At 53.0% G+C, this 230,686-nt stretch carries 211 protein-coding genes, 9 tRNA genes and 4 pseudogenes (1 of these 224 cut by a window edge); 123 read left to right on the plus strand and 101 right to left on the minus strand.

The annotated features are described in order from the left end of the window. The 20 genes from NA330_RS10315 to sdhC all read right to left on the minus strand — a co-directional run bounded on the left by NA330_RS10315 (nt 1) and on the right by sdhC (nt 20,884). Nucleotides 1–76, minus strand: a tRNA-Lys gene (locus tag NA330_RS10315). 164 nt (nt 77–240) lie between these two features. Next, on the minus strand, nt 241–1,029 hold the full coding sequence (gene cpoB / locus NA330_RS10320) for a cell division protein CpoB (RefSeq protein WP_000097551.1): 789 nt from the start codon (nt 1,027–1,029) through the stop codon (nt 241–243). 9 nt (nt 1,030–1,038) lie between these two features. Then, entirely contained in the window at nt 1,039–1,563 is a 525-nt protein-coding gene (gene pal / locus NA330_RS10325) for a peptidoglycan-associated lipoprotein Pal (protein ID WP_001176623.1), read from the minus strand. Between the two features lie 34 nt (nt 1,564–1,597). Beyond that, entirely contained in the window at nt 1,598–2,890 is a 1,293-nt protein-coding gene (gene tolB / locus NA330_RS10330; RefSeq protein WP_001562341.1) for a Tol-Pal system beta propeller repeat protein TolB, read from the minus strand. Between the two features lie 123 nt (nt 2,891–3,013). Then, nucleotides 3,014–4,168, minus strand: coding sequence for a cell envelope integrity protein TolA (tolA, locus tag NA330_RS10335; protein ID WP_052894726.1), 1,155 nt, complete (start codon nt 4,166–4,168; stop codon nt 3,014–3,016). 64 nt (nt 4,169–4,232) lie between these two features. Continuing rightward, the gene (gene tolR, locus NA330_RS10340; RefSeq protein WP_000124676.1) at nt 4,233–4,661 is read right to left on the minus strand and encodes a colicin uptake protein TolR; all 429 of its coding nucleotides are present in this window, start codon (nt 4,659–4,661) and stop codon (nt 4,233–4,235) included. A gap of 3 nt (nt 4,662–4,664) precedes the next feature. Next, nucleotides 4,665–5,357: a Tol-Pal system protein TolQ gene (gene tolQ / locus NA330_RS10345; protein WP_023241724.1), complete on the minus strand. Its 693-nt coding sequence runs from the start codon at nt 5,355–5,357 to the stop codon at nt 4,665–4,667. Next, complete coding sequence (ybgC, locus tag NA330_RS10350; protein WP_001046240.1) at nt 5,354–5,758, minus strand: tol-pal system-associated acyl-CoA thioesterase; 405 nt, start codon at nt 5,756–5,758, stop codon at nt 5,354–5,356. The genes tolQ and ybgC overlap by 4 nt, the downstream gene beginning before the upstream one ends. 228 nt (nt 5,759–5,986) lie before the next feature. Then, on the minus strand, nt 5,987–6,268 hold the full coding sequence (gene ybgE / locus NA330_RS10355; RefSeq protein WP_000875305.1) for a cyd operon protein YbgE: 282 nt from the start codon (nt 6,266–6,268) through the stop codon (nt 5,987–5,989). Nucleotides 6,269–6,479: 211 nt separating this feature from the next. Further along, a complete protein-coding gene (cydX, locus tag NA330_RS10360) occupies nt 6,480–6,593 on the minus strand; it encodes a cytochrome bd-I oxidase subunit CydX (protein ID WP_000270278.1) in 114 nt (37 codons plus the stop codon). 14 nt (nt 6,594–6,607) lie between these two features. After that, nucleotides 6,608–7,747: a cytochrome d ubiquinol oxidase subunit II gene (gene cydB / locus NA330_RS10365; RefSeq protein ID WP_000568258.1), complete on the minus strand. Its 1,140-nt coding sequence runs from the start codon at nt 7,745–7,747 to the stop codon at nt 6,608–6,610. Nucleotides 7,748–7,762: 15 nt separating this feature from the next. After that, nucleotides 7,763–9,331 carry a cytochrome ubiquinol oxidase subunit I gene (cydA, locus tag NA330_RS10370; protein ID WP_000884369.1) on the minus strand — a complete coding sequence of 523 codons (1,569 nt, stop codon included), beginning with the start codon at nt 9,329–9,331 and terminating at the stop codon, nt 7,763–7,765. A 1,583-nt stretch (nt 9,332–10,914) separates the two neighbouring features. Then, a complete protein-coding gene (gene sucD / locus NA330_RS10375) occupies nt 10,915–11,784 on the minus strand; it encodes a succinate--CoA ligase subunit alpha (protein ID WP_000114631.1) in 870 nt (289 codons plus the stop codon). Further along, nucleotides 11,784–12,950: an ADP-forming succinate--CoA ligase subunit beta gene (sucC, locus tag NA330_RS10380; protein ID WP_001048590.1), complete on the minus strand. Its 1,167-nt coding sequence runs from the start codon at nt 12,948–12,950 to the stop codon at nt 11,784–11,786. The genes sucD and sucC overlap by 1 nt, the downstream gene beginning before the upstream one ends. Nucleotides 12,951–13,091: 141 nt before the next feature. After that, nucleotides 13,092–14,300 carry a 2-oxoglutarate dehydrogenase complex dihydrolipoyllysine-residue succinyltransferase gene (gene odhB, locus NA330_RS10385; protein ID WP_000099858.1) on the minus strand — a complete coding sequence of 403 codons (1,209 nt, stop codon included), beginning with the start codon at nt 14,298–14,300 and terminating at the stop codon, nt 13,092–13,094. Nucleotides 14,301–14,314: 14 nt separating this feature from the next. Then, a complete protein-coding gene (gene sucA, locus NA330_RS10390) occupies nt 14,315–17,116 on the minus strand; it encodes a 2-oxoglutarate dehydrogenase E1 component (protein WP_001181500.1) in 2,802 nt (933 codons plus the stop codon). Nucleotides 17,117–17,639: 523 nt separating this feature from the next. Beyond that, nucleotides 17,640–18,356, minus strand: a complete 717-nt coding sequence (gene sdhB / locus NA330_RS10395) for a succinate dehydrogenase iron-sulfur subunit SdhB (RefSeq protein WP_001537859.1) — start codon at nt 18,354–18,356, stop codon at nt 17,640–17,642. Between the two features lie 16 nt (nt 18,357–18,372). Further along, nucleotides 18,373–20,139, minus strand: coding sequence for a succinate dehydrogenase flavoprotein subunit (gene sdhA / locus NA330_RS10400; RefSeq protein ID WP_000775561.1), 1,767 nt, complete (start codon nt 20,137–20,139; stop codon nt 18,373–18,375). Next, nucleotides 20,139–20,486 carry a succinate dehydrogenase membrane anchor subunit gene (sdhD, locus tag NA330_RS10405; RefSeq protein ID WP_000254356.1) on the minus strand — a complete coding sequence of 116 codons (348 nt, stop codon included), beginning with the start codon at nt 20,484–20,486 and terminating at the stop codon, nt 20,139–20,141. The genes sdhA and sdhD overlap by 1 nt, the downstream gene beginning before the upstream one ends. Further along, nucleotides 20,480–20,884: a succinate dehydrogenase cytochrome b556 subunit gene (gene sdhC / locus NA330_RS10410; protein ID WP_000263340.1), complete on the minus strand. Its 405-nt coding sequence runs from the start codon at nt 20,882–20,884 to the stop codon at nt 20,480–20,482. The genes sdhD and sdhC overlap by 7 nt, the downstream gene beginning before the upstream one ends. Before the next feature lie 382 nt (nt 20,885–21,266). On the opposite strand from sdhC, the gene NA330_RS10415 reads away from it, so the two are divergent. The 3 genes from NA330_RS10415 to NA330_RS10425 all read left to right on the plus strand — a co-directional run bounded on the left by NA330_RS10415 (nt 21,267) and on the right by NA330_RS10425 (nt 24,090). Next, nucleotides 21,267–21,398, plus strand: coding sequence for a hypothetical protein (locus tag NA330_RS10415; protein ID WP_418142699.1), 132 nt, complete (start codon nt 21,267–21,269; stop codon nt 21,396–21,398). 225 nt (nt 21,399–21,623) lie between these two features. Continuing rightward, complete coding sequence (locus NA330_RS10420) at nt 21,624–22,907, plus strand: citrate synthase (RefSeq protein WP_000785811.1); 1,284 nt, start codon at nt 21,624–21,626, stop codon at nt 22,905–22,907. A 136-nt stretch (nt 22,908–23,043) separates the two neighbouring features. Next, a complete protein-coding gene (locus tag NA330_RS10425; RefSeq protein ID WP_001122054.1) occupies nt 23,044–24,090 on the plus strand; it encodes an AbrB family transcriptional regulator in 1,047 nt (348 codons plus the stop codon). Nucleotides 24,091–24,144: 54 nt separating this feature from the next. Here the strand turns inward: NA330_RS10425 and nei are convergent, their stop codons facing one another. The 5 genes from nei to ybgI form a co-directional block, all read right to left on the minus strand. Beyond that, the gene (nei, locus tag NA330_RS10430; RefSeq protein ID WP_001113967.1) at nt 24,145–24,936 is read right to left on the minus strand and encodes an endonuclease VIII; all 792 of its coding nucleotides are present in this window, start codon (nt 24,934–24,936) and stop codon (nt 24,145–24,147) included. Nucleotides 24,937–25,057: 121 nt separating this feature from the next. Further along, complete coding sequence (gene pxpA, locus NA330_RS10435) at nt 25,058–25,792, minus strand: 5-oxoprolinase subunit PxpA (protein WP_017441681.1); 735 nt, start codon at nt 25,790–25,792, stop codon at nt 25,058–25,060. Then, nucleotides 25,782–26,714 carry a 5-oxoprolinase subunit PxpC gene (gene pxpC, locus NA330_RS10440; RefSeq protein ID WP_000932043.1) on the minus strand — a complete coding sequence of 311 codons (933 nt, stop codon included), beginning with the start codon at nt 26,712–26,714 and terminating at the stop codon, nt 25,782–25,784. The genes pxpA and pxpC overlap by 11 nt, the downstream gene beginning before the upstream one ends. Next, complete coding sequence (gene pxpB, locus NA330_RS10445) at nt 26,708–27,364, minus strand: 5-oxoprolinase subunit PxpB (RefSeq protein ID WP_023241722.1); 657 nt, start codon at nt 27,362–27,364, stop codon at nt 26,708–26,710. Before pxpB ends, pxpC begins: the two co-directional genes overlap by 7 nt. Before the next feature lie 15 nt (nt 27,365–27,379). Then, nucleotides 27,380–28,123: a radiation resistance protein YbgI gene (gene ybgI / locus NA330_RS10450; RefSeq protein WP_000798844.1), complete on the minus strand. Its 744-nt coding sequence runs from the start codon at nt 28,121–28,123 to the stop codon at nt 27,380–27,382. A gap of 328 nt (nt 28,124–28,451) precedes the next feature. Between ybgI and NA330_RS10455 the strand changes: the two genes are divergently transcribed. Continuing rightward, entirely contained in the window at nt 28,452–29,933 is a 1,482-nt protein-coding gene (locus tag NA330_RS10455; RefSeq protein WP_001041123.1) for an MFS transporter, read from the plus strand. Nucleotides 29,934–29,971: 38 nt separating this feature from the next. Here NA330_RS10455 and phrB read toward each other — a convergent pair whose 3' ends face one another. Together phrB and NA330_RS10465 are read right to left on the minus strand one after the other, a co-directional pair. Next, nucleotides 29,972–31,393 carry a deoxyribodipyrimidine photo-lyase gene (gene phrB, locus NA330_RS10460; protein ID WP_023241721.1) on the minus strand — a complete coding sequence of 474 codons (1,422 nt, stop codon included), beginning with the start codon at nt 31,391–31,393 and terminating at the stop codon, nt 29,972–29,974. A 110-nt stretch (nt 31,394–31,503) separates the two neighbouring features. Continuing rightward, nucleotides 31,504–31,710 carry a YbfA family protein gene (locus NA330_RS10465; protein ID WP_000401433.1) on the minus strand — a complete coding sequence of 69 codons (207 nt, stop codon included), beginning with the start codon at nt 31,708–31,710 and terminating at the stop codon, nt 31,504–31,506. A 336-nt stretch (nt 31,711–32,046) separates the two neighbouring features. On the opposite strand from NA330_RS10465, the gene kdpF reads away from it, so the two are divergent. The 10 genes from kdpF to NA330_RS10515 all read left to right on the plus strand — a co-directional run bounded on the left by kdpF (nt 32,047) and on the right by NA330_RS10515 (nt 44,658). Continuing rightward, nucleotides 32,047–32,136 carry a K(+)-transporting ATPase subunit F gene (gene kdpF / locus NA330_RS10470; protein ID WP_001670793.1) on the plus strand — a complete coding sequence of 30 codons (90 nt, stop codon included), beginning with the start codon at nt 32,047–32,049 and terminating at the stop codon, nt 32,134–32,136. Continuing rightward, the gene (gene kdpA / locus NA330_RS10475) at nt 32,136–33,815 is read left to right on the plus strand and encodes a potassium-transporting ATPase subunit KdpA (RefSeq protein ID WP_017441678.1); all 1,680 of its coding nucleotides are present in this window, start codon (nt 32,136–32,138) and stop codon (nt 33,813–33,815) included. Before kdpF ends, kdpA begins: the two co-directional genes overlap by 1 nt. A 20-nt stretch (nt 33,816–33,835) precedes the next feature. Further along, on the plus strand, nt 33,836–35,884 hold the full coding sequence (gene kdpB / locus NA330_RS10480; protein WP_000088033.1) for a potassium-transporting ATPase subunit KdpB: 2,049 nt from the start codon (nt 33,836–33,838) through the stop codon (nt 35,882–35,884). An 8-nt stretch (nt 35,885–35,892) separates the two neighbouring features. Further along, the gene (kdpC, locus tag NA330_RS10485; protein WP_000579804.1) at nt 35,893–36,477 is read left to right on the plus strand and encodes a potassium-transporting ATPase subunit KdpC; all 585 of its coding nucleotides are present in this window, start codon (nt 35,893–35,895) and stop codon (nt 36,475–36,477) included. Continuing rightward, nucleotides 36,474–39,158, plus strand: a complete 2,685-nt coding sequence (kdpD, locus tag NA330_RS10490; RefSeq protein ID WP_023241720.1) for a two-component system sensor histidine kinase KdpD — start codon at nt 36,474–36,476, stop codon at nt 39,156–39,158. Before kdpC ends, kdpD begins: the two co-directional genes overlap by 4 nt. Then, nucleotides 39,155–39,832, plus strand: coding sequence for a two-component system response regulator KdpE (gene kdpE / locus NA330_RS10495; RefSeq protein WP_000186053.1), 678 nt, complete (start codon nt 39,155–39,157; stop codon nt 39,830–39,832). The genes kdpD and kdpE overlap by 4 nt, the downstream gene beginning before the upstream one ends. Nucleotides 39,833–40,109: 277 nt before the next feature. Beyond that, nucleotides 40,110–40,214 carry a leader peptide SpeFL gene (speFL, locus tag NA330_RS10500; RefSeq protein WP_015632840.1) on the plus strand — a complete coding sequence of 35 codons (105 nt, stop codon included), beginning with the start codon at nt 40,110–40,112 and terminating at the stop codon, nt 40,212–40,214. A gap of 379 nt (nt 40,215–40,593) precedes the next feature. After that, the gene (gene speF / locus NA330_RS10505; RefSeq protein WP_001292402.1) at nt 40,594–42,792 is read left to right on the plus strand and encodes an ornithine decarboxylase SpeF; all 2,199 of its coding nucleotides are present in this window, start codon (nt 40,594–40,596) and stop codon (nt 42,790–42,792) included. Continuing rightward, complete coding sequence (gene potE / locus NA330_RS10510) at nt 42,789–44,108, plus strand: putrescine-ornithine antiporter (RefSeq protein WP_000042658.1); 1,320 nt, start codon at nt 42,789–42,791, stop codon at nt 44,106–44,108. Before speF ends, potE begins: the two co-directional genes overlap by 4 nt. Before the next feature lie 64 nt (nt 44,109–44,172). Then, on the plus strand, nt 44,173–44,658 hold the full coding sequence (locus NA330_RS10515; RefSeq protein WP_000070056.1) for a pyridoxamine 5'-phosphate oxidase family protein: 486 nt from the start codon (nt 44,173–44,175) through the stop codon (nt 44,656–44,658). A 114-nt stretch (nt 44,659–44,772) separates the two neighbouring features. Here NA330_RS10515 and pgm read toward each other — a convergent pair whose 3' ends face one another. Next, nucleotides 44,773–46,413: a phosphoglucomutase (alpha-D-glucose-1,6-bisphosphate-dependent) gene (pgm, locus tag NA330_RS10520; protein ID WP_000974387.1), complete on the minus strand. Its 1,641-nt coding sequence runs from the start codon at nt 46,411–46,413 to the stop codon at nt 44,773–44,775. A gap of 24 nt (nt 46,414–46,437) precedes the next feature. After that, nucleotides 46,438–46,980, minus strand: a complete 543-nt coding sequence (seqA, locus tag NA330_RS10525; RefSeq protein ID WP_000848395.1) for a replication initiation negative regulator SeqA — start codon at nt 46,978–46,980, stop codon at nt 46,438–46,440. Between the two features lie 184 nt (nt 46,981–47,164). Between seqA and ybfF the strand changes: the two genes are divergently transcribed. The 9 genes and pseudogenes from ybfF to tcuC all read left to right on the plus strand — a co-directional run bounded on the left by ybfF (nt 47,165) and on the right by tcuC (nt 54,801). Beyond that, nucleotides 47,165–47,935: an esterase gene (gene ybfF, locus NA330_RS10530; RefSeq protein ID WP_000773245.1), complete on the plus strand. Its 771-nt coding sequence runs from the start codon at nt 47,165–47,167 to the stop codon at nt 47,933–47,935. 133 nt (nt 47,936–48,068) lie between these two features. Next, entirely contained in the window at nt 48,069–48,362 is a 294-nt protein-coding gene (gene ybfE, locus NA330_RS10535) for a LexA regulated protein (protein WP_001040939.1), read from the plus strand. A gap of 150 nt (nt 48,363–48,512) precedes the next feature. Beyond that, entirely contained in the window at nt 48,513–49,043 is a 531-nt protein-coding gene (gene fldA / locus NA330_RS10540; protein ID WP_001018621.1) for a flavodoxin FldA, read from the plus strand. A 203-nt stretch (nt 49,044–49,246) separates the two neighbouring features. After that, nucleotides 49,247–49,332, plus strand: a pseudogene (locus NA330_RS10545) (fur leader peptide). Next, entirely contained in the window at nt 49,325–49,777 is a 453-nt protein-coding gene (gene fur / locus NA330_RS10550; protein WP_000131699.1) for a ferric iron uptake transcriptional regulator, read from the plus strand. Before NA330_RS10545 ends, fur begins: the two are co-directional and overlap by 8 nt. Nucleotides 49,778–49,892: 115 nt before the next feature. Then, nucleotides 49,893–50,819: a tricarballylate utilization LysR family transcriptional regulator TcuR gene (gene tcuR, locus NA330_RS10555; RefSeq protein ID WP_000423371.1), complete on the plus strand. Its 927-nt coding sequence runs from the start codon at nt 49,893–49,895 to the stop codon at nt 50,817–50,819. A 97-nt stretch (nt 50,820–50,916) separates the two neighbouring features. Beyond that, the gene (gene tcuA / locus NA330_RS10560; protein ID WP_000228705.1) at nt 50,917–52,320 is read left to right on the plus strand and encodes an FAD-dependent tricarballylate dehydrogenase TcuA; all 1,404 of its coding nucleotides are present in this window, start codon (nt 50,917–50,919) and stop codon (nt 52,318–52,320) included. Then, on the plus strand, nt 52,307–53,446 hold the full coding sequence (gene tcuB, locus NA330_RS10565; protein WP_023241719.1) for a tricarballylate utilization protein TcuB: 1,140 nt from the start codon (nt 52,307–52,309) through the stop codon (nt 53,444–53,446). The genes tcuA and tcuB overlap by 14 nt, the downstream gene beginning before the upstream one ends. Nucleotides 53,447–53,496: 50 nt before the next feature. Continuing rightward, nucleotides 53,497–54,801, plus strand: coding sequence for a tricarballylate/proton symporter TcuC (gene tcuC / locus NA330_RS10570; RefSeq protein ID WP_000057014.1), 1,305 nt, complete (start codon nt 53,497–53,499; stop codon nt 54,799–54,801). A gap of 48 nt (nt 54,802–54,849) precedes the next feature. On the opposite strand, the gene chiQ is transcribed toward tcuC, so the two are convergent. From chiQ to nagE, 4 genes are all read right to left on the minus strand, one after another. Next, complete coding sequence (chiQ, locus tag NA330_RS10575; RefSeq protein ID WP_000722260.1) at nt 54,850–55,182, minus strand: ChiQ/YbfN family lipoprotein; 333 nt, start codon at nt 55,180–55,182, stop codon at nt 54,850–54,852. A 49-nt stretch (nt 55,183–55,231) separates the two neighbouring features. Next, nucleotides 55,232–56,638 carry a chitoporin ChiP gene (chiP, locus tag NA330_RS10580; protein ID WP_001258803.1) on the minus strand — a complete coding sequence of 469 codons (1,407 nt, stop codon included), beginning with the start codon at nt 56,636–56,638 and terminating at the stop codon, nt 55,232–55,234. 451 nt (nt 56,639–57,089) lie between these two features. After that, on the minus strand, nt 57,090–58,757 hold the full coding sequence (gene glnS / locus NA330_RS10585) for a glutamine--tRNA ligase (protein WP_001287181.1): 1,668 nt from the start codon (nt 58,755–58,757) through the stop codon (nt 57,090–57,092). A 210-nt stretch (nt 58,758–58,967) separates the two neighbouring features. Continuing rightward, nucleotides 58,968–60,920, minus strand: coding sequence for a PTS N-acetyl glucosamine transporter subunit IIABC (gene nagE / locus NA330_RS10590; RefSeq protein WP_001023069.1), 1,953 nt, complete (start codon nt 60,918–60,920; stop codon nt 58,968–58,970). Nucleotides 60,921–61,246: 326 nt separating this feature from the next. On the opposite strand from nagE, the gene nagB reads away from it, so the two are divergent. From nagB to NA330_RS10655, 13 genes are all read left to right on the plus strand, one after another. After that, entirely contained in the window at nt 61,247–62,047 is an 801-nt protein-coding gene (gene nagB, locus NA330_RS10595; RefSeq protein WP_001237059.1) for a glucosamine-6-phosphate deaminase, read from the plus strand. A 59-nt stretch (nt 62,048–62,106) separates the two neighbouring features. Beyond that, nucleotides 62,107–63,261: an N-acetylglucosamine-6-phosphate deacetylase gene (nagA, locus tag NA330_RS10600; protein ID WP_000271186.1), complete on the plus strand. Its 1,155-nt coding sequence runs from the start codon at nt 62,107–62,109 to the stop codon at nt 63,259–63,261. Between the two features lie 4 nt (nt 63,262–63,265). After that, entirely contained in the window at nt 63,266–64,486 is a 1,221-nt protein-coding gene (gene nagC, locus NA330_RS10605; RefSeq protein ID WP_000187578.1) for a DNA-binding transcriptional regulator NagC, read from the plus strand. A 46-nt stretch (nt 64,487–64,532) separates the two neighbouring features. Next, nucleotides 64,533–65,285: a ribonucleotide monophosphatase NagD gene (nagD, locus tag NA330_RS10610; RefSeq protein WP_000153143.1), complete on the plus strand. Its 753-nt coding sequence runs from the start codon at nt 64,533–64,535 to the stop codon at nt 65,283–65,285. A gap of 289 nt (nt 65,286–65,574) precedes the next feature. Next, a complete protein-coding gene (gene asnB, locus NA330_RS10615; protein ID WP_000337043.1) occupies nt 65,575–67,239 on the plus strand; it encodes an asparagine synthase B in 1,665 nt (554 codons plus the stop codon). Between the two features lie 221 nt (nt 67,240–67,460). Continuing rightward, a tRNA-Met gene (locus NA330_RS10620) sits at nt 67,461–67,537 on the plus strand. 8 nt (nt 67,538–67,545) lie between these two features. Continuing rightward, nucleotides 67,546–67,630 (plus strand) — tRNA-Leu (locus tag NA330_RS10625). A 23-nt stretch (nt 67,631–67,653) separates the two neighbouring features. After that, nucleotides 67,654–67,728, plus strand: a tRNA-Gln gene (locus NA330_RS10630). A gap of 35 nt (nt 67,729–67,763) precedes the next feature. Continuing rightward, nucleotides 67,764–67,838, plus strand: a tRNA-Gln gene (locus NA330_RS10635). A 15-nt stretch (nt 67,839–67,853) separates the two neighbouring features. Next, nucleotides 67,854–67,930, plus strand: a tRNA-Met gene (locus tag NA330_RS10640). 46 nt (nt 67,931–67,976) lie between these two features. Continuing rightward, nucleotides 67,977–68,051 (plus strand) — tRNA-Gln (locus NA330_RS10645). 43 nt (nt 68,052–68,094) lie between these two features. After that, nucleotides 68,095–68,169: transfer RNA gene (locus NA330_RS10650), tRNA-Gln, on the plus strand. 135 nt (nt 68,170–68,304) lie between these two features. Further along, nucleotides 68,305–68,880, plus strand: a complete 576-nt coding sequence (locus tag NA330_RS10655) for a hypothetical protein (RefSeq protein WP_020438227.1) — start codon at nt 68,305–68,307, stop codon at nt 68,878–68,880. Nucleotides 68,881–68,946: 66 nt separating this feature from the next. Here the strand turns inward: NA330_RS10655 and ubiF are convergent, their stop codons facing one another. Next, nucleotides 68,947–70,122 carry a 3-demethoxyubiquinol 3-hydroxylase gene (gene ubiF / locus NA330_RS10660; protein ID WP_000184627.1) on the minus strand — a complete coding sequence of 392 codons (1,176 nt, stop codon included), beginning with the start codon at nt 70,120–70,122 and terminating at the stop codon, nt 68,947–68,949. Nucleotides 70,123–70,265: 143 nt separating this feature from the next. Between ubiF and miaB the strand changes: the two genes are divergently transcribed. The 12 genes from miaB (at nt 70,266) to hscC (ending at nt 83,644) form a co-directional block, all read left to right on the plus strand. Continuing rightward, nucleotides 70,266–71,690: a tRNA (N6-isopentenyl adenosine(37)-C2)-methylthiotransferase MiaB gene (gene miaB, locus NA330_RS10665; RefSeq protein WP_001519200.1), complete on the plus strand. Its 1,425-nt coding sequence runs from the start codon at nt 70,266–70,268 to the stop codon at nt 71,688–71,690. A gap of 204 nt (nt 71,691–71,894) precedes the next feature. Continuing rightward, a complete protein-coding gene (locus tag NA330_RS10670) occupies nt 71,895–72,941 on the plus strand; it encodes a PhoH family protein (RefSeq protein ID WP_001018045.1) in 1,047 nt (348 codons plus the stop codon). After that, complete coding sequence (gene ybeY, locus NA330_RS10675; RefSeq protein ID WP_000084477.1) at nt 72,938–73,411, plus strand: rRNA maturation RNase YbeY; 474 nt, start codon at nt 72,938–72,940, stop codon at nt 73,409–73,411. The genes NA330_RS10670 and ybeY overlap by 4 nt, the downstream gene beginning before the upstream one ends. A gap of 157 nt (nt 73,412–73,568) precedes the next feature. Continuing rightward, the gene (gene corC, locus NA330_RS10680) at nt 73,569–74,447 is read left to right on the plus strand and encodes a CNNM family magnesium/cobalt transport protein CorC (protein WP_001278615.1); all 879 of its coding nucleotides are present in this window, start codon (nt 73,569–73,571) and stop codon (nt 74,445–74,447) included. Nucleotides 74,448–74,466: 19 nt separating this feature from the next. Beyond that, complete coding sequence (gene lnt, locus NA330_RS10685; protein ID WP_023242552.1) at nt 74,467–76,005, plus strand: apolipoprotein N-acyltransferase; 1,539 nt, start codon at nt 74,467–74,469, stop codon at nt 76,003–76,005. Nucleotides 76,006–76,359: 354 nt separating this feature from the next. Then, nucleotides 76,360–77,268: an amino acid ABC transporter substrate-binding protein gene (locus NA330_RS10690; RefSeq protein ID WP_001518176.1), complete on the plus strand. Its 909-nt coding sequence runs from the start codon at nt 76,360–76,362 to the stop codon at nt 77,266–77,268. 159 nt (nt 77,269–77,427) lie between these two features. Then, nucleotides 77,428–78,168 (plus strand): glutamate/aspartate ABC transporter permease GltJ, encoded by a 741-nt coding sequence (gene gltJ, locus NA330_RS10695; RefSeq protein ID WP_023242553.1) that lies wholly within the window; start codon nt 77,428–77,430, stop codon nt 78,166–78,168. After that, nucleotides 78,168–78,842 carry a glutamate/aspartate ABC transporter permease GltK gene (gene gltK, locus NA330_RS10700; RefSeq protein WP_000272802.1) on the plus strand — a complete coding sequence of 225 codons (675 nt, stop codon included), beginning with the start codon at nt 78,168–78,170 and terminating at the stop codon, nt 78,840–78,842. Before gltJ ends, gltK begins: the two co-directional genes overlap by 1 nt. Then, nucleotides 78,842–79,567 (plus strand): glutamate/aspartate ABC transporter ATP-binding protein GltL, encoded by a 726-nt coding sequence (gene gltL, locus NA330_RS10705; protein WP_000631369.1) that lies wholly within the window; start codon nt 78,842–78,844, stop codon nt 79,565–79,567. Before gltK ends, gltL begins: the two co-directional genes overlap by 1 nt. Before the next feature lie 116 nt (nt 79,568–79,683). Next, nucleotides 79,684–80,619, plus strand: coding sequence for a pyrimidine-specific ribonucleoside hydrolase RihA (gene rihA, locus NA330_RS10710; protein ID WP_001207423.1), 936 nt, complete (start codon nt 79,684–79,686; stop codon nt 80,617–80,619). Between the two features lie 31 nt (nt 80,620–80,650). Continuing rightward, nucleotides 80,651–81,889: a hypothetical protein gene (locus NA330_RS10715; RefSeq protein ID WP_023242554.1), complete on the plus strand. Its 1,239-nt coding sequence runs from the start codon at nt 80,651–80,653 to the stop codon at nt 81,887–81,889. Between the two features lie 75 nt (nt 81,890–81,964). Beyond that, nucleotides 81,965–83,644, plus strand: coding sequence for a molecular chaperone HscC (gene hscC, locus NA330_RS10720; RefSeq protein ID WP_000368026.1), 1,680 nt, complete (start codon nt 81,965–81,967; stop codon nt 83,642–83,644). A 21-nt stretch (nt 83,645–83,665) separates the two neighbouring features. On the opposite strand, the gene NA330_RS10725 is transcribed toward hscC, so the two are convergent. The 4 genes from NA330_RS10725 to NA330_RS10740 are packed head-to-tail and all read right to left on the minus strand — an operon-like array spanning nt 83,666 to nt 87,979. Beyond that, nucleotides 83,666–85,129 (minus strand): J domain-containing protein, encoded by a 1,464-nt coding sequence (locus NA330_RS10725; protein ID WP_001017752.1) that lies wholly within the window; start codon nt 85,127–85,129, stop codon nt 83,666–83,668. Beyond that, entirely contained in the window at nt 85,126–85,830 is a 705-nt protein-coding gene (locus tag NA330_RS10730; protein WP_023242555.1) for a DUF1266 domain-containing protein, read from the minus strand. Before NA330_RS10730 ends, NA330_RS10725 begins: the two co-directional genes overlap by 4 nt. An 11-nt stretch (nt 85,831–85,841) precedes the next feature. Further along, on the minus strand, nt 85,842–87,275 hold the full coding sequence (locus NA330_RS10735) for a J domain-containing protein (RefSeq protein ID WP_023242556.1): 1,434 nt from the start codon (nt 87,273–87,275) through the stop codon (nt 85,842–85,844). After that, nucleotides 87,272–87,979 (minus strand): DUF1266 domain-containing protein, encoded by a 708-nt coding sequence (locus NA330_RS10740; protein WP_023242557.1) that lies wholly within the window; start codon nt 87,977–87,979, stop codon nt 87,272–87,274. The genes NA330_RS10735 and NA330_RS10740 overlap by 4 nt, the downstream gene beginning before the upstream one ends. A 124-nt stretch (nt 87,980–88,103) precedes the next feature. On the opposite strand from NA330_RS10740, the gene NA330_RS10745 reads away from it, so the two are divergent. Continuing rightward, entirely contained in the window at nt 88,104–89,099 is a 996-nt protein-coding gene (locus tag NA330_RS10745; protein ID WP_023242558.1) for a tetratricopeptide repeat protein, read from the plus strand. 38 nt (nt 89,100–89,137) lie between these two features. Here the strand turns inward: NA330_RS10745 and NA330_RS10750 are convergent, their stop codons facing one another. The 5 genes from NA330_RS10750 to NA330_RS10770 all read right to left on the minus strand — a co-directional run bounded on the left by NA330_RS10750 (nt 89,138) and on the right by NA330_RS10770 (nt 94,233). Beyond that, nucleotides 89,138–89,611 (minus strand): zinc ribbon-containing protein, encoded by a 474-nt coding sequence (locus NA330_RS10750; protein ID WP_001044885.1) that lies wholly within the window; start codon nt 89,609–89,611, stop codon nt 89,138–89,140. Between the two features lie 92 nt (nt 89,612–89,703). Next, entirely contained in the window at nt 89,704–91,632 is a 1,929-nt protein-coding gene (locus NA330_RS10755; protein ID WP_001044170.1) for a sigma-54 interaction domain-containing protein, read from the minus strand. 67 nt (nt 91,633–91,699) lie between these two features. Further along, a complete protein-coding gene (locus tag NA330_RS10760) occupies nt 91,700–92,653 on the minus strand; it encodes a 2-keto-3-deoxygluconate permease (RefSeq protein WP_000694477.1) in 954 nt (317 codons plus the stop codon). 49 nt (nt 92,654–92,702) lie between these two features. Beyond that, on the minus strand, nt 92,703–93,875 hold the full coding sequence (locus tag NA330_RS10765) for a UxaA family hydrolase (protein ID WP_001670689.1): 1,173 nt from the start codon (nt 93,873–93,875) through the stop codon (nt 92,703–92,705). Between the two features lie 16 nt (nt 93,876–93,891). Beyond that, nucleotides 93,892–94,233, minus strand: coding sequence for a UxaA family hydrolase (locus NA330_RS10770; RefSeq protein ID WP_001574029.1), 342 nt, complete (start codon nt 94,231–94,233; stop codon nt 93,892–93,894). 236 nt (nt 94,234–94,469) lie between these two features. Here NA330_RS10770 and leuS point away from each other — a divergent pair, with 236 nt between their 5' ends. Genes leuS through nadD form a run of 4 tightly spaced genes read left to right on the plus strand, consistent with a single transcriptional unit; the run spans nt 94,470 to nt 99,331 of the window. Then, the gene (gene leuS / locus NA330_RS10775) at nt 94,470–97,052 is read left to right on the plus strand and encodes a leucine--tRNA ligase (RefSeq protein ID WP_001157912.1); all 2,583 of its coding nucleotides are present in this window, start codon (nt 94,470–94,472) and stop codon (nt 97,050–97,052) included. 14 nt (nt 97,053–97,066) lie between these two features. Continuing rightward, nucleotides 97,067–97,657, plus strand: a complete 591-nt coding sequence (lptE, locus tag NA330_RS10780; RefSeq protein WP_023203086.1) for an LPS assembly lipoprotein LptE — start codon at nt 97,067–97,069, stop codon at nt 97,655–97,657. Further along, the gene (gene holA, locus NA330_RS10785) at nt 97,657–98,688 is read left to right on the plus strand and encodes a DNA polymerase III subunit delta (protein WP_000620491.1); all 1,032 of its coding nucleotides are present in this window, start codon (nt 97,657–97,659) and stop codon (nt 98,686–98,688) included. Before lptE ends, holA begins: the two co-directional genes overlap by 1 nt. A 1-nt stretch (nt 98,689) precedes the next feature. Further along, nucleotides 98,690–99,331, plus strand: a complete 642-nt coding sequence (gene nadD, locus NA330_RS10790) for a nicotinate-nucleotide adenylyltransferase (RefSeq protein WP_001518902.1) — start codon at nt 98,690–98,692, stop codon at nt 99,329–99,331. Here the strand turns inward: nadD and cobD are convergent. Beyond that, the gene (gene cobD / locus NA330_RS10795) at nt 99,306–100,400 is read right to left on the minus strand and encodes a threonine-phosphate decarboxylase CobD (RefSeq protein WP_023203085.1); all 1,095 of its coding nucleotides are present in this window, start codon (nt 100,398–100,400) and stop codon (nt 99,306–99,308) included. The two genes, nadD and cobD, sit on opposite strands and share 26 nt — an antisense overlap. Before the next feature lie 96 nt (nt 100,401–100,496). On the opposite strand from cobD, the gene NA330_RS10800 reads away from it, so the two are divergent. From NA330_RS10800 to lipA, 11 genes are all read left to right on the plus strand, one after another. After that, entirely contained in the window at nt 100,497–101,105 is a 609-nt protein-coding gene (locus NA330_RS10800) for an adenosylcobalamin/alpha-ribazole phosphatase (protein ID WP_001241922.1), read from the plus strand. A 328-nt stretch (nt 101,106–101,433) separates the two neighbouring features. Continuing rightward, complete coding sequence (gene rsfS / locus NA330_RS10805; protein WP_001161670.1) at nt 101,434–101,751, plus strand: ribosome silencing factor; 318 nt, start codon at nt 101,434–101,436, stop codon at nt 101,749–101,751. A 3-nt stretch (nt 101,752–101,754) separates the two neighbouring features. Then, nucleotides 101,755–102,222, plus strand: coding sequence for a 23S rRNA (pseudouridine(1915)-N(3))-methyltransferase RlmH (gene rlmH, locus NA330_RS10810; protein ID WP_000776107.1), 468 nt, complete (start codon nt 101,755–101,757; stop codon nt 102,220–102,222). 30 nt (nt 102,223–102,252) lie between these two features. After that, complete coding sequence (mrdA, locus tag NA330_RS10815; RefSeq protein WP_000828700.1) at nt 102,253–104,154, plus strand: peptidoglycan DD-transpeptidase MrdA; 1,902 nt, start codon at nt 102,253–102,255, stop codon at nt 104,152–104,154. Between the two features lie 2 nt (nt 104,155–104,156). Beyond that, entirely contained in the window at nt 104,157–105,269 is a 1,113-nt protein-coding gene (gene mrdB, locus NA330_RS10820) for a peptidoglycan glycosyltransferase MrdB (RefSeq protein ID WP_000131713.1), read from the plus strand. 10 nt (nt 105,270–105,279) lie between these two features. Continuing rightward, nucleotides 105,280–106,413, plus strand: coding sequence for an endolytic peptidoglycan transglycosylase RlpA (gene rlpA / locus NA330_RS10825; protein ID WP_023201922.1), 1,134 nt, complete (start codon nt 105,280–105,282; stop codon nt 106,411–106,413). Between the two features lie 139 nt (nt 106,414–106,552). After that, on the plus strand, nt 106,553–107,764 hold the full coding sequence (gene dacA / locus NA330_RS10830) for a D-alanyl-D-alanine carboxypeptidase DacA (RefSeq protein WP_000858711.1): 1,212 nt from the start codon (nt 106,553–106,555) through the stop codon (nt 107,762–107,764). A gap of 107 nt (nt 107,765–107,871) precedes the next feature. Then, nucleotides 107,872–108,135 (plus strand): DUF493 family protein YbeD, encoded by a 264-nt coding sequence (gene ybeD / locus NA330_RS10835; RefSeq protein WP_000850547.1) that lies wholly within the window; start codon nt 107,872–107,874, stop codon nt 108,133–108,135. Nucleotides 108,136–108,235: 100 nt separating this feature from the next. Continuing rightward, nucleotides 108,236–108,877, plus strand: coding sequence for a lipoyl(octanoyl) transferase LipB (gene lipB / locus NA330_RS10840; RefSeq protein ID WP_000284009.1), 642 nt, complete (start codon nt 108,236–108,238; stop codon nt 108,875–108,877). Nucleotides 108,878–109,178: 301 nt separating this feature from the next. Continuing rightward, entirely contained in the window at nt 109,179–110,132 is a 954-nt protein-coding gene (locus NA330_RS10845) for a YbeF family transcriptional regulator (protein ID WP_001282817.1), read from the plus strand. A gap of 205 nt (nt 110,133–110,337) precedes the next feature. Next, the gene (gene lipA, locus NA330_RS10850) at nt 110,338–111,303 is read left to right on the plus strand and encodes a lipoyl synthase (RefSeq protein WP_000042640.1); all 966 of its coding nucleotides are present in this window, start codon (nt 110,338–110,340) and stop codon (nt 111,301–111,303) included. Between the two features lie 85 nt (nt 111,304–111,388). Here the strand turns inward: lipA and tatE are convergent, their stop codons facing one another. Next, nucleotides 111,389–111,592: a twin-arginine translocase subunit TatE gene (tatE, locus tag NA330_RS10855; protein ID WP_000503938.1), complete on the minus strand. Its 204-nt coding sequence runs from the start codon at nt 111,590–111,592 to the stop codon at nt 111,389–111,391. 128 nt (nt 111,593–111,720) lie between these two features. Then, nucleotides 111,721–112,509: a deaminated glutathione amidase gene (locus NA330_RS10860; RefSeq protein WP_023242559.1), complete on the minus strand. Its 789-nt coding sequence runs from the start codon at nt 112,507–112,509 to the stop codon at nt 111,721–111,723. Nucleotides 112,510–112,599: 90 nt separating this feature from the next. Here NA330_RS10860 and crcB point away from each other — a divergent pair, with 90 nt between their 5' ends. Further along, the gene (gene crcB / locus NA330_RS10865) at nt 112,600–112,983 is read left to right on the plus strand and encodes a fluoride efflux transporter CrcB (protein ID WP_000939753.1); all 384 of its coding nucleotides are present in this window, start codon (nt 112,600–112,602) and stop codon (nt 112,981–112,983) included. Nucleotides 112,984–113,039: 56 nt separating this feature from the next. On the opposite strand, the gene cspE is transcribed toward crcB, so the two are convergent. Further along, complete coding sequence (cspE, locus tag NA330_RS10870; protein WP_000034826.1) at nt 113,040–113,249, minus strand: transcription antiterminator/RNA stability regulator CspE; 210 nt, start codon at nt 113,247–113,249, stop codon at nt 113,040–113,042. Nucleotides 113,250–113,436: 187 nt separating this feature from the next. Next, nucleotides 113,437–114,009 (minus strand): lipid IV(A) palmitoyltransferase PagP, encoded by a 573-nt coding sequence (gene pagP, locus NA330_RS10875; protein ID WP_001623090.1) that lies wholly within the window; start codon nt 114,007–114,009, stop codon nt 113,437–113,439. Nucleotides 114,010–114,387: 378 nt separating this feature from the next. Between pagP and dcuC the strand changes: the two genes are divergently transcribed. Next, nucleotides 114,388–115,773 carry an anaerobic C4-dicarboxylate transporter DcuC gene (dcuC, locus tag NA330_RS10880; RefSeq protein ID WP_000958619.1) on the plus strand — a complete coding sequence of 462 codons (1,386 nt, stop codon included), beginning with the start codon at nt 114,388–114,390 and terminating at the stop codon, nt 115,771–115,773. Nucleotides 115,774–115,826: 53 nt separating this feature from the next. Here the strand turns inward: dcuC and dpiA are convergent, their stop codons facing one another. Further along, nucleotides 115,827–116,507, minus strand: a complete 681-nt coding sequence (gene dpiA, locus NA330_RS10885) for a two-component response regulator DpiA (RefSeq protein WP_000138779.1) — start codon at nt 116,505–116,507, stop codon at nt 115,827–115,829. Further along, nucleotides 116,476–118,137 carry a sensor histidine kinase DpiB gene (gene dpiB, locus NA330_RS10890; protein ID WP_023206859.1) on the minus strand — a complete coding sequence of 554 codons (1,662 nt, stop codon included), beginning with the start codon at nt 118,135–118,137 and terminating at the stop codon, nt 116,476–116,478. The genes dpiA and dpiB overlap by 32 nt, the downstream gene beginning before the upstream one ends. A gap of 385 nt (nt 118,138–118,522) precedes the next feature. Here dpiB and citC point away from each other — a divergent pair, with 385 nt between their 5' ends. The 9 genes from citC (at nt 118,523) to rnk (ending at nt 126,821) form a co-directional block, all read left to right on the plus strand. Further along, entirely contained in the window at nt 118,523–119,599 is a 1,077-nt protein-coding gene (citC, locus tag NA330_RS10895) for a [citrate (pro-3S)-lyase] ligase (RefSeq protein ID WP_000467874.1), read from the plus strand. After that, on the plus strand, nt 119,596–119,892 hold the full coding sequence (gene citD, locus NA330_RS10900) for a citrate lyase acyl carrier protein (protein WP_000700679.1): 297 nt from the start codon (nt 119,596–119,598) through the stop codon (nt 119,890–119,892). Before citC ends, citD begins: the two co-directional genes overlap by 4 nt. Beyond that, nucleotides 119,889–120,797, plus strand: a complete 909-nt coding sequence (gene citE / locus NA330_RS10905) for a citrate (pro-3S)-lyase subunit beta (RefSeq protein ID WP_000622342.1) — start codon at nt 119,889–119,891, stop codon at nt 120,795–120,797. The genes citD and citE overlap by 4 nt, the downstream gene beginning before the upstream one ends. 9 nt (nt 120,798–120,806) lie before the next feature. After that, nucleotides 120,807–122,336, plus strand: a complete 1,530-nt coding sequence (citF, locus tag NA330_RS10910; RefSeq protein WP_000192334.1) for a citrate lyase subunit alpha — start codon at nt 120,807–120,809, stop codon at nt 122,334–122,336. Between the two features lie 3 nt (nt 122,337–122,339). After that, nucleotides 122,340–122,891: a citrate lyase holo-[acyl-carrier protein] synthase gene (gene citX, locus NA330_RS10915; RefSeq protein ID WP_001236063.1), complete on the plus strand. Its 552-nt coding sequence runs from the start codon at nt 122,340–122,342 to the stop codon at nt 122,889–122,891. Next, a complete protein-coding gene (gene citG, locus NA330_RS10920; protein ID WP_023242560.1) occupies nt 122,863–123,759 on the plus strand; it encodes a triphosphoribosyl-dephospho-CoA synthase CitG in 897 nt (298 codons plus the stop codon). Before citX ends, citG begins: the two co-directional genes overlap by 29 nt. Before the next feature lie 37 nt (nt 123,760–123,796). Next, the gene (citT, locus tag NA330_RS10925; RefSeq protein ID WP_000059029.1) at nt 123,797–125,260 is read left to right on the plus strand and encodes a citrate/succinate antiporter CitT; all 1,464 of its coding nucleotides are present in this window, start codon (nt 123,797–123,799) and stop codon (nt 125,258–125,260) included. Between the two features lie 109 nt (nt 125,261–125,369). After that, a complete protein-coding gene (rna, locus tag NA330_RS10930) occupies nt 125,370–126,176 on the plus strand; it encodes a ribonuclease I (RefSeq protein ID WP_001092586.1) in 807 nt (268 codons plus the stop codon). A gap of 234 nt (nt 126,177–126,410) precedes the next feature. Continuing rightward, entirely contained in the window at nt 126,411–126,821 is a 411-nt protein-coding gene (gene rnk, locus NA330_RS10935; RefSeq protein WP_000089748.1) for a nucleoside diphosphate kinase regulator, read from the plus strand. 80 nt (nt 126,822–126,901) lie between these two features. On the opposite strand, the gene NA330_RS10940 is transcribed toward rnk, so the two are convergent. Continuing rightward, nucleotides 126,902–128,140 (minus strand): zinc-dependent alcohol dehydrogenase, encoded by a 1,239-nt coding sequence (locus NA330_RS10940; RefSeq protein WP_000646118.1) that lies wholly within the window; start codon nt 128,138–128,140, stop codon nt 126,902–126,904. A gap of 222 nt (nt 128,141–128,362) precedes the next feature. Here NA330_RS10940 and uspG point away from each other — a divergent pair, with 222 nt between their 5' ends. Next, nucleotides 128,363–128,791, plus strand: a complete 429-nt coding sequence (uspG, locus tag NA330_RS10945) for a universal stress protein UspG (protein WP_000278499.1) — start codon at nt 128,363–128,365, stop codon at nt 128,789–128,791. A gap of 67 nt (nt 128,792–128,858) precedes the next feature. On the opposite strand, the gene NA330_RS10950 is transcribed toward uspG, so the two are convergent. The 6 genes from NA330_RS10950 to ahpC form a co-directional block, all read right to left on the minus strand. Then, nucleotides 128,859–129,626 carry a dimethyl sulfoxide reductase anchor subunit family protein gene (locus NA330_RS10950; RefSeq protein ID WP_023240940.1) on the minus strand — a complete coding sequence of 256 codons (768 nt, stop codon included), beginning with the start codon at nt 129,624–129,626 and terminating at the stop codon, nt 128,859–128,861. Beyond that, nucleotides 129,626–130,183, minus strand: a complete 558-nt coding sequence (locus tag NA330_RS10955) for a 4Fe-4S dicluster domain-containing protein (RefSeq protein ID WP_023242313.1) — start codon at nt 130,181–130,183, stop codon at nt 129,626–129,628. Before NA330_RS10955 ends, NA330_RS10950 begins: the two co-directional genes overlap by 1 nt. After that, nucleotides 130,180–132,459 carry a molybdopterin-dependent oxidoreductase gene (locus tag NA330_RS10960; RefSeq protein ID WP_023242312.1) on the minus strand — a complete coding sequence of 760 codons (2,280 nt, stop codon included), beginning with the start codon at nt 132,457–132,459 and terminating at the stop codon, nt 130,180–130,182. Before NA330_RS10960 ends, NA330_RS10955 begins: the two co-directional genes overlap by 4 nt. Beyond that, entirely contained in the window at nt 132,452–133,012 is a 561-nt protein-coding gene (locus tag NA330_RS10965; protein ID WP_023242311.1) for a TorD/DmsD family molecular chaperone, read from the minus strand. The genes NA330_RS10960 and NA330_RS10965 overlap by 8 nt, the downstream gene beginning before the upstream one ends. Nucleotides 133,013–133,344: 332 nt before the next feature. After that, entirely contained in the window at nt 133,345–134,910 is a 1,566-nt protein-coding gene (gene ahpF, locus NA330_RS10970; protein ID WP_000887644.1) for an alkyl hydroperoxide reductase subunit F, read from the minus strand. Nucleotides 134,911–135,151: 241 nt separating this feature from the next. Continuing rightward, entirely contained in the window at nt 135,152–135,715 is a 564-nt protein-coding gene (gene ahpC, locus NA330_RS10975; protein WP_000052802.1) for an alkyl hydroperoxide reductase subunit C, read from the minus strand. Between the two features lie 440 nt (nt 135,716–136,155). Here ahpC and dsbG point away from each other — a divergent pair, with 440 nt between their 5' ends. The 4 genes and pseudogenes from dsbG (at nt 136,156) to NA330_RS10995 (ending at nt 140,117) form a co-directional block, all read left to right on the plus strand. Next, nucleotides 136,156–136,902, plus strand: coding sequence for a thiol:disulfide interchange protein DsbG (gene dsbG / locus NA330_RS10980; protein WP_000597122.1), 747 nt, complete (start codon nt 136,156–136,158; stop codon nt 136,900–136,902). A 316-nt stretch (nt 136,903–137,218) separates the two neighbouring features. Beyond that, the gene (citR, locus tag NA330_RS10985) at nt 137,219–138,124 is read left to right on the plus strand and encodes a DNA-binding transcriptional repressor CitR (protein WP_000002487.1); all 906 of its coding nucleotides are present in this window, start codon (nt 137,219–137,221) and stop codon (nt 138,122–138,124) included. A gap of 162 nt (nt 138,125–138,286) precedes the next feature. Beyond that, a pseudogene (locus NA330_RS10990) lies at nt 138,287–139,527 on the plus strand (phosphoadenosine phosphosulfate reductase). After that, a complete protein-coding gene (locus NA330_RS10995; RefSeq protein ID WP_001164755.1) occupies nt 139,500–140,117 on the plus strand; it encodes an IbrB-like domain-containing protein in 618 nt (205 codons plus the stop codon). Before NA330_RS10990 ends, NA330_RS10995 begins: the two are co-directional and overlap by 28 nt. Here NA330_RS10995 and NA330_RS11000 read toward each other — a convergent pair whose 3' ends face one another. Beyond that, entirely contained in the window at nt 140,118–141,278 is a 1,161-nt protein-coding gene (locus NA330_RS11000; protein WP_023242310.1) for a pyridoxal phosphate-dependent aminotransferase, read from the minus strand. It lies immediately after the preceding gene. Between the two features lie 126 nt (nt 141,279–141,404). On the opposite strand from NA330_RS11000, the gene NA330_RS11005 reads away from it, so the two are divergent. Next, complete coding sequence (locus NA330_RS11005; protein ID WP_023242309.1) at nt 141,405–142,493, plus strand: oxidoreductase; 1,089 nt, start codon at nt 141,405–141,407, stop codon at nt 142,491–142,493. Nucleotides 142,494–142,528: 35 nt separating this feature from the next. On the opposite strand, the gene NA330_RS11010 is transcribed toward NA330_RS11005, so the two are convergent. From NA330_RS11010 to entC, 7 genes are all read right to left on the minus strand, one after another. After that, a complete protein-coding gene (locus NA330_RS11010) occupies nt 142,529–142,726 on the minus strand; it encodes a YbdD/YjiX family protein (protein WP_000460619.1) in 198 nt (65 codons plus the stop codon). 63 nt (nt 142,727–142,789) lie between these two features. After that, the gene (gene cstA / locus NA330_RS11015; protein WP_001043108.1) at nt 142,790–144,895 is read right to left on the minus strand and encodes a pyruvate/proton symporter CstA; all 2,106 of its coding nucleotides are present in this window, start codon (nt 144,893–144,895) and stop codon (nt 142,790–142,792) included. A gap of 181 nt (nt 144,896–145,076) precedes the next feature. Then, nucleotides 145,077–145,490, minus strand: a complete 414-nt coding sequence (entH, locus tag NA330_RS11020) for a proofreading thioesterase EntH (protein WP_000637966.1) — start codon at nt 145,488–145,490, stop codon at nt 145,077–145,079. 2 nt (nt 145,491–145,492) lie between these two features. After that, nucleotides 145,493–146,248: a 2,3-dihydro-2,3-dihydroxybenzoate dehydrogenase EntA gene (entA, locus tag NA330_RS11025; RefSeq protein WP_023242308.1), complete on the minus strand. Its 756-nt coding sequence runs from the start codon at nt 146,246–146,248 to the stop codon at nt 145,493–145,495. Continuing rightward, on the minus strand, nt 146,248–147,105 hold the full coding sequence (locus NA330_RS11030; protein WP_001007166.1) for an isochorismatase: 858 nt from the start codon (nt 147,103–147,105) through the stop codon (nt 146,248–146,250). Before NA330_RS11030 ends, entA begins: the two co-directional genes overlap by 1 nt. A 13-nt stretch (nt 147,106–147,118) precedes the next feature. Then, nucleotides 147,119–148,729 carry a (2,3-dihydroxybenzoyl)adenylate synthase EntE gene (entE, locus tag NA330_RS11035; RefSeq protein WP_023242593.1) on the minus strand — a complete coding sequence of 537 codons (1,611 nt, stop codon included), beginning with the start codon at nt 148,727–148,729 and terminating at the stop codon, nt 147,119–147,121. 9 nt (nt 148,730–148,738) lie between these two features. Further along, nucleotides 148,739–149,914, minus strand: a complete 1,176-nt coding sequence (gene entC, locus NA330_RS11040) for an isochorismate synthase EntC (protein ID WP_023242592.1) — start codon at nt 149,912–149,914, stop codon at nt 148,739–148,741. Nucleotides 149,915–150,222: 308 nt separating this feature from the next. Here entC and fepB point away from each other — a divergent pair, with 308 nt between their 5' ends. Next, nucleotides 150,223–151,179: a Fe2+-enterobactin ABC transporter substrate-binding protein gene (gene fepB / locus NA330_RS11045; RefSeq protein WP_023242591.1), complete on the plus strand. Its 957-nt coding sequence runs from the start codon at nt 150,223–150,225 to the stop codon at nt 151,177–151,179. 62 nt (nt 151,180–151,241) lie between these two features. Here fepB and entS read toward each other — a convergent pair whose 3' ends face one another. Continuing rightward, entirely contained in the window at nt 151,242–152,486 is a 1,245-nt protein-coding gene (gene entS / locus NA330_RS11050) for an enterobactin transporter EntS (protein ID WP_023242590.1), read from the minus strand. 110 nt (nt 152,487–152,596) lie between these two features. On the opposite strand from entS, the gene fepD reads away from it, so the two are divergent. The 3 genes from fepD to fepC are packed head-to-tail and all read left to right on the plus strand — an operon-like array spanning nt 152,597 to nt 155,384. After that, complete coding sequence (gene fepD / locus NA330_RS11055) at nt 152,597–153,604, plus strand: Fe(3+)-siderophore ABC transporter permease (RefSeq protein WP_001277880.1); 1,008 nt, start codon at nt 152,597–152,599, stop codon at nt 153,602–153,604. Continuing rightward, on the plus strand, nt 153,604–154,593 hold the full coding sequence (gene fepG, locus NA330_RS11060) for an iron-enterobactin ABC transporter permease (protein ID WP_072103208.1): 990 nt from the start codon (nt 153,604–153,606) through the stop codon (nt 154,591–154,593). The genes fepD and fepG overlap by 1 nt, the downstream gene beginning before the upstream one ends. Then, complete coding sequence (gene fepC, locus NA330_RS11065) at nt 154,590–155,384, plus strand: iron-enterobactin ABC transporter ATP-binding protein (protein ID WP_000140622.1); 795 nt, start codon at nt 154,590–154,592, stop codon at nt 155,382–155,384. Before fepG ends, fepC begins: the two co-directional genes overlap by 4 nt. A gap of 52 nt (nt 155,385–155,436) precedes the next feature. Here the strand turns inward: fepC and wzz(fepE) are convergent, their stop codons facing one another. From wzz(fepE) to fes, 4 genes are all read right to left on the minus strand, one after another. Continuing rightward, a complete protein-coding gene (wzz(fepE), locus tag NA330_RS11070; protein WP_001139581.1) occupies nt 155,437–156,573 on the minus strand; it encodes an LPS O-antigen length regulator Wzz(fepE) in 1,137 nt (378 codons plus the stop codon). Nucleotides 156,574–156,822: 249 nt separating this feature from the next. Beyond that, nucleotides 156,823–160,707, minus strand: a complete 3,885-nt coding sequence (entF, locus tag NA330_RS11075; RefSeq protein WP_052894732.1) for an enterobactin non-ribosomal peptide synthetase EntF — start codon at nt 160,705–160,707, stop codon at nt 156,823–156,825. After that, the gene (locus tag NA330_RS11080) at nt 160,704–160,922 is read right to left on the minus strand and encodes an MbtH family protein (protein WP_023137885.1); all 219 of its coding nucleotides are present in this window, start codon (nt 160,920–160,922) and stop codon (nt 160,704–160,706) included. Before NA330_RS11080 ends, entF begins: the two co-directional genes overlap by 4 nt. Before the next feature lie 30 nt (nt 160,923–160,952). Continuing rightward, entirely contained in the window at nt 160,953–162,167 is a 1,215-nt protein-coding gene (gene fes, locus NA330_RS11085) for an enterochelin esterase (protein WP_023206873.1), read from the minus strand. A 188-nt stretch (nt 162,168–162,355) separates the two neighbouring features. Here fes and NA330_RS11090 point away from each other — a divergent pair, with 188 nt between their 5' ends. The 4 genes from NA330_RS11090 (at nt 162,356) to NA330_RS11105 (ending at nt 166,806) form a co-directional block, all read left to right on the plus strand. Then, entirely contained in the window at nt 162,356–164,611 is a 2,256-nt protein-coding gene (locus NA330_RS11090; protein ID WP_017466026.1) for a TonB-dependent siderophore receptor, read from the plus strand. Nucleotides 164,612–164,656: 45 nt separating this feature from the next. Then, nucleotides 164,657–165,361 carry an enterobactin synthase subunit EntD gene (gene entD / locus NA330_RS11095; protein WP_017441642.1) on the plus strand — a complete coding sequence of 235 codons (705 nt, stop codon included), beginning with the start codon at nt 164,657–164,659 and terminating at the stop codon, nt 165,359–165,361. 11 nt (nt 165,362–165,372) lie between these two features. Further along, the gene (locus NA330_RS11100; protein ID WP_001529047.1) at nt 165,373–166,491 is read left to right on the plus strand and encodes a YbdK family carboxylate-amine ligase; all 1,119 of its coding nucleotides are present in this window, start codon (nt 165,373–165,375) and stop codon (nt 166,489–166,491) included. 66 nt (nt 166,492–166,557) lie between these two features. Next, complete coding sequence (locus tag NA330_RS11105; protein ID WP_000682497.1) at nt 166,558–166,806, plus strand: DUF1158 family protein; 249 nt, start codon at nt 166,558–166,560, stop codon at nt 166,804–166,806. A gap of 6 nt (nt 166,807–166,812) precedes the next feature. On the opposite strand, the gene NA330_RS11110 is transcribed toward NA330_RS11105, so the two are convergent. After that, nucleotides 166,813–167,154 carry a RamA family antibiotic efflux transcriptional regulator gene (locus NA330_RS11110; RefSeq protein WP_000155633.1) on the minus strand — a complete coding sequence of 114 codons (342 nt, stop codon included), beginning with the start codon at nt 167,152–167,154 and terminating at the stop codon, nt 166,813–166,815. Between the two features lie 288 nt (nt 167,155–167,442). On the opposite strand from NA330_RS11110, the gene NA330_RS11115 reads away from it, so the two are divergent. From NA330_RS11115 to NA330_RS11155, 9 genes are all read left to right on the plus strand, one after another. Next, entirely contained in the window at nt 167,443–168,024 is a 582-nt protein-coding gene (locus NA330_RS11115) for a TetR/AcrR family transcriptional regulator (RefSeq protein ID WP_000113609.1), read from the plus strand. Beyond that, nucleotides 168,024–168,392 carry an MmcQ/YjbR family DNA-binding protein gene (locus NA330_RS11120; protein ID WP_000348999.1) on the plus strand — a complete coding sequence of 123 codons (369 nt, stop codon included), beginning with the start codon at nt 168,024–168,026 and terminating at the stop codon, nt 168,390–168,392. The genes NA330_RS11115 and NA330_RS11120 overlap by 1 nt, the downstream gene beginning before the upstream one ends. A 96-nt stretch (nt 168,393–168,488) precedes the next feature. Continuing rightward, complete coding sequence (gene nfsB, locus NA330_RS11125; protein WP_017441641.1) at nt 168,489–169,142, plus strand: oxygen-insensitive NAD(P)H nitroreductase; 654 nt, start codon at nt 168,489–168,491, stop codon at nt 169,140–169,142. A gap of 199 nt (nt 169,143–169,341) precedes the next feature. Then, nucleotides 169,342–169,791: a PTS sugar transporter subunit IIA gene (locus tag NA330_RS11130; protein WP_001216659.1), complete on the plus strand. Its 450-nt coding sequence runs from the start codon at nt 169,342–169,344 to the stop codon at nt 169,789–169,791. Next, nucleotides 169,769–170,239 carry a PTS sugar transporter subunit IIB gene (locus NA330_RS11135; RefSeq protein ID WP_000594177.1) on the plus strand — a complete coding sequence of 157 codons (471 nt, stop codon included), beginning with the start codon at nt 169,769–169,771 and terminating at the stop codon, nt 170,237–170,239. Before NA330_RS11130 ends, NA330_RS11135 begins: the two co-directional genes overlap by 23 nt. Before the next feature lie 14 nt (nt 170,240–170,253). Beyond that, the gene (locus NA330_RS11140) at nt 170,254–170,997 is read left to right on the plus strand and encodes a PTS mannose/fructose/sorbose/N-acetylgalactosamine transporter subunit IIC (RefSeq protein ID WP_000927523.1); all 744 of its coding nucleotides are present in this window, start codon (nt 170,254–170,256) and stop codon (nt 170,995–170,997) included. A gap of 2 nt (nt 170,998–170,999) precedes the next feature. Further along, nucleotides 171,000–171,854: a PTS system mannose/fructose/sorbose family transporter subunit IID gene (locus NA330_RS11145; protein ID WP_000005802.1), complete on the plus strand. Its 855-nt coding sequence runs from the start codon at nt 171,000–171,002 to the stop codon at nt 171,852–171,854. 32 nt (nt 171,855–171,886) lie between these two features. Next, nucleotides 171,887–172,930 carry a glutamine--fructose-6-phosphate aminotransferase gene (locus NA330_RS11150; RefSeq protein ID WP_077907239.1) on the plus strand — a complete coding sequence of 348 codons (1,044 nt, stop codon included), beginning with the start codon at nt 171,887–171,889 and terminating at the stop codon, nt 172,928–172,930. 66 nt (nt 172,931–172,996) lie between these two features. Further along, complete coding sequence (locus NA330_RS11155) at nt 172,997–173,983, plus strand: SIS domain-containing protein (RefSeq protein ID WP_017441639.1); 987 nt, start codon at nt 172,997–172,999, stop codon at nt 173,981–173,983. 127 nt (nt 173,984–174,110) lie between these two features. On the opposite strand, the gene NA330_RS11160 is transcribed toward NA330_RS11155, so the two are convergent. Further along, nucleotides 174,111–176,840: a sigma 54-interacting transcriptional regulator gene (locus tag NA330_RS11160; RefSeq protein WP_023242159.1), complete on the minus strand. Its 2,730-nt coding sequence runs from the start codon at nt 176,838–176,840 to the stop codon at nt 174,111–174,113. 166 nt (nt 176,841–177,006) lie between these two features. Beyond that, a complete protein-coding gene (locus NA330_RS11165; protein ID WP_023242158.1) occupies nt 177,007–178,977 on the minus strand; it encodes an autotransporter domain-containing esterase in 1,971 nt (656 codons plus the stop codon). Between the two features lie 309 nt (nt 178,978–179,286). Here NA330_RS11165 and NA330_RS11170 point away from each other — a divergent pair, with 309 nt between their 5' ends. Continuing rightward, entirely contained in the window at nt 179,287–180,534 is a 1,248-nt protein-coding gene (locus NA330_RS11170) for a mechanosensitive ion channel family protein (protein WP_023242157.1), read from the plus strand. Nucleotides 180,535–180,575: 41 nt separating this feature from the next. On the opposite strand, the gene pheP is transcribed toward NA330_RS11170, so the two are convergent. After that, entirely contained in the window at nt 180,576–181,970 is a 1,395-nt protein-coding gene (pheP, locus tag NA330_RS11175; protein ID WP_000786283.1) for a phenylalanine transporter, read from the minus strand. A gap of 325 nt (nt 181,971–182,295) precedes the next feature. Between pheP and NA330_RS11180 the strand changes: the two genes are divergently transcribed. Then, entirely contained in the window at nt 182,296–183,471 is a 1,176-nt protein-coding gene (locus tag NA330_RS11180; protein ID WP_001033457.1) for a DnaJ family molecular chaperone, read from the plus strand. A gap of 71 nt (nt 183,472–183,542) precedes the next feature. Here the strand turns inward: NA330_RS11180 and rclC are convergent, their stop codons facing one another. The 3 genes from rclC to rclA form a co-directional block, all read right to left on the minus strand. After that, on the minus strand, nt 183,543–184,103 hold the full coding sequence (rclC, locus tag NA330_RS11185) for a reactive chlorine resistance membrane protein RclC (protein ID WP_000362177.1): 561 nt from the start codon (nt 184,101–184,103) through the stop codon (nt 183,543–183,545). A gap of 12 nt (nt 184,104–184,115) precedes the next feature. After that, nucleotides 184,116–184,352 carry a reactive chlorine resistance periplasmic protein RclB gene (rclB, locus tag NA330_RS11190; protein ID WP_000922170.1) on the minus strand — a complete coding sequence of 79 codons (237 nt, stop codon included), beginning with the start codon at nt 184,350–184,352 and terminating at the stop codon, nt 184,116–184,118. A 156-nt stretch (nt 184,353–184,508) separates the two neighbouring features. After that, the gene (rclA, locus tag NA330_RS11195) at nt 184,509–185,834 is read right to left on the minus strand and encodes a reactive chlorine resistance oxidoreductase RclA (RefSeq protein ID WP_023206881.1); all 1,326 of its coding nucleotides are present in this window, start codon (nt 185,832–185,834) and stop codon (nt 184,509–184,511) included. A gap of 215 nt (nt 185,835–186,049) precedes the next feature. Between rclA and rclR the strand changes: the two genes are divergently transcribed. Next, nucleotides 186,050–186,904, plus strand: coding sequence for a reactive chlorine-specific transcriptional regulator RclR (gene rclR / locus NA330_RS11200; RefSeq protein ID WP_000339618.1), 855 nt, complete (start codon nt 186,050–186,052; stop codon nt 186,902–186,904). A gap of 50 nt (nt 186,905–186,954) precedes the next feature. Here rclR and NA330_RS11205 read toward each other — a convergent pair. Next, nucleotides 186,955–187,215: pseudogene (locus NA330_RS11205) on the minus strand (hypothetical protein); the annotation flags it as partial. Between NA330_RS11205 and NA330_RS11210 the strand changes: the two are divergent. The 5 genes and pseudogenes from NA330_RS11210 to NA330_RS11230 all read left to right on the plus strand — a co-directional run. Continuing rightward, nucleotides 187,193–187,567, plus strand: a pseudogene (locus NA330_RS11210) (ATP-binding protein); the annotation flags it as partial. The pseudogenes NA330_RS11205 and NA330_RS11210 sit on opposite strands and share 23 nt — an antisense overlap. Before the next feature lie 199 nt (nt 187,568–187,766). Beyond that, nucleotides 187,767–188,012, plus strand: a complete 246-nt coding sequence (locus NA330_RS11215) for a copper-binding protein (protein ID WP_000445906.1) — start codon at nt 187,767–187,769, stop codon at nt 188,010–188,012. 424 nt (nt 188,013–188,436) lie between these two features. Continuing rightward, the gene (locus NA330_RS11220) at nt 188,437–188,799 is read left to right on the plus strand and encodes a GtrA family protein (protein ID WP_000915525.1); all 363 of its coding nucleotides are present in this window, start codon (nt 188,437–188,439) and stop codon (nt 188,797–188,799) included. Continuing rightward, the gene (locus NA330_RS11225; protein ID WP_023242154.1) at nt 188,796–189,716 is read left to right on the plus strand and encodes a glycosyltransferase family 2 protein; all 921 of its coding nucleotides are present in this window, start codon (nt 188,796–188,798) and stop codon (nt 189,714–189,716) included. The genes NA330_RS11220 and NA330_RS11225 overlap by 4 nt, the downstream gene beginning before the upstream one ends. A gap of 15 nt (nt 189,717–189,731) precedes the next feature. Continuing rightward, nucleotides 189,732–191,219 (plus strand): hypothetical protein, encoded by a 1,488-nt coding sequence (locus NA330_RS11230; RefSeq protein WP_000622958.1) that lies wholly within the window; start codon nt 189,732–189,734, stop codon nt 191,217–191,219. A gap of 221 nt (nt 191,220–191,440) precedes the next feature. On the opposite strand, the gene NA330_RS11235 is transcribed toward NA330_RS11230, so the two are convergent. Next, nucleotides 191,441–192,540 (minus strand): IS3 family transposase gene (locus tag NA330_RS11235; RefSeq protein ID WP_198879419.1). Its coding sequence is split into 2 segments (ribosomal slippage): nt 191,441–192,285 and nt 192,285–192,540, totalling 1,101 coding nucleotides; the frame shifts between segments, so codons are not numbered across the junction. Nucleotides 192,541–192,723: 183 nt separating this feature from the next. After that, nucleotides 192,724–192,800, minus strand: a tRNA-Arg gene (locus tag NA330_RS11240). A gap of 254 nt (nt 192,801–193,054) precedes the next feature. On the opposite strand from NA330_RS11240, the gene fimW reads away from it, so the two are divergent. From fimW to fimZ, 4 genes are all read left to right on the plus strand, one after another. Beyond that, nucleotides 193,055–193,651 (plus strand): fimbria biosynthesis transcriptional regulator FimW, encoded by a 597-nt coding sequence (fimW, locus tag NA330_RS11245; RefSeq protein WP_000948629.1) that lies wholly within the window; start codon nt 193,055–193,057, stop codon nt 193,649–193,651. 161 nt (nt 193,652–193,812) lie between these two features. After that, entirely contained in the window at nt 193,813–194,124 is a 312-nt protein-coding gene (locus NA330_RS11250) for a hypothetical protein (protein WP_023241829.1), read from the plus strand. An 18-nt stretch (nt 194,125–194,142) separates the two neighbouring features. After that, nucleotides 194,143–194,865: a fimbria biosynthesis regulator FimY gene (gene fimY / locus NA330_RS11255; RefSeq protein ID WP_001258123.1), complete on the plus strand. Its 723-nt coding sequence runs from the start codon at nt 194,143–194,145 to the stop codon at nt 194,863–194,865. Nucleotides 194,866–195,468: 603 nt separating this feature from the next. Beyond that, the gene (fimZ, locus tag NA330_RS11260) at nt 195,469–196,101 is read left to right on the plus strand and encodes a fimbria biosynthesis transcriptional regulator FimZ (protein WP_000801273.1); all 633 of its coding nucleotides are present in this window, start codon (nt 195,469–195,471) and stop codon (nt 196,099–196,101) included. Between the two features lie 45 nt (nt 196,102–196,146). On the opposite strand, the gene sfmF is transcribed toward fimZ, so the two are convergent. The 6 genes from sfmF to fimA form a co-directional block, all read right to left on the minus strand. Continuing rightward, nucleotides 196,147–196,665: a fimbria assembly protein gene (sfmF, locus tag NA330_RS11265; RefSeq protein ID WP_000577507.1), complete on the minus strand. Its 519-nt coding sequence runs from the start codon at nt 196,663–196,665 to the stop codon at nt 196,147–196,149. Between the two features lie 9 nt (nt 196,666–196,674). Further along, the gene (gene fimH / locus NA330_RS11270) at nt 196,675–197,682 is read right to left on the minus strand and encodes a type 1 fimbria D-mannose specific adhesin FimH (protein WP_000708649.1); all 1,008 of its coding nucleotides are present in this window, start codon (nt 197,680–197,682) and stop codon (nt 196,675–196,677) included. A gap of 14 nt (nt 197,683–197,696) precedes the next feature. Next, nucleotides 197,697–200,309: a fimbrial biogenesis usher protein gene (locus NA330_RS11275; RefSeq protein WP_023241828.1), complete on the minus strand. Its 2,613-nt coding sequence runs from the start codon at nt 200,307–200,309 to the stop codon at nt 197,697–197,699. 30 nt (nt 200,310–200,339) lie between these two features. Then, the gene (fimC, locus tag NA330_RS11280; RefSeq protein ID WP_023241827.1) at nt 200,340–201,032 is read right to left on the minus strand and encodes a type 1 fimbria chaperone FimC; all 693 of its coding nucleotides are present in this window, start codon (nt 201,030–201,032) and stop codon (nt 200,340–200,342) included. A 43-nt stretch (nt 201,033–201,075) separates the two neighbouring features. Next, entirely contained in the window at nt 201,076–201,609 is a 534-nt protein-coding gene (gene fimI / locus NA330_RS11285; RefSeq protein WP_000619619.1) for a type 1 fimbrial protein subunit FimI, read from the minus strand. Nucleotides 201,610–201,683: 74 nt separating this feature from the next. Then, complete coding sequence (gene fimA, locus NA330_RS11290; protein WP_000681029.1) at nt 201,684–202,241, minus strand: type 1 fimbrial protein subunit FimA; 558 nt, start codon at nt 202,239–202,241, stop codon at nt 201,684–201,686. Between the two features lie 546 nt (nt 202,242–202,787). On the opposite strand from fimA, the gene folD reads away from it, so the two are divergent. From folD to NA330_RS11315, 5 genes are all read left to right on the plus strand, one after another. Next, nucleotides 202,788–203,654: a bifunctional methylenetetrahydrofolate dehydrogenase/methenyltetrahydrofolate cyclohydrolase FolD gene (gene folD, locus NA330_RS11295; protein WP_000729165.1), complete on the plus strand. Its 867-nt coding sequence runs from the start codon at nt 202,788–202,790 to the stop codon at nt 203,652–203,654. Nucleotide 203,655: 1 nt separating this feature from the next. Next, complete coding sequence (ybcJ, locus tag NA330_RS11300; protein WP_000190278.1) at nt 203,656–203,868, plus strand: ribosome-associated protein YbcJ; 213 nt, start codon at nt 203,656–203,658, stop codon at nt 203,866–203,868. A gap of 127 nt (nt 203,869–203,995) precedes the next feature. Further along, a complete protein-coding gene (locus tag NA330_RS11305; RefSeq protein ID WP_023241826.1) occupies nt 203,996–204,541 on the plus strand; it encodes a metal-dependent hydrolase in 546 nt (181 codons plus the stop codon). Beyond that, complete coding sequence (locus NA330_RS11310) at nt 204,534–204,971, plus strand: STM0539 family protein (protein ID WP_023241825.1); 438 nt, start codon at nt 204,534–204,536, stop codon at nt 204,969–204,971. Before NA330_RS11305 ends, NA330_RS11310 begins: the two co-directional genes overlap by 8 nt. Continuing rightward, nucleotides 204,968–205,792 carry a DUF2145 domain-containing protein gene (locus NA330_RS11315; protein ID WP_000819123.1) on the plus strand — a complete coding sequence of 275 codons (825 nt, stop codon included), beginning with the start codon at nt 204,968–204,970 and terminating at the stop codon, nt 205,790–205,792. The genes NA330_RS11310 and NA330_RS11315 overlap by 4 nt, the downstream gene beginning before the upstream one ends. Before the next feature lie 43 nt (nt 205,793–205,835). Here NA330_RS11315 and cysS read toward each other — a convergent pair whose 3' ends face one another. Continuing rightward, complete coding sequence (gene cysS, locus NA330_RS11320; RefSeq protein ID WP_023241824.1) at nt 205,836–207,221, minus strand: cysteine--tRNA ligase; 1,386 nt, start codon at nt 207,219–207,221, stop codon at nt 205,836–205,838. Nucleotides 207,222–207,393: 172 nt separating this feature from the next. On the opposite strand from cysS, the gene ppiB reads away from it, so the two are divergent. The 4 genes from ppiB (at nt 207,394) to purK (ending at nt 210,304) form a co-directional block, all read left to right on the plus strand. Further along, complete coding sequence (gene ppiB, locus NA330_RS11325) at nt 207,394–207,888, plus strand: peptidylprolyl isomerase B (protein ID WP_000255991.1); 495 nt, start codon at nt 207,394–207,396, stop codon at nt 207,886–207,888. Nucleotides 207,889–207,890: 2 nt separating this feature from the next. After that, nucleotides 207,891–208,613: a UDP-2,3-diacylglucosamine diphosphatase gene (gene lpxH, locus NA330_RS11330; RefSeq protein WP_000212287.1), complete on the plus strand. Its 723-nt coding sequence runs from the start codon at nt 207,891–207,893 to the stop codon at nt 208,611–208,613. Nucleotides 208,614–208,730: 117 nt separating this feature from the next. Then, nucleotides 208,731–209,240: a 5-(carboxyamino)imidazole ribonucleotide mutase gene (gene purE / locus NA330_RS11335; RefSeq protein ID WP_023241823.1), complete on the plus strand. Its 510-nt coding sequence runs from the start codon at nt 208,731–208,733 to the stop codon at nt 209,238–209,240. Beyond that, nucleotides 209,237–210,304 carry a 5-(carboxyamino)imidazole ribonucleotide synthase gene (gene purK, locus NA330_RS11340; protein WP_023241822.1) on the plus strand — a complete coding sequence of 356 codons (1,068 nt, stop codon included), beginning with the start codon at nt 209,237–209,239 and terminating at the stop codon, nt 210,302–210,304. Before purE ends, purK begins: the two co-directional genes overlap by 4 nt. Nucleotides 210,305–210,344: 40 nt before the next feature. Here purK and NA330_RS11345 read toward each other — a convergent pair whose 3' ends face one another. Genes NA330_RS11345 through NA330_RS11360 form a run of 4 tightly spaced genes read right to left on the minus strand, consistent with a single transcriptional unit; the run spans nt 210,345 to nt 214,996 of the window. Continuing rightward, the gene (locus tag NA330_RS11345; protein WP_000855337.1) at nt 210,345–211,238 is read right to left on the minus strand and encodes a carbamate kinase; all 894 of its coding nucleotides are present in this window, start codon (nt 211,236–211,238) and stop codon (nt 210,345–210,347) included. A gap of 3 nt (nt 211,239–211,241) precedes the next feature. After that, nucleotides 211,242–212,051, minus strand: coding sequence for a DUF2877 domain-containing protein (locus NA330_RS11350; protein ID WP_000821192.1), 810 nt, complete (start codon nt 212,049–212,051; stop codon nt 211,242–211,244). Nucleotides 212,052–212,062: 11 nt separating this feature from the next. Next, nucleotides 212,063–213,322: a DUF1116 domain-containing protein gene (locus NA330_RS11355; RefSeq protein ID WP_000495330.1), complete on the minus strand. Its 1,260-nt coding sequence runs from the start codon at nt 213,320–213,322 to the stop codon at nt 212,063–212,065. 9 nt (nt 213,323–213,331) lie between these two features. Further along, on the minus strand, nt 213,332–214,996 hold the full coding sequence (locus tag NA330_RS11360) for an acyl-CoA synthetase FdrA (protein WP_023241821.1): 1,665 nt from the start codon (nt 214,994–214,996) through the stop codon (nt 213,332–213,334). 315 nt (nt 214,997–215,311) lie between these two features. On the opposite strand from NA330_RS11360, the gene allD reads away from it, so the two are divergent. The 3 genes from allD to allE are packed head-to-tail and all read left to right on the plus strand — an operon-like array spanning nt 215,312 to nt 218,414. Then, entirely contained in the window at nt 215,312–216,361 is a 1,050-nt protein-coding gene (allD, locus tag NA330_RS11365; RefSeq protein WP_023241820.1) for an ureidoglycolate dehydrogenase AllD, read from the plus strand. Between the two features lie 21 nt (nt 216,362–216,382). Further along, nucleotides 216,383–217,618, plus strand: a complete 1,236-nt coding sequence (gene allC / locus NA330_RS11370) for an allantoate deiminase (protein WP_023241819.1) — start codon at nt 216,383–216,385, stop codon at nt 217,616–217,618. Nucleotides 217,619–217,628: 10 nt separating this feature from the next. Next, nucleotides 217,629–218,414, plus strand: coding sequence for a (S)-ureidoglycine aminohydrolase (gene allE, locus NA330_RS11375; protein ID WP_000540985.1), 786 nt, complete (start codon nt 217,629–217,631; stop codon nt 218,412–218,414). A 79-nt stretch (nt 218,415–218,493) separates the two neighbouring features. Here allE and glxK read toward each other — a convergent pair whose 3' ends face one another. The 10 genes from glxK to allA form a co-directional block, all read right to left on the minus strand. Next, a complete protein-coding gene (glxK, locus tag NA330_RS11380; protein WP_023241818.1) occupies nt 218,494–219,642 on the minus strand; it encodes a glycerate 3-kinase in 1,149 nt (382 codons plus the stop codon). A 22-nt stretch (nt 219,643–219,664) separates the two neighbouring features. Then, nucleotides 219,665–220,963: a uracil/xanthine transporter gene (locus tag NA330_RS11385; protein WP_000484499.1), complete on the minus strand. Its 1,299-nt coding sequence runs from the start codon at nt 220,961–220,963 to the stop codon at nt 219,665–219,667. Nucleotides 220,964–221,021: 58 nt separating this feature from the next. Beyond that, nucleotides 221,022–222,383, minus strand: a complete 1,362-nt coding sequence (gene allB, locus NA330_RS11390; protein WP_023241817.1) for an allantoinase AllB — start codon at nt 222,381–222,383, stop codon at nt 221,022–221,024. 78 nt (nt 222,384–222,461) lie between these two features. Beyond that, nucleotides 222,462–223,916 carry an allantoin transporter gene (locus NA330_RS11395; protein ID WP_023241816.1) on the minus strand — a complete coding sequence of 485 codons (1,455 nt, stop codon included), beginning with the start codon at nt 223,914–223,916 and terminating at the stop codon, nt 222,462–222,464. A 95-nt stretch (nt 223,917–224,011) separates the two neighbouring features. After that, entirely contained in the window at nt 224,012–225,259 is a 1,248-nt protein-coding gene (locus NA330_RS11400; RefSeq protein WP_000005070.1) for an MFS transporter, read from the minus strand. Nucleotides 225,260–225,324: 65 nt separating this feature from the next. Continuing rightward, nucleotides 225,325–226,203: a 2-hydroxy-3-oxopropionate reductase gene (glxR, locus tag NA330_RS11405; protein ID WP_023237173.1), complete on the minus strand. Its 879-nt coding sequence runs from the start codon at nt 226,201–226,203 to the stop codon at nt 225,325–225,327. A 99-nt stretch (nt 226,204–226,302) separates the two neighbouring features. After that, on the minus strand, nt 226,303–227,079 hold the full coding sequence (gene gip / locus NA330_RS11410; RefSeq protein WP_000943591.1) for a hydroxypyruvate isomerase Gip: 777 nt from the start codon (nt 227,077–227,079) through the stop codon (nt 226,303–226,305). Nucleotides 227,080–227,091: 12 nt separating this feature from the next. Beyond that, a complete protein-coding gene (gcl, locus tag NA330_RS11415; RefSeq protein ID WP_023241815.1) occupies nt 227,092–228,873 on the minus strand; it encodes a glyoxylate carboligase in 1,782 nt (593 codons plus the stop codon). Between the two features lie 84 nt (nt 228,874–228,957). Beyond that, nucleotides 228,958–229,776 carry an HTH-type transcriptional repressor AllR gene (gene allR / locus NA330_RS11420; protein WP_000141265.1) on the minus strand — a complete coding sequence of 273 codons (819 nt, stop codon included), beginning with the start codon at nt 229,774–229,776 and terminating at the stop codon, nt 228,958–228,960. Between the two features lie 78 nt (nt 229,777–229,854). After that, nucleotides 229,855–230,337, minus strand: a complete 483-nt coding sequence (gene allA, locus NA330_RS11425; protein ID WP_000764659.1) for an ureidoglycolate lyase — start codon at nt 230,335–230,337, stop codon at nt 229,855–229,857. 226 nt (nt 230,338–230,563) lie between these two features. Between allA and allS the strand changes: the two genes are divergently transcribed. Next, on the plus strand, nt 230,564–230,686 hold the 5' end (the start) of the coding sequence (allS, locus tag NA330_RS11430; protein WP_000460169.1) for an HTH-type transcriptional activator AllS. 804 nt of this gene lie beyond the right edge of the window; only the first 123 of its 927 coding nucleotides appear in the window; it begins with the start codon at nt 230,564–230,566; the stop codon falls past the right edge of the window.

Below are 230,686 nucleotides of genomic sequence, written 5' to 3' on the forward strand. Positions count from 1 at the left end.
TGGTGGGTCGTGCAGGATTCGAACCTGCGACCAATTGATTAAAAGTCAACTGCTCTACCAACTGAGCTAACGACCCACTTTTGCGTTGCTTTCGAGTTGTTTAATATCCCGTGGCAACGGCGGCATATATTACTGATTTCAGATTTGAGCGCAACAAAAATTTCGACGCAGAGGGCTCAACTGCTTAGGAATCGCACGACGCGACCAGAAAAAAGGCGTTTTCTGGTCGCATGGTACGCATTACATCGCGTTAAGACGCTTCTGCGCCTGTTTCGCGCCATCAGTGCCAGGATATTTGTTAATCACCTGCTGATAAACCGCTTTCGCTTTTGCCGTATCACCTTTGTCCTGCATGATAACGCCAACTTTGTACATCGCGTCCGCAGCCTTCGGCGACTTAGGATAGTTTTTTACTACCGAGGCGAAATAATAGGCGGCATCATCTTTTTTACCCTTGTTGTAATTCAACTGGCCCAGCCAATAATTGGCGTTCGGCTGATAAGTAGAATCAGGGTATTTCTTGATGAAGTTCTGAAACGCCACAATCGCGTCATCCTGGCGAGACTTATCCTGCACCAGCGCAATTGCCGCATTGTAATCGGTATTCGCATCGCCACTTTGTACCGGCGCCCCTGAGGTTGCCGTACCGGCATCCGGAGCGGAGGTCGCAGCGGTTGCCGCCCCACTCTGGTCACCAGCTGCTGGCTGCGCTGCGCCGCCATTATTTAAGCTCCCCAGCTGCAGCATAATTTGCTTCTGGCGTTCCATCACCTGATTCAGTTGATACTGATTTTCCTGGATTTGGCCGCGCAAAGAATCGATATCGGACTGATTATCGGAGAGCTGCTGCTGAAGTTGGGTTAAAAGCTGGCTGTGAGCGTTAGAGATACGCTCAAGTTGAGTGACGCGGTCTTCGACCGAGCCTGAGCCGACACTACTGATTGGCGCCTGAGCAAAAGCGGCCCAGGGGGCCGCTATGCCAACCAGTAACGACAGACTCAACAGGTGATGTCTGAAGTTACTGCTCATGCAATTCTCTTAGTAAACCAGTACAGCGCGACGGTTCTTAGCGTAAGCCGCTTCGTCGTGGCCCAGTACGGCAGGTTTTTCTTTACCGTAAGAAACGATGGAGATCTGGTCAGCGGAAACGCCTTTACCCTGCAGGTACATTTTAACGGCGTTAGCACGACGTTCGCCCAGGGAGATGTTGTACTCAGGCGTACCACGTTCGTCCGCGTGACCTTCTACGGTGACTTTGTAAGACGGGTTGCTACGCAGGAAGTTAGCGTGCGCATCCAGCATTGCCGCGAAGTCAGAACGGATATCGTACTTGTCGAGATCGAAGTAAACGATGTTGTTCTGCTGCAGCTGCTGCATCTGCAGACGCGCTTGCTCTTCAGACGACATATTGCCGCTACCGTTCGAATCCATACCCGTGCCGGCGCCGTTCAGCATACCGCCTTCGCTACCGTCATTGCTGGCGTTCTTGTTGGAAGAACATGCCGCGATTGCCATAACAGGCAGGGCAATCATCAGGCCCTTCAGCACTTTGTTCAGTTGCATTTCTTTAATTCCTTTAGTAATCAATTAATTATTATCACAGATACGGCGACCAGGCAGGCGATTTCACCTGACCATCAGTTGCCGGAAGACGCGCTTTGAAACGCCCATCTGTAGAAACCAAATTCAGCACAGATCCCATCCCCTGAGAAGAGCTGTAGATTACCATCGTGCCGTTAGGTGCCAGACTTGGCGTTTCATCCAGGAACGTTGACGACAGAACCTGTACGCCCCCCGTCACCAGATCTTGTTTGGCAATGTGCTGCTGCCCGTTATTTGAGCTTACCATTACCATAAATTTACCGTCGCTGCTGACATCCGCATCCTGGTTTTGCGAACCTTCCCAGGTAATACGTTGCGCCGCACCGCCGTTAATGTTCATTTTATACACTTGCGGACGTCCAGCCTGGTCAGAGGTAAAGGCCAGAGTCTGGCTGTCCGGGAACCAGGTCGGCTCCGTATTGTTGCTACGCCCGTCCGTTATCTGACGAATCTGGCCGGAGGCGAGATCCATGACGTACAGGTTCAGACTTCCGGTTTTCGATAACGCGAACGCCAGTTTCGTCCCATCCGGCGAGAAGGCCGGCGCGCCGTTGTGACGCGGGAAGGACGCAACCTGACGCACTGCGCCGTTTGCCAGCGTCTGGATAACCAGCGCGGAGCGACCGCTTTCAAATGTCACGTAAGCCAGTTTTGAGCCGTCCGGAGACCACGCCGGAGACATCAACGGCTGCGGAGAACGGTGCACTACGAACTGATTGTAGCCATCGTAATCCGAGACACGCAGTTCATACGGGAACTGACCGCCGTTAGTCTGTACCACATAGGCGATACGAGTACGGAACGCGCCCTTAATGCCCGTCAGTTTTTCAAAGACTTCGTCACTGGCGGTATGACCTGCATAACGCAGCCACTGCTTGTTCACTTTATAAGAGTTTTGCGCCAGTACAGTCCCCGGCGCGCCGCCAGTGTCAACCAGCTGATAAGCAACATTGTAGGAACCGTCCGGATTCGGCGTTACCTGCCCAACGACGACGGCATCAATACCCAGCGCAGACCATGCGGTAGGCTGAACTTCCTGAGCGGTGGCTGGCTGCTGCGGCAGTCGGGACCGGTCTAATGGATTAAATTTACCGCTATTGCGTAAATCTGCCGCCACGATGCCACCGATATCTTCAGGCGCAGCGCCCGGTCCGGCCCATTTAAAAGGCACAACGCCAATCGGTCGCGCCGAGTCCACCCCCTGGGTGATCTCGATACGGACTTCTGCGTGCAGCACCGCCGCCCACAGCATCAGAAAACCAAATGCTACTCGTAATGCCTGCTTCATCATATCTCCCATACCTGGGCCTGCGACCCACGATAATTTAGCAGAATGTTAACAAACTCAAATACACAAAACCACCAGGACCAGTAACAACTCAACTGCTCCAACTTCCATAAAGAAAAGTATCTACAGTTTAAAGTCTAGTTTGGCATCCTTTATTTTCTCATAAACAGCCTGGCTTGGCGGTTTAGGAATTTTCGCGGTTTTTGCCGCCATTAACGCCGCCTGACAAAGCGCCGGATCGCCGCCCTCAGACGTAATGCTTTTTAATGAGCCATCCGGCGCCAGGCTAATATGCAAGACACATTGTTTGCCCTGATACAGGCTCGCATCATACAGACGGCTCTGAATGGCGACCTGAATCTGTTTCGCGTAGGCGCTGATATCAGCGCCTGTCGTCCCACCGTTAGCGCCCGATGTACCGCTATCTTTCGATGGCTGACCATTCCCTTTCGCGCCGCCGCCGGTTTTCGGCGCATTCTTACCCGAGCTGAGATCGCCAAGCAGATCGTCGACGCCTTCTGCGGCGGCCGCTTTTTCGGCAGCCGCTTTCTTCTTAGCGTCCGCCGCTGCTTTCGCCGCCGCGGCATCCGCTTTCTTCTTCGCCTCCGCCGCCGCTTTCGCCGCCTCGGCATCCGCTTTCTTCTTCGCCTCGGCATCCGCTTTCTTCTTCGCCTCCGCCGCTGCTTTCGCCGCTTCGGCCTCCGCTTTCTTCTTCGCCTCCGCCGCTGCTTTCGCCGCTTCGGCCTCTGCTTTCTTCTTCGCGTCCGCCGCCGCTTTCGCCGCTTCGGCTTCCGCTTTCTTCTTCGCGTCCGCCGCCGCTTTCGCCGCTTCGGCCTCCGCTTTTTTCTTCGCGTCCGCCGCCGCTTTCGCCGCTTCTTCGGCCTGTTGCTGCTGCTGTTGCGCCAGTTTTGCCGCTTCTTCAGCCTGCTTTTGCTGCTCCTGAGCCGCTAAACGTTCTTTCTCAAGTTGTTTCAACCGCTCCTGTTCGGCAGCCTGCTTCTGCTGCAGCTCCTCTGCTTGCTGCTGTTGCAGCTTTTTACGCTCTTCTTCCGCGCGTCTGGCGCTGGCCTGTTGATCCTGCTGACGGTTGTACTGCTGCACAACGGCGCCAGGATCGACCATCACCGCGTCGATAGCGGAACCGCCGCCGCCGGCAGAAGCCTCTATATGCTCATCAAACGAACTCCAGATCAGCACTGCAAATAAGATGATATGCAGCACGGCTGAAATAATTATCGCCCGTTTGAGCTTGTCGTTTTGTTCGGTTGCCTTTGACACTCTCGGTTCCCAAAAAACTGTTCGCCTGTTACTCGCCGTCTTTCAAGCCAACGGGACGCAGACTTCAGATTGGCTGCGTCATTAAGCCAACCGATTTTACGCCCGCGCTGTGTAACAAGTTCAGCGCTTTAATTATTTCATCGTACGGCACCTCTTTCGCGCCGCCGATTAAAAAGACTGTTTTCGGATTAGCCTGCAGATGACGCTTTACTTCTGCGATCACCTGTTCAGACGGCAGTTGATCCATTCGATCTTTATCAACCACTACGCTGTATTGCCCTACTCCGGAAACCTCAATAATGACCGGTGGATCGTCGTTACTACTGACCGCCTGCGACTGATTCGCCTCCGGCAAGTCGACTTCCACGCTCTGGGTAATGATCGGCGCGGTTGCCATAAAGATCAGCAGCAGCACCAACAGTACGTCGAGCAGCGGTACAATATTGATTTCGGACTTAAGTTCGCGACGACCTCGTCCACGCGTTCTGGCCATGGCTTACCCCTTGTTGCTTTCGCTTACGGTAAACGCCTGGCGGTGCAGAATCGCGGTGAACTCTTCCATAAAGTTGTCGTAATTCAGTTCCAGCTTGTTCACGCGCTGATTCAGTCGGTTGTAAGCCATAACCGCAGGGATAGCGGCAAACAGACCAATCGCCGTGGCAATCAATGCTTCGGCAATACCCGGCGCAACCATTTGCAGAGTCGCCTGTTTCACCGCGCCCAGGGCGATAAACGCATGCATAATCCCCCATACGGTGCCAAACAGACCGATATAAGGACTGATAGAGCCTACCGTGCCAAGAAACGGGATATGCGTTTCCAGCGTTTCCAGCTCTCGGTTCATGGAGATGCGCATCGCACGCGACGCCCCCTCTACCACTGCCTCCGGCGCATGGCTGTTGGCGCGATGGAGCCGGACAAACTCTTTGAACCCGCTATAAAAGATTTGTTCCGAGCCCGACAGACTATCGCGTCTCCCCTGGCTTTCCTGGTACAGACGCGATAGTTCGATTCCGGACCAGAATTTATCTTCAAACGCTTCCGCCTCACGCGCAGCGGCGTTCAGGATACGCGTTCGCTGGATAATGATGGCCCAGGATGCTATTGAAAAACTAATCAAAATCAACATGATAAGTTTAACCAGAAGGCTTGCCTTCAGGAACAAATCAAGGATATTCATGTCAGTCACTGCTTAAACTCCGCGACAATAGACTTAGGAAGCGCACGAGGCTTCATTTTGAGTGGATCAACGCAAACAATCAGAACCTCTGCTTCATTTAGCAGCGTGTTCTCTGCGTTGACAATGCGTTGCGTGAAAACCAAAGCGGTGCCACGCATTGACGTAATTTCTGTTTGAACTTCAAGCATATCGTCGAGCCGCGCAGGCGCATAGTATTCCAGCGTCATCTTGCGCACCACAAAGGCGACCCGCTCCGCCAGCAGCACCTGTTGGCTGAAGTGATGGTGACGCAGCATCTCCGTGCGCGCTCTTTCATAAAAAGCGACATAGCTGGCGTGATAAACCACACCGCCGGCGTCCGTGTCTTCGTAATAAACTCGAATTGGCCATCGAAACATATACTTATTCATCCCTGCAGCCTCTTTGTTGGCGTCATCCGCTTGCCGCCGTAATGCCTCAAGAATGCCGTTGTATATCGCCTTGTATTCACTTTACATCCCGGTAATGCAACAAAAGTAGAGCTTTTAAACGTTGCTACTATACGCGTGGGAATGAGGCTTGGGAATGGGGGGAAGTTAAGGGAGAGTAAAAATATATGGGCTTATGCAAGCCCCTATATTTTTAAGGAGGTTTCTTATTCACAAGAAGAAGAAAATCAGGCCGACGATAAGGACGATATCCGCAAGGAGCGGACAAAAAATCCCTTGCCAGTGTACGGATTCAGGGCGAAAACCCACGCCGTGGATTATGCCTGCGCAAACCGCCCACATCAGCAATAATCCGTGCCAGATTTCAAGCGTGCTGGTCCTGGCGGCAAACCGTGACGGGTCCCAGAACATACATCCTGCCAGCACTATCGCCATCACGAAGGAAAGCGCCCTTAAGGGGCGCTTGTCCATTACCGCATAAATATACTTCATCCTCTAAGCTGCCTCTTTGTTGGCTGCGGCTGTTAGTCGGCCCATCCCTGGGCCTCCCCCTTACAGGGCCGCTGCAAGCAGCGTTCAAATCTGTTCCTGACAGATTTGTTACCCCAGTCACTTACTGATGTAAGCTCCTGGGGATTCGCAGCCTTGCCGCCGCGATGCAACTTAAATGATTTTGTATATTGCATAGCGACAATATGAATCATTAGCTTTCTTCTTGACCGGTTTTACCCGCTTCAACGTGCTCAAGCGCCAGGGCGGTAATGATCCCGAATGCACAGGCAAGAAGCGTTCCCAGAATCCATGCGAAATACCACATTTTAAGCTCCTTACTTAGTACAGAGAGTGGGTGTTGCTTTCAATATGTTCTTTAGTGATACGACCGAACATTTTCCAGTAACACCAGCTGGTGTAGATCAGAATGATCGGTACGAACACCGCCGCAACCCAGGTCATCAGGTTCAGCGTCATCTGGCTGGATGTCGCATCCCACATGGTCAGGCTGGCATTCATCATCGTGCTGGACGGCATCACAAATGGGAACATAGCGATACCCGCCGTCAGAATAATGCAGGCCAGGGTCAGCGAAGAGAACAGGAATGCCCACGCGCCTTTCTCCATACGGGAAGTCAGGATAGTCAGCAGCGGCAGAACCACGCCCAGAGCCGGAACCAACCACAGGATCGGAGCATTATTAAAGTTCACCAGCCAGGCGCCAGCTTCACGCGCCACTTCTTTAGTCAGCGGGTTAGAGGCGGCATGATGGTCAATCGCGGATGTCACGACATAACCATCAATACCATACATTACCCAAACGCCCGCCAGCGCAAAGCACACTAATGTCACCAGCGCCGCAATCTGCGAGGTGGCGCGCGCGCGCAGGTGCAGTTCGCCAACGGTGCGCATTTGCAGGTAAGTCGCCCCCTGCGTGATGATCATCCCTACGCTTACGATACCCGCCAGCAGACCAAACGGGTTCAGCAACTGGAAGAAGTTACCGGTGTAGTACAGACGCAGATACTCATCTACATGGAACGGTACGCCCTGCAACAGGTTGCCAAAGGCCACGCCAATCACCAGCGGCGGCACAAAGCTACCGATGAACACGCCCCAGTCCCACATGTTGCGCCAGCGCGGGTCTTCAATCTTGGAACGGTAATCAAAACCGACCGGACGGAAGAACAAAGACGCCAGCACCAGGATCATCGCTACATAGAAACCGGAGAACGCCGCGGCGTAAACCATCGGCCAGGCAGCAAACAACGCACCGCCCGCGGTGATCAACCACACCTGGTTACCGTCCCAGTGCGGGGCGATAGAGTTAATCATAATTCGACGTTCGGTGTCGTTACGACCGAGGAAACGGGTGAGCATCCCCACCCCCATGTCGAACCCATCGGTGACAGCGAAACCAATTAGCAAAATGCCAACCAGCAGCCACCAGATAAAACGTAGTACTTCATAATCGATCATTTGACGACTCCTGTCTTAGCGTGCCGGCTGAGAAGTCACGGTGGACTGCTCAAAGTGATAGCGACCGGTTTTCAGGCTGCTTGGGCCAAGGCGTGCAAATTTGAACATCAGGAACAATTCTGCCACCAGGAACAGGGTATACAGGCCGCAAATCAGGAACATGGAGAACAGCAGATCGCCCACGGTCAGCGATGAGTTCGCCACGGCTGTCGGCAACACTTCGCCGATCGCCCACGGCTGACGACCATACTCGGCGACGAACCAACCTGCTTCAACCGCAATCCACGGCAGTGGAATACCGTACAGCGCCGCGCGCAACAGCCATTTTTTCTCACCGATGCGGTTACGAATCACGCTCCAGAAGGAAAGTGCGATGATCGCCAGCAGCAGGAAGCCGCACGCCACCATGATACGGAAAGCGAAGTACAGCGGCGCAACGCGAGGAATGGAATCTTTCGTCGCTTGCTGGATCTGCGCTTCGGTCGCGTCAGTCACATTAGGCGTATAGCGTTTCAGCAGCAGGCCGTAACCGAGATCTTTCTTCATGCTGTTAAACTGGTCGCGAACGGCCTGGTCGGTAGAACCGGCGCGCAGCTGCTCCAGCAGTTCATAGGCTTTCATCCCGTTACGGATACGCTCTTCATGCTGAACCATGAGATCTTTCAGACCAATAACCGGCGTGTCCACGGAACGCGTAGCGATAATGCCGAGCGCATAAGGGATCTGAATCGCCAGATGGTTTTCCTGTTTGTCCTGGTCAGGAATGCCGAACAGGGTAAAGGAGGCCGGAGCAGGTTGCGTTTCCCATTCTGCTTCAATCGCAGCGAGCTTGGTTTTCTGCACGTCGCCCATTTCGTAACCGGATTCGTCACCGAGTACGATAACGGACAGTACGGCAGCCATACCGAAGCTGGCGGCAATAGCAAAGGAGCGTTTAGCAAAGGCGAAGTCACGACCTTTCAGCATGTAGTAAGCGCTGATACCGAGGATGAACATCGCGCCGGTGACATAACCGGACGCCACAGTGTGAACAAATTTCACCTGTGCTACCGGGTTCAGCACCAGTTCAGAGAAGCTCACCATTTCCATACGCATGGTTTCGAAATTGAAATCCGCAGCGATTGGGTTTTGCATCCAGCCGTTCGCTACCAGAATCCACAACGCGGAGAGGTTGGACCCCAGAGCCACCAGCCAGGTGACGCACATATGCTGAACTTTACTCAGACGATCCCAGCCGAAGAAGAACAGACCTACAAAGGTGGATTCGAGGAAGAAGGCCATCAAACCTTCGATGGCCAGCGGCGCACCGAAGATGTCCCCAACATAGTGGGAGTAGTACGACCAGTTTGTCCCGAACTGGAACTCCATGGTCAAACCGGTAGCCACACCCAGAGCAAAGTTGATACCAAACAACTTGCCCCAGAACTTGGTCATATCTTTATAAATCTGTTTGCCGGAAAGGACGTATACCGTTTCCATAATGGCCAGCAGGAACGCCATACCGAGCGTTAGCGGCACAAACAGGAAGTGGTACATCGCGGTCAAGGCAAACTGTAAGCGCGACAGTTCGACTATATCTAACATCATGACTCCTTGCTCATCGCATGAAGACTCCGAGAGTGAACCCCCGTTAGAAAGGGTCACACGCATGCCCCAATACAAATTTATTTGCGGCCTCTCATCGTACTATCCCCTCGGGAAGGAAACAGTAATGATGAAAAGTTACAAACATGTTAATAAAAAACCCAAATTGATCCCGCAAATATATTACGCCGTAAAACCCTTACAATAAACAGGTTTTTAGTGGGTCAGATTTGCTTTTTTCGACAGCGATCAATTTATGGCTAATCTATCGCTTTTCAGGGAATTTGATCACGGACAATTTAACCAGTTTTGATGCTCTTTTCCAACATTTAAATATTGATTAAAATCAATTTTTGAAGTTAATGTTAATAATGTTTATTCATTGAATGCATGGTGAATTTTTTGTTAACTTTTTGTTTTTGCAAAGAGTAATTTCAAACTCCCTGTAAAAAGAGGCTTATTCGGTAAGGCTAAACATTTTGTGCGTTTTTTACTGCCCTGCATCCAGTAAAAAACATTCCACATTGATGTTCAATTATTGCTAAATAGCTCACAGATTTTTTCTGCAGGTTATCAACACTTATTATTTTATACATTTAGTCTATTTTTATTTTACTTATAATTAACACCGCAAAGAAACTATCTCATTGCACACGCGCCATCATCCCACCGGGATTACCCTGCCCCAACTTCCCTTTCCCGACGACTAACGGCCAGGATCATCTTGCCAGGTTATCGCCTTAATTATCGCTAATAAGCTTTCCAGATAGCCAGAAACAAACATTTTATTCGCTAATTTTTCTTTATTTCAATAACACCGTATTTGCCTCTCCATAATTATTATAGTGAAGATTCTGTTATCACCTTCACAGATTTACCCTCAATTTCTACGTCACTCATAGTAATAATTCTGTTTATTCGCAGCCATAAATACCCTTTAAACATGATTAATCACGAACGAATAGTGTCAATAAGTTCTTAATAATTTTTAAAGTTAACCTCTTTTAACCAGCAAAAGTTCATATGATTTATTAAACGATATCTTTAATACTTCATGGAAATAATGTCGGTACTCTTATGATTAAAATAGCTGTTTTATTCTGCCATTAAACAAGCAGTCTGTGTAAGCGCGATACATCTGAGGAGACATGTAGTTCGCGCTCAGGCAAACATGCGCGGCCACAGAGTCAAGCGTCAATTTACTATAGAGGTTAGCGTCAACATAGTGTAATGCTGCAATGCGTTTTTTTCATGGCGGAAAGCGCATAATCCGTCTCCAGTGAGGTCGGCAGGTCTTTCACTAAGACAGCATCTGTATTTGCTGAAAAAGAGTTAACCAGCAAACTGAGTAAATTTACTGCCGCTGCCAGACGGTTATTATCAATTATTTTTAGACTCCACCATGTTTTTTTAATGAGGCATTATTTTCCTATAGTTCAATATTTACAAAGCCAATAATTTTATATCCCGGATGCTTCACCCGTACTTTGCCACAAACAATAAAGCCATAAAAAAGGCCACCGTAAAGGTGGCCAACCATGTCGAAAACGGACATTTATCTGTTCCCGCAGGAACAGCGAGTTTTATTTTATAATTGCTTTCAGCGCTTCGCCGATATCGGCCAGGCTGCGAACGGTTTTCACGCCCGCGGCTTCCAGCGCGGCGAATTTTTCATCCGCAGTGCCTTTACCACCGGCAATGATGGCGCCCGCGTGGCCCATACGCTTGCCTTTCGGCGCGGTAACACCCGCGATATAGCCAACAACCGGCTTGGTCACGTGGTCTTTAATATAAGCCGCCGCTTCTTCTTCTGCGCTACCGCCGATCTCGCCGATCATCACGATCGCTTCAGTCTGCGGATCTTCCTGGAACAGCTTCAGGATATCGATGAAGTTAGAGCCCGGAATCGGGTCGCCGCCGATACCCACGCAGGTGGACTGGCCGAAACCGTAGTCGGTGGTCTGCTTAACCGCTTCATAGGTCAACGTGCCGGAACGGGAAACGATACCCACTTTACCCGGCTTATGAATGTGACCCGGCATGATGCCGATTTTGCATTCGCCCGGGGTGATCACACCTGGGCAGTTCGGGCCGATCATGCGCACGCCTGCTTCGTCCAGCTTCACTTTCACGGTCAGCATATCCAGCGTCGGAATACCTTCGGTGATGGTGATAATCAGTTTGATGCCTGCGTCGATCGCTTCCAGAATGGAGTCTTTGCAGAACGGCGCCGGGACGTAGATAACGGATGCGGTCGCACCGGTAGCTTCTACCGCTTCGCGCACGGTGTTGAACACCGGCAGACCCAGATGCGTGGTGCCGCCTTTGCCCGGCGTTACGCCGCCGACCATTTGCGTACCGTAAGCAATCGCCTGTTCGGAGTGGAAAGTCCCCTGGCTACCGGTGAAGCCCTGGCAGATAACCTTGGTATCTTTATTAATTAAAACGGACATTATTTCCCCTCCACTGCGGCAACAACCTGCTGAGCTGCATCCGTCAGACTTTTCGCTGCAATAATATTCAGGCCACTGTCAGCCAGTTTCTTCGCGCCGAGTTCGGCGTTGTTGCCTTCCAGACGCACCACCACCGGAACGTTCACGCCCACTTCTTCCACCGCGCCGATGATACCGTCGGCAATCAGGTCACAACGGACGATACCGCCGAAGATGTTAACCAGAACCGCTTTCACGTTGTCATCCGAGAGGATGATTTTAAACGCTTCGGTGACGCGCTCTTTGGTTGCGCCGCCGCCCACGTCAAGGAAGTTAGCCGGTTCGCCGCCATGCAGCTTAACGATGTCCATGGTGCCCATCGCCAGGCCCGCGCCGTTCACCATGCAACCGATGTTGCCGTCCAGCGCGACGTAGTTCAGTTCCCACTGCGCCGCCTGCGCTTCACGCGGATCTTCCTGAGACTGGTCACGCATTTCACGCAGATCCGGCTGGCGGAACAGCGCGTTGCCGTCAGCGCCCAGCTTGCCGTCGAGGCAAATCAGATCGCCCTGCTTAGTGATCACCAGCGGATTAATTTCGATTAGCGCCAGGTCGCGCTCAAGGAAAATGGTTGCCAGGCCCATAAAGATTTTGGTGAACTGCTGCACCAGTTTACCTTCCAGACCCAATTTGAACGCCAGTTCCCGTCCCTGATACGGCATCGGGCCGGTCAGCGGATCGAGCGCGACTTTATGGATCAGATGCGGGGTTTCCTCCGCGACTTTTTCGATCTCTACGCCGCCTTCGGTAGACGCCATAAAGACCACGCGACGAGAACTACGGTCAACTACCGCGCCGAGGTACAGTTCTTTGCCGATGTCGGTCGCCGCTTCAACCAGAATCTGGTTTACCGGTTGGCCATTAGCGTCTGTTTGATAGGTCACCAGACGTTTGCCCAGCCAGTTTTCCGCAAAGGCGCGAATCTCTTCCTTGCTTTTTACTACCTTCACACCGCCCGCTTTGCCGCGGCCGCCAGCGTGAACCTGACATTTCACTACCCACGGGCCGGCACCGATTTTAGACGCGGCTTCTTCGGCTTCACGCGGAGTAGTACAGGCATAACCCACCGGCGCCGGTAAGCCATAGCGGGCAAAAAGTTGTTTTGCCTGATATTCATGTAAGTTCATGTGTTCTGTCCATCCTTCAGGTAATCGTTATCTTTAGACCTGTAGGCCTGAAAGCTGCGCGCCATCAGGCATTACACCATCGCCGGATGGCGGCGTGAACGCCTTATCCAGCCTACAGGTAGCAGGTGATGCTCTTGCTGACTACACGTCCAACAGCAGACGGGTCGGATCTTCCAGCAACTCTTTGATGGTGACCAGGAAGCCCACGGATTCGCGACCATCGATCAGGCGATGATCGTAAGAGAGCGCCAGGTACATCATCGGCAGGATTTCCACCTTGCCATCCACCGCCATCGGCCTGTCTTTAATAGCATGCATTCCCAGAATCGCGCTCTGCGGCGGGTTGATGATCGGGGTAGACATCAGCGAACCGAATACGCCGCCGTTGGTAATGGTAAAGTTACCACCGGTCAGATCTTCTACGGTCAGCTTGCCGTCGCGGCCTTTGACAGCCAGTTCTTTAATTTTTTTCTCGATGTCAGCCATGCCCAGCGTATCCACGTCACGTAATACCGGCGTGACCAGGCCGCGCGGCGTAGACACCGCCATGCTCACATCAAAGTAGTTGTGATACACCACGTCATCGCCGTCGATAGAGGCGTTCACTTCCGGATAACGCTTCAGCGCTTCCACTACCGCTTTCACGTAGAAGGACATAAAGCCCAGGCGGATACCATGACGTTTTTCAAACACTTCGCCATACTGCTTACGCAAATCCATAATCGGCTTCATGTTGACTTCATTGAAGGTCGTCAGCATGGCGGTAGAATTTTTCGCTTCCAGCAGACGCTCGGCCACGCGCTTACGCAGGCGGGTCATTGGCACGCGTTTTTCGCCGCGCGCGCCCAGAGCGGGTTGTGCTGCAGGTTCAACAGCGGGTGCTTTAGACTCGCCTTTCGCCAGATGTTTTTCCACATCTTCACGGGTCAGACGCCCACCCACACCAGTGCCTTTAATGGCGCTGGCTTCCAGATTGTGTTCAGCCAGCAGGCGACGAATCGCCGGGCTGAGCGCATCGTTGTTTTGTTCTTCCAGCGACGCCTGCTGGCGCTGTGCCGGCGTAGACGCTTTCTCTTCAGATTTGGCGCTGGTCTCTTTACCCGCGCTGTTGCCTTCACGCAGGCGACCCAGGATCTGGCGAGAGGTGACAGTGGTCCCCTCCTCTTCCAGAACCGCATCCAGAATGCCGTCCGCTGATGCCGGTACTTCCAGTACCACTTTGTCAGTTTCGATTTCTACCAGCACTTCGTCACGAACAACCGCATCACCCGGTTTTTTATGCCAGGTGGCGACGGTCGCGTCCGCTACGGACTCAGGCAGGTCGGGAACAAGAATATCTACGCTACTCATTATTTATCCTTTATTTAATCGACGTTCAGCGCGTCATTAACCAGATCTTGTTGCTGTTTCTGGTGAACGGACATATACCCTACCGCCGGAGAGGCGGAGGCCGGGCGACCTGCATAACGCAGAGCGGCCCCAAACGGAATCACTTCACGGAAATGATGCTGGCTGCAGTACCATGCGCCCTGGTTGAGCGGCTCTTCCTGGCACCAGACAAAATCATGGACGTGAGCGTATGGTTGCAGCGCTTCCTGCACCGCTTTATGCGGGAACGGATAGAGCTGTTCGATGCGCACGATAGCGACATCTTTCTGGTCGTTTTTGCGACGTTGTTCCAGCAGGTCGTAATAAACCTTACCAGAACACATTACCACGCGTTTTACGGCTTTAGGGTCCAGCTCGTCAATTTCGCCAATGGCCGGCTGGAAGGAACCGTTCGCCAGTTCATCAAGCGTGGAAACCGCCAGCGGGTGACGCAGCAGCGATTTCGGCGACATCACCACCAGCGGACGACGCATCCCGCGCAGCGCCTGACGGCGCAGCATATGGTAGACCTGCGCCGGGGTGGACGGCACGCAAACCTGCATATTCTGCTCGGCGCAAAGTTGCAGATAACGTTCCAGACGCGCGGAAGAGTGCTCCGGCCCCTGCCCTTCATAGCCGTGCGGCAACAGCATCACCAGACCGCACATCCGACCCCATTTCTGCTCGCCGGAGGAGATGAACTGGTCAATCACCACCTGCGCGCCGTTGGCAAAATCGCCAAACTGCGCTTCCCAGATAGTCAGGGTACGTGGTTCCGCCGTGGCATAACCGTATTCAAAAGCCAGTACCGCTTCTTCAGACAGCACGGAGTCCCAGACTTTAAACTGTCCCTGACCGCTGTGAATATGCTGCAACGGCGTATACGTTGAGCCGTTCGTCTGGTTGTGGATCACCGCATGACGATGGAAGAAGGTGCCGCGACCAGAGTCTTCCCCGGACAGGCGCACCGGAATGCCTTCATCGACCAGCGTGGCGTAAGCCAGATTTTCCGCGCCGCCCCAGTCAAACAATTTCTCGCCTGCCGCCATTGCCTGACGGTCGCCATAAATTTTCGCCACGCGAGACTGCATTTCAATGGCTTCCGGCACGGTGCTGATACGTTTTGCCAGCTCCTGCAGGCGCTTCATTTCTACCTTGTTCGGGTATGCTTCATCCCATTCGTGGTTTAGATACGGCGACCAGGTGAACGAGTGCATATTCATCGGACGCCACTCTTTCACCACGCATTCGCCTGCATCCAGCGCATCGCGATAGAGGTTGACCATTTCGGTGGCATCTTCCAGCGTTGCGACCTTATCAGCTTCCAGTTTGTCGGCGTAGATTTTACGCGGCGTCGGATGCTTTTTGATTTTCTGGTACATCAGCGGCTGGGTTGCGCTTGGCTCGTCGGCTTCGTTGTGGCCGTGACGGCGGTAGCACACCAGATCGATGAACACATCGCGTTTAAAGGTGTTACGGAAGTCCAGCGCCAGACGGGTCACAAAAGCGACGGCTTCCGGATCGTCCGCATTGACGTGGAAAATCGGCGCCTGGACCATTTTACCGATATCGGTGCAGTAAGGCGTTGAACGCGCATCCAGTGGGTTAGAGGTGGTGAAACCCACCTGGTTGTTGATAACGATACGTACCGTACCGCCCACTTCGTAACCGCGCGCTTTCGACATGTTCAGGGTTTCCTGAACCACGCCCTGGCCGGTCACCGCGGCGTCGCCGTGAATAGTGATCGGCAACACTTTGTTGCTGCTCGGTTCGTCCAGTCTGTCCAGACGGGCGCGCACGGAGCCCATCACCACCGGGCTCACAATTTCCAGATGCGATGGGTTAAACGCCAGCGCCAGGTGAACCAGACCGCCTTCGGTTTCGATATCTGACGAGAAGCCCATGTGATACTTCACGTCGCCGGTACCCAGATGTTCTTTATGCTTACCGGCAAATTCGTCGAACAGATCCTGCGGTTTTTTACCCAGTACGTTGATCAGCACGTTCAGGCGACCGCGGTGCGCCATCCCCAGCACCACTTCGCGAGTGCCGCTGTTACCCGCATGGCGAACCATCTCTTTCAGCATGGGTATCAGCGCATCTCCCCCCTCGAGCGAGAAACGTTTCGCACCCGGGAATTTGGCGCCCAGATAACGTTCCAGCCCTTCAGCGGCGGTCAGTTCGTTCAGGAAGCGTTTTTTCTCGTCAGCGCTAAAGGCCGCACGACCGGATTCGATGCGCTGTTGGATCCAGCGTTTCTCTTCGGTGCTGGTGATGTGCATATACTCAGCGCCAATCGGGCCGCAGTAGGTCTGTTTGAGCGCGTCGAGCAGCTCGCCCAGCTTCATCGTCTCTTTGCCGCTGGCAAAGGAGCCGACATTGAAGGTTTCCTGGAAATCGGCCTCGGTCAAATCATGGAAAGAAGGGTCCAGATCCGCCACGCGTTCTTGTTTCCACAGTCCCAGCGGATCGAGGTTTGCATGCTGATGGCCACGGAAACGATAAGCGTTGATAAGCTGCAGGACTTTAACCTGCTTCACATTGGTGTCAGGGTCGGAAATCGTAGAAGAGTGACGTGAGCCAGCCAACGCCTGCCGCCGGAAATATTCACGTGTTTTTGAATGGAGTTGATCCGGTTTGACTCCGGTACCAGGTAACTGCTGGAACGTCAAACGCCAGTTAGCGTCTACCGAGTCAGGATCGGTTAAGAAGTCTTCATAGAGCTGTTCTATCCAGCTCTGATTCGAACCAGAGAGGTAAGAAGAGTCCAACCAGGCTTTCAAAGCGCTGTTCTGCATCGTGATCCCTTAAGCATCTTTTCTGCTTATTTAATACTCTAAATAGGTCACGTTTCAGGAAGGCGGCAAGCTTGCGAATCCCAGGGAGCTTACATCCAGTAAGTGACCGGGGTGAGCAAGTGCAGCCAACGCACATGCAACGTGAACTATGACGAGTATTTCGCCGTGGATACTAACCACGCATACGCCGTATGCGTGCCGGGGTTCACTTGTTGCGGACTGTCGTGTCATCTGCGTCCGCTAAGGAACCTTTAAAAACTGTCTAATAATCTTCGCTGTTCAGGCTACGACTGCGTTGCGGCCTTCGCTCACTCCGGTCACATAGTTAACTATGCTCCCGAAGATTCGTTCAGACCGCGCCTTGTCTCGCTCTGAACATCTCGATTATTACTAATCATATGGCAGTTTTTAGAGGTTTCCTGCACTTCTATTGCCTGATGGCGCTGCGCTTATCAGGCCTACGGGATTGCGCCTGTAGGCCGGATAAGACGGTACGTCGCCATCCGGCAACCACTACAACTACTTACGCGCTACGCTGCAACAGCATCGACTTAATATGGCCGATAGCGCGCGTCGGGTTCAGTCCCTTAGGACATACACTGACGCAGTTCATAATGCTGTGACAGCGGAATACGCTGAATGCATCGCTCATCCCTTCCAGACGACTGTCGGTCTCGGTATCACGACTATCGATCAGGAATCGATACGCCGCGAGCAGCCCCGCCGGACCGATAAACTTATCCGGGTTCCACCAGAATGACGGACAGGATGTTGAGCAACAGGCGCAAAGAATACATTCATACAACCCATCGAGTTTTTCACGCTGCTCCGGCATCTGCAGATGCTCACGAGCCGGTGGATTTTGCCCATTATTCAATAAGTAAGGCTTAATCTTCTCATATTGTGCGTAGAATTGCCCCATGTCTACCACCAAATCGCGGATCACCGGCAAACCGGGCAGCGGGCGAATCACAATCTTCTTACCCGGCTGAGTCAGCGCCGAAATAGGGGTAATACAGGCCAGACCATTCTTACCGTTCATATTCAAACCATCAGAACCACACACGCCTTCGCGGCAGGAACGGCGGAAAGAAAGGCTGGGATCTTTTTCTTTAAGCTGGATTAACGCATCCAGCAGCATCATGTCGCGCCCTTCTTCGCCTTCCAGGGTGTAATCCTGCATACGCGGAGCGTTATCGACATCCGGGTTATAACGATAAATCGAAAATTCGAGTTTCATCATCCTGTCTCCGCAATTAATAAGTACGAATCTTCGGCGGGAACGCCGGACGCAGTTTCGGTTCCATATTGACGCTTCGGCGCGTCATGGATTCCGTTTGCGGTTGATACAGGGTATGACACAACCAGTTGGCATCATCTCGCTCCGGGAAATCGAAGCGGCTATGCGCGCCGCGGCTTTCCGTTCGGAAGTTGGCTGATACAGCAGTGGCGTAGGCAGTTTCCATCAGGTTATCCAGCTCCAGACACTCAACACGCTGGGTATTAAACTCGCTGGACGTGTCATCCAGACGGGCGTTTTTCAGACGCTCGCGGATCACTTTCAACTGCTCAAGCCCTTTCGCCATCGCGTCGCCTTCACGGAATACGGAGAAGTTATGCTGCATACACTCCTGCAACGCTTTGCGGATAGCCACCGGATCTTCGCCATTGCGGTTATTGTTCCAGCGATTCAGGCGCTCCAGAGAACCTTCAACGTCAGACTCGCTGGCGTCGCGCAACACGCCCTGCTCGGCGATGGATTCCTGTAAATGCAGCCCCGCCGCGCGGCCAAAGACCACCAGATCCAGCAGTGAGTTACCGCCCAGACGGTTGGCGCCGTGAACCGATACACAGGCGATTTCGCCTACCGCAAACAGCCCCGGAATCACCACGTCTTCGCCCTGCTCGTTCACGGTCAGCGCCTGACCGGTCACTTTAGTCGGAATACCGCCCATCATGTAGTGGCAGGTCGGGATAACCGGAATCGGCTCTTTCACCGGGTCAACGTGGGCGAAAGTGCGGGACAGCTCCAGGATACCCGGCAGGCGAGATTCCAGCACCTCTTTACCCAGGTGATCCAGTTTCAGTTTAGCGTGCGGCCCCCACGGACCGTCGCAGCCGCGGCCTTCACGGATTTCGATCATGATGGAACGCGCCACCACGTCACGACCCGCCAGGTCTTTGGCGTTCGGCGCATAACGCTCCATAAAGCGCTCGCCGTGTTTGTTCAGCAGGTAACCGCCTTCGCCGCGGCAACCTTCTGTCACCAGCACGCCCGCCCCAGCGATACCGGTCGGGTGGAACTGCCACATTTCCATGTCCTGCACCGGGACACCGGCACGCAGCGCCATACCGACACCATCACCGGTGTTGATGTGAGCGTTGGTGGTGGACTGGTAGATACGGCCTGCGCCGCCGGTCGCCAGCACCGTCGCGCGGGCTTTGAAGTACACCACTTCACCGGTTTCGATGCACAGTGCGGTACACCCCACCACCGCGCCATCCTGGTTTTTCACCAGATCCAGCGCATACCATTCGGAGAAAATCGTGGTGTGGTTTTTCAAATTCTGTTGATACAGCGTATGTAGCAAGGCGTGACCGGTACGGTCAGCCGCTGCCGCGGTACGTGCCGCCTGCTCGCCGCCAAAGTTTTTCGACTGGCCGCCGAACGGGCGCTGATAGATACGTCCATCATCAAGACGGGAGAACGGTAGCCCCATGTGCTCCAGTTCCAGAATCGCTTCCGGTCCGGTCTTACACATATATTCGATGGCATCCTGGTCACCAATGTAGTCCGACCCTTTTACGGTGTCGTACATGTGCCATTCCCAGTTATCTTCATGGGTATTGCCGAGCGCCACGGTGATACCGCCCTGCGCGGAAACGGTATGGGAACGGGTCGGGAAGACTTTCGAGAGCAGCGCACAGGTTTGGCCGCTCTGGGAAATTTGCAGCGCCGCGCGCATACCTGCGCCACCGGCACCAATCACAACAGCATCAAATTCTCTGACTGGCAGTTTCATTACACACCCCACACCACAACAAATCCATAGATGACGTAAACCACCAGCGCAACAACGATAACGAGTTGCAGTATCAGACGCACTGCCAGTGGTTTAACGTAGTCGGTTAACACCTGCCACATGCCGATCCAGGCATGAATCAAGATGGAAAAAAGCGCCAGCAGGGTGAAGACTTTGGTGAAGGCCGATGAGAAGAAACCGGTCCAGGCTTCAAAGGTCAGTTCGCCGCTCGTGGCGAAAAAACCCACCATGTAGATGATGTATAACGTCAGAACGATAGCGGTAGCACGGACCAGGATGAAGTCATGTACGCCATTGCGTCCTAATGCGGAGGCGTTGCTTACCATACGAGGACTCCTGCGAGAAGTGAAAGCACGACAGTGATAACAAAAGAGATTTTGGCAGAGCGTTGACCCGCTTCGAATGTTTCTTCCAGATAGCCAAAATCCATTAACATGTGACGAATTCCCACGATGACGTGATACGCCAGCGCGGTAAGGATGCCCCACATGATAAATTTAACGATGAAGCCGTCCATGATATCGGCGGCCTGCTGGAATCCTTCCGGAGAAGAGAGGCTGGTGCCCAGTAGCCACAGTAGTATGCCGACGGCGATGAAAGTAATCACACCGGATACGCGATGGAGAATGGACGCTATCGCTGTGATGGGGAACCGAATCGTTTGTAGATCCAGATTGACAGGTCTTTGTTTTTTCACATTTCTTATCATGAATAACGCCCACATGCTGTTCTTATTATTCCCTTAAGACTTCGGTTACAGAGGTGAATCTACCTGTAGCCAGAAAGACGACGGGATTTCCTTCCTCCGGTCTGCGTGCGGGTCAGACAGCGTCCTTTCTATAACTGCGCGTCATGTAAAACACTGCTTCCAGTAGCTAAAACGACACGTTACAACGCTGGGTGGCTCGGGATTGCAGGGTATTCCGGAGACCTGGCGGCAGTATAGGACGTTCACAAAATCATTACAATTAACCTACATATAGTTTGTCAGGTTTTATCCTGAACAGTGACACAGGTCACGATAACAACATTTTTTTAATTTTCAATCATCTGATTTGACAAACATTAAACAAAATTGTTACAAACGACACCAGAAAAAGCATATAATGCGTAAAAGTTATGGGGTCACTCTTTCACCTGTTAATAAGTTATGCAACAGTACAATGATATTGACCCATTCTTTCAGGACAGTTATTAGTGATAGACAGGTTACATTACTCGGATTGCTACGTTCCTGATTTGCTGCTAATTCGAAATTAATCAAGCCGTTACCTGCAAGCGCCCATTGCTCTGTACCCAGGTCATCCCCTCTTTCACAGAGCGGCGAGCCAAATAACAAACTGGTAACGGTTGATTGATGCATACACAGAATCTTCCCTGCACTAACGACAAGGAAGATGACGTGGAGAAGGCAAGTCTGAGTTCCGGCAGTCTTAAGCAATAAGGCGCTAAGGAGACCGTAAATGGCTGATACAAAGGCAAAAATCACCCTTACTGGTGACACTGCTATTGAACTGGATGTGCTAAAAGGTACACTCGGTCAAGATGTTATTGATATTCGTAGTCTCGGTTCAAAAGGAGTTTTTACTTTTGACCCTGGTTTCACCTCTACCGCATCCTGCGAATCTAAAATCACCTTCATCGACGGCGACGAAGGCATTTTGTTGCATCGCGGTTTCCCGATTGACCAGCTTGCTACCGATTCCAACTATCTGGAAGTCTGTTACATCCTGCTGTACGGCGAAAAACCGACGCAGGAAGAGTATGACGAGTTCAGAACGACAGTCACCCGCCATACGATGATCCATGAGCAAATCACTCGCCTGTTCCATGCTTTCCGTCGCGACTCACATCCGATGGCGGTAATGTGCGGGATCACTGGCGCGCTGGCGGCGTTCTACCACGACTCGCTGGATGTGAACAATCCGCGCCACCGTGAAATCGCGGCGTTCCGCCTGCTGTCCAAAATGCCGACCATGGCGGCGATGTGTTACAAATATTCCATCGGTCAGCCGTTTGTTTATCCGCGCAACGACCTTTCCTACGCCGGTAACTTCCTGAACATGATGTTCTCCACGCCGTGTGAAACCTATGAAGTGAATCCGGTACTGGAGCGCGCGATGGACCGTATTCTGATCCTGCACGCTGACCATGAGCAGAACGCCTCTACGTCAACGGTACGTACCGCAGGTTCAAGCGGCGCCAACCCGTTCGCTTGCATTGCCGCCGGGATCGCCTCCCTGTGGGGACCCGCGCACGGCGGCGCCAACGAAGCCGCGCTGAAAATGCTGGAAGAAATCAGCTCTGTTAAACACATTCCGGAATTTGTTCGCCGTGCGAAAGACAAGAATGATTCTTTCCGCCTGATGGGCTTCGGTCACCGTGTTTACAAAAACTACGATCCGCGCGCCACCGTGATGCGTGAAACCTGCCACGAAGTGCTGAAAGAGCTGGGCACCAAAGACGATCTGCTGGAAGTGGCGATGGAGCTTGAGCACATTGCGCTCAACGACCCGTACTTCATCGAGAAGAAACTGTACCCGAACGTAGACTTCTACTCCGGCATCATTCTGAAAGCGATGGGCATTCCGTCCTCCATGTTCACCGTGATCTTCGCCATGGCGCGTACCGTTGGCTGGATTGCACACTGGAATGAAATGCACACTGACGGCATGAAAATCGCCCGTCCTCGTCAGCTGTATACCGGCTACGATAAACGCGATTTTAAATCGGCGCTGAAGCGTTAATTGACAACCGGATGGCGACGCAACCCTCGCCATCCGGTACATTTTCCCTTTTTTCTTATCCTCATTATTTTATTCTTACCCCGTTACTCTCTATGATTAATTAAGGTTTCGCTAAATATCATTCAGGGAGCATGGAATGCCGATTCTGCAGTGGTTTTTGTTGTTCCTGTTATCGCTGCTCATTTCCCTTATTTTTCTCTATCTGCACCTTCCGGCGGCGATGCTGCTCGGTCCAATGATTGCGGGTATCGTGTTGAGTTTGCGAGGTAGTACGCTACAACTTCCGCGCGGTATTTTTCTCGCCGCGCAGGCGATTCTCGGCTGTATGATCGCCCAAAATCTAACCGGTTCGATATTGACCACCCTCGCCCTCTACTGGCCGGTCGTGCTTTTAGTGTTGCTGGTGACGCTGCTTTCCAGCGCGATAGTCGGCTGGCTGCTGGTACGTTACAGCTCGCTGCCCGGCAACACCGGCGCATGGGGGTCATCGCCGGGCGGCGCGGCGGCAATGGTAGCGATGGCGCAAGATTACGGGGCGGATATCCGCCTGGTGGCGTTTATGCAGTATCTACGGGTACTGTTTGTGGCTGGCGCGGCGGTGCTGGTGACACGCCTGATACTCGGCGACAGCGCGGCAGCGGTCAGCCAACAGGTGATCTGGTTTCCGCCGCTTAGCGGTAATTTATTGACGACGCTGCTATTAGCGATCGTGGCGGGCATTGCCGGTCGCCTGATGCGTATCCCTTCCGGCACGATGCTGCTCCCCATGTTGGCAGGCGCGCTTCTCCATTCGCAAGGCATCATTGAGATTGAATTACCCGAATGGCTGCTGGCCGTGGCGTATATGGCGATAGGCTGGCGTATTGGGCTGGGTTTTGACAGACAGGTGTTTTTTATGGCGCTGCGGCCATTGCCGCAAATCTTATTGTCAATTTTCGCGCTGATGGCGATTTGCGCCGCGATGGCGTGGGGAATGGCTTACTACATGCAGATTGATTTTATGACGGCTTATCTCGCCACCAGTCCCGGTGGTCTGGATACGGTTGCCGCGATCGCGGCAGGAAGCAGTGCCGATATGGCGCTCATCATGGCAATGCAAACCCTACGGCTGTTCAGCATTCTGTTAACTGGGCCAGCAGTGGCCCGTTTTATATCAACCTATGCGCCCAGACAACCTTTGTAGGACTGATAAGCGTCGCGCCATCAGGCAATAGCCGCTCGCCGATGGCGGTTCCGGCTATTTCTGGCAATGCGGGCACCAGTAAAACGGGCGTGAGGACAGTGTTGTCTTTTCAATAATGCCGCCGCACCGCTCGCACGCTTCGCCGTCACGGTGGAAAACCTTAAAGCGAAACAGTGCGCCATGATGCTTGTTTTCATCCGCCTGACCGCGAGTCGTGTAGGACAGGCGCGGAATATCCAACAGCGCGTGAGAAAGCGCATTCAGTTGCGCCTCGTTGAGATCTTTCGCTTTATGCTGTCCGGTTAACCCTACCTGCCAGAGGATTTCAACGCGCAGATAATTCCCCAATCCCGCCAGAAAGGCCTGATCCAGCAACAGTCCGGAAAATTGTCGGTTGCGAAAACGCGGTGACAGCAATCGAGCTTTAACCTCTTCCGGAGTAAGACGCGCGTCCAGCACATCCGGACCGACCCGCTGTAAAAAAGGGTGCGTCGTGAGCTGCTCTGCTGTCAGCATTTCGATATCAGACGCGCTATAAAGCAGAATAGTTTTATCCGCCGTTTGTAGCCTGACGCGCAATATACGCGTGGTCTGCGGTATTTCACCAGTATCGATCACCCGCCATACGCCATAGAGTTGGTTGTGGCTGTAGAGCGTCAGGCCATTTGAAAAGTGGGTCAATAACGCTTTTCCCCGCGTCTCTATCCGGGTAACAAGTTGACCGGTAAGCTGCGATTCATACGGTTTTAACTGTGCAAAGGCAAACCAGACATCGGTTAAGGGTTTGCCTTTGATTGCCGCCTCCAGATTATCCGCCGCACGACGAATTTCCGGGCCTTCAGGCATGATAATATCCTTTGTTAACAGTTGATTAATGGACTACACCGCCTCTGACTATCTGGAATGCACATCGAACGCCATAATGAACATCCACAGCCGTAATATAATAGCTTCAATCGTCGGGCTCTCAGGCAATAACGTGTATATTACGCGCATTGAACGCGGCGCGTAACCTGCGAGCGAATGCAAGCGCATACTCGCCGTCGCCATGAATGCACACCGTTTGCGCCGTGACAGTCGTCCACACACCAGTAACGCTTTTCACTCTCCCGGCTTGTACCATATCCAGCGTTTGCGCCAGAGCCTGCTCTTCGTCGTGAATCAGCGCGCCAGGTTGCGTGCGCGGCACCAGGCTACCGTCGGCTTGATAGCCGCGATCGGCAAACACCTCCTGCCGCGTCACCAGGCGATGGCGTTCACCGGCCCGGATCAGCTCGCTTCCCGCCAGTCCAACCAGTATCAGTGACGGATCATAGTCGTGTACCGCTTTCGCAATCGCCTGTGCCAGATGAGGATCTTTCGCCGCCTGGTTATAGAGCATACCGTGCGGCTTGACATGGCGCATCACGCCGCCTTGCGCCTGAACAATCGCCCCCAGCGCGCCGATTTGGTACAGCGTCTGGGCGTATACCGTTTCCGGCGGCAAAACCATCGCCGTCCGCCCAAAATTATCCCGATCCGGAAAGCTGGGATGCGCGCCGATCGCCACGCCGTTTTTCAGCGCCTCGCGCACGCAGGTCAGCATGGTTTGCGCATCACCGGCGTGAAAACCACAGGCGATATTGGCGGAGGAGACCAGCGTTAATAATTCGCTGTCGCTGGCGCAACCTTCGCCCACATCCGCATTTAAATCAATGTTCATGCTGAAGCCGCCAGGTAAGCTGTTCCAGATAGCGCTGACGCTCATGGCGCGCGTTGAGCGCCTCTTCCAGCGAACATTGCACAAAATGGATCGGTTGTCCTAGCGGGATCTGCGCCAGATGGTACATATCTGCCTCGATGATGCAGGCAATGCGCGGATAGCCGCCAGTTGTCTGGGCATCATTCATTAGCACAATAGGTTGGCCGTTGTAAGGCACCTGCACGACACCGGGCAGCAAACCGTGCGACAGCAGTTCGCGATCCGTTGTCCGCGTTAACGATTGTCCCTGCAAACGATAGCCCATGCGATTACTTTGCGGACTGAGCTGCCATGGCGAACGCCAGAACGCTTCTTGCGAGGCGCGATCGAATTCACGGTATTCCGGCCCCGGCAGCGCACGGATGCGATTCCCCCACAGTAACTGCTTCACGCCCTGCGGCCCGCTAAACTGTCGCGATGGTTTACCCGTCGCCAACCGATCGCCATCTTTTAGCAGCCGTCCTTCCAGCCCACCGATACCGGACTTCAGATCGGTACTACACGATCCCATCACCTCCGGCACAGCAATACCGCCCGCCACCGCCAGATAGCTACGCATCCCGTGAAGCGGTCGATGCAGCGTAAGACGCTGACCCGCTTTTACCGGCAATCGCCAGCCGGTCCAGACCGGTTGATCATCCAACTGCGCCTCGCAGCCTGCGCCGGTAAGAGCGAACCAGGTCTCATTTTCAAATTCGACAACCAGTTGGCCGAGAGTGATTTCCAGCGCCGGGGCATTCGCATCGTTCCCGACCAGGAGATTAGCGGTCTGAAAGGCGGGTTTATCCAGCGCGCCACAGTGACTCAGCCCCGACTGACGAAAGCCGTGACGCCCGCTATCCTGCACGGAGGTATAAATCCCCGCGCGAATAATATTCAGCATATTCCCTCCTTTTGCGGCACAAAGCGTACGCTATCGCCAAGGCGTAGCAGAACCGGGGTCTCCCGCATCGGATCGAATAACTTCAACGGCGTGAGGCCGATCAGCTGCCAGCCGCCCGGCGTGGATAATGGATAAATCCCCGTCTGCGCGCCGCCGATGCCGACAGAACCGGCCGGAACCTGCAGGCGCGGCTCCGCGCGTCTGGGCATATGGAGCGGTTCTGGTAAATTCCCAAGATAGGGAAAGCCAGGCTGAAAGCCTAAAAACCAGACGACATATTCAACGGAGGCATGTAGCTCCACGACCTGCTTTTCACTCAAACCGCTGTGCCGTGCCACCGCCGCCAGATCCGGCCCGCCTGCGCCGCCATAGATCACCGGGATCTCAACCGAACGCGAGTCCGGCTCCAGCGCCTCGCTCTCTTCCCACCAGCGCTGCAGACGCTCAATCGCATCCAGCGCCAGGGTTTGCGGTTCCCGCAAGATCACGGTGATATTGTTCATCCCGGGAATGGCTTCCACCACGTTCGGCATATCGACCAGACGCTGCGTCAGACGCCAGATGCGTTTCTGGCTCGCCAGCGTAATCGGCGGTTCAAGTTCCAGGACGACCGCTGTTTCGCCTAACAGATAACAACGCGCTCGCTGCACTTTATTACCTCTCAGTTATGCCGGGTTAGGGATATCAATAAACGTCACATCCAACGCCGTGTTTTCGTTCAACCATTCGCTCAGGGCGCGAATACCGCCGCGTTCAGTGGCATGGTGCCCGGCGGCATAAAAATGCAGCCCCTGTTCGCGCGCGGAATGAATGGTCTGTTCAGACACCTCGCCGGTAATAAAAGCATCCACGCCGAAGCGGGCGGCGCTATCAATAAAACTTTGCCCGCCGCCGGTACACCAGGCGACACGCTGAACATTCTCTGGCCCGGTATCGCCGCACCATAGCGGTTTACGCCCCAGACGCGCTTCAATCCATGAGGCCAGTTCCAGCCCCGGCACCGGCATTGAGAGCTCTCCCCACGGCACCAGCGGCTCAATTTCTCCTTTCACGGTAATGCCCAATAGCGCCGCCAACTGCGCATTGTTGCCCAGCTCAGGATGCGCATCCAGCGGCAGATGCCAACCGTAAAGGTTAATATCATTTGCCAGTAACGTTTTTAAGCGACGGCGTTTCATGCCGCGAATAACCGGAGACTCGCCTTTCCAGAAGTAACCATGATGAACAATGACCGCATCGGCCTGCAAACGCACCGCCTCATCGAGCAGCGCCTGACTTGCGGTCACGCCGGTAACGATTTTCTGTACCGTCTCTTTTCCTTCGACCTGTAAACCATTCGGCGCATAATCGCTTATTGCCGCACTGTTCAGCTTGTCGTTAATCAGTTGTTCCAGCTCGGTGTTTTTCATCATCGCTCCCTTTAACCCACGTTCTACTTTCCCGTTACGGGTTCAGCCTCCGTTAACATAGCCTCCCGTTAGCCGTTCGTCGATAAACATTTGTTTGACACATCAAGAAACAATCACCCCCGGGTTTGGCGCAAATTACTTAGCAAAACACGATCGGTTTCATGTATATTTATGCAATCAGAACGCATATTGCAGAAAAAATCAGTTCTGTATCATGTTGGTAACTTTAAGGAAACACGGCGATACGGCAGGCTTAATAAGCCCACAAAGAAAGGCATTATCTGAGAATGCCGCGTTCTTGCCGCAGCGTCTCTATCCCGGAAATACGATGAATAAACAAGCATCTCAACCCCGCGCTATTTACTACGTTGTCGCCCTGCAAATTTGGGAGTACTTCAGCTTTTATGGTATGCGCGCCCTACTGATTCTTTATCTCACCAATCAGCTAAAATACGACGATAACCACGCCTATGAGTTATTCAGCGCTTATTGTTCGCTGGTCTACGTAACGCCGATTCTTGGCGGCTATCTGGCGGATAAGGTGCTTGGCAACCGAATGGCAGTCATGCTGGGCGCATTTTTAATGGCGATCGGTCATTTAGTGCTGGGCGCCAGTGAGATCGCGCCGACATTCCTTTATCTGTCGCTGGCGATCATTGTCTGCGGCTACGGCCTGTTTAAATCGAATATTAGCTGCCTGCTGGGCGAACTGTACCAGCCGGAAGATCCGCGCCGCGACGGCGGGTTCTCGCTGCTTTACGCAGCGGGCAATATTGGTTCGATCGTGGCGCCTATCGCCTGCGGCTATGTGCAAGAGGAGTACAGTTGGGCGATGGGCTTTGCGCTCGCTGCCATTGGTATGCTTGCGGGGTTAGTGATCTTCCTGTGTGGAAATCGTCATTTCACCCACACTACCGGCGTGAATAAAGCCGTGTTGTGCGCCAGAAACTACCTGCTGCCGAACTGGGGCTGGCTGTTAATTCTGCTGGTAGCGGCGCCGTTGCTGATTACCGTTCTGTTCTGGAAAGAATGGTCTGTCTATGCCTTAATCGTGGCGACCGCGATCGGCCTGGTCGTGCTGGCAAAAATTTATCGTCAGGCGCAAACGGCCAAACAGCGCAAAGAACTGGGGCTGATTGTCACCCTGACCCTGTTCAGTATGCTGTTCTGGGCGTTTGCCCAGCAGGGCGGCAGTTCTATCAGCCTGTATATCGACCGCTTTGTGAACCGCGATATTCTGGGCTATTCCGTTCCTACCGCCATGTTCCAGTCGGTGAACGCCTTTGCCGTGATGCTGTGTGGGGTCGTCCTGGCCTGGCTGGTTAAAGAGAGCGTAAGCGGTAATCGCACCGTGCGTATCTGGGGCAAATTCGCGCTGGGTCTCGGTCTGATGAGCGCCGGATTCTGTATTTTGACCCTGAGCGCACGCTGGTCCGCCGCTTACGGACACTCTTCAATGCCGCTAATGGTGCTGGGACTGGCGGTGATGGGCTTTGCCGAGCTGTTTATCGACCCGGTCGCCATGTCGCAAATTACGCGCATTGATATCCCCGGCGTCACCGGCGTATTAACCGGAATTTATATGCTGCTGTCCGGCGCGATAGCTAACTATCTGGCAGGCGTCATCGCTGACCAGACCTCGCAAAGCGCCTTCGACGCCAGCGGCGCGGTTAATTACGCCATCAACGCCTATGTGGATGTTTTTGAACAGATCACCTGGGGCGCGCTAGCCTGCGTAGGGGTTGTCCTGCTGATTTGGCTGTATCAGTCCTTCAAATTCAAAAGCCGCGCGCTGGCCGTCGAATCCTGATAGCAGAAGGCCCGGTAGTTTGCGCTACCGGGCCTGTATCACGCCCCTTTTCTCGCCGCCTCATAGGCGGAAAGCGTTGCGATTCTCGCCTGTTTGTGCTCCACAATAGGCCGAGGATAATCAAGCATGACTCCCGCTTTTTCCGCCCACCGCCACGGCTCGTGAATCGCTTTTCCAGGGATATCGCGTAATGCCGGTAGCCACTGGCGGATAAATTCGCCGTCGCGATCGAACCTCTCTCCCTGAGTCGTGGGATTAAAAATACGAAAATAAGGCGCGGCATCGGTACCGGTTGAAGCGGCCCACTGCCAGCCGCCATTGTTGGCGGCAAGATCGCCGTCAATAAGCTGCGACATGAAATAGCGCTCCCCCAACCGCCAGTCAATTAGCAGATCTTTTACCAGAAAGCTAGCGGTAATCATGCGTAAACGGTTATGCATCCAGCCCGTCGCGTTAAGCTGGCGCATCGCCGCATCGACAATGGGATAACCGGTTTCGCCTTTCTGCCATGCCTGAAAATAGTGCGGGTTCTCCTGCCACGCGACGCGTTTTGTCCAGCGGATAAACGGCTGGTGTTTGCATAATGCCGGATACCAGGTCATTAAATGACGGTAAAATTCCCGCCAGATGAGTTCATTCAACCAGACGCTTCCCGGTCCGCCGTCCAGCGCCTGCGGCTGCTCCGCCAGTAATCGGTGCAGACACTGTCGCGGCGACAGGCCGCCCGTCGCCAGGCTGGCGGAAAGCCGACTGGTGCCTTCAACCGCAGGGAAATCCCGCTGTGACGCATACCCGTCTGCGCCCTGCGCGCAAAACTGACGTAGCTGCGCGATGACCGCGTTTTCTTCCACCGGGAAAAGCGCGGCGTCAAACGCCTGTTGCGGGTAGTTAAGCGAGACTGGCGTTAAGGGTGTAGAAAGCGCGCCGCTCACCCGGATCTTCGGGGCCGGAACGCATGGCGGAATATCCTCTTTTAGCCGTTTCAACCAAGCGTTTTTAAACGGCGTAAAAACTTTATACATTTCATGATTGCCGGTCATCACCGCGCCGGGCGCCAGAATCACGCTATCGTCAAAGCCTTCGCAGATGACAGAGGGCAGCGTTTTTTCCACCGCCGCATCACGCTGACGCTCGTTAAACTCATACTGATAGTTATAAAACAGATGGCTGACGTCATGCTGTCGGCAAACGTTTTTGACCGTTTCAATACTGGCGTTAAAATCCGCCACTTCATGAAACAGCAGCGGAATGCCTTTCTCTGCAAGGGCCGTCTGTAGCGCATTGAGCTGCGCGCTGATGAATGCCGCCTGACGCGGCGCCATATCATGGGCCTGCCACTGCGCGGGGGTGGAAATATAAAGCGCCAGCACCCGCGCGGATGCATCGCGGCAGGCGGCGGCCAGCGCAAGGTTATCCTGTAAACGCAGATCGCGCCTGAACCAGACTAAATGGGTGGGCATACAACTCCTGAAAGATGAAACGTCACGGCGAATAGCGTTAAACAGTGTAGACCCTGGCGCATAAAAAAACCGCCAGCGTGGCGGCTGACGGTTTTTCAGGCTGGTCGCGATTAATAAAAGTCGCAGGTGGCTTTTTCAGCCTGCGCCATCCATACCGGTTTATCACTGGTTTTCGACCAGACACGGTGCAGATAACTATAAAAACGCGCGCGGTCTTTCCAGAAGAGCATCACTGGCAGCGCCAGCACGCCTGCGATCACCGCGAAAGCACGACGGGCAAAAATGACATGCGCCGGATAGTCTTTATAGTGTTCCATACGTTTTCCCCCTTTATACCGACGCTACCCGCCCCGGTATAGATTGAATCGGTGAATAGCACCGAAAAATTGAACCTCGTTACCTGATTAAAATAGTACCGCTTTCGGTGTAATTTTACTACTCATCCGACCACTTATTTTCACGCTTTTCCAGCAGATTTACATTCAAAGCGTAAATTAGTTACAAAAAGGTTAAATTAATACTAACCATTAGTTAAATAATGGTCTTTGCCATTTTTATACTTTTTTTACACTCCGCCCGCCAATTTTTGCGAAATCTTTGCAGCCAAAAAATTACCTTTCTCAGGAGTAAAACAATGCCACTGGAGGTGCTCTGTGAGTGCAGGCGTGATAACCGGCATCGTGCTGGTTTTCTTACTTTTAGGTTATCTGGTCTATGCCCTGATTAATGCGGAGGCGTTCTGATGGCCGCGCAAGGATTTTTACTGATCGCCAGTTTTTTACTGATTTTATTGGTACTGGCGAAACCATTGGGTTCGGGCCTGGCAAGGCTCATCGCCGCCGTTCCGTTGCCGGGCGTGGCTGGCATTGAGCGTATCCTCTGGCGGACTCTTGGCATTACCGACCACGAAATGAACTGGCGTCAGTATTTACTGGCGCTACTGACGCTCAATCTGCTGGGACTGGGCATCCTGTTTTGCCTGCTATTCTGGCAGGAGTGGCTGCCCTTAAATCCGCAGCGGCTACCGGGGCTGTCCTGGGATCTGGCGCTGAATACCGCCGTCAGCTTTGTCACCAATACCAACTGGCAAGCCTACAGCGGCGAAAGCACGCTGAGCTACTTTAGCCAGATGGCGGGGCTGACGGTGCAAAATTTCCTGTCGGCGGCGACCGGGATTGCGGTGGTTTTTGCGCTTATCCGCGCCTTTACGCGCCAGAATGTGCACACGCTGGGTAATGCCTGGCAGGATCTGGTACGCATTACGCTATGGATATTATTTCCTGTCGCGTTAATTATCGCGCTGTTTTTTATCCAACAAGGCGTACCGCAAAACCTGTCGGCTTATCAGCCCATCACCACTCTTGAAGGCGCTAAACAACTCTTGCCGATGGGTCCGGTTGCTTCGCAGGAGGCGATCAAAATGCTTGGCACCAACGGCGGCGGTTTCTTTAACGCCAACTCTTCGCATCCGTTCGAAAACCCCACCGCGCTCACTAATCTGGCGCAGATGCTGGCGATATTTTTGATTCCAGCCGCGCTCTGTTTCGCCTTTGGCGAAGCGGCGGGCGATCGCCGTCAGGGACGCGCGCTACTGTGGGCGATGTCATGCATTTTTGTGGTCTGCGTAGCGGTAGTGATGTGGGCGGAAGTTCAGGGAAATGCACATCTGTTGGCGGCAGGCGCGGACAGTAGCGTCAACATGGAGGGTAAAGAAACACGCTTTGGCGTGCTGGCCAGCAGCCTGTTTGCCGTCGTCACGACCGCGGCGTCCTGCGGGGCGGTAAATGCCATGCACGACTCGTTTACCGCTCTGGGCGGTATGGTGCCGATGTGGCTGATGCAAATTGGCGAAGTGGTCTTTGGCGGCGTCGGTTCAGGCCTGTACGGCATGTTGCTGTTTGTCCTGCTGGCGGTGTTTATCGCGGGGCTGATGATCGGTCGCACGCCGGAGTACTTGGGGAAAAAAATCGACGTGCGCGAAATGAAAATGACCGCGCTGGCGATTCTGGTCACGCCGATGCTGGTCTTGTTGGGTTCGGCGCTGGCGATGATGACGGATGCCGGACGCAGCGCAATGCTGAACCCTGGCCCGCACGGTTTTAGCGAAGTGCTATATGCCGTCTCCTCTGCCGCCAACAACAACGGTAGCGCCTTTGCGGGTCTGAGCGCTAACTCGCCTTTCTGGAACTGTTTGTTGGCGTTCTGCATGTTCGTCGGCCGTTTCGGCGTGATTATTCCTGTCATGGCCATCGCCGGATCGCTGGTCAGTAAAAAAGTACAGCCGGCCAGTCAGGGAACGCTGGCGACCCACGGCGCGCTATTTATTGGACTGCTCATCGGCACGGTACTGCTAGTCGGCGCGCTGACGTTTATTCCTGCCCTGGCGCTTGGCCCGGTAGCGGAACATTTCTCTTTACCTTGAGCGATGCGGAGTACATTGATATGAGTCGCAAGCAACTGGCGCTGTTTGAACCTGTTTTACTCGTACAGGCGCTAACGGATGCCGTAAAAAAATTAAGCCCACGCGCCCAGTGGCGTAACCCGGTGATGTTTGTGGTCTGGGCCGGCAGCGTGCTAACCACTCTGTTAACGCTCGCTATGGTAACAGGACAAATAGCGGGAAGCGCCCTGTTTACAGGGGTGATCAGCCTGTGGTTATGGTTCACCGTACTGTTCGCCAATTTTGCCGAAGCGCTGGCGGAAGGCCGCAGCAAAGCCCAGGCAAACAGTCTGAAAGGAGTGAAAAAGACCGCGTTCGCTCGCCGCCTGCGCGCCCCGCGCCATGATGCGCAGGCCGATAACGTGCCCGCCGCTGAACTGCGGAAAGGCGACATTGTCCTGGTCAAAGCGGGCGATATTATTCCCTGCGACGGCGAGGTCATCGAAGGCGGCGCCTCGGTGGATGAAAGTGCGATTACCGGCGAATCCGCGCCCGTGATCCGTGAGTCCGGCGGCGATTTCGCCTCTGTCACCGGCGGCACGCGAATTCTTTCCGACTGGCTGGTGATTGCCTGTAGCGTCAATCCTGGCGAAACCTTTCTTGACCGGATGATCGCGATGGTGGAAGGCGCGCAGCGGCGGAAAACGCCTAACGAGATTGCCCTGACGATTTTGCTCATCGCCCTGACCATTGTCTTTTTACTGGCGACCGCCACCCTGTGGCCCTTCTCCGCCTGGGGCGGTAACGCGGTCAGCGTCACCGTGTTGGTGGCGTTGCTGGTGTGCCTGATCCCCACCACCATCGGCGGGCTACTCTCCGCCATTGGCGTAGCCGGAATGAGCCGAATGTTGGGCGCGAACGTCATCGCCACCAGCGGCCGCGCCGTAGAAGCCGCGGGCGATGTCGACGTGTTACTGCTGGATAAAACCGGCACTATCACGCTCGGCAACCGCCAGGCGTCCGATTTTATACCCGCCCGAGGGGTGGACGAACGCACGCTGGCTGACGCCGCGCAGCTCGCTTCGCTGGCCGACGAAACGCCGGAAGGCCGCAGCATTGTGATCCTCGCCAAACAGCGCTTTAACCTGCGTGAACGCGATGTGCAGTCGCTTCATGCCACCTTTGTTCCGTTTACCGCGCAAAGCCGCATGAGCGGGATTAATATCGATAACCGGATGATCCGTAAAGGCTCGGTGGACGCGATTCGGCGTCATGTCGAGAGCAATGGCGGCCATTTTCCCGCCGATGTCGAGCAAAACGTCGAGAACGTAGCGCGTCTGGGCGCGACGCCGCTGGTGGTCGTGGAAGGCGCGCGCATACTGGGTGTTATCGCCCTCAAGGATATCGTTAAAGGCGGCATTAAAGAACGTTTCGCCCAGCTACGAAAGATGGGCATTAAAACGGTGATGATCACTGGCGATAACCGCCTGACGGCGGCAGCGATTGCCGCCGAAGCCGGTGTGGACGATTTTCTTGCCGAAGCCACGCCGGAAGCCAAGCTGGCGCTGATCCGTCAATATCAGGCGGAAGGACGGCTGGTCGCCATGACCGGCGACGGCACTAACGATGCCCCGGCGCTGGCGCAGGCTGACGTCGCGGTGGCGATGAACTCCGGCACCCAGGCGGCGAAAGAAGCCGGTAATATGGTGGATCTGGACTCTAACCCGACCAAGTTGATTGAAGTGGTGCATATCGGTAAGCAGATGCTGATGACGCGCGGCTCGCTCACCACCTTCAGTATCGCGAATGATGTAGCGAAATATTTCGCCATTATTCCCGCCGCGTTTGCCGCTACCTATCCGCAGCTAAACGCGCTCAACGTGATGGGGCTGCATTCGCCGAACTCCGCCATTCTGAGCGCGGTGATCTTTAACGCCCTGATTATTATTTTTCTGATCCCGCTGGCATTAAAAGGCGTGAGTTATAAGCCGCTTTCCGCATCGGCCATGCTGCGCCGTAATTTATGGATCTATGGTCTGGGTGGTCTGGTGGTGCCGTTTATTGGTATCAAAGTGATTGATGTGCTGCTGACCCTGCTGGGTCTGGCGTGAGGTGTATGATGATCGGTTTACGTCCTGCTTTTTCGACAATGTTATTTCTGCTGTTATTGACCGGCGGCGTGTATCCGCTTCTGACCACGGCGCTGGGGCAGTGGTGGTTTCCCTGGCAGGCTAATGGCTCGCTGATTCATAAAGACAATGTGATACGCGGCTCAGCGCTTATCGGACAATCGTTTACCGCCGCGGGCTATTTTCATGGCCGGCCCTCCGCCACCGCCGATACGCCTTATAATCCACTGGCGTCGGGCGGAAGCAACCTGGCCGCCAGCAATCCCGAACTGGATGCGCAAATACAGGCCCGCGTCGCCGCGCTACGCGCCGCTAACCCCCAGGCGAGTTCCGCGGTTCCGGTTGAGCTGGCGACAGCGTCGGCAAGCGGGCTGGATAATAATCTGACGCCCGGCGCCGCGGCATGGCAAATCCCCCGCGTAGCGGCGGCTCGCCAGCTTCCCGTTGAACAGGTCGCGCAACTGGTTGCAGAATATACGCACAGGCCGCTGGCGCGCTTTCTTGGGCAACCGGTGGTGAATATTGTTGAGCTTAATCTGGCGCTGGATGCGCTACAGGGACACAGAGCGAAATGAACGACGAACCCTTGCGTCCTGATCCGGATCGCTTGTTGGAACAAACGCCCCCGCCCCACCGGGGGAAGTTGAAAATTTTCTTCGGCGCCTGCGCAGGCGTCGGAAAAACCTGGGCGATGCTGGCGCAAGCGCAGCGGCTGCGAGCGCAGGGGCTGGATGTGGTGATCGGCGTGGTAGAGACGCACGGCCGTGAAGAGACCGCCGCGCTACTTGACGGGCTGACCATTCTGCCGCCAAAACGTCACTCGCACCGGGGGCGGCAAATTCGCGAATTTGACCTGGATGCCGCCCTCGCCCGGCGTCCGGCGCTGATTTTAATGGATGAGCTGGCGCACAGTAACGCGCCTGGCTCACGCCATCCTAAGCGCTGGCAGGATATTGAAGAGCTGCTGGAAGCGGGAATCGACGTTTTCACCACCGTGAACGTACAACATCTGGAAAGTCTGAATGATGTGGTGAGCGGCGTCACGGGGATTCAGGTGCGCGAAACCGTCCCCGATCCCTTTTTTGATGCCGCCGATGAAGTCGTACTGGTCGATCTGCCGCCCGACGATCTGCGCCAACGGCTCAACGAAGGTAAAGTGTATATCGCCGGCCAGGCGGAACGCGCTATTGAACATTTTTTCCGCAAGGGCAATCTGATCGCCCTCCGCGAGCTGGCGCTACGCCGGACAGCCGATCGCGTGGACGATCAGATGCGCGCCTGGCGCGCGCATCCGGGCGAAGAAAAAGTATGGCATACCCGCGATGCGATTTTACTGTGTATCGGGCATAACACCGGCAGCGAAAAACTGGTGCGTACCGCGGCGCGTCTGGCCTCCCGGCTCGGCAGCGTCTGGCACGCCGTCTATGTCGAAACGCCAACGTTACACCGCTTACCGGAAAAACAACGGCGGGCTATTTTAAGCGCGCTGCGCCTGGCGCAGGAGCTTGGCGCGGAAACCGCCACCCTGTCCGATCCCGCAGAAGAGAAAGCGGTCGTGCGCTATGCCCGCGAACATAATCTGGGGAAAATCGTCATGGGCCGCCCGGCGTCGCGACGCTGGTGGCGACGTGACGCTTTCGCCGACCGTCTTGCCAGGCGCGCGCCGGATCTCGATCAGGTGATCGTCGCGCTGGAAGAGCCACCAGCGCGCGCGTTGGCGCAAACGCCTGATAACCGACCTTTTAAAGAGAAATGGCGTGGGCAGATTCAGGGCTGTCTGGTCGCCGTGGCGCTTTGCGCCATCACCACGCTTATCGCTATGCAGTGGCTTGTCACCTTCGACGCCGCCAATCTGGTAATGCTCTATTTGCTGGGTGTAGTGGTGATTGCGCTGCTTTACGGACGCTGGCCGTCGGTGGTGGCGACGGTGATTAACGTGGCGAGTTTCGATCTCTTTTTTATCGCGCCACGCGGTACGCTCGCCGTTTCGGACGTGCAGTATTTGCTGACCTTTGCCGTGATGCTGACGGTTGGTCTGGTGATTGGCAATCTTACTGCCGGGGTGCGCTATCAGGCGCGCGTCGCCCGTTATCGGGAACAGCGTACCCGCCATTTATATGAAATGTCTAAAGCGCTGGCCGTCGGGCGTAGCGAACATGATATCGCCGCGACCAGCGAGCGGTTTATCGCCTCGACGTTTCAGGCGCGCAGCCAAATTTTATTACCTGATGCTAACGGTAAGTTGCGGCCTCTCACCCACCAGCAAGGCATGACGCCGTGGGACGACGCAATTGCGCGCTGGAGTTTTGATAAAGGCCAGCCTGCCGGCGCAGGCACCGATACCCTCCCTGGCGTGCCTTATCAAATCCTGCCGCTGAAAAGCGCCGATAAAACGTACGGTCTGGCTATCGTCGAACCGGGTAATTTGCGTCAGTTAATGGTGCCGGAGCAGCAACGCCTGCTGGAAACATTTACTCTGCTTGTCGCCAACGCGCTGGAACGACTGACGCTGACCGCCAGCGAAGAACAGGCGCGTCTCGCCAGCGAGCGCGAAAGTATTCGCAACGCTCTGCTGGCGGCGCTATCGCATGATTTACGCACGCCGCTGACGGTATTGTTCGGCCAGGCGGAAATTTTGACGCTGGATTTAGCCAGCGCAGGATCGCCCCACGCGCGTCAGGCCAGTGAAATCCGCCAGCATATTCTCAACACCACCCGGCTGGTGAATAATTTGCTGGATATGGCGCGTATTCAGTCCGGCGGGTTTAATCTTAAAAAAGAGTGGCTGACGCTGGAAGAGGTCGTCGGTAGCGCGTTACAGATGTTAGAGCCGGGTTTATTGCATCCGATTACATTGTCGCTGCCGCAACAGTTAACGCTTATCCATGTCGATGGCCCCTTATTTGAGCGTGTCCTGATCAACTTGCTGGAAAACGCCGTTAAGTACGCCGGGCCGCAGGCCAGTATCGGCATTGATGCTGCGGTTAAGGACGATCGTTTACAACTGGATGTCTGGGATAACGGGCCGGGTATTCCTGCGGGGCAAGAACAGAAGATTTTCGATAAGTTCGCCCGCGGCAACAAAGAGTCCTCCGTCCCCGGCGTGGGGCTGGGGCTGGCGATTTGCCATGCTATCGTAGAGGTACACGGCGGCACGCTTACCGCCTATAATCGACCGCAGGGCGGCGCCTGTTTCCGTGTGACGCTGCCGCAAGGAAAGCCACCTGAACTTGATGATTTTCATGAGGATATGTGACAAACGTTCTGATTGTTGAAGATGAACAGGCCATCCGCCGCTTTCTGCGCGCTGCGCTGGAAGGCGACGGCCTGCGCGTGTATGAAGCTGAAACATTACAACGTGGTTTACTGGAAGCCGCCACGCGAAAGCCCGATCTGATTATTCTCGATCTCGGCCTGCCGGACGGCGATGGAATCGATTTTATTCGCGACCTGCGTCAGTGGAGCGCAATACCGGTGATTGTCCTTTCCGCCCGCAGCGAAGAAAGCGATAAGATTGCCGCGCTTGACGCCGGAGCTGATGATTACCTGAGCAAGCCATTCGGCATTGGCGAGTTGCAGGCGCGTTTGCGTGTCGCGCTGCGACGGCACGCCGCCAGCCCTTGCGCCGATCCGATCGTCCGCTTTTCCGGCGTGACGGTCGATCTCGCCGCACGGTTGATCCACCGTGGCGACGAAGAAATCCATCTGACGCCGATTGAGTTCCGCCTGCTGGCGGTATTACTCAATAATGCCGGCAAGGTATTAACCCAACGGCAGTTATTAAACCAGGTCTGGGGCCCTAACGCCGTGGAGCATAGCCACTATTTGCGCATCTATATGGGACATTTACGCCAGAAACTGGAACAAGATCCCACCCGCCCACGCCATTTTATTACCGAAACCGGAATTGGCTATCGCTTTATGCCGTGAATAGCTATTCATTATTTTTAAATAACTTCTAATTTTTATGTCATTTATTTTCGGCGTCGCGAATAATTATTTTCGCGGCGATATTATATTTTATGGAGAATATAAAACACATATAATTAACATTTAAGAAACAATCCGTTATTTCACAGCACGATATGCATAATCGCCGACTAATTATTTTTCAAATGATCGTTTTTTGTTGATCTGGTTCACAGATCGCTGGCGCTCCCTGGATAAAATATCCATGCTTTCAATAAATCAATGAAAGGACCTCAAAATGGAAAATAATAATCGTTTTATGCCCCATATAAGGCGGACAACGCATATTATGATGTTTGCCCACCGTAATAGTTTCGATTTTCATTTCTTTAATGCCCGGTAGTTTTTCTGCTACGGGTACTTCAGCATACAGGTCTTTCCGACCCTTATGTCATTCAGGTCTATTGCCTAAATAACTCGAATTGTTAAAAGCGACAGTACGGTAATTCCTTTACGCCCAGCCAGCTAACTATGTGGTTTGACAGAAGAAATTCCGACTCAGCGCAATTTTAGTTATCGCGGTTTCTGCCTGTATATCGTAGTACTCAACTCCTTAAATCCTGAATTTCCTGCAACCGGACGGGTTGGGATTTATTACATCTAAAATAAAGCTAATTTACTGATTTTTTTATCAGCGGGATAGCTTTGATTTTTTCCGGAAGAATCAGTTTCTCATGCGAGAAATTGAGGGCCTGCTATTACCTGAAATAAAGAGATGAAAAATGTCAGAATTAAAAATTGCCGTTAGCCGTCATTGCCCGGATTGTTTTTCTACACACCGTAATATTGTAAATGTTGATGAGAGTCGTTTCATCGACGTGGCTGCCATCGTGTTATCCATCGACGACATTGAACACGGAAAACTCGATGAAATCGACGCAACGGGTTACGGTATTCCCGTGTTTGTCGCGACTCATGACGAAGGACGCGTACCGCCTGAGTATTTGCCGCGTATCTCTGGTGTATTCGAATATAATGAATCCCGTACTGCCTTCTATGGTCGCCAGTTGGAAACCGCAGCAAGCCACTACGAAACGCAGTTACGTCCGCCGTTTTTCCGCGCGCTGGTGGATTATGTCAACCAGGGCAACAGCGCATTTGACTGCCCGGGACATCAGGGCGGCGAATTCTTCCGCCGTCATCCTGCCGGTAATCAGTTCGTGGAATACTTTGGCGAAACGCTCTTCCGCTCCGACCTATGCAACGCGGACGTGGCGATGGGCGATCTGCTGATTCACGAAGGCGCGCCTTGCATTGCGCAGCAACATGCGGCGAAAGTCTTTAACGCCGATAAGACCTACTTTGTGCTGAACGGGACCTCCTCCTCTAACAAAGTCGTCCTCAACGCGCTGTTAACGCCGGGCGATCTGGTTCTGTTTGACCGTAACAACCACAAATCTAACCACCACGGCGCATTATTGCAGGCGGGCGCAACGCCAGTTTATCTGGAAACCGCGCGTAACCCGTATGGTTTTATCGGCGGGATCGACGCTCACTGCTTCGAAGAAGATTACCTGCGCGAGCTGATTAGCGAAGTCGCGCCGCAGCGCGCCCGCGAAGCACGTCCATTCCGTCTGGCCGTCATCCAGTTAGGCACCTACGACGGTACCATTTATAACGCCCGTCAGGTCGTCGATAAAATTGGTCATCTGTGCGACTACATCCTGTTTGACTCCGCCTGGGTCGGCTATGAACAATTTATTCCGATGATGGCCGATTGTTCGCCGCTGCTGCTGGAACTGAACGAAAACGATCCGGGTATTCTGGTGACGCAGTCCGTTCACAAACAACAAGCCGGTTTCTCCCAGACCTCGCAGATCCATAAAAAAGATAGCCATATCAAAGGGCAATCGCGCTACGTTCCGCATAAGCGCATGAACAACGCCTTTATGATGCACGCTTCCACCAGCCCGTTCTATCCGCTGTTCGCCGCGCTGGACGTTAACGCCAAAATGCACGAAGGCGTCAGCGGTCGCAATATGTGGATGGATTGCGTGGTTAACGGCATCGATGCCCGTAAATTGATCCTCGAAAACTGTCATCACATCCGTCCGTTCGTACCGGAACTGATTGATGGTAAGCCGTGGCAGTCATACCCGACATCAGAGATCGCCAGCGATCTACGCTTCTTCCACTTCGTTCCGGGAGAACACTGGCATGCGTTTGAAGGCTATGCCGAACATCAGTACTTTGTCGACCCTTGCAAACTGCTGCTCACCACACCGGGCATTAATGCAGCGAGCGGCGAATATGAAGACTTTGGCGTTCCTGCCACGATCCTCGCCAACTTCCTGCGCGAGAACGGCGTTGTGCCGGAAAAATGCGACCTCAACTCCATTCTGTTCCTGCTGACGCCGGCAGAAGACATGGCGAAGTTACAACAGCTTGTCGCCCTGCTGGCTCGTTTCGAAAAACTGCTGGAAGCTGATGCGCCGTTAGCGGAAGTATTACCGTCCATCTACAAACAGCATGAAGCGCGTTATGCCGGCTATACCCTGCGTCAGCTTTGCCAGGAGATGCACGATCTCTATGCGCGGCACAACGTGAAACAGCTGCAAAAAGAGATGTTCCGTAAATCGCATTTCCCGAAAGTCAGTATGAATCCGCAAGAGGCCAACTATGCCTATCTGCGCGGCGAGGTCGAACTGGTTCGCCTGCCGGAAGCGGAAGGTCGTATCGCGGCTGAAGGCGCTCTGCCTTACCCGCCGGGAGTGCTGTGTGTAGTTCCGGGTGAAATCTGGGGCGGTTCTGTCCTGCGTTACTTCAGCGCCCTGGAAGAAGGGATCAACCTGCTGCCGGGCTTTGCGCCTGAACTGCAGGGCGTTTATATCGAAGAACACGACGGCCGTAAGCAGGTCTGGTGCTACGTCATTAAACCTCGTGACGCGCAGCGCTCCCTGCTGAAGGAGGAAAAATTATGAGTAAACCTAAATCCAATAAAATGGGTGTCGTGCAGCTCACAATTCTGACTATGGTCAACATGATGGGCTCCGGGATCATCATGCTACCGACCAAACTGTCTGAAGTCGGCACGATATCCATTATCTCCTGGCTGGTCACCGCCGTCGGCTCGATGGCGCTGGCCTGGGCGTTTGCGAAATGCGGTATGTTTAGCCGTAAATCCGGCGGTATGGGCGGTTACGCCGAATATGCCTTCGGTAAATCCGGCAACTTTATGGCGAACTATACCTACGGCGTCTCGCTGCTGATCGCCAACGTGGCTATCGCCATCTCCGCTGTCGGCTATGGCACCGAGCTGTTCGGCGCCGCGCTGACGCCGCTCCAGATCGGTCTGGCGACTATCGCCGTATTGTGGGTTTGTACCATCGCAAATTTTGGCGGCGCGCGTATTACCGGACAGATCAGTAGCGTTACCGTTTGGGGCGTCATCATTCCGGTTGTCGGCCTGTGCATCATTGGCTGGTTCTGGTTTAGCCCCAGCATGTACGTAGCGTCATGGAACCCGCACCATGTTCCGTTCTTTAGCGCGGTCGGTTCTTCCATCGCCATGACGTTGTGGGCATTTCTTGGACTGGAATCCGCCTGCGCCAACGCAGACGTGGTCGAGAATCCGGAAAAGAACGTCCCCATCGCGGTACTGGGCGGTACGCTGGGCGCGGCGGTCATCTATATCGTTTCGACTAACGTGATTGCCGGGATTGTGCCGAACATGGATCTGGCGAACTCCACGGCGCCGTTTGGTCTGGCGTTTGCACAGATGTTCACGCCTGCGGTAGGTAAAGTGATCATGGCGCTGATGGTAATGTCCTGCTGCGGCTCGCTGCTGGGCTGGCAGTTCACTATCGCCCAGGTCTTTAAATCCTCCGCTGACGAAGGCTATTTCCCGAAAGTCTTCTCTCGTGTAACGAAAGTCGACGCGCCGGTTCAGGGGATGTTGATTATTGTGATTATTCAGACTGGCCTGTCGCTGATGACCATTAGCCCGTCGCTGAATAGTCAGTTTAACGTCCTGGTTAACCTGGCGGTGGTGACGAACATTATTCCGTATATTCTGTCGATGGCCGCGCTGGTTATCATTCAGAAAATGGCGAATGTGCCGTCATCAAAAGCGAAAGTCGCTAACTTCGTGGCCTTCGTTGGCGCCATGTATAGCTTCTACGCGCTATATTCCTCCGGTGAAGAAGCCATGCTGTACGGCTCAATTGTGACCTTCCTCGGCTGGACGTTATACGGCCTGGTCTCACCGCGTTTTGAATTGAAAAATAAACACGGCTGATGGCGCGCCCGGGCTGCGGTAACGGTAGTCCGGGCATTTTCACTCTTTGAATAAGATAATAGAAATGAGTAATCCAGAACGGGAAGTCACTGATATAGCAGAAATACTGGCTATTCTCAGTAAACACGAAGTGTGTCGGATAGGGTTTAACGACAATCTCTGTCCGTATGTTGTCCCCGTAAATTTTGGCTACGAGTATCAGAACGGACGCTGGATATTTTATTTTCACGGCGCACGCACCGGGAAAAAGATGCGTCTGTTACGTAAGAACCCGGCAGTATGCATTGAAATGGACGGCGACCATGCATTACTACGTGCCGATGACCCCTGTGATTATAGCTACGCCTACACCAGCGTTTTCGCCACCGGGCTGGCATCGATATTGCAAACACGCGAGGAGATGCGCTACGGCCTGGACGTCATTATGCGCCAGACCGATCCGGGAAAAACCTTCAGTTATCGGGAAGATATGATGAAAGCGGTTTGCGTGGTGCGTATCGAATGCGACGCCCTTACCTGCCGCCGGCATCTGGCGACTCAGAGCGAATAAGTCAGATATCACAAGCGCCTTATCCGGCCTGGAGGCGATTTACAGGCCTGATAAGCGCAGCGCCGTTAATACAAAAAAGGAGCCGTAAGGCTCCTTTTTCTTCCATATCGCCCATCAGGCGTTTTTCAATACTTCGCTAACGATTTCAACGGCTTCTTTCTCAATCTGCTTGCGATGTTCTTCCCCCAGGAAGCTTTCGCAATAGATCTTGTAAGCGTCTTCCGTACCGGATGGACGCGCGGCGAACCAGCCGTTGTCGGTCATTACCTTCAGGCCGCCAATCGATGCGCCATTACCCGGCGCTGCGGTAAGACGCGCGGTGATCGGGTCGCCTGCCAGCGTGCTGGCGCTGACCATTTCCGGAGACAGTTTAGACAATGCCGCTTTCTGGGCCGATGTCGCGCTCGCCTGCAGACGGTTATAGCTCGGCGCGCCAAAACGCGCTGCCAGTTCATTGTAATGCTCTTGTGGGTTTTTCCCGGTAACGGCGGTGATTTCCGCCGCCAGCAGGCACATGATGATACCGTCTTTATCGGTAGACCACGGCGTACCGTCGAAACGCAGGAACGAAGCGCCCGCGCTCTCTTCCCCGCCGAAACCAAAGCTGCCGTCGAACAAACCGTCAACAAACCATTTGAAGCCAACCGGCACTTCTACCAGCTTGCGTCCCAAATCATTCACCACGCGGTCAATCATCGCGGAAGAGACCAGCGTTTTACCAACAGCCACGTCTTTGCCCCACAGCGGACGATGCTGGAACAGATAGTTAATGGCGACCGCCAGATAATGGTTCGGGTTCATCAGCCCTGCAGGCGTCACGATGCCATGACGGTCGTAGTCCGGGTCGTTGGCGAAGGCCAGGTCAAACTTGTCACGCAGCGCCAGCAACCCCGCCATCGCGCATTCGGAGGAGCAATCCATACGGATCGCGCCGTCTTTATCAAGGTGCATAAAGCGGAAGGTTTGATCAACCTGATCGTTAACTAACGTCAGGTTAAGTTTGTAATGCTCAGCGATACGTTTCCAGTATTCAATACCGGAGCCGCCCAGCGGATCGACACCCAGCGTCAGACCGGCTTTCTGAATCGCCGCCATATCAACGATATCCGCCAGCCCTTCGACAAACGGCTGTACCAGATCTACCGCTTTAACGTGGCCCGAGGCCATTGCCGCATCCAGAGAGATGCGCTTAACGCCTTGCAGGCCGCCCGCCAGCAGCGCATTGGCGCGATCTTCTACCACTTTAGTGACGTTGGTATCCGCCGGGCCGCCATTGGGCGGATTATATTTAATACCGCCATCTTCCGGCGGGTTGTGCGACGGCGTAATGACAATACCATCAGCCAGCGGGCCGCCTTTTTTGTTATGGACCAGGATAGCATTTGACACGGCAGGCGTTGGCGTGAAGCCATTATTTTCCTGCACGATAACGTCTACGCCGTTTGCCGCCAGCACTTCCAGTACGGAAATGAAGGCCGGCTCCGAGAGCGCATGGGTGTCTTTCCCCACATAGCAGGGGCCGGTAATGCCATTCTTCGCCCGCTCTTCAGCAATCGCCTGGGCGATCGCCAGAATATGCGGTTCGTTGAAACTGTGACGACCTGCGCTGCCGCGATGGCCGGAAGTGCCAAATTTCACGGCATGTTCTGCATTCCCTGCCTCCGGTTTCAGTACATAATACTGCGCCGTCAGTTGGGCGACGTTAATCAAATCACTCTGTTGCGCGGGTTGTCCTGCGCGGTTGTGGATTGCCATTGCCTGGTCCTTCTAATGCAAGGATTAAATTGTTCCGCAAACCTTTTCAATCAATTCCGCCGGGAATTGCATTGACTGCATGATGTGTTCGATCATGCTGCATTTACGGCCGGTGTTGGTGTTGGTGATCACCCAGTACGGCGTGCCGGGAACGTGCTTAGGTTTAGTTTGATTCCCATTTTTCAGCAGCGTTTGTTCATCCGCCGCAAAATAGACGCGCGTGCGGCCATGCAACGACTCCGTCGCCTCCGCAAACGCGTGGTGATCCAGTGAATAGAGTGTAGTCAGAATCAGCATAAAGCGGTTGACCGCTTTTTTCTGCTCGGCATATTCGTCAGACAACAATAGCTCACGCATCGCGCGAACTTTGTCTTTTACCGGGTTGACCGGTTTCGCTTCGGCAACGGGTTGCGCCGCAGGCGTCCCCTTCACCGCTGAAGCCGTTGGCTGTGTCGTGGCGGAAAACTTCAACATACGCCGTAAAATGTCGGATGCGCTCTCGCCGATATGCTTGGTGTGGCTGGCAATATAGCTATAGAGTTCATCATCAACTTCAATCGTTTTCATCTTAATCCAGTGCGATGTCTTTGCTGAATACAAGTCATTGGGATTATAGGAACAAATCCCAACAGCGGATAGCGTTAAGCCCGGCTGACAAAAAAACTCGGAGTAAACCTTAGAGGTTGCAGCCCAGTGGCAGAATGGTCAACATAATACCCTAACCCGACAGAGCGAAAAAAAGAACTTTGCCATGAAATTAAACATCCGAGCGCAATCTGCACAAAACCTGCACAATAATTCCCCCATCGTTCTCGTTCATGGCCTGTTTGGCAGCCTGGACAACCTCGGCGTACTGGCGCGCGATCTGGTGACCGATCACGACATTATTCAGGTCGATATGCGCAATCATGGTTTATCGCCGCGCGATCCGGTCATGGATTATCCGGCAATGGCCCAGGATCTTCTGGATACGCTTGACGCGCAGCAGATTGAAAAAGCGACGTTTATTGGTCATTCCATGGGTGGAAAAGCGGTAATGGCGCTGACGGCGCTGGCGCCCGATCGCATCGATCGTCTGGTCGCGATTGATATCGCACCCGTGGATTATCATGTTCGCCGCCACGATCGCATTTTCGCGGCCATTAATGCCGTCAGCGAATCCGACGCGACATCCCGCCAACAGGCGGCAGGGATTATGCGCCAGCACCTCAACGAAGAAGGCGTGATCCAGTTTCTGTTAAAATCCTGGGCTGAAGGCGAATGGCGTTTTAATGTTCCGGTATTATGGGAGCAGTATCCGCATATCGTCGGCTGGGAAACCATTCCGCCCTGGGAACATCCGGCGCTGTTTATTCCAGGCGGTAACTCGCCGTACGTGACCGAAGCGTACCGCGACGCGCTGCTGGCGCAATTCCCTTTGGCGCGCGCGCATGTGATCGCCGGCGCGGGCCACTGGGTACATGCCGAAAAACCAGAGGCGGTTCTGCGCGCCATCCGCCGTTATCTGCACGATAAACGCTAACTGATTAAAAACTCATCGCCTGTGCGCGATTACGCGCGCGGGCGTTGGCGTCGCTTCCTCGCTGATGTATGATGGCGCGCTATCCATCCGGGCATAAGCCTGGCTGATTGTTTCCCCCGAAGTCACCAAAATCATGGCCAAAGAACAAACGGACCGTACGACATTAGATCTGTTCGCGCACGAGCGTCGCCCGGGACGACCTAAAACGAATCCGCTTTCGCGCGATGAACAGTTACGCATCAACAAGCGCAACCAGTTAAAACGCGACAAAGTTCGTGGCCTCAAGCGTGTCGAATTAAAACTCAACGCACAAGCGGTTGACGCGCTGAATGAGCTGGCCGAAGCGCGCAACATTAGCCGCAGCGAGCTCATTGAAGAAATATTAATGAAGCAGCTTATGGCGCTGCGCGGCCAGGGTTTAGTCTGAAAATAAGTTTTGTTTCATATTTCGTGTAGCAGAGCGTGCAGTCCCGCGTGATTGCTGTTTCCGCATATCTGCCTGTTCTGCTATGATTGCCCTTATCCGTGGGCAATTCGCCACCACCATTTCAATAAGTTTCAAGAGGTTATTTTACTCATGGCAATCACTGGCATCTTTTTCGGCAGCGACACCGGTAATACCGAAAATATCGCAAAAATGATTCAAAAACAGCTTGGTAAAGACGTTGCCGATGTGCATGACATTGCAAAAAGCAGTAAAGAAGACCTGGAAGGGTATGACATTCTGCTGCTGGGCATCCCAACCTGGTACTATGGCGAAGCGCAATGTGACTGGGATGACTTCTTCCCGACTCTCGAAGAGATTGACTTTAACGGTAAGCTGGTGGCGCTGTTTGGCTGTGGCGATCAGGAAGACTACGCGGAATACTTCTGTGATGCGCTGGGCACGATTCGCGACATTATTGAGCCGCGCGGCGCCACAATTGTGGGTCACTGGCCAACCGCAGGCTATCATTTTGAAGCCTCTAAAGGTCTGGCTGACGACGATCATTTTGTCGGTCTGGCGATTGACGAAGACCGTCAGCCTGAACTGACCGCCGAGCGTGTTGAAAAATGGGTTAAGCAAGTTTCGGCTGAATTGCACCTCGACGACATCCTCAACGCCTAATCTTATGCGGCGCAGCGTTATATCTGCGCCGCATCAATAGACAAGACCAATCAAAATAATTGCTACAAATTTGTAACTTTCGCACCCATCCCTGTACAATGTCCGGGTGTAATCAGGTGGCGCCAGAATTTGCAGGCAAAACCACAGTTTTATTAATATCTGCGAGAGACTTGCGGTTTTCATTTCGGCATGGCAGTCCTATAATGATACGCATTATCTTGAGTGCAATTTCTGTCACTTCTCTAATGAAGTGAATCGTTTAGCAACAGGACAGATTCCGCATGACTGACAACAATACCGCATTAAAGAAGGCTGGCCTGAAAGTAACGCTTCCTCGTTTAAAAATTCTGGAAGTTCTTCAGGAACCAGATAACCATCACGTCAGTGCGGAAGATTTATACAAACGCCTGATCGACATGGGTGAAGAAATCGGTCTGGCAACCGTATACCGTGTGCTGAACCAGTTTGACGATGCCGGTATCGTGACCCGCCATAATTTTGAAGGCGGTAAATCCGTTTTTGAACTGACGCAACAGCATCATCACGACCATCTTATCTGCCTTGACTGCGGAAAAGTAATTGAATTTAGTGATGACTCTATTGAAGCGCGCCAGCGTGAAATTGCGGCGAAACACGGTATTCGTTTAACTAATCACAGCCTCTATCTTTACGGCCACTGCGCTGAAGGCGACTGCCGCGAAGACGAGCACGCGCACGATGACGCGACTAAATAAGTGTAAATCTTTCGAAGAGCCAACCGCCCGGTTGGCTTTTTTATATCCTCCTCTTTCCTGCCGCTTGATGTTGATTTAATGTAAAAAAACGCTATCGCATCTCAGGAGAGCAGGAATGGAGCTTCGCCAGTTACGCTATTTCGTGCGTATTATTGAAACCGGCAGTATGGGCAGCGCCGCACAGGATCTTGATATTGGCGTTTCAGCATTAAGTCAACAGATGTCCCGTCTGGAAAACGAGCTCGCCATCCGTCTGCTGCAGCGCACCTCGCGCGGCGTAACGCCAACCAACGCCGGGCTGGCCTTTTATTCACAGGCGCAACTCGCCCTGCGTCATGCCGACGACGCAATTCTCGCCGCCAGAGAAGCGCGCCTTTCCGGTCATGTGAGCGTAGGAATGGCCCCCAGTACCGCCTCCATACTGGGTATACCGTTTATCCATGCCATGCAGGAAAACTATGCCGATGTCCGACTGCATGTGGTGGAAAGCTTGTCCGGTAATCTGGAAAGAATGATCAATACCCGCCAGATTGATTTAGCCGTTGTCTTTCAAAAAGATAAAATCCTGCGCTGGAGCGCCAGACCGATCCTTGAAGAACAGCTTTTTCTGATTGGCTCCCATGCCCTGCTGGCGGCGCTTCCTGATAACCCGATCACACCTGAACAACTGGCAGGCATTCCGCTCATTATGCCAAGCCAGGGACACGGGCTGCGCGGCAGGCTGGACGCTGTCTGCCAGGAACATGCGCTTAACGTTGAAATCGTCGCGGAAATTGACGGCCTGGCGTTGTTGATGCGCGCCGTGCGCGACGGTCTTGGCGCCACGTTGCAGCCCGGCGCGGCGATTTCTCATCTGGATAACGACGCGCTACGCGTGATCGGCGTCCATAATCCGGTACTCAGCCGCCCCAATTTTTTAGTCAGCCTGTCGGATGATGAACTGACGCCCGCCGGCCTTGCCGCCAGAGTAGTCCTTACCAAAGTTATGCGTCAGTTAGTCGACGCCGGTGAATGGCCAGGCGCAACCCTTTACGCTTACTAAACCCCTGTTTAGCGCTACCTGATAGCGCGCCGCTTATTTATCCGTATACATTTCAATTACAAATTTAACAAATAGTTAAATGGTACGGGAGTATAAGATGGTTGATGTACTGGTGATAGGCGGAGGCAATGCCGCATTATGCGCCGCCCTGACCGCACGGGAAGCGGGCGCATCGGTTCTGCTGCTGGAGGCTGCCCCGCGAGAATGGCGCGGCGGAAATTCTCAGCACACACGAAACCTGCGCTGTATGCATGATGCGCCGCAGGATGTGCTGGTAGAAAGCTATCCTGAAGAGGAATTCTGGCAGGATCTGTGGCGAGTCACCGACGGCAACACCAACGAGGCGCTGGCGCGGCTGGTCATTCGCACCTCTTCGCAATGCCGCGACTGGATGCGCAAACATGGCGTTAACTTTCAACCGCCATTATCTGGTGCGCTCCACGTTGCGCGCACCAATGCGTTTTTTATGGGCGGCGGGAAAGCGCTCGTCAATGCCTATTACCGTAGCGCCGAACGGCTGGGCGTACAGATTCGCTATAACACGCCGGTTCACGCGCTTGAACTTCATGACGGCGAATTCGTGGCAGCGCTGGCGGGTAGCGAACGTATTACCGCCAAAGCCTGCGTATTAGCGGCTGGCGGTTTCGAATCAAACCGTGAATGGCTGCGGGAGGCCTGGGGAGAAAACGCCCGCGGCGAATGGCCCGCGGATAATTTTCTGATTCGCGGCACGCGTTTTAACCAGGGCGTATTACTCAAATTTATGATGGATGCCGGCGCGGATATCATTGGCGATCCGTCCCAGTCGCACTGCGTAGCGATTGATGCCAGGGCGCCGCTATACGACGGCGGTATTTGTACTCGCGTGGATTGCGTATCGCTGGGTATTGTCGTGAATCGCGACGCCGAACGTTTTTATGATGAAGGCGAAGATTTCTGGCCGAAGCGTTACGCCATTTGGGGGCGGCTGGTGGCTCAACAGCCAGGACAGATTGGCTATTCGATTATTGACAGCAAAGCCATCGGCCACTTTATGCCGCCGGTTTTTCCTGGCGCGCAGGCCAATACGCTGGCTGAACTGGCCTGCCAGTTGGGGCTGGACGCGGAAAAATTTACCCATACCGTCACGCAGTATAACCAGGCCTGCCAACCCGGTCATTTTGATCATACCTTGCTTGATGACTGCGCCACCAAAAACCTGACGCCGGCGAAAACCCACTGGGCGCGCCCGCTTGATGCGCCGCCCTACTACGGTTATGCGCTGCGACCCGGCATCACGTTTACCTACCTGGGTCTGAAAGTCAATGAACGTGCCGCGGTGCATTTTGCCGGTCATCCAAGCCGCAACCTGTTTGTTGCTGGCGAGATGATGGCAGGAAATGTTCTGGGCAAGGGGTATACCGCAGGCGTAGGCATGTCTATCGGCACAACCTTTGGCCGCATTGCGGGAATAGAAGCCGCCCGCGCGGCGCACAAGGAGGCGCAGCATGAAACAGCTTGAAAAATTAATCATTGAGGCCACCGTGCTTACCGAACCGGAAGCCGAGGTCGAACGCGTCATGCAAGTGTGTAACGCATGTCGCTACTGCGAAGGTTTTTGCGCGGTATTTCCGGCGATGACCCAGCGGCTCGAATTCGGTAAAGCCGATATTCATTATCTGGCGAATTTATGTCATAACTGCGGCGCCTGCCTGCACGCGTGCCAGTACGCGCCGCCCCATGAATTTGCCATTAACGTGCCGAAAGCGATGGCGCAAGCCCGCCTGGAGACGTATCAACAGTATGCCCAGCCCGCCGCTTTTGGCGCGTTATACCGCCGGGCGGGGATCACCGTCGCACTGGCGCTGATAGTCGGTCTGACGCTCTTTTTATTACTGGCGATGGCGCTGAAAGGGTCGCTGATTCATCCGCCGCTGGCCGGTGACTTCTATCAAATTTTTCCGCATAGCCTGCTGGCATGGATGTTTGGCTCAGTTTTTGTGCTGGCAATCGGTTTGCTTATGGCGGGCGTAATCCGCTTCTGGCGTGAGATCTCGCCGGGGGTACCGCGTTCGGCGGAGATTGCGGAAGCGTCGCACAATGCGTTAACGCTGAAATATCTCGACGGCGGTCACGGCAAAGGCTGTAACGAAGCGGACGATGCGTTCACGCTGCTGCGCCGTCGCTTTCATCACTTTACCTTCTACGGTTTTATGCTCTGTTTTGCCGCCACGGTCGTGGCGACGGGCTATCACTACGTCACCGGTTGGGAAGCGCCCTACCCGTTCTTTAGCCTGCCGGTCATGCTCGGCACGCTGGGCGGTATCGGTCTGCTTATCGGCCCGGCCGGGCTACTGTGGCTCAATCTGCGGCGGTCGCCGTTACATGGCGATGTGCGCCAGAAACCCATGGATCGCGGCTTTATTCTGCTGCTGTTCTTAACCAGTCTTACCGGGCTGGCGCTGCTGGCAGGCAGAGACACCAGCGGAATGGGCATACTGCTGGCGCTCCATTTAGGCGTGGTGATGGCGCTCTTTCTTACCCTTCCCTACGGAAAATTCGCCCACGGATTTTTCCGCTGCGCGGCCTTACTCAAATGGGCAGTTGAGAAGCGACGCGGAAAACATGCGGGGGATACAGGCAACTGACCCGCAACATCTTACCCATAAAACAATAAAGACAGTGGAGAGCAAACCCTATGGCACAACACACACCTGCAACATCGCGCGCCGGCACGTTCGGCGCAATACTGCGCGTGACAAGCGGCAATTTTCTTGAACAGTTTGATTTTTTCTTGTTCGGATTTTACGCCACCTATATCGCCAGAACGTTTTTTCCGGCGGAAAGCGAATTTGCCTCATTAATGTTGACCTTTGCCGTCTTTGGCTCCGGTTTTTTAATGCGCCCCGTCGGCGCGATTGTGCTTGGCGCCTATATTGACAGAATCGGACGTCGTAAAGGGCTGATGGTGACGCTGGCGATTATGGGCTGCGGTACGTTGCTCATCGCCCTCGTCCCCGGCTACCAGACGATCGGCCTGGCAGCGCCTGCGTTGGTGCTGTTGGGTCGGTTATTACAAGGATTTTCTGCGGGCGTTGAGTTAGGCGGCGTCTCGGTCTATCTGTCCGAAATCGCAACGCCAGGCAATAAAGGGTTTTATACCAGCTGGCAATCCGCCAGTCAGCAGGTTGCGATCGTTGTCGCCGCGTTGATTGGTTATAGCCTGAATATCACGCTGGGACACGACGCGATATCGGAGTGGGGCTGGCGGATTCCGTTCTTTATCGGCTGTATGATCATTCCGCTGATTTTTGTTTTACGTCGTTCATTACAAGAAACAGAAGCGTTTTTACAACGCAAGCATCGCCCCGACACCAGGGAAATTTTTGCAACTATCGCCAAAAACTGGCGCATTATTACAGCCGGAACGCTGCTGGTGGCGATGACCACCACAACGTTTTATTTTATCACCGTTTATACACCGACCTATGGCAGAACCGTGCTTAATCTCAGCGCGCGGGACAGTTTGATCGTCACCATGTTAGTGGGGGTGTCCAATTTTATCTGGTTACCCATTGGCGGCGCGATTTCCGACCGGATTGGCCGTCGCGCCGTGTTAATGGGCATTACGTTGCTGGCGCTGATCACCACCTGGCCCGTCATGCAGTGGCTGACCGCCGCGCCCGACTTTACCCGCATGACGCTGGTACTGCTGTGGTTCTCTTTCTTTTTTGGCATGTATAACGGCGCAATGGTCGCGGCGTTAACCGAAGTGATGCCAGTCTATGTGCGTACCGTTGGTTTCTCGCTGGCCTTTAGCCTGGCGACGGCAATTTTTGGCGGCCTGACGCCGGCCATCTCTACCGCGCTGGTAAAGTTAACCGGCGATAAAAGCTCGCCCGGCTGGTGGCTGATGTGCGCAGCGTTATGTGGACTTGCCGCGACGGCGATGCTGTTTGTACGTCTGAGTCGCGGCTATATCGCGGCAGAAAATAAAGCCTGAAAAAACCACGGGCGGAAAACATTCGCCCGTGGGTGGCAAGGCAGGGTTTTATTGCACGTTATTATGACTGCGAATTTCCTGCCAGACCTTATCGCAGTCAGCCTTGACCGCCTGATCGTTACCCGTGCGCGTCGCCTGAATGCACTGCTGATAGTCCAGTACCCGCACGCTTTCTTCGTTAGCAAATTGCTGATGTTTGCGCTCTTTTTTAAGGACATTCAGTACGCTTTGGCAGGCCTCTATCTTCTCAGGCGAGCCCTGTGCGGTATTGATACAGGCGCTGTACGCCTCTTTCAGCCGACTATCTTCTTCCGGCGCGGGTGATGACGCGCAGGCCGTCAAACCGGCGGTCATGCTGGCGATGAGTAAAATTTTTTTCATAGGTCGTTCCTCAACAGCGCGGCAGACCGGCAGCCTGCCGCATCTGACATCAGAAAATAGTGAATGGCGCAATAACGATAAATTTCACGTCACGTTCATCCTGGAAGATGTTGCCGTAACCACCGCCCCAGCTTGGAATATTGGAGTGGTTGTCATATTCGGTGAAGTGCAGTTTGAACATGGTGCCTTTGGCACGCCCCTCCTGCAGGGTATAGACCGCATCCAGACTGTATGAGGACTCTTCGATAGTGCGGTTTTTGTCGTAGTAAGCATCCGGGTTACTTTGCCAGGTTGCCGGTTTAGCATCCCAGGCGTAAACGTAAGACGCGCCCACAGCCCAGCCCGGCAGATTCCAGTTTTTCAGGTCATACATCGCGCCGAAGAAAACCGCCTTTTCACCGTTAGCGTTAAAGTCGGAGCGGTTATCCCACCAGATATCCAGACGACCGTTTGAAGAGGCGTAGGTTGGCGTCATACGTTGCAGAAAATAGCCCTGCTGACCGTCCGCTTTCACCCAGGTGCCCTCCAGACGCAGGTCAACCACTTCCGCGACTTTGTAGCCGAAGGTCAACGCCTGCAGCCAGGCCGTACCGTCGTAAATATCATTCACGCTGCGATCGTCTACTTTGTCGCGCGCGCCGTAGAACTGGTAACTGGTAGTGAACGGATTGCCGCCTAAATCAAATTTATAGCTGGCCTTCGCGAAATATTGATCGACATAGCCTTCGGACTGACCAAACGCCGCTTCCAGCACCAGATCATTTTTGAAGTCGTACTTCGCGCCGATGGAGTGGAGGTAGTCCACATTGGTTTTTTTATCCGCCTGATAAAACTTATCCATTTCGGTATGCCACGGCGCTTTATATTCGTTAGTCCACATGTAGGAAAAACTTAACGCGCCCGCATCGCCATAGTCAAAACTGGCGCCAGCTTCCGCACCCTGATAGGTACCCGGCATAAAACTCCAGTGCGGCGCTAACAGCGTCTGACCGGTAGGCTGAATATAACCGGCGCGCGCCCAGACCGGGCCATATTTAAATTTCGCGGCGGCTTTATAAAGACTGATACCGCTCTTATCGCCGGAATAGTCTTCGTCGTAGCCTTTATTCTTTTTCGAGAAAGCAATTTCGTTTGGATGACCGCTGTCGCCGTTTTCTGCCATTTCAATCGCGGTAAACGCCGCGATATCCAGACCGAACATATCCGCAGCGTAGCCAGACTGAAAATCCAGGTTAGCGTTCCAGGTCGCATGAGAAAGGTTAGTTTTATATTTGTCGCCGTCGGTCACATCTTTGCGATCGCGTTCACGCTGCCAATAATAGATGCCGCCCGTTAACGTGGAGTCGTCGAAAAAGCCGGAGGCTTGCGCCTGCGGAACAACGATCCACCCCGACATTGCTGTGATACCGGCGATAGCCAGAGCCAGCGTACTACGTTTGCCACTAAACGTACGCATAAGTTAATCCTCTTTGACGTATAAATTGCTGCCGACAAAAGCGAACAGCGAAAAAATAAAAATAAAAAGTAGCGCTGAGAAACCTCATTTACTACGTTAAATAGACTATTTTTCGCGATGCGAATTATCAATCTCTTTCTGTAACCAGTATGTAATAATATGAGCAACCGCACATATTTAATTGCTTTCTGTTACATTCAACTGCTGGTGGGGGAAGCAGACCGCCAGAAAGAAAATTGACTTGTTTTCCATAGGCATGAAAATAATTGTCTCCTGTTGACCTGACGCTTATAACATTTAGATTAATAATCATTTATCAGATCAATAATTTTCAGAGAATAATTAATTCGCCTCGCAAAAAAGAGAATCGACTTAGAAATGCAGAGAAAAAACGCCGCAGAACGCGGCGTTGACAAGGTATTTTTACAGCATTCGCCTGTTGGCGCAGTGCTTATTCGCCCGCTTTCGCCCAGGTATCACGCAGGCCTACGGTGCGGTTAAAGACCAGCTTATCGGCCGTTGCATAGCGGCTGTCGAGGCAGAAGTAGCCTTCACGTTCAAACTGGAAAGCTTTTCCTGCTACCGCCGCTTTCAGCGACGGCTCACCATAACCCTGCTTAATCACTAATGATTCGGGGTTGATAACAGACAGGAAGTCCTCCGCGGCGCCTGGATTCGGCACGCTGAACAGACGGTCGTAGAGACGAATTTCAATCGGCAGCGCATGTGCTGCGCTAACCCAGTGGATTACGCCTTTCACTTTACGCCCGTCAGCCGGATCTTTACTCAGCGTATCGGCATCATAGGTACAGAAGATGGTGGTGATATTCCCTTCGGCATCCTTCTCTACGCGCTCCGCTTTAATGACGTAGGCATTACGCAGACGCACTTCTTTGCCCATCACCAGACGCTTGTACTGCTTGTTCGCTTCTTCGCGGAAATCTGCGCGATCGATCCAGATCTCACCGCTAAACGGCACTTCACGGCTACCCATCTCCGGTTTATTCGGATGGTTAGGCATGGTAACCATTTCGCTCTCGCCCTGCGGGTAGTTTTCGATAACCAGTTTTACCGGATCGATTACCGCCATCGCGCGCGGCGCGTTTTCGTTCAGATCTTCGCGAATGCAGGATTCCAGCGACGCCATCTCAATGGTGTTGTCCTGCTTGGTGACGCCGATGCGTTTGCAGAACTCACGAATAGAAGCTGCGGTATAGCCGCGACGGCGCAGACCGGAAATAGTCGGCATACGCGGATCATCCCAGCCTTCGACGTGTTTGTCGGTCACCAGCAGGTTCAGCTTACGCTTGGACATCACGGTGTATTCCAGATTCAGGCGCGAGAATTCGTACTGGCGCGGGTGAACCGGAATGGTGATGTTGTCCAGCACCCAGTCGTACAGACGACGGTTATCCTGGAACTCCAGCGTACACAGAGAATGAGTAATGCCTTCCAGCGCATCGCTGATGCAGTGAGTAAAGTCGTACATCGGGTAGATGCACCACTTGTTGCCGGTCTGATGATGCTCGGCGAATTTAATGCGATACAGCACCGGATCGCGCATCACGATAAACGGCGACGCCATGTCGATTTTAGCGCGCAGACAGGCTTTACCCTCTTCAAAACCGCCGGTACGCATTTTTTCAAATAGCGCGAGGTTCTCTTCCACGCTGCGATCGCGGAACGGGCTGTTTTTACCCGGCGCGGTCAGCGTACCGCGGTATTCACGGATCTGCTCCGGCGTCAGCTCATCAACGTAGGCCAGGCCTTTATTGATTAGCTCGACCGCATAGGCGTGCAGTTGGTCAAAGTAATCGGAGGAGTAGCGAATATCGCCAGACCAGTGAAAGCCTAACCACTCGACGTCGTTTTTGATCGAATCAACGTACTCGATATCTTCTTTTACCGGGTTGGTGTCATCGAAACGCAGGTTGCACTGGCCCTGATAATCTTGCGCGATGCCAAAGTTCAGGCAGATAGATTTCGCGTGGCCGATGTGCAGATAGCCATTCGGCTCCGGCGGAAAACGGGTATGGACAGTGGTATGTTTACCACTCGCCAGATCTTCATCAATAATCTGACGAATAAAGTTAGTCGGGCGGGCTTCAGCCTCACTCATCGTGGATTCCTCAAAGCGTAAACAACGTATAACGGCATATGATCTTATAAGCCGGACAGACTGACAACCTTTAGTTACTTAAAAAGTGGCTTTGCAGAAAATATTGGGGCTAATTGCGGTAAAAAAAAGCGGCGAAGGTTTCCCTCTGCCGCTTATGTTTTCTGTGATATCGCCGGATGGCGTCTTACGCCTTATCCGGCCAGGAAGCGATTATTTGCTCTTAATCTCGTACAGTGGCGTTTGACCCGCTACCACGTGACCATCCGCTTTGATGACCAGAGCGCTGAAGTCATCGCTGTTGCTGCAAACAACCGGGCTTATCATGGAGCGCGCGTTGGCATTCAGGAAGTCCAGATCCAGTTCCAGAACTGGCTGACCCGCCGTGACTTCCGCACCCTCTTCTACCAGACGCTTGAAGCCCTGACCGTTCAGCGCGACGGTATCGATACCCATATGGACAACGATCTCCGCGCCTTTTTCGGTTTCCAGACAGAACGCGTGGTTAGTGTTGAAGATTTTCACAATAGTACCCGCCGCCGGAGAAACCACGGTTTTATCGGTGGGTTTCACCGCTACGCCGTCGCCGACCGCTTTGCTGGCGAAAGCTTCATCCGGTACCTGATCCAGCGCCACTACCTCACCGGTAATCGGAGAGACCAGTTCAGCGATAGTCACCGCATTCGGCACCGCCTGGGGTTTGGCCGCCGGAGCAGGTGTTGCAACGTGAGCCGCATCAGCAGACGCTGCCGCGACCGGTCCCCGCGCCACCACTTTCTTCATTTCATCGCCAATCGATTCCGCTTTCGCGCCGACAATAACCTGAATGGTCTGTTTGTTCAGTTTCACCACGCCGGAAGCGCCGAGGCGTTTGCAGGCCGCATCGTTAACGCGAGCAGAGTCATTCACGGTCAGGCGCAGACGGGTAATACACGCATCGATCGCTTTCAGGTTGTCCGTACCGCCAACCGCAGCAATATAGCTGGTCGCCAGTTGCGTTAACCCTTCTTCAGTGTTGCTGTTGGCTTCTTCCGTTACCATCTCATCAACTTTATCTTCGCGACCCGGCGTTTTCAGGTTAAACATACGAATAACCGCGCTGAACAGCAGGAAGTAGATGATAAAGAATACAACGCCCATCACCAGCAACATCCAGACGTTATTGCTGGCCGCTGGCAGGTTATACATCAGAACATAGTCGATCGCGCCTGCCGAGAAAGAGAAGCCTGCATGGATACCCAGCAGCGTCGCGACGAACAGGCTGATACCGGTCAAAATGGCGTGCAGGAGGTACAGCAGCGGCGCCAGGAACATAAACAGGAATTCCAGCGGCTCGGTTACGCCGGTCAGAAACGCGGTAATCGCGACAGACAGCAGCATACCGCCCACCATCGGACGACGTTCTTTCGGCGCGGCGAAATACATCGCCAGAGCGGCGCCCGGCAGACCAAACATCATGATCGGGAAGAAGCCGGACATAAACATCCCCGCCGTGCCGTCGCCAGCATAGAAGCGGTTGATGTCGCCGTGGAATACAGTGCCTGCGGCATTGGTGAATTCGCCAATCTGGAACCAGGCGATGGTGTTCAGTACCTGATGCAGACCGGTGGGGATCAGCAGACGGTTGATGAAGCCAAAGATACCGGAACCCAGCGCGCCTGCGGAAACGATCCATTCACCGCCCGCATGGATGCCATGCTGTACCGGCGGCCAGACGTAACCGAAAATAGCGGCCAGCACCAGACAGAAAAAGCCCGTTGCGATCGGCACAAAACGTTTTCCACCGAAGAAACTGAGAAAATCAGGCAGTTTGATACCAGACCAGCGATTATAAACCGCGCCGCCGACCAGACCGGTAATAATCCCCGCCAGCACGCCCATGTTGATTTCCGGGTTAATCGTCACCATCGCTTTGGTCATGACGAAGTAACCCACGGCTCCCGCCAGCGCTGCCGCGCCCGCGCTATCTTTAGACCAACTGGAGGCCACGCCGATAGCGAAAACCAGCGCCAGGTTATCGAAAATAGACCCGCCCGCTTGCGCGATAAACGGCATATTCAGCAAATCTGGTTGGCCGAATCGCAGCAACAACGCTGCCACCGGCAACACGGCGATAGGGAGCTGCAACGCCCTACCCAGCCGCTGGAAAAAACCTAAAATATTCATCTTATTCCCCCTACGAGACGCCGATATGGCTTCTTTGAAGCCGTTTTTTATTGTGCTGCAAACGTTAAAAACGTGATGTTCTGTAATCGAACGGTGAGATCATCTTCTGCAGAGTGTGTGGAAAATTAATTCGCCTCGCAAATTAAACGGGTGTTTTTTGTGATTATAGTCACTAAATATCGTAATTACCCCCACCATCCACTGGCTAACACGGAAAACTTATTTTATGATTCAAAAAATCAGGACGGATTGAACACGAACCCTGGATATCCAGGTTACGCTTAATACGATCCGCCAAATTTTGACATTGATTATTGAGGTGAAGAATGAGACTGATCCCCCTGAGTACCGCAGAACAGGTTGGCAAATGGGCCGCTCGCCATATCGTTAACCGTATTAATGCGTTCAAACCGACCGCCGATCGTCCGTTTGTCCTTGGACTGCCTACCGGCGGCACGCCGCTAACGGCGTACAAAGCGCTGGTTGAGATGCACAAAGCGGGCGAGGTCAGCTTTAAGCATGTGGTCACCTTTAATATGGACGAATATGTTGGCCTGCCGAAAGAGCACCCGGAAAGCTACCACAGCTTTATGCATCGTAACTTTTTCGATCACGTTGATATTCCAGCAGAAAACATCAATCTTCTCAACGGTAACGCACCGGATATCGATGCAGAATGCCGTCAATATGAAGAAAAAATTCGTTCTTACGGTAAAATCCATCTGTTTATGGGCGGCGTCGGCAACGACGGTCACATCGCCTTTAACGAACCGGCTTCTTCCCTGGCTTCCCGTACCCGTATCAAAACGTTAACCCATGATACTCGCGTAGCGAACTCCCGCTTCTTTGACGGCGACGTAAACCAGGTGCCGAAATACGCGCTGACGGTAGGCGTAGGCACGCTGCTGGATGCGGAAGAAGTGATGATTCTGGTGCTGGGCCATCAGAAAGCCCAGGCGCTGCAGGCGGCGGTTGAAGGCAACGTCAACCACATGTGGACCATTAGCTGCCTGCAACTCCATCCGAAAGCGGTTGTGGTATGCGATGAGCCTTCCACAATGGAACTTAAAGTTAAAACATTGAAATATTTCAATGAATTAGAAGCAGAGAATATTAAAGGTCTGTAATGTTGTCTCCGCCCCGCCAGTCAATGCGGGGCGGTAAATTTTTGATATCGGGGGTCGGAATGTATGCTTTAACCCAGGGCCGGATCTTTACCGGTCACGAAATTCTTGATGACCATGCGCTTGTTGTCGCTAATGGCCTGATTGACCGCGTTTGTCCGATGGCTGAACTGCCGCCGGGAATAGAACAACGCTCATTGAATGGGGCCATTCTCTCCCCCGGTTTTATTGATGTGCAGCTAAACGGCTGCGGCGGCGTGCAGTTTAACGATACCGCAGAAGCCGTCAGCGTTGAAACGCTGGAAATTATGCAGAAAGCCAATGAAAAATCGGGCTGTACTAACTTTCTGCCAACGCTTATCACTACCAGCGACGAATTGATGAAACAGGGCATTCGCGTCATGCGCGAATACCTGGAAAAACATCCGCACCAGGCGCTGGGTCTCCACCTGGAAGGCCCCTGGCTTAATCTGGTAAAAAAAGGCACCCATAATCCTGATTTCGTGCGTAAACCAGACGCTGCGCTGGTCGATTTCTTATGCGATAATGCCGACGTCATCACCAAAGTTACACTCGCGCCGGAAATGGTGCCTGCTGACGTAATCGCTAAACTGGCGAATGCGGGCATTGTGGTTTCCGCAGGCCACTCCAACGCGACGTTAAAAGAGGCAAAAGCGGGCTTCCGCGCCGGGATTACCTTTGCGACTCACCTGTTTAACGCGATGCCGTACATTACAGGGCGTGAGCCGGGCCTTGCTGGCGCTGTTCTGGACGAAGCGGATATTTATTGCGGCGTTATCGCCGATGGTCTGCATGTCGACTACGCCAACATTCGCAATGCCAAACGCCTTAAAGGCGACAAACTTTGTCTGGTGACAGACGCCACCGCACCGGCGGGGGCCAATATTGAGCAGTTCATTTTCGCAGGTAAAACAATATACTACCGCAATGGACTGTGTGTGGATGAAAACGGTACGTTGAGCGGTTCGTCCTTAACCATGATTGAAGGCGTACGCAACCTGGTCGCGCATTGCGGCATCGCGCTGGATGAAGTGCTGCGCATGGCAACGCTCTATCCGGCTCGCGCTATCGGCGTTGATAAACATCTCGGTAGCATTGCGCCGGGTAAAGTCGCCAACCTGACCGCGTTCACCCACGATTTTAAAATTATCAAGACCATCGTTAATGGTGACGAGGTCGTTGACTTGAGTAAGTGAGAATATGACACCAGGCGGACAAGCTCAGATAGGTAACGTTGATCTCGTAAAACAGCTTAACAGCGCGGCCGTTTACCGCCTGATTGACCAGCATGGTCCTATCTCGCGCATACAAATTGCCGAGCAAAGCCAGCTTGCTCCCGCCAGCGTAACGAAAATTACGCGTCAACTCATTGAACGCGGGCTGATCAAAGAAGTCGATCAGCAGGCCTCTACCGGAGGCCGCCGCGCTATCTCTATCGTCACGGAAACCCGTAACTTCCATGCCATTGGCGTTCGCCTGGGCCGTCATGACACCACTTTAACGCTCTACGATCTGAGCAGTAAAGTGGTCGCTGAGGAGCATTATCCACTACCGGAGCGCACCCAGGAGACGCTGGAACATGCGCTGCTCAACACCATCGCCGTCTTTATTGATAGCTGTCAGCGTAAAATTCGTGAATTGATCGCTATCTCGGTGATCCTGCCAGGGCTTGTCGATCCGGAAAGCGGCGTGATTCGTTACATGCCGCACATTCAGGTTGAAAACTGGGGACTGGTCGAAGCGCTGGAAAAACGGTTTCACGTTACCTGTTTCGTGGGACACGATATCCGTAGCCTGGCGCTGGCGGAACACTACTTCGGCGCCAGTCAGGATTGCGAGGACTCGATTCTGGTGCGCGTTCATCGTGGTACAGGCGCCGGGATTATCTCCAACGGACGCATCTTCATTGGCCGTAACGGCAACGTCGGCGAAATTGGGCATATTCAGGTGGAGCCGTTGGGCGAGCGCTGCCACTGCGGTAATTTCGGCTGTCTGGAAACCATTGCCGCCAATGCGGCGATTGAACAACGGGTGCTGAATTTGCTTAAACAAGGGTATCAAAGCCGTGTTCCGCTTGACGACTGCACGATTAAAACCATCTGTAAGGCGGCAAACCGGGGCGACAGCCTGGCTTCGGAAGTCATTGAGCATGTTGGTCGCCATTTGGGCAAAACGATCGCCATTGCTATCAACCTGTTTAATCCGCAAAAAATCGTCATTGCCGGCGAGATCATTGAAGCCGATAAAGTCCTGTTGCCCGCTATCGAAAGCTGTATCAATACGCAGGCGTTAAAGGCATTTCGCAAAAATTTGCCGGTGGTACGCTCCACGCTGGATCACCGTTCTGCTATCGGCGCATTTGCCTTAGTTAAACGCGCCATGCTCAACGGAACATTGCTGCAACGTTTGCTGGAAAGTTGATGCGCTCTTATAGTATCGGATTATTCACAAATTCCCTGGGTAGTTCATGACCATCAAGAATGTAATCTGCGATATCGACGGCGTGCTGATGCACGACAACGTAGCCGTACCCGGTGCGGCGGAATTTCTGACGGGGATTCTGGAAAAAGGTCTGCCGCTGGTGCTGCTGACCAATTACCCGTCGCAAACCGGCCAGGATCTGGCGAACCGTTTTGCTACCGCTGGCGTTAACGTGCCGGACAGCGTGTTTTATACGTCAGCAATGGCGACAGCCGATTTTCTGCGCCGTCAGGAAGGTAAGAAAGCGTATGTCGTGGGCGAAGGCGCGCTCATTCACGAGCTCTATAAAGCGGGGTTTACCATTACCGATGTGAACCCTGATTTTGTCATCGTTGGAGAAACCCGCTCCTACAACTGGGACATGATGCATAAAGCAGCATTTTTCGTCGCCAATGGCGCGCGCTTTATCGCCACCAACCCGGATACCCACGGTCGCGGCTTTTATCCGGCCTGCGGCGCGCTGTGCGCAGGCATTGAAAAAATTTCCGGCCGGAAGCCGTTTTATGTCGGCAAACCCAGCCCGTGGATCATCCGCGCGGCATTAAACAAAATGCAGGCGCACTCGGAAGAGACCGTTATCGTCGGCGACAACCTGCGCACCGACATTCTGGCGGGGTTCCAGGCCGGTCTGGAGACCATTCTGGTGCTTTCTGGCGTATCAACAATCAATGATATTGACAGTATGCCATTCCGCCCAAGCTGGATTTACCCTTCCGTCGCTGAGATCGACGTTATCTAAACCTGTCCCCTGCCTGATGACGCATAGCTTTCAGGCCTACGGTTCGAACAACATTGTAGGTCTGATAAGCGAAACGCCATCAGGAAAAACATAATTCAATTAATCCACGATAAAACTGAAGATCCATCAATAAATCCGCGCAATATGTAATCATTTTTCACTAATCAACAATGACGATTGCATTTTTCATTTTTCAGACCGTAATCCCCTTGCGCCTTCCACGCCTTTGCGGCATTTTTTAGTCAAGCAAACACAAAAAGTACGACGCAACAGATTAACGGAGAAGGCTATGTGTTCTATTTTCGGCGTATTCGATATCAAAACAGATGCAGCGGAACTGCGTAAAAAAGCCCTTGAACTGTCACGCCTGATGCGCCATCGCGGCCCGGACTGGTCCGGCATCTACGCTTGCGATAACGCGATTCTCGCACATGAACGCTTGTCGATTGTTGATGTTAACGCCGGCGCCCAGCCCCTGTATAACGCCAGGAAAACCCACGTGCTGGCGGTGAACGGTGAAATTTATAACCATCAGACGTTACGCGCGGAGTATGGCGATCGTTACGCGTTCCAGACAGGCTCCGACTGCGAAGTTATCCTCGCGCTGTATCAGGAAAAGGGGCCGAATTTCCTTGACGATTTACAGGGGATGTTCGCCTTCGCCCTGTATGACAGCGAAAAAGACGCTTATCTGATTGGTCGTGACCATATCGGTATTATTCCGCTCTATATGGGCTATGACGAATTCGGCAACTTCTACGTAGCGTCAGAAATGAAAGCGCTGACCCCGGTCTGCCGCACCATTAAAGAGTTCCCGGCGGGCAGCTACCTGTGGAGCAAAGACGGCGAAATTCGTCAGTACTATCAGCGCGACTGGTTCGATTACGATGCGGTAAAAGACAACGTCACCGACAAAAACGCGCTGCGCCAGGCGCTGGAAGAATCCGTGAAAAGCCACCTGATGTCCGACGTCCCTTACGGCGTGCTGCTCTCCGGCGGTCTGGACTCGTCGATTATCTCGGCTATCACCAAAAAATTCGCCGCCCGTCGCGTCGAAGATCAGGAGCGCTCCGAAGCCTGGTGGCCACAGTTGCACTCTTTTGCGGTCGGTCTGGAAGGTTCGCCTGACCTGAAGGCGGCCCAGGAAGTGGCTAACCACCTCGGCACCGTGCACCATGAAATTCACTTCACCGTGCAGGAAGGCCTTGATGCCATTCGTGATGTTATCTATCACATTGAAACCTATGACGTGACCACTATCCGCGCCTCAACGCCGATGTATCTGATGTCGCGTAAGATCAAAGCGATGGGCATCAAAATGGTGCTCTCCGGCGAAGGTTCCGATGAGGTGTTTGGCGGCTACCTGTACTTCCATAAAGCGCCGAACGCCAAAGAGTTACATGAAGAGACGGTCCGTAAGCTACAGGCGCTGCATATGTATGACTGCGCCCGCGCCAACAAAGCGATGTCCGCCTGGGGCGTGGAAGCGCGCGTACCGTTCCTGGATAAAAAATTCCTCGACGTGGCGATGCGTATCAACCCACAGGATAAAATGTGCGGCAACGGCAAGATGGAAAAACACGTGCTGCGCGAGTGCTTCGAGTCTTATCTGCCGGCAAGCGTCGCGTGGCGTCAGAAAGAGCAGTTCTCTGACGGCGTAGGCTACAGCTGGATTGATACGCTGAAAGAGGTGGCGGCGAAACAGATTTCCGATCAACAACTGGAAACCGCCCGCTTCCGCTTTCCATACAACACGCCGTCGTCTAAAGAAGCGTACTTGTACCGGGAAATTTTTGAAGAGCTGTTCCCGGTGCCAAGCGCGGCGGAATGCGTACCCGGCGGCCCGTCCGTCGCCTGTTCTTCCGCCAAAGCCATTGAGTGGGATGAAGCATTCAAAACGATGGATGACCCGTCAGGCCGCGCGGTCGGCGTGCATCAGTCGGCGTACCAGTAAATTAACGATGACGAAAGAGCCCTTAGGGGCTCTTTTTTTATAGCAAACCACTTTCGGAAAAACGATTAATAACCAATAATTGCCGAATATTGCGCCACGCTGTTCGCAACCTAACCAAACAGACACTTTCCGACGTTTTTCGATGAAAAAGAGGTTGACGCTTCAAGGCTCAATACGCATAATGCGCCCCGCAACGCCGATAAGGTAACGCGAAAAAAGATGGCTACGTAGCTCAGTTGGTTAGAGCACATCACTCATAATGATGGGGTCACAGGTTCGAATCCCGTCGTAGCCACCATCTTTTTTGCGGGAGTGGCGAAATTGGTAGACGCACCAGATTTAGGTTCTGGCGCCGCAAGGTGTGCGAGTTCAAGTCTCGCCTCCCGCACCATTCACCGATAAGCGTTGTACGGATGGGGTATCGCCAAGCGGTAAGGCACCGGTTTTTGATACCGGCATTCCCTGGTTCGAATCCAGGTACCCCAGCCATATTTCTTCGAGTTTGCGGTTCACCGCGACGGTATTGGGGTATCGCCAAGCGGTAAGGCACCGGTTTTTGATACCGGCATTCCCTGGTTCGAATCCAGGTACCCCAGCCATCGAAGAAATCATCTGGCTACGTAGCTCAGTTGGTTAGAGCACATCACTCATAATGATGGGGTCACAGGTTCGAATCCCGTCGTAGCCACCATATTCAGAACGCGTCGAGGTATTCGACCGGTTCGAAAATAATTTGTTGGGGTATCGCCAAGCGGTAAGGCACCGGATTCTGATTCCGGCATTCCGAGGTTCGAATCCTCGTACCCCAGCCAGTTTTAAAGACGCTCTGCTAATGAGCGCAAGAAGTACGACAATTGGGGTATCGCCAAGCGGTAAGGCACCGGATTCTGATTCCGGCATTCCGAGGTTCGAATCCTCGTACCCCAGCCACCTTTAAAAAGCTCGCTTCGGCGAGCTTTTTGCTTTTCTGCGTTTATAAATTCCGAAAGAGGTTTCCCCCTCAATGCCCTGCTATCAGTAAAACGCTATGATAAAGCCTTACAGGGAGCGTTCGGTAACCTCACAATGAATTACCAGTTTTGTTGGTATCTCTTTTTGCGGCCATTAACATTTTTTATGGTCGTCTTGCTCTGCGCTTTCACCTTCATTGATATCACGGCCAGCGCCGCCTGGTTGATTATTTTGGGTCTGATTTACCCCGTGGCAGTGTCAATGAGGCTACATATACTGCACCAGAAAAAGGCCGTCATGTTGCGCCAGAATAGTGCGGAATGGATAGTGTATCTGCCAGGGATCCCTGTGCAAGAAAAACAAAGCGCGCTGATTAATGTCGCGTTTTCCTCGAAAACGGCGCTGCGCGGATTCTATATTCGCGCCCTGTCCAGCAAAGTCATTCTTCACATCATCACTTTTTATATTCTGTGGTTTGATGTCCAACATGCAACACTGACGTGGTATCGGATTCTCGCCGCATTAATCACTCTGGCGATTCTTGTAAAATCAATGAGTTCCACATTACTGATGCTACATAAAGTAGTACGTTGCCAATACAACGTATGCACAATTGAAATGGCATCACCTTGGTATGAAATTGATTTCAAAGGGAAATTAGGTTTATGTGCTTTATTTGCAGTAAAGTAAGATGTCAATACGCTTACCCGACCTGCAATTGAGCGTTTTTACAAACCGGGTAAGGCATTCAACGGGTTACAACCCCAACGCATATTTCAGCGCCTGACGTTTTAGCACGCCTGCGCGCTGCGCCGCCATCAGCCCCATATTGCGTAAAATACGCAGCGGCGGCAGTTCATTGCTGAATCCGGCATAAAACAGATCCATTCCACTTTGCATCATAAAATTATCTGCCATGCGCCGCGTCTGATAGCGTTTCAACACCGAATGGCTGGCCCAGGACTCGCCATAGCTACGGGCACTCGCCAGCACATCAATCAACGCATCAACATCCCGATACCCCAGGTTGACGCCCTGCCCGGCCAGCGGATGAATGGTATGCGCCGCGTCGCCTACCAGCGCCAGCCCCGGTTGTACATACTGCAACGCGTGACGACGGGTTAGCGGAAACGCGCCCGCCGCGACAGGCATCACCGCCCCCAGACGCGCCGGAAAGTGCTGGTTAATTTCCACCTGCAATTGCGTCATCGATAAACTCTGTAGCTGGCGAATACGTGCCGGAGCGTCATACCACACCAGCGACGCCCAATCGTCGAACAGCGGCAAAAAGGCGCGCGGCCCCGTTGGCGTAAACTGCTGCCAGGTGCTGTCGCCTGGCGCATTTTCACACTTGACGGTGATAAGCATACACGACTGCGCATATTGCCAGGCATGAATGCCAATTCCCGCCATTTGCCGAACCTGCGAATTCGCGCCGTCGGCGCCAATCACTAACTTCGGCGTTACCCATTCGCCGTCGGCCAGTTCCAGCGCATAACCATCGTGGCGGCGGTGCAATGCCGCCAGTGAAGCCGGAACGCGCAGCGTCACGCCGGGGTGCGCTTCCAGCGCCTGCCACAGCGCCTGTTGCAGGACGTTGTTCTCTACCATATAGCCTAACAGCGGCAGCTTGAGTTCAGCGGCGTCGAACACCACATGGGCGTTTTCCCACTCCCAGGTCTCCAGTCGCCGATAAGGATGGCTACGCATCCCCTGCACCGCCTCCCACACGCCCAGCCCCTTGAGCAGCGCCACGGATGCCGCGCTAATGGCCGAAATCCGCACGTCAGGCTGGCTGTCAGCCACAAACGGCGCAGGCGCGGCATGTTCTATTACCATCACCGTAAACCCTTGCTGCGCCAGACCCAGCGCCAGCGCGCCGCCGACCATTCCCCCGCCGACAATGGCAATTTCCGTTGGTTGATTTGTCATGGTCATTCATCCTGTTACGTTTTAGACAAGTTTACAGGATTTTTTACCCATTAGGGCTGACGTCAGTCATACTGGTCACAACCGCGCCAAAGCATTACACTATGCGCCCTGCTTTTCAGCCACTATTTCGCAAGAGCAAGTCGATGACTAAAAAACTCCATATTAAAACCTGGGGCTGTCAGATGAACGAGTACGATTCATCGAAGATGGCCGATCTGCTGGACGCCACCCACGGCTATCAACTGACCGACGTGGCGGAAGAGGCGGATGTGCTGCTGTTGAATACCTGCTCAATCCGCGAGAAGGCTCAGGAAAAAGTCTTCCATCAATTAGGTCGCTGGAGACTGTTAAAAGAGAAAAATCCCGATCTGATTATCGGCGTCGGCGGCTGCGTGGCTTCCCAGGAAGGCGAGCACATTCGTCAACGCGCCCATTACGTCGACATTATTTTTGGCCCGCAAACCTTACACCGCCTGCCGGAGATGATTAACTCCGTGCGTGGCGACCGCAGCCCGGTGGTCGATATCAGCTTCCCGGAAATCGAGAAGTTCGACCGTTTGCCGGAACCGCGCGCCGAAGGCCCGACCGCTTTCGTTTCTATCATGGAAGGCTGCAATAAATATTGTACTTACTGCGTGGTACCGTATACCCGCGGTGAAGAAGTCAGCCGTCCCTCAGACGATATCCTGTTCGAAATCGCCCAGTTAGCGGCGCAGGGCGTGCGTGAGGTCAACCTGCTGGGCCAGAACGTTAACGCCTGGCGCGGAGAAAACTACGACGGCACCACCGGCACCTTTGCCGATCTGCTGCGTCTGGTTGCCGCCATCGACGGCATTGACCGTATTCGCTTTACCACCAGCCATCCGATTGAGTTCACCGACGATATTATCGAGGTGTACCGCGATACGCCGGAGCTGGTCAGTTTCCTGCATCTGCCGGTACAGAGCGGTTCCGATCGCGTGTTGAATCTGATGGGGCGCACCCACACTGCGCTGGAATATAAAGCAATCATCCGTAAACTGCGCGCGGCGCGGCCGGACATTCAGATAAGCTCTGACTTTATCGTCGGTTTCCCTGGCGAAACTACCGATGATTTCGAAAAAACCATGAAGCTTATCGCTGACGTCAACTTTGATATGAGCTACAGCTTTATCTTCTCTGCGCGTCCGGGAACGCCAGCTGCCGATATGGTTGATGACGTACCGGAAGAAGAGAAAAAGCAGCGTCTGTATATTCTGCAAGAGCGTATCAATCAGCAGGCGATGGCATGGAGCCGCCGTATGCTCGGCACGACACAGCGCATTCTGGTGGAAGGCACGTCACGTAAAAACATTATGGAACTGTCTGGCCGTACCGAAAACAATCGGGTGGTGAACTTTGAAGGCACGCCGGAGATGATTGGTAAGTTTGTCGATGTGGAAATTACTGACGTCTATCCGAACTCCCTGCGCGGAAAAGTGGTGCGTACCGAAGATGAAATGGGTCTGCGCGTCGCCGAAACGCCGGAGTCCGTCATTGCCCGTACCCGTAAAGAAAATGAGCTGGGCGTAGGATTCTACCAGCCTTAATCCTGCAGGAAAGGCAATAATGCCCGATGGCGCTACGCCTGTCGGGCTTCCTGGTCATGGCCTGTCGCCCGACGGGCCTTGCAATTTTCCCTCTTCATCCCCATCTTCATTGCAATGCTTGCGCCTTTTCCCTATGGCGTGAATAATTTCCTTAGATGCCGGTAAATGTTCAGCGTCCGGCGATACAGATACAAGAGGAACAGTTTGAATATAGACACTCGCGAAATTACCCTTGAGCCCGCAGACAACGCCCGTCTGTTGAGCCTTTGCGGGCCGTTTGATGACAATATTAAACAGCTCGAACGTCGTCTCGGTATTGAAATCAACCGCCGTGACAATCACTTTAAACTGACCGGTCGTCCGATTTGCGTGACCGCGGCGACAGATATTTTGCGAAGTCTGTATGTCGATACCGCACCGATGCGCGGCCAGACTCAGGATATCGAACCGGAACAAATTCATCTGGCGATCAAAGAAGCGCGGGTGCTGGAACAGAGCGCGGAAAGCGTGCCTGACTATGGCAAAGCTATTAATATCAAAACCAAGCGCGGCGTGATTAAACCGCGTACCCCGAACCAGGCGCAGTACATCGCCAATATTCTCGATCATGATATTACCTTTGGCGTCGGCCCGGCGGGTACCGGTAAAACTTATCTTGCGGTCGCCGCTGCGGTAGACGCCCTGGAGCGCCAGGAGATTCGCCGTATTCTACTGACCCGTCCGGCGGTGGAAGCGGGCGAAAAACTGGGCTTTCTGCCAGGCGATTTAAGTCAGAAGGTGGACCCGTACCTGCGTCCGCTGTATGACGCGCTGTTCGAAATGCTCGGCTTTGAAAAAGTCGAGAAGCTGATTGAGCGCAATGTGATTGAAGTCGCGCCGCTGGCCTATATGCGCGGACGCACATTAAACGACGCCTTTATCATTCTGGATGAAAGCCAGAACACCACTATCGAACAGATGAAGATGTTCCTGACGCGTATCGGCTTTAACTCGAAAGCGGTGATCACCGGCGACGTGACGCAGATTGACCTGCCACGCAACACCAAATCCGGCTTGCGTCATGCCATTGAAGTGCTGGCGGAAGTCGATGAAATCAGCTTTAACTTCTTCCACAGCGAAGACGTGGTGCGCCATCCGGTCGTTGCCCGCATTGTTAACGCCTATGAAGCCTGGGAAGAGGCAGAACAAAAACGCAAAGCGGCGTTGGCGGCGGAGCGTAAGCGTGAAGCCCAGGAGCAGGAACAGAAATGAGCCAGGTGATCCTCGATTTACAGTTGGCCTGCGAAAACCACGCGGGCCTGCCGGATGAAGCTCAGTTTCAACGCTGGCTGGACGGCGTTATTCCGCAGTTTCAGGAAGAGGCGGAAGTCACAATCCGTCTGGTGGATGAGGCCGAAAGCCACGACCTTAATTTGACGTACCGCGGGAAAGATAAACCCACTAATGTTCTCTCCTTCCCGTTTGAAGCGCCCCCCGGCATTGAAATGCCGCTACTGGGCGATCTGATTATTTGCCGTCAGGTCGTGGAGCAGGAAGCGCAAGAACAGAGCAAGCCGCTGGAGGCGCACTGGGCGCACATGGTCGTGCACGGTAGCCTGCATTTGCTGGGTTACGATCATATCGACGATGACGAAGCGGAAGAGATGGAGTCTCTCGAAACGGAGATTATGCTTGCTATGGGCTATGAGGATCCGTACATTGCCGAGAAGATTGCAGAATAGTAGCTTGCCGGATGGCGGCGCTTGCGCCTTATCCGGCCTACATTCATGCCTTTTGTAGGCCTGATAAGCGTAGCGCCATCAGGCAAAACATGCCGTCACAGCTGAGTATACGCATGACGAGCTTTGTATTAACTAACATGAGAACCCATACGACGCCATGAGCGACGACAATTCACACAGTAGTGACACAGTAAACAGTAAAAAGGGATTTTTTTCCCTGCTACTCAGCCAGCTTTTCCACGGTGAACCTAAAAACCGCGATGAGTTGCTGGCGCTGATCCGTGATTCCGGGCAGAACGAACTTATCGATGAAGATACGCGCGATATGCTCGAAGGCGTAATGGACATCGCCGACCAGCGCGTTCGCGATATTATGATCCCGCGCTCCCAGATGATTACCCTGAAACGCAATCAGACGCTGGACGAGTGTCTCGATGTTATCATCGAGTCCGCCCACTCGCGTTTTCCGGTGATCAGCGAAGATAAAGATCACATTGAAGGGATTCTGATGGCCAAAGATTTGCTGCCGTTTATGCGCAGCGATGCCGAAGCCTTCAGCATGGACAAAGTGTTACGCACCGCGGTTGTCGTACCGGAAAGCAAACGGGTTGACCGTATGCTCAAGGAGTTCCGCTCCCAGCGTTACCATATGGCGATCGTGATTGATGAGTTTGGCGGCGTTTCCGGCCTTGTGACTATCGAAGACATCCTCGAACTGATTGTCGGTGAAATTGAAGATGAGTATGACGAAGAAGACGATATCGACTTCCGTCAGCTTAGCCGCCATACCTGGACGATTCGCGCGCTGGCGTCGATTGAAGACTTCAATGACGCTTTCGGCACCCACTTCAGCGATGAAGAAGTCGATACCATCGGCGGACTGGTGATGCAGGCGTTCGGCCATTTACCGGCCCGCGGCGAAACCATTGACATTGATGGTTACCAGTTCAAAGTGGCGATGGCCGATAGTCGTCGTATTATTCAGGTGCATGTCAGGATCCCGGATGACTCGCCCCAGCCAAAACTGGACGAATAACAGCAATAGTGGACTAAAAATGGCATTTGCCTCGTTAATTGAACGCCAGCGTATTCGCCTGCTGCTGGCGTTATTATTCGGCGCCTGCGGAACACTGGCTTTCTCTCCGTATGACGTCTGGCCCGCAGCGATAGTGTCGCTTATCGGGCTGCAGGCCTTAACGTTTAATCGCCGCCCGCTCCAGTCTGCCGCCATCGGCTATTGCTGGGGACTCGGACTTTTCGGTAGCGGGATTAACTGGGTTTATGTCAGTATCGCGCAGTTTGGCGGCATGCCGGGCCCGGTTAACGTTTTTCTGGTGGTGCTGCTTGCAGCTTATCTCTCGCTGTATACCGGACTGTTTGCCGGGATTTTGTCGCGCCTGTGGCCAAAAACCAACTGGCTGCGCGTCGCTATCGCCGCGCCTGCAATATGGCAAATCACCGAATTTTTACGCGGCTGGGTGCTGACCGGCTTCCCCTGGCTGCAATTTGGCTATAGTCAGGTCGATGGCCCGCTAAAAGGCCTGGCGCCGGTAATGGGCGTCGAAGCGATCAACTTCCTGCTGGTGATGGTCAGCGGCCTGTTAGCGCTGGCACTGGCGACGCGGAACTGGCGTCCGCTGGCTGTCGCCGTGATTCTGTTTGCTTTGCCCTTTCCGCTACGTTATATCCAGTGGTTTACGCTGGAACCTACCAAAGCGACCCAGGTATCGCTGGTGCAGGGCGATATCCCGCAGTCGCTGAAGTGGGACGAAAACCAGCTACTGAATACGCTAAAAATTTATCTCAACGAAACCCGCCCAGAGTTAGGCAAATCACAGATTATTATCTGGCCTGAGTCGGCGATTCCGGATCTCGAAATCAATCAGCAGCCTTTCCTTCGTTCGCTGGACGAGATGTTACGCGAAAAAAATAGCACGCTGATCACCGGTATTGTCGATGCGCGTCTCAATAAACAGAATCGATACGACACCTACAATACGATTATTACGTTGGGCAAGGATAATCCATACAGTTATGACTCGCCCAATCGCTACAATAAAAATCACCTTGTACCCTTTGGCGAGTTCGTTCCGCTGGAGTCTATCCTGCGTCCGCTGGCGCCGTTCTTCGATCTGCCCATGTCCTCCTTTAGCCGCGGCCCTTATATCCAGCCGCAGTTACATGCGCACGACTATAAGCTGACGGCGGCAATCTGTTATGAAATTATTCTTGGCGAACAGGTGCGGGATAACTTCCGCCCGGACACCGACTATCTGCTGACGATTTCTAACGACGCCTGGTTTGGTAAGTCCATTGGCCCGTGGCAACATTTCCAGATGGCGCGGATGCGTTCGCTGGAGCTGGCGCGTCCGTTGCTGCGCAGTACTAATAACGGTATTACGGCGGTGATTGGCCCGCAGGGCGAAATTCAGGCGATGATCCCGCAGTTCACACGCCAGGTACTGACCACCAATGTCACGCCAACCACGGGGTTAACTCCCTATGCCCGTACCGGCAACTGGCCGCTATGGGTACTGACCGCGCTGTTTGCTTTTGGCGCGGTAGTGATGAGTCTGCGACAACGACGGAAATAATCTCTCCCCAGGCCGGATAGCGCTTCATTTATCCGGCCTGAAAATCCTCCTTTTTCCCTCATTCTGGCACGTCTATTGCTTTGTTAAACATGGCAAACCTGTTCTGGCTGCTTGTGCAACCTGGTCGCACCAAAATCGATCATCGGTAGCACCTGAACGGTGCAATGTAGGATTTTTGCCTCTGAACGGTGCGGCGCACTTCGCAAAAATAAACAATATCGCAGCAAAATATTTACAACAAGCCACACTAAATGTTAACAAACACACATAACACTGCACGCGCAAGTTGCAGGCAATAACAACATCACAATAGCTATCAATGCGTCGACGGCGCAGATGATAAAGGAGTTGGATATGCAATTACGTAAGCTAACCACAGCAATGCTGGTCATGGGACTGTCTGCGGGCCTTGCGCACGCAGAAGATGGCGCGCCTGCCGCTGGTAGCACCCTGGACAAGATCGCTAAAAATGGCGTGATCGTCGTCGGGCATCGCGAATCTTCTGTGCCCTTTTCTTATTACGACAACCAGCAGAAAGTGGTCGGCTATTCCCAGGACTACTCCAACGCCATTGTGGAAGCGGTAAAAAAGAAACTTAACAAGCCCGATCTGCAGGTGAAGCTGATCCCGATCACCTCGCAAAACCGTATTCCGCTGTTGCAAAACGGAACCTTCGATTTTGAATGTGGTTCAACGACTAACAACCTTGAGCGCCAGAAACAGGCCGCCTTCTCCGATACGATTTTCGTCGTCGGGACGCGACTGCTGACTAAAAAAGGCGGCGATATTAAAGATTTCCCGGATCTGAAAGGCAAAGCGGTCGTCGTCACCTCCGGGACGACCTCTGAAATTCTGCTGCATAAGCTTAACGAAGAGCAAAAGATGGGGATGCGTATTATTAGCGCGAAAGACCACGGTGACTCGTTCCGCACCCTGGAAAGCGGTCGCGCCGTCGCCTTTATGATGGATGACGCGCTGCTGGCCGGCGAGCGCGCCAAAGCCAAGAAACCGGATAACTGGGAGATTGTCGGTAAACCGCAGTCCCAGGAAGCCTACGGCTGTATGCTGCGTAAAAACGACCCTGAGTTTAAAAAGCTGATGGACGATACCATCGCCCAGGCGCAAACCTCCGGCGAAGCGGAAAAGTGGTTTGATAAGTGGTTTAAAAATCCGATCCCACCGAAAAACCTGAACATGAATTTCGAATTGTCTGACGAGATGAAAGCCCTGTTCAAAGCACCGAATGATAAAGCGCTTAACTAACTAAAACTAAATGGGACGGGACTCCTGTCCTCTCGATTGTCGCTCAGCACGGACAGACTATAAGCCTGATGGTCGTTCCCCATCGGGCCTGAAGCCGCAAATCGCCGAGCAACAATCTTCGAGGGTAGCGCTGCTACCCTTTTTTTTCGGAGTAGATGTATGTCAATAGACTGGAACTGGGGTATTTTTTTACAGGAAGCCCCCTTCGGCAATACCACCTATCTCGGCTGGCTATGGAGTGGTTTTCAGGTCACCGTAGCCCTTTCGATTACCGCCTGGATTATCGCTTTCCTGGTAGGATCTATTTTCGGCATTTTACGTACCGTTCCCAACCGTTTCCTCTCCGGACTGGGCACGTTGTACGTAGAACTGTTCCGTAACGTGCCGCTGATCGTGCAATTCTTCACCTGGTACCTGGTGGTGCCTGAACTGTTGCCGGAAGATCTTGGCATGTGGTTTAAGGCGGAACTCGATCCCAATATTCAGTTTTTCCTCTCCTCAATGATCTGTCTGGGACTGTTTACCGCCGCCCGTGTTTGCGAACAGGTACGCGCTGCGATTCAGTCTTTGCCTCGCGGGCAGAAGAGCGCGGCGCTGGCGATGGGGCTAACGCTGCCGCAGGCTTATCGCTATGTCCTGCTGCCGAATGCCTATCGCGTTATCGTGCCGCCAATGACGTCAGAGATGATGAACCTGGTGAAAAACTCGGCCATCGCGTCAACCATCGGTCTGGTGGATATGGCAGCGCAGGCAGGCAAACTGTTGGATTACTCGGCGCACGCCTGGGAATCCTTCACCGCCATTACGCTGGCCTATGTGCTGATTAACGCCGTTATCATGCTGGTCATGAGCCTGGTTGAACGCAAAGTCCGCCTGCCGGGCAACGTGGGGAGCAAATAATGTACGAATTTGACTGGAGTTCGATTATCCCCTCACTGCCTTACCTGCTGGCCGGGTTGGTCATCACGCTGAAGATCACCGTCACCGCCGTTGTCGTGGGGATAGTCTGGGGAACCATTCTGGCCGTCATGCGCCTCTCAAGCTTTACCCCTATCGCCTGGTTTGCTAAAGCGTATGTTAACGTTTTCCGTTCCATCCCGTTGGTGATGGTGCTGCTGTGGTTTTATCTGATTGTACCCGGCTTTCTGCAAAACGTGCTGGGACTATCGCCGAAAACCGATATCCGCCTGATCTCCGCGATGGTGGCATTCTCCATGTTTGAAGCGGCCTACTATTCCGAGATTATTCGCGCCGGTATTCAAAGTATTTCCCGCGGGCAGTCCAGCGCCGCGCTGGCGTTGGGGATGACCCACTGGCAGTCGATGAAGCTCATTATTCTGCCGCAGGCGTTTCGGGCGATGGTGCCGCTGTTGCTTACGCAGGGCATCGTGCTATTTCAGGACACCTCTTTAGTTTATGTACTCAGCCTGGCGGACTTCTTCCGCACCGCGTCGACTATCGGCGAGCGTGACGGTACTCAGGTCGAAATGATTCTGTTCGCTGGCGCCGTTTATTTTGTTATCAGCCTGAGCGCGTCGTTGCTGGTCAGCTATTTGAAGAAAAGGACAGTTTAATGATTACCCTGAAAAATGTTTCAAAATGGTATGGTCACTTTCAGGTGCTGACCGATTGTTCAACAGAAGTGAAAAAAGGTGAGGTGGTAGTAGTCTGCGGGCCATCGGGTTCCGGTAAATCCACGCTGATTAAGACCGTCAACGGTCTGGAACCGGTGCAAAAAGGCGAAATTACCGTTAACGGCATTATTGTGAACGACAAAAAAACCGATCTGGCGAAACTGCGTTCCCGCGTGGGCATGGTATTCCAGCACTTCGAGCTGTTTCCCCACCTGTCGATCATCGAAAACCTGACGCTGGCGCAGGTGAAAGTGCTCAAGCGCGATAAGGCCGCCGCCCGCGATAAAGGCCTGAAGCTGCTGGAGCGCGTTGGCCTGTCTGCACATGCCAACAAGTTCCCGGCGCAGCTCTCCGGCGGTCAGCAGCAGCGCGTGGCGATCGCCCGCGCGCTATGTATGGACCCCATTGCCATGTTATTCGATGAACCGACTTCCGCGCTCGATCCGGAAATGATCAACGAGGTACTGGACGTAATGGTCGAGCTGGCGAACGAAGGGATGACCATGATGGTGGTGACGCACGAAATGGGCTTTGCCCGTAAAGTGGCTAACCGGGTGATCTTTATGGATGAAGGTAAAATCGTCGAAGATTCGCCAAAAGAGGAGTTCTTCGCTAACCCCAGTTCCGATCGCGCAAAAGACTTCCTTGCGAAAATCCTGCACTAATCTTCCCGGCGCGCACGTCAGAGTGCGCGCTATCTCACGCTTTACCGCTTCGCTTCTCGAAACGTATCCAGCCGGGCGTTAACCTTGTCACAAAGTACCGCTTACAAGGAGCCACAATGGCACTGCCCATTATTATTGATTGCGATCCGGGTCATGATGACGCGATCGCCCTCGTTCTCGCCCTCGCCTCCCCTGAACTGGAAGTGAAAGCGATCACCTCTTCCGCCGGCAACCAGACGCCAGAGAAGACCCTGCGCAATGTGCTGCGGATGCTGACACTGCTCAAACGCCCGGATATTCCGGTGGCGGGCGGCGCGGTGAAACCTCTCATGCGCGAACTGATTATCGCCGATAACGTTCACGGCGAAAGTGGTCTTGACGGCCCGGCGCTGCCCGAGCCGTCATTCGCCCCGCAAAGCGGCACTGCCGTTGAGCTGATGGCAAAAACACTGCGCGAGAGCGCACAGCCGGTCACCATCGTCTCCACTGGCCCACAGACCAACGTGGCGCTGCTGCTGAATAGCCATCCGGAACTGCATACGAAAATCGCCCGCATTGTGATCATGGGCGGCGCGATGGCGCTGGGTAACTGGACGCCCGCTGCGGAATTTAATATTTACGTCGACCCGGAAGCGGCAGAAATTGTCTTCCAGTCAGGCATTCCGGTGGTGATGGCCGGGCTGGACGTCACCCATAAGGCGCAGATTCACGCCGCCGATATTGAGCGTTTCCGCGACATCGGCAATCCAATTTCGACGATCGTGGCTGAACTACTCGACTTCTTCTTTGAATATCACAAAGACGAAAAATGGGGATTTGTCGGCGCGCCGCTGCACGACCCGTGCACCATCGCCTGGCTGCTGAAACCCGAGATTTTCACCACCGTTGAGCGTTGGGTTGGCGTGGAAACCCAGGGGAAATACACCCAGGGTATGACGGTGGTGGATTATTATTTCCTGACGGGGAATAAGCCGAATGCGACGGTGATGGTCGATGTAGACCGCCAGGGATTTGTCGATTTGCTGGCGGAACGGCTGCAATACTACGCATAAAGCGCAAAGTAGAATCCAGGGATGAACAGCGATGTTTTGGCGTAACAATAGACCTGAAATTAGCCTGCTACAGCACGATGTAGCCCATATAACGTTTTCAGTACGTAACGGAAAAGCATTGCTTCGTCCCTGCGTTATCCACGATCCCGACTCTTACGCCGGTATTCATACACTCTCCTGGCATGGCTCGCCGCTGATTCGTTTTTACACTGAAGCCTGGTGCCCAACCTGCGCAGAATTTGTTTATGCCGGTTTTAGCAATGATGATGAAGGCGCCGCGCAGTTTTTATCCTCACTTGCCGAGTGGAATCGGCCAGGAGTCGGGTTGAACGAAGCATTTACCTCCCTGACGCCGCTATTTTCACTCTTTGCCGATGGCTATTACCGGCTGGAAGAACGCGAACTTTATCCCACAGATGGCAACGGACATTTTTTCTGGGCGGTGGGTAACGAAAAACAACCGAATCCCGCGACTACAGGGCAGTGGATTGCTGACGTGGACTATCACTACCAGTCCGGCGAACCCTGTTTTTTACTGCCAGGCCAGCCCCCATCGCGATTTAACCCACAACGCGCCGGGTATTACCGCGATAAGCCAGAGAGCCACGCGCTGGCCTGGCATATGAATGACAGCTGGCTTTGCGTCCTGCTTGATGGTCACCATAAAGCCACCGCCGCCGCGCTGGAAGGCCGGCCCGTGAAAACCTGGGTCATCAGCCAGCCGGTGGCGATGACATGCTACGAAACGCGGCAGCAATACCTGCGATTTTATGACGGCGAGCGCCTGGAAGCAGCCCAGTTTCAGCGCCGCATCCCCCTGAAAATACAGTACGAAAAACTACCGCCATCCCTTTGGGAGGATTACTTTACTCGCCATGACGGACGTTATACCCGCGTCAACTGGCCGAACGCATTGGCTAACTGCGCAACGCATTATCCCGATCTTGCGGCCTGCGCAGATATTATTGCCGCAGGCGATCTGAGCGAGGCCGGCCTCAACAAAATCATGGCGCAAGGGATCACCGAAGAGGGATTTCCCGCCGTACTGTTACGCGCGCTGTTTTATACCCATTCTCCCTTGTTGATTGATTTTGTCCGTTTTCTGACTCGCGCACCCGGTTATGCCTGCCACTACCCGCTGGCGTTTCGTTTACTGGCCCAGAAACGCACGCCACAGGCCGATGCTTTTTTCCTCGATTTCGCCATCAATGATGACGGCGAGCGCCCGGAGTTGACGAACATTATGGATGAATACTTTCGCCAGGCGTGACATTGATAAAGATCACCACGCCAGAGGGTGGTGTTCTTTATTCTATAAACTCTCTTTCCCGATAAATTAAACGCAATGGATAATGCAACGTTAGCGATTGGTATCGATCTCGGTACCACCAATAGTTTAATCGCCGTCTGGCAAGACGGAGCCGCACAATTAATACCTAATAAATTTGGTGAATATTTAACACCATCCATAATTAGTATGGATGAAAATAAGCAAATCCTGGTGGGAAAACCTGCCGCAGCTCGTAAAACATCTCATCCAGATAAAACCGCTGCCTTATTTAAACGTGCAATGGGCAGTAATACTCACTGGCATTTGGGTGAAGAGTCGTTTAATGCGCCGGAATTATCTTCGCTGGTTTTACGCTCGCTGAAAGAAGATGCGGAAGACTACCTTCAGCAGCCAATCAAGGACGTCGTGATCTCGGTTCCGGCTTATTTCAGCGATGAGCAGCGTAAGCATACACGCCTTGCCGCTGAGCTTGCGGGGTTAAACGCTGTGCGTTTGATCAATGAACCCACGGCGGCGGCAATGGCTTATGGCCTGCATACGCAGCAAAACAGCCGTTCGCTGGTTTTCGATCTGGGGGGCGGAACCTTTGATGTGACCGTTCTGGAATACGCTACGCCGATTATCGAAGTTCACGCCTCCGCTGGCGATAACTACCTCGGCGGCGAAGATTTCACGCATTTGTTACTTGATGAAGTGCTGAAACGCTGGAACCTCGATAAATCAGCGCTGACGGATAGCGATCTGGCTGCGCTGTATGCCTGTGTTGAAGCCGCAAAATGCGCCAGCGGCTCCCCGCTGCGCATGAGCTGGCTTTATCAGGAGCGCGCGCTGGAAAGCACGTTTTATGACGATGAGCTGGAAGCCCTGTGGCTACCGTTGCTCAACCGGCTGCGCACGCCCATTGAGCAGGCGCTGCGCGATTCCCGACTCAAACCGGAGCAAATTGACAGCCTGGTGCTGGTCGGCGGCGCGTCACAAATGCCGCTGGTGCAACGCATCGCGGTGCGCTTATTCGGTAAATTGCCCTATCAAAGTTACGATCCCAGCACCATCGTGGCGCTTGGCGCCGCAACTCAGGCCGCCTGTCGCCTGCGCCATGAAGACGTTGAAGAGGTGATCCTCACGGATATCTGCCCCTACTCGCTGGGCGTGGAAGTCAACCGACAGGGAGTGCCTGGTATTTTCTCGCCCATCATTGAACGCAATACCACCGTTCCGGTGTCAAAAGTGGAAACGTACTCCACCATGCACCCTGAGCAGGACTCTATTTGCGTCAGGGTATACCAGGGCGAAAGCCACAAGGTGAAAAATAATATCCTGATCGATTCTTTTGACGTCATGCTGAAGCCGAACGGGCACATTCAGGCCATTGATATTCGTTTTAGCTACGATATTAATGGTCTGCTGGAAGTTGACGTGCTGCTGGAAGACGGCAAGAGTGAATCCAGAATCATCAGCCATAATGCCACCTCACTGACAACGCAGCAAATCGACGCCAGCCGCGAGCGCCTGCAGGCGCTGAAAATTTATCCCCGCGATATGCTGATTAACCGGACGTTTAAAGCACAGTTAGAGGAGCAGTGGTCACGCGCGTTAGGCGATGAGCGCGAAATGCTGGGGGAGATTATTACCGATTTCGACGCGGCGCTGCTGTCTAATGATATGCAGCGCGTCGATGACGTGCGCCGTCGCGCCTGCGAATATCTGGGTATTGACGAGCCGAAAGCGCCGTAACGGCGCTTTCACTACCCCTGTTCAGAAAAAATGGAAGAATCGATTTAACGCGCAGACAATCAACGCGATCAAACCGACAATCTTCATGATTTTCATCACCCCGCCAGATTCCGTCTGACGGGGTGCTTCGGTTTTCGCTTCAGAAGACAATTTTTTCTCAGCCGCCAGTCTGAGCTCTTCCGCCAGCTCCTTTTTGTCGCGAATATCGCCTGGCTTCATGGCGATTTTAGATGACAATGCCTGGGTTATCAGCGCCTCCAGCGGACAGGCTTGCCCCTCCTCCAGCCGGATCAGCAGGCGAAAAAAGGGCTTTTCTTTGGGAAACGCTTCCAGCACCACCTGCTCCGCCGTCCGGTACAGATCCAACAGCGGCGTTTCGGGTTCCCCCTGGGTACTCAGCCGTGAATTTGCCCACGCCATCGCTTTTCGCTTATAAAACAGGGAGTCAACAAATGAACGCCCCAGCGGTGATAACCTACCGCTGTGCAAAATATCCGCCCACAGTAAACGCGTGCGCGCGCTTTCACCGGGGACATATTCGGCATCCGCCATACAGCGCGCTTCGACCGCCATCACCGCCAGCGGGAAGAAATCAGGCCGATGCTGGCGGCACCAGCCCAGCAACAGGTCGTCCGCCTGCGTGGAGGGATAACGCTGCCAGAAATCGCAAAGATCGGCCAACAGGCTTTCCCCTTCACCGCAGAGCAAACGCTGTTTGCACAGGTAATAGTGCGCATCTTCGTTATCCGGCTCCGCGGCCTGCCAGCGACGAGCAATATCGGCCAGTTCCGCCATGCCCCACTGCTCGGCGCTAAACCAGTGTAATAGTTTACGATGCAGCTGTTTATCATCGGGAATTATCCAGGCTCCCTGAACCTGTAGAGCGTCGGCAAAATGTTCGGGATAAAAGCGCCAGATATGCTCAAGCTTAAAAAAGTAGGCGTCAGTTTGGTCTTGAACAACAAGAGGCAATTTGGCCAGACTTAGCAGATCAAACGCATCGCCCCGCTTTACGGTCTCCAGAAATGCTTCCAGCTCTTCTCCCTCAGCATCATCGTCTGCTTCCTGCGGCTGCCAGTTCAGACGCTGCGCCAACAATGCCAGGCAAGACAGCGAGATCGTTTCCGTTTTCATGGCGATGTCGCACAACTGCCAGCGCAGCTTATCTATCTCATCCATTGAACACTGGTTCAATTGCTGAATAAATTTCTGCCATGCCGAGGGCTGAAAGCGATCGCGCTCTGATGCCAGCAATTCCCTGAACGCCACCAGTATTTCATGTTCGTCGCCCACCTCTTCCGTTTTTGCGTCCTCCGCAGGCGAGGCGGCCCAGTGCTGCGCTTCTTCATAGGCCTGACGCAATCGCTTAAAACCCTGCGGATCGCTCTCAGGGTGGAATGAGGGCAACAGGGCAAGATAAGCCTGACGGATACATTCCAGATCGGTGGTGGGTTCAATGCCCAGGATTTCCCAACAGATATTCATAAATCGCTCACTCCTTTAAGCGTTTCCGGGCATGTCGGTTGTTCGTTGAGTGGTCGCCACGGTAGCAGCGCATAATAACTCTCTGTCGTAGAGGTCAGTTCATTAAACATCCGTGCGCCTGAAGCGTCGTACTTTAGGTGGGCAAAATATGCCTGCATGGCGTCCCCTTCGGCCTGCCAGTACAGCCGACCCAACGAATAGGCGGCAAAATATTGCGTCCAGCCGTCGTAAAAATAGTGCGCCCGCGCATAGATACGCGATTGCAGCCACAGACTTTCCTCTTCCGTCAGCCATTGATTCAACACCCCCATCCGGCATAAAAACCCCATACGCACATAGTCCCAGGCTTTGATACCGCCGCGACCGCAGCATAGTGCGGTTTCGGCAACAAATCGCGCATAAATCTGGCCCTGCTCGCCAAACTGCGCGGTAAATTCGCGCCATTGGCGAGGAGATAGCGTAAACCAGCGGATATAAAAGGGAGCCAAATCTGCCGCATGACCATCGTCCGTCATCCGATAGATGGTTTGAATAAGATCTTCACGGTTATCAATCCCCCATGAATCGGAGAGATCAAAGTGTGTTTTCCCGGTATACATTGCCGGGGAGAAGTGCGAAGGTTTCGCGCCAATGGCACGACTGTTTAGCACCTCCATCGGCGTGGAGAGCGCAAAAAGTAAATATTGTTCTTCCTTGTCCATATTCGATATCCCTAATGCATAAACTGGCGTAATACATGGCCGACAACGCCAATAAATAAAATGATTTTAATCACCTGCCAGAGGCCAAAGCCGCCGCCAGATTCCTCCGTACTCGGCGAAGTCACCGTCGTCACCGGGTCTTCATCTGCGACTACAGCTTCACACGGTGTGGCGACAGCCGCAGCCCGCCCCAGCAACCCGCGAATAACCAGCGCTTCCAACGGGCAGATATCCGGCGTATCAAGCTTCGTCACCAGCCTCTGTAACAATGCCGCTGACGGCTCCTCGGCGCACGCCAGGCTATCCGCCACCTGATACAACAGCCAGTATGGATGCTGGCTATGCGCCTCACTCATCGCTGGCGCGCCATAATTCAAACGCCGCGCAATAAAACTTTCGCTTAGCGGCGATAATGCGCCGCTGTGCAGCGCCTCGGCCCACAGCAAGCAGGTACGCGCGCTTGAGCCGGGAATATAGAGCAGTTGTTCAGCGTTAATATCCACCTGCTCACGCCCCTCAACCGCCATCACCAGCAGCGGGAAAAAGTCCGGCCGATGCTGGCGACACCAGCGCAGCAACAGATCGTCAAGCTGGGTAGAAGGCTGCGCCCACCACTGCGCGTAAAGTTCCGGCAGCAGGCTATCGCCTTCACCGCAGAATACGCGCTGGGCTAAGTAGTAATAACCCGGCGTTGCGTTATCGGGTTCGGCTTCCTGCCATGCCAGGGCGACAGGCAGCAGCTCCGCAATACCCCAGTGCAGGGTGCTGAACCAGCGTAACAGACGTCGTTGAAAGCGTAGATTGTCCGGGATAATCCAGGCGCCGTGCTGCGCCATAAGTTGGGCGAAATAGAGAGGATGCTCGAAAAAGGTGTTGTCCAGGGCATCATAAAAAGCAATGGTCTGGTTTTGTACCGTCACTGGCAAATGCAGCAATAGCGAATAATCAAACAGGTCGCCACGGCGGATTTCAAACAAAAGATCCTCCACCGCCTCGGCATCGACATCTCGATTATCACTCCCCTGTTCCCAGGCCAGGCGATCTGACAGCAGTTTCAGACACGAGTACGAAATAGGAAAGGTCTTCATCGCGATAGCGCACAGCCACCAGCGCGATTTTTCGACCTGTGAAATCGATAATTTATTGATCTGTTGGATAAACTCCTGCCATGCCTGCGGCTGAAAGCGCCGTTCGCCATCCGCCAGCAAATCACCGAATATCTCCCTGAGATAATTCACCCACGGGGTATCGGGATCCTCTTCAACCATCGTTATGGCGGGAGATTTCGTAAACCGCAATGCGTATTCATAGGCTTCTCGCAATAGCTTAAAACCCTGCGGATCGGTTTCCGGATGAAATGACGGCAGCAGCGCCAGATAAGCCTGACGAATGGCGTCGGTATCCGTGGTGGCCTCAATACCAAGGACTTGCCAACAGGTTTTCATAGATCGCTCACCTCCTGAAGCGTGTCCGGGCATTCAGGGTAATGGGGCAGGTAGCGCCACGGCAGCGTGGCGTAAAAACTGTCTTTTCCGGCGATCAGCTTATTCATCATACGTCGCCCCGCGTCATCAAACTCCTTACGGGCGAATGTCTCGCGTAGCAGCGGTAGGTTATCGCCATTCCGTAACTGCCAGTACAAACGCCCGGTGTAATAAGCGCTGAAATACGGCAACCAGCCGGAATAATAGTTGAGCGCACGAAGCTGTATCCGCGACTGCAGCCACAGGCTCTCCTCTTCCGTCAGCCATTCATTGAGTACGCCCATGCGGCAGAGAAATCCCATCCGCACATAATCCCAGCTGCGAATACCGCCTTCACCGCAACACACGGCGGTATCAGCGACGAATCGGGCATAAATACGATCTCCCTCATCCAGCGTGTCGGTATACTCCTGCCACTCCTGCGGCGCATACCTAAACCAGAGGCGATATAGCCATTCCAGTTGTGTGGCATGACCGTCATCCGTCATGCGGGAAATGGTCTGAAGCAGTTCATCGCGATTTTCAATACCCCACGACGATTCAAGATCGAAACGTTTTATCCCTATATACATTTTCGGTGACGAATGTGAAGGTAAACAGTCCTCGTTCAATACTTCCATTGGCGAGGAAAGTGCAAAGAGTAAATATTGTGATTCTTTATCCATAATAAATCGCAAAAATATATTCACACCACAAATAAAAACGCAATTGAAAACTAAAATAGAGTACAACAAAGCCAAATCGCAATATATTATTAATCTAAAAAACAATGGCGGGATAAATTAAAAAATGAATCATTCCATAACCAGTCATCCCTGCGACAACGTATCTTTAGCACAATTAACCGAACTGGCGCAGTCAGGAAATAGTGAAGCTCAATATATATTAGGCCGTTTATATAATGACGAACGTATAGATGGCAGCGAAGAGGATAAGCTCTCTTTTTATTGGCTACAGCAGGCGGCCGAGCAAGGGCATTGCGGGGCGCAATATTGGCTCGGCTTAAGATACAAAGACACGCCTACCGACATGAAAGATAATACACTGGCTTTATTCTGGTCAGAAAAAGCCGCACAGCAAGGACACCGCCACGCTTTCAACACATTAGGCTGGGTTCAGGAAGGAGAAACCGGGATGGCTCCAGATTATGCCCAGGCCGTTGCCTGGTATCGCAAAGGAGCAGAACAGAGCCACAACCTTGCGCAATATAATCTCGGCAGAATGTATCATTCAGGAACTGGCGTAGAGCAAAATGATACACAGGCACTCTACTGGTTTAAACAGGCAGCATTACAAGGCCATTGCGCCAGCCAGGAAAGACTGGCGTATATGTATGGCAATGGGAAAGGATGTCGGAAAAATTTATCCCTTGCCGCCCTTTGGTACAAGAAGAGCGCGCTACAAGAGAGCAGCTACTCGCAATATCAGATGGGCTATTGTTATTACATCGGAAAAGGTATCAAACAAGATTACCAGCAGGCAATATACTGGTTTCGAAAAGCGGCAGACCAGGGTGACGATGATGCCTATAACAGTATCGGCTGGATGTACAAATGCGGTCATGGCGTCGAGCAAAATTATTCGCTAGCACTGGAATGGTTCCACAAATCAGCAGAATGTAACAATTCATCGGGCTGGTACAACCTCGGATGCATGTACAGAGATGGATACGGTACCGCACAAGACCTACAACAAGCGCTCTACTGGTTCAAAAAAGCACAGCCCACGGGCAAATGGAACGTCGACGAAGAGATCCGCAAACTGGAAGCCCAACTGCACGCTTAACATGGCGGACGGCAACCGTCCGCTCACGATAATGAACCTTACGGCTCAAACGGCCTGCGCTGGAACTGATCGTGGCCACACTTCGGGCAGAGCGGCAACACATCCGGCGTGTAAACCGCCAGATGATAGTGGCATTTCTCGCACACCAGATTCCCCAACCCCACCACTTCGCCACTGTGATACACGCCGTGGTGATTCAAATCCTGGAAGACTTCACGCCATTCCAGCTGGGTTTTGTCGGTAATGTCCGCCAGTTCCTGCCAGAGACTCTCTTTAATCACCCGCAAGAAGACGCTATCTTCCTGGCTCTCTTCGTAGCTCATGGCGAACTCTTCCAGATCGCGTCTGACAGCGCGCGTCAGTTCGTCCACCTCGGTTCGCGTTAACTCCCCTGTTTGCATCACGCGCTGGCGCGCCTGCTCCACCAGCGCATCAATGTCGCGCTCGCCATTGCGTAAACGCTCGCTTAATGAGGCCACCAGTTCACGGTAATATTGAGCAACCTTGTTCATCACTTCACCTCTTGGATCGTTAACTGCCTATAATAATAGACGTTATTTGCGCTACGCTTTGCAAGGCTGCCCACAGAGTCTGTAAATTCTTGTCAGGCCGACTCACGTATCCAGCGCGTCAGCGAGGTACGATCGACATTTAACCGTTTCGCCACTAACGATTTATTATCCCTTTCCGCCTCTAATAATTTTCTCAAAATACGCAGGCGAATCGTTTTATAATCGCCAGCCAGCATCTGGCAGTCGTGGCAGGTACTTGGCTCGCGTCGGCTCCCCTCTTCCAGATCGTCCAGCAAGAGGCGGCCCTCATCCAGCGTTGCCGGGGAGTGATCAATAGAGAGCACCAGCCGTTCGATAATATTGCTTAACTGCCTGACGTTTCCGGGCCAGGCGAAGCGCTGAAGCTCTTGCCACAGCGCCGGGGTTAACGTTAGTGCCGGGCGTTTATAATGCTGGCTGAAACTAGTAAGCAGCGACAGGCCGATGGCTTTGATATCCTCCGGACGTTTGCGTAGCGGGATGGTGGTCACTTTTAATACGTTAAGCCGATAGTAAAGATCTTCGCGAAATGTCCCGTCCGCAATGAGCTTCGTTAACGTCTGATTGGTCGCCGCAATCACACGAATATCAACAGGTATCATCTGGTCTGAGCCCAGCCGCATAATCTGCCGCTCCTGCAATACCCGTAATAAGCGCGTCTGTAGCGGTTTATCCAGCTCGCTAATCTCATCCAGAAAAATGGTACCGTGGTGCGCTAATTCAAACAGGCCTATTTTGCCTTTCGGCGACGCGCCGGTAAATGCGCCGGCGACATAGCCAAAGAGTTCGCTCTCCAGAATCTGAGGGGCCATCGCGCCGCAGTTAATGGCGACAAACGGGCCGTTGACGCGTTGGCTGGCGTTATGAATACTTTGCGCCAGCACCTCTTTTCCCGTCCCGCTTTCGCCATTAATTAAGATAGTCGCGTCCGTACCGGCATAATTTTTAATGATCGCCAGACGACGCAGCATTTCCGGGTTTTCGGTAAGCAGATCGTCGAAATGATAGCGGGCGCTCAAGCCGCGGCGAGACAGTTCCTGGCGGCGAACATGATGTTCCGCCCCCTGTAAACTGGAGACGGTTTGCATCGTCAACACCACCCGACTTAACTGTCTGGCCGCAAATACCGGATACAGATTAACCACCATCGCGCCTTGCGGCGTATCGACGACTTTCGCGCTGACGGTTTTTCCCTCGCGTAATGTATGCCGCTCCTGGTGCAATACCTGTTTCAGGAAAGACGCGTCATAAATTTCACCGGAGGCGTTAATTTTAAAAAGTTGGCTCGCATATTTATTGTAATGCAGTAACGCGCCTGTATCATCAAGCGTGATAACAGCTTTATCAAACTGATCGAGAATCAGCTGCAGATGATGACGCTCCAGTAATTGGCTGCGAAAAGCCAGATATAATGAGCGGGCTTCTTCCAGAGCTTCGGTTATTGAGGCGGGGCTGGAATCAAGTAAACGGAATTGCGAGCCCAGCGGTGAAAAATAATCCTGACAAACGGTATCGCCAACAATGCAATCTAATGGCGTGGACGCTAATTGTTGCTTCAGGCAAGAAATCGTTTCTTTATCATTTCCCTGTAAGGTAAAAATTTTATAGTTAATATTTAACTGTTCCGCTACGCGCGCGCATCCTTTGATCACACTGGAAAAGCCGACAATACCGACAGTGCCTTTTTGTCCTTTAAAAGGGATAAGCGCATCAAGAATGTCGTAGCCGGACATTTTAATTTCGACTACCGGTAATTTACTGTGCTTTTTTAATATTTCCGCACAGCCGCCACGACTAATCAGTACCTGGTGCCCACGGGACTCTAATAAAGGTAGCTCATCCAGGATACGATTAAGCGTCGTTTGATGAATAGTGACGGCGTAATCCAACTGCGCGACCAGCGCCTCGGCAGCCTTTGCCAGTTGAGGGTAAGGAGAGACAAAACAGAGAGGAGATGCGGCTATATCTTTCGTCTTATTCATCACTCACCATCCTGTTGGTTTATGAACGGGCGAGACCGCCCGTCGTGATTTATTTTCCGCCGAAACGCTAACCGCCTGCGGCGGCTGGGTTCAGTTTACGATCGTAGCGTTTTTTTATCCATACGGTCAGGAAGGGGGCGCACAGAGCGGTAATAATCGTCGAGGCCGCCACCTGCGCCGCCGCCGTCGACGCCAGGTCGGTAAAATGCGGATCGAGCAGCGCGATTGCCGCTGGCGTCGCGACGGCGTTGCCAGAGGTGGTGGATACCGCCGCGCCTGCCACGCCGCTGCCTCCCGTCAGGCGATCGGCGAAAATATTAAAAAATCCGCCAATCGCCACTGTCATGAGTCCCAGTAAAATGCCTGAAGAGCCTGCCGTGATAAGTCGTGCGAAATCAATACCGTATCCTAACCCAAAGGCAAAAAAGGGAATCGTTACCACGCTGCCCTGTTTAAGAAACTTGCGCATGTCCTCATCCAGATTACCCAAAATCATGCCAATGATAATGGGAATAATAACCGCCACCAGATTCATAAAGGGTATCGACACCATGCCTGCCGACCCTAACGCCAGCATGGTGAAAAAGGGACCATCGTTCAACGATATTACCGCAATCGCGCCGCCGTCGGTTTCATCGCCGTACTCCCCCACCAACGCGGCATATAACCCACTGTTCGAGTTGGTCATCGCCGAAATAATCGCTAAAGCCGACAGACCTAATAACCCATCCGGGCCGCAAAATTTTCCGACCAGAATGCCAATAATCACGCCGCTGGCAAATTTCGCAAAGGTGATCGCAGCGCCTTTTTTCAACGCTTTCGGCGCGGCTTTAAACTGGATATCCGCGCCCATACAGACTAAAAACATGCCTAAAATCGCCATTGCGCCATGCGAAATAGAGGTGACAAAACCGCCTATTTCCAGCGCCTCCGGCGCAAAAGTTTTAAACAATGCGCCGATGATCAGCGGTACAACCATCATACCACCAGGAAAACGTTCCAGTGTTTTTTTAATTTTCATAGCTTATTCCCAGGAGATAACCGGACAGCTTGTGCTGCCCGATTTGGTATCAGAACGTCGGCGCGATCTTATAAATAGAGAATTCGTTATGACCTAAATCTTCTGATTTAGTCGTTTTCCCGTTCGCGACGCGTAAAATTTCCTGATAAATTTCCTCGCCCATTTGTGTAATAGAAGCCTCGCCAGACATAATGGCGGACACATCAATATCAATATTGTCCTGCATCATTTCCCACGTTGCTTTATTACCCGTAATTTTTATTACCGGCGCTATTGGGTTACCGGCAGGCGTTCCGCGACCGGTAGTAAAAATAACGATCTGCGCTCCACCCGCCACCATGCCGGAAATAGATTCAATATCCTGCCCCGGGGTATCCATAATCCACAGGCCCGGATGCGTTGGGCTATCGGCATATTCCAGTACGCCCTGTAACGGCGCATGACCCGCTTTATGCATACAGCCTAACGATTTTTCTTCAATGGTAGTCAACCCGCCTTTAATATTGCCCGGCGTCGGCTGTCCCCCGCGAATATCCTCGCCCAGCGCTTTTGCTCGCGCCTCGCAGCCGACCACTAAATCAATAAGCTGTTGACCAACCTCCGGCGTCACCGCGCGTTTCGCCATCACATGCTCGGCGCCAATAAATTCCGTCGTTTCAGAAAGAATTGAGCTTCCGCCGCAGCGTATCAGCTTATCCGAGGCGACCCCGCAGGAAGGGTTAGACGCCAGCCCCGATGTCGTATCTGACCCGCCGCACTCCATCGCCAGCAGCAGCTCGCTAACCGGTGCTTGCTGCGGTTTTTGCATGGAGAGTTGTTGCGCATAGTCGCGGGCCAGCGAAATCCCTCTGGCCTGACATTTAAGCGTGCCGCCCTCTTCCTGAATGGTGATGCAGGAGGTCGGTTTGCCAAATGCGGTAATCTCTTCTGCGATGCGCAGCGGCTCCGCGCCTTCACAGCCTAAGCCCACAACCACAATAGCGCCGACGTTGGGATTATTCGCCACATTAATCAATGTCTTTTCCGTCAGACGCGCATCGCCTGCCACCTGGCAGCAGCCAAAATCGTTATTCACCCATGTCGCGCCTTTTACCTGCCGGGCAATATCCTGGGCGACTTTATTCGCACAAACGCTGGTAGGTAAAATCAGTACATAATTACGGATGCCAAAACGGCCGTCAGGGCGGCGGAAACCCAAAAAAGTCTCATTGCTCATAATCATTTTCCCTTGTTTTATATTATTTCCAGTCACCACGTCCGCGTTCGCTTTCCACATTGTGGACGTGCACATAGTCGCCACTTTTTATTTCCTGAGTGGCGCGGCCAATGGATTCGCCATATTTATAAACTTCGCCATGAAAAGGCACATCGCAGATGGCGAATTTGTGGCCAAATGGCACATCCTGATGTAACACAACGCTTATCTCGCGTTCGCCAATGAACATTGTGGCGGTTTCGCCGGCCTTGAGCGCCGTAATAGCCGTCGCGACGCAATCCTGAGGGTGAATCACCACTGCATTTTTTTTCACGATTAACTCCTTTGCTTTAGTCCTGTCTTCCCTAATCAAAAGGCGTGCCATTTTTTAACTAATTGGTTTATATGGCTTTATTTTTACAGGCCGATCTGGCGGTGACAGGAACTGCGGTAATTTGCCTCAGTCGTGTCGCATTTTGCGTCACCTCCTCATGAACGCCTGGCGCGACAAATGTTCTACCCCCTGTTTTGACGTGCGTGTTTGGGCTATGCTATGCGGATCTAAACACCACCTCTAAAGCTACATTTGTAGCTGTATCGAAAACAGGACTACTGGCTGCCATGCAAGAGCAATACCGCCCGGAAGAGATAGAATCCAAAGTACAGCTTCACTGGGATGAGAAGCGCACATTTGAAGTGACCGAAGACGAGAGCAAAGAGAAGTATTACTGCCTGTCGATGCTTCCCTATCCTTCTGGCCGACTACACATGGGCCACGTACGTAACTACACCATCGGCGACGTGGTTGCCCGCTACCAGCGTATGCTGGGCAAAAACGTGCTGCAGCCAATCGGCTGGGACGCCTTCGGCCTGCCGGCGGAAGGCGCGGCGGTGAAGAACAACACCGCGCCGGCGCCGTGGACGTACGACAACATCGCGTACATGAAAAACCAGCTCAAAACGCTGGGTTTTGGCTATGACTGGAGCCGCGAAATCGCGACCTGCACCCCGGAATACTACCGTTGGGAACAGAAATTCTTCACCGAGCTGTATAAAAAAGGCCTGGTGTACAAGAAGACTTCTGCCGTTAACTGGTGCCCGAACGATCAGACCGTTCTCGCCAACGAACAGGTGATCGACGGCTGCTGCTGGCGTTGCGACACCAAAGTTGAGCGTAAAGAGATCCCACAGTGGTTTATCAAAATCACCGCTTACGCAGACGAGCTGTTGCGCGATCTGGATAAGCTGGACCACTGGCCTGATACCGTAAAAACGATGCAGCGCAACTGGATTGGCCGCTCTGAAGGCGTGGAAATCACCTTCGATGTGAAGGGTTACGATAACACCCTGACCGTCTATACCACCCGTCCGGATACCTTTATGGGCGCCACTTACCTGGCGGTGGCCGCCGGTCATCCGCTGGCGCAAAAAGCGGCGGCGAATAACGCCGAGCTGGCGGCGTTCATCGACGAATGCCGTAACACCAAAGTGGCCGAAGCCGAAATGGCGACCATGGAGAAAAAAGGCGTCGACACCGGCTTTAAAGCGATTCATCCGTTAACTGGCGAAGAGATCCCGGTCTGGGCGGCAAACTTTGTCCTGATGGAGTACGGCACTGGCGCGGTGATGGCCGTTCCGGGTCACGATCAGCGCGACTACGAATTTGCCTCCAAATACGGTTTGACCATCAAGCCGGTGATTCTGGCCGCCGACGGTTCCGAGCCGGATCTTTCCGAACAGGCGCTGACCGAAAAAGGCGTGCTGTTTAACTCCGGCGAGTTCGACGGTCTGGCCTTTGAAGCGGCGTTTAACGCCATTGCCGATAAACTGGCGGAAAAAGGCGTCGGCGAACGTAAAGTGAACTACCGTCTGCGTGACTGGGGCGTTTCCCGTCAGCGTTACTGGGGCGCGCCGATCCCGATGGTCACCCTGGAAGACGGCACCGTGCTGCCGACGCCGGAAGATCAACTGCCGGTTATTTTGCCGGAAGACGTCGTCATGGACGGCATCACCAGCCCGATCAAGGCCGATCCTGAGTGGGCGAAAACCACCGTTAACGGTATGCCGGCGCTGCGTGAAACCGACACCTTCGACACCTTTATGGAATCGTCATGGTACTACGCGCGTTATACCTGCCCGCAGTATCAGGAAGGAATGCTGGATTCGAAAGCGGCAAACTACTGGCTGCCAGTCGACATCTACATTGGCGGTATTGAACATGCCATCATGCACCTGCTCTACTTCCGCTTCTTCCATAAGCTGATGCGCGATGCGGGCATGGTCACCTCTGACGAGCCGGCTAAACAGTTGCTGTGCCAGGGCATGGTACTGGCGGATGCGTTCTATTATGTCGGCGAGAACGGCGAGCGTAACTGGGTTTCGCCAGTTGACGCTATCGTCGAGCGCGATGAAAAAGGCCGCATCGTCAAAGCAAAAGACGCAGCGGGTCATGAGCTGGTCTACACTGGCATGAGTAAAATGTCCAAGTCGAAAAATAACGGTATCGACCCGCAGGTAATGGTTGAACGTTATGGCGCGGACACGGTACGCCTGTTTATGATGTTCGCTTCTCCGGCGGATATGACTCTGGAATGGCAGGAGTCCGGCGTAGAAGGCGCAAACCGCTTTATTAAACGCGTCTGGAAGCTGGTTTACGAACACACCGCTAAAGGTCCTGTCGCGGCGCTGAACGTCGATGCGCTGAGCGAAGATCAAAAAGCGCTGCGTCGCGATGTGCATAAAACCATTGCCAAAGTGACCGATGATATCGGCCGCCGTCAGACGTTCAACACCGCCATTGCGGCGATCATGGAGTTGATGAACAAACTGGCGAAAGCCCCGCAGGAAGGCGAACAAGACCGCGCACTGCTTCAGGAAGCGCTGCAGGCCGTCGTGCGTATGCTTAACCCGTTCACCCCGCACGTCTGCTTTACCTTGTGGCAGGAACTGGGCGGCGAAGGCGATATCGACAACGCGCCGTGGCCGGTTGCCGACGAGCAGGCAATGGTGGAAAACACCACGCTGGTTGTCGTGCAGGTTAACGGTAAAGTTCGCGGTAAGATCACCGTTGCGGTGGATGCCACCGAAGAACAGGTGCGTGAACGTGCAGGCCAGGAACATCTGGTGGCAAAATATCTTGATGGCGTTACCGTGCGTAAAGTGATTTACGTTCCGGGTAAACTCCTCAATCTGGTTGTTGGCTAAGCGCGGGAGGAAGCGTGCGATATCTGGTAACACTGTTGTTATCTCTGGCGGTGCTGGTCACCGCCGGATGCGGCTGGCATCTGCGTAGCACTACGCAGGTTCCGGCTTCAATGAAAACGATGATCCTCGATTCCGGCGATCCGAACGGTCCGCTAAGTCGTGCGGTACGTAATCAGTTACGGCTGAATAACGTAGACCTGCTTGATAAAGACACAACGCGCAAAGACGTTCCGTCTCTGCGGCTTGGAACGGTGACTATTTCGCAGGATACGGCGTCAGTGTTCCAGGACGGCCAGACGGCGGAATATCAGATGGTGATGACCGTCAATGCCTCGGTATTGATTCCGGGCCATGACATCTATCCTATCAGCACGAAAGTGTACCGTTCGTTCTTCGATAACCCGCAGATGGCGTTGGCGAAGGATAACGAGCAGGCCATGATCGTTCAGGAGATGTACGACAAAGCCGCTGAACAGCTGATTCGTAAGCTGACCAGCGTCCGCGCGGCGGATATTCAGGCGACTAAAGAGGAGGCTACCGCCGACAATGAGACGGCGGCGCCCGCCTCTACGCCAGCACGCGTCTCCACTACGCTGAGTAACTAATGATCAGGTTGTATCCTGAACAACTCCGCGCGCAGCTCAACGAAGGGCTGCGCGCGGCATATCTGCTATTGGGCAACGATCCGCTGCTGCTGCAGGAAAGTCAGGACGCTATTCGTCTGGCGGCTGCGTCGCAAGGCTTCGAAGAGCACCACGCTTTTACTCTCGATCCCAGTACCGACTGGGGATCGCTTTTCTCACTCTGCCAGGCGATGAGCCTGTTCGCCAGCCGTCAAACGCTGGTGCTGCAACTGCCGGAAAACGGGCCTAACGCGGCAATGAATGAGCAACTCGCCACCCTGAGCGAGCTGCTGCATGACGACCTGTTATTAATAGTACGCGGAAACAAGCTCACCAAAGCGCAGGAAAACGCCGCCTGGTATACCGCGCTGGCAGACCGTAGCGTTCAGGTCAGTTGTCAGACGCCGGAGCAGGCACAGCTTCCCCGCTGGGTGGCCGCCAGAGCGAAAGCACAGAATTTGCAACTGGATGACGCCGCGAACCAACTGCTGTGCTATTGCTATGAGGGCAATCTGTTGGCGCTGGCGCAGGCGCTGGAACGGCTGTCGCTGCTTTGGCCTGACGGTAAGTTAACGCTTCCTCGCGTAGAGCAGGCCGTCAATGACGCCGCCCACTTTACCCCTTTCCACTGGGTGGATGCGTTACTGATGGGGAAAAGCAAACGCGCGCTGCATATTCTGCAACAGCTACGCCTTGAAGGCAGCGAGCCGGTTATTCTGCTGCGCACCCTCCAGCGAGAGCTGCTGCTACTGGTAAATCTCAAACGTCAGTCCGCGCATACGCCGTTACGCGCGCTGTTTGATAAACACCGGGTCTGGCAAAACCGTCGCCCCATGATCGGCGACGCGTTGCAGCGTCTCCATCCTGCGCAGCTTCGCCAGGCCGTGCAGTTACTGACGCGTACAGAAATTACGCTCAAACAGGATTATGGTCAGTCGGTATGGGCAGATCTTGAAGGGCTGTCGCTCCTGCTCTGCCATAAGGCGCTGGCAGACGTATTTATTGATGGGTGATATGAAATCGTTACAGGCTTTATTCGGCGGCACCTTTGATCCGGTGCATTATGGACATCTTAAACCTGTTGAAACGCTGGCGAATCTGATCGGCTTATCGCGGGTGATTATTATGCCTAACAATGTGCCGCCGCATCGCCCCCAGCCGGAAGCTTCCAGCGCGCAGCGTAAATATATGCTGGAGCTGGCTATCGCCGATAAGCCGCTTTTTACGCTGGATGAACGCGAGCTACAGCGAAACGCGCCCTCTTACACTGCGCAAACTCTGAAAGCATGGCGCGAAGAACAGGGTCCCGAAGCGCCGCTGGCGTTTATTATCGGCCAGGACTCTCTGCTTAACTTCCCCACCTGGCATGATTACGACACCATCCTTGATAACACTCACCTGATCGTTTGTCGTCGTCCGGGCTATCCCCTTGAAATGACGCAGGCGCAACACCAGCAGTGGCTGGAACAGCATCTGACCCATACGCCAGACGATCTGCACCAGTTGCCAGCCGGTAAAATTTACCTGGCGGAAACGCCCTGGCTTAATATCTCCGCAACCCTCATCCGCGAACGGCTGGAAAAAGGCGAATCCTGCGACGATCTGTTGCCGGAAAACGTGCTGAACTACATCAATCAGCAGGGGTTATACCGGTAAGCACATTGCGCAGCGCCGCCAGCAGACGCTCGTTTTGCGCAGCGCTGCGTATCGCCACACGATAATAGCGGCTGTCCAGCCCCGGGTAGTTAGCGCAGCTACGAATTAAAATCCGCTGCGTCAGCAACCGTCGCTGCAGATCAATATCCTCTCGCTCACAGCGTAACAACAGATAGTTTGCCCGCCCGGGATAAACCGTCAGCAGGGGAAGCTGACAAAGCGCCTGATAAAACCGGGCGCCCTCCTCCCGTAACCAATGCCAGGTCGCCTGTTGCCAGGCACTATCCTGTAACGCTACCTCACCGGCCAGCGCCGCCAGCGCGTTAACCGACCACGGCATTTGTTGGCGACGCATCCGCGCTACCGCCGCGTCATTGCTGTTGACGAGATATCCCAACCGCAGGCCGGGAATGGCATAAAATTTGGTCAGCGAACGCAGCACCCAGATATGCGGATTATCTTTAAGAGCAGGAATAAAGCCCGTCTCATGCGGAATAAAATCGATAAACGCTTCATCCAGGATCAGGTTAATGTTCAGCGATTTGCAGCGTTCGGCAATGGCCTGTAATAACTGCCGCTCCGGCAGCAGGCCGGTAGGATTATTGGGCGTACACAGAAACAGGCAGTCCAGATCGGGCGTCAACGCCTCAAGAATGGCATCGGTAAGCTGCCAGCCATCCGCTTCGCGTAGAGACCAGCGACGAATTTCACAGCCAATTTGCGCCAGCGCCCGGCCATACTCCGCGAAACCTGGCGTGACAATCATTGCACGACGCGGTTTAAGACCGCTCGCCACGGTAAAGATTGACTCCGTCTCGCCATTTCCCGCCAGTATCCACGATGCCGGCACCTGATGGTGACGCGCCAGCGCCTGGTGCAAATGAAAATAATCGGCGTCCGGGTAGCGCTCAATGCAGTCCAGATTGTCGATAAGCGCGCGTTTCACGCTGACAGGCATACCCAGCGGATTAATGTTTGCGCTAAAATCCAGTAACTGGTCAGGCGAGATGCCCAACACCGTCGCGGCTTCCCGAATATTACCGCCATGCGCGCTGTTGAATAACGCCATTATGCCTCCGGCCAAAAAACGCTATTTTAGTGAAAAAAACGTTGCGCAATCAGGGGCATTATCATGTTTTGCGCATTTAACCTCATGAGGAATACCATGCGATTGTGGCTGGTGCGTCATGGCGAAACCGAGGCCAATGTCGCCGGGTTGTATAGCGGACATGCTCCCACGCCGTTAACGGAAAAAGGGATTGGCCAGGCGAAAACGCTACATACTTTATTGCGCCACGCGCCATTTGACCGGGTGTTATGCAGCGAGCTGGAGCGCGCGCGCCATACCGCCCGGCTCGTACTGGAGGGCCGGGATGTGCCGCAACACATCTTACCTGAGCTTAATGAGATGTACTTTGGCGACTGGGAAATGCGCCATCACCGCGACCTCACCCATGAAGATGCCGAAAGCTATGCCGCCTGGTGTACGGACTGGCAGAATGCGGTTCCGACCAATGGCGAGGGTTTTCAGGCTTTTACCCGGCGCGTAGAGCGCTTTATCTCGCGACTCGACGCGTTCAGCGATTGCCAGAACCTGCTGATCGTCAGCCATCAGGGCGTACTCAGCCTGTTGATTGCCCGTCTGCTCGCAATGCCCGCCGCCTCGCTATGGCATTTCCGGGTAGAACAGGGATGCTGGAGCGCAATCGACATATGCGAAGGGTTCGCCACCCTGAAAGTATTAAATAGTCGTGCCGTCTGGCGGCCTGAGTGATGAATTTTCCGTTTTTTCTCGCCGCAGCGGTTTCGCCCATTGACAGCCCCCGACAGGCTGTTATTCTCCGCAGCCAGGCTTTTTTCACCTTGCAGAGCTTTGCAGAAATTGTTTTACAAAAATGGCGATGCTTTCTGTGACGTGGGATGGGATGATAATCTGGTTTTAAACGCCGATCCGGCGACATAAGTCCCGGTATCGCCGCTGATTCAGGTATACTACACGGCGTCCCGCCGGAAGGTTAGCGTTAACTCGCAACGCCTTACCGGTCCAGCCTGTTGGCCTTTTTTCTATCGTTATAACGCAATTATTCACCCAGGGGGAAAACTTGCAGGGTAAAGCACTCCAGGATTTTGTTATCGACAAAATTGATGACCTGAAAGGTCAGGACATCATCGCCTTAGATGTTCAGGGTAAATCCAGTATCACCGACTGTATGATTATTTGTACCGGCACCTCCAGCCGTCACGTTATGTCTATTGCCGACCACGTGGTGCAGTCGTCGCGCGCGGCCGGTATGCTGCCGTTGGGCGTCGAAGGCGAGAATGCGGCTGACTGGATTGTCGTCGATCTGGGCGATGTGATTGTGCATGTCATGCAGGAAGAAAGTCGCCGCCTGTATGAACTGGAAAAACTCTGGAGTTAATGCGTGAAGCTGCAACTTGTCGCTGTCGGCACGAAGATGCCCGACTGGGTTCAAACGGGATTTACGGAATATCTGCGTCGTTTTCCGAAAGATATGCCCTTTGAGCTGATCGAAATCCCTGCGGGCAAACGCGGCAAGAACGCGGATATCAAACGCATTCTCGACAAAGAGGGCGAGCAGATGCTGGCCGCCGCCGGTAAGAATCGCATTGTTACCCTGGATATTCCAGGCAAGCCGTGGGATACGCCGCAGTTAGCCAATGAGCTGGAGCGCTGGAAACAGGACGGGCGCGACGTCAGTTTGCTGATTGGCGGCCCGGAAGGATTATCTCCCGCCTGCAAAGCGGCAGCGGAACAGAGTTGGTCGCTCTCGGCGTTAACGCTCCCTCACCCGCTGGTTCGGGTTCTGGTTGCGGAGAGTTTGTACCGGGCGTGGAGCATCACAACCAACCACCCTTATCACCGTGAGTGATCGTGAAGTCTTGAGAAGATTAAGCAGCGGATGAAACGACAAAATTCTTTTCGTGACTATACGGCTGAGTCCGCACTGTTTGTGCGTCGGGCGCTGGTCGCCTTTTTGGGTATTTTGCTGCTGACCGGCGTACTGATCGCCAATTTGTATAATCTGCAAATTCTCCGTTTTACCGATTACCAGACCCGCTCGAACGAAAACCGTATCAAGCTGGTGCCAATTGCGCCAAGCCGCGGGATAATCTACGACCGTAACGGCATTCCCCTTGCGCTGAACCGCACTATCTATCAGATTGAAATGATGCCGGAAAAGGTGGATAACGTTCAGCAAACGCTGGATGCGCTACGCAGTGTGGTCGATTTAAACGACGACGATATCGCCGCCTTTAAAAAAGAGCGCGCCCGATCCCATCGCTTTACTTCTATTCCGGTGAAAACAAACCTGACGGAAGTTCAGGTCGCGCGCTTTGCTGTCAACCAGTACCGTTTTCCGGGCGTCGAAGTCAAAGGCTATAAACGCCGCTATTATCCATACGGATCGGCGCTGACCCACGTTATCGGCTACGTATCGAAAATCAATGATAAAGACGTCGAGCGTCTCGACAGAGAAAACAAACTGGCGAACTACGCCGCCACCCATGACATCGGCAAGCTGGGCATTGAGCGCTACTATGAAGATATTCTGCATGGGCAAACCGGTTATGAAGAGGTTGAAGTCAACAACCGCGGTCGCGTTATTCGCCAACTCAAAGAGGTGCCGCCGCAGGCCGGACACGATATCTACCTGACGCTGGATCTCAAGCTCCAGCAGTATATTGAAACGCTGCTGGCAGGCAGTCGCGCGGCGGTGATTGTCACCGATCCGCGTACCGGCGGCGTGCTATCGCTGGTCTCCATGCCAAGTTACGACCCTAACCTTTTCGTGGATGGCATCTCCAGCAAAGATTACTCCGGGCTGCTTAACGACCCGAACACGCCATTAGTGAACCGCGCGACTCAGGGTGTCTACCCACCCGCTTCTACCGTTAAGCCTTACGTCGCCGTATCGGCGTTAAGCGCTGGCGTCATCACCCGTAACACCAGTCTTTTCGACCCTGGCTGGTGGCAGTTGCCGGGGTCTGAGAAACGTTATCGCGACTGGAAAAAATGGGGCCACGGGCATCTGAATATCACCAAATCCCTTGAAGAGTCGGCGGATACCTTCTTCTATCAGGTGGCCTATGACATGGGGATCGATCGCCTGTCAGAATGGATGGGTAAGTTCGGCTATGGTCACTATACCGGAATTGATCTCGCAGAAGAGCGCTCTGGTAATATGCCGACCCGCGAGTGGAAACAGAAACGCTTTAAAAAACCGTGGTATCAGGGCGATACGATTCCGGTGGGCATCGGCCAGGGCTACTGGACGGCAACGCCGATTCAGATGAGTAAGGCGCTGATGATCCTTATTAACGACGGTGTAGTTAAAGTCCCGCACCTGTTAATGAGCACCGCGGAAAACGGTAAACAGGTGCCGTGGGTACAGCCGCATGAGCCGCCGGTGGGCGATATTCACTCCGGCTACTGGGAAATTGCGAAAGATGGCATGTATGGCGTCGCCAACCGCCCTAACGGCACGGCGCATAAATATTTTGCCAGCGCGCCCTATAAAATCGCGGCGAAGTCGGGCACCGCGCAGGTCTTTGGCCTGAAGGCCAACGAAACGTACAATGCGCATAAAATCGCCGAGCGCCTGCGCGACCATAAATTGATGACCGCCTTTGCGCCGTATAACAATCCCCAGGTCGCCGTCGCGATCATCCTTGAAAACGGCGGCGCAGGCCCGGCAGTAGGCACGATCATGCGCCAAATCCTTGATCACATCATGCTGGGCGACAACAACACCCATTTGCCTGCGGAAAACCCGGTGGTTGCAGCGGCGGAGGACCAATAATCATGACGGATAATCCGAACAAAAAAACCTTCTGGGATAAAATTCATATCGATCCCACGATGTTACTTATTCTGCTGGCGTTACTGGTTTACAGCGCGTTGGTCATCTGGAGCGCCAGCGGCCAGGACATCGGCATGATGGAGCGTAAAATCGGTCAGATTGCGATGGGGCTGGTGGTCATGGTGGTGATGGCGCAGATCCCGCCGCGCGTGTATGAAGGCTGGGCGCCCTATCTCTATATCATTTGTATCATTTTGCTGGTCGCCGTTGATGCCTTCGGCGCAATATCCAAAGGCGCGCAGCGCTGGCTCGATCTGGGAATCGTTCGCTTTCAGCCTTCGGAAATAGCCAAAATCGCCGTGCCGCTGATGGTCGCCCGCTTTATTAACCGCGACGTCTGCCCGCCCTCGCTGAAAAATACCGCCATCGCCCTGGTATTAATCTTTATGCCTACCCTGCTGGTCGCCGCCCAGCCGGACCTGGGGACGTCTATTCTGGTCGCCCTTTCCGGTCTCTTTGTCCTATTTTTGTCTGGCCTGAGCTGGCGCTTAATTGGGGTCGCCATTGTATTGATCGCTGCATTTATTCCTATTTTGTGGTTTTTCCTGATGCACGATTACCAACGCCAGCGCGTCATGATGCTCCTTGATCCGGAGACCGATCCGCTGGGCGCGGGCTATCATATTATTCAGTCTAAAATCGCCATTGGCTCAGGCGGCCTGCGCGGTAAAGGCTGGCTCCACGGCACCCAGTCGCAGCTGGAGTTTTTACCCGAACGCCATACCGACTTTATTTTCGCGGTACTGGCGGAAGAGCTCGGTCTGGTGGGCATCCTGATTCTGCTCGCGCTCTATATTTTGCTAATAATGCGCGGTCTGTGGATTGCCGCCAGAGCGCAAACTACATTTGGTCGCGTGATGGCTGGCGGATTAATGTTAATATTATTCGTTTATGTCTTCGTAAATATTGGTATGGTGAGCGGTATTCTGCCTGTGGTTGGAGTACCTTTACCCCTGGTCAGCTACGGGGGCTCCGCACTGATTGTGCTGATGGCCGGGTTCGGGATTGTGATGTCGATCCACACCCACAGAAAAATGTTGTCGAAAAGCGTATAAGGGGTGCGCAATGCGTAAGCAGTTGCCTGTAATCTGCGTCGCGGCAGGGATAGTACTACTCGCGGCATGTACTAATGACGGCGGTCAGCAGCAAACCACCGTCGCGCCGCAACCTGCGGTATGTAATGGTCCGACTGTGGAAATCAGCGGAGCGGAACCGCGTTATGAACCTCTGAATCCGACCGCAAACCAGGATTATCAGCGTGACGGTAAAAGTTATAAAATCGTTCAGGACCCGTCCCGCTTTAGCCAGGCTGGCCTGGCCGCTATTTATGATGCGGAACCCGGCAGTAATTTAACCGCCTCCGGGGAAATGTTCGATCCGATGCAGCTTACCGCCGCCCATCCGACACTGCCTATCCCCAGCTATGCGCGAATCACCAATCTGGCCAACGGTCGCATGATCGTCGTACGTATTAACGATCGCGGCCCCTATGGCACCGATCGGGTCATCTCCCTGTCCCGCGCGGCGGCGGATCGTCTGAATACCTCGAATAATACTAAAGTACGGATTGACCCCATTATCGTAGCGCCGGATGGTTCGCTCTCCGGCCCGGGGATGGCCTGTACGACGGTGGCGAAACAGACCTACGCTCTGCCCCCTCGCCCTGATTTAAGCGGCGGAATGGGAAGCGCCTCTTCAGCGCCTGCGCAACCGCAAGGCGACGTTCTTCCGGTCAGCAATGCCACGTTGAAAAGTGACGATACCACCGGCGCGCCGGTGAGCAGCAGCGGCTTCCTCGGCGCGCCGACTACGCTGGCGCCTGGCGTGCTGGAGAGTAATGAACCGACGCCGGCGCCACAGACAGCGCCGGTTTCCGCGCCGGTGACGGCTCCAGCGACTGCGACGCCGGTAAGCGCGCCTGCCGCCGCAGCCCCGGTATCTGCCCCGGTGAGTGCGCCAGCCGCCGCGGCGAGCGGTCGTTTCGTCGTCCAGGTCGGCGCCGTCAGCGATCAAACGCGTGCGCAGCAATACCAACAGCGTTTAAGCCAGCAGTTCAGCGTACCAGGACGCGTAATACAAAACGGCGCGGTCTGGCGTATTCAACTGGGGCCTTTTGCCAGTAAAGCCGAAGCCAGCGCGTTACAGCAACGTTTGCAAACAGAAGCACAATTACAGTCCTTTATCGCCAGCGCGCAGTAACCGATCGCAGGTATCTGTACTGTCAATTTCTGTAAATGACATTAACAAAGTCACGCGGAAAGTCAGATGCCTGCCAGTTATGCTTTTGCTATAGTAGGGCTCTTTTTTTAATTTCATCACGGACGTCGTAGTTCAGACCATGAAGACCACTTTTTCCGCTCGTTTTATGCAGCGCATGGCGCTCACCACGGCGCTTTGTGCCGCGTTTATCTCAACCGCACATGCCGATGACCTGAATATCAAAACTATGATCCCGGGCGTTCCGCAGATCGATGCGGAATCCTACATCCTGATCGACTACAACTCCGGTAAAGTTCTGGCGGAACAAAACGCCGACGAACGTCGCGACCCGGCGAGTCTGACGAAGATGATGACCAGTTACGTCATCGGACAGGCAATGAAAGCGGGTAAATTTAAAGAAACCGACCTGGTTACCGTCGGTAATGATGCCTGGGCCACCGGCAATCCGGTATTTAAAGGCTCCTCGCTGATGTTCCTCAAGCCGGGAATGCAGGTACCGGTCTCTCAGTTGATACGCGGCATCAATCTGCAATCCGGCAATGACGCCTGTGTGGCGATGGCTGATTTCGCCGCCGGTAGCCAGGATGCTTTCGTCGGGCTGATGAACAGCTATGTGAACGCGTTGGGGCTGAAAAATACCCACTTCCAGACCGTACACGGCCTGGACGCCGACGGACAATACAGTTCAGCTCGCGATATGGCGCTGATTGGTCAGGCGTTAATTCGCGATGTGCCTAACGAATATGCCGTTTATAAAGAAAAAGAGTTCACCTTTAACGGCATTCGCCAGTTAAACCGTAACGGTCTGCTGTGGGATAACAGCCTGAATGTGGACGGCATCAAAACCGGCCATACCAGCAAAGCGGGCTATAATCTGGTCGCTTCCGCAACCGAAGGCCAGATGCGATTGATTTCCGCCGTGATGGGCGGACGGACCTATAAAGGCCGTGAAACAGAAAGCAAAAAACTGCTGACGTGGGGCTTCCGTTTCTTTGAAACCGTTAATCCGCTGAAGGCTGGTAAAGAGTTCGCCTCTGAACCCGCCTGGTTTGGTAATACCGATCGCGCCTCGCTGGGCGTCGATAAAGACGTTTACCTGACGATCCCTCGCGGTCGCATGAAAGATTTGAAAGCGAGCTATGTACTGAATACCGCAGAACTGCACGCGCCGCTGCAGAAAAACCAGGTGGTCGGCACCATCAACTTCCAGCTGGACGGTAAAACCATCGAGCAGCGTCCGCTGGTCGTACTGCAAGAGATCCCGGAAGGGAACTTCTTCGGTAAAATCATTGATTACATTAAATTAATGTTCCATCACTGGTTTGGATAAAAATTGAACGCTTGAAAGTGTAATTTTCGTCCCCATATACTATGCATCAGTAAAACTCCCGCCCTGTGGCGGGAGTTGTTATTTTTTTACGTAATGCCGGAGCTGACATGAAAACCAAACTTAACGAACTGCTTGAATTCCCTACGCCATTTACTTACAAAGTAATGGGGCAGGCGTTACCTGAGCTGGTTGATCAGGTGGTTGAAGTGGTACAGCGCCATGCGCCTGGTGATTACTCTCCGACGGTAAAACCGAGCAGCAAAGGCAACTACCACTCGGTCTCTATCACCATTAATGCCACCCATATTGAACAGGTTGAAACGCTGTACGAAGAACTGGGCAATATTGATATCGTGCGAATGGTATTGTAATACATCCAGACGGTTACCCGGTCTTATCCGGGTAACTCCCCGCCTCCCCCGCTGTGATATACTTTCCTCTCTTTTTTTCATTCTCTACGGAGATGCCGTTTTGTATCAGGATAAAATCCTTGTCCGCCAGCTCGGCCTTCAGCCCTATGAAGCTATCTCTCAGGCCATGCATAACTTTACCGATATGCGCGATGAAAACAGCCATGATGAAATCTGGTTGGTTGAGCATTACCCGGTGTTTACCCAGGGCCAGGCCGGTAAAGCGGAACATATATTGATGCCTGGCGATATTCCCGTTGTGCAGAGCGATCGTGGAGGACAGGTGACCTATCATGGTCCGGGCCAACAGGTAATGTACGTTTTACTTAACCTGAAACGACGTAAACTGGGCGTGCGTGATTTAGTCACCCTACTTGAACAGACCGTGGTGAATACGCTGGCTGAAATTGGTATTGAGGCGCATCCGCGCGCCGATGCGCCGGGCGTCTACGTGGGTGAAAAGAAAATCTGCTCGCTGGGTTTACGTATCCGTCGCGGCTGCTCATTCCACGGTTTAGCGCTAAACGTTAACATGGATCTTTCTCCTTTCCTGCGTATCAACCCGTGTGGTTATGCCGGCATGGAAATGGCCAAAATAACGCAGTGGAAGGAAGATGCTACCACGGATAATATTGCGCCCCGCTTGCTGGCGAATATTTTAGCTCTGCTAAATAATCCACCGTATGAATATATTGCTGCTTAATGCGTAAAATATAATGGCCCAAGAAATTTATGGGTCATTAATCATATATGATTTGAATGCTTTACTTCTCCCCCCGCTTTCTATATTTTCGTTATATCCCTGCTGTAGCCGCCAGGCGGCATGGCCTCTTCAGTCCTCATGATGAGGAATTTTCCGTGAACAAAATCCCGGCCTTGCTGTTACTTATCTTATTGAAATGACTAAAAATACATTCATAAGAGTAATTTTAAAACCAACCCATAAATGCAAAATATACTATTTCATCTATTATTCATAATACGAATGAATTCGGAGCCAGAGCGTGAGTGATAATAATCAGGCAGAAAGACAACCGGCCGATCAACACCTACAGGACAAACCGCAAATTTTCAGAACACTGAGAAATATTGACCTCAATCTGTTGACGATTTTCGAGGCCGTATATGTCCATAAAGGGATCGTCAATGCAGCGAAAATTCTTAACCTGACGCCGTCAGCCATTAGCCAGTCCATTCAAAAATTAAGGACTATATTTCCCGATCCGCTGTTTATTCGCAAAGGCCAGGGCGTAACGCCCACGACGTATGCTACGCATCTGCACGAATACATCAGCCAGGGGCTGGAATCTATTCTTGGCGCCCTGGATCTTACGGGCAGCTATGATAAGCAACGCACCATTACAATTGGCACGACGCCTTCGGTCGGCGCGCTAGTGATGCCGATTATTTACCAGGCCATCAGGCCGCGTTATCCTCAGCTTTTGCTGCGCAACATTCCGGTAGACGATGCCGAAAGCCAGCTTAGTCAGTTTCAGACCGATCTCATTATCAATACCCATAGCTATAACAACCGGAGCATCCAGCATCACGTCCTGTTTAGCGATACGCTTGAGATTGTCTGCCGCCAGCATCACCCGTGTCTGGCGAACGCCATTACTGAAGAGAGACTGAACAGCGCGGATCACACCTTTCTGATGCTGGAGGGACAACATCTTTCCCTCCTGCGCCAGCGACTGCAGGAGACATTTCCCGATCAGCAAATCAGTTTTAGCAGCTACAATATTTTTACCATTGCCTCGCTGATCGCCAGCAGCGATCTGCTGGGACTGATGCCCACCCGCTTCTACGACTTATTTAGCCGTTGCTGGCCGCTTGAACGCCTTCCCTACGCGCCGGTGAATAGTGAACAGGTCGAGTTCTCGCTGCATTACAATAAACTGAGTCTGCGCGATCCGGTGCTGGAGAACGTCATTGATATCATCCGTGAGGCGTTCTGACAAAAATGTTGCATTCAGGTCACGGAAGATATGGGCAAACAGCACAAAACAACAACTATTTTACATTTTGCCGGGCTGTCAGGCTGCTTTATGGCCCTTATCAATGATATACTGCGTGTCACAAATTCAAAAATAGTTGATAAATACAACTTTCCCTTGAATTGAAACGCTTTCCTTCGTTATTCGCAACTGGAACACGCACGCTATGAGTAAACCCATTGTGATGGAACGCGGTGTAAAATACCGCGATGCCGATAAGATGGCTCTTATCCCGGTTAAAAATGTGGTCACAGAGCGCGACGCTCTACTACGTAAACCGGAATGGATGAAAATAAAACTTCCGGCGGATTCTACCCGTATCCAGGGCATCAAAGCCGCAATGCGCAAAAATGGCCTGCATTCTGTCTGCGAGGAAGCGTCTTGCCCAAACCTGGCTGAATGTTTCAACCACGGTACCGCTACGTTTATGATCCTTGGCGCCATTTGCACTCGCCGCTGCCCGTTCTGTGATGTCGCCCATGGCCGCCCCGTTGCGCCGGATGCGGAAGAGCCGCAGAAACTGGCGCAAACGATCGCCGACATGGCGCTACGCTATGTGGTCATCACCTCTGTCGACCGTGACGATCTGCGTGACGGCGGCGCCCAGCATTTTGCTGACTGCATCACTGCCATCCGTGCCAAAAGCCCGGAGATAAAAATAGAGACGCTGGTGCCAGACTTCCGTGGACGTATGGATCGCGCGCTGGATATCCTTAACGCGACGCCGCCGGATGTGTTTAACCACAACCTGGAAAACGTGCCGCGTATTTACCGCCAGGTTCGTCCGGGTGCCGATTACAACTGGTCGCTGAAATTACTGGAACGCTTCAAAGAAGCGCACCCGGAAATTCCGACAAAATCGGGTCTGATGGTGGGCTTAGGCGAAACCAATGCGGAAATCATTGAGGTTATGCGCGACTTACGCCGTCACGGCGTTACCATGCTGACGCTTGGTCAGTATCTACAGCCAAGCCGCCATCACCTGCCGGTACAGCGTTATGTCAGCCCGGAAGAGTTTGACGAGATGAAAGCGGAAGCCCTGGCGATGGGCTTTACCCATGCCGCCTGTGGCCCCTTTGTACGTTCTTCGTACCATGCTGATCTCCAGGCCAAAGGCATGGAAGTGAAATGATCGTGTAATAGACGCTTACATTTCAGGCAAAAAAAACCGGCAACTTGCCGGTTTTTTTACTCTGCGGAGCAAGCGCATCGCGCAATTACTCTTTGTGCGAGAGTTTTTCAGCCTGAACGCTACCGTCGACGTCTTTCTTAACGCCCGCGTCTTCATCGTTCATTGCTTTCTTGAATCCTTTAATCGCCGTGCCCAGGTCTCCGCCCAGCGTACGTAACTTCTTGGTACCAAACAGCAGAACAACCAGTGCGGCAACCACCAGCAGTTTGGTAATACTAATCTCACCCATAGATACCTTCTTCACTAAAAACAGGCTGCGTAACGCGCCGGATTAACCTGAGAATATTAACGGTCTTTCGACGCGCGCACACAATAGCAATCTGTAACAAGGTGAATCAAGCTTTGCGTAAAAAAACATCATAATAATTGCGGTGGCGCAAATCGTCGTTGCTGCAAAAGAGGAAGTTGCTCCCGCACCTGGTCTATTCGTTCTCTGAATATTTCCGCGACGATCAGCGCCGGACGATCGGCTGCCGCGGCTATCGTTACCCCCAACGGATCGATAATACGACTTTGACCAATATTACGATTACCACACTCCCCGGCCGCAATCATATAGCAGGTGGTATCCAGCGCTCTCGCCGCCAGCAGCGTCGACCACTGCTGCTCTTTCAACGGGCCGCGAACCCAGCCCGTCGGCAGCGCCAATACGTCAGCCCCCTGTAAAGCCAGCGCTAACGCCATATCCGGAAAGCGCAGGTCATAACAGGTCATAAGCCCCACCTTAACCCCCTCCACGTCCAGCACAGGCGCGATAACGGTTCCGGCATCAATACTTTGGGATTCTTGCATCAAAAACGCATCATAGAGATGCAGCTTCGCGTAACGCGCGACAATGTGACCCGCCCGTAGCGCCACCAGCATATTAACCGCCCGTCCAGACGTTGACGGGACAAGGATAGTGAATATCGTCGTCATATTATTATGAGCGCTTTCTTCCAGAAGCCGCGTCATAAACGCGCCATCCAGCGGCTGCGCGGCGCGAATCGGCAGGTCAAGGTCGATGTCATCTCGCGCTAATATCCCCTCAGGCAACACCAGAAGCGATACGCCGCGGCCCGCCGCCTGAGCCATTAACGAAACGCAAACTTGCGCATTCTCTTCCCATACAGAACTCACCACAAACTGCCCGGCTGCAACGAACATATCCCCTCCCACACCTCTGTCAGGACTCGCCAATTATGCGTGTTCGGCGTTACACTCCTCTTGTATAGCAATTAAATAAAGGATTCGGCAGTGTTACAGCTTCTTTTAGCAGTTTTTATCGGCGGTGGAACGGGGAGCGTAGCCCGGTGGATGCTAAGTATGCGTTTTAATCCGCTTCATCAGGCGATTCCCATCGGTACGCTAACAGCAAATTTGCTTGGCGCGTTTATTATCGGCATGGGGTTCGCCTGGTTTAACCGCATGACACATATCGATCCGATGTGGAAAGTGCTCATCACTACCGGCTTTTGCGGCGGCCTGACGACCTTTTCTACTTTTTCTGCTGAAGTGGTATTCTTGCTGCAAGAGGGGCGCTTTGGCTGGGCGCTGCTGAATGTGCTGATTAACCTGTTGGGTTCGTTTGCCATGACGGCGCTGGCATTCTGGCTATTTTCCGCCGCAGCGGCGCGTTAAGCGCAAAAAAACCCGCCGAAAGGGCGGGTTTTGAAATCTTGCTGTCGGACGTATGCTTACAGAGCAGTTACGTTTGCAGCGGAAGGGCCTTTGGCACCGTTAGTGATTTCGAACTCTACGCGCTGACCTTCAGCCAGAGTTTTAAAACCATTGGTCTGGATTGCAGAGAAGTGTACGAACACGTCTTTGCTGCCATCTTCCGGAGTAATGAAACCGAATCCTTTGGATTCATTAAACCACTTAACGTTACCTTTAATCTTAGACATCAAAATTACCTTTACATGAAAAATAGACACAAATGCTGTGTCGGATACCAGTACAACAATTGTGATGCATTTTGTCCAGTCGAACTTTGCGAAAAAGTGATAAATATCGCGTTAATTTTTAGCTAACTCTATCTACTTATTGTTTTTTAAGGCTTTTTAATTCACAACTGAAGAATGCCCTTCCCCGTCAAAACTGGAAACGCATCCAGGCGAAATAGACGTTTCCGTTGTTATACGAACCCGGAATGTAGGTCATCTGAAAGGTAGCGGGACCATAGCCTATCGACGCTAAAGGCAACAACACAGGGATGGGAATATAATTCCAGTTGTCGCGCGCGGTAACGCCTGCGGTAAAGCCCAGTCCCAGACGAAAATTATCGTCTTCCAGCGGTCGCCAGGTTTTTTCCCAGCCATAACCGCCTATGGGTTCCCATTTGTTAAATGAATCTTTAAAGGCCATCATATAGAGGCCATGCCAGTTGCCTTTGTCGTCCCAGCGCGACTGACCAAAACCAACGCCCCACGGCCGCTCGTTATAGCGATCCGTTTTCTCTTTATCGTAGGCAAAGCGCGCATGCCAGGTAATGGCGGGGACATACAAATCATAATGCTCAGGCTGTCGCCACGTTTCTGCGACGTTATCGGTAAACGTGTTAAACCACCCTTTATCCGCCGCAGAGACTGAAGGAATAGCCAGCCATGGCATAACAAGGAGAGCAATAATAAGAAAATACTTTCTGATAATCATCACAACAGCCATACCGTTCAAAAATTCGACCGTGATAATAACAACATTAACCTGAATAAAATCTTAACAAACTATAAACAGAGAATAATCTGAGAAAGTATCGGGTTAACGGCGTTTGATTTAGCACTCAGAACCGTCGCGCGCTCCTTAATAAGCTTTCACAAAAAACACAAAACAAAGCACAACAAATAAAACAATAAAATAACAATAAATTAATACTTATAGCGCTACAGAAAATTCGTATAAGCATATTTCATCTTTAGCGATGACATGAAAAAATAACCGCGCCGTGATTTTAATCAGTAAGGCGCCATCCTTTATTCGGTACATTTTTATACCACTTTTGTGGCTCTTATTTTTACTCTGGGTGTCGATAAGACAGGGGAAACAATGCTAACAGTTATAGAGCTCCTTATCGGAGTCGTCGTTATTGTGGGTGTAGCACGCTACATCATTAAGGGATATTCCGCCACTGGCGTTTTATTTGTCGGCGGTCTGGTTCTGCTTATTATCAGCGCACTGATGGGGCATAAGGTATTACCTGCCAGCGAAACCAGTACCGGCTATACCGCAACAGATATTGTTGAATACATCAAAATTTTGCTTATGAGTCGCGGCGGCGATCTTGGCATGATGATCATGATGCTGTGCGGCTTTGCCGCCTATATGACGCATATCGGCGCAAATGATATGGTCGTGAAGCTGGCGTCGAAACCTTTACAGTACATAAACTCGCCCTACCTGTTGATGATTGCCGCCTATTTTGTCGCCTGCCTGATGTCGCTGGCCGTCTCTTCCGCGACGGGGCTTGGCGTACTGCTCATGGCTACTCTCTTCCCGGTGATGGTCAACGTCGGCATTAGCCGCGGCGCGGCGGCGGCTATTTGCGCCTCGCCGGCCGCTATTATCCTCTCGCCAACGTCTGGCGATGTGGTTTTAGCCGCAAAAGCGGCGGAGATGCCATTAATCGATTTCGCGTTCAAAACCACGCTGCCGATTTCCATCGCCGCCATTATCGGTATGGCGATTGCGCACTTTTTCTGGCAACGCTATCTGGATAAAAAAGAGAACATTTCACATGAGATGCTGGACGTGGCGGAGATTACAACCACGGCCCCGGCGTTTTATGCCCTTTTGCCGTTCACGCCCATTATCGGCGTACTGATTTTTGACGGTAAATGGGGGCCGCAGTTGCATATTATTACCATTCTGGTGATCTGTATGCTGCTGGCCGCCGTGCTGGAATTCGTGCGCGGCTTCAACACGCAAAATGTGTTTTCCGGCCTGGAAGTGGCTTATCGCGGCATGGCGGATGCGTTTGCCGGCGTCGTGATGCTGCTGGTCGCGGCGGGCGTTTTCGCCCAGGGGCTGAGCACCATTGGCTTTATCCAAAGTCTGATCTCGATTGCCACTTCTTTTGGTTCCGCCAGCATTATTCTGATGCTGGTATTAGTGATTTTAACCATGCTGGCCGCGATGACCACCGGTTCAGGCAATGCGCCTTTTTACGCCTTTGTTGAGATGATCCCTAAACTGGCGCACTCCTCCGGCATCAACCCAGCCTATTTATCTATCCCAATGCTGCAAGCCTCAAACCTGGGGCGCACGATTTCGCCAGTCTCCGGCGTCGTGGTCGCTGTCGCCGGGATGGCTAAAATATCACCGTTTGAAGTGGTGAAACGCACGTCCGTTCCGGTCATCGTCGGTCTGTTGATCGTCATTATCGCCACGGAAATTATGGTGCCAGGCGCCTCTTCCGCCGTTACTGGCGGCTGATAGCCGGTAAGCCGGGGCGAGGGAAAACATCGCCCCGGCATCTTAAACCAGGCTTAGCCGCCGTGGTAAATACGCTGCGGCCTGCCCACTTTGCCATGAATAATCTCTGCGACAATCAGGTGCCGACTCGCGCAATATTCCAGGTAGCGTCGGGATGTGGTGCGGCTTATCGTTAAGGCCTGCGCGACCGTTTCAGCCGTATGGCGTACGGTTGGATCGGCAAACAGCTTCATCACCGCATTAAGGGTTAAGGCATCAATACCTGTCGGCAAATCCCCTTTCGGTTCGCCGCGCGCATAGGCGTTGAACATTTCATCTATCTGCTTCTGGCTTGCGCTATCCGCGCTCGCCAGCATACGTCTGCGCTGTTGATAGCGGGTCAGCGTCTGCCCCAAACGCTCATAAGCAATAGGTTTGACCAGATAATCAAACGCGCCGCTACGTACCGCTTCCGCTACCGTCTCCATGTCACTGGCGGCGGTCGTAAACACAACGCCGCCGGGATAGCGCGACTGCATTAATTCATGCAGTAGCGTAATCCCCTTCCCATCCGGCAGATAATTATCCAACAGAATTAATCCAGGTTTGAACCGGTCAATCATCATTCTCGCCTGCGCCAGATTGCCCGCCAGCCATATCTGCTTAAAGCCAGGAATATGGCGGATATATTCTGCGTGCATTTCCGCCAGCAGCGTTTCATCCTCAACGATCAATAGGGTTAATGGTTCTGTCATCGTTTTTTTTCACTTTCGGAAGGAATAAAGAAAATAAGGTGCCACAAGGATCATTGTCTTCCAGCGTAATGACCCCGCCACAGCGCCCCACATAACTTGCAATCAGATATAACCCGATACCATGCTCACCGGGTTCGTCGGTTCGGGTACTTACGCCCTGTTCAAAAATTTTTTCCCGCAGCGCTTCAGGAACGCCGCAGCCCTGGTCGGCGACCTCTATTACCACCTCGTCGCCCTCGTCGCTCAGGAAAAGTTCGATGGTATTGTCGCCTTCCTGTGTACGCAAACTCGCCTCAAACGCGTTATCCAGCAGATTCCCGACGATGGCGGCGAACTCCGTGCTATCCAGCCCCTCCGGCAGTTGATGTAGCTGGCTGCCGGGAACAATCACCATCTTGAGCCCCAGTTCACGCGCGCGCTGAACTTTGCCAAACAGCAAACCGGCCACCTGACGATCGGCGAAAGCGCCGCGTAAACTATCAATAAGTTGCTGCTGCGCCTGCGACTCACCCTGCACCATCTCTCTGACCCGATCATACTCTTTCATTTGCAGCAGGCCGTTCAGAGTCGACATCCAGTTCAGGTGCTCATGGCGTAGCGTGCGCAGGCTCTCAACATACTGTTTAATCTGGGTTAGCTGCGCGTTCAACGTCGCGATTTCATCTTTGCTGCGAAAACTAATAATAGCGCCCAGCAGCTCCTCGCCGGAACGGATAGCCTCACGATTGGCGATGACGCTCAGGCCATTGAAGTTGGCCATCACGTCCTGGCGTCTTTCTGCGATCTGGCAGGTAAAAAAGTCTGCCGGATTGACGACTTCCGCGATCAGCTTGCCCAGCCACTGACGCCCCGGCGACGGCAGCCCCAACATTTTTCTCGCATTGCGGTTAATCGCGGTGATATGTCCCTCCGGATCAACGGCGATCAGCCCTTCATAAACCGAGCTAAACAACGCCTCCTGCTGGCGTACCACGCGCGCAATCTGTTTCGGCTCCATGCCCAGCATTTGTCGGCGGATATGCGCGGCGAAAAACCAGGAAAGCAGCATTAATACCACCAGCAACAGGACAAAAACCCCCGCCATCGGTAATAAGAAGTCCAGCCGCCAGGAGTCGATTTTACTGACCAGATAGCCAATTGAAACAACGCCGATCACGTTGCCTTTGTTGTCAAAGATAGGCGTTTTGGCGCGCATCGCCATCCCTATTGAGCCCTTACCGGTAATGAAATAACTTTCTCCTCTTTCCAGCGCGCCGGGTTTCGTAAACTGCATGGGATAGCCGATTTTTTCCGGATTCGGATGGTAAAGCCGGATCGAGTGGCGATCGCCTATCACCACATAGTCAAAATCCGTCCCGCGCTGCAGTTTATTCGCAATTATCGCCAGGCGTTTATAGTCCCGGTTTTTTACGGCAGCGATAATGCTGTCGTTAGAAGCAATAATTTTTGCCTGATTCATCGCCATATCACGAACATGGGACGCCAGATAATCTTCGAAACTGGCAGACAAATATTGTGCTAACGCTGCCACGATGAAAACAGAAACCACCAGAATGAGCAGAAAAATACGTAACGGAAACGCGAGTTGCCGAAAAAAAGGAAACAGCTTTTTATTTTTCTGATAGGACATTAAGGTTCCTTATGGGCATTTTTCTTCAGATTTATCGCAAATGTAATAAAAATGTTTTCAGCATCTTGATGCATATAAAAACCAATCGTTACAGATTCCCCACATTAAATCAATTAAACAACTAAAACCCACCGCCGGAATGGTGATTAAATTAATTAAAAAACTTAAAACCATAAAACACTTAAAAACCATCTAACGCTTTGTGAAATAAATCAAAATTTACCACCAAAATACTCCTTACGATGTATACGTCAGTGAGAAAAAATAAATAACTCGTCATAAAAATACTCCCACTCTGACTGAAAAGAAAAAGTTATCAAGTTGCAACACAGCGCAACATATACAGAAAAGTGGCAACAAGCATATCACCAGGATATTTCTTACTATGTTTGGCAATAATGTATTCACCCGGGTAAAACGCTCTGAAAATAAAAAAATGGCGGAGATCGCTCACTTTCTCAAAGAGAATGATTTAAGCGTCGATACCACTGTAGAAGTGTTTATTACCGTCAGCCGTGATGACCGTCTTATTGCCTGCGGCGGTATTGCCGGAAATATCATTAAATGCGTGGCCATTAGCGAATCAGTACGCGGTGAAGGCTTAGCGTTAACGCTGGCGACGGAATTGATTAATCTCGCCTGGGAACGGCACTGCACCCATCTTTTTATTTATACCAAAACGGAATACGAAGCGCTGTTTAAACAGTGCAGCTTTTCAACGATAGCCAGCGTCCCTGGCGTGATGGTCTTAATGGAAAATAGCGCGACCCGGTTGAAACGGTATGCGGAATCGCTGGCGACATTGCGTCATGAGGGAAAGAAAATTGGCTGTATTGTGATGAACGCCAATCCTTTCACGAACGGCCATCGCTATCTGATCCAACAGGCGGCGGCACAGTGCGACTGGCTGCATCTGTTCCTGGTCAAAGAAGATACATCACGCTTTCCCTATGAAGACCGACTCGATCTGGTCCTTAAAGGGACCACCGATATCCCGCGCTTAACCGTTCACCGCGGCTCCGAATACATTATTTCTCGTGCGACGTTCCCCTGCTATTTCATTAAAGAGCAGAGCGTTATTAATCACTGTTATACCGAAATCGACCTGAAGATTTTTCGCCAGTATCTGGCGCCCGCGCTTGGCATCACACACCGCTTTGTCGGTACGGAGCCGTTTTGCACCGTTACCGCCCAGTACAACCTTGATATGCGTTTCTGGCTGGAGACGCCAACGCTTCCCGCCCCACCCATTACGCTGGTGGAAATAGAGCGGCTTTGCTTCCAGGAGACGCCGATATCCGCCTCCTGGGTACGCAAGCTGCTGGTTAAACACGATCTCACGGCTATCGCGCCGCTGGTTCCCGACGCCACCCTGCGCTATTTGCAGGGCATGGTCGAACGCCATCCGGGCAGCGCGGCAGCCCGTCAAAAGTCCCCCGTATTAGCAACAGGTGAAAAATGAAAATAAACCAGCTAGCCGTCGCAGGCACGCTTGAGTCCGGCGATGTGATGATACGCATTGCGCCGCTCGATACGCAGGATATTGACCTGCAAATCAACAGTAGCGTTGAAAAACAGTTTGGCGAGGCCATTCGCGCCACCATCCTGGAGGTACTTTCTCGCTACGACGTGCGCGGCGTACAACTGAACGTCGATGATAAAGGCGCTCTGGACTGCATTTTGCGCGCCCGACTGGAAACGCTACTGGCGCGCGCCAGCGGTATTGCCGCTCTGCCCTGGGAGGATCGCCAATGATTTCCGCCTCTCTGCAACAACGTAAAACCCGCACCCGCCGCAGTATGTTATTCGTACCGGGCGCCAACGCGGCGATGGTGAGCAATTCGTTTATCTACCCGGCCGACGCGCTGATGTTCGACCTGGAAGACTCCGTTGCATTACGCGAAAAAGACGCGGCGCGCCGTCTGGTATATCACGCGCTGCAACATCCGCTTTACCGTGACGTCGAAACCATTGTCCGCGTGAATGCGCTGGACTCCGAATGGGGCGTCAACGATCTGGAAGCGGTCGTGCGCGGCGGCGCGGACGTGGTGCGTTTACCGAAAACCGACACCGCGCAGGACGTCATTGATATCGAAAACGAAATTCTGCGCATTGAAAACGCCTGCGGTCGCGAACCGGGCAGTACCGGCCTGTTAGCCGCCGTGGAATCGCCGCTGGGTATTACCCGCGCGGTAGAAATCGCCCACGCCTCTGAACGGTTGATCGGGATTGCGCTGGGCGCGGAAGACTATGTTCGCAACCTGCGCACCGAACGCTCTCCGGAAGGCACCGAACTGCTGTTCGCCCGCTGCGCCATTTTGCAGGCCGCGCGTTCCGCCGGCATTCAGGCCTTCGATACCGTCTATTCCGACGCCAACAACGAAGCCGGTTTCCTGCAAGAAGCCGCCCACATTAAACAGTTGGGCTTTGACGGTAAGTCACTGATCAACCCCCGCCAGATCGAACTGCTGCACAACCTTTATGCGCCGACGCGTAAAGAAGTCGCCCATGCGCGTCTGGTCGTTGAGGCCGCAGAAGCCGCCGCCCGCGAAGGTCTCGGCGTCGTTTCCCTTAACGGCAAGATGGTCGACAGCCCGGTGATTGAACGCGCCCGTCTGGTGCTCTCCCGTGCAGAACTTTCCGGTATTCGCGAAGAATAAGGCAAAAAAATGACGCAGAAAAATGAATCTCAACGCCAGGATCGCGTAGCCGCCTGGAGCCGTCACGCTGAAAGCGAACTGAGCGCTTACCAAAGTGCGGCAAAATTGGATCTACAAGCGCAAAAACCGCGCGACCACAAACTGTGCGCCAGCCTGGAAGAGGCCATCCGCCGTTCCGGTTTACGCGACGGCATGACGGTCTCCTTTCACCACGCGTTTCGCGGCGGCGATCTGACGATTAACCTGGTGATGGAAACCATCGCAAAGATGGGCTTCAAAAATCTGACCCTGGCCTCCAGCTCGCTGAGCGACTGCCACGCGCCGCTGGTTGAACACATTCGTAACGGGGTGGTCAGCCGCATCTACACGTCAGGCCTGCGCGGCCCGCTGGCGGAAGAAATTTCTCGCGGCCTGCTGGCTGAGCCGGTTCAGATTCACTCCCACGGCGGTCGTGTACATCTGGTACAAAGCGGCGAACTCAACATTGATGTTGCGTTTCTTGGCGTGCCCTCCTGCGATGAATTCGGTAATGCTAACGGTTATACCGGCAAAGCCTGTTGCGGTTCACTGGGCTACGCGATGGTGGATGCCGACAGCGCGAAGCAGGTCGTGATGCTGACGGAGCAACTGCTGCCGTATCCGCATAACCCGGCAAGCATCGCCCAGGATCAGGTTGATCTGATCGTGCAAATCGAAGAAGTCGGTGATGCAAACAAAATCGGCGCTGGCGCGACCCGCATGACCACTAATCCGCGTGAACTGCTGATCGCCCGCAGCGCGGCGGAAGTCATTGCTCACTCCGGCTACTTCAACGAAGGTTTCTCCCTACAAACTGGCACCGGCGGCGCATCGCTGGCGGTCACCCGCTTCCTGGAAGACAAAATGCGTAGCCGCAACATTGTGGCTAATTTCGCGCTGGGCGGTATCACCGCCACCATGGTCGACCTGCATGAAAAGGGCTTAATCCGCAAACTGCTTGACGTTCAGAGCTTCGATCGTAACGCTGCGCAATCTTTGGCCCGCAACCCGAACCATATCGAAATCAGCGCTAACCAGTACGCCAACTGGGGCTCTAAAGGCGCTTCCGTCGACCGTCTGGACGTGGTGGTACTGAGCGCGCTGGAAGTAGACACCCACTTCAATGTTAACGTGCTGACCGGCTCCGACGGCGTTCTACGCGGCGCGTCCGGCGGCCACTGCGATACCGCCGTCGCGGCGGCGCTGTCCATCATCGTCGCGCCGCTGGTGCGCGGTCGCATCCCAACGCTGGTTGATAACGTCACCACCTGCGTCACACCAGGCTCCAGCGTTGACATTCTGGTCACCGATCACGGTATCGCCGTCAATCCGGCGCGTCCGGAGCTGGCTGAACGCCTGAAAGCAGCGGGAATGAAAGTGGTATCGATTGAGTGGCTGCGCGAACGCGCGCAACTGCTTACCGGTCAGCCCCGCCCTATCGAATTCACCGACCGCGTGATTGCTGTCGTGCGTTATCGCGACGGTTCAGTGATCGATGTGGTGCATCAGGTGAAGGAATAAGCCATGCGCCTGTTTCCTGAACTCGCCACCTGTCACGACGTTTCTATTCCTGAGCTGCTCGCCAGCCGGGATGAGAGACAAGCAAGACAGCGCGCCTGGCTAACGCGCCACGCCACTCCACTGGTCTCCTTTACCGTGGTGGCGCCAGGCCCGATAAAAGACAGCGCGTTAACCCGCCGGATCTTTAATCACGGCGTGACTGCCCTGCATACGCTGGCAGAAGAGTATGGCTGGACCATCCGGGAGCAGGCTGCACTGGCTTCCGCCAGCGGGCCGGAAGGGCTGCTGGCGATTGACGCGCCCGCTCAGGCGCTCAAACAGGCGACCATCGCGCTGGAACAGCGTTATCCACTGGGGCGCCTGTGGGATATCGATGTCCTGACGGCGGAAGGCGAAATACTCTCCCGCCGCCATTTCGCGCTTCCCGCCCGCCGCTGTCTGCTGTGCGGGCAAAGCGCGGCTGAATGCGCGCGGGGTAAAACCCACGCGCTGACTGATTTACTGATTCATATGGAGGCGCTGCTGCATGATGCCGATTCCCGCCAACCCGACTAACGCCTCCATTCAGCCTCAGTCGCTGTATGACGCCTGGGCCGATTTGGCCTGGCGCGCTATGCTGACCGAGGTAAATTTATCGCCAAAACCCGGTCTGGTAGACCGACTAAACTGCGGCGCGCACAAAGATATGGCTCTGGCGGATTTTCACCGCAGCGCGGAGGCGATTCGACACTGGCTGCCGCGCTTTATGGAATATGGCGCCAGCTGCACGCGCCTGCCGCCAGAGTCGGTTCTGGCGGGCCTGCGTCCATTGGGGATGGCCTGTGAAGCAGCGATGTTTCGCGCAACGGCGGGCGTCAATACCCATAAAGGCAGCATTTTCTCGCTGGGGTTACTGTGCGCCGCCATTGGCCGCCTGTATCAGCTACGCCAGCCGATCGCCGCAGAAACACTCTGCACTACCGCCGCCGATTTTTGCCGCGGCCTGACCACGCGCGAACTGCGCCAGAACAACCTACAGCTCACCGCAGGTCAGCGGCTGTATCAGCAACTGGGATTAACCGGCGCGCGCGGTGAAGCGGAAGCGGGCTATCCGCTGGTCATCCGCCACGCGTTGCCGCACTACCGCGCATTGCTGGCGCAGGGGCGCGATCCGGAACTGGCGCTGCTTGATACCTTACTGCTGCTGATGTCGCTTAACGGCGATACCAACGTCGCGTCGCGCGGCGGGGCGGACGGTCTGCGCTGGTTACAGCAGCAGGCAGCGGTCTTATTACAGCAGGGCGGCATACGGACGCCTGACGATCTCGTTTATCTCCACCGGTTCGATCAGCAATGCATTGAACGCAATCTCAGCCCAGGCGGTAGCGCCGATCTGCTGATCGTGACCTGGTTTTTAGCGCAAATTTCGCAAGTTAATCATTAACACAATTATAGAAAATATCCTTTCCGGAGAGTCATTTATGTCTTTATCCAAAGATAATATATGGAAGTTGTTGGCCCCATTAGTGGTGATGGGCGTCATGTTGCTAATTCCTGTTCCAGATGGTATGCCGCCACAGGCCTGGCACTATTTTGCGGTTTTCGTCGCGATGATTGTCGGTATGATCCTGGAGCCGATCCCGGCGACAGCGATCAGTTTTATCGCCGTAACCATTTGCGTTATCGGCAGCAATTACCTGCTATTTGACGCTTCAGAACTGGCCGATCCGGCGTTTAAAGCCAGTAAACAGGCGCTGAAATGGGGGCTTGCCGGTTTCTCCAGCACCACGGTCTGGCTGGTTTTCGGCGCGTTTATTTTCGCGCTGGGCTACGAAGTGACCGGACTGGGGCGCCGCATTGCGCTGTTTCTGGTAAAATTCATGGGTAAACGCACGCTGACGCTCGGCTATGCGATTGTCATTATCGATATTTTGCTGGCGCCGTTTACTCCCTCCAATACGGCTCGTACCGGCGGGACTGTCTTCCCGGTCATCAAGAACCTGCCGCCGCTGTTTAAATCGTTTCCAAACGATCCTTCCGCACGCCGCATCGGCGGTTATTTGATGTGGATGATGGTGATCAGTACCAGCCTGAGCTCTTCGATGTTTGTCACTGGCGCGGCGCCAAACGTGTTAGGTCTGGAGTTCGTCAGCAAGATCGCCGGCGTCCAGATTAGCTGGCTGCAGTGGTTTCTCAGCTTTCTGCCGGTGGGGATTATTTTACTGATCGTTGCGCCGTGGCTCTCCTATGTACTTTATAAACCTGAAGTGACCCACAGTGCGGAAGTCGCGGCCTGGGCTGGCGGCGAGTTAAAAAACATGGGGCGTCTGTCCCGCAAAGAGTGGACGCTGATTGGCCTGGTGCTGCTTAGCTTAGGATTGTGGGTTTTTGGTGGAAAAATCATCAACGCCACTGCCGTGGGTTTGCTGGCCGTCTCGCTGATGCTGGCGCTGCATGTTGTGCCGTGGAAAGACATTACGCGCTACAACAGTGCCTGGAACACCCTGGTGAACCTCGCCACGCTGGTGGTCATGGCCAATGGCTTAACCCGCTCCGGCTTTATTGACTGGTTCGCCAATACCATGAGTACACATCTGGAAGGTTTCTCGCCGGATGCAACCGTGATTGTACTGGTACTGGTGTTCTATTTCGCACACTACCTGTTCGCCAGCCTTTCCGCTCACACCGCGACCATGCTGCCGGTCATTCTGGCGGTGGGTAAAGGCATTCCGGGCGTTCCGATGGAACAACTGTGTATTCTGCTGGTGCTGTCTATCGGTATCATGGGCTGTCTGACGCCGTATGCCACCGGCCCTGGTGTGATTATCTACGGCTGCGGTTACGTGAAATCCAGAGACTACTGGCGGCTTGGCGCAATCTTTGGCGTTATCTATATCGCGATGCTGTTGCTGGTGGGCTGGCCGATTCTGGCAATGTGGAATTAAACATTACGCCAACGTAGGTTAAAAATGATGCCGTTCAGGTTCACCTGAGCGGCATTTTTTATGATTAAATGGGTAACATTCATAATGTGTATAAATTATCGAATTCATCATGAACACAATATGGCATTACAGTCCGCTGCTGGCTGTCCTCTTAACCCCAATTTTTGCCGCCAACGCCGACGAACTTCAGGCGCAACAGTACGGTGATTTCACTGACTATGTGCTGGCGCTTTCCTGGCAAACCGGTTTTTGTCAAAGCCAGCATGAACGCCGCCATCGGGAACCCGATGAGTGCCGTCTGCAAAAAGAGCCAGCCAACAAAGCAGACTTTCTGACCGTCCACGGCCTGTGGCCTGGATTACCCAAATCTATCGCCGCACGCGGTGTTGACCAGCGACGCTGGCAGCGCTTTGGTTGTGCGACGCGGCCAATCCCGAATCTGCCTGAAGTCAAGGCCAGCCGGAAATGCTCCGCCCCCGCCCCCGGACTTTCGCCTGACATCGCGGCAGCGCTTAAGGAAGTGATGCCCGGCGCGGGGGGGAATTCCTGTCTGGAGCGCTACGAATATGCCAAACATGGCGCCTGTTTCGGGTTTGATCCCAATGCCTATTTCGGCACCATGATACGGCTGGATAAGGCGATAAAAGACAGCGCGCTGGGGCAGTTTCTGGCGGATAATTACGGCAAAACCGTTAGCCGCGCTGAGTTTGATAGCGTCGTCGCACAAATGTGGGGCCAGGATAATGTCAAAGCCGTTAAAGTAAACTGCCATGGCAATCCCGCCTATTTAACAGAGATTCAGTTTTCATTAAAGGCGTCGATGATTAACGCCCCGCTCTCCTCTGCCTCATTCCAGCCGCAGCCGCATCCCGGCAACTGCGGGAAACAGTTTATTATCGATAAAGCCGGTTATTGACGAAGCAGAGGTTTAAAACCGTAGCCACATTTGAGAACACGCCCGAATGTAGACTAAAATTCACTCAGGGCTATGACGTTTGAGGATTTACCCGAATGTGAACTAAATCACTTCAAAGACGGGGTAAGTCTCAGTATCATCATGAGAGTTAAACCCTCGCCGCCAGACGGTGAGGGTTTTCTTTTGGGACCATTTACCTGCACTACTCGCAGTATCGATGACATGGAGTAAGAAATGTCCAGACCCACTATTATCATTAACGACCTTGACGCCGAACGTATTGATCGTCTTCTGGAACAGCCTGCGTATGCGGATCTGCCGATTGCCGACGCGCTCAACGCCGAACTGGATCGCGCGCAAATGTGTTCGCCACAAGAGATGCCGAACGATGTCGTCACCATGAACAGCCGCGTTAAATTCCGCAATTTGAGCGATGGTGAAACACGCGTGCGGACGCTGGTGTATCCCGCCAATATGACGGACAGCAGTACCCAGCTTTCGGTAATGGCGCCCGTCGGCGCGGCGTTGCTGGGACTGCGCGTCGGCGACACCATTCACTGGGAACTGCCGGGCGGCGCCTCCACCCATCTCGAAGTGCTGGAACTCGAATATCAGCCTGAAGCCGCGGGCGACTTCCTGCGTTAAACCATCTGCATAAGCGTTAATGCGTTTACACAGAGGATGCCTGCGCATCCTCTTTCCGTTAGCCCTTTCATTTGCCTGTTTCAGACAACGCCGCCTGGCATCGGGTTGATGACTCCCGTCGCCTGTTTCTGCGCCGCTTGTGCCGACGTCGCTCCCGGCACCAGGATAACCTTCCGGCACTCTTCTTCGCGTTTTTCGAAAATTTCGTAGCCGCGCGCCGCCTCTTCAAACGGCATATAGTGCGTGACAATCTCCTCCGGCTTCAGCAACCCTTTTTCAATAAGCGGTAATAATTCCCCCAGCCACGCGTGAACATGGGTTTGACCCATTTTAAAAGTTAGCCCCTTATCAAAGGCGTCGCCGAATAAAAAGCCGTGAATAAAACCGGCATACACGCCGGGCACGCTGACCACGCCGCCGCGTCTGACCGCCGCGATACATTGTCGCAGCGCTTTGCCGCTGCTGCCTTCCAGTTTAAGGTTCGTCAGCACCGTCTCCGTCATGCTGCCTTTCGCTTCAAAGCCTACGGCATCAATTACCGCGTCCACGCCGCGGTGTCCTGCCGTCTGCTCGATGATTTTTTCCGCCGGATCGTTCTCATCATCGAAGTTGATCGGTATCGCGCCATAACGTTCTTCGGCGAAACGCAGGCGCCAGGCGTGGTGATCAACGACGAAGATCTGCTCCGCGCCCAGCAGTCGCGCACAGGCGATAGTCAGTAATCCTACCGGCCCTGCGCCAAAAACCGCCACGCTGGAACCTTGCTGAATCTGGGCATTTTTTGCCGCCTGCCAGGCGGTAGGCAAAATATCAGAAAGAAACAGCGCCTTATCGTCAGATAACAGCGGCGGCACCTTAAATGGACCGACATTACCTTTTGGCACGCGAACATATTCGGCCTGTCCGCCGGGAACGCCGCCATATAGATGGCTATACCCAAACAGCGCCGCCGGTGGCGGGATCTGTTTTTTATTCATCGCCGCGCCGTGTCCGTCGTTAGTGTTTTCACACGCTGAATATTGCTGTAGCCGACAGAAAAAGCAGTCACCACAGGCAATGACAAACGGGATAACGACCCGATCCCCTTTCCGAATATTCTTCACATCATGTCCGGTTTCCACCACCTCGCCCATAAATTCATGGCCGAAAATATCACCATGTTTTACCTGTGGGATCTTGCCGCGATAGAGATGCAAATCAGATCCGCAAATCGCGGTGGCGGTAACACGCAAAATGATATCGTCAGGCTGCTCAATGCCGGGATCGGGTACGTTTTCAACCTTTACGTGATGTGGACCGTGATACGTCAATGCTTTCATGCAGCCTCCGGGGTAACGGTGAATGTCACGTTCGACTATAAAAGGGTAGCTATCCCGGAGAGACTGCCGGCAAAACAGGCGGCTTTAGGATTTTTCCTGGAAAATACATGACTTTTTTAACGTCAGGTTGCCGTAATATTTAAAATTGCCAGACAAATAGCAGAAAGAAACATTATTATATGCTTGAATAAATTCAGTATTGATTAACAGGGAGTAACGGGTATGTATAAGACAATCATTATGCCGGTTGATGTTTTTGAAATGGAACTTAGCGATAAAGCTATTCGCCACGCTGAGTTTCTGGCGCAACAGGATGGCGTCATTCATCTGTTGCATGTACTGCCTGGGTCCGCGAGCATGAGTCTGCACCGCTTTGCCGCCGACGTGCGTCGCTTTGAAGAACATTTACAGCATGAGGCGGAAACGCGTCTGCAAACGATGGTGGGACACTTCAGTATCGATCCTTCACGAATTAAAACGCATGTTCGCTTTGGTAGCGTGCGCGATGTCGTCAATGAGATGGGCGAAGAACTGGATGCGGATGTCGTGGTAATCGGTTCGCGTAATCCGTCCATCACGACACACCTGTTGGGGTCTAACGCCTCAAGCGTGGTGCGCCATGCGACGCTGCCAGTATTGGTTGTGCGTTAACTCTGGTGGCTAAAAACTGACACGCCCTGCCAGGTCACGCCTGGCAGGGCTTTTTACTGCATCATCGTTAGTACAAATGCCCGATATTCACAATAGTACTCACCGTGTCGCCAAAAAAGACCAGCCGACTCAGAAATACGCCGACGAATAACAAGACGAACAGGAGTTTCGGGCGCGAATCACCGTGACGGCTGGCGACAAAAGCGAGCGCAAGGCAGACCAGGCTTACCAGATAAAACGGTGAAGCCAGCCATGAACGCGCCGTCATCTGCATTATCGTTCCCCCGCTTAACCACACCAGCGGCGCCGCGATAAGTACCGCGATACACACCACAATCCCCTGGCGTAACGCAGGAACGGCAGGCCTGAGTTTTAACAGCGGAATCGCCGCGCAACCCATGACCCATACCGTAATAAAAAATAACAGCATGGTAAACCCATTAGCGATAGCCACCATCGCTGGCGCGGCGTAGGTCATCCCCTGCACCGCCACCAGTAACACGCCGAACACGGAGGCGATAAGAGCCATCGCTTTATGTCCCTTTGCCAGGAAAGTTACGCCGACCGCTGCGCCAAACAACGTGGCGCCAAGGATTTCCCGACTTAACCAGGCATGTCGCAGGTTAATCAGCGCATTATAAGCGCGATCGGGATGCGCCAGATGCAGAATCGCGGCAATAGACGCCAATGCCAGCACCAGCCCGGTGGCCAACCAATAGAAACGCTGGCCTTCCACTTCACCACGCAGCGTACGCCATGTCAGTACCAAAGCCATCCCGACAGACATCTGGCTTAATACCGTAAAAAACACCAGCGGCAGTTCATATTTTTCCATTACTTGTCCTCCGGCTGCTTAGGCTGGCGCGCCAGAATAAAGCGCGTTCCTGGATTGAGCTGTGGCATATGCGGGAACCCTGGCGGATACTGCACCGCATTATCGGGCACAGGATCGGCATCCAAATCGATAATCGACAAGGCGCCCACCGGACAGGCGTTTACGCACGCCGGATTCATACCGATATCAAGACGCTCGTAGCACATACTGCATTTTTCCGCTTTACGCGTCTCTTCATTAAAACGCGGCGCGCCATAAGGACAGTTACGAATACAGTTTTTGCAGCCAATGCAGCGCTCAGGGTTATGCACCACCACGCCATCTTCACGTTTGGTATAGGCTTCGACCGGACAGGCGGCGACGCAGGCCGGATGTTCGCAGTGGTTACAGGCCAGCGAGTAAAACGCCCGCTCTTCATGTGGATAGATGTCTTTATCCAACGGATAAACGTAGCGCCAGAAGCGATCCGGCTCCAGTTGGTTAAAGCTTTTACACGCCATAGCACAGCCGCGGCAGCCGATGCACTTATCGCTACTCACTAAAAACGCACGTCTCATGCTACGGATTCCCCTTTACCGATCAATACAACGTCAGCAAACTGACTGTGGATAGCGGCGCCCGGCGCGCCAGTTTTCATCAGCCCCATATCAGCAGGCGTATCGGCCACGACGTTTTGCACGTTGTACTGCCGTTTCGGGAACCACGCTTCATACATCACCAGAAAATCTTCCGGCACGTTGGTGGTGACTTTTGCCCGCAGCTCAACTTCACCGGTGCCATTGAAAACTTTGACCAGATCGTTCTCGCTGATGCCTTTTTTTTGTGCGGAAGAAGGATGGATATAAACGAACGGTTCCGGGTAGAACACCTGCATCCAGTCCAGGTTGATAAACTGCGAGTGCAGGCCAAACTGCACGTGCGGCGTAAACAGATGGAACGGCAGTTTGCTCTCGGCTTCCGGTTTGTATTCCGGCAGCGCGGTGTGGCCGTTTTTCTCCGCCAGTTCAGATTTAAATTCATACTTGCCTGACGGCGTTTTGAACTTGCGGTCATACCAGGCGGCAGAGCTTGGCAGGATCGCTTTTTTCGGCCCGTCCAGCAGATCGTCCCAGGAAGAGATGCCGAACATTTTCGCCATACCGTCGTTGAACTCCTGATCCAGCCAGCGCTTGTGATCGAACTCTTGCGGGAAGGTACAGGAACCCGGCGCCATCTTATTCATGGTGCGCGACAGCATGGTCGCGATTTCAAGGTCGCATTTTGCTTCATACATCGGCTTAATCGCCGGCTGATTAATGGAAAGCCAGTAGTGCCAGTAAGAAGCATCCACGTTCCACTCTTCAAACGCGGTGGTAACGGGCAGCACGATATCAGCGTGTTGCACCGTTTCGTTGAAGAACTGATCGGCGCAGACCACCATTTCCAGTTTTTCAAACGCTTTTTTCATCTTGCTGCGATCGAAATCCTGGGCAAACGGGTTTTTACAGGCGACCCACAGCATACGAACCGGCGGATCGTTGGCCTCCAGAATCCCCTGCGCCGTCTGGTTGATATTCAGAGAGCGATCGGAGTACTGCACGGCGTCGCTGCCAGCGGCAGCCCCGAATTCACTGGTGGTGCCCGCCGCTCCCGGTATGCCAATAGCGCCCACCGGCGGCTTCTGCATCATGGCGTTATAGTTAAAGCCCCAGGTATGCAGATGGCCATAACGCGCGCCGCCGCCTTCGACACCGATGTTGCCGGACATAGCGACAAAGGCATCGATAGCGCGAACGTTGGCGCCGCCGTTGACATGACGCTGCATCCCGTAACCAATCCAGACCGTGGCCGGCTTAACCGCCGTAAACTCTTCTGCCAGCTGGCGAATGACATCCGCAGACAGGCCGCAGATTTCTGCTGCCCACTCCACGGTCACATGGTTACGCAGATAGGCTTCAAATTCCGGATAGCCGTGAGCATCGTTGTTGACAAAATTCTGATCCACCAGGCCTTTATCCACCAGATGACGCGCCATCCCCAGCGCCAGCGCACCGTCTGAGCCAGGCCGTACGCGCAGGTAGAGATCGGCTTTGGCAGCAGTCTGCGACAGCAGCGGGTCGATAACCACGACCTTCGCCCCTTTCTCGCGCGCCTGATAGATGTACTTCATGCTGTGCATTGAGCACCAGGCCGGGTTGGCGCCCCAGATAATGATGTATTTCGCTTTCACCATATCTTCCGGGTCGTTACACCACATGTCGCCCATGTCGTAGTTTTGCGCGTCGATGCCGGCAGGCCAGCACGGCGTACCGGCAAAACGGGTGGTGTAGCCAAGCGAGGACATCATCCCTTCAACGGCATAGTTCAGCACGCCAAACTTACCGGAATATTTGGTCAGCGCCAGACCGAGCATAGAACCGTCTTTTTTCTTAATCTCCAGCATTTTGGCGGCAATGCGCTGCATCGCCTCTTCCCATGAGATGCGACGCCAGTTGCCGCTACCGCGAACGTCCTGCGCCATGGGATATTTAATACGATCGGGGCTATAAACCCGGCGCGGATAGCTTAACCCTTTGACGCAAGGGGTACCGTGAGTAAATGTTGATTCCGGCGCGCCTTCCACGAAAGTAATGACCCCGTCCTTTACCCACGTCTTGAGGCTACAGGTGTCATAGCAGTTACGCGGACACGCGTTACGATAAATTTTGTACGTTTTAGGGTTAAAGGGAACAGGCGGCTGCGCAAGCGCGCATCGGGAGGTCAGTAATCCTCCGGGTAAAGCCGCAACGGCGCCCAGCGCCACTATCCCCTTTAAAAAAGAACGTCTGTTCAGATGTCCCGTCTCATTACTCATATTGATACTCTCGTTTTAATTCATCAAACCAATAAAATAAGATGTCCGCCACCGTATATAACGTGGTCGTTTGTGCATGAGTTTTTATTTTTTCGATATATAATGGCACCCACTTTGTTAAATAGTTATTGATATATTGAGTGAGAGTAGAGCGGTATTGTGACGTTTGCCGGGTATTAGCCAGTAATAGTGTGGTCAACTCCAGCACGCAGGAAATATGATCGTCAGGAATATTGATCTCCTGATTAACCGACAATCCCAACGCTGCCATAAACTCCCGTATCTCCAGCGTCGCCTTTCCCATCACCAGCGCATCCTCTTCCAGATACACTGAAGCGAAAGGCGCAGCCAGCAGCTTGCCAGGACCGACGAATAGCGCATTAAAGTCATACTCCGCTTCCAGCCACGCCCGGTCGGTAAGGTTTACCGCAGCAGAGGGATTTAATCTCACGTAGGCAGATTTCAGTGAATGACTATCATGAGAATTAAAAAAATCACGCAATGTAAGCCCTGTTTTTTCTAATTCCGTCAGTGATTCATAGATTGAATCCATGAATAAATAACCTCACATACAAATGCAATATAAATCAAGAAAAAAGAATGGGCATGTTAGCGGAAGCGCTTAATCTTTCTTTGATAAAAAAACAGAAAAATTCCAGTTAAATCCGTAGAAGGCTTTTTTATTGTTTCAAAGTTTAAAAACAGAAGACCGTTGAAATAAAAAACCGTCTGTTATTAACAGACGGTTTCAGAGTATTGATAATGAAGAACGTGTTTTACCCGGCGGCGTTCCCCGGGCATAAACACCGCAGGCCCGAATAGCTTACACTATCGGGCCATTTACGATGGCCAGTTAACTGGCCTTGCAGGTGTGCTTACTTCTTTTTATGCGATTTTGGTACGAATCAGATAATCAAAGGCGCTCAACGAGGCTTTCGCCCCTTCGCCTGTGGCGATGATAATCTGTTTGTAAGGAACGGTGGTACAATCGCCTGCGGCGAAGACGCCCTTAACGCTGGTTTCACATTTGGCGTCAATAATGATCTCGCCCATGCGGTTACGCTCAAGCGCGCCTTCCAGCCAGTGGGTATTCGGCAACAGACCAATCTGCACAAAAATGCCTGCCAGCGCGACGCTATGAATATCGCCGCTGACACGGTCACGATACTCCAGCCCCACCACTTTCGAACCGTCGCCCTTCACTTCTGTCGTTTGCGCATTCAAAATGATATCGACATTTTTCAGGCTACGCACTTTGTCCTGTAGCACCTGATCCGCCTTCATCTCCGGCGCAAACTCCAGCAACGTAACGTGTTCTACAATACCTGCCAGATCGATAGCCGCTTCAACGCCGGAGTTGCCGCCGCCGATGACCGCCACACGCTTCCCTTTAAATAACGGACCGTCGCAGTGCGGACAATAGGTGACGCCTTTGGTGCGATACTGATCCTCGCCCGGCACATTCATATTGCGCCATTTCGCGCCGGTGGCGATGATGATACTGCGCGCTTTCAATACTGCGCCGGACGCCGTTTCAATCTGATGCAGGCCGCCTTCTGTCGCGGCCGGAACCAGTTTACTTGCGCTCTGGCTGTCGATAACGTCAACGTCGTAATCGCTGACATGCGCTTTCAGCGCGCCCGCCAGTTTCTGGCCTTCGGTTTTCGGCACCGAGATATAGTTTTCGATATCCACGGTATCCAGCACCTGACCGCCGAAGCGCTCGCCCATCAGACCGGTACGGATGCCTTTGCGCGCCGAGTAGACCGCCGCCGCCGCGCCCGCCGGGCCGGAGCCGACAATCAGTACGTCATACGCATCGCGTTTGTTCAGCGCTTCCGCCGCGCGTTTTTCTGCGCCAGTATCCACTTTAGCGACAATCTCGGTCAGAGTCATACGTCCCTGGCCGAACTCTTTACCGTTGACAAACACCGCCGGAACGCCCATCACGTTACGTTCGGTGATTTCGTTCTGGAAGGTGCCGCCATCAATTGCCGTATGTTTAATACGCGGGTTCAACACCGCCATCAGGTTCAGCGCCTGCACTACGTCCGGGCAGTTATGGCAGGAGAGTGAATAATAAGTTTCGAATTCAAAATCGCCGTCAATATCGCGAATCTGCTCCAGCAGCGACTGCGCTTCTTTTGACGGATGACCGCCGGTCCACAGCAGCGCCAAAACCAGCGAGGTAAATTCGTGGCCCAGCGGAGAACCGGCAAAGCGCGGCCCCTGCTGAGAACCTGGATTCGTAATCAGGAAAGACGGCTTGCGCACCGGCAGAGTATTGTCTTCTTTAAATGTGACTTTGTCGGACAGCTCGGCGATTTCAGCCAGCAGTTCCTTGATTTCCGCCGATTTAGCGCTGTCATCCAGCGTGGCAATCAGCTCAACAGGTTTGGTCAGTTTCTCAAGGTAAGCCCTGAGCTGGGTTTTCATATTTGTGTCGAGCATTCTTCTTCCCTCTCTGAAAACATCATCATGCAAGCCGACTGCGCGGGACTGCATTAATGCAACTTGCGTCATGGTGCTGAAATGAAATGGGCGCGGGTGCGCCCATGACTGAAACAATTTCCAAAGTATTTCACGTCAGAGTAAGGCGGCTAGCCTGAGAATCCCCGGGAGCTTACTGAAGTAAGTGACCGGGGTGAGCAGGCGACGCCAACGCAGCTATGGCGTGAGAGACGACGGAAATTTAGATTTTACCAACCAGGTCTAAAGATGGAGCCAGAGTCGCTTCACCTTCTTTCCATTTCGCCGGGCATACTTCGCCTGGGTGAGCGGCAACGTACTGTGCTGCTTTAATTTTACGCAGCAGGTCAGACGCGTCACGGCCGATACCTTCAGCGGTAACTTCGATCGCCTGGATAATACCCTGCGGGTCAACAACAAAGGTCGCACGGTCTGCCAGACCTTCATCTTCACGCATGTTGTCGAAGTTACGGGTCAGGGCGCCAGTCGGGTCGCCGATCATCGCATATTTGATTTTTGCGATAGTTTCAGAGCTGCTGTGCCATGCTTTGTGCGTGAAGTGAGTATCGGTTGAGACGGAATAAACGTCTACGCCCAGCTTCTGCAGTTCTTCGTAATGGTCGGCAACGTCACCCAGTTCAGTCGGGCAAACAAAGGTAAAATCGGCCGGGTAGAAGAAGAAGACGCTCCAGCGGCCTTCGGTATCTTTCTCGGTGACTTCAATGAATTCACCGTTTTTGAACGCCTGGTTTTTGAAAGGTTTGATTTTGGTGTTAATTAAGGACATCTATACTTCCTCCGTGTTTTCGTTGAGGAGTAAGTTAACGAAATTTTGCTGATTCGGCTAATGCGTTTCCATTATCAAATCAATAAGCGTTAACTAACAACCCGATTCGGGCGACATTGTGAACACTGCGCCCTGTCAGCCATCTAAAGTAAAAAGGCCGCCTGACAGGCGGCCCCATTACCTGAACTACCCGTAGGTAACTTCAGAGCCAGTACGACTCGTCTTGCAAATTACAGACGTATTGTCTGCAACTCGAAATCCATAGCGTATATGCTGGCTAAGTGTTGCGCTCTACATTACCTTAACAAAGGCTGTAACAGCGAAAAGGATTACATCACCCCAGCATAGAAAGGGCAATCCCGGCACGCCAGCTCTTACCTATGTCTGTGATAGGCATCATCATTAATACTCTTTTCGCTTTGATCTTAAAAGGAAAAAATATGATTAAACGTACATTGCTGCTTGCTATGCTGCCCATTCTCGCCCACGCGGAAGAACTGCCTGCGCCGGTTAAAGCCATTGAAAAACAGGGCATAACTATCCTGAAATCCTTCGAGGCGCCGGGGGGCATGAAGGGCTATCTCGGAAAGTATCAGGATATGGGCGTCACGATTTACCTGACGCCGGACGGCAAACACGCGATTTCCGGCTATATGTATAATGAAAAAGGTGAAAATCTTAGCAACGCCCTGATAGAAAAAGAGATCTATGCGCCGGCCGGACGTGAAATGTGGCAGAAAATGGAAAAAGCGTCATGGATACTCGACGGTAAAAAAGACGCGCCGGTGGTGCTGTATGTCTTCGCCGACCCTTTCTGCCCCTATTGTAAGCAGTTTTGGCAGCAAGCTCGCCCGTGGGTCGAATCCGGCAAGGTACAATTACGTACGTTACTGGTCGGCGTGATTAAACCGGAAAGCCCGGCCACAGCCGCAGCGATTTTAGCCGCGAAAGACCCGGCGAAAACCTGGCATGACTATGAAGCCTCCGCAGGAAAGATGAAGCTGGAGGTTCCGGCGTCCATCCCCCCGGCGCAGATGAAAGTCATTAATCAGAATCAGCAGTTAATGGACGATCTTGGCGCTAACGCGACGCCAGCAATTTATTACATGAATAAAGATAAGATTTTGCAACAGGTTGTGGGTTTACCGGAAAAAGCGCAACTGGACGCCATGATGGGGCAGCCTTAACGCAGAAATTAGCAAGGCAGAAGCTTAACCGTACCACGCCCGATAGCGCTGCGTTTGTCGGGCCAACCTCTTCCTGGCATTAACGCGACGCCAGACCAGCATGTCATCCGGCACAGCCTTTTTAGACTAACGGCGTGATTATAAAAGTGTACGTTATGTCCGCCTTTACTGTGATTATTTACTCGCTAAAATATTCATAACTGTGGTATTTTAGTTTAAATAAACTCTACATTAAGTTTAATAAACATAACTCTGGTAAATTATTGAGATTAAGTCATAATCATGAAAGATACCATGATGATGCCGGGAAGATACTATGGCTAACCTTTACGACCTGAAAAAATTTGATCTTAACTTGTTGGTTATATTTGAATGTATCTATCAACATTTAAGCATTAGCAAAGCAGCAGAAACACTCTATATTACACCTTCTGCCGTAAGCCAGTCATTGCAACGCCTGCGCACGCAATTCAACGACCCTCTATTTATTCGTTCAGGTAAAGGAATTACGCCTACCGTAACAGGCATTAATTTACATTATCATTTAGAAAATAACCTTAACAGCCTGGAACAAACTATTAATATAATGAATCAGTCCAGCCTGAAGAAAAAGTTTATTATCTACAGCCCACAATTGTTGATAACGAAACAATTACTGGAACTGATGAAATATCTGCGTAAAGACCCACAGATTGAAATTGAACATCACGACATTTTGGGAACGGAAGAATCTCCTGAAGATCTTCTCGCCTACCGTAAAGCAGATATTGTCCTCTCGATGTCGCCGATCAGTAATCGCTCCATTGTTTGTACGCACTTTTATAGGGTGGAATGCGTTCTGGTTTGCAGTGAAAACCATCCCCGATTGCGAGAGAGCGTAAGCGTTGAAGAACTGCTGAAAGAAACTTTTACTCATCTCATCGCCGCCGATGATGCCGCAGTAAAAGAGCATCAGACTTTCCTTAATCATGTATTAGCAGAAAGAACTATAGGCTTTAAAAGTAAGTCGCTTATCACTATTGCCAATGCGATTAGCGTGACAGATCTTATTGGTTTTTTACCTAAGATTATTGTGGATTATTATCAACCCACGGTTAAGCTTAGACAAATTTCCACACCTTTTTCTGTTCCTGCTAACCCCCTCTATCTTATGTATAATAGAGCTTCGCTGAATAATAGCGGATTTGCTGAGCTCATTGAGCACATCACAAAAAAGTATTAATAAGAAGGCCCAAGAGGGAGGTAATATAAATTCAATGTATATGTCTACATAATGTATTTATTTAGCAAATATAATAAAGCATTGCAAGTTCATCTAATCCGCTTATCCTTTATGTTAATTATTCGAATATACTCTAGTTAACACATCGGAGACTATCCAGAGATGTCGGTTTATAAAGTTCCGCTTGAGCAAAATGTTCTGGAAGCGGCTCAAGAGCGTATAATGTGGACCCTGGAAACCTTACCCCGGGTCTGCGTCTCATTTTCTGGTGGTAAAGATTCAGGACTTATGCTGCACCTGACGGCAACGTTGGCGCGCAAAATGAATAAAAAGATCCATGTTCTCTTCATTGACTGGGAAGCGCAATTCTCCTGTACCATCGCCTATATTGAATCATTACGTGAATATTACGCGGACGTTATTGAGCGTTTTTATTGGGTCGCATTACCCTTAACCACACAAAATTCCCTTTCACAATACCAGCCGGAGTGGCAGTGTTGGCAGCCGGGTACCGACTGGGTACGACAACCGCCAGAAGATGCGATTACCGATCCGGCCTTTTTTTCCTTTTATCAACAAGGCATGACCTTTGAACAGTTCGTTCGCGATTTTGCCGACTGGTTTTCAGAAAAACGTCCTGCCGCTATGCTGGTCGGTATTCGTTCCGACGAATCCTATAACCGATTTGCCGCTATCGCTAACTCGCATAAGCTGCGCTTTGCCGACGATAAGCCCTGGACCACGTTAGCCCCTAAGGGGCACACCTGGTATATCTATCCCATCTATGACTGGAAAACCGCAGATATCTGGACCTGGTTCGCCAAAACAGGTAAACCCTGTAACCCTTTGTATAATTTGATGTATCAGGCTGGCGTACCGCCCCGTTACATGCGTATTTGCGAACCGTTCGGCCCGGAACAACGACAGGGGTTATGGCTGTATCATGTTATCGAACCTGAGCGCTGGGCGGCCCGGCCATGTGCGCCAGAGTCAGCGGCGCACTCAGCGGAGGAATATACGCCGGACAAGACAGCCATTTTTACGGCCACCGGAAAATTTTAAAACCCGATCACCTTAACTGGGAAGAGTACGCGCTGCTCCTGCTACACAGTATGCCTGAAGTCACTGCCGAACATTACCGTAATAAAATCGCCGTTTATTTGCAGTGGTATAAGAAAAAAGGCATGCACACCATTCCACAAACGCAGCATGGCGATATCGGATCGCGCGATATTCCGTCGTGGCGACGGATCTGCAAAGTATTACTGAACAATGATTACTGGTGCCGGGCGCTGTCATTCAGTCCGACAAAACCTAAGAATTACCAGCGTTATAACGAACGTATGAAAGCTAAACGCCAGGAATGGGGGATCTTATGCAACACCGACTCACAACCGAAATAACTCACTTTCTCTCTGAACTGCCTGAAGAGGAGAGGATCGCCGCCATTAATGAATTTAGAATGGCGATACATAGCGTTAGTCCTTTTCGCGATGAGCCTGTCGATTGTGTCCTGTGGGTGAAAAACGATCATATTTCGCCTAATGACTACAACCCGAATAACGTTGCGCCGCCGGAGAAAAAACTGCTGCTTAAATCGATTGAACAAGATGGGTTTACTCAGCCGATCGTGGTGGTAAAGGCCGATGCCGAGGAGTACGAGATTGTGGACGGTTTTCACCGTCATGAGCTGGGCAAAGGAAAAGCGGCCCTGAAAAGGCGTCTGAAAGGCTACCTGCCGATAACGTGTCTGGACAGAGAACGTCACGAACGCATGGCGGCAACCATTCGGCATAACCGCGCGCGCGGGCGTCACCAGATCCACGCCATGTCAGAAATCGTGCGCGAACTTTCTCTGCTAGGCTGGGACGAGAGCAAAATCGGCCAGGAGTTAGGTATGGACGCCGATGAAGTCCTACGCCTGAAACAGATCAACGGCCTGCAGGAGCTTTTTGCAGACCGTCGATTCTCCAGAGCGTGGACGGTTAAATAACTACAGTTTACACAGGCGCTCTGCGGCGGCCAGCAGCGTTGATTCCTGTTTAGCGAAACATAAACGTATAAGCTGATGCGGGAAAGGGGCAGCGCAAAAGACAGAGAGTGGAATAGCGGCGACACCGACTTCTTCGGTTAGCCACTGACAAAACTCAACGTCATTTAGCGTCGACACTGCGCTGTAATCGATTAACAGAAAATAGGTACCTTCACAGGGCAGCACTTTTAATCGGCTTTGCGCCAGCGCGTTAACCAGCACATCGCGTTTTTTCCGGTAAAAATCGGGTAACGCGCGATAGTGTTCCGGCGCGGCGCGCAGCATATCCGCCAGCGCCAGTTGCGCCGGCGTATTGACGCAAAACGTCAGGTACTGATGAACTTTACGTATTTCGGCGCTAATGGCCGCAGGCGCAACGCAGTAACCAATCTTCCATCCTGTCATATGAAAGGTTTTACCAAACGATGAAACGGCAACCGCCCGCTCTCGTAACTGAGGGTGCGCCAATACGCTGGCATGGCCTTCGACGGCAAAACAAATATGTTCGTACACTTCATCGCTTAATACATAAATTTCCCGCTCGCCGATAGCCTGCCACAGCGCCTCGATATCCTCCTGACGCCAGACGGTAGCGGTGGGATTATGCGGCGTATTGAGGATCACCAGCCGCGTGCGCTCGCTAAGCAACGCCGAAAACGCCTGCCAGTCGACGCGAAAATGCGGCGGCGTAAGCGCTATGCGTTTTAACACGCCGCCGGAAAGCGCCACGGCCGGGGCATAGCTGTCGTAACTGGGATCGAAACAGATAACCTCATCCCTTGCCCGCACCAGCGCGGTAATCGCCGCGTACAACGCTTCTGTCGCGCCCGCTGTGACGGTGATATCACTTACGTCATCGGGTCGATAACCATATATTTCCGCCGTTTTATCGGCTATGGCCTCCCTCAGCGCCTGCGCGCCCGTCATCGGCGCATATTGATTCGCGCCCTGCGCGACATGATAAGCCAACCGCTCGTGCAAATAACGAGGACCATCAAAATCAGGGAAGCCTTGCGATAAATTTATTGCCTGATGTTTCTGCGCCAGCGCGCTCATTTGCGTAAAAATCGTGGTGCCAAGATTGGGCAATTTGCTTTTTGGAATCAGTGGGTTATTTCTCATTATCTTCGTACCCGCCAGTGATGTGGTTATTGACACACTATCACAGGGTGTTAGTATTTGGCAATCAAGACGTTTAGATGTCTAAATATAATAACAGCGGTGAGAAGACCCTAAGGACAACACAACATGAACCACACTGAAATCCGCGTCGTTACCGGCCCGGCGAATTATTTTTCCCATGCCGGAAGCCTCGGAAGACTGACAGACTTTTTCACGCCGGAACAGCTTTCCCACGCCGTTTGGGTGTACGGCGAACGCGCGATTGCCGCCGCCCGGCCTTACCTGCCGGAAGCGTTTGAACGTGCTGGCGCAAAACATCTGCAGTTTACCGGCCATTGTAGCGAACGCCATGTTGCCCAACTGGCGCACGCCTGCAACGACGATCGTCAGGTGGTGATAGGCGTCGGCGGCGGCGCGCTGCTCGATACCGCCAAAGCGCTCGCCCGCCGTCTGGCGCTGCCGTTTGTCGCTATCCCGACGATCGCGGCGACCTGCGCCGCCTGGACACCGCTTTCCGTCTGGTATAACGACGCGGGACAGGCGTTACAGTTCGAAATTTTTGATGATGCCAATTTTCTGGTGCTGGTCGAACCGCGCATTATTCTGCAGGCGCCCGATGACTATCTGTTAGCTGGCATTGGCGATACGCTGGCGAAATGGTATGAAGCCGTTGTGCTTGCGCCGCAGCCTGAAACGTTACCTTTGACCGTAAGACTGGGCATTAACAGCGCGTGCGCTATTCGCGATCTCCTGCTGACCAGCAGCGAACAAGCATTAGCGGATAAACAGCAGCGTCGGCTGACCCAGCCATTTTGCGACGTGGTGGATGCGATTATCGCTGGCGGCGGTATGGTCGGCGGCCTCGGGGAACGCTATACCCGTGTCGCCGCCGCCCATGCGGTACACAACGGTCTGACCGTCCTGCCGCAAACGGAAAAATTCCTGCACGGAACGAAAGTGGCTTATGGCATTCTGGTGCAAAGCGCGCTACTGGGACAAGATGACGTGCTGGCGCAATTGATTGCAGCGTACCGGCGATTTCATCTGCCGGCCCGGCTTAGCGAACTGGACGTGGATATTCATAACACCGCCGAGATCGATAGGGTCATCGCGCATACCCTGCGCCCGGTCGAATCCATCCACTATTTACCGGTGACGTTAACGCCAGACACCCTGCGTGCGGCGTTTGAAAAAGTTGAATTTTTCAGAATATAGCCTGGTGACATTGCGTTTATCAGGCCTGGCAACCCTCAGCAGCAACGCGCGCCGCCTTTTCCACCATAGCGCGCATCCTGCCGCTCGCGGAAAAATTCTTCATAGGTCATCGGCGTCTGATCCGGATGCGTTATGCGCATATGCTCAACATAGTTGTCGTAGTCTGGCACGCCAATCATCATTTTTGCGGCCTGTCCCAGATATTTTCCGGCTTTCGAAAGCGTATCGAACATCGTTGTCACCTGTCATCCAAATGCCCTCTCCTTATTCTGGAGAGGGCTATTGATGTAAAAAGATTAGTGCGCGCCTTTCGCCTGCGTCACGATCTCATCCACATTTTCCGGCATCGGCTCATACGGCGTTTCATTCGCCGTCGGTTTATCAATCTTCAGAGCGGCCAGCGCCGTCTTAATAGAGAAGACCGCCAGCACCACGACCACCACCATAAAGAAGATGGTTAGCCCGGCATCCAGACGGTTATTGAATACCAACTGCGCGAGCTGCGATTCGGTGTACTGCGGCGGAATATTGCCGCTGTCGATCATCGCCTGGAACTTATTGGCAATGGCCAGGAAGCCGATTTTCGCATCCGGACTAAACGCTTTCTGCCAGCCCGCCGTCAGCGTACAAATCAGCAGCCAGGCCGTCGGCACCAGCGCGACCCACGCATAACGCTGACGCTTCATTTTGAACAGTACCACGGCGCAAAGCATCAGCGCCATGCCCGCCAGCATCTGGTTAGCGATGCCAAACAGCGGCCACAGGGTGTTAATACCGCCCAACGGATCGACCACGCCCTGATGGAGGAAATACCCCCACGCCAGCACGCACAATGCCGTAGCAAGCAGGTTCGCTGGCAGCGAATCGGTACGTTTCAGCCCTGGCGACACTACGCCCAACAAATCCTGCAACATAAAGCGCGCCGCACGGGTACCCGCATCCACCGCCGTCAGAATAAACAGCGCTTCAAACAGAATGGCGAAGTGATACCAGAACGCCACATCCATCATGCCGCCCAACGCGCCATGTAAAATGTAGGCCATCCCTACCGCCAGCGTTGGCGCTCCGCCTGCGCGGGAGATAATGGATTGTTCGCCGACTTCATTGGCAATCTGGTGTAACGTATCCGGCGTGATAGCGAAACCCCAACTACTGACCACCTGCGCGGCAGAAGCCACGACATCCGCTGTCCCCGCTGGCGCCAGTACCGCCATCGGGCTATTCATCGCAAAGTAAACGCCCGGATCGATAATACAGGCGGAGACCAGCGCCATAATGGCGACGAAAGATTCCATTAACATCCCGCCGTAGCCGATAAAGCAGGCCTGGCCTTCGTTGGCCAACATCTTCGGCGTCGTGCCGGAGGAGATGAGCGCATGGAAACCGGATACCGCGCCGCAGGCAATGGTAATAAACAGGAACGGGAACAGGTCGCCCGTCCAGACCGGTCCGGTACCATCAACAAATTTGGTCAGCGCCGGCATAGTCAGCGTCGGACGCATAATCAGAATCCCGACCGCCAAACCGACAATCGTACCAATTTTCAGGAAGGTAGAGAGGTAATCACGCGGCGCGAGCAGCAGCCAGACCGGCAGTACCGCCGCGACAAAACCATAACCCACCAGCATCCAGGTAAGCTGCACGCCAGTAAAATCAAAGTACGGCGCCCAGGTTGGGCTTGCCGCCACCCATCCGCCGGAAATAATAGCGAAAATAAGAAATACCAGCCCAATGACCGACACCTCGCCGATGCGCCCCGGACGCAGATAACGCAGGTAGATGCCCATAAAAATCGCCAGTGGAATAGTGAACGCGACAGTGTACGTTCCCCACGGGCTATGGGTCAGCGCTTTCACCACGATCATCGCCAGGACGGCCAGAATGATCACCATGATCATAAAGCAGGCTACCAGCGCGATCACCCCTGCCGTCGCGCCCATCTCCTCTTTAACCAGCTCGCCAAGCGAACGCCCATCGCGCCGGGTCGAGACGAACAGCACCATAAAGTCCTGCACCGCTCCCGCCAGCACGACGCCCGCCAGCAGCCAGATCATCCCCGGCAGATAGCCCATCTGCGCCGCCAGTACCGGCCCGACCAGAGGACCTGCGCCAGCAATGGCCGCAAAATGGTGACCGAACAGCACTTTTTTATCGGTCGGGACATAATCCAGACCATCATTATGACGTACCGCGGGCGTCATACGCGTTGGGTCAACCGCCAGCACTTTTTTGGCGATATAGAGCCCATAAAAACGATACGCAATAAGATAGACACAGACCGACGCCACCACGATCCATAGCGCGTTGATCTGTTCCCCACGATTTAACGCAATATAGCCCAGGGCAAACGCACCCAATACTGAGAGCGCTGTCCAGACGAGGTATTTCCCTGATTTATTCATAGTTGTTGTCCGTTTGGGTGTTCCAGAGAGATGTTACATTTTGTTTCTATAACACCTTTACCGTAATTAACAACACAACAACATGATAAAACCGGATCGTTACCCATTTTTTACATTACAGTGTTAACCAGATCACTTCCTTTCTTCGTTGACGCTGCAATTGCATTTTACTTTGCCAGAACTATCCCATTACCGCCGTTCCCAGGCGACAGGTGCAGCAGCGCCTCCCCTGCTCGTCAAAGAGCGTAATTTCCCAGCTTTGATTCTGCCGCCCCAGATGCAGCGGCAGGCAAACGCCGCGTACTTTCCCCTGCGAGACGGCGCGGTGGTGGGTGGCGTTTAACTCGGTCCCGACCACGCACTGCCCGTCGCGGGTCATCAGATAACCCGCCATTGATCCTAACGTCTCCGCCAGCGCTGCCGATGCGCCGCCGTGTAGCAGACCAAACGGTTGATGAGTGCGGGCATCGACAGGCATTTCCGCCTCCAGCACGTCATCGCCCAGACGGGTGTAAACAATGCCCAGATGCGCCACCAGCGTGTTCTGACTGGTAGCGTTCAATTCATCCAGCGTTAAATGCCGTTTCCAGATCATCGTCAGGCTCCCAATGTTGAACCGCCGTCCACCACGATATCCTGCAAGGTAATGTGGCTGGCCAGATCGGAGGCAAGAAACAAAATGGTATTGGCTATCTCCTGCGGACGGGCGATTTTACCGAGCGGTATGCCGAGCTTAAACTGTTCGCCGAAACCGCGAATACGCTGCTGTTCGGCATCTTCACTCACCCATAACGTGCGCTGCATATCGGTGTCAGTCGAACCAGGCGACACCACATTACAGCGCACCCCGCAGCCCGCCAGCTCCAGCCCTACGGTTAGCGCCAGGCTTTTCAGCGCCGCTTTAGAGGCACCGTAGGCGCTCATACCGATACGCGGCGTATGCGCCGCATCTGAGGCTACGGTGACAATCGCCCCTCCCTCCTGACGGCGAAACTGCGCCATCGTCTGCGAAAACAGGTTAAATGCCCCGCCCACATTGACCGCAAATGTCTGCTGCCAGTCGTCGACGCTAAGCGCATCGGTCGCTCCCATACGTAAAATACCGGCGGCGTTGACCAGCACATCCAGCCGCGGCGTTTTTTGCAACACACGCTGGCACACCTGCGCAACCTGTGCGGCATCCGCCACATCCATGACTTCGGTAGCAAAGGGATAATTCTCTTGCGTAAATTCGCGATCGAAGCCGATCACCCGCGCCCCGGCGTCGACAAACGCCAGCGCCGTCGCGTAACCGATCCCTTTCCCCGCCCCGGTCACCCATACCGTTTTGTCTGAAAAATCAAAGCCGGTCATTACTCTACCCCGCGAGAAAGCAGCGCCCACCAGGCGTCAATGGTCGGGTTTTTCGCCAGCATCACGAAGTCGATATCGCCGTGTACTTTACGCCAGCGCGCTGCCAGCCCCATCATGCGTACTGAATCCAGGCCATAATCAATCAGGTTTTCATCATCCAGCGGCTCGTCGGTCTCATCCAGCAACGGCAGAATCAACGCCCGCAGCGCCGCTTTACTGGCAGGAACCGGCGTCGGCAGCAGCGACTCGGTCATGACGACGCGACCGGAACGCCCCGCCACATAGTTCAGCGCCATCAGATGCTCTTCCCGGCTGAAATCCGCCAGCGCATCCGCCACCATAAACGGCTTAATGTCGCGCATAAACGCATCGGTAGCGGTGGTCATACAGCCAATATGCGCATACACGCCGGTAATGATGAGCTGATTGCGTCCGGTATCTTTTAACATCTGTTCCAGCGGCGAGCGGTGAAACGCGCTATAGCGCCACTTCACCAGCACCGTATCTGCCTCATCCGGCGTTAAGGCTTCTACCACCTTCTGCTGTTCCGGAGAGCGCGTCAGTCCCGGCCCCCACATATCATTGAGTAACGCGCGATCTTCATCGCTTTGCTCTTTCGGCTGAGCGGTGTAATAGACCGGGATATGATGTTCCTTACAGTACTGGCGCAGAGCGGCGATATTGGCAATCACCTGGTCCATCATTGGGCAGTTGCGGCCCCAAAAGCTGACAAAGTAATCCTGCATATCGTGGATGAGCAGCGCCGCGCGCTCCGGCTCAAATGCCCAGTTCACTTTGTTGGTCGGGATATCCAGTGCGGTGGGCAGCGCGTAAGACTGTAGTTTTGGAATGGCCATCTCTCTTTCTCCTTCAGAGCGGTGAACGTGACGCCAACCGCTGGCGTAATTGTTTTTTATCGACTTTACCAACCGGCGTCAGCGGCAGTGACGCAACGCACTCCACGCGATCCGGTAATTTAAATTCCGCCACGCCCTGCTCTCGCAGGAAACGGCGTACCTGTACCGCTCGCAGCGGCTCTTTTACCACCAGATATGCGCAACTTTTTTCCCCCAGCAGTTCATCTTCCATGCTGACCAGCGCCGCATGGATCACCGCCGGGTGGCGCAGTAACAGGTTTTCTATCTCTTCGGCGGCTATCTTCTCGCCGCCCCGATTGATCTGATCTTTTTCACGCCCGTGAACGGTGATGTAGCCGTCTTGATCAATGGAGATCAGATCGCCGGAGCAGTAAAAACCTTTGGCGTCAAAGGCGCTGGCATTGTGTTGCGGACTGTTGAAATAGCCGCGAAAAGTATAGGGGCCGCGCGTCATCAGACGACCAATCTCGCCCGGCGGCAGTGGATTCCCGTCGGCATCCGCCACCCACACTTCGTCGTCCGGACACATGGGTCTTCCCTGGGTATTGATAATCCGTTCCGGACTATCGTCCAGCCGGGTATAGTTCACTAACCCTTCCGCCATGCCGAAGACCTGCTGCAACTGACAACCAATTTCAGCCGGAATACGGGCGGCCAGCGTCGCAGAAAGCCGCGCGCCGCCGACCTGCAATAACCTTAATGACGCCAGCGGCGCATTGCCGCCCCACTCCTGGATAGCCTGTAGCCATAGACTGACCGCGGGCGGCACCAGCGCCGTGGCATTAATCTGGTGTTTTTCGATCAGCGGGAAACAGAGCGTGGCGCTGGGATCGGTCGCCAGCACTACCGTTCCTTTGGCGAGAAAAACGCCCAGCGCGCCCGGCGAACTCATGGCGTAGTTATGCGCGGCGGGAATCGCGCACAGAAAACGCGTCTCCTCGTTGAAACCGCAAATCTCATTGCTGCGGCGCACGCTGTAGTAATAGTCGTTATGGGTACGGGGAATAAGCTTTGGCGTGCCGGTAGTACCGCCGGAAAGCTGAAAGTAGGCCACTTCGTCAGCAGGTGATGGCGTGGCGGTGAAATCTTCCGCCGCCTGCCGCATCGCCGCGTCCAGGCTGTGATCGCCGTCGTCGTTACGCAATAACACCACCCGCACAGAGCGGTGTTCAGCCACAAACGTGTTGAGAAAGTCCTCGCCGGCGAACAGCGTATGTTGGCGATCGGCAATCACCAGCGTCGGCGCGATCTGCATCGCATAGGCGTTAAGTTCGGTACGTTGATGGCTAAACAGCGCCAGAACAGGCGCTACGCCAAGCTTCAACAGGGCGAAAAAGGTGATATACAGTTCCGGTACATTCCCCAGTTGCACCAGAGCGGTTTCGCCAGGTTTGATGCCCTGATGGCGTAAATAGCAGGCCAAATTATCTGCGGCCTGGTTGAGCTGGCGATAGCTGAATGCGCGCTCGCCTTCAATGACCGCCGTCTTGTCGCTGTCAGCGTGGCGGGTCAGAATATCGGTCAACGGCACGTCTTGCCAGTAGCCTTTTTCACGATAACGGCGGGCAAATTCATCCGGCCAACGGGTGAAAGGTATACGCATCATCGTTCCTTAATGCAGTCCAAAAACGTTCAACATCGTAGAGAGCTTGACGCCGGTTTCCCGCCACTCGCCGACTGGCGAAGAGGCAGGGACAATCCCGGCGCCGGCGAACAGGCGCACCTGATTACCGTGCAATTTCGCACAACGAATCGTCACTACCCACTCGCCGTTTCCTTCGGCGTCGCACCAGCCGACAATGCCGCCAAACAGTTCACGATCGAACGGTTCCAGTTCAGCAATCAGCTTTTTCGCGACCTGATGGGGGAAACCACTTAACGCTGGGGTCGGATGCAGCAGACAGGCCAGCGTCAGCGCGTTTTCTCCGGCGTTGGCCTTGCCCTCAAACGGCGTACCGAGATGCCATAGCGTCGGCGTGGTGATCAACTGCGGAGAGGAAGGTAATTGCAGTTCCGTGCTGCGATTGCGCAGGATCTGCTTCATCGCCTGCGTCACCAGCTCATGTTCATGGCGATCTTTTTGTGAAGCCAGCAGTCGGTTTCCCGCCTCGCGATCCAGAACGTCATCCGGCTGTCGGCGTGCCGAGCCTGCTAACGGCAGCGAACTAAACCGCTCGCCCTCCTTGCGTAGCAGCAATTCGGGGCTGGCGCCCAGCAGAACGCCGCCATCCGCCAGTGGCACATGGAAGTTGTAACTAACTGGATTCTGCGCAACCAGCCGCTCCAGCAATGCTCCGCTATCCACCGCCACATCAGTGGTGATATCTATTAACCGGGAAAGCACCACTTTATCGACGTCTGGCGTGGCGGTCAGCATAGCCGCGCGTGCGACCATCGCTTCAAAAGCATCCTGCTCCGGAATCGCCTTTCGCGCCGTCACCGTCAGCGGCTGATGGTCAGTAAAATAACGCGCCGTGCGCTGCTTTTGCTGGCGAGAAAAGGACTGCCACGCCATCGGGATAAATAGCGACGACGGCTGACGGGTATCAAAGGGGATCGCCCCCACCAGGATAGGGTTGGCGATGCCCTGCGATTTGGCCTCGGCAAACTGCTGGCGCAATTTCTGCTGGAAAGGGCTATCCGGCGAATCTCCGGCAACCGCAGGCTCGGTATAACGGGCGAAGCACCCGGAAGTGGTAAAACTGCGATACGGCGACATGAAGAAAAAGCGATCGGGAGCAAGCGTTGCCATTGTCTCCTGAGCGTCCTCGGCCAGTGACATATCCATATCATCCTCCAATGATAAAGGCTTATATACATTTCATCTTTCAAGCTGCCTCTTTGTTGGCTGCGCTCAGAAACCCCGGTCACACAGTTATCTATGCCCGCGGGGATTTCTTCCCTTGCCGTTGCGATGCTTCTTGAATGATTTTGTGTATAATAATGATTATTATTTCTATTTTTAGTGCGCTAACCTAAGAGTAAAACGTCGCTCTGTCAACTCTGGTCATGAGTTAAATGGCACTAAGGCTTGCATCTCGCTGCCGCTGATATGAAAATGAGAAGCATTAACTTTATTAATAACAGGACGCTATTGTGAGACTCCCCGCCTTTTATCGTTGGCTGCTTTTAGTGGTTGGTTTATCAATTTCAGGAATATCCTTAGCCCAGGACGCCAGTTGGCCCCGGCAAATCCAGGACAGCCGCGGCGTTCATACTCTGGACCACAAACCCGCGCGTATCGTCTCTACCAGCGTGACGTTGACAGGCTCGCTGCTGGCGATTGATGCGCCCGTCGTCGCCAGCGGAGCCACTACGCCGAATAACCGCTTTGCTGACGATCAAGGGTTTATGCGCCAGTGGAGCGACGTAGCAAAGGCTCGCCATGTCGCCCGGCTGTACATCGGCGAACCGAATGCCGAAACGGTCGCCGCGCAAATGCCGGATCTCATTTTGATTAGCGCCACCGGCGGCGACTCCGCGCTGGCGCTTTACGATCAGCTCTCTGCTATCGCGCCGACGCTCGTCATCAATTATGACGATAAAAGCTGGCAGAGTTTGCTCACGCAGCTTGGCGAGATCACCGGCCAGGAGAAACAGGCCGCCGCGCGAATAGCGGAATTTGAGGCACAACTGACGACGGTTAAACAGCGAATCGCCCTGCCGCCGCAGCCGGTTAGCGCGCTGGTGTATACCCCTGCCGCGCATAGCGCCAATCTGTGGACGCCAGAATCAGCACAAGGCAAGCTATTGACGCAGTTAGGCTTTACGCTGGCGACATTGCCCCGAGGACTGCAAACCAGCAAAAGCCAGGGTAAGCGCCACGATATCATTCAGCTTGGCGGTGAAAATCTGGCCGCCGGGTTAAACGGCGAATCTCTTTTCCTGTTTGCCGGCGACAACAAAGATGTCGCGGCCCTTTACGCCAATCCGCTGCTGGCGCACCTGCCAGCGGTGCAAAATAAGCGCGTCTATGCCCTGGGCACGGAGACGTTCCGTCTGGATTATTACAGCGCAACATTGTTGCTTAACCGGCTGGCCGCCCTGTTTTAGCCTTATCGGAGTCTTATCCGACTGACCAGACCGATTTTGTCAGTCGGATAAACGCCCCTTCATCAGCCAGCATCGCTAACCGGCGGCGTCTGGCGAAAACGACGTAGCTCGCCCAGCACTAACAGCAGCAGCAAACCGATAATCACCAGCCCGAATCCACTCACGCTCGCGGACGCGACCGGCGTCATCATTGCGCCAAGACCGCCTAACAGCGCCGCGCCGATAGCGTCTCCCGTGACGTTTTGCGCGGTCCACAGGCCGTTCATTCGCCCCAGCATATTTTCCGGCGTCTGGGTTTGCAGCAGGGTGTATTGTAATAACGAACTGATGGCGCTAAGCCAGCCAAACAGCGCCAGACAGATAACACCTGCGATCCAGACCGGCATGATGGCGAACAGCCCCACCGCCAGAAAAGAACCGATTGTCGAAACCAGCATAATGAGCCCCGGACGAACGCTATGCGCCAGTTGTCCGCTGGTCAGCGCGCCAATGGCCGCCCCCAGCGGAATTGCCGCATACAGCAAACCGATTTGCGCCGCCGACATCTGCCAGCTCATCGCCAGCGCCGGATAGAGGACGCGTACCGCGCTTGCCATCGTCACCAGACCGCCAAGCAGCGCAATACCGCCGATAAGCGGACTGGCGAGCAAAAAACGAAATGCCGCCAGTAACGCGATAAATGGATTTTCCCGCGGCTGCGGAGGAACAGGCAGTCGCGGCAGCGTCAGTAGCGGCAATAGCGTAATAAACGTCCCGGCGGCCGCCAGCCCATAGTTCCAGGCTACGCCGCCGCTGGCAAGCAATATGCCCCCCAACATCGGGGAAATAACCGATCCCAGACGTACCGTCAGCATGGTAATCGCGCCAGCCTGCATCACATTTTCTCTTCCGACCAGCGCTGGCGTCGCCGCCAGTAACGCGGTCACGCCCAGAGACGCGAAAAAGCCGTCCCACAGGCCAAGGAGATATATCGCCAACAATGAGGGTTCCGGCAGCAGCGCGTTCACGCACAGGCCAATAAAGCCAATACCGCAAGTACCGCGCGCCAGCAGAATCACCTTTTTGCGTTCGTAGCGATCGGCCAGCACACCGCCCACCATTAAGCCAATAAACATGGCGCCGCCGGTTAACGTTACCGACAGCCCCACCTGCCAGGTGGAGTGCGTCATCATTTGGATCTGTACCGGAACCGCCACGCCAAGCAGCCCCAGCGAGACAATAGAGATAAAACGGGCCAGAAATACTGCGCGAAATGCAGGGTGCGTCTTCAACAGGCTGAGATTGAGCAGCCAGGATTGTCGATTCATTACAACGCCTTAATGCGAGTTTTTTTAAATATCCATTCAATGGCTGCACATGCTAACATAACCAAATAAGATAGATAACGATAATTACTATCATTATCAGGGAAGTTACTATGTCATGCTCGTTTTCCGTGACGCGCGCGTTTGCCGTGCCCGGATTGTTGTTATTACTGAGTCTCGCCGCGGTTTTAAGCCTGGTCATTGGCGCGAAACCGCTGCCCGCCGCCGTCGTGCTGGAGGCGTTCACCGGCGTATGCCAAAGCGCCGATTGCACCATCGTCCTGGATGCGCGTTTGCCGCGTACGCTGGCCGGATTACTGGCAGGCGGCGCGTTGGGTCTCGCCGGGGCGCTCATGCAAACACTCACTCGCAACCCGCTCGCCGACCCGGGGATTCTGGGCGTTAACAACGGCGCCAGCTTCGCCATTGTACTGGGCGCGGCGCTGTTTGGTTTCTCCACGCCGCTGGAACAGCTTTTCATGGCATTTAGCGGCGCGCTTATCGCATCGCTGATTGTCGCCTTCACCGGTAGTCAGGGCGGCGGCCAGTTAAGCCCGGTCCGCCTGACACTGGCGGGCGTGGCGCTTGGCGCGGTACTGGAAGGATTGACCAGCGGCATCGCGCTGTTAAATCCAGAGGTCTATGACCAGCTTCGCTTCTGGCAGGCAGGATCGCTGGACATTCGCAGCCTGCAAACGTTGAAAGTCGCGCTTGCGCCCGTGGTTATCGCTGGGATCGTGGCGCTATTTCTGAGCCGTGCGCTGAACAGCCTGAGCCTCGGCAGCGATACCGCGACGGCGCTGGGGAGTAAAGTGGCGCGCACCCAACTTATCGGTTTACTGGCGATTACCGTCTTGTGCGGCAGCGCAACGGCGCTGGTCGGCCCTATCGCCTTTATTGGTCTGATGATGCCGCATATGGCGCGTTGGCTGGTGGGCGCAGACCACCGCTGGTCGCTGCCAGTGACGCTACTGGCAACCCCTGCTCTGCTGCTTTTTGCCGATATTATTGGTCGTCTGTTGGTGCCGGGCGAACTCCGCGTATCGGTCGTCAGTGCGTTTATCGGCGCGCCGGTACTTATCTTTCTGGTACGTCGTAAATCGAGCGGAGGCGGCCTGTGATGTTTCTTTCTCGTCGGCTTATCGTAAGTTGCCTGCTTCTGGCGGCTGGCTGCTTCGCCATTGGCTTATGGAGTCTGCAAAGCGGCGCCATGCCTCTTGAGACCGGGCAGATTATTGCCGCGCTGCTGGGCGACGCGCCGCGTAACATCACCCTTGTCGTAACCGAATGGCGACTACCGCGCGTATTAATGGCGCTGCTGATTGGCGCTGCGCTTGGCGTCAGTGGCGCGATTTTTCAGTCGTTGATGCGTAACCCCCTAGGCAGCCCTGATGTGATGGGCTTTAATACCGGCGCCTGGAGCGGCGTACTGGTCGCAATGGTCCTGTTTGGCCAGCATCTTACCGCGATCGCGCTGGCGGCAATGGCGGGCGGTATCGTCACGTCATTGATTGTCTGGCTGCTCGCCTGGCGTAACGGGATTGAAACTTTCCGGCTGATTATCATCGGTATCGGCATCCGCGCGATGTTAGTCGCCTTTAATACCTGGCTTCTGTTGCAGGCGTCGCTGGAAACGGCGCTCACCGCCGGCTTATGGAACGCCGGGTCGCTCAACGGTCTGACATGGGCAAAAACCTGGCCTTCGGCGCCGCTGATTATTGTGATGCTGACAGGCGCCGCGCTACTGGTGCGTCGTATGCGGCTGCTGGAGATGGGCGATGACAGCGCCTGCGCGCTGGGTGTTAGCGTGGAGCGGTCACGCCTGATGTTGATGCTGGTGGCGGTGTCGCTCACCGCTGCGGCAACGGCACTGGCTGGCCCCATCTCGTTTATTGCCCTTGTCGCGCCGCACATCGCCCGCCGTCTTAGCGGCACAGCGCGCTGGGGATTAACCCAGTCGGCGCTGTGCGGCGCATTATTACTACTGGCCGCCGATGCGTGCGCGCAGCAACTGTTTATGCCTTATCAGCTTCCAGTGGGCGTGGTCACCGTCAGCCTCGGCGGTATTTACCTTATCGTCTTGTTAATTCAGGAGTCCCGCAAAAAATGACCGAATCCGTAGCCCGTTTGCGCGGCGACCAGTTAACGCTGGGTTATGGCAGCTATACCGTCGCAAAAAACCTTAATGTTTCGATTCCGGACGGCCATTTTACCGCCATCATCGGCCCTAACGGCTGCGGCAAGTCAACGTTGCTACGCACGCTAAGCCGTCTGATGACGCCTGTTGACGGCCATGTCTGGCTGGATGGCGAACAAATACAGCGTTACGCCAGTAAAGAGGTGGCGCGGCGCATCGGATTGCTGGCGCAAAACGCCACTACGCCGGGCGATATCACCGTACAAGAACTGGTCGCCAGAGGGCGTTATCCGCATCAGCCGTTATTTACCCGCTGGCGCAAGGAAGATGCCGACGCCGTCGCCAGTGCCATGCGTGCAACAGGTATCACCTCACTGGCGACGCAAAGCGTAGATACTCTGTCCGGCGGCCAACGTCAGCGGGCGTGGATAGCCATGGTGCTGGCGCAGGAAACGTCCATCATGCTGCTGGATGAGCCGACAACGTGGCTGGATATTAGCCATCAAATTGATTTGCTGGAGTTGTTAAGCGATCTCAACCGCGAAAAAGGTTATACGCTCGCCGCCGTCCTGCACGACCTGAATCAGGCCTGCCGATACGCCACGCATTTGATTGCATTACGCGAAGGTAACATTGTCGCACAGGGCGCGCCGAAAGAGATTGTTACCGCAGAGCTTATCGAAAAAATCTATGGGCTGCGCTGTATGATTATCGACGATCCGGTTGCCGGTACGCCGCTGGTGGTACCGCTGGGACGGCGATAGTCGTTCACACAGATGACAAAGCCGGATATCGCTATCCGGCTTTTCGGGTAAATCAGACTAACCGTTCATCTATCGCCAGCGCGTTTTCCATTTTACGTGAGACCATCGCGTGACGCAGTAATACGCCGCCGCAGGCCATCATACCGCCAATCAACGCCGCCAGGATAATAATGACCGCTTTACCCGGGCCATCTTTTTTCACTGGCAGAGACGGCGACAGTTGATATTTAAACGGGGTAAACTTCACGTCGCTCACATTCATTGCCGCCAGTTGTTCAACATGGTATTGACGGTTACGCAAATCACCGTCGATCTCGGCCACGTCCGTTACCCCTTTTTCAATTTCCAGTTTGCGGGAAATACCATCCGCGCCGAGAGAAATAGAAAAATCCGGATCATCTTTTACCGCCTGACCATTGCTGTAAACCGGTCTCTTAATGCCAGCGGCGTTGGCGATTTCCAGCGAATAATGGAGACGTTGAATATTGGCATCAAGCTGGTTTTTGAGACGCACCCGATCCATCGCCAGCTTTTCCTGCTCGTAGCGGGTTTTGATTTCCAGCTGGTTACGAATATTTTCCAGCGTCTCTTTCACGACGATATCGGAGATGTACTGAATATAGCCAGCTAACACTTTTTGCGCTTCTTCCCGCGTCGGCGCGGTAAAACTCAATGTCCACGACGTGAATAACGACGTTTCATTTTTCTTGCCGGCATTGCTGTCCACCGCTTTCATTTTTTCGCTCAGCAGGACAATCGCCCGGTGAAGATCCTGCTCGTCTATTTGCGCGCCTTTTAATTGATCCATGACATACGGAGAAGAACGAAGATATTCTTCCAGCAGCGAGGGCGAGCTAAACTTCTTAATAAACAGATTAAATACGCTGCCCCGATCAACGCTTACCTCCATATCCAACACGCGCAGCGCGGTCAACGTTCTCTCCAGCCCCTGCCACTGTACCGACTCCGCCGGTGTGACAATCGCCTGGCTGGTCCATTTTTGCGGCAGCAGAAAGGATAGAAGCAACCCCACGCACGCAAAGGCGAAAACGGTAGCAAGAATACGACGTTTCGCCTGCCATAACACCTCTATAAGGCTAAACAAATCGATTTCATGACTGTTGGCAGGCGGCAGTGAGTAACCTGCAAATGATTGATTTTTTTCTTGTTTTACATTAAGAGATGGCATGCCGTATGACCTGAAAACTTTATCCAATGAAAGAACACATTCCTGTCAGAGATTCTAACAGCAAGTCAGAATTATCCGAAACAATCTTTACGCGCCAGTGCCCGAAAAGCTAAATATTCGGAATTAAACTTGCCTGTAGCATGTATCACTTATGTTAAAAGAATTAATAGTTGCAATAAAAAACCCATAATAATTAGTAATTATTATGGGTTTCAGGATTTAATTTGCTAAAGGCAGAAACAACGCCCGTTATTTATTAATAAGTTCGCTGATGATGGGCCCGATAGTTTCAAAAGCGGAGGGAGAAATAATATCTACATGCGCGCACGGCTGGCGATAAATAGCCAACGACGCTATCCACGGCGACCAGCTCTGTTCAGGCGATACGCCTTCCGGCACCGTTTTATCCGCCACAAAGAGCGTAGCATGTCCATCAAACGGTACGCTATGCGCCGTCGTCAGCAAACGGACGGCATCCGCATAATTGCCTTCAATGGCGGTAAATAAGGCTTCGGAGGCATTTCCCTGCTGCGCGGCGACAAACGCAGCGCGTTCACGTTCAATTTCCGCCAATACGTCCGGATTGAGGCCATTCGCCTCTTTTTCTCGCCAGTTTTGCGTTTCCGGCGGCCAGGTGTCCAGTAACCCCAAAAACGCCACCGTTTCGCCGCGTGCGCGCAACCGGGCGGCGATCCCTTGCGCCAGCGTCCCGCCCAGCGAATAGCCTAATAAATAATAAGGGCCATGCGGCTGCCGGGCGAGCAATGTCGCCAGATGATGTTCACATACCTCATCAAGGGTGGTTGCGGTTTGCATAGGGCCAGCGGGGCGCGGCGACTGAATCCCCATAATCGACCACGACGGGCTGAGATAGCGTGATAATACGCTAAATTGCCAGGCGAACCCCGACGCCGGATGGAAACAAAATAACGTTGGACCATCGCTTTCACGCAGCGGCAACAGCGGCCCGAACCCCAGATTGCGCGAGCGTTCGTCATCGTCAGTATCGAGCAGCTTACTTAACTGCGCCACGTCAGACGCCACCATCACCTGCCCCGGCGTCACCTGGCGGTTAAACGTCTGACTTAGCTGCGCGGCCAGTTTCATCGCCAGCAGCGAATGTCCGCCCAGCGCAAAGAAATCACTTTCAACGTCGTTAATCTCACAGCCCAGCAGGCGGGAAAACGCCGCGGCGACAGCAATCTCCGTTGCGGACTGCGGCGCACGCCCTTTCACGCGCGGCGTCAGGTCCGGCAGCGGCAGGGCTTTACGATCCAGCTTGCCATTAGCGCTAAGCGGCAAACCGGCAAGTTGCAACAACACAACCGGCACCATATGCGCGGGAAGTTTTTGACGTAATTTTTCCTGCAGCGCCGGTAAATCCAGCGGCAAACCGGAGTGCGACACCAGATAGCCGACCAGTTGCCGGGCATCCCCTCCCGTCGCCGCCGCCTGATTAAAGACGCAGGCATGTGCTACCGCCTGTTCAACATCCGGCAGCGTTTGCATGACGCGGTCAATCTCGCCCAGTTCAATACGTTGGCCCCGAATTTTGAGCTGATCGTCGCTGCGCCCCAGGTATTCTACCGCGCCGGAATCCAGCCAGCGCGCCACATCTCCGGTACGGTACATCCGTTCGCCTGGCGCAAAAGGATCGGCGATAAAACGGCTGGCGGTAAGATCCGGACGCCCCAGATAACCCTGCGCCAGTTGGATACCGGTAAGATAGAGATCGCCAGCCACGCCCGGCGGCACCGGCTGCATATGCGCATCGAGAATACGTAAACCGGTATTCCAGACGGGATAACCAATCGGGATGCTGTTGCCGTCAACAGCCGCCAGCTCATCGCCACAGGCCGGATACCAGCTCACATCCACCGCGGCCTCCGTTGGCCCGTACAGATTGTGTAGCGGCGCGTTGGTTAACGTCTCCCATTCGCGGCACAGCGCCGTCGGCAGGGCCTCGCCGCTACAGAAAACGCGCTTTAAGGAAGCGCAGCTTTTCCCCGCCGACGCTGGCGTGAGCGAGGCAATAAAGGCCGCCAGCATCGACGGCACAAAATGAGTGGTCGTGACGCCGTATTGCGCAAAGAACCGTTGCATCGCGAGCGGGTCGCGGTGCGCTTCCGGCTCGGCCATCACCAGTTTCGCCCCAGCGATAAACGGCCAGAAAAACTCCCATACTGAGACGTCAAAACTGCACGGCGTTTTTTGCGCTACTACATCATCCGCCGTCAACGGATAGTGATCCTGCATCCACAGCAGCCGGTTAACTATCGCCGTTTGTCCCACCATCACCCCTTTCGGCCTGCCCGTCGAGCCAGAGGTGAAAATGATGTAAGCGGTATGATGCGGTAACGACAGCCCCAGCGGAGTGGCGTCACTGACCGGTAGCGGTTGGCTATAACACAAATATTCCATCCCCGGAATATCGTGAAAACGCGCCAGCTGCGCCTGAGTCGTAATTAACAGTTTCGGCTGCGCATCTTCCAGCATCATTCGCAGCCGATCGTCAGGATAACCGGTATCCAGCGGCAGCCAGGCGGCACCCGCCTCGACAATGCCATGCAGAGCTAAGGTCAGGAAAACCGACCGCGGCAACGCCACCGCCACGCTATCGCCAGGCTGAACGCCGCGTTCCCGCAGCGCGTATGCCAGCGCCACAACCTGTTCGCGCATTTCACGGTAGGTAAAGTGATAATGCGCATCTGCCAACGCGGAAGCCTCTGGCGTTTTTTGCGCCTGCTGCGCCACCAAATCGCTAAGCGTGGCGGCGGGAATCGTTACCGCCGTATTATTAAGGTGTGTTAATTGCGTTTGTTCTTCCGCCAGCAGCATTTGCGCATCGCCGCAGCGCAGCGCCGGGTTATCCGCAAACTGCGTGATAAGAGCCATCAACCGTAAGGCATGGCGGGAGAGCGTGGCGCCATCGTAACGCTGTGCATTCGCCAGCAATTCAATATCCAGACCGCCGTTTTCATCCGGAAAAAGCGCCAGTTCAAGATCGTTAACCGGCCCCGTCGCCAGGGTATGGGTTTGCGCCTGTATGCCAGGAAGATCCAGATGATAATCAAACACTTTTATATTGAGCACCGGGCCAAATAGCGGCGTCTCCCCTGCGGCTCGCCCGCTATCGCGTACAATCTGTTCGGCGTCGTAACGCTGGTGGCGGCGCATCTTCTTTAACTGCGCCGCAAGACGCTTCGCCAGCGTTGGCAGATCTTCCGTCGCATGAAGGTTAACCGCCAGCGGCAACACGTTAAGGACAGGCCCGGTCGCCGTTAACGCCGCCGAGCCCATCCGCCGCATAAAGATAAATCCGGCGGCATAATCCATACGCCCGCATAATCGTCCCAGCCACAACGTCACCAGCGCCAGGGCAAGATCCGCTCGCGGTATCTCAGGCATGTGCGCCGCCAGTTGGCGAAACGCCCCCGCCGGCGCGCTCAATTTCATACGCAGAATATCCGCGCTCGCCGACCGCCCCGGCAGCGGCGCGGCAGACATTGACGCCGGCGGCGGCAGCTCGCGGCGCTGCTGCGCCCAGAAGGCGCCGTCACGCTGCCAGGCCTCGCTCTGGCGATAGCGCTGATATTCCTCGACCACATCCGCAAAGGGGGTAAAAGGCGACTCCGGCGTAGGGGCGTCGCTCTGCCAGGCGCGATAAATCGCCGCAATCTGGCGGGTTATCGCCGGGAAGCTAAAGCCATCCACCAGCAAATGGTGATAGCGCTGATACCAATACCAGCGGGTATCATCAATGCGGATTAACTGGTGAAACGCCAGCGGCTTACCGCTATCTGCGCGCAGGTTTTGCCGTAAATCCGCCTGCATTAACGCCAGCGCCGCGTGATGCGGATCGGGCTGGTCGCGTAAATCGGCAATCGGGGGCTCGCCGAAGGTGTGCTCAGGATCTATCCATTGCCAGACCTCGCCATTCTCTTCGGTAAAACGCATCCGTAGCGTATCCGCCTGTTGCATCCCTACCGCTACCGCTTTTGCCAGCAAGGGGGCATCCAGCTCGCCGTTCAGTTCCACATAGTGCGCCACGCTCCAGGCGGAGGATAAATCAGAGAGTTTTTCCGCCATCCAGATCCCCGGCTGGGCGGCGACTAACGGTAAACGCTGCGTCATTTCGCCTCCTGCTTATCGGCATAATGCGCCGGATTCAGTGTTGTCCAGCGCGTATTAAGCCACTGCTGGCACGCGTCCTGCGATTGCGGTTCGCATACCACGTCCCAGCCTGCGGGAAGCCCACATGCCGCTGGCCAAAGGCTGAATTGACGCTGCGCATTTTGCAGGATGTAAAACTGTCCCTGCGGATTATCGAAGGGATTACTGAACTCCATACTCAACTCCTGTCATGGACATGTGCCCGGTTAAAGCGTGTCGATAAGCGGCTGCCAAAGCAGCATCAGCCCTTGCGTTAGCCCGCCGCGCCAGCAAAGCGCATCGTGTCCGCCGTCAACCTGACGCCAGAAAATGGACTGCTGCGAAGTATTCAGTTGGGCATAAAGCGCCTGATTCGCCTGAAACACGATCGGCTCACGCACGCCGGCTTCCAGTACGATACGCAGTCCGCGCGCACATAATGCGCCGGTTTTCAGCCGGGTAATGACTTCCCCCTCCGGCGGGGTGATGCGATGAGGCCACCAGAACGATCCTGACTGGCTTAGTACACAGCCAAAACGCGTCGGCCAGTTCAGGCCGGCATACAGCGCCGACAGGCCGCCAAAACTCTGTCCGGCGACCACCGTTCGCCCGGCATCATCGCTAAAAGGCGTCACGGCTCTGACTTGCGGCAACAGTTCCTGCTGCACCGCCAGCCAGAAGTCGGCATTGCAGGGCAACTCCTGGCTGCGGTGTTGAGTATCAATCGCGTCAATCAGCAGATAGACGGCACCGGGAAGCAGGCGTTGATGAGTCAGCGAGGCGAGCGCGGGCCAGACGGGCATATTTTCCGCCCAGAATTGACCGTCCAGCAGAATAGCTAACGGTCTTTCCTCCGGCGCCTCGTCTCCGGTCGTCAATATCCATACGCGGCGGGAATTACCCAGACGTGCGCTATGCCACTGCATCATCAAAGGCGGCGAGTACGGCGTTTCAGGACGATCCCATCCCGGCTGAAGGGGCGCATCCGGCATTTCCAGCGCTGAAACCGCATGACCACGTCCTCCCCGCCAGCTTTGCGAATTAAGCGGGTCGGCAATCGCCTGCGGTAATAGCTGTCGCCAGCCTTCACGCAGCACGTTCCGATCGGGCGTTTCGCCCGGCGCAAAAGCGGCAAAAACGTCATCGCGTTCGGTAGGAATAAAACAGTAGCTGCCGCGCCAGTTAGCGCTAAGCGCCGTACTCCAGCGCCAGACATCCGTTCCGGCAATACGCGCCATCGTCTGAGGCTGCGCGTTTTGATGATGATCGGTTACGCCAGTGATGTAGACCCAGACACGCCGTATCGGGGAGTGTGTTTCGTTTCCCTGCGGGTCGCGCCACCAAAAAGTGACCCGATAATTTCCGTCTTTTTCCCGTATCCATTCCGGCCCGGTTTTCGTCCTCCACCAGGCCTCACTTCCCGTTGCCAGCGCCTCTTTCATTATAACCCTGTGTTTATTATGAATTTTGTATATAAAAGGTGAAATATATTGATAATATTATTGATAACTATTTGCATTTGCAATAGCGTATTGTCGCGCTATGGGACGCGCGAACACAATTTCACCACCCGGCCAATGCCTTTGACGGGCGCTTTGGCTTATGTGGCTAAAGAAAAGCAGGATATACAATGAACAAGAAGATTCATTCCCTGACCTTACTGGTCAATTTAGGGATTTACGGGGCCGCTCTGCCCGTGATGGCGGAAGAAAAAACCGATAGCGCTGCGCTCACCAATGAAGACACCATCGTGGTGACCGCTGCCCAGCAAAACCTACAGGCGCCTGGCGTATCCACTATCACCGCCGATGAGATCCGCAAAAATCCGCCCGCGCGCGACGTGTCAGAAATCATCCGCACCATGCCGGGCGTGAACCTGACCGGCAACTCCACCAGCGGTCAGCGCGGGAATAACCGCCAAATCGATATTCGCGGCATGGGGCCGGAAAACACCCTTATCCTGATAGACGGTAAACCCGTCACCAGCCGTAACTCGGTGCGCCTGGGCTGGCGCGGCGAACGCGATACCCGTGGCGATACCGCGTGGGTGCCGCCGGAGATGATCGAACGCATTGAAGTGCTGCGTGGCCCTGCCGCTGCACGCTACGGTAACGGCGCGGCGGGTGGCGTGGTCAATATCATTACCAAAAAAGGCGGTAGCGAGTGGCACGGTTCCTGGAATACCTATTTCAACGCGCCGGAACATAAAGACGAAGGCGCGACCAAACGCACTAACTTTAGCCTGAACGGCCCGCTGGGCGGGGATTTCAGCTTCCGTCTGTATGGCAACCTCGACAAAACGCAGGCGGATGCGCGTAATATTAACCAGGGGCATCAGTCTGAACGTACCGGGAGTTACGCCGACACGCTACCGGCAGGACGCGAGGGGGTCATTAACAAAGATATCAACGGCGTGGTTCGTTGGGATTTTGCTCCGCTTCAGTCTCTGGAACTGGAGGCCGGTTACAGTCGCCAGGGCAACCTCTATGCCGGCGATACTCAGAACACCAATACGAACCAACTGGTGAAAGATAATTACGGAAAAGAGACGAACCGCCTCTATCGGCAGAACTACTCTCTGACCTGGAACGGCGGCTGGAATAATGGCGTAACCACCAGTAACTGGGTGCAATACGAACATACCCGTAACTCCCGGATGCCGGAAGGCCTGGCAGGCGGCACCGAAGGAATTTTCGATCCCAAAGCATCGCAAAAATATGCCGATGCCGATTTGAATGACGTCACCCTACACAGCGAAGTGAGCCTCCCTTTCGATCTGCTGGTCAATCAAAACCTGACGCTGGGTACCGAATGGGCCCAACAGCGTATGAAAGACGAGCTCTCCAACTCGCAAACCTTTATGGGGGGAAATATCCCGGGTTACAGCAGTACCAATCGTAGCCCCTATTCAAAAGCGGAAATTTTCTCTCTGTTTGCTGAAAACAACATGGAACTGACCGACAGCACCATGCTGACGCCGGGGCTACGTTTCGATCATCACAGTATTGTGGGGGATAACTGGAGCCCGTCGCTGAACCTGTCGCAAGGTCTGGGGGATGACTTTACCCTGAAAATGGGAATCGCCCGCGCTTATAAAGCCCCGAGTCTGTACCAGACTAACCCAAACTATATTTTGTACAGTAAAGGTCAGGGTTGCTACGCGACTGGCGCGGGTACCGGCATCGGCTGCTATATGATGGGTAACGATGATCTGAAAGCCGAAACCAGCATCAATAAAGAGATCGGTCTGGAATTTAAACGCGATGGCTGGCTGGCCGGCATCACCTGGTTCCGCAATGATTACCGCAATAAGATCGAAGCGGGTACGGTGCCGTTGCAGCGTATCAACAACGGCAAAACGGATGTTTATCAGTGGGAGAACGTGCCGAAAGCGGTCGTTGAAGGTCTGGAAGGCACGTTAAACGTACCGGTTAGCGACACCGTCAACTGGACGAATAACGTTACGTATATGCTGCAGAGCAAAAACAAAGAGACCGGCGAACGCCTGTCGATTATTCCACAGTACACGCTTAACTCAACCCTGAGCTGGCAGGTACGTCAGGACGTTTCTCTGCAATCGACCTTCACCTGGTACGGCAAACAAGAGCCGAAGAAATATGATTATCAGGGTAACCCCGTTACCGGAACAGATAAGCAAGCGGTCAGCCCATACAGTATTGTTGGCCTGAGCGCGACCTGGGACGTGACCAAAAATGTCAGCCTGACCGGTGGCGTGGATAACCTCTTTGACAAACGTCTGTGGCGTGAAGGTAACGCGCAAACCGTCAGGGATACTCAAACTGGCGCTTATATGGCGGGCGCTGGCGCGTACACCTATAACGAACCGGGGCGTACGTGGTATATGAGCATTAATACCCATTTCTGATGGCAACCTTCCCTCCCTCATTCGGGGAGGGAATTGGCAAAAACGATGCTGACATCTCATTTTCCCCTTCCCTTTGCCGGACACAGGCTGCATATCGTCGACTTTGATGCGAGCAGCTTTCACGAACACGACCTGCTATGGCTGCCTCATCACGATCGGCTCCGGTCTGCCGGACGCAAGCGTAAAGCTGAACATCTGGCAGGCCGCATCGCCGCCGTTCATGCGCTACGCGAGGTGGGCGTCAGGACAGTGCCCGGTATTGGCGACAAGCGACAGCCGCTATGGCCGGACGGCCTATTTGGCAGCATCAGCCACTGTGCGACAACGGCGCTGGCCGTCATATCCCGACAGCGTATCGGCATTGATATAGAAAAAATCATGAGTCAGCACACGGCGACAGAGCTGGCGCCGTCCATTATCGATAGCGATGAGCGCCAAATTCTCCAGGCGAGCTCGCTCCCTTTTCCGCTTGCCCTGACGCTGGCTTTCTCCGCCAAAGAGAGCGTTTATAAAGCCTTTTCAGACCGCGTCACGCTCCCGGGATTCAATAGCGCAAAAGTTACCTCGCTTACCGCCACGCACATCTCGTTACATCTGCTGCCAGCCTTTGCCGCCACGATGGCTGAACGTACCGTCCGTACAGAATGGTTTCAACGTGACAATAGCGTTATTACTCTAGTTTCTGCAATAACGCGCTTTCCCCACGACAGGAGCGCTCCCGCTTCTATACTTAGCGCAATCCCCCGATAAATGAGATCGCTATGGCGCTGAATGATTTTCACGTTTCTGAACCTTATACGCTTGGTATTGAGCTGGAGATGCAGGTGATCAATCCACCTGGCTACGATTTAAGCCAGGACTCTTCTACGCTGATCGACGCCGTTAAGCCCCAACTTACTGCGGGAGAAATTAAGCACGATATCACCGAAAGTATGCTGGAGATGGCCACGGGCGTCTGCCGCGATATTGACCAGGTGGCGGCCCAACTTTCTGCCATGCAGCACGTTATTTTACAGGCGGCGTCGGAACACCATCTCGGCATTTGCGGCGGCGGTACGCACCCTTTTCAAAAATGGCAGCGTCAGGAGGTCTGTGATAATGAACGCTATCAACGCACGCTGGAAAATTTCGGCTACTTAATTCAACAGGCAACGGTTTTCGGTCAGCATGTCCACGTCGGCTGCGCGAACGGCGACGATGCGATTTATCTTTTACACGGGCTGTCGCATTTTGTGCCGCACTTTATTGCGCTCTCCGCCGCGTCCCCCTATATGCAAGGATCTGACACCCGTTTTGCCTGCGCGCGCCTGAATATTTTTTCCGCTTTTCCCGATAACGGTCCCATGCCGTGGGTCAGTAACTGGCAAGAGTTTGCCGGACTATTTCGCCGTCTGTCTTACACCACGATGATCGACAGCATCAAAGATTTGCACTGGGATATCCGCCCCAGCCCGGCCTTTGGCACGGTAGAAGTTCGGGTGATGGATACGCCGCTCACCCTTGATCATGCCATCAATATGGCAGGGTTGATTCAGGCGACCGCGCACTGGCTGCTGACCGAGCGTCCCTTTAAACCGCAGGAACAAGACTATCTGTTATATAAATTCAACCGTTTTCAGGCTTGCCGCTATGGTCTGGAGGGCGTGCTAACCGATGCCTATACCGGCGACCGCCGTCGCCTGGCAGATGATACGCTGCGTCTGCTGGACAACGTTACCCCCTCTGCGCGCAAGCTGGGCGCCGACAGCGCCATTGACGCGCTACGTCTGCAGGTGAAAAAAGGCGGTAACGAAGCGCAATATATGCGGGAGTTTATTGCCGACGGCGGATCGCTGATAGGTCTGGTACAAAAACATTGTGAAATCTGGGCGGGACAATAGACAGCATATTTGCCTTACCAGGCGATATCCCGGACAATGGCGTTTTAACTTACGTTTAACAAAGCCATGAAACACCCGCTTGAATCATTGATGACCGCTGCCGGTATTTTGCTGATGGCGTTGCTCTCCAGCCTGCTGCTGCCCGCCCCTTCGCTCGGCCTTGCGCTGGCGCAAAAACTGGTCGGGATCTTTCATCTTATGGATCTCAACCAGCTTTATACTTTGTTGTTTTGTTTATGGTTTCTGTTGCTCGGCGCGCTGGAATATTATGTTATTCGCTTTATCTGGCGGCGCTGGTTTTCGCTGGCCGATTAAAACATTTCAATGCGTACGGCCATGCTTTTCTTTACGATAAGCGCCTGGCGGCAGGTTGAACGTGCGGGTAAAAATGCGCGTAAAGGTTTGCTGCGAATCAAAACCATACTTGAGACAAATATCATACACCTTCTGGTCGGTGTCGCGCAGGTCGCGCGCCGCCAGTTTTAGCTTCCGTTCACGCACGTAGCGCCCCAGACTCTCCCCTTTGTACTGCATAAAAAGGCGCTGCAGGTGCCACTTGGAATATCCCGCATGACGGGCAATATCATCAATACGTAACGGCTGATTCAAATTATCATCAATCCACTCGACAATCGTGTCGATAACCTGAGCGGAAATGGTCATCGTGCTCTCCCCTCTATCAAACTCGTCAGCGGCTCCCGCACCGCACATTTACGGCAACAGCAATAAGCATAGTAATAACCACACAAATTGTGAGACGGCTTATCGCATGGCCTGCAATATGCTTTTCTACCACTTCATGCGGCAGCCCTTGATTATGAGTGAGTAAGCACTCATTATAGAAAGCAAAGATACGCCGTCAAGGTACTTTTCAAAGGTTGACATTCACCGTTGCGACGCGACAACGGGCATGATTCAATCATGTTTTTACAGACATAAGGGTAACGTGTAGTGGCTCGTCCGAAGAGTGAAGACAAAAAACAAGCATTACTGGAAGCGGCAACCCAGGCGATAGCGCAATCCGGTATCGCCGCCTCAACGGCGGTGATTGCACGTAACGCAGGTGTTGCAGAAGGAACATTGTTTCGCTATTTCGCGACCAAAGATGAGCTGATTAACACGTTGTATTTGCATTTAAAGCAGGATCTCTGCCAGTCAATGATAATGGAGCTGGATCGATCCATTACCGATGCCAAAATGATGACTCGTTTTATCTGGAACAGTTACATCAGTTGGGGTCTGAACCATCCCGCGCGCCATCGGGCGATCCGTCAACTGGCCGTCAGCGAAAAGCTCACCAAAGAGACGGAACAACGGGCCGACGATATGTTCCCCGAATTGCGCGATTTATGTCATCGTTCCGTTTTGATGGTATTTATGTCGGATGAGTACCGCGCCTTCGGCGACGGCCTTTTTCTGGCGCTGGCTGAAACAACAATGGATTTCGCCGCGCGCGATCCCGCTCGCGCTGGCGAATATATTGCGCTGGGATTCGAAGCCATGTGGCGCGCGCTGACTCGCGAGGAGCAATAATGGACGGTCAAACACTGCACGCCTGGGCAAAACGCTTTGCGCTGGAACTGCCTTTTACCGAACACTGCTGGCCTTTCGGCCCACAGTACGATGTGTTTAAAGTCGGCGGCAAAATATTCATGCTGTTCACTGAACATCATTGTCGCCCAGTGGTGAACCTGAAGTCGGATCCCCAAAAGTCCCTGGTAAATCAACAAATTTACCCCAGCATTGCGCCTGGCTATCACATGAATAAGAAACACTGGATTTCAGTCTATGCGGGCGAGGATATCACCGTCTCGCTACTCAACGATTTGATAAATGACTCATGGAATCTGGTCGTAGACGGGCTGCCTAAAAGAGAGCAACTGCGCCTGCGGCCGCGCTGATGCAATAACCGTTTTCGCATTTTCCTCCCTTATCTTTTTACCGATAACCCGGTACCCTGCTGATACAAAAGGGTACTAAACCAACCAGGAGCATTTATGGATATCGTTTCTGTCGCCTTAAAGCGCTACTCCACTAAGGCGTTCGATCCCAGCAAAAAACTGACCGCCGAAGAAGCGGATAAAATAAAAACACTACTACAGTACAGCCCCTCCAGCACCAATTCCCAGCCGTGGCACTTTATTGTCGCCAGTACGGAAGAAGGCAAAGCGCGCGTAGCAAAATCCGCTGCCGGAAACTACACGTTCAACGAACGCAAAATGCTGGACGCCTCCCATGTGGTGGTCTTCTGCGCGAAAACCGCAATGGATGACGCATGGCTTGAGCGCGTCGTCGATCAGGAAGAAGCCGATGGCCGTTTCGCTACGCCGGAAGCTAAAGCAGCAAATGATAAAGGTCGCCGCTTTTTCGCCGATATGCACCGCGTCTCGCTAAAAGATGACCACCAGTGGATGGCGAAACAGGTCTATCTGAACGTCGGCAACTTTCTGCTGGGCGTCGCCGCGATGGGTCTCGACGCCGTCCCCATTGAAGGTTTCGACGCCGAGGTGCTCGACGCTGAATTTGGTCTGAAAGAAAAAGGCTATACCAGTCTGGTCGTGGTGCCGGTCGGCCATCATAGCGTCGAGGATTTCAACGCCGGGCTGCCGAAATCACGTCTGCCGCTTGAAACCACACTGACGGAAGTCTAATCCCCTGCCTAAGCCGGACGCCCGTCCGGCTTTTTTCACCTTTCTGCCAGGTTCCCCAATGATCAATGGCGCGAAGTGCCAGGTTTTACATCGCTAGTGTTAACTTTCTCTTTCAAGACATTGAAAATAAATAACATTTAAAACTGGCACGCCGTTTGCCATATCTGGATACCCCCTATCTGGATGAAGGAGAAAACGGGTGAGACATGTTTATGTAGCCAGCCATGGCCCTTTTGCCCGCGGACTTATTAACAGTCTATCGCTGCTGATTGGCGACGAACACGGCGTGACACCGGTTTGCGCCTACGATGGCGATATTGTCACCACGGAGCAGCTTGAACAAACCCTCGAAAATCTGATCGCGCAAGCCAACGGCGAAGAAGTGGTGGTGTTTACCGATCTGCTCGGCGGCAGCATCAACAATAGCGCCGCGAAAGTGCTGATGCGTCACCGTCACGTTTTTGTGGTGGCTGGCGTCAACATGACCCTGCTGCTGGAGTTTTTACTCTGTGAAGAAGAAAGCACAGACGCGGCCATTACCTACGCCACCAATGCGGCGCGTGAATCCATTGTCTTTATCAACACGCTAATAACACAACCATCCGCTGACCTACAGGGAGAATCCCATGATCAAATTAGTGCGCATTGATTACCGCCTGCTGCACGGCCAGGTGGTCTTCGCCTGGACCCGGGCGCTGGATATCGACCATATCATCGTCGCTAACGCCAACGCCGCCGGCGACGCGTTTGTCTCTATGTCATTAAGTCTGGCAAAACCCGCTGGCGTGTCGCTGGACATTATCACGGTGGAACAGGCGGCGGAAAAACTCGCCAGCGGCAAGCTGGATCACAAAAAAGTGATGGTGGTGCTGGGAAATACCGCTGAAACCCTCGCCTTCGTCGAGAAAGTGCCAGGGATTAGCGTTATCAACTACGGCGGTATCGCGCAAAAAGAGGGCGCGCAGCAGTTCGGCAAAGCCATATACCTGACCGAGCAGGAGATTGCCGATAGCCAGGCGCTAAAAGCCAAAGGCATCCGTCTGGAAATGCGCCAGGTTCCGGCCCATTCCGCCGAATTGCTTAACGATAAACTCTGAACCTGGAGGTCACTATGTTGCTCACCGCAACGCTGCTCGGCCTGATTGCCGCACTGGGCATTCTTGACGGGCGTTTACTCGGCGTGTCGATGATTGACCGTCCGCTGGTGATGTGCGCCCTCACCGGTCTGGTCTGCGGCAATTTACACGAAGGCATTCTGATCGGCGCGACGCTGGAACTGATCTTTTTAGGTAATGTCGCTATCGGCGCCGCGGTACCGCCTGATGTCGTCACCGGTTCGGTACTGGCGACCGCGTTTTCTATTATGTCCGGGCGCGGGCCCGAAGCGGCGCTGACCATCGCGATTCCTATCTCTATGCTGGCGCAGACCCTCGGCGTCCTGGTGCGCGTAGTTAACGCCCGCTTTGGCCACATGGCCGATCGTTATGCGGCGCAGGGTAATACCCGGATGGTTGCCGTTATGCACCTGGGGGGCCCAACGCTGCTCTATTTTCTAAGCGGTTTTCTGCCGGTCTTTTTCGCCATTTTGCTCGGTTCTGCCGCCGTCACCTGGTTCCTCGACGCCATTCCCGCCTTTATTACCAATGGCCTGGTTGTCGCCAGTAAGATTTTGCCGGCGCTGGGTTTCGCGTTGCTGATCAGCATGATGCTTAGCAGCAAATTAATGCCTTACCTTGGGCTGGGCTTTCTGATCGCCGCATATACCAAACTGGACATCATCGCCATCGCGCTGTTTGCCGTGGTGTTGGCTTTCATTATCAGCCAGTTTCTTAACACATCCCAACAGGAGGGCTAATCATGAGTGAAGTGACGCAGACCCTGATCGACGACGCACAGGCTCACTCGCAAAGCGAAAGCCGCATCACCGCCCGCGATTTACGCAGCGTGTTCTGGCGCTCCTTTACGTTGCAAGGATCGTGGAACTATGAACGCCAGCAGCATATGGGCTATGCCTTCGCTATGTCGCCAGCGCTAAAGCGTATCTACCAGGACCCCGCCGAACTGGGGCGCGCCTTACAGCGCCATCTGGTGCTGTTTAATACCACGCCGCATCTGTCAACGTTTGTCTTTGGCCTGTCGATTGCGATGGAGGAGGAAAATCAACGCAACCCGGACTTTAACGAAGAGTCGATCAATGCCGTTAAAACCAGCCTGATGGGGCCGCTGGCCGGGATCGGCGATTCCATCTTTTGGGGATCGCTGAAAGTTATCGCCGCCGGGATGGGGATCTACTTTGCCCAGCAGGGCAGCATTCTGGGGCCGATTCTCGCCCTACTGGTCTATAACATTCCGCACATCCTCTGCCGCTGGTACGCCCTCAAACTGGGCTACCGGGCGGGGACCACCTGGCTGATGCGCCTCTGGCAAAGCGGGCTGATGGACAGGGTGACTTATATCGCGTCAATCGTCGGGTTGATGGTCGTCGGCGCCATGACCGCCAGCATGATCGACATTACAACCCCGCTGAGCTTTACCGCCGGGCAGACTACCATGAAAGTGCAGGATTTTATTGACAAAATCCTCCCTTCCCTGCTGCCGCTGCTCTTCACGCTCGGCATGTACAAACTTATCCGTAAGGGCGTGAACATTAACTGGATCCTGTTAGGCACCGTCGCGTTTGGGCTTCTTGCCAGCGCGCTGGGCCTGCTTTGACGAGAGGTAACACTATGCAAGTAGAAGACTATATGAACGAGACGCCCCTTCGCCTGCTGGAGATGCTGACGCAGACGCGGGAAGATCTCTGGCGCGCGGCGCAGGCGCTAACGGAACGCGGCGTCACCCGCATTATTCTGACAGGCTCCGGCACGTCATACCACGGCGCGTTGACCGCTCGCGCGTTTATGCAGCGCTGGTGCGCATTGCCGGTGGATGTCTGCTGGCCGTTTATGCTTGACGACGAGACGCTTGCCCGCAGCGGCAAGGCGCTGGTTGTCGGCATCTCCCAGGGCGGCGGCAGCCTCTCAACGCTGGCGGCGATGGAGCGCGCCCGCAATGTTGGTCATATCACCGCCTCAATGGCTGGCGTGGCGCCTGCGACTATCGACCGGGCGGCGGATTATATCCTTACCGTTCCCTGCGGCGAAGAAACCGCTGGCGCGAAAACAAAAGGCTATCACTGCACGGTTCTCAATTTGATGCTGCTGGCGCTCGCCGTCGCCGGGCAGCAACAGCGGCTGGACGGCGAACAGCGCCGGTCACTGCTGCTGCGGATGGAAAAGACCTTTAACCACCTGCCCGCGCTGATTACCGCCTCGCAGGCGTGGGCGCAAACCAATGCGCTGGCGCTGCGCGATAGCGCAGATATTCGTCTGACCGGCCCGGCAACGCTGTTCGGTACGGTGCAGGAGGGTGCTCTCAAGATGCTGGAGACGTTGCGCTGCCCGGTGTCGGGCTACGAATTCGAGGAGTTTATTCACGGTATTTACAATGCCTTTAATGCGCAATCCGCACTCATTATGCTCGACCCGCAGCCTGACGCACGTCAGGATCGGCTGGCGCAAATACTCGGTGAGTGGACGCCGTCTATTTACCGCATCGGCTCGCAGGTAGAAAATAATGGTCTGAATCTGAATTTCCCGTTTGTCAATGATGAGGACTTTGCCGTCTTTGAATATATCATTCCGCTACAAATGCTATGCGCGATATTACCCCCGCAAAAAGGCATTAATCCGGCGATACCCAAAGATCCGCAATTCCATCAAAAAATGAAAAGTAAGCAAGAAATTTAATTTTTATTAATGCTCGTTATTATCCGCGCTGTTGCGGAGGACGCGCTACACGCTAAGGAGATAAATATGTCTGTTGCTCATGAAAATGCCCGCCGTATTATTAGCGATATTTTAGGTAAACAAAACATTGAACGCGTCTGGTTTGTCGGCTGCGGCGGTTCATTAACCGGCTTCTGGCCAGGGAAATACTTTCTGGACTGTGAAGCGTCAAAACTGGCTGTCGGTTATATCACCAGTAATGAATTTGTCCACGCCACACCAAAAGCATTAGGAAAAAATAGCGTCGTTATTCTTGCCTCGCAGCAGGGCAATACGGCGGAAACCGTCGCAGCTGCCCGCGTGGCGCGTGAAAAAGGAGCGGCGACCATCGGTCTGGTTTACCAACCTGACACGCCGTTGTGCGAATACAGCGACTACATCATTGAATATCAGTGGGCGCGTTATCCGGAAACGGTCGACCCTGCACAACAAAAAGCCGCATACAGCCTGTGGCTGGCGCTGGAAATTCTCGCCCAAACAGAGGGCTATGCGCAATACGATGAGTTAGTCAGCGCGTTTGGGCGCTTTAGCGACGTTGTTCACGGCGCCCAACGGCAGGTACAAGAAGATGCTCAGCGTTTCGCCGCCGAATGGAAGGATGAGAAGGTGGTCTATATGATGGGCAGCGGCCCCTCTTTCGGCGCCGCGCATCAGGAGTCTATCTGTATTCTGCTGGAAATGCAGTGGATCAACTCCGCCAGCATACATAGCGGAGAGTATTTCCACGGACCGTTCGAAATCACCGAGCCGGGCACGCCGTTTATATTGCTGCAAAGCAGTGGTCGTACTCGCCCGCTGGACGATCGTGCGATTCGCTTTATTGAACGCTATCAGGGAAAACTGCAGTTGATCGATGCGGATAAACTCGGCGTTCAGGATCTGTCCACCGACGTTGGCGAATACTTCTGCGGTCTGTTGCACAACTGTGTGCTGGACGTTTATAACCTCGCTCTGGCGACAGCCCGTAATCACCCACTGACCACCCGCCGGTATATGTGGAAAGTTGAATATTAATAGTTATGCCGGATGGCGGCTTCGCTTTATCCAGCCTACAAAGCGATCTGTAGGCCTGATAAGCGTAGCGCCATCAGGCCTTTCTTCTGCGGGGCGCTAGCGCCCCTTTTTTCCTGAACTACCGCGGCTACCAGCGAAAATCCTCTATCCGTAATTCGAAAATATCGTGGATATAGCCAATTTCCGCTACCGGCAGCGCCACGTTATAAAGAATTTTCAATCGCTGAAACGAATGATTTACCATCACGATAAATTCACCATGCCGCTCGTTAAATTCCGTCATGTTTTTATAGTGGGTAATTTCATTGCGCATGACCAGTCGCTCAATCATACAGCTCAAATGAACATATAAACTAATAATCAAATTATTATTAAAGCTGAAGCCCAGCGTATTTTGCCATTCGGCAATAATCGTTTCGATATGCCCTATCGTCTTATTGGCATTGAGAATGGTCAGCGAATTAACCACATTATGCAACGAAAATTCGCGAACCATATTTTTATTAATTAACGCAATTTGTTTATCGTTAAGATAACCGCTTAATAACTGACTTAAATGCGCATACCCCTGCTCGCCAAGCAGCTCTTCAATCCCCACCCAGGGAACGCCCGCCAGCTGCGGGTCAATGGTGCCGACAACCGCAATCACTTCATACTGATTCAGCAACGAGGCCGCCATCCGGCTGTTTTTCAAACGGGTATATTCACAGGCGATAATATTAATATCAAAGTCGGTCAACTGACTTTTTTCCATCAAATTTTTAAATTTAAACGCCGTCCCGATGCCGGTAATACAGGTCACCAGCAGCGCGCGCGCTTTTTTCTGCGCGGGCCAGAAGACATCCCAGCGCGACTGATTTAACGGGACGATCTCTTCGGCGATCTGTTCGATGTTTTTTTGCAGCGCGATCTCGCTGGCCACGTTCAGCGCCAGACGCGTCGTAACGTTATCGACCACCACCAGCGGGCCATGAATTACGCTCAAAAGCGCATCGGCGATCTCTTTGGTGTATCCCATATCGATCAGCACCATGACGCCTGCGCGGGTATCCGTATGCTGGAGATAATCGACAATGGCCCGGCTGACATCGCTAAACGCGACCTCCATCGGCATATCCATCGCATGATAAATCTTTTCGCCAATCAGACGGTTCGCCACGCCTGCAATGCTGCTGGCGGTCGAATAACCATGCGCGATGATAAGCGCTTTTACCTTACCGCCGCTGGTGGCGTCAATGGCATTACTGACTATGGCCGCCACGACCAGTCTGTCGAGCGTGTCGATCAACAAATCATATTTATTATTTACCACGTCCAGCAGTTTTTGCGCCACACGCTGCGCCAGCCCCGGCGCCTCCTCCAGCCAGCGCAGCATCACATGGCGAACCGATGGCGACGCCTCCACCGGCGTTAACGGCAGGCTGGTAAGGTAACGTCCAGTGAGATAAGCGAATTCCGCATTCAGTTCGAGATCGTAATGTGCAGCGATCGCTTTCCCGACATCTTCGATAAAACGCAGCCGCTTGTCCTGACGAGCGCGAGGGCTCTCTTTATTCATTAAGGCATCGAGATATAACGTGAGGTTTTGATAGACCAGCTTGTCAAACGTCCGTGCGGAAATATTCTCCTGCGCCAGCTCTTCGCACAGGCCGCAAATGTTTTCCGTCAACCGTAAATATTCCTGATGCTGACCGGAAACTCGCGGAAAAACGCCACCTTCGCGATAAATCATGACGCGTTCCGCCGTCTGCGGAACGGTAAAGGGCACCTCCATCAGCAGACGATCCGGCAGTTGCCCGGCTTTTACTTCCAGTACCCCATCGTCACGCTGGCCGAAAGTCCAGGCGCTGGCGCAAATATTACGAATGAGATTTTCCAGGCCGCCGACATTCCCTTCCAGGGTCTCCTGCATCAGTTGGCTGATAATTTCACTATCCAGCGACAAATCGTGATGAAGACGCTGCGCCTCGCGACGAAAAAAATGGTGAATAAACGCCAGCCGCTCATACTGTCCGCGTTCGGCGATAGGCAGAATTTTGACAATGACCGGTATCCGGCGAATAAATGTCGCCAGAAAGTGCTTTTCCAGATCTTCGGTAGAGGCGAATATCAGACGTACCGTGGCGCTGCGTTCATCGCTGCTTTCGCCTAAGCGACGCCAGGTGCCGTTATCCATAAAATGGAACAGTTTTTCCTGCCCTTCCGGCGGTAGACGGTGCACTTCATCGATAAACAATAGGCCGCCATTACTGGTCTCAATTAACCCGGATACCGCTCTGTCTGCGCCGGTAAACGCACCTTTGGCATGACCAAATAATTTTGACGTCAGCAATTCCGGGTTATTAGCGTATTCGGCGCAGTTAAACACGGTAAAGGGCGCCTCCGGGGGCAAAATGCCCTGCTCGATGGCGTACTGCCAAAGCTGACGCGCCAAAAAACTTTTTCCTGTCCCCGTCGGGCCGCGCAGCAGCAAAGGCAAGCCCGCGCCGGGATAACTGATCGCCGCCTTACACTGACGCAGGGACTCCTGCAAGCTGCCCTGCGCGCCAATGAGCAGCTCCAGACTGTCCTGCCGTTCCGCGCACAGCGCCTGAATGGACGCGTAATCACTCTGTCGAACCGCCAGCCGGTGGTGACGACGTAGCGCCTCGACGGGCAGGAACAGCACCGGGCGGCTATTCACTTTGACCACCCGCTGCTCACGATGCAAGTTATTAAGATGGTGACTAATAATGCTGCGTTTTTGCCTGAGACTGTCGGCAATCGCCATTGCGCTAAACCCGCTTAACGCGTCGGCTGTTAGTGAACATCCGGCCAGCCGTAGCTCCAACTGACGAAATATGGACTCTTTATTCATACCTGCGCCCCGCCAAAAACGTAAACTCCGCTTATACGATAATTTACAAACGACGTCACAGGCTTCACCCACATTTTTGAAAATACTTACTTTTTATAAAACTTACCGTTGCGCTTTCGGCTCATCGTGTCACGAACGAACGGAGTTGGCCCTCCCTGGCGTGTCATCAAAATCGGGCGCTAAACCCAACGTTATAACGGGTTTGATTGCCATCGCTTAACCCTGCCGTTTGCGACAGCCCGGCGAAAGCGGACACCGTTGCCGACAGCGGAAAATCTGCGCCAATCGAGATATCAACCCAGTTTTTATCCTGCGTTTTTCCGTCGCGGCTAAACGTCAGAGAGGTCGATTTAAGGCCGCCGTTCGCCACATACGTATCATCGCCAAACTGACGGCGATAATTAATCTGCGCCCAGGAGTGAATGATGCTGTGGCGAAGATCCAGACGCCAGCCAGCGCTACCCACCTGCGAATGGGCGTTTTGGTCGCCAAAACGCATTGATGTACTGGTATTGAGCTTCTCGCTATAGCCATTAACGTGGCTGTAATCCCATGCATATTGCAGCATCGGTCCGGTCGTTAACCACGGCATCATGACAAAATCATAACCACTGGTTAACCTCGCGCCCCACAGCCGACCATTGGTTTCGCCCTCTTCCACCCGCCTTAGCGCACCGAGCGTTATACTGCGCTGAATGTTACTGAATTTAGCGGACAGATAGTGTAAATCGCTATCCAGCCACGCCTGACCGGCGCGTAAATGGCTGAATACGGCGGCCTGAAAACCGCGGGCGTCATAACGATAATTATCGTCAGGATGTTGCTTATCCAGAGAACCGGCTATCAGCCCTCCCAGCAGTACCTGCTCGTTAAGCTGATAATCGACGCCAACCGTCAGATTATTATGATTACCGCTCCCGTCGGCCTCATTATTATCATAACGTTGATATCCCCCGCTGTATCCGCCGAACATGCCCAGCGAACCAACAGGATTTTCCCCCTGGCGAAGCTGCTGATAACGGCTGTCAAGCGTGGTACGACTGCCTTGCGCCATCGACTGAACGCTTTGGTTCAGGTATGTCGCCTGTACCGGCGCGGCAATGATCGACTGAATATATTGCGCAATAATGGTATGGACCTGCGGACCGGGATGTAAATGATCGGCAAACAGATAGTCCTGCGACGCATTAAATTCTGGCATTGCCGAGGAGCACGCCGAAGCGGATACGCCTGGCGGGCAGGCCATACCTACGGTATTTGTCAGACCAAACGCCTGCGGGTGGGCAAGAATTTCCTTAAAGAGGCCGTTGATATCGGCACGGGCTATATTGCCGCCGTGTTGCTCCAGCTCCTTCTCTTCCATCTGATTATAATAATCGGTCAGAGCTGACGCCTGCCCTGCCGCCTTTTCATAGCCCGCCAGCAGTTGTTCAACGAGCAGTTGCTGAATAAATGGATTGCTGCTTACCGTTGCAGCCGCCGCCAGCAGCGCCTTGCGGATCGCCTGTTGCCGACTGGCGAAATCGGGCGTAGCTCCCTCCGCCAGCGCCTCTAACGCCGCTTTTAGCGCCGGGGGTGCCGCTGCGCCCAGCCCGGCGGTGATTACCGCCTCCAGAAGCATTGGCGTCGCACTAATATCCGGTACGTTTGGCACCACGACCAGCCCGGCGCCGGCATCCAGTAACAGCCCTACCTGCGCCGCCGCGCTAGTGGCGCTATTACCGGCTATTTGCTGTGCCATGGTTGGTTGCGCGATGGCCGCCGCCAGATCGTTTCCGCCGACCCAGTGAATATACAAACCGTTGTGGTCGGCTTTTCCCCCCGTTTTGGCAAGCCACTGCCGTACCTGATCCGCGGTATTATCCTGCGGGTTTAATTCCGGGGTCGCCGTCGCGCCGCCGGCGGCATAATTAGAACCGCCATTGCTGGAAGGGCTTAATGCCAGCCCATATCGTTCGGCCAACTGTTCGTCGTAGAGCTTATTTTGACCACTATCCCAGGTCCAGCGACCGTTATTTCCGGTATCGCTAAGGCTATCGCCAATTACCGTAAGAGAGTCAAACGCACAGGCAGATAATGGCGCGGCCAGCGCCAGCGAGAGTATGCCGTATTTTAGCAGGGTACGCTTTTGGGTCATCCGATGTTCCTTAATGTTATTGTTGATAGGTACGACGGTGCTAATCATTATCCGACAGAGATATTGCAATCGTTTTAAACATCTGGTTAAAAAGTTTTCATTCATTGTTGACGTACTGGCGCCTGTTCAAAAAGAGGGAACCGCGTAAAATAACGACGTTTATAGGGCGCTGGATAAAATATAGCGTATGGATAACCCCAGAGGCGCTTTTACCCGTCTGTTGCTGATTATGCCTGAAGCGCAGGCGTCCTGATTTGCATAAATGCCATTCAGCAGTCATCATAGGCTGCTGTTTATAAAGGAGAGATTATGCAGGAATTGATATCCCAGGTAGAAAATTTAGCGGGAATTGAAATGAATCACACCACGTCGCTGGTGGTGATATTTGGTATTATTTTTCTGACAGCAGTTGTCGTGCATATTATTTTGCACTGGATAGTACTGCGCGCTTTCGAAAAACGTGCCAACGCCAGTTCCCGCCTGTGGCTGCAAATTATTACCCAGAATAAATTATTCCATCGTCTGGCTTTTACGCTGCAAGGCATCATTGTCAATATTCAGGCCGCGCTCTGGCTACAAAAAGGCAGTGAGGCTGCGGATATCCTGACGACCTGCGCGCAGTTATGGATTATGACCTACGCCCTGCTGTCGTTATTTTCTCTGCTGGACGTGATTTTCAATCTATCGCAAAAATGGCCCGCCGCCTCTCAGTTGCCGCTAAAAGGAATATTTCAGGGCATTAAGCTCATCGGCGCAATTATCGTCGGCATTCTGATGATCTCACTGCTGATTGGCCAGTCACCAGCAATTTTAATCAGCGGGCTGGGCGCGATGGCCGCGGTATTAATGCTGGTCTTTAAAGACCCGATTCTTGGCCTGGTTGCCGGTATCCAGCTTTCCGCCAACGATATGCTCAAACTGGGCGACTGGCTGGAGATGCCAAAATATGGCGCAGATGGCGCGGTCATTGATATTGGCTTAACCACGGTAAAAGTACGCAACTGGGATAATACCATCACCACCATTCCCACCTGGTCACTGGTTTCCGACTCGTTCAAAAACTGGAGCGGCATGTCTGCGTCCGGCGGACGCCGGATTAAACGCAGTATTAATATTGACGCGACCAGTATCCATTTTCTGGATGATGATGAAAAACAGCGGCTGTTAACCGCGCAACTGTTAAAGCCGTACCTTACCAGCCGTCATCAGGAAATCGATGAATGGAATAAACAACTGGATGCGCCGGAATCAGCCTTAAATCACCGCCGAATGACCAATATCGGGACATTTCGCGCCTATCTGAACGAATATTTACGCCACCATCCGCGCATCCGTAAAGATATGACGCTGATGGTACGCCAACTGGCGCCTGACGATCATGGTTTGCCGATAGAGATCTACGCCTTTACCAATACCGTCGTGTGGCTGGAATATGAGAGCATCCAGGCCGATATTTTCGACCATATTTTTGCCGTGGTGGAAGAGTTTGGCTTGCGTATTCATCAGACGCCGACCGGCAGCGATATTCGTGCGCTGTCAGGGACATTGCGGCATTAATGGATTGCCCGATCGCATGAGCATGGGATCGGGCAAAAAAGTTAATGAGCCTTACGGCGCAAAACGGTAAACGCGATAAACAGGAATACAATCCATACCGGCAGCAAAATCGCCGACAATCGCATATCGTCCATCGTACACATTAACACCAGAATCAGCGCCAGAAACGCAATGCACAAATAGTTTCCGGCGGGATAGAACAGCGCCTTAAATTGCGTCTCGCGCCCTTTACGACGCATCGCCGCGCGAAAACGTAAATGCGCGAGACAGATCATTATCCAGTTTAGCAATAGCGTCGCGACAACCAGCGCCATCAACAGGCTAAACGCTTTTTGCGGCAACAGATAGTTGATCAGCACCACCAGCGAGGTAATCGCTCCGGAAAGTATCAGCGAGTTCACCGGCACGCCGCGATGGCTGACGCGGGTTAAAAATTTCGGCGCATTGCCTTGTACGGACAGGCCGAACAGCATTCGGCTGTTCGAATAAACGCCGCTGTTATACACCGAAAGCGACGCGACCAGAATAACGAAATTCAGCGCCGAAGCCACCACATTACTGTCCAGGTTATGGAAGATCATCACAAAAGGGCTGCTATTGGATTTCACCTCTACCCATGGATAGAGCGCCAGCAACACCACCAGCGAACCGATGTAGAACAGCAAAATACGGTATACCACCTGATTCACCGCTTTCGGAATGCTTTTTTGTGGATCGCGCGCTTCCGCCGCAGTAATGCCGATCAGCTCCAGTCCGCCAAAAGAAAACATAATCACCGCCAGCGACAGAAGCAAACCATGCCAACCGGTAGCGAAGAAACCGTTATAACGCCAGAGGTTATCAATGCTGGCATGTTCGCCGCCGTGGCCGGAGAACAGCAGCCACAGACCAAAACCTATCATGCCGATAATCGCCAGCACTTTAATGAGCGCGAACCAGAATTCCGTTTCGCCATACAGACGAACGTTCACCAGATTTACGGCATTAATGATAATAAAAAACGCCGCCGCCCAAATCCATGTTGGTACGTCAGGCAGCCAGTACTGCATATAGATGCCCGCCGCGGTCAGCTCCGCCATCCCGACCAGCACAAACATGACCCAATAGTTCCAGCCCGACAAAAAGCCCGCAAACGGCCCCCAATATTTCCAGGCGAAGTGGGCAAACGATCCGGAAACCGGCTCTTCCACGACCATTTCACCCAACTGGCGCATAATGAGAAAAGCGATAATCCCGGCAACGCCATAGCCCAACAAAACAGCCGGCCCCGCCATTTGAATCGCCGGGCCGATGCCCAGAAACAGTCCGGTGCCAATGGCGCCGCCCAGCGCGATTAGCTGAATATGGCGGTTTTGCAACCCCCGTTGAAGCGTCGGTTCATTTTTCGACGCGGCATCCGACACGCTGGCGCCGGATGCAGTTGACGCGTTTTTCACGTCCTACCCCTGTATCGTTTTTATTGAGGGGCACCTTTTAACATTTCGCTCTCGCTGCCGCAAGGCGCAATCGTTTGTCAAGGCTCAACTCCGGACGTTAACGTTATCGTGTAAAAAAAGATGTCGCGAGGAGTAAAAAGAAAAGAGTGCGCGCCGATATAGAACGTTACGGGTGACAGACGCCGAGTATAAAATATGTGAATAACTCTGGACGAAAAGTACGACACCCTACAGAATACATTTAGTATTTTTTCAGTATTTTCAAAAAGGTGAATCAGACCTGGTATCTGTTATCCGTTTTTGAGCCACGCCAGGCATCAACGTCATGAATAAGATCATCAAACGTTTAGAGATCATCAAAAGCGCCATTGAACTTGAGGACGAAGAGATTATCCGTCAGCAGCTCATCTACCTGAAAAATGAGCCGCAGGATGCCGTAATCAGCGCGATTGCCCAGGCAATTGAAGCTCGTCGATTCAGTGACGCCATGCAAGAGATCGCCGCCTGGCTACAGGCTCAACGGGCGCTCTCGACGTGGCAAGATCCCTCTATTGCCGCCAGTAAGCTGGAGCTGAAAGCGCTTGAAGCCCAACTTCGCGATCTGATTGACAAACGAAATGCGCGGGTACAAATCCTCGACGATTTCAACGACCTCTATCATCTGCGCCTCGGGCCGTTGATGAGCCGTATTCTGGAGTTGCGTAAACAGCTCGCGGTGAGTATGCAGCGTAAGCAAGAGGCCGAAATAAAACGCCGGGAAAAGGATTATCAATCCTGCCTGCAATTTATTTCCCAGGCCGTGGATCAACTGGCAACGCTAAAACAGCAGTGGACAGGATTGAATGCCGCCTCGCGCGAAGCGGTGGGCATCCGTCAGCGAATCCAGCAGCAGACGGAGTTAATCACCGCGTTGCTGGCGGAAATTCGCGAGCTGGAAGCGGATTTTTCCCATCAGGACGACAGCGCATTCCGCCAGGCGCAGGAAAATGCGGAACAGGACTATCACCAGTACCGGGAGCAGCAGCAGGAAGCACAATTCCGCTACGCCCGCGATCAACGTTTGTCGGCTGACGAACGCAGTGAATTAAAACGTTTGTGGCGTCAGGCCAGCCGCCTATGTCACCCGGATGTGGTCGCCGATGAATTAAAAGAAAAAGCGCACCAGATGATGGTACAGCTTAATCAGGCGCGGCAGAATGCCGATCTGGCGGCAATTCGCGCGTTATTGACGCAGCTGCAAAGCGGTCTGGAACCGATGATGGCAAGCGACAGGCTAAATAATCTGGAACATCTGCGCCATAAAATACGCCAGCTCCGCACGCAAATCGACGCGCTGTTGAAAGAGATAACGCAACTGGAAACGGAAAACGCCTGGCGGCTCGCCTCTTCCGTTGCGGATAAGGAAGCCTATTTCTCCGAGCAGGAACGGGCGCTAACCGAAATTCGCAATACGCTGGAGGCGCAGGTTCAACAGGTGGAACAGGAACTTCTGTCAGGGTAGTTCATCAACACATTGTCGGATGGCGCAAGCGCCACCCGACGAATCGCGGCATAAAGAGGGTAAGAGGGTCGCTACTGTCGCTGTAAAAGTAACGAACGGGCGGAATCCGCCATGATCATCACCGCACCTGCCAGCATTAACGTATCTTTTAATACCAGCCGCCCGGCGCCCGATAAATACGGAAAACCATAATGCGCATCGCCCAGCGGCATAACCCAGGCCTCCGGCGTAGTGATTAAAAACGACAGCGTGACAAATGGCGTCAGGAATGCCAGCACGCCGCCTGCCAGCCCTAACCAGCGGCTGACAGGGTTAGCCAGTACCAGCGCCGCGATAATCAATTCCACCACGCCCAGACCATCCGAAAACGCATACGTATTATTGGCCGTTTGCCAGGCGCGTTCCTCCGGTTTTAGTTCACCCTCATGAGTCAGATGCTGACGATATTCTTCAGGATGTTCATAGAAAAAAGACATAAACGGGCTGTTCGCCACAAACGGGGTAATACTGTCTGCCTCATAGGGCACAAATTTTAGTAGTCCAATCCAGATAAAAACGATGGCGATACTCAGGCGAATTAATGTTAATCCCAGCCGATCCCCCTGACTTAACAGACGAAGATATTTATCCATCTCAGGCTCTCCTTATTTATATAATATCGCAGTGGCGTAACCCGTATTATCAATACGCATGGACGTAATTTTCCATGACGACGCCTGTTTACTTTGCGCCAGTCTGGCAATAGCGTCTTCAAGCATTGACGGCGTTGCTGACACCGCAGAAACGCTGATATATTCAACGTCAGTTAGCGGCTGGGCGGAGGCGGAAAACGCCAGCGGCGCAGCCAATAATGAAGCAATAAGCGTGGTAACTTTTAACATCGAGATTTCCAGTCGTGGGTTATTTCAATGGTGTTATAATACGTTACGCCTGACTAAAGCCTTTTCTTTCAGACGCCAGCATATTTGTCCTGGCGTATTTTTATAGCCTGACAGGCAAAAAAAAGCCCTGATTAACAGGGCTACGTTATTTATGTTTTACTTAATGAGAGAGAAGAGATCGTTTAAAGACTCACTCATTGTAGGATGGGTAAATATCTGGTCGCGTAACACCGTATAAGGTAAATCTGCATCCATAACGGTTTTAACGATATTAATCATTTCATGAGAATCAACGCATAACAATGACACCCCTACAATACGCTGCGTATTCACGTCCACTACCGCTTTTAGTACGCCACGGGTATCGTTCATAACACGGGCGCGAGGGATCGCCGCCACCGGTAATGTCACCACCTGCACCGTTGCGCCGCTTGCCCGCGCTTGTTCTTCCGTCAGCCCGACACGAGAGAGCGGCGGCGTCATAAAGACGGAATACGGGACGTTCTGGCGATCGCGGGTACTGCGTTTGCCATCTCCCAATAACCCGTCGCGTACAATACGAAAATCATCCAGTGAAATATAGGTAAACTGCAACCCACCGGTAACGTCGCCCATCGCCCAGATATTGTCCGCCGTGGTACGCAGGTAATCATCCACGATGATCCCGCCGCGTTCGTTCACCGCCACGCCGGCGTTCTGCAACTGTAAGCCAGCCGTCGCCGGTTTTCGCCCCGACGCCACCAGCAGGGCATCCATAAGATGCGCGCCTTCCGGTGTTTCTACTTGTACCGCGCCCTCCTTTGAGGATACGGCCTGTACGTTGGCGTTTAAAATCAGCTCGACGCCCTTTTCCTGTAAAATACGGGTAATTGCCTGCGCGATATCCCGATCTTCACGAGGCAGGAATTGCGGCGCTGCTTCAAAGATAGTGACCTTCGTACCGAAGTTGGCGAACATTGAGGCAAATTCAAGGCCAATATAACCACCGCCTAAAATCCCCAGGCGCGCCGGACGCTGGCTCAGGCTGAGTAGTCCGGTGCTATCGAACACCCCTGCCGTCGTTGTTAAGCCCGTAATAGCCGGGATCACCGACTCTGCGCCAGTATTAATGAAGATCTTTTCTCCCCGTAACACCCGCTCGCCGTCCGCCTGAAATACCCGTAAGGTATGGTTATCAATAAACTCCGCCCTTCCCTCAATCACATCGACATTGTCCAGGTCGGCAAGATTATGAAAATTTTTGTCGCGTAAAAAATTTACGACCGCCGCTTTGCGTTGCATGGCGACAGAAAAATCGCCCTCACGTTCCGCGTCATGCACCAGCGTTTTCGTTGGAATACAGCCAATGTTGATGCAGGTTCCGCCGAACATACTGGCGGACTGTTCGATAATCGCCACGCGCCATCCCGTCTTCGCCAGAGTTGCCGCCAACGTTTTTCCTGCCTTGCCAAAACCAATAATGAGCGCCTGATACTGTGTCATCTTCTTTCTCCGCCAAATCACCATCTGTTTGTCAGGACAAGTATAAATAACGTCAAAAAAAACAGGGTTATCCGCAACGCGTCATTTTTTGTCTTATCGTCTAAATTGGCGGTTAGCAAAAACAAGAGTAGAAATGACATTGAGTCCGAAATATAGTGATCAGAGACAGAAATGGTTATCCCTATTTTTGAAAAAGAATCTGTTCTGGAGTCTATATGGATGCGCTTAGTCGGCTATTGACGCTTAACGCCCCTCAGGGCTCAATCGACAAGAATTGCCCGTTAGGCGGCGACTGGCAGTTGCCGCACGCCGCTGGCGAACTATCGGTGATTCGCTGGCATACCGTTACGCAGGGCGAAGCGCAACTGGAAATGCCTACCGGCGACGCCATGACGCTTACGCCGGGAAAGGTGGTGATTCTGCCGCAAAACTCCGCCCACCGTTTGCGCCAGTCTGGCGAAGCACCGACACATATCGTGTGCGGTAGTCTACGTCTGCACACGACGTCACGTTATTTCCTTACCGCGTTGCCGGAAGTGTTATGTCTTGCCCCGCCGCCGCATAGCCCCGCCAGTATCTGGATTAACGCCGCCATTTTGCTGTTACAGCAGGAGTCAGAACGCCATTTACCTGGCGCTGATGTCTTATACAGTCAGCAGTGCGCCACGCTGTTTACCCTCGCCGTTCGCGACTGGCTATCGCAGGCTGGCACGGCGAAAAGCGTGCTCAATTTATTGCTGCATCCCCGGCTGGGCCGCGTGATCCTTCACATGCTGGAAACACCGGCGCATCCCTGGACGGTCGAAACGCTGGCGCAACGGGTACACATGTCGCGGGCGAGCTTCGCCCAGCTATTTCGCGACGTGTCCGCTACGACGCCCTTAGCCGTGTTAACAACGCTGCGCCTGCAAATCGCCGCCCAGACCCTGTCGCGTGAAGCGCTGCCGGTGATGGTGATTGCCGAGTCGGTAGGTTATGCGAGCGAATCTTCTTTTCACAAAGCTTTTGTCCGTGAATTCGGTTGTACACCAGGCGAGTACCGCAAACGGGTCAACGCGCTCGGACGATAAGCGTATACTGAACCCGCCTGCAGTTTGACGCCGCAGGCGGGCGACACACGTTATGCCGCAAGGCGACGATGCCTGCGCAGCCACATCAGCTTGTAGGCTGTCGGAATGATGAACAGCGACAGCAACGGCGCGGTAACACGGCTCATCACCTCAGAACCCGCGCCGGTCCCCCATAAAACAGGTAGCAGACCGGCGATAATCACCGCTACCGTCATGGCTTTTGGCCGCACCCGGAGCACCGCCCCGTGGTAGAGCGTTGAGTTTTTCTGCCGAAAAGGTGTTGGGAGCTTGCGCTTTGAAGGCCGCGCCTGCTGAATCACCGGCGATCCCATCATGCTGCGCAGATCGATCAGTAATTTACTCTCTAATGCGATGCGCTATACGCCGCCGGGTAAAACCATTACTCTTCGGATAAAAGAAGCGGACGACCAGATACATATTATTGTTGAAAACCCCGGTACGCCAATCGCGCCGGAACATTTGCCGCGCCTTTTCGATCGTTTTTATCACGTTACTCCCTCCCGCCAGCGTAAAGGGGAAGGCCGCGGTATAGGCCTGGCAATTGTAAAATCCATCGTCATTGCGCATCAGGGAAAAGTTTCTGTCACCTCCGATACGCGCGCTACTCGTTTTATTTTGACATTACCCAAACACCTCCGTTGAACTGTAGCGATAGTGAAAGGCGCTATCACTAGCCAGCAAAATAATCTGATATAATCGTCATTATCCCGTCACGCGCCAGACCCAACAACTGTTTTATTATTTCTCTTATTAACCCACACCGGAGAAATAAGATGAATAAGTTTACATCCCTTTTAGCTGTCGTTTTTTTATTTCAGCTGGCGTAAACACCGCAGAGAAAATGGAATCCCGCCAATTATCCGCTACAGCACATGAGATGATGAATAACGGTGACGCCTTCGCGCATCAGCAAATGGCTCAGACACAGAAACCCAGCGCCCCGACTACTGTGGAAAATGCGACACCCTTTTCTGAAATGGACGACTATGAAAAAGCAATGGTCATCCATCAATCGATGAATAATGCCCATTCTTTCTCCCACGAGATCCAGGCTGAGGAGCACCATAAACAGATTAAACGCAATTAGTTATTTGCATATTAGCGTCACGTACTGCGGATGGCGCAACGTCGCCGCCGCAGAAGCTTACGGATTAACATAATTTTGAGAGGTTAAATGGCGCGCCCTGCTGGATTCGAACCTGCGACCCACGGCTTAGATGTTTCTGGAACTACCTGAGCTAACAACAAGTTATCCCATTACTACGGCACTCACACTCGCCCCATCTTCGAAAAACATGCAAAGCCTTGCAAGCCGATGCAAAGCTTTGTGTGTCCCGTTTTTGTCCCAACCCACTTAGCAATCAGTAGCCCCAATTGATCGGTAACAACGATCAATTAATAAGATAACAATAAGTTTAAACTATCAAATATCACATTATTGATCGTTTATATCGATCAAATCAATTTGTAGTGCTACACTCCAGACCTTTCCGAATCCGCTGATTTTCATAATGTTGAAGTTATTCGCTAAGTACACATCGATCGGTGTTCTTAACACGCTTATTCATTGGGGCGTATTTGCTTTTTGTGTGTATGGGATGCATACGCATCAGGCGCTGGCGAACTTTTCCGGTTTTGTTATCGCCGTATCGTTCAGCTTCTATGCCAATGCGCGCTTCACCTTTAACGCCAGCACCACCACGCTTCGCTACATGATGTACGTGGGATTTATGGGAACACTGAGCGCCGTTGTTGGCTGGATGGCTGACAAATGTTCCCTGCCGCCACTCCTTACTCTTGTCACCTTTTCAGCTATCAGCCTGACATGCGGATTCATTTATTCAAAGTTCATTGTCTTTAGGGATGCGAAATGAAAGTCTCGTTAGTCGTTCCGGTCTTCAATGAAGAAGCCACGATACCTATTTTCTATAAAACGGTTCGCGAGTTTGAAGAGCTAAAACCGTATGAAGTTGAGATTGTTTTCATCAACGACGGAAGCAAAGATGCGACTGAATCAATAATTAACAAAATAGCTGCATCTGATCCGCTCGTTATTCCGCTTTCGTTTACGCGAAACTTCGGTAAAGAACCAGCTCTTTTCGCGGGTCTCGACCATGCAACCGGGGATGCGGTCATTCCTATTGATGTCGATTTACAGGATCCGATAGAAGTTATCCCCCATCTCATTGAGAAGTGGCAGGCTGGCGCAGATATGGTGCTGGCTAAGCGCTCAGACCGCTCAACTGACGGGCGCATGAAGCGTAAGACAGCTGAATGGTTTTATAAGCTGCATAACAGAATAAGCAGCCCGCAGATTGAGGAAAACGTAGGAGACTTCCGCCTGATGTCTCGTGAGGTTGTAGAGAACATCAAGCTCATGCCTGAGCGCAACCTGTTTATGAAAGGGGTTTTATCATGGGTTGGGGGTCGCACTGAAGTTGTTAAATATGCACGTGCTGAACGAATTGCCGGGGTGTCAAAGTTTAATGGATGGAAATTGTGGAATTTGGCTATAGAGGGGATCACAAGTTTCTCTACGTTCCCGCTACGTATGTGGACTTATATCGGATTAACCGTTGCTGGAATGGCGTTCCTTTACGGAGCATGGATGATATTTGAAACATTGGCATTCGGTAACCCTGTCCGTGGTTATCCATCAATTCTGGTTTCAATTCTTTTCCTGGGAGGAGTTCAGTTGATTGGAATTGGGGTGCTTGGAGAGTATATAGGTAGAATATATATAGAAACAAAATGCCGCCCAAAGTACTTAGTAAAAAAACAACCAAAATAAATAACGGAATATTTTATGATTTCCTTCAATAAATCTAAAATTTTAACATGTGGTTTATTTGCAATTATATCTGCAATTTCACTTTACTTTTTTTTAGTTTCACATCCAACAGTGATCATATCAGGAGATGATTGGGGAAACCTGACATCTACTAGAGCATTATATCCTCAATGGGGGATCGCTAACCCAATTAAGGTAATGCCAGAGCTAGGCTACCCTTTATTTGCAAAGTTATCCACTGCGCTTATAATGCCGCTTGGTTTTGGATTTCTTGAATCATTTTCAATCATAACAGCCATTTTCATCACTATACTTTTGTCTTTGTTCTTACATCAACTATTCCAGCTATTTAATGTTAATCTCTCAGCTGGATTTTTACGATCATCTATTTTTGTTGTTTTTTTCTACGCTTCAATTTTTTTCATTTTCTTGAAAGAGGGCAATCATGAGAACTTATACATGCTATGGGAGGTAAACATAACATGTTTTTATCATTATATAGCACCTGCTTTAATTAACTCTGCGCTATCAATATTTGTAATAAGAAATTATAGAAATTTCGATGTTAACATCTTAAAGAGAAATGGTGTTTGGTATTCTTCGTCGATATTTTTTGCTTCATATATTGCAGTGTTTTCCAGCATGTTCGCTAATATTATATTAGCGATAACTTGCGGAGTGACACTACTGTTCTCGCTCATTAATAATAAACTATCAATAACGAAGACAATAAAGGAAAGCACCTTACAAATATTCACACTAACCGCTTGGGTTGTTGCTGTGATTTATGAGGCCAACGGTGGAAGGGCTGCCAGCCTTGGTTCTGGCTCACTTGATATATATGGCACATTAAGCGTATTAAATTACCTAATAGAACAAGTCCAACCAGCTTTTAAATATTCAGCAACCGCACTCGTTTCAATTGGAATAATATCATCATTGTATTCATTAATAAGAAATAAAAATAGAGACCAAAGCATTGTTTTCTTTATTGTGTTTATTTCAGGAGTGCTGTCATTAATAGCGCTTGTTCTTTTGTGCGCCAGAGCAGGAAGTTATTATGCTGCTCGACCTGTTGTGATGTGGGGGGGATTCCTGTATGTAAGCATGGCGTCTTTCATCACAATTGACATTCTGGCCAAGGACAGAACAAAACTGATAAATGCATTGCTGGCTTTTTGTACAATTATTTTAGTCTATAAAGGGCTGACTTCTAACTCTACTCTTAAGCAGTCAATAAATCTTAACTTAAGCTATAGCCAAGCTAAAGCGGTAAGCCAGAATATAATAGATCAGGTTATATCAACCGACAGGAATAATGGCACAAACATGATTCTTTATGTCCCTAAAGGTGATGATCACGATAACTGGCCATTCCCTATTTATGAAGGACCATTCATAGGGAAGGCATTAAAGAATTATGGCATAATACAAAATGATATATATATTGAGGTTAAGCCTGATATTTATTTGAACCAGAAGATGTCTGTCCCGATTAGTTAACATAATTAGCGGCAGGGGCGCCCTGCCGAAATCTACAAGGCTTTATGGGTACGCCACCACCGAGCCGGAAGTGTTGTAATTATTAGCCACTCTTGGTAACAATATCAGTTGTTGACAACGTTCCTCCTAACGTATTGAAAACGTTCCCCTAATAACTTAAGAAGTGCTTTCCACTTGTTGGAGTAGTAATGACCCTGGCACAAATTCAGTACAGTGCTAAATCAGAGACCTTCGTCTTTCCGGAGACTTCGGATAAATTCAGCCGGAGTCATGTCATTTAATGATGAATGCGTTCTCTCATGATTGTATTCCCTGCGCCAGTTGTCGGGTTTTTCCTGCGCATCTTCCAGTGACAGGAACCAGTGAATGTTCAGGCATTCATCCCGCAGACTGCCGTTAAATGATTCAATAAACGGGTTATCTGTCGGCTTTCCGGAGCGTGAGAAGTCCATTGTGACGCCGTGTTCATACACCCATTTATCCAGACTTTTTGAGATAAACTCGCTGCCGTTATCCGTCTGGATACCTACCGGCAGCCGCTTATTTAGTACCCGCAGTGCCTCCATTATTCTGACCACATCCTCGCCTTTTAACAATTTTCCGGCATGGATCGCCAGGCATTCCCGACTAAAATTAACCACTACAGTCAGCGCCCGAAAACGCCGCCCGTTAAACGGATTATCTGACACAAAATCCATACTCCAGCACTGATCGACATGCGTCAGGACCGGGCGCTGCTGACGGCGTGCTGCACTGACATGTCTGCGGGGGCGTTTTCTGCGCAGGTTCAGGCCTTCCGGACAATAAATCCGGTGGGTTTTCTTGTGGTTAACAGGCCATCCCTCCCGGCGCAACTGAATATGAATATGCGGGCAACCGTAGCGTATCCGGGTTTCCGCTATTTCCCGGATACGCAGGGTTATCGCCCGATCATCACGCCGGCTCTGCCAGTGGTAAACGGTTCTGCTCTGCATCAGCAACCCGCATCCCCGCCGGACGCTGATACGGTAAGCCTCCAGCAAAAATGTCACCGCCTGGCGCTTCTGAGCCGACCTCAGAACTTTTGCTTTAGTACCTCCTGCAGCATCTCCTTATCCAGACTCAGCTCAGCGCCCAGCTTCTTCAGCCGCTGATTCTCATCCTCCAGTTGCCGCAGCCGCCGCAGTTCCGTTACGCCCGGCCCGGCAAATTTTTTCTTCCAGTTGTAAAATGTGGCCTCAGAAATTCCCATCTTTCTGCAGACTTCCCCGACGCGAGTGCCGATTTCAGCCTGTTTCAGGGCAAATGCAATCTGTTCTTCGGTATAACGGGTCTTTTTCATGACAATGCGCCTTTCTGTGAGATGGAAGAAAGACCGGAAACTTCAGTTTAGACTGGCACTGTTTACAGGGGGAAGGTCAAGATAATGCGAAAATACAGTGGTGATTTAAAACTTACCCTGATACTTACACTGCAAGATAATTTTAGATGATAGGTTTTTTGATGTAACTGCTTGATTTATCAATGGCGCGCCCTGCAGGATTCGAACCTGCGACCCACGGCTTAGAAGGCCGTTGCTCTATCCAACTGAGCTAAGGGCGCCTTGTGAAGTGAAGACTTCGTGTAGACGAAACGCGAGAATTATACGGTCAGGCACTCCTGAGTCAATGGCTTTTGTTCTGGTTGCTGACTAAGTGTACGAATATCGTCTTTTCTGGCGCAATGCCAGGTTCCAGGAAATCGCCTGGACACATCTCAGCACGCATAAAGTGGGAATTAAGGCCGCCAGTATTTAGATAATCAATCAGTTTCTTTAATATTTCACCATGATTCACCTGCCGTGTAGGATATTTTTTATGCTGAGTATCGCTATTAAGGAACAAAACAGTCACTTTGAGCATGGTTTGAAAATCATCATGACGCGTCTGGCGAATCAATGGCAGCAGAAAATTGACTTTCTGCCGCCAGAAGAGATAGATAATGCCGATATCGCTTTCCTGGCCCTGGATGATGATTGGTTCAGCGCAGGCTGTTACCAGATACCTATGCATACCCAACATCAGCTACGGGTGATTATTTGTAATAAATGCGATAAAGAAAAGCTCATGTTCAGACCATGTCTGTATATGCTGCCGCATATTTATCGGGAAGATGATGTTGAAGAAATTACCCGGAAAATGATATTGATCTTACATAAGCGAGCGCTTCGACATAGCGTCCCTTCTGGCATTTGCCACTACTGCACGACTCGTCATTTTTCAGTAACAGAACGTCACCTGTTAAAACTGATCGCCAGCGGTTATCATTTAAGCGAAACGGCCGCTTTACTTTCACTTTCTGAAGAGCAGACAAAGTCACTCCGCCGGAGCATTATGCGAAAATTACATGTTAAAACGGAGCAGCAGTTTTTAAAATATATTAGAGTTAACCTTCATTTCTTACTCAGTAAGTAAACTCACTTAACTTTTTACAAGGCTTACGAAATATCTCACCAATAATTAAGTAACGATACCTACAGGCATTTTTTTAACGCTGCCACAATGATGCCCATAATATCCTGATAGATTCAGGGGTCGAAAATATATGGCTGCATCATAAATGCCTGGAGGAGTGTTTGGTGGCACAGGGTACTTTATTAAAGGAAAGGATAAATCCCCCACACCTGGCGTCTTCGCCCATACGTCATTCATATCTCAACAGCGAATTGTTAAAATCTGAGCCAATCGTTAATCTCTCAACTGCGCAATTAATCGGCTATGAGGTCCTGACGCAACTTCCGTCAGAACATGATAGCGAAGTTTTTTTTCAGCAGTTAATGCTGGTGGAAGGCATTGAAACATCAGAGCAACGAAGCATTGCTTTTTACGCTGGTGCAACGATGGAACAAGGTTATTTATGGCCAGCCATATTACCAGATATATATTAGAGCAATGGAAAAAGCAGGATGCGCAGCGTACCACGCAGGGAAAGACACCGCCGTTTAAGAAATGCTAAAGACTGCGCCTGCCGTTATCACTCTCCAACGCCGCAGATATTTGATCGCCTTGAGTTACTGAACCAACAGCTCAATTATGCCTTGCCGGTTGGTATCATTTCTCAGGCAATAATTACAACTGACAACTACCTCGGCTATTCGCTGAGTCACTACTTATTTTCCGGAAAACGTACCGCTGCATTCCGCTCATTAGATGACATTTCTTTGTGGATTGAAAAGGGGTCGCTCAGACAACTGATTGTAGATATGGAGACGCTACCTGTCTCCTGTATTGAGGCGCTTAACCAGCTACGCGCGCTCAGTTGGCAACAAAGCGATATCCAGTTTTACCTGCTGGTATCAGATAAAACCCCCGCTATAGCTCAGTTTATCCGTATGGCTGGGCGTTTTTTTGTCCTGTCGCGACGACAAAATCTGGCCTCTGTACGCGAAGCCTTGTTATCAGCCGCCGAACCTCGCTTATCGGAAAGCTTTAGCCGTACTGACTGGTTGATGATTGAAACTTTAGCGCAAGGTGCCTCTTTAAAAGAAATAGCACGTCAGCAAAGCGTACCTTATCATCGTGTAGTTTACCGGCTTAAACAACTTATCACCCTCCTTAACCTTCCCCACAGGCAAAGCTTTCTTCGGCTGCTCCAGCAGCTAAACGTTACTTTCCACGATATTTTTTAACGGAGTAACGTTTTGGTGAATAAGATTTTTTAAGAAATTACTTATTTTCACTTCCATTAAATGTAAATATTTCACATAAAATTAATATTTACAACTCGTCCTGGTAAGCGATAAAAAATTTTTTCTTACATCGTCCCCTGTTCCTCCTCGTTTTTCGAGGTCTCCAGCGTCAACATCTTTCTGTTATTACATAACAAATACTAAACAATTAGTCTTTCATGTTATTTTTATACTTAAAAACAACAGTTTAAACTACTCAATGTCAACTCTAAAGAAAATAGCTCCACCACGAACAAATTTTCTATAACGTCACAGAATATCCTACCCGCTATCCATAATTCGCATTTCGCAAGACTTTTCCGAGAAATCAGACCAGGTATAATCCATATTGTTTTTACTTAATCAGAAATTTCTTTTTTGTTGGTGCGAAATGGATATTCCACATATTTATTACTCTTACGAAAAATAGCCAGTCAACAGGGAGGTCTCATTCTTTATTATTGCTCCACTGTGTGGTGTGTAGATCTGGCTATTTCACAATCTTTAAGGTGTCTGACGCTTATTCTAAAACGAAGGACGCATAACAGTCTGAGGCATACAACAATGAAACCTGCATCTGTTATCATTATGGACGAACACCCTATTGTAAGAATGTCGATCGAAGTTTTACTCGGTAAAAATAGCAATATTCAGGTTGTCCTGAAAACGGATGATAGCCGAACAGCGATAGAGTATCTGCGCACTTATCCTGTTGACCTTGTCATTCTGGATATTGAATTACCGGGCACCGACGGCTTTACCTTACTTAAACGAATCAAATCTATCCAGGAACATACCCGGATACTTTTTTTATCGTCGAAATCAGAGGCTTTTTATGCCGGAAGAGCAATAAGAGCGGGCGCAAACGGATTTGTAAGTAAACGCAAAGACCTCAATGATATTTATAATGCGGTAAAAATGATTTTATCCGGCTATTCTTTTTTCCCATCTGAGACGCTTAATTTCATCAGTAATACCCGTACCCCCAAAGGTGGGCACCATGATATGCCACTATCTAACCGCGAAGTTACCGTGCTGCGCTATCTCGCCAATGGAATGTCTAACAAAGAAATTGCCGAGCAACTTTTATTGAGTAACAAGACTATCAGCGCGCATAAGGCCAATATATTTTCTAAACTTGGCCTTCACTCTATCGTTGAGCTTATCGATTACGCCAAATCACACGAATTATTGTAAATGTACTCCCGACGAATTATCGTTCGGGAGCCACAATAACGGACACTAATTGTAATTGATCAGGAAGGTCGCATCCGCGTTAGCAAGTCCGGGCTGCACGCCATCGGCTAAGGCGATATAGTTCGCATAGAATTTCAGGGTAGCATTGCCGTTGTTGTCAATATCGACGGCCTTGCTGGCCTGCTCAAGCGGCAATCGACGTTGATCGCCATCGCGAATTTCAATCGCCAGTTTTTGCGCCATTGCCGTATCAGCAAGCGCCAGTAATGCCGTGCCGGGCGCTGGCGTCCCGGAAAACGTTATAGACGCCGACCCCGGCGGGCAGCCTTCAAGTTTTAGGCTAAAGGCTACCGGTTGCGTGGCGTCACCGGCGGCGTGAAGCTGTTTTGTCGGCCAGGTGCCGAGGTTAACCGATTTGTTACTGTCGCCCGCCACCACGGCGCAGGTAAAATCCACCACGTTACCGCGCAGTTCAATATTCACTTCGCCCAGAGATGAGTTGGCCTGACTCAGCGGGCTGAACAAAACACAACCGATAGCGATGAAAACGCGCCGAAAGATCATTATGCCTCCTTAATCATAATCGACTCGTAGATAGCCGCGCGCAGTAAACGGCCCTTCCGCCGGTTTATTCCCCGTCACGCTGATCGGCCAGGCGCGAATACCTACGCGAGCGGCGGCGTTATCATCAAGATGAAACGGAATTTTACTCGACAAATTATTGGGTGTGAGCGGCGTACCGTTGCTATTAGCAACCACAAAGCCTAAATCCGGATTATCGGACACCATCGCCTGCCCTGAGGCCTTTTCGGCTTCAAGCCGCATCGATAAATAGGCCTGCGCCGCGACGTTGGTACATTTAATAGCGATAGTTTTCGTTTGCGGCGTGACGCCTTGCGGACGATTACCCGCCCCCGCCTGACTAAATAACGACGCGCCGATATCGCCGAAATCAAACTCCACGACCTGTCCGGCATTCACTTCACAGTTTTGCGGTACTTCCACTTTGCCGCTGTAGCTAATGGTATACACCGGCGTGCTCAACGCGTCGCCGGTAGAGGTCGTCACATAGACAGTAAACATTGTCTGGCGAGGGATCGTCACCATATTAATAAAAGGCCGTATCACTTTTAATTTAAAAACCAGCTTTGAGTCCTGCACGCCAAACGGCTTTTGCTGCGACACGTTAGAGTCGACGCCCATGAGAATATAGTTACGGGGCGGATAAAATACGCCAGCGACACTATCGGTTATGCTCATCGCGCCCAGAAGGTAGTCATTCAGCTTGAGGTATTTAAAATTTCCTTCGGTGCTTTGTACCGGTAATTCTGATACATAGCTTCGGTAGGTATAATTTACCGTTGTCCCCGCCGGGCACGTCGCGTTTACGCCGACCCAACCTGATTTTTCCGGCAGCGTCACCACCTGTCCCGGCTGATTATTGCCGCTGGTGAAAACATCTGACAGGTCGTAAAAGATATCGGTCGCCGTCCCGTTTGAATTACGGCAAACCGTCGCCAGCGCGGGATGGGTGAAAAAGAGCGCGGTCCCCGCCAGCAATAGCGCTGAGTATATTTTCATCTCTATTTTTCCTTTTATGACGCCGGACGGATACAGGTTGCGCTGGCTATCGTAATCGCCTGCTTCAGGCTGTCCTCCGCCAGGGCGTAAGGGGCGATACAACGCGCGTTTTTCCCCTCTCCCCACTGGATGAACAGTTCACCTTTTAGCGGCAAGCCGCTCAGATAAATTTGTCCGTCATCGCCGACCATACTGGTAATGCCGCTGGCGGTTTCTCGTACTATCGCGCCAAACGGTAACGGACGTCCGCCAAGCCTCGCGGTAATGATTGCCCTTACGCCTATCCGCGTATCAAAAGCGGCCCGCACCAGCGCGCCCTCTGTCGGCACTACGCTGCTGACGTTATTTTCGACATCGGTATGGTTGTCCATCGTGTTGGTATCTAACGCGACGCGGTTATAGCGATATACCGTGGCGTAGGGCATTACCGCATAGCCCCGCCAGTCCGTTTTCACGCCGGTCTGGTTTTCGATGCGCACGCCTTTCGCTCCCGGCGCTTTAATCAAGACATTGGTATCGCCCAACGGTTGGCTAAACGTAATACCATCCGCATGACCGACCACGCCGCCGGAAAGTTGCCAGTTATAGTCATGCTGATCGCGATCGTAGTTATATCCCACGCCCAGCGTGCCATACGTCGCCTGCCAGCTAGCGCTGGCGCTGCCGCTATAACCATTGGTACTGCTACGACCCTGCGTCACGCTGTAGCTCAGATTACGTCCTTCCAGAAGCGTGCCGCCCACGCCGGTCTGCCAGCTATTGTCGCCGTCGCGGTTGCGGTTGGCGTTAAACGTGGCATAAGTACGATCAAGAATAGTGTCGCGCGCATAGCGCCGTCCGGTCAGAACGCTAAACGGAACGGACATATTGAATGCCAGAATGCGATCGGCGCCTGAGATCCCCACCGACTCGTTCCACGACCATGACAGCGAATAACTTATGCCTTGCCATCCACTGGCGTATCCCAGTTGATACCAGGTATTGGTATCCGCCGTATTCCAGTAATTTTGTTGACTGCCGGAAAGATACAGTGACCCGTAATCCCCCAGGTTTTGCGAAATATTGACCTGAAAGCGGCCTTTTTTGCTGTAACGGAGATTGTGGTAGCTCTGCGCCACCGGCACTTTATGGCGGCGTCCGTCGCTATCGTATTCGTAGTCGTACCCTTCCATACTGCGGTATGCCACATCATCCAGGGTGTAAAATCCGCGCGTGGAATAGCGGTAGCCCAGCAATTGAAAATTAGTCCCGTAATTATTCAGCGATTTGGCGTACAGAAAACGCAACGATTGCCCCTGATGGGTGCTGTCATCTGCCAGTTGGCTACGCGCATGTGTGACATCGACCGACACGGCTCCCCAGTCGCCCAAATTTCGCCCCGCCCCGACCACCACAGCACGGTAACGATCGGCAAGTTGCGTACCGCCGTAAGCCGTCAGCCCCGCAGGCAGGCCGGCAATCACCGTTCCCTGGAAAAAGAATGGCGAAGACTGCTGACTATTGCCGCTGCGAAAATCCCCGGCCACCAGGTCATACTTCACCCTGCCCTCACGCTGCAATAGCGGAACGGTAGAGTAAGGCACCGTGTAACGTTGTTGGCTACCGTCTTTTTCATCTACCGTCACCTCAAGGTCGCCGCTGGAAGAGGTAGGATTAAGATCGGTAATCGCAAACGCGCCCGGCGACACATAGCTTTGGTAGATAACATACCCGTTCTGTCGTATCGTCAGCTTTGCCGCCGTCCGGGCGATCCCTCTAACCGTGGGGGCGTAGCCCTGCAGGCTATCGGGATACATATTGTCAGAAGAGTACAGCCGCGCTCCGCGAAAGCCGACGCTGTCGAAAACATCGTTCCCGGTATTGCTGTCCCCCATGACCAGTTCGCTTTTTAGCGGAATGATGGCGCGCTGTACCCAGGTGCCAATGTTGTTCCAGCGTTGCGAATGATAGCCGTCCCCTTTCGAATAGTTCCAGGCTCCGTTATTACGCAGCCGCCAGGGGCCATAGTTCAACCCGCTCGACAGACTCAAAAAATAGCTATCGCTGTCTGTTCCGCGGCTACCGGTAAAACTGTAATTAATGAGTGCGGCAGGTATCCCTTCATCCCACTCTTCCGGCGGGATATAGCCACGCGCGCTGTTGAGCAATGACGCCTGCGGCAAGCTAATGTTTAAGCGCATCGACGCGAAATCAAACGCGACCTCCGCGCCCGGGATTTTCTCAGGAAGGTGAATACACGTGGTATCGACGCCTTTATCTGAGACAGGGAACACCGCGGTATTCACGCCCAGCCGTTTAATCCACTCCGGTGTAAAACAAGGCATCAGGCCGCCGGATTTATCGCCGGCACCCACGGTGCCCGCCTCAAAACGAATATCCTGCGTCGCTACGAATTCGTCGTTACGCCAGATATCCACCCGGTAAATACCGGGCGGCTGATGATTACCTTTTTCAAAGCGAGATAAATCCGCCACGGACGCGGTATCCGCCGACAAAAACGCAGGGTTGAAATAACTTTCGCCGCGGCTCGTCAGCGGACACAGCGCCGCCAGCACCGACAGCGCCACGCCGCTTAAGGGTGATACATAGCCGGGAAATCGCCCTGCAAACCAGGTTGTCTTCTTCATCGTGTTCTCGTGTGGCTTCACGCTCTCTGCTTAACCGAGACTGGCCGTTGTCGCCGACGTCAATGCGCCGTAATCATTGACGGTCTGAAATGTCACGCTGCCCTGCGCGCCAGTCGGTAAGGGAATTTGCATGTCGCTTTTTGGCGCGATCATCACGTTATCAATCTTTTTCGCGCCCACGCTGATATTGACCAGCGTGAGGTAATAAGCAGATGGGTTGGTTATCTTGAGATGGTTGCCGACACGGGAAAATTTCAGCAAGGTCGGCGCGTCTTCCGGCGTTTGCGGCAAATTCGCCGGACGCACGAACAGTTTGATGCGCGACAGAATCGCCAGTTGCAGAACGTTTTTTCCTTCAATATGACTTTTATCGACCGACGGGATGGCTTTCACGTTCATCCAGAATAACGACTCCCGATCCCCGGGTAGCGGTTGCCCGGCGTAGATAATACGCAGCGTGTTTTCGCTTTTGGGTTCGCTGACGAATAAAGGCGGCGTAACGATAAACGTTTTTTCTTTCTGCCCGGCGCTATTTTCGATCCATGAATTGACGAGGTAACGTTCTTGAGTATCGCTATTACTGATTGCCAGAGAAGTCTGTTTCGCCTCCGAGGGATAAATAACGCGCGTGGCGCCTAATGCAATCCCCCCCGCCGCCTGTACGTTCAGCGAAGTAAATAACGTGAGAAGAACAATAAAGCCTACTTTTATACTATTCAGCATGGTAAAAAATACCTTTTGCATTGAGTCACGTCGGCAAGAAAATTCATGGGTAAACCAGCGTAAACCACACTTCTGTATGAATTCGTCCCGGCGTCATATTTTCTGAAATTGCCCGATAGCGGGCAGTAAAATGCAAAGTCATTTCTGACGTTAAAATGGGCGTGTAATGAAGCGGTAACGTGTTAGGTATGATTTGCCGCTGCTGGTCATCAAATAATGCCAGGCCGATTCCGGCATTACCGATACCCTCGCCGCTAGCCAGAAAAACATGGGGATCTTCCGCAGGCGTAACGCCGGCAAACGCAATGCCGACATGACGCCAGACCTCCGCGCTACAGGAGATTAACCGTAACGAAAATGGAACGCTGACGGGAGCGAAGCTGCCAGGACCGGTAAACGCATTCGTGCGGTACTGTCCCATCAGTACGCGCAAATCCTGGCTTTCAGTGGCGACAGCGCAGCCGCCATTGACCAGTTGTCCGCGCAGGTGAACACGCCCGCTCTCCACCATTACCGGCTGCGCAATAACGGGCGACATCAAAACAAGCCCCACTAGCGCCGCGCCTTTCCTTATCATCTGCTATGTTCTCTTTTATCCCCGATAGCCTCTTCCGTTGAGGCGCCTCCCTTCCCTGGCGTTCCCTGACGGGATTATTCGTATTTCATGATAAAGGTGGCGTCGGCATTAGCCTGGCCTGGCGTCGTGGCGGCGGCGGTTGCCTTATAGCGTGCGGTAAAACGCAGCGTATTGGTGCCTTCAACCAGCGCCTGCTTCGCCGAGAAGGTCGCGCCGTCCGGCTTCAACGGTGAAGAGGTATTATCAAGAATCTCAATCCCGACGCCGGTTGCGGTAGTGCTATTGTCCGCAGAGGAGACCGCCAGCAAATTAGTGTTGGTGTTATCTGCCTGACCAGAGAAAGCCACGGCAGCGGTGGCTGCCACTTTCGGATCGCAGTCATTCAGGACGATGGAGAAAGGCACCTGCGCGGTCGTATCACCAATCGCCGTAAAGCTGGCGGTACGGTATTGACCCAGCGTCACCGTTTGATCGGCGGATTTAGTGCTAACGGCACAGGCTGCATTAACCAGTTTACCTTCGAAATGAATAGTACCGCCACTCACGCTCACCGGAGTAGGATCAGCCGCAACCGCTGCGCCAGCGACAAACATCAGACTCGCAATAGTAGAGGTCATTAATTTATGTTTCATGGATTTCCCTTGAATTACACACACCCGGTTTCGGCATCCTGTCGGCTCCGTTTGAATTATTATCGACATAGCATGTCAGAAAAGTTATCTCTGCATCCTGTAAAGATAGATATCGCAGATTAATTAGTTTTCTGTTTCTCCCCTGAGTATCAGACGCAGTAATTAATCTTTGCGAATATGACATTTCGTCACGGTAATAAATTAAACATTTCGCTAAATAAAAAATAGCCGCAAACTCTTTTAATGACCTAAGCTAATTCTTATTGGGATATAAGAAGGGTCTAATCTTATTTTGTATAAAATGTCGCATTATGCCGCCCGATGCTATTAACGACGAGGGATTACGGTAACCATAGCCAGGGTGATGAATTGTTTCTTTTTGGTTAATCATGGCGCGCTTACGGGTCACGTCTCAGCATCGGCAACGAACGGGGGAGACGTCGCGTTTGCATCGGAAACACAAACGTTAACTGACAGCGAGGCCCGCTTCTGACAAAATAGCGTCATCCCCTTTGACTTGAAGTAACAGATGGAATCTTCTCTCTGATGGCAGCAAAGATTATTGACGGTAAAACGATTGCGCAGCAGGTGCGATCTGAGGTTGCTCAAAAAGTTCAGGCACGCGTCGCAGCAGGACTTCGCGCTCCCGGCCTGGCTGTGGTGTTGGTCGGCAGCAATCCGGCCTCACAGATTTATGTCGCAAGCAAACGTAAAGCGTGCGACGAAGTGGGGTTCGTCTCCCGCTCCTATGACCTGCCAGAAACCACCAGCGAAGCCGAACTGCTGGCGCTTATCGATACTCTGAATGCAGATAACACGATCGACGGTATTCTGGTGCAGTTGCCTTTACCGGCAGGTATCGACAACGTTAAAGTGCTGGAGCGTATCGCGCCAGATAAAGACGTAGACGGTTTCCATCCTTATAATGTCGGTCGTCTGTGCCAGCGTGCGCCACGCCTGCGTCCCTGTACGCCCCGCGGTATTGTGACCCTGCTTGAGCGTTACAATATTGATACCTACGGCCTGAATGCGGTGGTCATTGGCGCGTCCAATATCGTTGGACGCCCGATGAGCATGGAGCTGCTGCTGGCTGGCTGTACGACTACCGTTACGCACCGCTTTACAAAAGATCTGCGTCACCATGTCGAGCATGCTGATTTGCTCATTGTCGCCGTAGGTAAACCGGGCTTTATTCCCGGCGAATGGATTAAAGAAGGCGCAATTGTGATTGATGTCGGTATTAACCGTCTGGAAAATGGCAAGGTCGTTGGCGACGTCGTGTTTGACGAAGCCGCGGCGCGCGCGTCATACATCACGCCAGTTCCGGGCGGCGTCGGCCCGATGACGGTCGCTACGCTTATCGAAAACACGCTGCAGGCGTGCATTGAATATCACGATCCACAAGGAAAATAACATGGCGACATTCTCTTTAGGCAAGCACCCGCACGTCGAGCTGTGCGATCTGCTCAAGCTGGAAGGCTGGAGCGAAAGCGGCGCACAGGCGAAAATCGCCATTGCCGACGGGTTGGTGAAGGTTGATGGCGCGGTTGAAACGCGTAAACGCTGCAAAATTGTCGCCGGGCAAACCGTTAGCTTTGAAGGCCAAAGTGTGAACGTCGTGGCCTGATACAGAGTGCCGGATAGCGACGCAAAGCGTCTTATCCGGCCTGATTACGCTGTCTTTTCAGATAATCATCCACTTAATCCTCTGCGTTCCAACTGCTAGCATGGCTATTTCCCTGTGAACCATCGCTATGCCTACCGTTATCACCCACGCCGCCGTTCCCCTGTGTTTTGGCGCAGGCTTAGGCCTGAAAGTTATCCCTCCTCGCCTGCTGTTTGCCGGTGTTGTGCTGGCGATACTCCCCGATGCCGACGTGCTGGCCTTTAAATTTGGCATCGCCTACGGCAACGTGTTCGGCCATCGCGGATTTACCCACTCTTTACTTTTCGCATTCGTCCTCCCCCTGTTGTGCGTACTCGCGGGACGACGATGGTTTCGAGCGGGGCAGGTGCGCTGCTGGCTGTTTTTAACCGTTTCATTGTTGTCGCACAGCCTGCTGGATTCGATCACCACAGGTGGTAAAGGCGTCGGCTGGCTGTGGCCATGGTCAGATGAACGTTTTTTTGCGCCCTGGCAGGTGATTAAAGTCGCGCCGTTCGCGCTTTCAAGCTACATCACGCCGTATGGACATCAGGTCATTCTCTCAGAATTGCTGTGGGTGTGGTTGCCGGGAAGTATTTTAGTGTTATTTCTATGGGTACTTAAAACGCATATTAAAAGGAATCAATATGAATAAAATGACATTCGCCGCCGCGGTCATCTGTTTCTCATTTTCCCACGCCAGCTATAGCGAAGAAATGTCTGCCACTGGCTGGTATGCGGCATCGTCTGCGGTTGTCAGCGTGGGCAGTTCCGCACTGGTTAGCGGAATTATACTCTCCCCCGTACTGCTGCCGCTCAACCTGATCATTGGATCTGTTGTCGAAAATAAAAAGCAAAAAACCGCGCTGTTAACCACTAAGTCCCCCGATAACAAAGACATTAAAATGCAAGTTCCGCTACATGTCGTCAAAGAAGGCAACCTCAAAGCAGGTGATAAAGTCACTCTGGAAAAAACGCAGGAAGGCACCGGCGCTTATTTGAAAAAAGAGGGCAAAGTCCTTGCCCATATGGTAAATCAGGACGACGCAGGACTTTCCAGCAACCAGACGGTACCGGCCAAATGAAGCGGTTCGCGTTTGCCCTGTGGCTCAGCGCAATCTCGCTCAACGCTTATGCAGACAGTGCTAACTGTCACCAAAAAGCAAACACGCCGGAGAGCATCGCAGCGACAATGGATCAGGCGCTACAGCTCAAACAACAGCTTAACAGTCAATCCGATCCGGTCGTCATTCTGGTTCGCCAGGGGCAAGATATGTCGAGCCGACATTTAACCTGGTCACATGCTGGCTATGCCATGCGCCAGCCAAACGGAGACTGGCGGGTTTACCATAATCTGAATACTTGCGGAACCGCTGAATCAGCGCTCTATATACAAGGTCTGTATGAGTTTCTGGCTGATGACCTGGTGAATCAGAGCATTGCCGTTTTGCGCCCGCGTTCAGATATCGCGACGGCATTACAAACGCTCTTACATAGCGCTACCAAACTCAATCTCTTCCACAGTCCCCGCTATAACCTGATTGCGTGGCCTTTTTCCGGCCCTTATCAGAATTCGAATGGCTGGCTTCTCGAAGTGTTTGCGCGAGCAAACGATGCGCAGGTTTGGTCACGTAATGATGCCCGCCGCTGGTTGCAGCTTCAGGGTTATCAACCCTCTATCGTTAGTGCTGGCACTTTTGAACGATTAGGCGCAAAACTGTTCACCCCTAACGTTTTCACCGACGATCAGCCAGCAGAATTGCTGCGAAAAGGAAATGTGGGGCTAAACAGCGGCGACAGCGTCATCCGCTTTATTGCCCATTACAGCCGGGCAATACCCGGGTGTGAACATCAGAATCTGGGGGAGTCGGTGTGTGTTTATCTTTCGCCCGGTGCGAAAAAATAAAAAACAGGCCGTTCTATGCAAATAGAGCGGCCTGTAAAAGCGCTTACTTACGCCGCCAGGTGGTGCCCTGCTGGCCATCTTCCAGAATAATACCCATTTCAGTGAGACGATCGCGCGCCGCGTCCGCCGCCGCCCAGTCTTTCGCTTTACGGGCATCCAGACGCTGTTGAATCAAGGCTTCAATTTCCGCAACTTCACCGTCATCCGCCTGCGCGCCGCTTTGCAGGAAAACATCCGGCTCCTGTTCCAGCAGTCCCAGCACGCCGGAAATCTTCCGCAGATGAGACGCCATCGCATTCGCGGCGGTCATATCTTCGCCCTTCAGACGGTTGACTTCACGCGCCATATCAAACAGGACGGAGTAGGCTTCCGGTGTATTGAAATCGTCATTCATCGCCTCGACGAAACGCGCTTCAAACGCCTCGCCGCCCGCCGGGGCCGCTGATTTATCCGTTCCACGCAATGCAGTGTATAGCCGCTCCAGCGAGGCGCGCGCCTGCTTGAGGTTCTCTTCGCTGTAGTTCAGTTGGCTACGGTAATGCCCGGACATCAGGAAGTAGCGCACGGTTTCCGCATCGTAGTATTTCAGCACGTCGCGCACGGTAAAGAAGTTGCCCAGCGATTTGGACATCTTCTCGCGATCCACCATCACCATACCGGAGTGCATCCAGTAGTTGACGTATTCGCCGTCGTGGGCGCAGGTAGACTGGGCAATCTCGTTTTCATGGTGCGGGAACATCAGATCGGAACCGCCGCCGTGAATATCAAAATGGTTGCCCAACTGCTTACAGTTCATTGCCGAACATTCAATGTGCCAGCCCGGACGCCCTTCGCCCCACGGCGACGGCCAGCTCGGCTCGCCCTCTTTCGACATTTTCCACAGCACGAAGTCCATCGGGTTACGCTTCACGTCAACGACATCCACGCGCGCGCCCGCCTGAAGCTGCTCAAGATCCTGACGGGAAAGCTGCCCATAAGTCGGATCGGTCGGTACATCGAACATCACATCGCCGTTATCCGCCACATAGGCGTGCCCTTTCTCGATTAAGGTGCGGGTGAGCTCGATAATTTCCTGAATATGGTGCGTCGCACGCGGCTCGCTGTCCGGACGCAGAATATTCAGCGCGTCAAAGTCCTGATGCATTTCCGCAATCATTCTGTCGACCAGCGCGACAAAACTTTCGCCATTTTCATTGGCGCGTTTAATAATTTTATCGTCGATATCGGTAATGTTACGCACATACTTCAGCTTATAACCGAGAAAACGCAAATAGCGCGCGACAACGTCAAAAGCGACAAACGTGCGTCCGTGGCCAATGTGGCAGAGATCGTAAACGGTGATACCACACACGTACATGCCGACTTCCCCGGCATGAATGGGTTTGAATTCCTCTTTTTGGCGCGTCAGTGTATTAAAAATTTTTAACATCGAAGATTCCGTATAGACGTGTGTGGGTAATAATCTCCGTATGATACATATTATTCGTAATCGAAGCAGCACACTTTGCAAGGTGATCGCAGCTTACGGTTATGCTATAACAAGCCCCTATATGTGCCCCATTGCGGGCTAAAGCACCAATCTCTTGGAACAGGATGCAAAAATGGTTACTTTCCACACTAATCACGGCGATATCGTAATCAAAACCTTTGATGATAAAGCGCCTGAAACAGTTAAAAACTTCCTGGACTACTGCCGCGAAGGTTTTTACAACAACACCATTTTCCACCGTGTGATTAACGGTTTTATGATTCAGGGCGGCGGCTTTGAGCCGGGCATGAAACAGAAAGCCACCAAAGAGGCGATCAAAAACGAAGCCAACAATGGTCTGAAAAATACCCGTGGTACGCTGGCGATGGCGCGTACTCAGGCGCCACACTCGGCTACCGCGCAATTCTTCATCAACGTGGCAGACAACGACTTCCTGAACTTCTCCGGCGAAAGTCTGCAGGGCTGGGGCTACTGCGTCTTTGCGGAAGTCGTAGAAGGTATGGACGTGGTAGATAAAATCAAAGGCGTCGCCACTGGCCGTAGCGGTATGCACCAGGACGTACCAAAAGAAGACGTCATCATTGAAAACGTGACCGTCAGCGAGTAATCGTGGCGACACTGTTTATTGCAGACTTGCATCTGCAAACGGAAGAACCGGCGATCGTCGCCGGTTTTCTGCGTTTTTTAGCCGTAGAAGCCCGTCAGGCCGACGCGCTGTATATTCTTGGCGATCTCTTCGAGGCCTGGATTGGCGACGACGACCCCAACCCGCTACATCGTGAAATGGCCGTTGCCATTAAATCGCTGGTTGATTCCGGCGTCCCCTGCTTCTTTATTCATGGTAATCGCGACTTCCTGATTGGCAAACGCTTTGCCCGCGAAAGCGGCATGATTCTACTGCCGCAGGAAAAAGTGCTCGACCTGTATGGCCGCAATGTGTTGATTATGCACGGCGATACGCTCTGTACCGATGATGCCGGATATCAGGCGTTTCGCGCCAAAGTCCATAATCCGTGGGTGCAACGACTGTTCCTTACCCTGCCGCTGTTTATCCGCCGCCGTATCGCCGCCAGAATGCGCGCCGGCAGTAAAGCCGCCAATAGCAGCAAATCGCTGGATATTATGGACGTCAATGCGCAGACCGTCGTCGCCGAAATGGAAAAACACCGCGTACAGTGGCTGGTTCACGGTCACACCCACCGCCCGGCGGTACATGAACTTTCCGTCAATGACCAGCCCGCGTTCCGCGTGGTGTTAGGCGCATGGCATCATGAAGGTTCAATGGTAAAAGTCACGCCGGATAACGTGGAGTTAATCGCCTTCCCCCTGTAAATGTTCGTCGAATCGTCCGTTACGGCGTACACGCAACCGTTTTCCTTGCCTGATTATCATGCTATTCTCTGACACCTCAAAAGCAGCGTGTCCCGCACCACAGGAGTTTTAAGACGCATGTCTTCCCGCAATAATCCGGCGCGTGTCGCCATCGTGATGGGGTCCAAAAGCGACTGGGCTACCATGCAATTCGCCGCCGAAATTTTTGAAATTCTGGATGTCCCGCACCATGTAGAAGTGGTTTCCGCCCATCGCACCCCCGATAAGCTGTTCAGCTTCGCCGAAACGGCGGAAGAGAACGGATATCAAGTGATTATTGCCGGCGCGGGCGGCGCGGCACACCTGCCGGGAATGATTGCGGCAAAAACGCTGGTCCCGGTACTCGGCGTGCCGGTACAAAGCGCTGCGCTCAGCGGCGTGGATAGCCTCTACTCCATCGTGCAGATGCCGCGCGGCATTCCGGTGGGTACGCTGGCGATCGGTAAAGCCGGTGCCGCTAACGCCGCCCTGCTCGCCGCGCAGATTCTGGCGCAACGCGACGCGGAACTGCATCAGCGCATCGCTGACTGGCGCAAAGCGCAAACCGATGAAGTTCTGGAAAATCCCGATCCGCGGGGGACGCTATGAAGCAAGTTTGCGTTCTCGGCAACGGACAACTGGGCCGAATGCTGCGCCAGGCGGGCGAACCGCTGGGTATCGCCGTCTGGCCGGTTGGTCTGGATGCAGAGCCTACCGCCGTTCCGGTACAGCAGAGCGTCATTACCGCGGAGATTGAGCGCTGGCCGGAAACCGCGCTTACCCGCGAGTTGGCGCGCCACCCGGCCTTCGTCAATCGCGATGTATTTCCGATCATCGCCGACCGTCTGACACAAAAACAGCTTTTCGATAAACTGGGACTCGCGACCGCGCCGTGGCAGCTGCTGACCAGCGCCGACGAGTGGTCCGGCATCTTTGACCGTCTGGGAGAACTGGCGATTATTAAGCGTCGCGTTGGCGGCTACGACGGTCGCGGGCAGTGGCGTCTACGCGCGGACGAAACCGGGCAACTGCCGGATGACTGCTATGGCGAATGTATTGTTGAGCGCGGTATCCATTTTTCCGGCGAAGTGTCGTTAGTGGGCGCGCGCGCTCATGACGGCAGTACCGTGTTTTACCCGCTAACGCACAATTTGCATCAGGACGGCATCTTGCGGACCAGCGTCGCGTTCCCACAGGCGAACGCCGAACAGCAGGAGCAGGCGGAATCGATGCTGTCAGCAATTATGCAGGCGCTGAACTATGTCGGCGTAATGGCGATGGAATGTTTTATCACGCCGGAAGGCCTGTTAATCAATGAACTGGCGCCGCGCGTACATAACAGCGGACACTGGACGCAAAATGGCGCCAGCATCAGTCAGTTTGAATTGCATTTGCGCGCGATTACCGGCCTGCCGTTGCCCGCGCCGGTGATTAACGCCCCGTCGGTGATGATCAACCTGATCGGCAGCGAGCTGAATTACGACTGGCTGAAGCTGCCGCTGGTACATCTGCACTGGTATGATAAAGCGGTACGTCCGGGGCGAAAAGTCGGCCATCTGAATCTGACCGACAGCGATACGTCACGTCTTAGCGCCACCCTGGAAGCGCTCTCTCCGCTCCTGCCGGGCGAATACGCCAGCGGCATTATCTGGGCGCAAAGTAAGCTTGAATAAACAGCGTGGGCGGCGCATTCTCTGTCGCCGCCCGTCGCGATCACAGACAGATGCAGGTTCCCGCTCTGCCCGCCAGGGTATCGTCAATACGCGACAATGCGCCAATCCATGCCGGCTTTCCGCACCGCTTCACATATCCGCTTACCGCGGTCACCTTCGGTCCCATCGCGCCATCGGCTTTGGCAAACGGCGCCAGCTCATCGGGCGAAGCCTGACGAATAGCGCGCTGTTGTGGCGTTCCCCAATGTTCATACACCGCATCCGCATCCGTCAAAATGATCAGACCATCGGCCGCTATCTGCTCCGCCAGCAATGCCGCCGCCAGGTCTTTATCTATCACCGCCTCGACCCCTTCGCCCTCGCCGGCAACAGGTACCCCGCCACCGCCGCTGCAAATCACCACATGGCCCTCTTTTAGCAATAACTCAATAGCGGCGCTTTCGATAATCTGACGCGGCGCCGGGGAAGCGACGACACGGCGCAGATATTTTCCATCACGTTTCATATGCCAGCCATAAGTCGCTTCCAGCGCCATTTGCTCTTCTGGCGAATAAACGGGGCCAATAAACTTTTCCGGTTCAAGAAAAGCAGGATCGTCCGCCGATACCTTTATCCGCGTTAATACCGCAGTCACCGGCGGCATATCGGGTTCAAGCGCCAGACGCTGCGCCAGCATATAGCCGATCATGCCCTGACTTTCCGCTACCAGCACATCCAGCGGATAAGGCTCAACGGCTTTCCAGGCAAGGTTCTGTAAAGCCAACAGGCCGACCTGGGGGCCGTTGCCATGTACTATCGCCAGCCGATACGAGCGGGCAAGTCGCGCCAGCGCAGGCACCGCGTCGGCAATATTGCGATATTGATTCTCTGCCGTTAGCGCTTCTCCGCGCTGCAATAATGCGTTGCCGCCAAGAGCAACTACCAACGTTTTCATTCCCTATCCTTTTACTATTTGTTGTCCAAGCCAGAACCCCAGCAGCGTATCCGCGCCAGAGGTGTGCCCCAGCGCCAGCAGTCCGTCAATCGCCGTTTCTGTGCGAACATCTCGTCGCAGCGCATGAATAAAGTGGAGTAAAGGCGACGCGAAATAACCCATAGCCGCATAGCGTAAATAGCTAACGCTCACGAGCGTCGTCGCCCGATCAAGGCTGCCGGATTGGGCAAAAAAATTACGCCCGGCGCGTTCATCTATGGCGCCAAAATACCAGGCCGCCAGCAACATTCCCGTCAGCGTGTCGTCATGACTGGGCGTTAAGCCCGGCCCTTTACCCAGCCATAGCCGCCAGTCAGTCGCAGCACCTGCAAGCGCCGACTGAAAGCAGTGACAAAACTGGCGAAGTTCCGGACATAGAGGCTGAGCTGCGGCGACGGTTAACGGCCCAAACAGTCCCGTCTCCTCACTACGCTGCATGTACGTCGCGTTAAGACGCGGCGACGCAAGATAGCGTGGAACCCGCAGCGAACAGCGCCTCTCCGGCTCGCATAAAAGAAACTCGCCAATCTGAATACCGGCAGCGGTTGACTGCGGTTTTTCGCCATCGGTGAGCACATCGCGCAATGCGTCAAAATCGCCGCCGCGCAGTATCCACCCTCCCGGACTGAAGCCGCTCCCCCGACGGTGAAGCGTTAATAACTCACCGCTTTTCGCCACAAAATTAATAGAGCGACGCCATACCCCTGACATCTGCCAGGGTTGCCGATAATCCGCCGATTGTCGGCTTGCCATAAGAGGATGGATACGTTTCATGAGGCGCTCTCTTAACTTACGCCCATGCTTTCCGCCAGCGCTTCCAGCGCCTGCTCGAAACAGGCCAGCGGCGCACGGACGGTTCCCGCGCCAATCTGTCCAATCCCCGCCTCTTTATGCGCGATACCCGTGTTAATCAGCGGCGTAATTCCGGTCTCGACCACGCGGCGGATATCCAGTCCCAGACAGGCCCCCTGAAAATCCCAGCCGGGGATTTGTAGCTGCATGTTGCGTTCAAGATAAATTTCAGCCATCTCTTCAGAAACAGATTTCGCCGCTTCCATTCCCCCGGCACCGACAAAACGCGTTACGCCAGGCGCGGCAATCATCGCTGCGCCGCCAATACCAAACGTTTCAGTAATGGCGCTGTCGCCCATGTCCGGGTTGGCCTGATCCTGCGAAAAACCGGTAAAAAATAGCCCCTGCGGCGTATTAACAGGCGCGGTGAACCAACGGTCGCCCAGACCGCTAACCCGAATGCCAAACATATCGCCATTGCGGGTCATCGCCGTCACAATGCTGCCGGCGCGAATCTGCGCGCCTGCGTCCATGGCGGCTTTACAGTAGGCCATCGCCAGATTAAGGAAGAATTGATCGGTGACGCTCAGAAAATCCATCACTTCCGCTATCTGCTGCTTATCGTGTTCCAGACGGGCGATATGCGGCGCCAACGTGCGCATCAGCAATGCGGAAGAGGCGATATTGCGCTGGTGGAATTCATCTCCCATCGTAATGCCCTGCGCCATCATTGCGGTCAGGTCGAGCCCCCGCTCCAGACGTCCCAGCGCCGCGCTTAATACCGGCATCAGCACATCGCGCATCCAGCGCAAACGTTGCTGAACATCCTCGCCATAGGCGCCGAAACGCATCACTTTGCCGATCCCTTCGTTGAGATTGCAGTACGCGCGATTGCCGTCGGTGATATTTTCCACGACCAGCATCGGCATACTGGCTGAGGTAATACCGCCCATCGGCCCCACGGCGTTAACGTGATGGCAGGGAATAAAGTTGACCTTTCCCTGCTCTAACAGCGCGAGCGCGCTCATTTCATCTTTGGCCCATCCTTCAAACAGGCATGCGCCGATACAGGCGCCTTTCATCGGGCCGGTCATCTCTTGCCAGCGCATCGGCGGGCCGGCATGAAGAAGCGTTTTCCCCTGATTGAGCACGCTAATTAATGAAGAAGCTGGCTTCACATCCAGCCAGTGCGGACGTGCGCGACGAATTTGTTCGATGACTGCAGCGTTGGCTTGCGCCACTGATGTAAACATGGGAACCCCTTATTGCAAACGTTCTAACAGACGAGCCAGTTTTTTATTACCGCCAGCGACAGGCGCCCACTGGTAGTGCACCACGGGCATACCGGCAGCCTGTAAATCCAGCGCGAAGCTACGTAACCCGGCATTAATCACCGTTACCGCTTCCAGTAACCGGGGAGCTGATGGATGAGTGGAAGAGAGAGTGGGTCGAATCAGTTCCGCGGCCAACAGAGTGGCTTCGGGAAGAGAATCCACTACCGTGATGCCGGCATCTTCGAGCGCGGCGATTTGTTGCGAGCGGCACTGAGGATCGCGTTCCGTTCCGGTGACGGTTGCGATGGCGAACAGCGGCTGGTCGCCGGCGCGTGCGGCGCATGCCTTCTGCCAGGCCTGAATCAGCGAGGCGGCGGGATCGGCGGTCGCGCCAAAACCAATAACGACGTCCACTAATAACACGCGTACCTGCGGCTGTGCGCCAAGCCCGGCGATAAGCTGATTACGTAACGCCGGGTCGATCATCGGATGTGGTCGCCCAACGGTATAAAAGTCATCGCCCAGATCGATAATCTGGTGGCCGTCAGCGTCAAGCATCATGCCATGGTGATGTTCCGTATCCGTCGCGACGCCCAGATAGCCGGCCAGCAGCCCCGCCGCTTCCGCGGCCAGCGTTCCGCCGGTATAGAGACCACGAATCACGCCGCCTGTTGAAACCATTTCTTTACGCTGCGACGTCACGCGAGACAATAAACATGCCAGTCGGGCGGCTTCATCCAGCGTCGAGGCAAACCAGACGTTTCCCTCACGCGCAACGGGAGAGGAAAACCCTAAGAACAGCGCTACAACGGGTTTCCCGGTGGCTTTCATCGCCGCGATAATATGCTGACGAACCGCATCGGCAGGCGGTTTGGAGACAAAGGCCAGCACCTGGCTCTTTTCATCCGCGCTGAGTATCTCCAGTGCCGTTAGCGCGCTGATCCCGCCGACCTCGGCGCTCAAATCGCGTCCGCCAAGCCCGATGGCATGGGTAATCCCTTCCCCCGCCAGCGCAATCTGTGAACAGAGCTCCTGAATACCGGTGCCGGAAGCGCCAATCACCCCGATGTTGCCCTCTGGCATGACGTTAGCGAAAGCCAGCGGCGTATTGGCGATCATAGCGGTGCCGCAATCCGGCCCCATGACCAGCAGTCCTTTATCACGCGCCCGGCGTTTTAGTCTGATTTCATCGTCCAGCGTGACATTATCGGAGAAGATCATCACGTTCAACGAACGATCCAGCGCCTGCTCCGCCAGTTCCGCCGCATATTCGCCGGCCACCGATACCAGCGCCAGATTCGCCTCTGGCAGTTTCTGACAGGCGCTTTCCCAGCGTCTGACCTGGATTAACGACTGGCTGCCGCTGCTTCCCTGCGCCAACTGCTGCAATGCTTCTTCGAGCTGTCGCACAATCACTTGCGTAATGCCGTCATCTACCGCTTCGGTACGAATCGCCACACAAATGTCATTGGGCGTTGCGCCATGAAAATCGTCATGCCAGAAACCGGTAGTTTCCAGCAGCGACTTATTCGCAGGCGTTCCCATCATTACCGATACATCATCAACATTTTCGGACTCACTCAGCTTTCGAGAAATAATCATTAAGCTGACAGAGTCCTGAAAACACCCTTTTTTAATAAAGGCGTGGATCATAACAACTCCTTAATAATTGCACCCATTGCAATTGCACGAGCAGTGTTAATGTGCGCTTCACGGTATATATCCGGGAGGGTAAATAGAGTGATTAACGTCACATCAAATTTATTAACAAAAGAATTCAAACAACGGCTAAAGGATTAGTTATGATTTTCTAAAAAAGCTTTTTATTTAAGCAAAAAGATAAAACCCGCCTGATTATCAAATAAATTCTAATTATATTTTTTTGCCTGTCTGGATCACATAATCATTTTATTTTCCCGGTATGTTAATCGCAGTCATGCTTCACACCGTCGTTAAAAAGGAAGACAGATGAAAATCAGTCGGGAAACACTCCATCAGCTTATCGAAAATAAGCTTTATAAAGCCGGACTAAAACGTGAGCACGCCGCCATCGTCGCCGACGTACTGGTTTATGCAGATGCCAGAGGTATTCACTCACATGGCGCCGTACGCGTTGAATATTATGCCGAACGAATTTCAAAAGGCGGCACCAACCGGGAGCCGACGTTCCGCATTGAGAATACCGGTCCCTGTACGGCGATACTGCATGCCGATAATGCTGCCGGACAGGTCGCAGCCAAAATGGGAATGGAGCATGCTATTGAAATAGCCCAAAAAAATGGCGTCGCGGTTGTCGGCATTAGCAGAATGGGCCATAGCGGCGCCATCTCTTATTTCGTCCGCCAGGCTGCTCGCGAAGGTCTGATCGGTCTGTCTATCTGTCAGTCCGATCCTATGGTCGTGCCGTTTGGCGGGGCGGATATTTACTATGGCACTAATCCGCTGGCCTTTGCCGCGCCGGGCGAAGGCGATGACATCATTACCTTCGATATGGCCACCACCGTGCAGGCCTGGGGAAAAGTCCTCGATGCACGGTCCCGCAATGAGTCCATTCCGGAGAGTTGGGCCGTTGATAAAAACGGCGCGCCGACACATGATCCTTTTGCCGTCAATGCGTTATTACCCGCCGCAGGCCCGAAAGGTTACGGCCTGATGATGATGATCGATATTCTGTCCGGTATTCTGCTGGGGCTGCCGTTTGGCCGCCAGGTCAGTTCGATGTATGAAGATTTACACGCCGGACGCAATTTAGGACAACTTCATCTGGTCATTAATCCGGCGTTCTTCTCTTCCTGTGAATTATTCCGCAAACATATTAGTCAGACCATGCAGGAACTCAATTCCGTGAAGCCCGCCCCCGGTTTTAAACAGGTTTATTATCCTGGACAGGATCAGGATATTAAACAGAAAAATGCCGATATGAATGGTATCGATATTGTTGATGATATTTATCAATATCTGATTTCCGATGCCCTCTATCTCAAGTCATACGAAACAAAAAATCCCTTTGCCCAATAATTATTGAAACAGGAATTTTCTATGATAAAGCATTTTCGCCACGCGATAGAAGAAACATTGCCCTGGCTCTCTTCCATTGGAGCCGATCCTACGGGTGGAATGACGCGTTTACTTTATTCGCCTGAGTGGCTGGAAACACAGCAGCAGTTTAAAAAGCGAATGGCAGAAAGCGGTCTGGAGACACGCTTTGATGACGTCGGAAATTTATATGGCCGCCTTTGCGGCACACAATTTCCGGAGCAGGTGATTTTAAGCGGTTCGCATATTGATACGGTCGTCAACGGCGGCAATCTGGACGGGCAATTCGGCGCGCTTGCCGCCTGGCTGGCGCTCGACTGGCTAAAAGCGACCTACGGCGCGCCGCTGCGCACCGTCGAGGTAGTGTCAATGGCTGAGGAAGAAGGCAGCCGTTTCCCTTACGTTTTTTGGGGCAGCAAGAACATTTTTGGCCTGGCGAATCCTGAAGAGGTACGCCATATCCAGGACGCCAAAGGCACAGGCTTTGTCGACGCTATGCAGGCGTGCGGATTTACCCTTCCCGCCGCGCCGCTCGCCGCGCGAACCGATATCCGCGCCTTTGTTGAATTGCATATTGAGCAAGGCTGCGTTCTGGAGAGCAACGGACAGTCGATTGGCGTCGTCAACGCCATCGTCGGGCAACGTCGCTACACGGTGACGCTCAACGGCGAGTCCAACCATGCAGGCACAACGCCAATGGGCTATCGTCGCGATACGGTGCATGCCTTCAGTCGTATTTGCAGTCAGTCCATTGAAAAAGCCAAACAGCATGGCGATCCCCTGGTATTAACGTTCGGCAAAGTTGAGCCGCAGCCGAATACGGTCAATGTTGTCCCTGGGAAAACCACATTTACAATCGATTGCCGGCATACGGACGCCGCGGTACTTCGCGAATTTACCGAACAGTTGGAAAACGATATGCGCGCCATCTGCGATGAAATGGATATCGGCATCGATATCGATTTGTGGATGGACGAAGCGCCGGTGCCGATGAACGCCGAACTGGTCGCGGCCCTCACCAGGCTGTGTGAAACCGAACAACTGAACTATCGCATAATGCATAGCGGCGCAGGTCATGACGCGCAAATTTTCGCGCCGCGCGTCCCTACCTGTATGATTTTCGTCCCCAGCATTAATGGTATCAGCCATAACCCGGCGGAACGTACCAACATTAATGACCTTGCTGAAGGGGTCAAAACTCTGGCATTAATGCTGCATCAACTTGCCTGGCAAAAATAAGGAGCCATCAATGGGATATCTGAATAACGTCACGGGTTACCGCGATGATTTACTGGCGAACCGCGCCATTGTGAAACACGGTAACTATGCGCTCTTAACGCCGGACGGTCTGGTGAAAAATATTATTCCCGGCTTTGAAAACTGTGACGTCACCATCCTTTCGACGCCGAAGCTGGGTGCTTCTTTCGTCGATTATCTGGTCACCTTACATCAGAATGGCGGCAACCAGCAGGGCTTTGGCGGCGAGGGGATTGAAACTTTTCTCTATGTCATTACGGGAAATATTGAAGCTAAAGCAGAAGGAAAAACATTCTCTTTAACCCAGGGCGGATACCTCTATTGTCCACCGGGCGAGATGATGACCTTTAGCAACGCTCAAACGGAAGACAGCCAGCTATTTTTATATAAACGCCGCTATACTCCTGTCGAGGGGCATGCCCCGTGGTTGGTTTCCGGCAACGCCAGCCAGCTGGAGCGTATTCATTATGAAGGCATGGAAGATGTTATTCTGCTGGATTTCCTGCCTAAAGAGCTGGGCTTCGATATGAACATGCATATTCTGTCGTTCGAACCGGGCGCCAGCCACGGCTATATTGAAACCCACGTCCAGGAACATGGCGCTTATATCCTTTCCGGCCAGGGAGTTTATAACCTCGACAACAACTGGGTGCCAGTGAAAAAAGGCGACTACATCTTCATGGGCGCTTATTCCCTGCAGGCCGGATACGGTGTAGGTCGTGGCGAAGCATTTAGCTACATCTACTCCAAAGACTGTAACCGCGACGTTATGATTTAACGGCGGACAGCCCTCCTGATTATTTTTAATTTAGCTATGTTGGATTTTGCCACGGTGAGAACCGTGGCTTTTTTTATGCTTAACGAGTCCCGATATCCTGGCCAAGTTTGATGACGCGGGCAATATTACAGGCGCTGTGGTAGAGATTTTGTTCACCGTTCGCCAGAACCTCCGGCAAAGGCGCCAGCCGCGGCAAAATACTGAATACCGCATCAATACCGTGGCGATGGACCACTTCCACGCCGTCGCCCAGTACGCCGGCAATGCCGATAACCGGGACGTGATGCCGTTTCGCCACTGACGCAACGCCTATCGGCGCTTTTCCTCCCGCCGTTTGCGAGTCGATTCGCCCTTCTCCGGTAATCACCAGCGAGGCCTCTTTTACCGCCTCCTCCAACTTCACCGCCTGCATAACAATCTCAATACCGGGCTTCATTTCCGCTTCCAGGAAGACGATAGCAGCAATCCCCATTCCTCCGGCCGCTCCACCGCCCGGTATTTGAGACATGTCGCGTCCGGTCAGGGCATGTAAAACACGGGCATAATTACGTAATCCATTTTCCAGCGTCTCAACCATTTCAGGCGTCGCCCCTTTCTGCGGACCGAATACCGCCGCCGCGCCGCGTGGCCCCACCAACGGGTTATCAACATCACAGGCGACCTCAATACGACACTCTGAAATTCGCGGATCGCACGCCTGCAGGTCAATGCTCGCCAGGCGCGATAAATTGCCCCCTCCGGCGCCAAGCGGCGTTCCCTGCGCGTCCAGAAAACGCACACCGAGCGCCTGCGTTACTCCCATTCCGCCATCCACCGTGGCGCTGCCGCCGATACCCAGAATAATATGGCGAATCCCCGCGTCCAGGGCGTGACGAATCAATTCGCCGGTGCCGAAACTGGATGCCAGCAGCGGATTACGCGCCTCGGGCGCCACCAGCATCAATCCGCTCGCCGCCGCCATTTCAATAATCGCCGTTTTGCCGTCGCCGGTCAGGCCATAAAATCCGTTTACTTTTTCCCCCATCGGCCCGCTAACGTCCACAGAAACCCGTTTCCCGCCGGTCGCTGCCACCATCGCGTCCACGGTTCCTTCTCCACCATCGGCGATCGGTAAACAGACATAGCGCGCATCAGGAAATACGGTTGAAAATCCCGCTTTAATAGCCTGACAGCATTTATCAGCGCTTAAGCTCTCTTTAAATGAATCTGGCGCAATTACAATCTTCATCATGTCTCCTTGTTTTCTCACGTTATTTAATGCGTTCCCACGGAATAAGATTTTCCATAAGCACTGCCAGTAAGATTCCCACCAGTAATCCGTTGCTAAGCAGAGGACGAATCATCAGTGGAAGATCCTGTAAATAGACCGGAGGAAGCCCCATCAAAAAAATGCCGACAAAAAGCGGTAATGCCAGGCGATAAATATTCCGCGCGGTAAACGTAATTTGCTGGCTAAAAACCAAACCGGAATAAAGTAAAGGTAAATAAGAGACCAGCATAACGGCGCTGCTGATCGCCAGTGGAATAGCGCAAAATAAGCGGGTTAACGGCGTTATAATGGCAACCAGCAGACACAGCGCGCTACCGCAGATAAAAGATTTGCGAGAACTGTCGCCGGTTTGCGTTAATAAACCAATGGAAGACACAAAAGGCGAAAAAGGCACGACCGCGAAAGGCACCGTCACTAACGTCATCAGTCCGGAAATCATAAAGCTTCGGCGATAACGAGAACTGCCCGACCCTTGATGCGGATAAAAGATATCGGTACCGCGGATGGCGCCGTAAGTGTTGCTGATGTTGACTAACCCCGTCATCACCGCCGTCACAATAATACCCGGCATCAGCGTGCCGTGGCTGCCCAGCGGAAACCATCGCCAGCTTAATTCACCCGGCGGTAAGTGTGATGAAGGAAAGCATAACCGCCATAGCCCCCACCCGACCACGGTCCCTACCAGTAACGCGTAACGGGAGATACGCTGTTGCAGGAAAATAATCATCGCGAGGATAAAACACATCACCGCGACCGCCAACCCAAAGGGGGCCAATTTGATTCTGGCGCTGGTATCGGCAATGCCAAAAGGCAGCCCCAGCATGCCTTTAAAAAATATTGAGGTCAGCTGCGCGCCCAAAAGCAGCATGAAAAAAACCATCACCGCCGGCGTAAACAGGCGAGCCAGACGGTGTCCTAAGCCGCTAATGCCGATAAATATCGTCACCATCGCGGAGATCGCGATCCCTACCGACAGGCTGGAGGCGATATCGTTCAGCGGCGTGCCGCGAGACGCCTCGCCAAGCGTAATCGTAAGAATAGCGCCCCACCACAGCCCTGTCGGCCCTTCCATAATGGCGCGGCGATGGCCGCAAAATGCCTGAGCCAGGCAGGCCAACGCGGTGGTCAAAAAAGCGTATTGTGTGAGCATTAACAGGTTATCAGCGGGAAGATGAAAAGCGGACAGCAAGGTAGGGGGAACCACAACCGTGTTACAGAAAATAAAGAAAAACCACTGAAAGCCGGACAATACACTTTCGCGGTTAATAACAGGGAACATATCCACACCTTAAAATAGAGAATGCCCGTCGTGACGACGGGCATTAAATCACACCGGATTACTGCTGATGTTTAAGGATAAACTGACCTTTTGGCGGCACAGGGAAGCCATGCTCGATGTCATAAATAACATCGCCGCGCAAAATCGTTTTGGTAATACGCGCGCCAATAGTACGGCCAACATACGGACTGACTTTATGGCGATATTCCAGATCTTCATTTTTCAGAACATAGCTGCTGTCAGGCTGAATAAAGACCAGGTCAGCATCTTTGCCGGGAGCAATACGTCCTTTATGTTTCAGACCAAAAATATCGGCGGCGTTGGTCGCCATTAATTTGCCAAACATCGGCAACGACATACCGCGTTTTTGCACCGCTTCATCAAACATGACGTCCATGCAGTTTTGCAGTCCGGCAATTCCGCCCCATGCTTGCATGATATTGCCTGCTTTCATTTCCGGAGGGCATGGAGAGTGGTCGGATACCAGGCAGTCGATTTCGCCGTTAAACAGTTTTTCCCACATCCCTTTCTGGTTTTCCTGGTCGCGAATTGGCGGAGAACATTTTGCCAGGGTGCCAATCTCTTCGAACTGATCGGTATCGAGGACAAAATAGTGCGGGCACGATTCACAGGTGACATCCTGACCTTCCTGACGCGCGCGCGTTACTTCCTCTACCCCCTCCGGGCTGCTGATATGACAAACGTGCAGACGGCAACCTGCCGCTTTCGCCAGATACAGCACGCGACGAATGGCTTCCACTTCAGTAAATACCGGACGTGAGGCGACATAATCATGCGCCGTTACGCGACCTTCGCGTTTAGCTTCTTCGCCCAGCTCATCGCAAATCAGAGCATTTTCGCAATGTACCAGTACCGTCTGGCCCATCTCCCCCAGTTTCTGCGCGCCTTTGTAAAACTGCCAGTCATTAACGTCGCGAAAATCATTATCGATGCCACGATCGCCGCAGGTGGCGACAAAGCACTTGAAGCCGACAACGCCCACTTCGTCCAGCTCATGCAGCCGATCCAGGTTATAAGAAACCAAACCGCCCAACTGCGCGGCGTCGATGGTCAATTTACCTTTTGCCGCGTCAAACTTGAGTTCAATCGTCTCACGATCGACCGTCGCCGGCAGCTGATTGAGCGGCATCTCAATCATCGTGGTAATACCGCCTTTCGCCGCCGCGCGGGTACCGGTTTCATAGCCTTCCCAGTGGGTACGGCCCGGTTCAGAAATGTGGGTATGCGCGTCAACCATGCCCGGCGAAACGATCAATCCCGTCGCATCCAGCACATTTTTCGCTTCCCCCAGGTTCTCGCCAATCGCAGCGATTTTTCCGCCCTGGACGGCGATATCGATAACTCTCGCTTCGTTTTCTAAGATGACAGTACCGTTCTTAATAATTAAATCAAAAGACATAACAAACTCCTTGTATGGATACAGATAGTTTTTAAATAGCGCACACTTCATTAAATACGCTTAATGCTTTTTCAATATTTAACCTGCGAGTTTTTTCTCTCCTGTATTTTCAAAACCCGTGCGTTTCTTCAATAGCGCATAAGCAACGAACGCAACTATTACGCCTACAAACCAGGACACGCGGGATAAAGGCTCCAAAAATGGTATAAACTTGCCGCCTAATGACAGAATAACTGCGACCAGGGTGACTGAAAATGCAGTCAGGTTAAATCCATTATCATAATATTTGTAATCACCGCTGGCGGTGTACAGCTCATCAAGATTAATTTTTCCACGCATTACCACAAAATAATGAGCTAACATTACGCCGATTACCGGGCCAAGCATACCGCCGATAATATCGAGGAACAGATAAATACTGTCCTGATTCTCCATTAATTTCCATGGGCAAATCAGTAGACTGATAATACTGGCAATCATTACGCCATTTTTATAGTTAAGCTTTGTCGGGGCAAGCGCCGCAATTTGATACCCCGCAGGTATAATATTACCGGTGGCGTTGGTTGAAATTGTCGTCATCAGAATCACCAGCACCGCAAAGAATGAAGCAAACAGACTGTCCCAGCGCTGCACAATATCCAGCACGTTCCAGGTATCCATACCATAATGAATACTGGCTCCGGCAATAATGCACACGCTGGCTACGGCGAATAATATATACGCTACGATAAGCCCCAGCGTTTGTCCCAATGCCTGAGCGCGAAATGAATGCGCGTTTTGCGTGAAATCGGACGCGCTCACCGCTGGCGCTGCCCAGACGGCGACTACGGCGTTAATCACCACCAGGAACAGAAAGCCGCTGTGCTCTGCTTTTTGCACGCCTGAAGGCAGATAGTCCAGAATCGGGCCAATGCCGACCAGCGATATTGCCCAAATAGCCATGCCGCCAAAGACAATGTAAATACATGGATTGAGGATAGCGGTAAATTTATTTAATACTTTACCACCGCCAAAACCGATGCCAACGTTAATAATCCAAAAAATTAGAAAAGTAATTAGCCCTGGCAGTGAAAGACCCAGCAGCTTGAAATCTCCACCTAATGTCAGAAATCCTGGCCAGATCTTCCCAATCAAAATAAGAAATGCCAGCGATCCCGCGTAACACTGCAAGCCGAACCACATAATTTCCGCGATTCCCCCTCGCAATAATCCAGGGAATAGCGCGCCGCGGACGCCGTAAGAACCTCGCAATATCATAGCAAAAGGAACGCCATATTTGCTGCCTGCCGCGCCATTCATTACCATCGCCGCCGCAATAAATAATGCGCTGATAATAATGGCCAACATGATATTAAATGTTGATAGCCCCAGTATAAAAAAACCGCCGACCATAACGTAATTTGGCACGTTATGTACAGATCCCATCCATAAGGTGAAATAGTTAAATGCCTTCCAGTTTCGTTGGGTTTCTGTTTTAGGTAATAAGTCTTCGCTATAACCGCGCTGCTGGTATAGCTCTCTTTGATGTTCCATAAATCCCTCTGTTCACGCATCGGATAACGTTGTTATGGGTTTAGCTATGAGGAACAAATAAATATAAAATAAAGAATTAGTAGATATAATTATTTTTAAGCTGAAGCAATACGTTGCGTTGCTTTCTTTTTATATAAAGTGACGACAGCAAAGATCAGTGTTCCGGTGACCACTAAACATGCTGAAATCACAAAACTGATCTCCTTCGACCCCGTTACATCCGAAATAAATCCGGTCAACGTTGGGGCGACAACCGCTGAACTCATGCCAAAGAAATTAAAAAGGCTGAAAGCTCTTCCCAGACTTTTTGCCGAAGCCTGTTCAGATACAAAGGAGATCAGGATCGGGTCTACTGCCATTTTCCCCAGCAAGCCGTATAGCGTCAGGCTGACCATCAGCATCGTGGTATTCGGGGACAAAACCGTAAACGCCAACATTGCTGCCGCCACAATTTCCAGACCGAGAATAACCTTAACTTTACTGTTACGGAATTTATCTGACAGATGGCTAAAAAATAACGCCCCCGGTACGCCAACCACCGCTACCAGCGCTGATGCCAGCCCGATAGCTCCGCCATCAAATCCTCTTTCAGTCTGTAGATAAGAGGGCAGCCAGGTCACTATCAAATAGTAACCGTAGCAGGTACAGAAATAGAGGAAGTAAACGCTACACAATAAACCAGAGAATAAAGGTGCGCGTTTCTCATCTTCCGTAACGGTTTGGGTTTGCTTTTCCGCTTGCGCAGAGTCGCTTTTGGCTTTACCGCGAATGATCAGCGTAAAGACGCACAGCATGATTACTAATATCGCGGCCACGATATACAGTACATTCTGCCAGGCCATGCTCATGTTTTTTACTAATACGCTGGAACCGATTAAGCCAATCCCCATCCCTATAGCCGACCCGCTGTTGATAATCGCGTTGGCTAATGCCCGACGGGCCTGCGGCACGTTTGCCGAAGAGAGTGAATAAGCCGAGCTAAAGAAAGAAGCGCATCCGCCACCTGCCATTAGCGACCCTATATAGATCATGGTCAGGCCATTGGCTTTCGCGATACAGAGTGTACCAATAATAAAAAGCGTAAATCCGGCCATCAGCATGATTTTTTGACCGAATTTATCGACCAATATTCCGCAAGGGATTTGCATACTGCAGTAAGCAAAAAAGTAAAAACTTGCAATGGCGCCTATTTCAGCATTACTTACATTGTCTAAAGATGCCTGAATTTCTGGATAAATTGGCGTAAGCACGGTGCGATAGATCCAAATCGCTACCCAGCCCAGACTCATTACGACAACAATTTGTTTCCAGTAATCAATTCCGGATTTTTTAGTTTCACTCATGTTCTTCACCTTTACAGAGTGTTCCTTGTGAACAGGTATCGCTGCAGCCGCAGCGATACACATAATTAGGACAATTTATGATTGGCCATTAATTCCAGCGCCTGTACCATTGCCGAATGATCAAGCTGGCTCCCGCCATTTGCCGCACAGGTATTGAATAATTCCTGGCAGGTCGCCGTATTCGGTAAATTCAGCGCCAGCGCTTTTGCGCTTTGCAATGCAAGATTAAGGTCTTTCTGATGAAGCGCGATTTTGAAACCAGGCTCGAACGTCCGGTTGATCATCCGCTCGCCGTGAACTTCCAGAATGCGTGAAGAGGCGAACCCGCCCATTAACGCCTGGCGCACGCGTACCGGATCGGCACCTGCTTTTGAAGCAAACACTAAGGCTTCAGAAACCGCTTCAATATTCAGCGCAACAATAATTTGGTTAGCCACCTTACAGGTTTGCCCATCCCCATTGCCGCCCACCAGGGTGATATTTTTTCCCAGGATGTCAAAGAGCGGTTTAACGCGGTCAAAGACTTTCTGCTCGCCGCCGACCATAATCGACAGAGTGCCTTCACGCGCCCCGATTTCTCCCCCGGAAACCGGGGCATCCAGGTAATCAGCGCCCATTTCATTAACGCGCTGGGCAAAACGTTTGGTTTCGATAGGAGAAATAGAACTCATATCGACGATGGTTTTTCCCTGAAGCGATGTTTTAGCGCAACCGTGTTCGCCAAATAACACCTCTTCAACCTGCGGCGTATCCGGCACCATTATGAAGATGATGTCTGCAAATTCAGTTACCTGACGTGCAGTCTCAACATTTACCACCCCCAGCGAGAGCAGTTCGTCCGCGACCGGACCAATAGTCGTAACGTGTAATTGATGACCGGCGCGTGCCAAATTGATAGCCATTGGCGAGCCCATAATTCCCAGGCCAATAAATCCCAGTTTCATATACAACCTCTTTTATTGCTTTCGGTGTTTCCAGATTCAGGCAACACAATCCCCTTCCAACACAGTGGAAAAAAAGCGCTGCCCGAATTATTCTGCGTTTTAACGGTACTGATTAATCCACGATAATCCCGCTTCCGTGGTAGTCAGTGGTTTATATTCACAGCCAACCCAGCCATCATAACCAGACTGTTTAATGACATTAAAAATAAAGTCATAATTAATTTCCCCGGTCCCCGGCTCGCCGCGACGCGGGTTATCAGCAATCTGTAAATGGCCTATTTTATCGGCCCATGCCGTCATGGTTTGCGTTAATTCCCCTTCCATGCGTTGCATGTGATAAATATCATACTGAATTTTGATATTATCGCTGCCGATATCCTTAATTAAGGCTAACGCCTGTTGAGTGCCGGTGAGATGGAATCCCGGCATATCAAAGTGATTAATAGGTTCGATAAGTAATAAAATGTCTTCTTTCGCCAGCATATTTGCCGCATAGCGCAGGTTTTCGACCAACGTGTCGTGGATCTCCGTTGCGGAGAATCCTGACGGCGTTTTACCCACCAGACAATTTATTTTCTTATTGCCTAACGCACGTGCATAACGGATTGCGGCCGCTACGCCATCGCGAAACTCTTCTTCGCGCCCAGGAATACAGGCAATTCCACGTTCGCCAGCCGCCCAGTCGCCAGCCGGTAAATTATGTAACGTATGTTCCAGATTATTATCCCTGAGCTTACGTTTTAACACTTCGATGTCGTTATCGTAGGGAAACATGAATTCCACGCCGCGAAATCCCGACAACGCCGCTTTATCAAAGCGTTCCAGGAAATCATATTCCGTAAACAGCATAGAAAGATTGGCAGAGAAACGTAACATCGATTACCTCCCTTACTCATATTTCATAAAACAGATTTCTGTTGGCGCATCTTTCGCACTATCCGCAACCTCTTCAAACTCGGTTACGTTATCCAGTTCGCTGCCCATGGAAATATTGGTTACGCGTTCCAGAATGACTTCCACCACCACCGGAACGCGATATTGCGCCATTAGCGCTTTGGCTTGTTCAAATGCAGGCGCAATATCTTCCGGTTTAAAGACACGAATTGCTTTACAGCCTAACCCTTCCGCCACTTTTACATGGTCAACGCCATAGCCATTCACTTCGCTGGAGTTGATATTTTCAAAGGCGAGCTGTACGCAGTAGTCCATGTCAAATGCGCGTTGCGACTGGCGAATCAGACCAAGATAAGCGTTGTTAACCAGCACATGGATATACGGAATGTTAAACTGCGCGCCGACGGCTAACTCTTCAATCAGGAACTGGAAGTCGAAATCGCCGGAAATCGCCACCACATTGCGTTGCGGATCGGCAGCACATACTCCTAATGCCGCCGGGATTGTCCAGCCAAGAGGCCCCGCCTGGCCGCAGTTGATCCAGTGTCTGTCTTTAAACACATGCAGCATCTGCGCTGCCGCGATTTGCGACAATCCAATGGTGGTGACATAGCACACATCGCGACCAAAGGCTTTGTTCATCTCTTCATAGACGCGCTGCGGCTTCACTGGCACGTTGTCAAAGTGGGTTTTACGCAGCAAAGTCCGTTTACGCTGCTGGCATTCGTCCACCCAGGTTTTCCGGCATGGCAAACGCCCCGCTTTTTGCATCTCCTGCGCGACATCGATCAGCAACGTTAGCGCCGCTTTGGCGTCCGAAACGATGCCCAGATCCGGGCACAACACGCGGCCAATTTGCGTCGGTTCAATATCGATATGGATGATTTTTCGCCCCTGAGTATATTTCTCAACGGACCCTGTATGACGGTTGGCGAAACGGTTACCGATGCCAAAAACCATATCAGATGCCAGCAGAGTGGCGTTGCCGTAGCGATGCGCCGTTTGCAGGCCGACCATCCCCGCCATTAAGGGGTGATCGTCCGGGATACAGCCCCAGCCCATCAGAGTAGGGATCACCGGTACGCTGGTCAGTTCGGCAAACTGCTGCAGCAGTGGCGCGGCGTCGGCGTTAATAACCCCGCCGCCCGCGACAATTACCGGACGCTCGGACTGAATCAGCATCTCCAGCGCCTTTTCAATCTGTACGCGGCTGGCGGCTGGCTTATATACCGGCAGCGGCTCATACATATCCGGATCGAATTCGATCTCCGCAACCTGAACATCAAACGGTAAATCAACCAGCACAGGACCTGGGCGGCCTGAGCGCATCAGATGAAAAGCCTGTTGTAATACGCGCGGCACCAGCGCCGCCTCACGAACCGTCACTGCCATCTTGCTGACTGGTTTTGCAATCGCTTCAATATCGACTGCCTGGAAATCTTCCTTGTGCAGACGCGCTCGTGGCGCCTGACCGGTAATGCATAAAATCGGGATAGAGTCGGCAGAAGCGGAATAGAGTGCGGTGATCATGTCGGTTCCCGCCGGGCCGGAAGTGCCCAGGCAGACCCCAATATTACCTGCCGCCGCACGTGTGTAGCCCTCAGCCATATGCGAGGCGCCTTCCACATGACGCGCCAGTATATGGCGAATGCCTCCATGCTTACGCATTGCAGAATAGAAGGGGTTGATTGCAGCCCCAGGAACGCCGAATGCTGTGGTGATACCTTCTTTTTCCAGCACATACATTGCCGCATCCACGGCTCTCATTTTTGCCATTTTATTGCTACCTCTTTTTATTGGAAAAAGTTTCCAACTTTTAAAAATTTTAAAAAAGTCCCGCTCCAGCGAGCGGGATGCGGCTCAGGCTACAGGGGGTTTTAGCCCAAGCGCCGTACTGATGTCTTTCGCGGTATCCCGTACCAGTTCACCCTGGCTGATAAAGCGATCTTCCGTCAGCCGGGAAGCCGGTCCCGATATTGAGATAGCGGCGACCACGCTGCCCGCATCGTCATAGATAGCGGAGGCGATACAATTCAGCCCGACAACATGTTCTTCCTGGTCGACGGTGTAGCCCTGTTCACGCGCCTGCTCCAGATTTTTAAGCAGGATAGGTAAATCCACCAGAGTGGTCGGCGTAAACCGCCGCAAACCGGTATTGACGACGATCCCCACCAGCTCTTCTTCGGTGAGCGGGTAAAGCAGCGCTTTTCCGGCGCCGGAAGCATGTAACGGCAGACGACTCCCTAAGGGCGCGCACATTCTGACCATCGATTTGCACTCCTTTTGACCGATTAACACCGCTTCATTACCGTTGCGAATCGCTACGTTGACCGTCTCGCCAGAAAGCAGCATAAGTCGGTGCATAAAGGGTCCGGCCACCGAGAGGACATCGCGATTATGAATATACGCAGAGCCCACATTAAATACGCCTAAACCAATATGCCACCAGCCAAGCTGGCTATCCTGGTACACAAAATCAGCCGCTTGCAGTACCTTTAACAGGCGAAACGTCGTAGAAAGCGGTAAATCCAGGCTGCCGGAAATATCGCTAACTGATGAACTGCCGCCGCTTCTTTCGAGATATTGCAATATCGCTATGCCCCTCTCCAGCGCCTGAGCGCCTTTCTGCGCAGTCGGCTCTGCCTGTCCTGGCCTGCCGCGTCGTCTTACTTCCGTCATATTTACGTTAACTCCGGCCCAAAATATGAGCATAAACAATGAACAATATGTTCATCTTATGCAAGAAGGCCAATAGCGTCACGCAAAACAGAGTTCATGTGTCGGGATACTTTCAACATCACAGTTATCGCTGCCACCGCGATCCACCGTCAGAAAATCGGTAACCGTCTGCCACGCAAACAGCGGGTGATGCCATACATTACGGTGATAATTGACGCCCTGCCGTCCATTGCTAATAAACGCCCGCAGCGTGGAGAGATCGGGTTTATCATCGCCGAGCGCGACAATAACGACAAAAGCCTCGCCGTTCATCGGCACAAACGCCTGCGTACCTAAAGGATGACGTTCCAGTTCATGTACCACAATAGGCATCGCGGCCGGTTGCGCCCTGTTAATACTGATCAGCGTGCGATCCTGCTCCAGAACTTCAACCTTCGCCAGGTCGTGATATCGCTCAACTAACCCGTTGTTTATATGAAAAAAGTCTCGTTCCTGCGTCTCAATAACATCGCCATAAGCGCTGAACGTCTTCTGATCTAACGGTAATACCTCAAGTTTCATTATTTTTCCCTTGTAGCTCGATTCCGTTTAACCGCGGTGTGGACTCTGTCCGGTTTCAATACCATGCAATCTAAAACCTTCGGGATTTAACATCAACATAAAAGTTGGAATATTTTTCCAAAAGTAGATTTAGACCACAAATCAAACATGGCTATTATGTAAAACTACTTAAAAATCATAGGAAAACAATTCTGGTTTTATCAGGATCGTAAGGAGGCGTCTGACGATGTTTGACCCGGAAACACTGCGTACCTTTATCAGCGTTGCCGAAACGGGGAGTTTCTCCAAAGCGGCGGAGCGCCTGTGTAAAACCACGGCAACCATTAGCTACCGCATCAAACTGTTGGAG

It is taken from the genome of Salmonella sp. NW722 (assembly GCF_051702785.1).
Lineage (GTDB): Bacteria > Pseudomonadota > Gammaproteobacteria > Enterobacterales > Enterobacteriaceae > Salmonella > Salmonella enterica.

What these genes read in the sequence shown, in the direction of transcription:
- allD (WP_023241820.1), top strand. Translation starts at nt 215,312, where the DNA reads ATGAAAATCAGTCGGGAAACACTCCATCAGCTTATCGAAAATAAGCTT.
- fepD (WP_001277880.1), top strand. Translation starts at nt 152,597, where the DNA reads ATGTCATGCTCGTTTTCCGTGACGCGCGCGTTTGCCGTGCCCGGATTG.
- NA330_RS11100 (WP_001529047.1), top strand. Translation starts at nt 165,373, where the DNA reads ATGGCGCTGAATGATTTTCACGTTTCTGAACCTTATACGCTTGGTATT.
- ybgC (WP_001046240.1), bottom strand. Translation starts at nt 5,758, where the DNA reads ATGAATAAGTATATGTTTCGATGGCCAATTCGAGTTTATTACGAAGAC.
- dacA (WP_000858711.1), top strand. Translation starts at nt 106,553, where the DNA reads ATGAAGACCACTTTTTCCGCTCGTTTTATGCAGCGCATGGCGCTCACC.
- miaB (WP_001519200.1), top strand. Translation starts at nt 70,266, where the DNA reads ATGACTAAAAAACTCCATATTAAAACCTGGGGCTGTCAGATGAACGAG.
- mrdA (WP_000828700.1), top strand. Translation starts at nt 102,253, where the DNA reads ATGAAACGACAAAATTCTTTTCGTGACTATACGGCTGAGTCCGCACTG.
- cspE (WP_000034826.1), bottom strand. Translation starts at nt 113,249, where the DNA reads ATGTCTAAGATTAAAGGTAACGTTAAGTGGTTTAATGAATCCAAAGGA.
- rihA (WP_001207423.1), top strand. Translation starts at nt 79,684, where the DNA reads ATGGCACTGCCCATTATTATTGATTGCGATCCGGGTCATGATGACGCG.
- dsbG (WP_000597122.1), top strand. Translation starts at nt 136,156, where the DNA reads ATGATTAAACGTACATTGCTGCTTGCTATGCTGCCCATTCTCGCCCAC.
- NA330_RS10860 (WP_023242559.1), bottom strand. Translation starts at nt 112,509, where the DNA reads ATGTTCGTTGCAGCCGGGCAGTTTGTGGTGAGTTCTGTATGGGAAGAG.
- NA330_RS10420 (WP_000785811.1), top strand. Translation starts at nt 21,624, where the DNA reads ATGGCTGATACAAAGGCAAAAATCACCCTTACTGGTGACACTGCTATT.
- cobD (WP_023203085.1), bottom strand. Translation starts at nt 100,400, where the DNA reads ATGGCGTTATTCAACAGCGCGCATGGCGGTAATATTCGGGAAGCCGCG.
- NA330_RS10745 (WP_023242558.1), top strand. Translation starts at nt 88,104, where the DNA reads ATGAATCATTCCATAACCAGTCATCCCTGCGACAACGTATCTTTAGCA.
- nagD (WP_000153143.1), top strand. Translation starts at nt 64,533, where the DNA reads ATGACCATCAAGAATGTAATCTGCGATATCGACGGCGTGCTGATGCAC.
- potE (WP_000042658.1), top strand. Translation starts at nt 42,789, where the DNA reads ATGAGTAAACCTAAATCCAATAAAATGGGTGTCGTGCAGCTCACAATT.
- fur (WP_000131699.1), top strand. Translation starts at nt 49,325, where the DNA reads ATGACTGACAACAATACCGCATTAAAGAAGGCTGGCCTGAAAGTAACG.
- tcuR (WP_000423371.1), top strand. Translation starts at nt 49,893, where the DNA reads ATGGAGCTTCGCCAGTTACGCTATTTCGTGCGTATTATTGAAACCGGC.
- rclA (WP_023206881.1), bottom strand. Translation starts at nt 185,834, where the DNA reads ATGACACAGTATCAGGCGCTCATTATTGGTTTTGGCAAGGCAGGAAAA.
- dpiB (WP_023206859.1), bottom strand. Translation starts at nt 118,137, where the DNA reads ATGTCCTATCAGAAAAATAAAAAGCTGTTTCCTTTTTTTCGGCAACTC.
- NA330_RS11120 (WP_000348999.1), top strand. Translation starts at nt 168,024, where the DNA reads ATGGACGGTCAAACACTGCACGCCTGGGCAAAACGCTTTGCGCTGGAA.
- cydB (WP_000568258.1), bottom strand. Translation starts at nt 7,747, where the DNA reads ATGATCGATTATGAAGTACTACGTTTTATCTGGTGGCTGCTGGTTGGC.
- NA330_RS11350 (WP_000821192.1), bottom strand. Translation starts at nt 212,051, where the DNA reads ATGAAACGTATCCATCCTCTTATGGCAAGCCGACAATCGGCGGATTAT.
- NA330_RS11030 (WP_001007166.1), bottom strand. Translation starts at nt 147,105, where the DNA reads ATGGCCATTCCAAAACTACAGTCTTACGCGCTGCCCACCGCACTGGAT.
- NA330_RS11165 (WP_023242158.1), bottom strand. Translation starts at nt 178,977, where the DNA reads ATGACCCAAAAGCGTACCCTGCTAAAATACGGCATACTCTCGCTGGCG.
- NA330_RS10425 (WP_001122054.1), top strand. Translation starts at nt 23,044, where the DNA reads ATGCCGATTCTGCAGTGGTTTTTGTTGTTCCTGTTATCGCTGCTCATT.
- folD (WP_000729165.1), top strand. Translation starts at nt 202,788, where the DNA reads ATGGCAGCAAAGATTATTGACGGTAAAACGATTGCGCAGCAGGTGCGA.
- NA330_RS10715 (WP_023242554.1), top strand. Translation starts at nt 80,651, where the DNA reads ATGTTTTGGCGTAACAATAGACCTGAAATTAGCCTGCTACAGCACGAT.
- NA330_RS10960 (WP_023242312.1), bottom strand. Translation starts at nt 132,459, where the DNA reads ATGAGTAATGAGACGGGACATCTGAACAGACGTTCTTTTTTAAAGGGG.
- NA330_RS11215 (WP_000445906.1), top strand. Translation starts at nt 187,767, where the DNA reads ATGGAATCCCGCCAATTATCCGCTACAGCACATGAGATGATGAATAAC.
- speFL (WP_015632840.1), top strand. Translation starts at nt 40,110, where the DNA reads ATGGAAAATAATAATCGTTTTATGCCCCATATAAGGCGGACAACGCAT.
- NA330_RS10690 (WP_001518176.1), top strand. Translation starts at nt 76,360, where the DNA reads ATGCAATTACGTAAGCTAACCACAGCAATGCTGGTCATGGGACTGTCT.
- dpiA (WP_000138779.1), bottom strand. Translation starts at nt 116,507, where the DNA reads ATGACAGAACCATTAACCCTATTGATCGTTGAGGATGAAACGCTGCTG.
- mrdB (WP_000131713.1), top strand. Translation starts at nt 104,157, where the DNA reads ATGACGGATAATCCGAACAAAAAAACCTTCTGGGATAAAATTCATATC.
- pxpC (WP_000932043.1), bottom strand. Translation starts at nt 26,714, where the DNA reads ATGCTGAATATTATTCGCGCGGGGATTTATACCTCCGTGCAGGATAGC.
- allA (WP_000764659.1), bottom strand. Translation starts at nt 230,337, where the DNA reads ATGAAACTTGAGGTATTACCGTTAGATCAGAAGACGTTCAGCGCTTAT.
- chiP (WP_001258803.1), bottom strand. Translation starts at nt 56,638, where the DNA reads ATGCGTACGTTTAGTGGCAAACGTAGTACGCTGGCTCTGGCTATCGCC.
- NA330_RS10655 (WP_020438227.1), top strand. Translation starts at nt 68,305, where the DNA reads ATGAATTACCAGTTTTGTTGGTATCTCTTTTTGCGGCCATTAACATTT.
- entF (WP_052894732.1), bottom strand. Translation starts at nt 160,707, where the DNA reads ATGACGCAGCGTTTACCGTTAGTCGCCGCCCAGCCGGGGATCTGGATG.
- NA330_RS10730 (WP_023242555.1), bottom strand. Translation starts at nt 85,830, where the DNA reads ATGGACAAGGAAGAACAATATTTACTTTTTGCGCTCTCCACGCCGATG.
- NA330_RS10770 (WP_001574029.1), bottom strand. Translation starts at nt 94,233, where the DNA reads ATGGCACGCCTTTTGATTAGGGAAGACAGGACTAAAGCAAAGGAGTTA.
- cydA (WP_000884369.1), bottom strand. Translation starts at nt 9,331, where the DNA reads ATGTTAGATATAGTCGAACTGTCGCGCTTACAGTTTGCCTTGACCGCG.
- NA330_RS11395 (WP_023241816.1), bottom strand. Translation starts at nt 223,916, where the DNA reads ATGGAACATCAAAGAGAGCTATACCAGCAGCGCGGTTATAGCGAAGAC.
- ahpF (WP_000887644.1), bottom strand. Translation starts at nt 134,910, where the DNA reads ATGCTCGACACAAATATGAAAACCCAGCTCAGGGCTTACCTTGAGAAA.
- NA330_RS10725 (WP_001017752.1), bottom strand. Translation starts at nt 85,129, where the DNA reads ATGAATATCTGTTGGGAAATCCTGGGCATTGAACCCACCACCGATCTG.
- sfmF (WP_000577507.1), bottom strand. Translation starts at nt 196,665, where the DNA reads ATGATCTTTCGGCGCGTTTTCATCGCTATCGGTTGTGTTTTGTTCAGC.
- NA330_RS11000 (WP_023242310.1), bottom strand. Translation starts at nt 141,278, where the DNA reads ATGAGAAATAACCCACTGATTCCAAAAAGCAAATTGCCCAATCTTGGC.
- tatE (WP_000503938.1), bottom strand. Translation starts at nt 111,592, where the DNA reads ATGGGTGAGATTAGTATTACCAAACTGCTGGTGGTTGCCGCACTGGTT.
- nagB (WP_001237059.1), top strand. Translation starts at nt 61,247, where the DNA reads ATGAGACTGATCCCCCTGAGTACCGCAGAACAGGTTGGCAAATGGGCC.
- gltL (WP_000631369.1), top strand. Translation starts at nt 78,842, where the DNA reads ATGATTACCCTGAAAAATGTTTCAAAATGGTATGGTCACTTTCAGGTG.
- nagC (WP_000187578.1), top strand. Translation starts at nt 63,266, where the DNA reads ATGACACCAGGCGGACAAGCTCAGATAGGTAACGTTGATCTCGTAAAA.
- allC (WP_023241819.1), top strand. Translation starts at nt 216,383, where the DNA reads ATGATAAAGCATTTTCGCCACGCGATAGAAGAAACATTGCCCTGGCTC.
- NA330_RS11310 (WP_023241825.1), top strand. Translation starts at nt 204,534, where the DNA reads ATGAATAAAATGACATTCGCCGCCGCGGTCATCTGTTTCTCATTTTCC.
- NA330_RS11355 (WP_000495330.1), bottom strand. Translation starts at nt 213,322, where the DNA reads ATGTTTACATCAGTGGCGCAAGCCAACGCTGCAGTCATCGAACAAATT.
- NA330_RS10950 (WP_023240940.1), bottom strand. Translation starts at nt 129,626, where the DNA reads ATGGAAAAATATGAACTGCCGCTGGTGTTTTTTACGGTATTAAGCCAG.
- uspG (WP_000278499.1), top strand. Translation starts at nt 128,363, where the DNA reads ATGTATAAGACAATCATTATGCCGGTTGATGTTTTTGAAATGGAACTT.
- tolB (WP_001562341.1), bottom strand. Translation starts at nt 2,890, where the DNA reads ATGAAGCAGGCATTACGAGTAGCATTTGGTTTTCTGATGCTGTGGGCG.
- fldA (WP_001018621.1), top strand. Translation starts at nt 48,513, where the DNA reads ATGGCAATCACTGGCATCTTTTTCGGCAGCGACACCGGTAATACCGAA.
- allR (WP_000141265.1), bottom strand. Translation starts at nt 229,776, where the DNA reads ATGACGGAAGTAAGACGACGCGGCAGGCCAGGACAGGCAGAGCCGACT.
- sdhA (WP_000775561.1), bottom strand. Translation starts at nt 20,139, where the DNA reads ATGAAACTGCCAGTCAGAGAATTTGATGCTGTTGTGATTGGTGCCGGT.
- cpoB (WP_000097551.1), bottom strand. Translation starts at nt 1,029, where the DNA reads ATGAGCAGTAACTTCAGACATCACCTGTTGAGTCTGTCGTTACTGGTT.
- fimH (WP_000708649.1), bottom strand. Translation starts at nt 197,682, where the DNA reads ATGAAAATATACTCAGCGCTATTGCTGGCGGGGACCGCGCTCTTTTTC.
- NA330_RS11180 (WP_001033457.1), top strand. Translation starts at nt 182,296, where the DNA reads ATGAATAAGATCATCAAACGTTTAGAGATCATCAAAAGCGCCATTGAA.
- tcuB (WP_023241719.1), top strand. Translation starts at nt 52,307, where the DNA reads ATGAAACAGCTTGAAAAATTAATCATTGAGGCCACCGTGCTTACCGAA.
- tolR (WP_000124676.1), bottom strand. Translation starts at nt 4,661, where the DNA reads ATGGCCAGAACGCGTGGACGAGGTCGTCGCGAACTTAAGTCCGAAATC.
- kdpD (WP_023241720.1), top strand. Translation starts at nt 36,474, where the DNA reads ATGAACGACGAACCCTTGCGTCCTGATCCGGATCGCTTGTTGGAACAA.
- purE (WP_023241823.1), top strand. Translation starts at nt 208,731, where the DNA reads ATGTCTTCCCGCAATAATCCGGCGCGTGTCGCCATCGTGATGGGGTCC.
- tcuC (WP_000057014.1), top strand. Translation starts at nt 53,497, where the DNA reads ATGGCACAACACACACCTGCAACATCGCGCGCCGGCACGTTCGGCGCA.
- gltJ (WP_023242553.1), top strand. Translation starts at nt 77,428, where the DNA reads ATGTCAATAGACTGGAACTGGGGTATTTTTTTACAGGAAGCCCCCTTC.
- NA330_RS10750 (WP_001044885.1), bottom strand. Translation starts at nt 89,611, where the DNA reads ATGAACAAGGTTGCTCAATATTACCGTGAACTGGTGGCCTCATTAAGC.
- glxK (WP_023241818.1), bottom strand. Translation starts at nt 219,642, where the DNA reads ATGAAGATTGTAATTGCGCCAGATTCATTTAAAGAGAGCTTAAGCGCT.
- fimY (WP_001258123.1), top strand. Translation starts at nt 194,143, where the DNA reads ATGCGCAGCGTACCACGCAGGGAAAGACACCGCCGTTTAAGAAATGCT.
- pagP (WP_001623090.1), bottom strand. Translation starts at nt 114,009, where the DNA reads ATGGCTGTTGTGATGATTATCAGAAAGTATTTTCTTATTATTGCTCTC.
- kdpC (WP_000579804.1), top strand. Translation starts at nt 35,893, where the DNA reads ATGATCGGTTTACGTCCTGCTTTTTCGACAATGTTATTTCTGCTGTTA.
- ybfF (WP_000773245.1), top strand. Translation starts at nt 47,165, where the DNA reads ATGAAATTAAACATCCGAGCGCAATCTGCACAAAACCTGCACAATAAT.
- sucC (WP_001048590.1), bottom strand. Translation starts at nt 12,950, where the DNA reads ATGAACTTACATGAATATCAGGCAAAACAACTTTTTGCCCGCTATGGC.
- NA330_RS11005 (WP_023242309.1), top strand. Translation starts at nt 141,405, where the DNA reads ATGAACCACACTGAAATCCGCGTCGTTACCGGCCCGGCGAATTATTTT.
- ppiB (WP_000255991.1), top strand. Translation starts at nt 207,394, where the DNA reads ATGGTTACTTTCCACACTAATCACGGCGATATCGTAATCAAAACCTTT.
- ubiF (WP_000184627.1), bottom strand. Translation starts at nt 70,122, where the DNA reads ATGACAAATCAACCAACGGAAATTGCCATTGTCGGCGGGGGAATGGTC.
- NA330_RS11140 (WP_000927523.1), top strand. Translation starts at nt 170,254, where the DNA reads ATGTTGCTCACCGCAACGCTGCTCGGCCTGATTGCCGCACTGGGCATT.
- entS (WP_023242590.1), bottom strand. Translation starts at nt 152,486, where the DNA reads ATGAATCGACAATCCTGGCTGCTCAATCTCAGCCTGTTGAAGACGCAC.
- NA330_RS11225 (WP_023242154.1), top strand. Translation starts at nt 188,796, where the DNA reads ATGAAAGTCTCGTTAGTCGTTCCGGTCTTCAATGAAGAAGCCACGATA.
- tcuA (WP_000228705.1), top strand. Translation starts at nt 50,917, where the DNA reads ATGGTTGATGTACTGGTGATAGGCGGAGGCAATGCCGCATTATGCGCC.
- corC (WP_001278615.1), top strand. Translation starts at nt 73,569, where the DNA reads ATGAGCGACGACAATTCACACAGTAGTGACACAGTAAACAGTAAAAAG.
- NA330_RS11220 (WP_000915525.1), top strand. Translation starts at nt 188,437, where the DNA reads ATGTTGAAGTTATTCGCTAAGTACACATCGATCGGTGTTCTTAACACG.
- NA330_RS11400 (WP_000005070.1), bottom strand. Translation starts at nt 225,259, where the DNA reads ATGAGTGAAACTAAAAAATCCGGAATTGATTACTGGAAACAAATTGTT.
- NA330_RS10940 (WP_000646118.1), bottom strand. Translation starts at nt 128,140, where the DNA reads ATGAAAGCATTGACGTATCACGGTCCACATCACGTAAAGGTTGAAAAC.
- cydX (WP_000270278.1), bottom strand. Translation starts at nt 6,593, where the DNA reads ATGTGGTATTTCGCATGGATTCTGGGAACGCTTCTTGCCTGTGCATTC.
- seqA (WP_000848395.1), bottom strand. Translation starts at nt 46,980, where the DNA reads ATGAAAACGATTGAAGTTGATGATGAACTCTATAGCTATATTGCCAGC.
- phrB (WP_023241721.1), bottom strand. Translation starts at nt 31,393, where the DNA reads ATGCCCACCCATTTAGTCTGGTTCAGGCGCGATCTGCGTTTACAGGAT.
- NA330_RS10755 (WP_001044170.1), bottom strand. Translation starts at nt 91,632, where the DNA reads ATGAATAAGACGAAAGATATAGCCGCATCTCCTCTCTGTTTTGTCTCT.
- sdhD (WP_000254356.1), bottom strand. Translation starts at nt 20,486, where the DNA reads ATGGTAAGCAACGCCTCCGCATTAGGACGCAATGGCGTACATGACTTC.
- NA330_RS11170 (WP_023242157.1), top strand. Translation starts at nt 179,287, where the DNA reads ATGCAGGAATTGATATCCCAGGTAGAAAATTTAGCGGGAATTGAAATG.
- cysS (WP_023241824.1), bottom strand. Translation starts at nt 207,221, where the DNA reads ATGTTAAAAATTTTTAATACACTGACGCGCCAAAAAGAGGAATTCAAA.
- nadD (WP_001518902.1), top strand. Translation starts at nt 98,690, where the DNA reads ATGAAATCGTTACAGGCTTTATTCGGCGGCACCTTTGATCCGGTGCAT.
- allE (WP_000540985.1), top strand. Translation starts at nt 217,629, where the DNA reads ATGGGATATCTGAATAACGTCACGGGTTACCGCGATGATTTACTGGCG.
- citR (WP_000002487.1), top strand. Translation starts at nt 137,219, where the DNA reads ATGGCTAACCTTTACGACCTGAAAAAATTTGATCTTAACTTGTTGGTT.
- asnB (WP_000337043.1), top strand. Translation starts at nt 65,575, where the DNA reads ATGTGTTCTATTTTCGGCGTATTCGATATCAAAACAGATGCAGCGGAA.
- NA330_RS10455 (WP_001041123.1), top strand. Translation starts at nt 28,452, where the DNA reads ATGAATAAACAAGCATCTCAACCCCGCGCTATTTACTACGTTGTCGCC.
- pxpA (WP_017441681.1), bottom strand. Translation starts at nt 25,792, where the DNA reads ATGAACATTGATTTAAATGCGGATGTGGGCGAAGGTTGCGCCAGCGAC.
- glxR (WP_023237173.1), bottom strand. Translation starts at nt 226,203, where the DNA reads ATGAAACTGGGATTTATTGGCCTGGGAATTATGGGCTCGCCAATGGCT.
- NA330_RS10760 (WP_000694477.1), bottom strand. Translation starts at nt 92,653, where the DNA reads ATGAAAATTAAAAAAACACTGGAACGTTTTCCTGGTGGTATGATGGTT.
- nei (WP_001113967.1), bottom strand. Translation starts at nt 24,936, where the DNA reads ATGCCTGAAGGCCCGGAAATTCGTCGTGCGGCGGATAATCTGGAGGCG.
- ybgE (WP_000875305.1), bottom strand. Translation starts at nt 6,268, where the DNA reads ATGAAGTATATTTATGCGGTAATGGACAAGCGCCCCTTAAGGGCGCTT.
- NA330_RS11385 (WP_000484499.1), bottom strand. Translation starts at nt 220,963, where the DNA reads ATGTTCCCTGTTATTAACCGCGAAAGTGTATTGTCCGGCTTTCAGTGG.
- rna (WP_001092586.1), top strand. Translation starts at nt 125,370, where the DNA reads ATGAACACAATATGGCATTACAGTCCGCTGCTGGCTGTCCTCTTAACC.
- nfsB (WP_017441641.1), top strand. Translation starts at nt 168,489, where the DNA reads ATGGATATCGTTTCTGTCGCCTTAAAGCGCTACTCCACTAAGGCGTTC.
- NA330_RS11150 (WP_077907239.1), top strand. Translation starts at nt 171,887, where the DNA reads ATGAACGAGACGCCCCTTCGCCTGCTGGAGATGCTGACGCAGACGCGG.
- odhB (WP_000099858.1), bottom strand. Translation starts at nt 14,300, where the DNA reads ATGAGTAGCGTAGATATTCTTGTTCCCGACCTGCCTGAGTCCGTAGCG.
- citX (WP_001236063.1), top strand. Translation starts at nt 122,340, where the DNA reads ATGCGCCTGTTTCCTGAACTCGCCACCTGTCACGACGTTTCTATTCCT.
- allB (WP_023241817.1), bottom strand. Translation starts at nt 222,383, where the DNA reads ATGTCTTTTGATTTAATTATTAAGAACGGTACTGTCATCTTAGAAAAC.
- purK (WP_023241822.1), top strand. Translation starts at nt 209,237, where the DNA reads ATGAAGCAAGTTTGCGTTCTCGGCAACGGACAACTGGGCCGAATGCTG.
- nagA (WP_000271186.1), top strand. Translation starts at nt 62,107, where the DNA reads ATGTATGCTTTAACCCAGGGCCGGATCTTTACCGGTCACGAAATTCTT.
- ybcJ (WP_000190278.1), top strand. Translation starts at nt 203,656, where the DNA reads ATGGCGACATTCTCTTTAGGCAAGCACCCGCACGTCGAGCTGTGCGAT.
- NA330_RS10735 (WP_023242556.1), bottom strand. Translation starts at nt 87,275, where the DNA reads ATGAAAACCTGTTGGCAAGTCCTTGGTATTGAGGCCACCACGGATACC.
- fimA (WP_000681029.1), bottom strand. Translation starts at nt 202,241, where the DNA reads ATGAAACATAAATTAATGACCTCTACTATTGCGAGTCTGATGTTTGTC.
- NA330_RS11345 (WP_000855337.1), bottom strand. Translation starts at nt 211,238, where the DNA reads ATGAAAACGTTGGTAGTTGCTCTTGGCGGCAACGCATTATTGCAGCGC.
- citC (WP_000467874.1), top strand. Translation starts at nt 118,523, where the DNA reads ATGTTTGGCAATAATGTATTCACCCGGGTAAAACGCTCTGAAAATAAA.
- ybeY (WP_000084477.1), top strand. Translation starts at nt 72,938, where the DNA reads ATGAGCCAGGTGATCCTCGATTTACAGTTGGCCTGCGAAAACCACGCG.
- glnS (WP_001287181.1), bottom strand. Translation starts at nt 58,757, where the DNA reads ATGAGTGAGGCTGAAGCCCGCCCGACTAACTTTATTCGTCAGATTATT.
- rclC (WP_000362177.1), bottom strand. Translation starts at nt 184,103, where the DNA reads ATGGATAAATATCTTCGTCTGTTAAGTCAGGGGGATCGGCTGGGATTA.
- dcuC (WP_000958619.1), top strand. Translation starts at nt 114,388, where the DNA reads ATGCTAACAGTTATAGAGCTCCTTATCGGAGTCGTCGTTATTGTGGGT.
- fepG (WP_072103208.1), top strand. Translation starts at nt 153,604, where the DNA reads ATGTTTCTTTCTCGTCGGCTTATCGTAAGTTGCCTGCTTCTGGCGGCT.
- citE (WP_000622342.1), top strand. Translation starts at nt 119,889, where the DNA reads ATGATTTCCGCCTCTCTGCAACAACGTAAAACCCGCACCCGCCGCAGT.
- NA330_RS11230 (WP_000622958.1), top strand. Translation starts at nt 189,732, where the DNA reads ATGATTTCCTTCAATAAATCTAAAATTTTAACATGTGGTTTATTTGCA.
- chiQ (WP_000722260.1), bottom strand. Translation starts at nt 55,182, where the DNA reads ATGAAAAAAATTTTACTCATCGCCAGCATGACCGCCGGTTTGACGGCC.
- fes (WP_023206873.1), bottom strand. Translation starts at nt 162,167, where the DNA reads ATGAAAGAGGCGCTGGCAACGGGAAGTGAGGCCTGGTGGAGGACGAAA.
- NA330_RS11010 (WP_000460619.1), bottom strand. Translation starts at nt 142,726, where the DNA reads ATGTTCGATACGCTTTCGAAAGCCGGAAAATATCTGGGACAGGCCGCA.
- fimC (WP_023241827.1), bottom strand. Translation starts at nt 201,032, where the DNA reads ATGCTGAATAGTATAAAAGTAGGCTTTATTGTTCTTCTCACGTTATTT.
- entH (WP_000637966.1), bottom strand. Translation starts at nt 145,490, where the DNA reads ATGATCTGGAAACGGCATTTAACGCTGGATGAATTGAACGCTACCAGT.
- NA330_RS10740 (WP_023242557.1), bottom strand. Translation starts at nt 87,979, where the DNA reads ATGGATAAAGAATCACAATATTTACTCTTTGCACTTTCCTCGCCAATG.
- NA330_RS11305 (WP_023241826.1), top strand. Translation starts at nt 203,996, where the DNA reads ATGCCTACCGTTATCACCCACGCCGCCGTTCCCCTGTGTTTTGGCGCA.
- lnt (WP_023242552.1), top strand. Translation starts at nt 74,467, where the DNA reads ATGGCATTTGCCTCGTTAATTGAACGCCAGCGTATTCGCCTGCTGCTG.
- NA330_RS11110 (WP_000155633.1), bottom strand. Translation starts at nt 167,154, where the DNA reads ATGACCATTTCCGCTCAGGTTATCGACACGATTGTCGAGTGGATTGAT.
- NA330_RS10415 (WP_418142699.1), top strand. Translation starts at nt 21,267, where the DNA reads ATGCGTAAAAGTTATGGGGTCACTCTTTCACCTGTTAATAAGTTATGC.
- NA330_RS11080 (WP_023137885.1), bottom strand. Translation starts at nt 160,922, where the DNA reads ATGGAGTTCAGTAATCCCTTCGATAATCCGCAGGGACAGTTTTACATC.
- speF (WP_001292402.1), top strand. Translation starts at nt 40,594, where the DNA reads ATGTCAGAATTAAAAATTGCCGTTAGCCGTCATTGCCCGGATTGTTTT.
- pal (WP_001176623.1), bottom strand. Translation starts at nt 1,563, where the DNA reads ATGCAACTGAACAAAGTGCTGAAGGGCCTGATGATTGCCCTGCCTGTT.
- fimZ (WP_000801273.1), top strand. Translation starts at nt 195,469, where the DNA reads ATGAAACCTGCATCTGTTATCATTATGGACGAACACCCTATTGTAAGA.
- NA330_RS10765 (WP_001670689.1), bottom strand. Translation starts at nt 93,875, where the DNA reads ATGATTATGAGCAATGAGACTTTTTTGGGTTTCCGCCGCCCTGACGGC.
- citT (WP_000059029.1), top strand. Translation starts at nt 123,797, where the DNA reads ATGTCTTTATCCAAAGATAATATATGGAAGTTGTTGGCCCCATTAGTG.
- ahpC (WP_000052802.1), bottom strand. Translation starts at nt 135,715, where the DNA reads ATGTCCTTAATTAACACCAAAATCAAACCTTTCAAAAACCAGGCGTTC.
- NA330_RS10515 (WP_000070056.1), top strand. Translation starts at nt 44,173, where the DNA reads ATGAGTAATCCAGAACGGGAAGTCACTGATATAGCAGAAATACTGGCT.
- entC (WP_023242592.1), bottom strand. Translation starts at nt 149,914, where the DNA reads ATGGATATGTCACTGGCCGAGGACGCTCAGGAGACAATGGCAACGCTT.
- lipA (WP_000042640.1), top strand. Translation starts at nt 110,338, where the DNA reads ATGAGTAAACCCATTGTGATGGAACGCGGTGTAAAATACCGCGATGCC.
- holA (WP_000620491.1), top strand. Translation starts at nt 97,657, where the DNA reads ATGATCAGGTTGTATCCTGAACAACTCCGCGCGCAGCTCAACGAAGGG.
- NA330_RS11275 (WP_023241828.1), bottom strand. Translation starts at nt 200,309, where the DNA reads ATGAAGAAGACAACCTGGTTTGCAGGGCGATTTCCCGGCTATGTATCA.
- sdhB (WP_001537859.1), bottom strand. Translation starts at nt 18,356, where the DNA reads ATGAAACTCGAATTTTCGATTTATCGTTATAACCCGGATGTCGATAAC.
- NA330_RS10995 (WP_001164755.1), top strand. Translation starts at nt 139,500, where the DNA reads ATGCAACACCGACTCACAACCGAAATAACTCACTTTCTCTCTGAACTG.
- gltK (WP_000272802.1), top strand. Translation starts at nt 78,168, where the DNA reads ATGTACGAATTTGACTGGAGTTCGATTATCCCCTCACTGCCTTACCTG.
- citF (WP_000192334.1), top strand. Translation starts at nt 120,807, where the DNA reads ATGACGCAGAAAAATGAATCTCAACGCCAGGATCGCGTAGCCGCCTGG.
- ybfE (WP_001040939.1), top strand. Translation starts at nt 48,069, where the DNA reads ATGGCCAAAGAACAAACGGACCGTACGACATTAGATCTGTTCGCGCAC.
- rnk (WP_000089748.1), top strand. Translation starts at nt 126,411, where the DNA reads ATGTCCAGACCCACTATTATCATTAACGACCTTGACGCCGAACGTATT.
- rclB (WP_000922170.1), bottom strand. Translation starts at nt 184,352, where the DNA reads ATGTTAAAAGTTACCACGCTTATTGCTTCATTATTGGCTGCGCCGCTG.
- cstA (WP_001043108.1), bottom strand. Translation starts at nt 144,895, where the DNA reads ATGAATAAATCAGGGAAATACCTCGTCTGGACAGCGCTCTCAGTATTG.
- NA330_RS10465 (WP_000401433.1), bottom strand. Translation starts at nt 31,710, where the DNA reads ATGGAACACTATAAAGACTATCCGGCGCATGTCATTTTTGCCCGTCGT.
- NA330_RS11315 (WP_000819123.1), top strand. Translation starts at nt 204,968, where the DNA reads ATGAAGCGGTTCGCGTTTGCCCTGTGGCTCAGCGCAATCTCGCTCAAC.
- NA330_RS11105 (WP_000682497.1), top strand. Translation starts at nt 166,558, where the DNA reads ATGAAACACCCGCTTGAATCATTGATGACCGCTGCCGGTATTTTGCTG.
- sucD (WP_000114631.1), bottom strand. Translation starts at nt 11,784, where the DNA reads ATGTCCGTTTTAATTAATAAAGATACCAAGGTTATCTGCCAGGGCTTC.
- fimW (WP_000948629.1), top strand. Translation starts at nt 193,055, where the DNA reads ATGCTGAGTATCGCTATTAAGGAACAAAACAGTCACTTTGAGCATGGT.
- NA330_RS11145 (WP_000005802.1), top strand. Translation starts at nt 171,000, where the DNA reads ATGAGTGAAGTGACGCAGACCCTGATCGACGACGCACAGGCTCACTCG.
- NA330_RS11090 (WP_017466026.1), top strand. Translation starts at nt 162,356, where the DNA reads ATGAACAAGAAGATTCATTCCCTGACCTTACTGGTCAATTTAGGGATT.
- gcl (WP_023241815.1), bottom strand. Translation starts at nt 228,873, where the DNA reads ATGGCAAAAATGAGAGCCGTGGATGCGGCAATGTATGTGCTGGAAAAA.
- sucA (WP_001181500.1), bottom strand. Translation starts at nt 17,116, where the DNA reads ATGCAGAACAGCGCTTTGAAAGCCTGGTTGGACTCTTCTTACCTCTCT.
- NA330_RS10955 (WP_023242313.1), bottom strand. Translation starts at nt 130,183, where the DNA reads ATGAGACGTGCGTTTTTAGTGAGTAGCGATAAGTGCATCGGCTGCCGC.
- entD (WP_017441642.1), top strand. Translation starts at nt 164,657, where the DNA reads ATGCTGACATCTCATTTTCCCCTTCCCTTTGCCGGACACAGGCTGCAT.
- ybgI (WP_000798844.1), bottom strand. Translation starts at nt 28,123, where the DNA reads ATGAAAAACACCGAGCTGGAACAACTGATTAACGACAAGCTGAACAGT.
- NA330_RS10965 (WP_023242311.1), bottom strand. Translation starts at nt 133,012, where the DNA reads ATGGATTCAATCTATGAATCACTGACGGAATTAGAAAAAACAGGGCTT.
- entA (WP_023242308.1), bottom strand. Translation starts at nt 146,248, where the DNA reads ATGACCGGCTTTGATTTTTCAGACAAAACGGTATGGGTGACCGGGGCG.
- sdhC (WP_000263340.1), bottom strand. Translation starts at nt 20,884, where the DNA reads ATGTGGGCGTTATTCATGATAAGAAATGTGAAAAAACAAAGACCTGTC.
- NA330_RS10800 (WP_001241922.1), top strand. Translation starts at nt 100,497, where the DNA reads ATGCGATTGTGGCTGGTGCGTCATGGCGAAACCGAGGCCAATGTCGCC.
- kdpA (WP_017441678.1), top strand. Translation starts at nt 32,136, where the DNA reads ATGGCCGCGCAAGGATTTTTACTGATCGCCAGTTTTTTACTGATTTTA.
- NA330_RS11360 (WP_023241821.1), bottom strand. Translation starts at nt 214,996, where the DNA reads ATGATCCACGCCTTTATTAAAAAAGGGTGTTTTCAGGACTCTGTCAGC.
- NA330_RS11160 (WP_023242159.1), bottom strand. Translation starts at nt 176,840, where the DNA reads ATGAATAAAGAGTCCATATTTCGTCAGTTGGAGCTACGGCTGGCCGGA.
- entE (WP_023242593.1), bottom strand. Translation starts at nt 148,729, where the DNA reads ATGCGTATACCTTTCACCCGTTGGCCGGATGAATTTGCCCGCCGTTAT.
- nagE (WP_001023069.1), bottom strand. Translation starts at nt 60,920, where the DNA reads ATGAATATTTTAGGTTTTTTCCAGCGGCTGGGTAGGGCGTTGCAGCTC.
- ybeD (WP_000850547.1), top strand. Translation starts at nt 107,872, where the DNA reads ATGAAAACCAAACTTAACGAACTGCTTGAATTCCCTACGCCATTTACT.
- citD (WP_000700679.1), top strand. Translation starts at nt 119,596, where the DNA reads ATGAAAATAAACCAGCTAGCCGTCGCAGGCACGCTTGAGTCCGGCGAT.
- citG (WP_023242560.1), top strand. Translation starts at nt 122,863, where the DNA reads ATGATGCCGATTCCCGCCAACCCGACTAACGCCTCCATTCAGCCTCAG.
- fimI (WP_000619619.1), bottom strand. Translation starts at nt 201,609, where the DNA reads ATGATAAGGAAAGGCGCGGCGCTAGTGGGGCTTGTTTTGATGTCGCCC.
- hscC (WP_000368026.1), top strand. Translation starts at nt 81,965, where the DNA reads ATGGATAATGCAACGTTAGCGATTGGTATCGATCTCGGTACCACCAAT.
- leuS (WP_001157912.1), top strand. Translation starts at nt 94,470, where the DNA reads ATGCAAGAGCAATACCGCCCGGAAGAGATAGAATCCAAAGTACAGCTT.
- gip (WP_000943591.1), bottom strand. Translation starts at nt 227,079, where the DNA reads ATGTTACGTTTCTCTGCCAATCTTTCTATGCTGTTTACGGAATATGAT.
- rlpA (WP_023201922.1), top strand. Translation starts at nt 105,280, where the DNA reads ATGCGTAAGCAGTTGCCTGTAATCTGCGTCGCGGCAGGGATAGTACTA.
- rclR (WP_000339618.1), top strand. Translation starts at nt 186,050, where the DNA reads ATGGATGCGCTTAGTCGGCTATTGACGCTTAACGCCCCTCAGGGCTCA.
- NA330_RS11135 (WP_000594177.1), top strand. Translation starts at nt 169,769, where the DNA reads ATGATCAAATTAGTGCGCATTGATTACCGCCTGCTGCACGGCCAGGTG.
- fepC (WP_000140622.1), top strand. Translation starts at nt 154,590, where the DNA reads ATGACCGAATCCGTAGCCCGTTTGCGCGGCGACCAGTTAACGCTGGGT.
- pgm (WP_000974387.1), bottom strand. Translation starts at nt 46,413, where the DNA reads ATGGCAATCCACAACCGCGCAGGACAACCCGCGCAACAGAGTGATTTG.
- NA330_RS11155 (WP_017441639.1), top strand. Translation starts at nt 172,997, where the DNA reads ATGTCTGTTGCTCATGAAAATGCCCGCCGTATTATTAGCGATATTTTA.
- kdpB (WP_000088033.1), top strand. Translation starts at nt 33,836, where the DNA reads ATGAGTCGCAAGCAACTGGCGCTGTTTGAACCTGTTTTACTCGTACAG.